166 protein-coding genes, 3 tRNA genes and 1 pseudogene (1 of these 170 only partly in view) are annotated in these 176,897 nt (G+C 67.9%); 83 read left to right on the forward strand and 87 right to left on the reverse strand.

Features of this window, described 5'->3' with window-relative positions:
* The 4 genes from B9C99_RS02645 to B9C99_RS02660 form a co-directional block, all read left to right on the forward strand.
* On the forward strand, positions 1-716 hold the 3' portion of the coding sequence (locus B9C99_RS02645) for an ABC transporter permease (RefSeq protein ID WP_088896885.1). 79 nt of this gene lie to the left of the window's left edge; the window shows 716 of its 795 coding nt (coding positions 80-795); its start codon lies off the left edge, out of view; its stop codon occupies positions 714-716.
* A complete protein-coding gene (locus tag B9C99_RS02650; RefSeq protein WP_085468680.1) occupies positions 692-1,414 on the forward strand; it encodes an ABC transporter ATP-binding protein in 723 nt (240 codons plus the stop codon). The genes B9C99_RS02645 and B9C99_RS02650 overlap by 25 nt, the downstream gene beginning before the upstream one ends.
* Positions 1,415-1,486: 72 nt before the next feature.
* Positions 1,487-2,203 (forward strand): SOS response-associated peptidase, encoded by a 717-nt coding sequence (locus B9C99_RS02655; RefSeq protein WP_016691117.1) that lies wholly within the window; start codon positions 1,487-1,489, stop codon positions 2,201-2,203.
* A gap of 67 nt (positions 2,204-2,270) precedes the next feature.
* Positions 2,271-3,530, forward strand: coding sequence for a glycosyltransferase 87 family protein (locus B9C99_RS02660; RefSeq protein WP_016691116.1), 1,260 nt, complete (start codon positions 2,271-2,273; stop codon positions 3,528-3,530).
* 16 nt (positions 3,531-3,546) lie between these two features.
* Here B9C99_RS02660 and B9C99_RS02665 read toward each other — a convergent pair whose 3' ends face one another.
* The 8 genes from B9C99_RS02665 to B9C99_RS02700 all read right to left on the reverse strand — a co-directional run bounded on the left by B9C99_RS02665 (position 3,547) and on the right by B9C99_RS02700 (position 10,948).
* A complete protein-coding gene (locus B9C99_RS02665) occupies positions 3,547-4,545 on the reverse strand; it encodes an MDR family oxidoreductase (RefSeq protein ID WP_088896886.1) in 999 nt (332 codons plus the stop codon).
* A gap of 46 nt (positions 4,546-4,591) precedes the next feature.
* On the reverse strand, positions 4,592-6,874 hold the full coding sequence (locus B9C99_RS02670; RefSeq protein ID WP_016691114.1) for a cation-translocating P-type ATPase: 2,283 nt from the start codon (positions 6,872-6,874) through the stop codon (positions 4,592-4,594).
* A gap of 24 nt (positions 6,875-6,898) precedes the next feature.
* Positions 6,899-7,876 (reverse strand): hypothetical protein, encoded by a 978-nt coding sequence (locus B9C99_RS02675; protein ID WP_016691113.1) that lies wholly within the window; start codon positions 7,874-7,876, stop codon positions 6,899-6,901.
* Entirely contained in the window at positions 7,873-8,079 is a 207-nt protein-coding gene (locus tag B9C99_RS02680) for a heavy-metal-associated domain-containing protein (protein ID WP_016691112.1), read from the reverse strand. The genes B9C99_RS02675 and B9C99_RS02680 overlap by 4 nt, the downstream gene beginning before the upstream one ends.
* A gap of 40 nt (positions 8,080-8,119) precedes the next feature.
* Positions 8,120-8,467 (reverse strand): metal-sensitive transcriptional regulator, encoded by a 348-nt coding sequence (locus tag B9C99_RS02685; protein ID WP_016691111.1) that lies wholly within the window; start codon positions 8,465-8,467, stop codon positions 8,120-8,122.
* 247 nt (positions 8,468-8,714) lie between these two features.
* Positions 8,715-8,921 carry a hypothetical protein gene (locus B9C99_RS02690; RefSeq protein ID WP_006553307.1) on the reverse strand — a complete coding sequence of 69 codons (207 nt, stop codon included), beginning with the start codon at positions 8,919-8,921 and terminating at the stop codon, positions 8,715-8,717.
* A gap of 47 nt (positions 8,922-8,968) precedes the next feature.
* Positions 8,969-9,610 carry a dihydrofolate reductase family protein gene (locus tag B9C99_RS02695; protein ID WP_026060928.1) on the reverse strand — a complete coding sequence of 214 codons (642 nt, stop codon included), beginning with the start codon at positions 9,608-9,610 and terminating at the stop codon, positions 8,969-8,971.
* A gap of 81 nt (positions 9,611-9,691) precedes the next feature.
* Positions 9,692-10,948: an MFS transporter gene (locus B9C99_RS02700; RefSeq protein WP_016691109.1), complete on the reverse strand. Its 1,257-nt coding sequence runs from the start codon at positions 10,946-10,948 to the stop codon at positions 9,692-9,694.
* 57 nt (positions 10,949-11,005) lie between these two features.
* On the opposite strand from B9C99_RS02700, the gene B9C99_RS25540 reads away from it, so the two are divergent.
* Positions 11,006-11,389, forward strand: coding sequence for a MerR family transcriptional regulator (locus tag B9C99_RS25540; RefSeq protein WP_143543538.1), 384 nt, complete (start codon positions 11,006-11,008; stop codon positions 11,387-11,389).
* A 427-nt stretch (positions 11,390-11,816) separates the two neighbouring features.
* Entirely contained in the window at positions 11,817-12,482 is a 666-nt protein-coding gene (locus tag B9C99_RS02705; protein ID WP_016691107.1) for a pentapeptide repeat-containing protein, read from the forward strand.
* A gap of 108 nt (positions 12,483-12,590) precedes the next feature.
* On the opposite strand, the gene B9C99_RS02710 is transcribed toward B9C99_RS02705, so the two are convergent.
* A tRNA-Leu gene (locus B9C99_RS02710) sits at positions 12,591-12,673 on the reverse strand.
* Positions 12,674-12,875: 202 nt separating this feature from the next.
* On the opposite strand from B9C99_RS02710, the gene B9C99_RS02715 reads away from it, so the two are divergent.
* From B9C99_RS02715 to pknB, 7 genes are all read left to right on the forward strand, one after another.
* Positions 12,876-14,192, forward strand: coding sequence for a DUF3662 and FHA domain-containing protein (locus B9C99_RS02715; protein ID WP_016691106.1), 1,317 nt, complete (start codon positions 12,876-12,878; stop codon positions 14,190-14,192).
* 154 nt (positions 14,193-14,346) lie between these two features.
* Positions 14,347-14,808, forward strand: coding sequence for an FHA domain-containing protein (locus B9C99_RS02720; RefSeq protein ID WP_006550946.1), 462 nt, complete (start codon positions 14,347-14,349; stop codon positions 14,806-14,808).
* Positions 14,805-16,331, forward strand: coding sequence for a PP2C family serine/threonine-protein phosphatase (locus tag B9C99_RS02725; RefSeq protein ID WP_088896887.1), 1,527 nt, complete (start codon positions 14,805-14,807; stop codon positions 16,329-16,331). Before B9C99_RS02720 ends, B9C99_RS02725 begins: the two co-directional genes overlap by 4 nt.
* On the forward strand, positions 16,331-17,779 hold the full coding sequence (locus tag B9C99_RS02730; protein ID WP_016691103.1) for an FtsW/RodA/SpoVE family cell cycle protein: 1,449 nt from the start codon (positions 16,331-16,333) through the stop codon (positions 17,777-17,779). Before B9C99_RS02725 ends, B9C99_RS02730 begins: the two co-directional genes overlap by 1 nt.
* The gene (locus tag B9C99_RS02735; RefSeq protein WP_060652391.1) at positions 17,776-19,260 is read left to right on the forward strand and encodes a penicillin-binding protein 2; all 1,485 of its coding nucleotides are present in this window, start codon (positions 17,776-17,778) and stop codon (positions 19,258-19,260) included. The genes B9C99_RS02730 and B9C99_RS02735 overlap by 4 nt, the downstream gene beginning before the upstream one ends.
* A gap of 1 nt (position 19,261) precedes the next feature.
* Positions 19,262-20,830 carry a serine/threonine-protein kinase gene (locus B9C99_RS02740; protein ID WP_088896888.1) on the forward strand — a complete coding sequence of 523 codons (1,569 nt, stop codon included), beginning with the start codon at positions 19,262-19,264 and terminating at the stop codon, positions 20,828-20,830.
* Positions 20,827-22,731 (forward strand): Stk1 family PASTA domain-containing Ser/Thr kinase, encoded by a 1,905-nt coding sequence (gene pknB, locus B9C99_RS02745; RefSeq protein WP_088896889.1) that lies wholly within the window; start codon positions 20,827-20,829, stop codon positions 22,729-22,731. Before B9C99_RS02740 ends, pknB begins: the two co-directional genes overlap by 4 nt.
* A gap of 74 nt (positions 22,732-22,805) precedes the next feature.
* Here pknB and B9C99_RS02750 read toward each other — a convergent pair whose 3' ends face one another.
* Positions 22,806-23,468, reverse strand: a complete 663-nt coding sequence (locus B9C99_RS02750) for an aminodeoxychorismate/anthranilate synthase component II (protein WP_088896890.1) — start codon at positions 23,466-23,468, stop codon at positions 22,806-22,808.
* A 101-nt stretch (positions 23,469-23,569) separates the two neighbouring features.
* On the reverse strand, positions 23,570-24,295 hold the full coding sequence (locus tag B9C99_RS02755; protein WP_088896891.1) for a DUF881 domain-containing protein: 726 nt from the start codon (positions 24,293-24,295) through the stop codon (positions 23,570-23,572).
* A 103-nt stretch (positions 24,296-24,398) separates the two neighbouring features.
* Between B9C99_RS02755 and crgA the strand changes: the two genes are divergently transcribed.
* A complete protein-coding gene (gene crgA, locus B9C99_RS02760) occupies positions 24,399-24,662 on the forward strand; it encodes a cell division protein CrgA (protein ID WP_006550938.1) in 264 nt (87 codons plus the stop codon).
* 109 nt (positions 24,663-24,771) lie between these two features.
* Positions 24,772-25,230 carry a PH domain-containing protein gene (locus B9C99_RS02765; RefSeq protein WP_016691097.1) on the forward strand — a complete coding sequence of 153 codons (459 nt, stop codon included), beginning with the start codon at positions 24,772-24,774 and terminating at the stop codon, positions 25,228-25,230.
* Here the strand turns inward: B9C99_RS02765 and B9C99_RS02770 are convergent.
* Both B9C99_RS02770 and B9C99_RS02775 read right to left on the reverse strand, forming a co-directional pair.
* Positions 25,215-26,141 (reverse strand): rhomboid family intramembrane serine protease, encoded by a 927-nt coding sequence (locus B9C99_RS02770; RefSeq protein ID WP_016691096.1) that lies wholly within the window; start codon positions 26,139-26,141, stop codon positions 25,215-25,217. The two genes, B9C99_RS02765 and B9C99_RS02770, sit on opposite strands and share 16 nt — an antisense overlap.
* Before the next feature lie 10 nt (positions 26,142-26,151).
* Positions 26,152-26,679 (reverse strand): peptidylprolyl isomerase, encoded by a 528-nt coding sequence (locus B9C99_RS02775; protein ID WP_016691095.1) that lies wholly within the window; start codon positions 26,677-26,679, stop codon positions 26,152-26,154.
* A gap of 103 nt (positions 26,680-26,782) precedes the next feature.
* Here B9C99_RS02775 and B9C99_RS02780 point away from each other — a divergent pair, with 103 nt between their 5' ends.
* Both B9C99_RS02780 and B9C99_RS02785 read left to right on the forward strand, forming a co-directional pair.
* Complete coding sequence (locus B9C99_RS02780) at positions 26,783-27,247, forward strand: hypothetical protein (protein WP_088896977.1); 465 nt, start codon at positions 26,783-26,785, stop codon at positions 27,245-27,247.
* Positions 27,248-27,602: 355 nt separating this feature from the next.
* Positions 27,603-29,558 carry an acyl-CoA dehydrogenase family protein gene (locus B9C99_RS02785; protein WP_088896892.1) on the forward strand — a complete coding sequence of 652 codons (1,956 nt, stop codon included), beginning with the start codon at positions 27,603-27,605 and terminating at the stop codon, positions 29,556-29,558.
* A gap of 73 nt (positions 29,559-29,631) precedes the next feature.
* Here the strand turns inward: B9C99_RS02785 and B9C99_RS02790 are convergent, their stop codons facing one another.
* Positions 29,632-30,924: a lipase family protein gene (locus B9C99_RS02790; protein ID WP_026060925.1), complete on the reverse strand. Its 1,293-nt coding sequence runs from the start codon at positions 30,922-30,924 to the stop codon at positions 29,632-29,634.
* 214 nt (positions 30,925-31,138) lie between these two features.
* Here B9C99_RS02790 and B9C99_RS02795 point away from each other — a divergent pair, with 214 nt between their 5' ends.
* Entirely contained in the window at positions 31,139-32,242 is a 1,104-nt protein-coding gene (locus tag B9C99_RS02795) for a hypothetical protein (protein ID WP_026060924.1), read from the forward strand.
* On the opposite strand, the gene B9C99_RS02800 is transcribed toward B9C99_RS02795, so the two are convergent.
* The 3 genes from B9C99_RS02800 to B9C99_RS02810 are packed head-to-tail and all read right to left on the reverse strand — an operon-like array spanning position 32,243 to position 34,952.
* On the reverse strand, positions 32,243-33,232 hold the full coding sequence (locus B9C99_RS02800) for a R2-like ligand-binding oxidase (RefSeq protein ID WP_088896893.1): 990 nt from the start codon (positions 33,230-33,232) through the stop codon (positions 32,243-32,245).
* A 45-nt stretch (positions 33,233-33,277) separates the two neighbouring features.
* On the reverse strand, positions 33,278-34,453 hold the full coding sequence (locus tag B9C99_RS02805; protein WP_016691089.1) for a Dyp-type peroxidase: 1,176 nt from the start codon (positions 34,451-34,453) through the stop codon (positions 33,278-33,280).
* Positions 34,446-34,952: a copper chaperone PCu(A)C gene (locus B9C99_RS02810; protein WP_088896894.1), complete on the reverse strand. Its 507-nt coding sequence runs from the start codon at positions 34,950-34,952 to the stop codon at positions 34,446-34,448. Before B9C99_RS02810 ends, B9C99_RS02805 begins: the two co-directional genes overlap by 8 nt.
* Here B9C99_RS02810 and B9C99_RS25800 point away from each other — a divergent pair.
* From B9C99_RS25800 to B9C99_RS02830, 4 genes are all read left to right on the forward strand, one after another.
* The gene (locus tag B9C99_RS25800) at positions 34,951-35,568 is read left to right on the forward strand and encodes a hypothetical protein (RefSeq protein WP_157788841.1); all 618 of its coding nucleotides are present in this window, start codon (positions 34,951-34,953) and stop codon (positions 35,566-35,568) included. The genes B9C99_RS02810 and B9C99_RS25800 overlap by 2 nt on opposite strands.
* A 106-nt stretch (positions 35,569-35,674) precedes the next feature.
* Entirely contained in the window at positions 35,675-36,805 is a 1,131-nt protein-coding gene (locus B9C99_RS02820) for an ABC transporter permease (protein WP_026060923.1), read from the forward strand.
* Positions 36,802-37,482: an ABC transporter ATP-binding protein gene (locus B9C99_RS02825; RefSeq protein ID WP_016691085.1), complete on the forward strand. Its 681-nt coding sequence runs from the start codon at positions 36,802-36,804 to the stop codon at positions 37,480-37,482. The genes B9C99_RS02820 and B9C99_RS02825 overlap by 4 nt, the downstream gene beginning before the upstream one ends.
* 31 nt (positions 37,483-37,513) lie before the next feature.
* Positions 37,514-38,086, forward strand: coding sequence for a TetR/AcrR family transcriptional regulator (locus B9C99_RS02830; protein WP_016691084.1), 573 nt, complete (start codon positions 37,514-37,516; stop codon positions 38,084-38,086).
* Positions 38,087-38,128: 42 nt separating this feature from the next.
* Here B9C99_RS02830 and B9C99_RS02835 read toward each other — a convergent pair whose 3' ends face one another.
* On the reverse strand, positions 38,129-38,560 hold the full coding sequence (locus B9C99_RS02835; protein ID WP_088896895.1) for a trans-aconitate 2-methyltransferase: 432 nt from the start codon (positions 38,558-38,560) through the stop codon (positions 38,129-38,131).
* Positions 38,561-38,640: 80 nt separating this feature from the next.
* Between B9C99_RS02835 and B9C99_RS02840 the strand changes: the two genes are divergently transcribed.
* Complete coding sequence (locus tag B9C99_RS02840) at positions 38,641-38,997, forward strand: hypothetical protein (RefSeq protein ID WP_172414847.1); 357 nt, start codon at positions 38,641-38,643, stop codon at positions 38,995-38,997.
* 100 nt (positions 38,998-39,097) lie between these two features.
* Here B9C99_RS02840 and B9C99_RS02845 read toward each other — a convergent pair.
* From B9C99_RS02845 to dnaA, 16 genes are all read right to left on the reverse strand, one after another.
* Positions 39,098-39,170 (reverse strand) — tRNA-Ala (locus B9C99_RS02845).
* Between the two features lie 137 nt (positions 39,171-39,307).
* Positions 39,308-39,381 (reverse strand) — tRNA-Ile (locus B9C99_RS02850).
* 75 nt (positions 39,382-39,456) lie between these two features.
* On the reverse strand, positions 39,457-40,692 hold the full coding sequence (locus B9C99_RS02855) for a DUF3566 domain-containing protein (protein ID WP_088896897.1): 1,236 nt from the start codon (positions 40,690-40,692) through the stop codon (positions 39,457-39,459).
* Positions 40,693-43,197 (reverse strand): DNA gyrase subunit A, encoded by a 2,505-nt coding sequence (gene gyrA / locus B9C99_RS02860; protein ID WP_088896898.1) that lies wholly within the window; start codon positions 43,195-43,197, stop codon positions 40,693-40,695.
* A gap of 148 nt (positions 43,198-43,345) precedes the next feature.
* Positions 43,346-44,179 carry an MHYT domain-containing protein gene (locus B9C99_RS02865; protein ID WP_026060922.1) on the reverse strand — a complete coding sequence of 278 codons (834 nt, stop codon included), beginning with the start codon at positions 44,177-44,179 and terminating at the stop codon, positions 43,346-43,348.
* A gap of 133 nt (positions 44,180-44,312) precedes the next feature.
* Positions 44,313-45,125, reverse strand: a complete 813-nt coding sequence (locus tag B9C99_RS02870) for an MHYT domain-containing protein (RefSeq protein WP_232622077.1) — start codon at positions 45,123-45,125, stop codon at positions 44,313-44,315.
* Between the two features lie 173 nt (positions 45,126-45,298).
* Positions 45,299-46,111: an MHYT domain-containing protein gene (locus tag B9C99_RS26250; protein WP_016691077.1), complete on the reverse strand. Its 813-nt coding sequence runs from the start codon at positions 46,109-46,111 to the stop codon at positions 45,299-45,301.
* The gene (locus tag B9C99_RS02880) at positions 46,111-46,665 is read right to left on the reverse strand and encodes an ATP/GTP-binding protein (protein ID WP_016691076.1); all 555 of its coding nucleotides are present in this window, start codon (positions 46,663-46,665) and stop codon (positions 46,111-46,113) included. Before B9C99_RS02880 ends, B9C99_RS26250 begins: the two co-directional genes overlap by 1 nt.
* A gap of 13 nt (positions 46,666-46,678) precedes the next feature.
* Positions 46,679-47,053, reverse strand: coding sequence for a DUF742 domain-containing protein (locus tag B9C99_RS02885; RefSeq protein WP_006550918.1), 375 nt, complete (start codon positions 47,051-47,053; stop codon positions 46,679-46,681).
* A 13-nt stretch (positions 47,054-47,066) separates the two neighbouring features.
* A complete protein-coding gene (locus B9C99_RS02890; protein ID WP_006550917.1) occupies positions 47,067-47,483 on the reverse strand; it encodes a roadblock/LC7 domain-containing protein in 417 nt (138 codons plus the stop codon).
* On the reverse strand, positions 47,480-51,079 hold the full coding sequence (locus B9C99_RS02895; RefSeq protein ID WP_088896899.1) for an ATP-binding protein: 3,600 nt from the start codon (positions 51,077-51,079) through the stop codon (positions 47,480-47,482). Before B9C99_RS02895 ends, B9C99_RS02890 begins: the two co-directional genes overlap by 4 nt.
* 356 nt (positions 51,080-51,435) lie before the next feature.
* Positions 51,436-53,472 carry a DNA topoisomerase (ATP-hydrolyzing) subunit B gene (gyrB, locus tag B9C99_RS02900; protein ID WP_016691073.1) on the reverse strand — a complete coding sequence of 679 codons (2,037 nt, stop codon included), beginning with the start codon at positions 53,470-53,472 and terminating at the stop codon, positions 51,436-51,438.
* A 215-nt stretch (positions 53,473-53,687) separates the two neighbouring features.
* Positions 53,688-54,260, reverse strand: coding sequence for a DUF721 family protein (locus B9C99_RS02905; RefSeq protein WP_088896900.1), 573 nt, complete (start codon positions 54,258-54,260; stop codon positions 53,688-53,690).
* Positions 54,257-55,489, reverse strand: coding sequence for a DNA replication/repair protein RecF (gene recF / locus B9C99_RS02910; RefSeq protein WP_088896901.1), 1,233 nt, complete (start codon positions 55,487-55,489; stop codon positions 54,257-54,259). Before recF ends, B9C99_RS02905 begins: the two co-directional genes overlap by 4 nt.
* 22 nt (positions 55,490-55,511) lie before the next feature.
* Positions 55,512-56,696, reverse strand: coding sequence for a DNA polymerase III subunit beta (dnaN, locus tag B9C99_RS02915; RefSeq protein WP_026060921.1), 1,185 nt, complete (start codon positions 56,694-56,696; stop codon positions 55,512-55,514).
* Between the two features lie 501 nt (positions 56,697-57,197).
* Entirely contained in the window at positions 57,198-58,958 is a 1,761-nt protein-coding gene (gene dnaA / locus B9C99_RS02920) for a chromosomal replication initiator protein DnaA (protein ID WP_016691069.1), read from the reverse strand.
* Positions 58,959-59,545: 587 nt separating this feature from the next.
* On the opposite strand from dnaA, the gene rpmH reads away from it, so the two are divergent.
* The 9 genes and pseudogenes from rpmH (at position 59,546) to B9C99_RS02965 (ending at position 66,493) form a co-directional block, all read left to right on the forward strand.
* Positions 59,546-59,689: a 50S ribosomal protein L34 gene (rpmH, locus tag B9C99_RS02925; RefSeq protein ID WP_006550910.1), complete on the forward strand. Its 144-nt coding sequence runs from the start codon at positions 59,546-59,548 to the stop codon at positions 59,687-59,689.
* Positions 59,690-59,709: 20 nt separating this feature from the next.
* Positions 59,710-60,105 carry a ribonuclease P protein component gene (gene rnpA, locus B9C99_RS02930; RefSeq protein WP_026060920.1) on the forward strand — a complete coding sequence of 132 codons (396 nt, stop codon included), beginning with the start codon at positions 59,710-59,712 and terminating at the stop codon, positions 60,103-60,105.
* Positions 60,102-60,392 (forward strand): membrane protein insertion efficiency factor YidD, encoded by a 291-nt coding sequence (gene yidD, locus B9C99_RS02935; RefSeq protein WP_080597620.1) that lies wholly within the window; start codon positions 60,102-60,104, stop codon positions 60,390-60,392. The genes rnpA and yidD overlap by 4 nt, the downstream gene beginning before the upstream one ends.
* Before the next feature lie 69 nt (positions 60,393-60,461).
* A complete protein-coding gene (gene yidC, locus B9C99_RS02940; RefSeq protein ID WP_016691067.1) occupies positions 60,462-61,556 on the forward strand; it encodes a membrane protein insertase YidC in 1,095 nt (364 codons plus the stop codon).
* 23 nt (positions 61,557-61,579) lie between these two features.
* Positions 61,580-62,128, forward strand: a complete 549-nt coding sequence (locus B9C99_RS02945) for a protein jag (protein ID WP_016691066.1) — start codon at positions 61,580-61,582, stop codon at positions 62,126-62,128.
* A gap of 111 nt (positions 62,129-62,239) precedes the next feature.
* Positions 62,240-62,920 (forward strand): 16S rRNA (guanine(527)-N(7))-methyltransferase RsmG, encoded by a 681-nt coding sequence (rsmG, locus tag B9C99_RS02950; RefSeq protein WP_037189661.1) that lies wholly within the window; start codon positions 62,240-62,242, stop codon positions 62,918-62,920.
* Positions 62,921-63,544: 624 nt separating this feature from the next.
* The gene (locus B9C99_RS02955) at positions 63,545-64,516 is read left to right on the forward strand and encodes a ParA family protein (protein ID WP_016691064.1); all 972 of its coding nucleotides are present in this window, start codon (positions 63,545-63,547) and stop codon (positions 64,514-64,516) included.
* Between the two features lie 278 nt (positions 64,517-64,794).
* Positions 64,795-65,745 (forward strand): annotated as a pseudogene (locus B9C99_RS02960) (ParB/RepB/Spo0J family partition protein); the annotation flags it as partial.
* A 58-nt stretch (positions 65,746-65,803) separates the two neighbouring features.
* On the forward strand, positions 65,804-66,493 hold the full coding sequence (locus B9C99_RS02965; protein WP_026060919.1) for a hypothetical protein: 690 nt from the start codon (positions 65,804-65,806) through the stop codon (positions 66,491-66,493).
* A 117-nt stretch (positions 66,494-66,610) separates the two neighbouring features.
* Here B9C99_RS02965 and B9C99_RS02970 read toward each other — a convergent pair whose 3' ends face one another.
* The 4 genes from B9C99_RS02970 to B9C99_RS02985 all read right to left on the reverse strand — a co-directional run bounded on the left by B9C99_RS02970 (position 66,611) and on the right by B9C99_RS02985 (position 70,666).
* The gene (locus B9C99_RS02970) at positions 66,611-67,789 is read right to left on the reverse strand and encodes an N-acetylmuramoyl-L-alanine amidase (RefSeq protein ID WP_016691060.1); all 1,179 of its coding nucleotides are present in this window, start codon (positions 67,787-67,789) and stop codon (positions 66,611-66,613) included.
* A 135-nt stretch (positions 67,790-67,924) separates the two neighbouring features.
* Positions 67,925-68,254 (reverse strand): thioredoxin, encoded by a 330-nt coding sequence (trxA, locus tag B9C99_RS02975; RefSeq protein WP_006550900.1) that lies wholly within the window; start codon positions 68,252-68,254, stop codon positions 67,925-67,927.
* A gap of 46 nt (positions 68,255-68,300) precedes the next feature.
* On the reverse strand, positions 68,301-69,266 hold the full coding sequence (trxB, locus tag B9C99_RS02980; protein ID WP_016691059.1) for a thioredoxin-disulfide reductase: 966 nt from the start codon (positions 69,264-69,266) through the stop codon (positions 68,301-68,303).
* Positions 69,267-69,466: 200 nt separating this feature from the next.
* Positions 69,467-70,666, reverse strand: coding sequence for an NADH:flavin oxidoreductase (locus tag B9C99_RS02985; RefSeq protein ID WP_026060918.1), 1,200 nt, complete (start codon positions 70,664-70,666; stop codon positions 69,467-69,469).
* Positions 70,667-70,771: 105 nt separating this feature from the next.
* Here B9C99_RS02985 and B9C99_RS02990 point away from each other — a divergent pair, with 105 nt between their 5' ends.
* Entirely contained in the window at positions 70,772-71,323 is a 552-nt protein-coding gene (locus B9C99_RS02990) for a TetR family transcriptional regulator (RefSeq protein ID WP_088896903.1), read from the forward strand.
* 21 nt (positions 71,324-71,344) lie between these two features.
* On the opposite strand, the gene B9C99_RS02995 is transcribed toward B9C99_RS02990, so the two are convergent.
* From B9C99_RS02995 to B9C99_RS03015, 5 genes are all read right to left on the reverse strand, one after another.
* Complete coding sequence (locus B9C99_RS02995) at positions 71,345-72,031, reverse strand: hypothetical protein (RefSeq protein ID WP_253249961.1); 687 nt, start codon at positions 72,029-72,031, stop codon at positions 71,345-71,347.
* A 54-nt stretch (positions 72,032-72,085) separates the two neighbouring features.
* Positions 72,086-72,634 carry an RNA polymerase sigma factor SigM gene (sigM, locus tag B9C99_RS03000; RefSeq protein ID WP_026060916.1) on the reverse strand — a complete coding sequence of 183 codons (549 nt, stop codon included), beginning with the start codon at positions 72,632-72,634 and terminating at the stop codon, positions 72,086-72,088.
* Positions 72,635-72,776: 142 nt separating this feature from the next.
* On the reverse strand, positions 72,777-76,595 hold the full coding sequence (gene murJ, locus B9C99_RS03005; protein ID WP_088896905.1) for a murein biosynthesis integral membrane protein MurJ: 3,819 nt from the start codon (positions 76,593-76,595) through the stop codon (positions 72,777-72,779).
* Positions 76,592-79,102 (reverse strand): DUF6049 family protein, encoded by a 2,511-nt coding sequence (locus B9C99_RS03010; protein ID WP_088896906.1) that lies wholly within the window; start codon positions 79,100-79,102, stop codon positions 76,592-76,594. Before B9C99_RS03010 ends, murJ begins: the two co-directional genes overlap by 4 nt.
* Positions 79,099-79,704 (reverse strand): NUDIX hydrolase, encoded by a 606-nt coding sequence (locus B9C99_RS03015; protein ID WP_026060915.1) that lies wholly within the window; start codon positions 79,702-79,704, stop codon positions 79,099-79,101. Before B9C99_RS03015 ends, B9C99_RS03010 begins: the two co-directional genes overlap by 4 nt.
* 75 nt (positions 79,705-79,779) lie before the next feature.
* On the opposite strand from B9C99_RS03015, the gene B9C99_RS03020 reads away from it, so the two are divergent.
* The 6 genes from B9C99_RS03020 to B9C99_RS03045 all read left to right on the forward strand — a co-directional run bounded on the left by B9C99_RS03020 (position 79,780) and on the right by B9C99_RS03045 (position 88,494).
* Positions 79,780-81,234: a CCA tRNA nucleotidyltransferase gene (locus B9C99_RS03020; RefSeq protein WP_088896907.1), complete on the forward strand. Its 1,455-nt coding sequence runs from the start codon at positions 79,780-79,782 to the stop codon at positions 81,232-81,234.
* 141 nt (positions 81,235-81,375) lie between these two features.
* Positions 81,376-85,437 (forward strand): bifunctional nitrate reductase/sulfite reductase flavoprotein subunit alpha, encoded by a 4,062-nt coding sequence (locus B9C99_RS03025; protein WP_088896908.1) that lies wholly within the window; start codon positions 81,376-81,378, stop codon positions 85,435-85,437.
* A 63-nt stretch (positions 85,438-85,500) separates the two neighbouring features.
* The gene (locus tag B9C99_RS03030) at positions 85,501-85,905 is read left to right on the forward strand and encodes a molybdopterin-binding protein (protein ID WP_016691049.1); all 405 of its coding nucleotides are present in this window, start codon (positions 85,501-85,503) and stop codon (positions 85,903-85,905) included.
* Positions 85,902-86,654: a molybdate ABC transporter substrate-binding protein gene (modA, locus tag B9C99_RS03035; RefSeq protein WP_016691048.1), complete on the forward strand. Its 753-nt coding sequence runs from the start codon at positions 85,902-85,904 to the stop codon at positions 86,652-86,654. The genes B9C99_RS03030 and modA overlap by 4 nt, the downstream gene beginning before the upstream one ends.
* The gene (locus B9C99_RS03040) at positions 86,651-87,436 is read left to right on the forward strand and encodes an ABC transporter permease (RefSeq protein WP_088896909.1); all 786 of its coding nucleotides are present in this window, start codon (positions 86,651-86,653) and stop codon (positions 87,434-87,436) included. Before modA ends, B9C99_RS03040 begins: the two co-directional genes overlap by 4 nt.
* Positions 87,433-88,494: a sulfate/molybdate ABC transporter ATP-binding protein gene (locus B9C99_RS03045; protein ID WP_088896910.1), complete on the forward strand. Its 1,062-nt coding sequence runs from the start codon at positions 87,433-87,435 to the stop codon at positions 88,492-88,494. Before B9C99_RS03040 ends, B9C99_RS03045 begins: the two co-directional genes overlap by 4 nt.
* A 23-nt stretch (positions 88,495-88,517) precedes the next feature.
* Here B9C99_RS03045 and B9C99_RS03050 read toward each other — a convergent pair whose 3' ends face one another.
* A complete protein-coding gene (locus B9C99_RS03050; protein WP_088896911.1) occupies positions 88,518-89,810 on the reverse strand; it encodes an MFS transporter in 1,293 nt (430 codons plus the stop codon).
* A 10-nt stretch (positions 89,811-89,820) separates the two neighbouring features.
* Positions 89,821-90,768: an NAD-dependent epimerase/dehydratase family protein gene (locus B9C99_RS03055; protein WP_088896912.1), complete on the reverse strand. Its 948-nt coding sequence runs from the start codon at positions 90,766-90,768 to the stop codon at positions 89,821-89,823.
* A 165-nt stretch (positions 90,769-90,933) separates the two neighbouring features.
* Between B9C99_RS03055 and B9C99_RS03060 the strand changes: the two genes are divergently transcribed.
* Together B9C99_RS03060 and B9C99_RS03065 are read left to right on the forward strand one after the other, a co-directional pair.
* On the forward strand, positions 90,934-91,602 hold the full coding sequence (locus tag B9C99_RS03060) for a TetR/AcrR family transcriptional regulator (RefSeq protein WP_088896913.1): 669 nt from the start codon (positions 90,934-90,936) through the stop codon (positions 91,600-91,602).
* Between the two features lie 13 nt (positions 91,603-91,615).
* The gene (locus tag B9C99_RS03065) at positions 91,616-92,233 is read left to right on the forward strand and encodes a YqgE/AlgH family protein (protein WP_172414848.1); all 618 of its coding nucleotides are present in this window, start codon (positions 91,616-91,618) and stop codon (positions 92,231-92,233) included.
* Positions 92,234-92,257: 24 nt separating this feature from the next.
* On the opposite strand, the gene B9C99_RS03070 is transcribed toward B9C99_RS03065, so the two are convergent.
* On the reverse strand, positions 92,258-93,214 hold the full coding sequence (locus B9C99_RS03070) for a DUF1648 domain-containing protein (protein ID WP_088896914.1): 957 nt from the start codon (positions 93,212-93,214) through the stop codon (positions 92,258-92,260).
* 5 nt (positions 93,215-93,219) lie between these two features.
* Positions 93,220-94,371 (reverse strand): response regulator transcription factor, encoded by a 1,152-nt coding sequence (locus tag B9C99_RS03075; protein WP_088896915.1) that lies wholly within the window; start codon positions 94,369-94,371, stop codon positions 93,220-93,222.
* Between the two features lie 101 nt (positions 94,372-94,472).
* Here B9C99_RS03075 and B9C99_RS03080 point away from each other — a divergent pair, with 101 nt between their 5' ends.
* The gene (locus B9C99_RS03080) at positions 94,473-95,126 is read left to right on the forward strand and encodes a hemerythrin domain-containing protein (protein WP_088896916.1); all 654 of its coding nucleotides are present in this window, start codon (positions 94,473-94,475) and stop codon (positions 95,124-95,126) included.
* A gap of 21 nt (positions 95,127-95,147) precedes the next feature.
* On the opposite strand, the gene B9C99_RS03085 is transcribed toward B9C99_RS03080, so the two are convergent.
* Entirely contained in the window at positions 95,148-95,552 is a 405-nt protein-coding gene (locus B9C99_RS03085) for an SdpI family protein (protein ID WP_088896917.1), read from the reverse strand.
* 96 nt (positions 95,553-95,648) lie between these two features.
* Here B9C99_RS03085 and leuS point away from each other — a divergent pair, with 96 nt between their 5' ends.
* A complete protein-coding gene (leuS, locus tag B9C99_RS03090) occupies positions 95,649-98,516 on the forward strand; it encodes a leucine--tRNA ligase (RefSeq protein WP_088896918.1) in 2,868 nt (955 codons plus the stop codon).
* Between the two features lie 95 nt (positions 98,517-98,611).
* Here the strand turns inward: leuS and B9C99_RS03095 are convergent, their stop codons facing one another.
* From B9C99_RS03095 to B9C99_RS03105, 3 genes are all read right to left on the reverse strand, one after another.
* Positions 98,612-99,271, reverse strand: coding sequence for a hypothetical protein (locus tag B9C99_RS03095; RefSeq protein ID WP_016691035.1), 660 nt, complete (start codon positions 99,269-99,271; stop codon positions 98,612-98,614).
* A 59-nt stretch (positions 99,272-99,330) separates the two neighbouring features.
* Positions 99,331-99,927, reverse strand: coding sequence for a hypothetical protein (locus tag B9C99_RS03100; RefSeq protein ID WP_016691034.1), 597 nt, complete (start codon positions 99,925-99,927; stop codon positions 99,331-99,333).
* Positions 99,928-99,991: 64 nt separating this feature from the next.
* Entirely contained in the window at positions 99,992-100,819 is an 828-nt protein-coding gene (locus tag B9C99_RS03105; RefSeq protein WP_016691033.1) for an alpha/beta hydrolase, read from the reverse strand.
* A gap of 143 nt (positions 100,820-100,962) precedes the next feature.
* On the opposite strand from B9C99_RS03105, the gene B9C99_RS03110 reads away from it, so the two are divergent.
* From B9C99_RS03110 to B9C99_RS03120, 3 genes are read left to right on the forward strand one after another with little or no spacing between them, the layout of a single operon-like run.
* Complete coding sequence (locus B9C99_RS03110) at positions 100,963-101,346, forward strand: nuclear transport factor 2 family protein (RefSeq protein WP_016691032.1); 384 nt, start codon at positions 100,963-100,965, stop codon at positions 101,344-101,346.
* Positions 101,346-102,353: an alpha/beta hydrolase gene (locus B9C99_RS03115; protein WP_088896919.1), complete on the forward strand. Its 1,008-nt coding sequence runs from the start codon at positions 101,346-101,348 to the stop codon at positions 102,351-102,353. The genes B9C99_RS03110 and B9C99_RS03115 overlap by 1 nt, the downstream gene beginning before the upstream one ends.
* A gap of 9 nt (positions 102,354-102,362) precedes the next feature.
* On the forward strand, positions 102,363-103,283 hold the full coding sequence (locus tag B9C99_RS03120) for a DUF6777 domain-containing protein (RefSeq protein WP_088896920.1): 921 nt from the start codon (positions 102,363-102,365) through the stop codon (positions 103,281-103,283).
* 55 nt (positions 103,284-103,338) lie between these two features.
* On the opposite strand, the gene B9C99_RS03125 is transcribed toward B9C99_RS03120, so the two are convergent.
* On the reverse strand, positions 103,339-104,010 hold the full coding sequence (locus B9C99_RS03125; RefSeq protein WP_039584495.1) for an SDR family oxidoreductase: 672 nt from the start codon (positions 104,008-104,010) through the stop codon (positions 103,339-103,341).
* Between the two features lie 10 nt (positions 104,011-104,020).
* Positions 104,021-104,725: a vancomycin high temperature exclusion protein gene (locus B9C99_RS03130; RefSeq protein WP_088896921.1), complete on the reverse strand. Its 705-nt coding sequence runs from the start codon at positions 104,723-104,725 to the stop codon at positions 104,021-104,023.
* 40 nt (positions 104,726-104,765) lie between these two features.
* Here B9C99_RS03130 and B9C99_RS03135 point away from each other — a divergent pair, with 40 nt between their 5' ends.
* Positions 104,766-105,776, forward strand: a complete 1,011-nt coding sequence (locus B9C99_RS03135; RefSeq protein WP_088896922.1) for a PHP domain-containing protein — start codon at positions 104,766-104,768, stop codon at positions 105,774-105,776.
* Between the two features lie 3 nt (positions 105,777-105,779).
* Positions 105,780-107,222 carry an NAD(P)/FAD-dependent oxidoreductase gene (locus B9C99_RS03140; protein WP_088896923.1) on the forward strand — a complete coding sequence of 481 codons (1,443 nt, stop codon included), beginning with the start codon at positions 105,780-105,782 and terminating at the stop codon, positions 107,220-107,222.
* A 3-nt stretch (positions 107,223-107,225) separates the two neighbouring features.
* Here B9C99_RS03140 and B9C99_RS03145 read toward each other — a convergent pair whose 3' ends face one another.
* Entirely contained in the window at positions 107,226-107,846 is a 621-nt protein-coding gene (locus B9C99_RS03145) for a trans-aconitate 2-methyltransferase (protein ID WP_088896979.1), read from the reverse strand.
* An 87-nt stretch (positions 107,847-107,933) separates the two neighbouring features.
* Between B9C99_RS03145 and B9C99_RS03150 the strand changes: the two genes are divergently transcribed.
* Complete coding sequence (locus B9C99_RS03150) at positions 107,934-108,224, forward strand: putative quinol monooxygenase (RefSeq protein WP_016694018.1); 291 nt, start codon at positions 107,934-107,936, stop codon at positions 108,222-108,224.
* Between the two features lie 47 nt (positions 108,225-108,271).
* Here B9C99_RS03150 and B9C99_RS03155 read toward each other — a convergent pair whose 3' ends face one another.
* The 3 genes from B9C99_RS03155 to B9C99_RS03165 are packed head-to-tail and all read right to left on the reverse strand — an operon-like array spanning position 108,272 to position 111,562.
* Positions 108,272-109,252 carry a pirin family protein gene (locus tag B9C99_RS03155; protein ID WP_088896924.1) on the reverse strand — a complete coding sequence of 327 codons (981 nt, stop codon included), beginning with the start codon at positions 109,250-109,252 and terminating at the stop codon, positions 108,272-108,274.
* 44 nt (positions 109,253-109,296) lie between these two features.
* On the reverse strand, positions 109,297-110,211 hold the full coding sequence (locus tag B9C99_RS03160) for a spermidine synthase (RefSeq protein WP_088896925.1): 915 nt from the start codon (positions 110,209-110,211) through the stop codon (positions 109,297-109,299).
* Positions 110,212-110,245: 34 nt separating this feature from the next.
* Positions 110,246-111,562 carry an MFS transporter gene (locus B9C99_RS03165; RefSeq protein ID WP_088896926.1) on the reverse strand — a complete coding sequence of 439 codons (1,317 nt, stop codon included), beginning with the start codon at positions 111,560-111,562 and terminating at the stop codon, positions 110,246-110,248.
* A 166-nt stretch (positions 111,563-111,728) separates the two neighbouring features.
* Between B9C99_RS03165 and B9C99_RS03170 the strand changes: the two genes are divergently transcribed.
* Both B9C99_RS03170 and B9C99_RS03175 read left to right on the forward strand, forming a co-directional pair.
* Entirely contained in the window at positions 111,729-112,898 is a 1,170-nt protein-coding gene (locus tag B9C99_RS03170; protein ID WP_088896927.1) for an LLM class flavin-dependent oxidoreductase, read from the forward strand.
* Between the two features lie 119 nt (positions 112,899-113,017).
* Positions 113,018-114,355 carry an amylo-alpha-1,6-glucosidase gene (locus tag B9C99_RS03175; RefSeq protein ID WP_088896928.1) on the forward strand — a complete coding sequence of 446 codons (1,338 nt, stop codon included), beginning with the start codon at positions 113,018-113,020 and terminating at the stop codon, positions 114,353-114,355.
* A gap of 62 nt (positions 114,356-114,417) precedes the next feature.
* Here the strand turns inward: B9C99_RS03175 and B9C99_RS03180 are convergent, their stop codons facing one another.
* From B9C99_RS03180 to B9C99_RS03195, 4 genes are all read right to left on the reverse strand, one after another.
* A complete protein-coding gene (locus B9C99_RS03180) occupies positions 114,418-116,496 on the reverse strand; it encodes a PhoX family phosphatase (RefSeq protein ID WP_088896980.1) in 2,079 nt (692 codons plus the stop codon).
* 128 nt (positions 116,497-116,624) lie between these two features.
* On the reverse strand, positions 116,625-117,857 hold the full coding sequence (locus B9C99_RS03185) for an alpha/beta fold hydrolase (RefSeq protein ID WP_088896929.1): 1,233 nt from the start codon (positions 117,855-117,857) through the stop codon (positions 116,625-116,627).
* Between the two features lie 60 nt (positions 117,858-117,917).
* Positions 117,918-118,712, reverse strand: a complete 795-nt coding sequence (locus tag B9C99_RS03190) for an LLM class F420-dependent oxidoreductase (RefSeq protein WP_088896981.1) — start codon at positions 118,710-118,712, stop codon at positions 117,918-117,920.
* Between the two features lie 10 nt (positions 118,713-118,722).
* On the reverse strand, positions 118,723-119,349 hold the full coding sequence (locus tag B9C99_RS03195; RefSeq protein WP_088896930.1) for a TetR/AcrR family transcriptional regulator: 627 nt from the start codon (positions 119,347-119,349) through the stop codon (positions 118,723-118,725).
* 102 nt (positions 119,350-119,451) lie between these two features.
* Here B9C99_RS03195 and B9C99_RS03200 point away from each other — a divergent pair, with 102 nt between their 5' ends.
* A complete protein-coding gene (locus B9C99_RS03200) occupies positions 119,452-120,621 on the forward strand; it encodes an acyl-CoA dehydrogenase family protein (protein ID WP_088896931.1) in 1,170 nt (389 codons plus the stop codon).
* Positions 120,622-120,631: 10 nt separating this feature from the next.
* Positions 120,632-121,768, forward strand: coding sequence for an acyl-CoA dehydrogenase family protein (locus tag B9C99_RS03205; RefSeq protein ID WP_088896932.1), 1,137 nt, complete (start codon positions 120,632-120,634; stop codon positions 121,766-121,768).
* 10 nt (positions 121,769-121,778) lie between these two features.
* Here B9C99_RS03205 and B9C99_RS03210 read toward each other — a convergent pair whose 3' ends face one another.
* The 12 genes from B9C99_RS03210 to B9C99_RS03265 all read right to left on the reverse strand — a co-directional run bounded on the left by B9C99_RS03210 (position 121,779) and on the right by B9C99_RS03265 (position 128,948).
* Entirely contained in the window at positions 121,779-122,072 is a 294-nt protein-coding gene (locus tag B9C99_RS03210) for a gas vesicle protein K (protein WP_016693994.1), read from the reverse strand.
* A complete protein-coding gene (locus tag B9C99_RS03215) occupies positions 122,069-122,296 on the reverse strand; it encodes a gas vesicle protein (protein WP_060652494.1) in 228 nt (75 codons plus the stop codon). The genes B9C99_RS03210 and B9C99_RS03215 overlap by 4 nt, the downstream gene beginning before the upstream one ends.
* Positions 122,293-123,081, reverse strand: coding sequence for a GvpL/GvpF family gas vesicle protein (locus B9C99_RS03220; protein ID WP_088896933.1), 789 nt, complete (start codon positions 123,079-123,081; stop codon positions 122,293-122,295). Before B9C99_RS03220 ends, B9C99_RS03215 begins: the two co-directional genes overlap by 4 nt.
* The gene (gene gvpJ, locus B9C99_RS03225) at positions 123,074-123,472 is read right to left on the reverse strand and encodes a gas vesicle protein GvpJ (RefSeq protein WP_088896934.1); all 399 of its coding nucleotides are present in this window, start codon (positions 123,470-123,472) and stop codon (positions 123,074-123,076) included. The genes B9C99_RS03220 and gvpJ (B9C99_RS03225) overlap by 8 nt, the downstream gene beginning before the upstream one ends.
* The gene (gene gvpO, locus B9C99_RS03230; RefSeq protein ID WP_088896935.1) at positions 123,469-123,765 is read right to left on the reverse strand and encodes a gas vesicle protein GvpO; all 297 of its coding nucleotides are present in this window, start codon (positions 123,763-123,765) and stop codon (positions 123,469-123,471) included. The genes gvpJ (B9C99_RS03225) and gvpO overlap by 4 nt, the downstream gene beginning before the upstream one ends.
* A gap of 4 nt (positions 123,766-123,769) precedes the next feature.
* The gene (locus B9C99_RS03235; protein WP_088896936.1) at positions 123,770-124,024 is read right to left on the reverse strand and encodes a gas vesicle protein GvpG; all 255 of its coding nucleotides are present in this window, start codon (positions 124,022-124,024) and stop codon (positions 123,770-123,772) included.
* A gap of 2 nt (positions 124,025-124,026) precedes the next feature.
* Positions 124,027-124,839, reverse strand: coding sequence for a GvpL/GvpF family gas vesicle protein (locus tag B9C99_RS03240; RefSeq protein WP_088896937.1), 813 nt, complete (start codon positions 124,837-124,839; stop codon positions 124,027-124,029).
* The gene (gvpJ, locus tag B9C99_RS03245; RefSeq protein WP_024102484.1) at positions 124,839-125,249 is read right to left on the reverse strand and encodes a gas vesicle protein GvpJ; all 411 of its coding nucleotides are present in this window, start codon (positions 125,247-125,249) and stop codon (positions 124,839-124,841) included. The genes B9C99_RS03240 and gvpJ (B9C99_RS03245) overlap by 1 nt, the downstream gene beginning before the upstream one ends.
* A complete protein-coding gene (locus tag B9C99_RS03250; protein WP_088896938.1) occupies positions 125,246-126,631 on the reverse strand; it encodes an SRPBCC family protein in 1,386 nt (461 codons plus the stop codon). The genes gvpJ (B9C99_RS03245) and B9C99_RS03250 overlap by 4 nt, the downstream gene beginning before the upstream one ends.
* A 5-nt stretch (positions 126,632-126,636) precedes the next feature.
* Positions 126,637-127,323 (reverse strand): hypothetical protein, encoded by a 687-nt coding sequence (locus B9C99_RS03255; protein WP_088896939.1) that lies wholly within the window; start codon positions 127,321-127,323, stop codon positions 126,637-126,639.
* Between the two features lie 291 nt (positions 127,324-127,614).
* The gene (locus tag B9C99_RS03260; RefSeq protein ID WP_088896940.1) at positions 127,615-128,142 is read right to left on the reverse strand and encodes a TIGR04338 family metallohydrolase; all 528 of its coding nucleotides are present in this window, start codon (positions 128,140-128,142) and stop codon (positions 127,615-127,617) included.
* Positions 128,139-128,948 carry a DUF2786 domain-containing protein gene (locus tag B9C99_RS03265; protein ID WP_088896982.1) on the reverse strand — a complete coding sequence of 270 codons (810 nt, stop codon included), beginning with the start codon at positions 128,946-128,948 and terminating at the stop codon, positions 128,139-128,141. Before B9C99_RS03265 ends, B9C99_RS03260 begins: the two co-directional genes overlap by 4 nt.
* A gap of 97 nt (positions 128,949-129,045) precedes the next feature.
* On the opposite strand from B9C99_RS03265, the gene B9C99_RS03270 reads away from it, so the two are divergent.
* From B9C99_RS03270 to B9C99_RS03300, 7 genes are all read left to right on the forward strand, one after another.
* Positions 129,046-130,500 carry a sodium:alanine symporter family protein gene (locus B9C99_RS03270; RefSeq protein ID WP_088896941.1) on the forward strand — a complete coding sequence of 485 codons (1,455 nt, stop codon included), beginning with the start codon at positions 129,046-129,048 and terminating at the stop codon, positions 130,498-130,500.
* A 48-nt stretch (positions 130,501-130,548) separates the two neighbouring features.
* A complete protein-coding gene (locus tag B9C99_RS03275; protein WP_088896942.1) occupies positions 130,549-131,622 on the forward strand; it encodes an ABC transporter ATP-binding protein in 1,074 nt (357 codons plus the stop codon).
* Positions 131,623-131,777: 155 nt separating this feature from the next.
* On the forward strand, positions 131,778-133,061 hold the full coding sequence (locus B9C99_RS03280; protein WP_088896943.1) for an ABC transporter substrate-binding protein: 1,284 nt from the start codon (positions 131,778-131,780) through the stop codon (positions 133,059-133,061).
* 18 nt (positions 133,062-133,079) lie between these two features.
* The gene (locus B9C99_RS03285; RefSeq protein WP_016694953.1) at positions 133,080-134,153 is read left to right on the forward strand and encodes a carbohydrate ABC transporter permease; all 1,074 of its coding nucleotides are present in this window, start codon (positions 133,080-133,082) and stop codon (positions 134,151-134,153) included.
* Positions 134,150-135,058 (forward strand): carbohydrate ABC transporter permease, encoded by a 909-nt coding sequence (locus B9C99_RS03290; RefSeq protein ID WP_237451367.1) that lies wholly within the window; start codon positions 134,150-134,152, stop codon positions 135,056-135,058. Before B9C99_RS03285 ends, B9C99_RS03290 begins: the two co-directional genes overlap by 4 nt.
* On the forward strand, positions 135,055-135,246 hold the full coding sequence (locus tag B9C99_RS03295; RefSeq protein WP_006550829.1) for a hypothetical protein: 192 nt from the start codon (positions 135,055-135,057) through the stop codon (positions 135,244-135,246). The genes B9C99_RS03290 and B9C99_RS03295 overlap by 4 nt, the downstream gene beginning before the upstream one ends.
* A 125-nt stretch (positions 135,247-135,371) precedes the next feature.
* Positions 135,372-137,501 (forward strand): transglycosylase domain-containing protein, encoded by a 2,130-nt coding sequence (locus B9C99_RS03300; RefSeq protein ID WP_016694955.1) that lies wholly within the window; start codon positions 135,372-135,374, stop codon positions 137,499-137,501.
* 91 nt (positions 137,502-137,592) lie between these two features.
* Here B9C99_RS03300 and B9C99_RS03305 read toward each other — a convergent pair whose 3' ends face one another.
* Positions 137,593-138,180 carry a TetR/AcrR family transcriptional regulator gene (locus B9C99_RS03305; protein WP_026061738.1) on the reverse strand — a complete coding sequence of 196 codons (588 nt, stop codon included), beginning with the start codon at positions 138,178-138,180 and terminating at the stop codon, positions 137,593-137,595.
* 81 nt (positions 138,181-138,261) lie between these two features.
* On the opposite strand from B9C99_RS03305, the gene B9C99_RS03310 reads away from it, so the two are divergent.
* Genes B9C99_RS03310 through B9C99_RS03320 form a run of 3 tightly spaced genes read left to right on the forward strand, consistent with a single transcriptional unit; the run spans position 138,262 to position 141,339 of the window.
* The gene (locus tag B9C99_RS03310) at positions 138,262-139,494 is read left to right on the forward strand and encodes an acyl-CoA dehydrogenase family protein (protein WP_088896944.1); all 1,233 of its coding nucleotides are present in this window, start codon (positions 138,262-138,264) and stop codon (positions 139,492-139,494) included.
* Positions 139,495-139,510: 16 nt separating this feature from the next.
* Entirely contained in the window at positions 139,511-140,584 is a 1,074-nt protein-coding gene (locus B9C99_RS03315) for a phosphotransferase family protein (RefSeq protein WP_088896945.1), read from the forward strand.
* Positions 140,581-141,339, forward strand: coding sequence for an SDR family oxidoreductase (locus B9C99_RS03320; RefSeq protein WP_016694959.1), 759 nt, complete (start codon positions 140,581-140,583; stop codon positions 141,337-141,339). Before B9C99_RS03315 ends, B9C99_RS03320 begins: the two co-directional genes overlap by 4 nt.
* 89 nt (positions 141,340-141,428) lie before the next feature.
* Here B9C99_RS03320 and B9C99_RS03325 read toward each other — a convergent pair whose 3' ends face one another.
* The gene (locus B9C99_RS03325; protein WP_088896946.1) at positions 141,429-142,529 is read right to left on the reverse strand and encodes an inositol-3-phosphate synthase; all 1,101 of its coding nucleotides are present in this window, start codon (positions 142,527-142,529) and stop codon (positions 141,429-141,431) included.
* Positions 142,522-143,079, reverse strand: coding sequence for a PadR family transcriptional regulator (locus tag B9C99_RS03330; protein ID WP_016932952.1), 558 nt, complete (start codon positions 143,077-143,079; stop codon positions 142,522-142,524). The genes B9C99_RS03325 and B9C99_RS03330 overlap by 8 nt, the downstream gene beginning before the upstream one ends.
* A 231-nt stretch (positions 143,080-143,310) precedes the next feature.
* Between B9C99_RS03330 and B9C99_RS03335 the strand changes: the two genes are divergently transcribed.
* From B9C99_RS03335 to B9C99_RS03350, 4 genes are all read left to right on the forward strand, one after another.
* Positions 143,311-143,733: a DUF5318 domain-containing protein gene (locus B9C99_RS03335; protein ID WP_172414849.1), complete on the forward strand. Its 423-nt coding sequence runs from the start codon at positions 143,311-143,313 to the stop codon at positions 143,731-143,733.
* 725 nt (positions 143,734-144,458) lie between these two features.
* Positions 144,459-147,131, forward strand: coding sequence for a transglycosylase domain-containing protein (locus tag B9C99_RS03340; RefSeq protein WP_088896947.1), 2,673 nt, complete (start codon positions 144,459-144,461; stop codon positions 147,129-147,131).
* Between the two features lie 9 nt (positions 147,132-147,140).
* A complete protein-coding gene (locus tag B9C99_RS03345) occupies positions 147,141-148,733 on the forward strand; it encodes a glycosyltransferase family 87 protein (RefSeq protein WP_088896948.1) in 1,593 nt (530 codons plus the stop codon).
* A 27-nt stretch (positions 148,734-148,760) separates the two neighbouring features.
* Positions 148,761-149,243 (forward strand): RNA polymerase subunit sigma-24, encoded by a 483-nt coding sequence (locus tag B9C99_RS03350; RefSeq protein WP_088896949.1) that lies wholly within the window; start codon positions 148,761-148,763, stop codon positions 149,241-149,243.
* Positions 149,244-149,460: 217 nt separating this feature from the next.
* Here B9C99_RS03350 and B9C99_RS26080 read toward each other — a convergent pair whose 3' ends face one another.
* Positions 149,461-149,742 (reverse strand): response regulator transcription factor, encoded by a 282-nt coding sequence (locus B9C99_RS26080; RefSeq protein WP_016692179.1) that lies wholly within the window; start codon positions 149,740-149,742, stop codon positions 149,461-149,463.
* 173 nt (positions 149,743-149,915) lie between these two features.
* Between B9C99_RS26080 and B9C99_RS03360 the strand changes: the two genes are divergently transcribed.
* Together B9C99_RS03360 and B9C99_RS03365 are read left to right on the forward strand one after the other, a co-directional pair.
* Positions 149,916-153,734: a helix-turn-helix domain-containing protein gene (locus tag B9C99_RS03360; RefSeq protein WP_253249963.1), complete on the forward strand. Its 3,819-nt coding sequence runs from the start codon at positions 149,916-149,918 to the stop codon at positions 153,732-153,734.
* 121 nt (positions 153,735-153,855) lie between these two features.
* Positions 153,856-154,413, forward strand: coding sequence for a hypothetical protein (locus B9C99_RS03365; protein WP_088896952.1), 558 nt, complete (start codon positions 153,856-153,858; stop codon positions 154,411-154,413).
* Between the two features lie 3 nt (positions 154,414-154,416).
* Here B9C99_RS03365 and B9C99_RS03370 read toward each other — a convergent pair whose 3' ends face one another.
* The 3 genes from B9C99_RS03370 to B9C99_RS03380 are packed head-to-tail and all read right to left on the reverse strand — an operon-like array spanning position 154,417 to position 156,697.
* A complete protein-coding gene (locus tag B9C99_RS03370; protein WP_216359286.1) occupies positions 154,417-154,827 on the reverse strand; it encodes a DUF2752 domain-containing protein in 411 nt (136 codons plus the stop codon).
* Complete coding sequence (locus B9C99_RS03375) at positions 154,824-155,411, reverse strand: GNAT family protein (RefSeq protein WP_088896954.1); 588 nt, start codon at positions 155,409-155,411, stop codon at positions 154,824-154,826. Before B9C99_RS03375 ends, B9C99_RS03370 begins: the two co-directional genes overlap by 4 nt.
* Positions 155,408-156,697 (reverse strand): glycosyltransferase 87 family protein, encoded by a 1,290-nt coding sequence (locus B9C99_RS03380; RefSeq protein WP_253249966.1) that lies wholly within the window; start codon positions 156,695-156,697, stop codon positions 155,408-155,410. The genes B9C99_RS03375 and B9C99_RS03380 overlap by 4 nt, the downstream gene beginning before the upstream one ends.
* 208 nt (positions 156,698-156,905) lie before the next feature.
* On the opposite strand from B9C99_RS03380, the gene rpsF reads away from it, so the two are divergent.
* The 5 genes from rpsF to dnaB all read left to right on the forward strand — a co-directional run bounded on the left by rpsF (position 156,906) and on the right by dnaB (position 161,225).
* Entirely contained in the window at positions 156,906-157,193 is a 288-nt protein-coding gene (rpsF, locus tag B9C99_RS03385) for a 30S ribosomal protein S6 (protein WP_006550802.1), read from the forward strand.
* A gap of 64 nt (positions 157,194-157,257) precedes the next feature.
* Complete coding sequence (locus tag B9C99_RS03390; RefSeq protein WP_006550801.1) at positions 157,258-157,776, forward strand: single-stranded DNA-binding protein; 519 nt, start codon at positions 157,258-157,260, stop codon at positions 157,774-157,776.
* 41 nt (positions 157,777-157,817) lie between these two features.
* On the forward strand, positions 157,818-158,060 hold the full coding sequence (gene rpsR / locus B9C99_RS03395) for a 30S ribosomal protein S18 (RefSeq protein WP_006550800.1): 243 nt from the start codon (positions 157,818-157,820) through the stop codon (positions 158,058-158,060).
* Between the two features lie 17 nt (positions 158,061-158,077).
* Positions 158,078-158,533 (forward strand): 50S ribosomal protein L9, encoded by a 456-nt coding sequence (rplI, locus tag B9C99_RS03400; RefSeq protein WP_088896956.1) that lies wholly within the window; start codon positions 158,078-158,080, stop codon positions 158,531-158,533.
* 490 nt (positions 158,534-159,023) lie between these two features.
* Positions 159,024-161,225 (forward strand): replicative DNA helicase, encoded by a 2,202-nt coding sequence (dnaB, locus tag B9C99_RS03405; protein WP_088896957.1) that lies wholly within the window; start codon positions 159,024-159,026, stop codon positions 161,223-161,225.
* Between the two features lie 75 nt (positions 161,226-161,300).
* Here dnaB and B9C99_RS03410 read toward each other — a convergent pair whose 3' ends face one another.
* Positions 161,301-161,789 carry an ArsI/CadI family heavy metal resistance metalloenzyme gene (locus B9C99_RS03410; RefSeq protein WP_088896984.1) on the reverse strand — a complete coding sequence of 163 codons (489 nt, stop codon included), beginning with the start codon at positions 161,787-161,789 and terminating at the stop codon, positions 161,301-161,303.
* A gap of 93 nt (positions 161,790-161,882) precedes the next feature.
* On the opposite strand from B9C99_RS03410, the gene B9C99_RS03415 reads away from it, so the two are divergent.
* On the forward strand, positions 161,883-162,242 hold the full coding sequence (locus B9C99_RS03415) for an Rv2640c family ArsR-like transcriptional regulator (protein WP_088896958.1): 360 nt from the start codon (positions 161,883-161,885) through the stop codon (positions 162,240-162,242).
* A gap of 48 nt (positions 162,243-162,290) precedes the next feature.
* Positions 162,291-162,896, forward strand: coding sequence for a phosphoribosylanthranilate isomerase (locus B9C99_RS03420; protein WP_088896959.1), 606 nt, complete (start codon positions 162,291-162,293; stop codon positions 162,894-162,896).
* A gap of 49 nt (positions 162,897-162,945) precedes the next feature.
* On the opposite strand, the gene B9C99_RS03425 is transcribed toward B9C99_RS03420, so the two are convergent.
* The 3 genes from B9C99_RS03425 to B9C99_RS03435 all read right to left on the reverse strand — a co-directional run bounded on the left by B9C99_RS03425 (position 162,946) and on the right by B9C99_RS03435 (position 165,614).
* Positions 162,946-163,896, reverse strand: a complete 951-nt coding sequence (locus B9C99_RS03425; protein WP_172414857.1) for a DUF808 domain-containing protein — start codon at positions 163,894-163,896, stop codon at positions 162,946-162,948.
* Between the two features lie 282 nt (positions 163,897-164,178).
* Positions 164,179-165,258 (reverse strand): ACR3 family arsenite efflux transporter, encoded by a 1,080-nt coding sequence (gene arsB, locus B9C99_RS03430; RefSeq protein ID WP_088896961.1) that lies wholly within the window; start codon positions 165,256-165,258, stop codon positions 164,179-164,181.
* The gene (locus tag B9C99_RS03435) at positions 165,255-165,614 is read right to left on the reverse strand and encodes a helix-turn-helix transcriptional regulator (RefSeq protein WP_088896962.1); all 360 of its coding nucleotides are present in this window, start codon (positions 165,612-165,614) and stop codon (positions 165,255-165,257) included. Before B9C99_RS03435 ends, arsB begins: the two co-directional genes overlap by 4 nt.
* Positions 165,615-165,696: 82 nt before the next feature.
* On the opposite strand from B9C99_RS03435, the gene B9C99_RS03440 reads away from it, so the two are divergent.
* Entirely contained in the window at positions 165,697-166,455 is a 759-nt protein-coding gene (locus B9C99_RS03440) for an IclR family transcriptional regulator (protein WP_088896985.1), read from the forward strand.
* A 103-nt stretch (positions 166,456-166,558) separates the two neighbouring features.
* Positions 166,559-167,755, forward strand: a complete 1,197-nt coding sequence (locus tag B9C99_RS03445) for a 4-hydroxybenzoate 3-monooxygenase (protein WP_088896963.1) — start codon at positions 166,559-166,561, stop codon at positions 167,753-167,755.
* A gap of 3 nt (positions 167,756-167,758) precedes the next feature.
* On the opposite strand, the gene B9C99_RS03450 is transcribed toward B9C99_RS03445, so the two are convergent.
* Together B9C99_RS03450 and B9C99_RS25805 are read right to left on the reverse strand one after the other, a co-directional pair.
* A complete protein-coding gene (locus B9C99_RS03450) occupies positions 167,759-168,976 on the reverse strand; it encodes an alpha/beta fold hydrolase (RefSeq protein WP_088896964.1) in 1,218 nt (405 codons plus the stop codon).
* A gap of 82 nt (positions 168,977-169,058) precedes the next feature.
* Entirely contained in the window at positions 169,059-169,277 is a 219-nt protein-coding gene (locus tag B9C99_RS25805; protein ID WP_216359287.1) for a hypothetical protein, read from the reverse strand.
* A gap of 62 nt (positions 169,278-169,339) precedes the next feature.
* Between B9C99_RS25805 and B9C99_RS03455 the strand changes: the two genes are divergently transcribed.
* Positions 169,340-169,981 carry a type IV toxin-antitoxin system AbiEi family antitoxin gene (locus B9C99_RS03455; protein ID WP_143543541.1) on the forward strand — a complete coding sequence of 214 codons (642 nt, stop codon included), beginning with the start codon at positions 169,340-169,342 and terminating at the stop codon, positions 169,979-169,981.
* The gene (locus tag B9C99_RS03460; protein ID WP_172414851.1) at positions 169,978-170,571 is read left to right on the forward strand and encodes a nucleotidyl transferase AbiEii/AbiGii toxin family protein; all 594 of its coding nucleotides are present in this window, start codon (positions 169,978-169,980) and stop codon (positions 170,569-170,571) included. Before B9C99_RS03455 ends, B9C99_RS03460 begins: the two co-directional genes overlap by 4 nt.
* Positions 170,572-171,075: 504 nt before the next feature.
* Here B9C99_RS03460 and B9C99_RS03465 read toward each other — a convergent pair.
* Positions 171,076-172,668 carry a hypothetical protein gene (locus B9C99_RS03465; RefSeq protein WP_253249965.1) on the reverse strand — a complete coding sequence of 531 codons (1,593 nt, stop codon included), beginning with the start codon at positions 172,666-172,668 and terminating at the stop codon, positions 171,076-171,078.
* Between the two features lie 701 nt (positions 172,669-173,369).
* Here B9C99_RS03465 and B9C99_RS03470 point away from each other — a divergent pair.
* From B9C99_RS03470 to B9C99_RS03480, 3 genes are all read left to right on the forward strand, one after another.
* Positions 173,370-174,503, forward strand: a complete 1,134-nt coding sequence (locus tag B9C99_RS03470; RefSeq protein WP_088896967.1) for a cupin domain-containing protein — start codon at positions 173,370-173,372, stop codon at positions 174,501-174,503.
* A gap of 72 nt (positions 174,504-174,575) precedes the next feature.
* On the forward strand, positions 174,576-175,814 hold the full coding sequence (locus B9C99_RS03475; RefSeq protein WP_088896968.1) for a dienelactone hydrolase family protein: 1,239 nt from the start codon (positions 174,576-174,578) through the stop codon (positions 175,812-175,814).
* Positions 175,811-176,569 (forward strand): SDR family NAD(P)-dependent oxidoreductase, encoded by a 759-nt coding sequence (locus B9C99_RS03480; RefSeq protein WP_157741807.1) that lies wholly within the window; start codon positions 175,811-175,813, stop codon positions 176,567-176,569. Before B9C99_RS03475 ends, B9C99_RS03480 begins: the two co-directional genes overlap by 4 nt.
* Positions 176,570-176,897 lie beyond the last annotated feature (328 nt).

Genomic DNA, 176,897 nt, shown 5'->3' on the forward strand with positions numbered 1-176,897 from the left:
TGCTGGTGGCATGGATCGTCACCTCGGCCACCGGGGTGCTCGATCCGAAGACCCTCTCGGCGCCGTGGACGGTCGTCACCACCGCATGGGAACTGATCGGCGACGGGCGACTGCAGTCGAACCTGTGGACCTCCGTCCAGCGCGCCCTGATCGGCGGGGTCATCGGCGTCGCCCTCGGACTGGTGCTCGCCCTGGCCGCCGGCCTGTCGCGCATCGGCGAGGCGCTGATCGACGGTCCGGTGCAGATCAAGCGCTCCATCCCAACCCTGGCGTTGATGCCGCTGGCGATCCTGTGGTTCGGCATCGGCGAGGAGATGAAGATCCTGCTCATTGCCCTGTCGGTGTTCGTCCCCGTCTACATCAACACCTATTCGGCGCTGCGCGGCATCGACGCCCGCTACGTCGAACTGGCCGAGACGCTGGATCTGTCCCGCGCCCAGTTCGTCCGGCGCATCGCCCTGCCGGGGGCGCTGCCCGGTTTCTTCACCGGCCTGCGCCTGGCGGTGACCATCGCATGGCTCGCCCTGGTGGTCGTCGAGCAGGTCAATGCCTCGAGCGGCATCGGCTACCTGATGTACCAGGCCCGCAACTACGGCATGACCGAGATCATCATCGTCGGACTGGTGGTCTACGCGATCCTCGGATTCGGCAGCGACCTGCTGGTCCGTGCGGCAGAGAGGAAGGCGCTGGCATGGCGCAGGACGATCGGCAACTGACCGTACGCACCCGGGGCCTCAGCCGCGGCTTCGACGGCCGGGCGGTGCTGAACAACATCGACCTCGAGATCGCCCCCGGCGAGTTCGTGGCACTGCTCGGCCGCAGCGGCTCGGGCAAGAGCACCCTGTTGCGTGCCCTGGCCGAGCTCGACCACGGCGTGCCCGGTTCCGGCACCCTCGAAGTGCCGCAGAAACGGGCGGTGGTCTTCCAGGACTCGCGACTGCTGCCCTGGGCTCGGGTGCTCGACAACGTGATCCTCGGTCTCGACGGCGACGACGCCGCCGAACGCGGCCGCACCGCCCTGGCGGAGGTCGGGCTCGCCGGACGCGAGAAGGCCTGGCCCACCGAACTGTCCGGTGGCGAGCAGCAGCGGGTGTCGCTGGCGCGGTCGCTCGTGCGCGAACCCGAACTGCTGCTCGCCGACGAGCCGTTCGGTGCCCTCGACGCACTGACGAAGATCAGGATGCACGGACTGCTGCAGGAACTGTGCGCCAAGCACCGGCCCGCCGTACTGCTCGTCACCCACGACGTCGACGAGGCCATCGCTCTCGCCGACCGCGTGCTCGTGCTCGACCACGGCTCGTTCGCCGTCGAACTGACCATCGACCTGCCGCACCCGCGGGCCGATCACGTCGTCGAGATCGCGGAGTACCGCCGCACCCTGCTCGAGGCACTGGGAGTCGAGGTCTCCGTCTGAGCGACCCGCTCCGTAGCGACCGATGAGAGAGAATCGAATCGTCGCTCCGGAGTCGCCGACGGGAGATGCATCGTGTGTGGACGCTATGCCAGCACCAGTACCCGCGGGGATCTGCTCGCGGCCTACGACGCCGTCGAGGCCGTGGGTGAAGAACTGCCCCCGTCGTACAACATCGCCCCCACCCAGCGCGTGAACGTCGTCCTCGAGCGGGCGCCGCGCGAGGAACCGGACGCCGAACCGATCCGGATCGTGTCCTCGCAGATCAAATGGGGACTCGTGCCGTTCTGGGCGAAGGACCCGAAGATCGGGTCACGGATGATCAACGCCCGCTCCGAGACCATCACCCAGAAACCCGCCTTCAAGGCGGCCGCCGCGAAGCGTCGGTGCGTGCTGCCGGCCGACGGGTACTACGAGTGGATGAAGGGCGAGGACGGGAAGAAGATCCCGTTCTTCCTGCACGCGGACGGACCGATCTCCATGGCCGGGCTCTACGAGCTGTGGCCGGACCCGGAGTTGCCGGAGGACCATCCCGACCGCTGGTTGTGGACGTGCACCGTGCTCACCCGTCCCGCGACCGACGCCGCCGGGCACATCCACGAACGGTCGCCGGTGATCCTGCCCGACACCTTCGTCGATCCGTGGCTCGATCCCGAGCTGAACGACCGCGACGACGTCGACGCCCTGCTGAATTCGATTCCCGAACCGACCCTCGAACCGTACGAGGTGAGCACCGCGGTCAATTCGCCTCGGAACAACAATCCCGACCTGCTGCGACCTGTCGATTCGTGACATTCCGGCCGTATGGCATTCCCCACGTCGGACCGGAACGATTATCGGAATTGACTAAAGTTGCCGGGTGCGACAATCACGGCAGACTCCGATCGGTTCGACGACGCCTCCGTTCCTCACCGGACATCGCGGTACCGCCGTCGCGGTGATCGCGTCGCTCGTCTCCGTGGGTGTGCTCGTCGCGATCCTCGTCCGGAGCGAACTCATCGACTTCCTGGTCTACCGGATGGGCGCCCGGGTCCTGCTCGACGGCGCCGACATCTACGGGCAGATGCCTCCGGTGACCGACGACTTCGCGTTGCCGTTCACCTACCCGCCGCTGTCGGCGATGCTCTTCGCTCCCCTGGCGCTGATCCCCGTGACGTTCGGCAAGATCGTCTTCACCCTCGTCTCGGTCGCCGCGCTCGTCGTCACCCTGCGGGTCGTGCTGGACCGGCTCCGTCCGGACTTCGAGGCGCGGACGGCGTGGATCGTCACGGCGGTCGCGGTCGCCGGAGCACTGTTGCTCGAACCCGTGCGTGAGACCATCTCGTTCGGGCAGATCAACCTCGTCCTGATGGCGCTCGTCGCCCTCGACGTCCTGGTGAAGACCCCGAAGTGGCCGCGCGGAATGCTGATCGGACTGGCCGCCGCCGTGAAGCTCACGCCCATCGCGTTCCTGCTGCTGTTCCTGCTGCGACGCGACCGGCGGACCAGCGCCACCATCCTCGCGTCGACCTTCGGGTTCACCGCCCTCGCGTTCGCCGTGATGCCCGCGACCTCCGCGAAGTACTGGCTGGACACCCTGCCCGACACCGGCCGGATCGGCGCGGCGTACTTCGCCACCAACCAGTCCTTCAAGGCCGTGATCTCCCGCTTCGGACCGCCCGAACTCATGGGCTCCGTGCTGTGGCTGCTCGCCGTCGCGGTGATGCTGCTGGTCGCGGTGGTGGCTATCCGCCGTGCCCTCGAGCAGGGCGATCTCGTGCTCGCGCTGTTCGCGAACGCGACGGCCGTGCTGCTGGCGTCGCCGGTGTCGTGGTCGCACCACTGGGTGTGGGTCGCGCCGGCACTACTGGCCCTCGGGCTCGCGGCGTGGCGCGTACCCGATGCGCAGAGGCTCACGGCGATCGCTGCCGGCGTCGCGCTCGTCTTCCTGATCGGCCCGCACCATCTGTTCCCCACGGGTGGCGATCTCGAACTCGGCTGGGCCGCATGGCAGCACCTGCTCGGCACGCTCTACGTCACGGGCGGATTCGGATTCCTGCTCTGGCTCGCCTTCGGTCGTCTCCCGCGTCCGGAAGCCGTGTCGCCGGAACCGCTTCCGGACGCGGAGACGTCGAGGTAGTCGCTTTCTTCCGCCGTCAGGCGGTGACGTCGACGACCACCCGGCCGCGCACCTTGCCCGCCAGGATCTCCTCGGCGAGTCGCGGGACGTCCGAGAGCGGTTCGACGCGCGACAGCGAATCCAGGGTGCTCGCAGGCAGATCGCGGGCGAGACGATCCCACGCCGAGCGGCGCAGCGGAGCCGGCGCCATCACCGAGTCGACGCCCAGCAACGCGACGCCGCGCAGGATGTGCGGCATCACCGTGGCATCGGGCATCGACGGCGACTCCGTGAGACCGCACGCGGCGACCGCACCGCCGTAGCGGATCTGCGACAACACGTTCACGAGCGTCGAACCGCCCACCGCGTCCACCGCGGCATCCCAGCGTTCCTTGCCCAGGGGCCGGCCCTTGCCCTGCAGTTCGGCGCGGTCGACGAACGACGACGCACCGAGTTCGCTCAGGAAGTCGTGGGTCTCGGGACGGCCGGTCGCGGCGACGACCGTGTGTCCCGCGGCAGCGGCGAGTGCGACGGCGATCGACCCGACCCCACCGGCCGCGCCGGTGACGAGCAGTTCCGCGTCGGATGCGATCCCGTACCGCTCGAGCGCGTCGAGGCACAGGGCGGACGTGTAACCGGCGGTGCCGATGGCCATGGCGTCGCGGGTGGAGAAGGCGTCGGGGATGCGCACGAGCCATTCGGGCTTCACGCGCTGGCGCCGGGTGTACCCGCCCGACTGGGTCTCGGACAGACCCCAGCCGTTGACGACGACGCGGTCGCCGGGCTTCCAGTCGGGGTTGCTGCTCTCGAGAACGGTCCCGGCGAGGTCGGCGCCGGCGACCAGCGGGGTGCGTCGCGCCATCTTCTGCGGCCCCGCGATCACGAGACCGTCCTTGTAGTTCAGCGAGGAGTACTCGACCTCGACGAGGACGTCGTGGTCGGGAAGGTCGGTGTCGGTCAGTTCGCGGAACTGTGCCACCTGGCCGTCGTCGGTGTCGTCGACGACCAGGGCACGGAAGGAGGACGGCTGTGTCATGGATCCGATCCTGACAGGCCGTCCTCCTCGCTGCAGCCGAAAGCGGTCAGGCCGCGTGCGCGCGGAACCGTCGCAGTCGCAGGCTGTTGGAGACCACGAACACCGACGAGAAGGCCATCGCGGCACCGGCGAGCATCGGGTTCAGCAGGCCCGCGGCCGCCAGTGGCAGTGCCGCGACGTTGTACGCGAACGCCCAGAACAGGTTGCCCTTGATCGTCGTCAACGTGCGGCGCGACAACCGGATGGCGTCGACCGCGACCATCAGGTCGCCGCGGACCAACGTCAGGTCGCTCGCCTCGATCGCGACGTCTGTGCCGGTGCCCATCGCCAGCCCCAGGTCGGCGCGGGCGAGCGCCGCGGCGTCGTTGACACCGTCGCCGACCATCGCGACCACCGCGCCTTCGCGCTGGAGTCGCTCGACCACGTCGACCTTGTCGGTGGGCAGCACGTCGGCGATCACGTCGGCCTCGTCGATGCCGACCTCGGCCGCCACGGTGTGCGCGACGGCGGCGTTGTCGCCGGTGAGCAGGATCGGACGCAGGCCGAGTTCCCGCAGTTCGGCGACGGCCTTCGCGGAGGTCGGCTTGACCGCGTCCGCCACGACGACGATGCCGCGGGCCTTACCGTCCCAGCCGACGGCGATGGCCGTGCCACCGGACTTCTGGGCCTGCTCGAACGCCTGCTGCAACGTCTCGGAGAGATGCTGCGACCAGTCGGCCAGCAGCTTCGGGCGTCCCACCAGCACCGCGCGGCTCGTGTCACCATCGACGAGCACTCCCTGGACACCGAGACCCTCGACGTTCGTGAAGTCCTCGACCTGGGGCAGGCCGCCGAACCTGTCTGCAGCCGCGTCGCTGACGGCACGGGCGATGGGGTGTTCCGACGCCGACTCGAGTGCCCCGGCGTACCGCAGCACGTCGTCGGCGTTCTCCCCGTCGTCGGCGACGACCTCGCGCAGGGTCATCCGGCCGGTGGTGACCGTGCCGGTCTTGTCGAGAACCACGGTGTCGACCGAGCGGGTCGACTCGAGGACCTCGGGTCCCTTGATGAGGATGCCGAGCTGGGCGCCGCGACCGGTGCCGACCATCAGCGCGGTCGGGGTGGCCAGGCCGAGGGCACACGGGCAGGCGATGATGAGCACCGCGACCGCCGCGGTGAAGGCCGCCGCGGGCCCGTTGCCGGTGCCGAGCCAGAAACCGAGTGTGCCGGCGGCGATCAGCAGGACGATCGGCACGAAGATGCCGGAGATCCGATCGGCCAGACGCTGCACCTGGGCCTTGCCGTTCTGGGCGTCCTCCACCAGCTTCGCCATCTGCGCGAGCTGGGTGTCGGAGCCGACGCGGGTCGCGCGCACCACGAGTCGTCCACCGACGTCGACCGTGCCGCCGACGACACTGTCTCCCACACCGACCTCGACGGGAACGGATTCACCGGTCAGCATCGACGCGTCGACCGCCGACGTGCCCCGTTCGATCACACCGTCGGTGGCGATCTTCTCACCCGGCCGCACGACGAACAGATCCCCGACCGCCAACTGCTCCACCGGAACCCGGGTCTCGGTGGTCCCGTCGGGTCCGAGGACCGCGACGTCCTTCGCGCCGAGTTCGAGCAGGGCACGCAGGGCGGCGCCGGCGCGGCGCTTCGATCGTTGCTCGAAGTAGCGTCCGGCGAGGATGAACGTCGTGACACCGGCCGCGGCCTCGAGATAGATGTTGCCGCTGCCGTCGCCCCGCGCGATGGTGAACTCGAACGGGTGGACCATCCCCGGTTCACCCGCCGTGCCCCAGAACAGGGCGTAGACCGACCACCCCAGGGCGGCAAGGGTTCCCAGCGACACGAGGGTGTCCATGGTGGACGTGCCGTGGCGCAGGTTGATCCATGCTGCCCGGTGGAACGGCCAGGCCCCCCACACCACGACCGGCGCGGCGAGGGTGAGCGAGAGCCACTGCCAGTTGGTGAACTGCAGGGCGGGGATCATCGCCATCGCGATCACCGGCACCGTCAGGATCGCCGAGACGACGAGCCGGTGGCGAAGCGCCGCAACAGGATCGGCTTCAGGCACGTCATCGGACCGGTCCGCCGCCTGAGCGGGTGGTGGCGGCAGTGCGGCACCGTAGCCGGCCTGTTCGACGACCGTGACGAGTTGCTCGGGTGTCATGTCGTCGGGGTAGGTGACCTTCGCCTTCTCGGTGGCGTAGTTGACGGTCGCGGTGACGCCGTCGAGCTTGTTGAGTTTGCGCTCGATGCGATTGGCGCAGGATGCGCAGGTCATGCCGGTGATGGCGAGTTCGATCGATTCGGCGGCGACCGGCTGACTCTGCGTGGTCATGTGTGTCTCCTCGAAAAAGGGCCGTCAGCGGCCGGAATGGCTGTGGTCACCGTGTGTGCCGGACCCCGGTTGCACCTCGCCGGCGCCTCCGGCGGTGAGGGTGAACGCCGCGGTGCGAACCACTCCGTCGTGCTGGAAGTCGAGATAGAGGTGATAGGTGCCGGCACTCGGGACGGAGGTGTGGAAGACGACCTCGGGACCGGGTCGAGTGGTGCCGTCGCCGGGTGTCCCGTCCGGGTGGACATGGAGATAGGCGAGGTCGCCGCCGCGCAGTGCCACCAGGTGTCCGTAGGCACCGAGATAGGGCTGCAGGTCGGTGACCGGCTGTCCGTCCTTGCTCACGGTGAGGGTGAGCATCGCGTCGTTACCCGACGACAGGTCGCCGTCGAGGGCGACCTCGTAGCCGTCGACGGTCGCGGTGCGGTTGTCGGCTTCCGGTGCGGCAGGGACGAATTCGCCTGCCACCGCGAGGTCGGTGCCCAACGTGAGCGGCTCTCCCCCGGTGGGCGTGAAGTCGGTGAAGACCCGCCACGTGCCGGGCGTGAGGTCGACGTCGACGGACCAGATGCCGGTGATCTCGTCGAGCACGGGATGGACGTGCTGGAAGCCGGTGAAGTCGCGGCGCACGGCGATCAGGTGCAGCTCTTTGTCGTGGGTGACGTCGAAGTCGGTCACCGGCATACCGTCGGGACCGTTGATCGCGAATGTCAGGTTCCTGCCCTCACCCGACTCGAGGTTCGTCTCGGCGAGTGCGAGGGCATAGCCGTTCCGATACGTCATCAGACCTCCCGGGATGTCTTCCACAGCAGGTGTTTCCGCGGCAGGTGTTTCCGCGGCACTGCCGGTGGCGGTGTCCTCACCGTGACCGGCGTCGTGGGCGCTCGCGGTCGGATCCTCGGTCTGCTCCTCCACCGGACCGACGGTCGCGCCGACGAGCAGCGCGATACCGAAGACCGCGGCTACGGCGGCGACGAAGCCGGTGAGCTTGGCCGGGGTGTTCATGCGAGGCTGTAGCCGGCCTCCTCGACGGCGGCCGCGACGGCGGCATCGTCGAGGGACTCGGCGCTCGTGACGGTGACGGCACCGGTGGCCAGATCGACCTCGACGTTCTCGACGCCCGGGATCTCCTGGACCTCCTCGGTGACCGACGCGACGCAGTGCTGGCAGGTCATGCCGGTGACGGTGTAGGTGCTGGTCTGGCTCATGGGAACTCCTCGGATACGGGTCGTGAACGGGTCGGGACGATCAGGAGCGGACGAGGCGCGCGATGGCGTCGCTGGCTTCCTTCAACTTGAGGTCGGCCTCGTCGCCGCCGGTGCGCACGGCACCGGCCACGCAGTGCGCCATGTGCTCGTCGAGCAGGCCGAGCGCGACGGCCTCGAGGGCCTTCTTCATCGCCGCGATCTGCGTAAGGATGTCGATGCAGTACTTCTCTTCCTCGACCATCCGCTGCAGGCCGCGGGCCTGCCCCTCGATGCGACGCAGTCGCTTGAGGTAGTCGGCCTTGGTGTTGTTGGCGATGTAGCTGTGCTGATGTGCGTCGTCGTGGGCGACGGCATCGGTGTGCACGGTCTCGCTCGGGGTATTCGGCATCGGAGTCGTCCTTGTCGCGTCGGTCGTCCTGCCGGATACCATACCCCCCTAGGGTATTTACGGCAACCGACGGGATGCTCAGACTATTTGCGCAGGTAGAGGTGCATGACACCGCGATGGACACAAGAATCGGCCCCACATTCCTCGAGAATGCGGGGCCGATCCGAAGAGGTTCCGCAGGCCGGTGGACGACACGCCCGAGCGCCTCACGAGGCGGTCGAGCGCCTCGTCGATTCGTCGCGAGACGTCACGGCACGTGCATCATCTTCCCGGCGAGGGTGAACAACCGGCGGGAGAGCCGGATGACGGGGATGCCCAGTGGGATCAGCAGGATCGTCACGCACAACACTGCACCCAGGAGCATCACCACAGCGGCGACGATCCCCAGAACGGTGCCGAGCAGGGCGGTGAGAAGTCCGAGCACGACATCCAACAGGCCACTCAGAGCACGCATGACGACCTCCTGCCCCCCATCTCCCATTATGCGCCGGTCGCGGGCGTTCACTTCCTCCAGAACAGGTGATGCACCACCCCGCTCGCGCTCGGCACGACCTCGAGGTGGAAACGGTCCCGTAGCTCGTCCGGGGATTCCCAGAGCTTCAGACCGGTGCCGTACCGCACCGGCGACACCACGACGTGCATGGTGTCCACCAGATCGGCGTCGAGGAACTCGCGGATGACGGAGACGCCGCCTCCGAGGCGAACGTCCTTGCCCTGCGCCGCGACGCGGGCCTGTTCGAGCACCGCAGCCGGTTCGCCGTTCACGAAGTGGAAGGTGGTGTCGGAGAGTGTGAAGGACGGACGTTCGTGATGGGTCAGCACGAACACCGGGGTATGGAACGGCGGCTCGTCACCCCACCAGCCCTGCCACTCGTGGTCCTCCCATGGACCCCGCTGAGGACCGAACTTGTTGCGTCCCATGATCTCCGCACCGATATTGCAGGAGAAGTCCCGGATGAAGTAGTCGTCGAGCCCGCGGCTCCCGCCGGGTTCGGTGCGCAGGTGCCAACTCGCCGTGGCGCCGGCCCACTCGAACATCGGACCCGGATCCAGACCGAAGGGACTCTCGAAGCTCTGGTCCTCCCTCGCGCCGATACCGTCGCTCGACACCGAAAAGTTCTGTACTCGCAGCAATTGGGCCACTCTCTTCTCCTCACATCCCGATCGATCGGTACGAAGAGGAAGACCCCGCGAACCACGCGAAGTCATCGGCCGCTGCCCGGATCACGCAGACGGTTCCGGAGCCGTCCGGGCGAGGAGCACGAGAGCGACTGCACCGACCGCGGTGACGGCCAGGGCGACCGGGGCCAGACGGTCGACACCGGAACCGACCACCACGCCCCCGAGAGCGGCACCGGCGGCGACACCGAGGTTGAAGGTCGCGACCACGACCCCGCCGGCGGTCGTGCGAAATCGCGCGGATGCCAGTCGGAGGACCCGGACCTGCATCGCGGGCGGGAACACCCCGGAGACGAGTCCCCACAGCACGATCGCGAGCACGAACAACACCGGCACGGTCGGCGCGACGGCCACGATGACGAAGGCCGTGAGCAGGACGAGGACCGTGGCGGGAACGGTTGCTCTCGGCCAGCGATCCGACAGCCATCCCGAGACGGTGACACCGACAGCGCCGGCCGCTCCGAACACCGCCAGGACGATCGCCAGCGATCCGGATCCGAACCGGGCCGCGTCGGTGACGATCATCGAGATGTAGGTGAACACCACGAAATGTCCCAGGAGCACCAGTGTTCCTGCCAGTGCCGTGCCCGTCGACGCGATCGCGCTGCGGTCCCAGCCCGAGCCCGAGGTGCGCTCGTCCGCCCCGAAGCTCCCCTCACTCCCGGTGGTCCTCCCGGGGTCGGTGAGAATCAGTGCCAGGGCGATCGCGGTGACCGCCAGAACCGCCGATGCCCTACCGAAGACACCGCGCCAGCCCACGATGTCGACCAGCGCCGCCCCGATCGGAAGGCCCACCAGTCCCGCGACGGCCGGACCCGCGAGCACGATCGCCAAGGCCCTCCCGATCCGGTCGGGGTGCACGATCTCGGAGACGTACACGACGATCACCGCCCAGAACACACCGTGCGCGGCCGCGGAGACGATCCGGCCGGCGAGGGCGATCTCGAAGGTGGGAGCGAGCGACGTCGCCAGCACCGCGGCGGCCACCACGGCGAGCGCGGCCGGGAGCAACCGGGTGCGGCGGACGTTCCGCGTGACCCGGACGAGCGGCATGCTGGTCACGGCGATCGTGAGCGCCCACGCGGTGACCAGACCTCCCACGACGGCAGGCTCGACACCCAGGCCACGTCCGATCTGCGGGAGAAGTCCGGACGGGAGCATCTCCACGGTCACCGTCGCGAACGTCGAGAAGGACAGGGCGATCAGCGTCGCCCACGGAAGTGCGTGGCCGGTCGAAGAAGCGTTCGACGTCGTCGTCGCCGTGGGAATTCTCGCCGGTTCACGAGCGTCGGTATCGGTCATGGCACCATGCTGAACGTTGACATCGGTGTCAAGGTCAAGCCCGAAACGGGGAGAGTCATGCGAATCGGCGAGCTGTCCCGGCGAACCGGCCTCAGCACCCGGATGCTGCGGTACTACGAACAGGAAGGCCTGATCCATCCCGAACGGGGTGCGAACGGTTACCGCGACTACACCGACGACGACGTGGCACGCGCGAAACTGATCCGCGACCTCGTCGGCTCGGGCGTGCCCACGCGTCTGGTCTCGATCGTCCTCGAGCAGCGCGACGACCGGGAAGGCACGTGGACGAGCAAGTGCGACAGGAATTTCGCCGCTCGTCTCGTCGGCGAGATCGAGGATCTCGACGGCCGGATCGCGTGCCTGACGCGTAGTCGCGACGCCCTCGGCGAGTTGCTGCGCCTCACTCTGACGCACGTGGGGTCGCGCGAGGCGAGCGTCTGAACGCGGGGTCTTCCCGAGGTCCGACGACAGCCGTCCGGCCCGCTGACACCGCGCGTGCCGACTGGTATTTTCATGGCCAGTGATCAGCACCGTGTATCCGTGAGACAGAGGTCCCGCGCCGTCCGCGAACCGCGCCTGCAGGCGGCGGTGATTCCGTGTGCCCCGAGAGGGAACCCGCGCCAGGGTTCCCCGATCCCGTCGTGCATCGGAATCGACTCTCGGAGTTCACATGTTCACCCCATCGCTTCCCTCGTCCCCGTCGCCGACCGTTCATCGATCCGACCTCCGGGGCGACTGCAGCCGTTGCTTCGCACTGTGTTGTACGGCTTTCGGTTTCACGAGGTCTTCGGATTTCGCCGAGGACAAGCCCGCCGGGTCACCGTGCCGGCATCTCGATGCGTCCTTCGCGTGCACCATCCATGAGACGTTGCCGTCCCGCGGTTTCCGCGGGTGCACGGTCTTCGACTGTTTCGGTGCGGGACAGGCGGTCTCCCAGCGGTTGTTCGCCGGCGCGAGTTGGCGGGACCGACCCGACACCCGCGGCCGGATGTTCTCGGCGTTCGCCGTCGTGAAAGAGCTGCACGAGATGATGTGGCATCTGCTCGAAGCCCAGCAACGCACCTACGATCCGGAACTCGCGGACGACGCGCGGGAGCTCGTCGCATCCCTTGCCTCCCTGACCCGAAGGAGCGTGGACGAACTCGAGTCCCTCGAGATCGACGGGATACGTGCCCGCGTTCGGCCGGTCCTCATGGAGGTCAGCGAAGAGGTGCGGGCTTCGTACTTCGCGGACGACGGACGGATGAATCCCGATCTCGTCCCGGGCGCCGATCTCGCCGGCACCGACCTGCGCGGCCGCCGGTTGTGCGGGGCCGATCTGCGGAATGCATTGCTCATCGGCGCCGATCTCCGAGGATGCGACCTCGCGGGAGCGGACCTGCTCGGCGCGGACCTCCGCGGCGCGCGGGTGGAGAACGCCGATCTGTCCCTCGCTCTGTATCTCACCGGACCGCAACTCGCCGCCGCGCACGGCAATCGACACACCCGGGTGCCCACGGGCGTGCCGGTACCGAGGAGTTGGCCGAGTGAGTAGCCGGGACCGGGGCCGGCCGGCCCAGGAAAACGGGAGCGAAAAAGGACGAGGCCACGATCTCCGAAGAGTTCGTGGCCTCGTCCGTCGCAGTTCGTGGAACTGCACCTGTGGGCGAAGGGGGACTTGAACCCCCACGTCCCGAAGGACACTGGCACCTGAAGCCAGCGCGTCTGCCATTCCGCCACTCGCCCGAGCAACGCCGAAAACAGTAACACACACCGGAGCCAAACAACTATTCGCCTGGTCAGCGGGCTGCGAGCGCCGCCGGCTCGGTTGTCGAGCACATCCGTGGGAGACGTGCCGAATACCGCAGGGTCGAATCCGGGGAAAAGTGGATACCATGCAGTGACGAGATCTGCATTGCGACACGCTGAGTACGGAAAGGGGGTCGCCATGGGTATCGCCCAGCGCTTCGAGCGCAAACTCCAGGCCGCGATCGGCGACGCTTTCGCCCGCGTGTTCGGCGGCGGCGTCGTGCCCCAGGAAGTCGAGGCGGCGCTGCAGCAGGAGGCAACGGACGGCGTCCAACAGCTCGACCGGGGCCACATGCTCGCCCCCAATCACTACGTCATCACGATCAGCGAAACCGATCACGACGCCCTCGCAGCGGATCGGGACTTGACTGTGAAGGCATTCTCCCGTCACCTTGAGGACTTCATCCGAGAACAGGGATGGCAGACATACGGTGAGATCCAAGTCGTCTTCGAGTCGTCGTCGGCACTGCACACCGGGCAGTTCCGGACTCGCGGCTCGGTCGATCCCGATGCGGGGCGCTCAGCGACGCGTGCTCCGTCACCGCGGAACCCACAGAACCGCCCACCCGTGACATCTGAACCAGGAGCTGGCCCAATGACGCAGAACCCCGGCTACGACCCCAGCCGTGACCCCGCCGAGGCGGAACCGCAGTACGCACGCAACGGTCACGCGCACGTCGGCCAGGAGCAGCGCTACAACCAGGGCTACGGCAACGCCGGCTACGACCAGGCTCAGGGCGGTTACGACCAGCAGGGTGGCTACGACCAGCAGGCGTACGGCCAGGCCTACAGCGAGCAGGACTACCAGCAGGGCGGCTACGACCAGGGCGGTTACGACCAGCAGGCCTACGGTGCGCAGGGCGCCCAGCCGCAGGCGTACAGCCAGGACTACGGCCACGACTACCCGCAGCAGGGTGGCTACGACCAGCAGGCGTACGGCCAGCAGGGCTACGCGCAGCCCGGTTACGACCAGGGCTACCAGGACCAGGGTTACCAGCAGGGTGGCTACGACCAGCAGGCCTACGGTCAGCAGAGCTACGCACAGCCGGGTTACGACCAGCAGTACGGCGCGCAGCAGGGCGGCTACGACCAGGGTTACGCCGCCGCGGCTCCCGGTTACGACCAGGGCTACCAGCAGGCCGGCTACCAGTCCCCGGCCGCCGGTCGGGTGCTGACCGCGACACTCCAGCTCGAGGACGGCAGCGGCCGCTACTACCAGCTCCGCGAGGGCAGCAACATCATCGGCCGCGGTCAGGACGCACAGTTCCGCCTGCCCGACACCGGCGTCTCGCGTCGCCACATCGACATCCGCTGGGACGGCCAGGTCGCGATGCTCTCCGATCTCGGGTCGACGAACGGCACGACGGTCAACGGCGCCTCGGTTCAGGACTGGCAGCTCGCCGATGGTGACGTGATTCGCGCCGGGCACTCCGAAATCCTCGTGCGCATCCTCTGATCAGCCGGTATCGAAGGACCGACCGGACCCGTTCATACCGTCCGACGCGTGTGACAGCGCGTCGGACGCTGCATGGAGTCGTCCGGTGTCCGTATTGTGAGTGACCGCACGACCAGGAACACGACCGGTCGACTACCCCGAAGGAGGATGCACCGTGCAGGGGCTGATTCTGCAGCTGACCCGAGCGGGATTCCTCCTCCTGCTGTGGTTGTTCGTATGGGCGGTGTTGCGCACGCTCCGGTCCGACATCTACGCCGGTGCCGCGCGACCGCTCCCGCGTTACTCCCCCAAGCAGTCGGTGTTGCCGACGCTGAGCCGTAACAAGACCGCCAAGTACCTGGTGGTCACGCAGGGCGCGCTGGCCGGCACGAGGATCACGCTCGGCACCCAACCGGTTCTCATCGGCCGTGCCGACGACTCCACACTCGTGCTGACCGACGACTACGCGTCCACGCGCCACGCACGCTTGTCGCCGCGAGGTTCCGACTGGTACGTCGAAGACCTCGGGTCGACGAACGGCACGTATCTCGACCGCGCGAAGGTCACCACCGCTGTCCGTGTCCCGCTCGGAACTCCGGTCCGGGTGGGCAAGACCGTGATCGAGCTCCGCCCGTGACCCTCGTACTCCGATACGCCGCCCGCAGCGACCGCGGCCTTGTGCGCTCCAACAACGAGGACTCCGTCTACGCCGGTGCCCGCCTGCTCGCCCTCGCCGACGGCATGGGCGGTCACGCAGCCGGTGAGGTCGCCTCGCAACTGATGATCGCGGCGCTCGCCCACCTCGACGACGACGAGCCGGGTGGCGACCTCCTCGGCAAGCTCGCCGCGGCCGTCCGCGAAGGCAACGCCTCCATCGCCGACCAGGTGGAGGAAGAGCCCGAACTCGACGGCATGGGCACGACGCTCACGGCCATCCTGTTCGCCGGCAGCAAGCTCGGCCTCGCGCACATCGGCGACTCCCGCGCCTACCTCCTGCGCGACGGCCAGCTCACCCAGATCACCCGCGACGACACCTTCGTGCAGTCGCTCGTCGACGAGGGCCGCATCACCCCCGAGCAGGCGCACACGCACCCGCAGCGGTCGTTGATCATGCGCGCGCTGACGGGCAGCGAGGTCGAACCGACCCTCACCGTGCGCGAGGCCCGTGCCGGCGACCGCTATCTGGTGTGCTCCGACGGCCTGTCCGACGTCGTCAGCGACGAGACGATCGCCGACACCATGCGGCAGGGCACGCACGACGAGTGCGCCGACCGGCTCATCGAGCTGGCGCTGCGCAGCGGCGGCCCCGACAACGTCACCGTCGTCGTCGCCGACGTGATCGATCTCGACTACGGCCAGTCGCATCCCATCGTCGCCGGTGCGGCATCGGCGGACGACGACGAGGACACTCCCCCGCCGAACACCGCGGCGGGTCGCGCCGCCGCGATGCGACCGCCGCGCGCCACCCCCAAGCGGGTCATCAACAAGGCCCCGGAGCCCGAGCCGAAGAAGAAGCGCAGCCGCCTGTGGTGGCCCGTCGCCGCCGTCGTGGTGATCGCGGTGCTGGTCGGCGGTTTGTTCGTCGGCCGCCAGCTGATCCGCAACAACTACTACGTCGGCGCCGACGACGGTCGCGTGACCGTGCTGCGCGGCATCCCCGGCGACGTCTTCGGCTACTCCCTGCAGGAGCCCGCGCGCGTCGGGTGTATCACCGACGAGGGCGACCTCACGCTCGTCGACCCCGCCAGCGCATCGTGCCGGGTGATGCTCGTCGACGATCTGTGGCCCGCCGCCCGCGAACAGGTCCGTGCCGGTCTTCCGTCGGGGTCGCTCGACGACACCCGCGAGCAGATGCAGCGGCTCGCCGAACTGGACCTGCTGCCGGTGTGCACCCCGGAGGAACCCGAGCCCACTCCCGCACCGGCGCCCGGGCCGGGAGAGCCGACGCCGGCTCCCGGACCGAACGGCACCCCGCCCACCGAGACAGCGGTGCAGCCCCCGGCGCCCGGTGAGCCGCAGCCGGGCGAACCGGCACCGGCCTCCCAGCCCGGCGAACCCCAGCCGGGTGAGCCGACTCCCGGCGCGCCCGCTCCGAACATGGAGCCGGCTCCCGAGCCCACGCCCCAGATCCCCGGTCAGAACTGCAGGGTGGGCGCCTGATGTCGGTGTCCCATGGTGTGGGGGCCTTCCCGAGCCCTCCGGGAGGTTTCGCCCCGGCTCCCGTCCAGTCGACCCGGCGCAACACCGAACTGGCCCTGATCGTCGCGGCCATCGGTGTCACGACCGTGTCGCTCATGCTCGTCGAGGTCTCGATGGAGCAGGCGCTGACCCTCGACCTGCTCAAGTACGGGGCGACCTTCGCGGCGCTGTTCCTCGCCGCGCACCTCGCGGTCCGGCGCTTCGCGAAGTACGCCGATCCCCTGCTGTTGCCGATCGTCGCGCTGCTCAACGGTCTCGGACTCGTGCTCATCCACCGGCTCGACCTGTCCGACCAGGAGAACGCCCGCTACATGGGCCTGCCGCCGCCGTCGCCCGACGCGACGCAGCAGGTGCTGTGGACGGCGCTCGGCATCGCGCTGTTCATCGTCGTGCTCGTGTTCCTGCACGACTATCGCCTGCTCGCGCGGTTCAGCTACACGCTCGGTCTCATCGGCCTGATCGCGCTCGCGATCCCGGCCCTGCTGCCGAGCAGGTTCTCCGAGGTCAACGGCGCCAAGATCTGGATCCGGCTGCCCGGTTTCAGCATCCAGCCCGGTGAGTTCGCGAAGATCCTGCTGATCATCTTCTTCGCGTCGGTGCTCGTGGCGAAACGCGATCTGTTCACCACCGCGGGCAAGCACTTCCTGGGGATGGACTTCCCCCGCGCCCGCGATCTCGGCCCGATCCTGGCGGCCTGGATCATCTCGATCGGCGTGATGGTCTTCGAGAAGGACCTCGGCACGTCGCTGCTGCTGTTCACCACCGTGCTGGTGATGCTCTACATCGCGACCGAACGCGTCGGCTGGCTGATCATCGGGTTCTCGCTGCTCGCCGTCGGCTTCTACGCGGCGTACCAGATGTTCGGTCACGTGCGGGTGCGCGTGGAGACCTGGCTCGATCCGCTCGCCGACTACAACAACACCGGCTACCAGATCTCCCAGTCGCTGTTCGGTCTCGCGACCGGCGGGGTCGCCGGCACCGGCCTGGGCAGCGGACGGCCGGGGCAGGTGCCGTTCGCGAAGACCGACTTCATCGTCGCAGCGATCGGTGAGGAACTCGGCCTGATCGGCCTGGCCGCCATCCTGCTGTTGTTCCTGATCCTCGTCGTCCGCGGCATGCGCACGGCACTGGCGGTGCGCGACAGCTTCGGCAAGCTGCTCGCCGCCGGCCTGTCGTTCACCCTCGCCGTCCAGCTGTTCGTGGTGGTCGGCGGTGTCACGAAGTTGATCCCCCTGACCGGCCTGACCACACCGTTCGTGTCCTACGGTGGTTCGTCGCTGCTCGCAAACTATCTGCTCCTGGCTCTGTTGATGAAGATCTCGCACGCTGCCCGCCAACCCGCGATCCCCCGTAAGAAGGCGCCCACGCCGATCGCCGAGGCCAAGACGGAAATGATGGGGCGCGAATGAACGGTCCGCTCCGCAAGGTCGCGATGGCCGTGATGTTCATGGTCGTCGCGCTGCTCGCAAACGCCACCTACGTGCAGGTCATCAAGGCCGACGATCTCCGCACCGATCCGCGCAACTCGCGTGTGCTGATCGACGAGTACTCCCGTCAGCGCGGACAGATCGTCGCGGCCGGCCAGGCTCTCGCGGTGTCGGTGCCCACCGACAGCCGCTACAAGTACCTGCGCGAATACCCGGCGCCGCCGACCCAGCCGATGAGCCCGCTGGCCTACGCGCCGGTGACCGGTTTCTACTCGATGCAGTACGGCAGTACCGGACTCGAGCGGTCCGAGGATTCGCTGCTCAACGGTTCCGACAACCTGCTGTTCGGACGTCGCCTGTTCGATCTGGTGTCGGGTCGCAACCCGCGCGGCGGCAACGTCGTGACCACGATCGATCCGGTCGTGCAGCAGGTGGCCTACGACGAGCTGACCTCGAAGGGTTACACGGGCTCGGTGGTCGCGATCGAACCGAGCACCGGCAGGATCCTCGGGATGGTGAGCACGCCGAGCTACGACCCCAACCGGTTGTCGGGACACGACGGCGCCGCGACCTCGCAGGCCTGGGACGAGCTCAACGCCGATCCCGAGAAGCCGATGCTCAACCGCGCGATCTCCCAGACCTACCCTCCGGGCTCGACCTTCAAGGTCGTCGTGACGGCGGCGGCGCTCGAGAACGGCGTCACCCCCGACACGCAGTTCACCGCGGCGCCGCAGATCACCCTGCCCGACACCGCGACGACCCTCGAGAACTACGGCGGAGCGGCATGCGGCGACGCACCGACGGTGACGCTGCGGGAGGCGTTTGCGCGGTCGTGCAACACGGCCTTCGTCGAGATGGGCATCGACGACGGACGCGAGGCCCTGGTCTCGCAGGCGGAGAAGCTCGGCATCGGCGAGACCCTCGACGTCCCGCTGCCCGTCGCAGCGAGCACCGTCGGCCCCATCCCGGACGGCGCGGCACTCGGCCAGTCGAGCATCGGCCAGCGTGATGTGGCCCTCACTCCGTTGCAGAACGCGTCGATCGCCGCGACCATCGCAAACGGTGGCGTGCGCATGAAGCCGTATCTCGTCGACCGGCGGCAGGGACCCGACCTGACGGTGCTCGAGGAGACCAAGCCCGAATCGCTGGGCCAGGCGATCTCGCCGGAGGTCTCGGCGACCCTCACCGACCTGATGATCGGTGCCGAGAACAACGCCGGTGGTGGCGGTGCCATCCAGGGTGTGCAGATCGCGTCGAAGACGGGCACCGCGGAACACGGCAACGATCCGCGGAACACCCCGCCGCACACCTGGTACATCGCATTCGCACCTGCACAACAACCCCGCATCGCCGTCGCGGTGATCGTGGAGGACGGCGGCGATCGAGCTCTCGCCGCGACCGGCGGCTCTGTGGCCGCCCCGATCGGACGGGCCGTCATCTCGGCCGGATTACAGGGAGGCTGACATGGCTCTGAGCAGCGGCGCCATGATCGCCGACCGTTACCGTCTCCAGCGACTCATCGCGACCGGCGGAATGGGTCAGGTGTGGGAAGGACTCGACACCCGGCTCGACCGGCGGGTCGCGGTGAAGGTCCTCAAGGCCGAGTTGTCCGGCGACGAGGATTTCCTCGCCCGGTTCCGCTTCGAGGCCCGCACCACCGCCCAGCTCAACCATCCCGGCATCGCCGGGGTGTTCGACTACGGCGAGACCACCGACGCCGAGGGCCAGTCCATCGCCTATCTGGTGATGGAACTCGTGCACGGTGAACCGCTCAACGCCGTCCTGTCGCGGCTCGGACGCCTGTCGCTGCCGCACGCGCTCGACATGCTCGAGCAGACCGGACGCGCCCTGCAGGCCGCCCACAACGCCGGCGTGGTGCACCGCGACGTCAAGCCTGGCAACATCCTCATCACCCCGACGGGCCAGGTGAAGATCACCGACTTCGGTATCGCGAAGGCGGTCGACGCCTCCCCGGTCACCCGCACCGGCATGGTGATGGGCACCGCGCAATACATCGCACCCGAGCAGGCACTCGGCCAGGAGGCGACGTCCGCGAGCGACGTGTACTCGCTGGCCGTCGTCGGCTACGAGGTGCTGTCGGGACGCCGCCCCTTCCTCGGCGACAGCGTCGTGACGGTCGCGATGAAGCACGTCCAGGAGACCCCGGCACCGCTGCCGACGGATCTTCCGCCCGAGGTGCGCGAACTCATCGAGATCGCGATGTCGAAGGACCCCGCCTACCGCTATTCGAACGGTGGCGAGTTCGCCAACGCCGTCGCTGCGGTGCGGTCCGGACGACCCGTGCCCCCGCCCGGCAATGTGCCGCCGGTGACCAGCGCCAACCGGGTGCTTCCGCCCGGCGTTCCCGGGACGACGGCCCACACGTCCTCGACCCGTGCCCTGCACCCGACGCAGTACGACCAGACGGCCTATTCGTCGGTTCCCCGCTCGGCCCAGCCGCCCACGGCCGGCCGGCCGCCGGTGGCAGGCCCGCCGACCGCGGGAGTGCCCGCCGACGACGACGGACGACGGTCGCCGAGCCCCACCGCGCTGGCCTGGGCTGCAGGTGCGGCAGTGGTGCTCGCCCTCGTGACCCTCGGAATCGTGCTGTTCAGCAGCGACGACGAGGAGACCCCGCGCGCTCCCTCGCCGACGACGCAGCTCACCACGACCCGCGCGACCACCACGACGACGCGTCCGCCGCAGACCACGACGACGTTCGTGCCGCTGCCGCCGCCCGTCGAGCCGGAGACCTTCACTCCCCCTCCGACCACGACGACGCCGGAGCCGACGACGACCACGCCGGAACCGACGACCGAGCCGACCACGACGCAGCAGCCCACCACGACGACGGCCCCGACCACGACGACGGCAGCGACCACCACCACAGCGGAGGACACCGGTGGCGGCGATGGCGGCACAGGCGGCGCGGAGGGTGACGGCGACAACGAGACCGACCCCGAGGCCGCCGGTGGAGGGGACGACAATTCATCCGAAACCAGCAACGGTACGAACAATCAAGGAACGTCATGACCACACCCCGCAAGCTCTCCTCCCGCTACGAGCTGGGTGAGATCCTCGGCTTCGGCGGTATGTCCGAGGTGCACCTCGCGCGGGATCTGCGGCTCGGCCGGGATGTGGCCATCAAGGTGTTGCGTGCCGACCTCGCACGCGACCCCACGTTCTACCTGCGCTTCCGGCGCGAGGCGCAGAACGCCGCTGCGCTGAACCATCCGGCGATCGTCGCCGTCTACGACACCGGTGAGGCCGAGACCGAAGCCGGGCCGCTCCCGTACATCGTCATGGAGTACGTCGAGGGCGACACGCTGCGCGACATCGTCCGCGCCGACGGTCCGATGACCCCCAAGCGGGCGATGGAGATCATCGCCGACGTGTGCGCGGCCCTGGACTTCAGCCACCGCAACATGATCGTGCACCGCGACGTGAAGCCGGCCAACGTCATGATCAACAAGGCCGGTGCGGTGAAGGTCATGGACTTCGGCATCGCCCGGGCCATCTCCGATGCCGCGAGCCCCATGACGCAGACCGCCGCGGTGATCGGCACCGCGCAGTACCTCTCCCCGGAGCAGGCGCGCGGCGAACAGGTCGACGCCCGGTCGGACGTGTACTCGGTGGGCTGCGTCCTGTTCGAGATCCTCACCGGCGAGCCTCCGTTCAAGGGTGACTCGCCCGTCGCGGTGGCCTACCAGCACGTGCGGGAGGATCCGCCGCTGCCGTCGTCGGTGAACTCGTCGGTGCCGCCCGAGCTCGACTCGGTGATCCTCAAGGCGATGGCGAAGAACCCCGCGAACCGCTACCAGTCGGCCGCGGAGATGCGCAGCGACCTGATCCGCGTGCTGAGCGGACAGCGTCCGAGCGCGCCGATGGTGATGACCGACGAGGACCGCACGACGCTGATCGACTCCGTCGACAACAACACGGGCCGGCACAGCCGCGTCGCGCCCGTCGGCTCGGCCGGGGCACCCGCCGGCGATTCCGGTAGCGGCTCGGTGCTCAAGAAGGTGCTGCTCGGCATCGCCGCGGTCGCCGTGGTCGGTATCGTCGGCGTCTTCCTGTGGTCGCTCGGACCCGGTTCGACGGCCGCCCAGGTCGCGGTGCCCGACGTCCGCAATCTCTCCGCCGAGATCGCCGAGAGCCAGCTGCAGAATGCCGGCTTCCGGGTCTCGATCCAGCAGAAGAGCGACCCCGTCGTCGCGAACGGCAACGTCATCAACACCCGGCCGGTACCCGGCAGCCAGGCCGAGGAAGGTTCGACCGTCACCCTCGAGGTGTCGAGCGGACCGGAACAGGTGCAGATCCCGCGGCTCGAAGGCATGACGCAGGAACGCGCAGCCCAGGAGCTGTCCGCCGTCGGACTCCGGCTCGATCCGAATGTCGGTCGCCAGCCTTCGGCCGCCGACGACGAGGATCTCGTCGTCGACCAGACCCCCGGTGCGGGCGCGAGCGTCGACCGCGACAGTGCGATCACCATCAAGCTGGGTTCCGGCCCCGAATTGGTACGCGTCCCCAACGTGGTGGGCCAGACCGTCGAGGTGGCGAGCGACAACATCGAGGGCGCCGGTTTCGAGGTCGTCGTCGAGAACATCGACTCCAGCGAGACCGAAGGCACCGTCGTGTCGACGAGCCCGGCCGGTGGCGCCTCCACCGAACAGGGTTCGACGGTGACCGTGCGGGTGTCCAACGGCGACCGCATCGAGATGCCGGTCATCACCAACCGGTCGGTCTCCGATGCGCTCGCCGCCCTGCGCGGCGCCGGCTGGACGGGCAACGCCTCCCAGCTCCAGCAGACGCGTGAGGCGACGCTCGACGTCGATCTCGTCGGCACCGTGATCACGCAGGCCCAGCCGCCGGGTTCGGAGATCTCGAAGAACCAGCCCATCACCGTGGGAGTCGGTGTGCTCGGTATCCGCTGAGCGAGCCATCAACGACGAAAGGCGCCGGTCCTCGAAGGGACCGGCGCCTTTCTCGTCGGATACGGGGGTGTGTGTCAGGCGGCTCCGCCGTCGAGCGCGCGGGCCATCTGCGCCTCGAGGCGCGCGACGAGCGTCTCGTCCGGCGCCTCGCCGCACGCCGCGAGCCAGTTCGCGAGCATCCGGTGACCGCCCTGGGTGAGCACCGACTCGGGATGGAACTGCACACCGTGGATCGGCAGCTCCGCGTGGCGCAGGGCCATGACGATGCCGGTCTCCGTGTGGCCGGTGGGCTCGAGTTCGGCGGGCATGGTCTCGGGCAGCACGGTCAGCGAGTGGTAGCGGGTCGCGGTGAACGGGTCGGGCAGGCCCGCGAGCACACCGGCACCGTTGTGGCGGACCAGGCTGGTCTTGCCGTGCAGCAGTTCGGGGGCGCGGTCGACGGTCGCGCCGAACGCGACACCGATGGACTGGTGGCCCAGGCACACACCGAGCAGCGGAGTGCTGCTGTCGGCACATGCCTTGACCAGGTCGATGCTCGCCCCGGCGCGTTCGGGCGTGCCCGGTCCGGGGCTGAGGAGGATGCCGTCGTAGTCCTTCGCGACCCGGGCGAGAGCACCCGGTGCGGTGAGCCGCTCGTCGTCGTTGCGCCACACGTCGGCCGTCGTTCCGAGCTGACCCAGATACTGGACCAGGTTGAAGACGAAGCTGTCGTAGTTGTCGACGACGAGAATGCGCATGAGACGAGGGTACTCAGTGGTCGGTACAGGGCGACCCGCCCGGTGCTCGGTAGAGGGCGACCCGCCCGGTGTCCGATTCGGGCAATGGACCCCGGCACGTCTCAACGCGCGGACGAACTACCGGTGTAGGCGGGGACCGACAGATCCTCCGACGCCTGCTGGGTGTATCCGAGTTGATAACGGGCCGCGTACTGCTTGTAGATGCGGATACCGGGTTCGGCGTCGAGCGCGGCCTGCAAGCGTGCCGGGTCGCCGAGGGCGGTGACGACGTAGGGCGGTGAGTAGGTGCGTCCGTGCAGCAGCAGCGTGTTGCCGATGCAACGCGGTGCCGACGTCGCGACGATCCGCTGGTCCTGCATGGCCACGGCCTCGGCACCGCCGGCCCACATCGCGTTGAGCACGCTCTGCACGTCCTGCTGGTGCACGACGAGATCATCGGGTGAGGCACCGGACGGATAGCGCCCGTTGGCGTCGCGGGGCGCGTCGGTGAGGGTGACCGTCACGCCCGGCCCGCTCCGGGCCACGAGTCCGGCCGGGTCCTCGATCGCGGACAGGTCGTCGAGCACTGCGGCGACGTCCTCGTCGTTCACCGCGGCACGGTCCTGGAGTTCGTCGATGCGGGCAGTGAGATCGTCGCGGGTGGCGGCCAGTTCGTCGGCCTTCTCCTGCGCGCCACGGACCAGATCGGACAGTCGCGGGGAGTCGCCGGCGCGCAGTTCGTCGCCCTCGGACACTCCGCGGGTGGTGCCCACGAGCAGACCGGCCACGAGGCACACGACGAGGCTCGCGACACCCCACACGGGCGCGCGCAGTCGTCGTTCCGACACGTCGTACCTCCGATCCTGGCCTTACGTTAGCGTGATCTCAACAGGTAGTTGACCGACCACTCCATCCGTGTACGACGGGTGGAGACGTGAGAACGAGGACACCATGCCCAAGTCGAAGGTTCGCAAGAAGGACGTCTCCGCGACCCGGACGGTGAGCCGCACACCGGTGAAGGTCAAGGGCACGCCGTCGAGCACGTTGTACGTGACGGTGATGCTCGCCCTGATGGTCATCGGGCTGTTGTGGCTGATCGTCTACTACCTCGCGGCCGAGCAGATCACGTGGATGAACGATCTCGGCGCCTGGAACTTCCTGATCGGGTTCGGGTTCATGGTGGTCGGTCTGATCATGACGATGAACTGGCGCTGACCCCCCACCCACGTTCGGGTTACACCGATGTTATTCATCCCCACCTGGGGATAACACTGTGCACAACCCCGTGAGAGGTCCCCGGGGAACGGATAGGAAGAGGACGCAGATGCCCGACGAGACACCGCCGCGGTGGGCGACGCCGCCCGCCGCGATCGCGGCGTTGTCGGCCGCCGGCATCGCCCTCGCCGTGACAGCCGCCGTCGCGGTTCCCGACGCGGCCGGTCGCGTGCTGGTGGGTTTCGCGGCGGTGCTCGTCCTCGTGACGGTCGCGCTCGCATTGCGGCAGCGGCCGCGCCTCGAGGTGCTACCGGACGGGGCAGGGATCGCGACGATGCGGCTGACGGGTCGTCGCGAGTTCCCGCGCGCGGCGTTGCACCGCGTGCGGATCGTCGAGTACCCGCGCTTCGGGCGGCGCGTGCCGATGCTCGAGGTCGACACGATCGACCCCGCGACCGGCACGGAGAACCTGATGATCTTCGGCCGGTGGGATCTGGGCACCGACCCGAGGAACGTGCACGCCGCGCTGGCGGTGCGCGATCTCGCGCCCGATCAGACGCCCAGCTGATCGCGTAGTCGCATCACCGCGAACACGATCGCGAGCAGCGTCACCACGACGACCGCGACCAGCGCGATCCAGCCGGTGCGCACGATGCGGTCCCGGTCGGTGCCGGCACCGAGATACTGCGGGGCGTAGAGCAGGGCGGCGGTCGCGGCGGCACCGGCGACGAGACCACCCAGGTGACCCCACAGGGAGATGCCCGGGATGGTGATGCTGATGATCACGTTGAGGCCGACGATGGTCAGCACGGGTGCCGGGCTGCGACGCAGGCGCAGCAGGATGACGGCCTGTGCGCCGAGCAGACCGAAGACCGCTCCCGACGCCCCGGCGGTGACCGCTCCGGTCTCCATGAACATGACCGCGGCGGACCCGCCGAGGATCGACACGAGGTAGACCGAGAGGTACCGGGCGCGACCGAGCACGAGTTCGGTGTCGCGGCCGATCACCCACAGGGCGAACATGTTGACGGCCAGGTGGAGCAGGCCGAAGTGCAGGAAGCCGCTGCCGAGGATCCGGATGTACTCGCCACCCGCGGCGATGATGGGCGGCCACAGCGCCCAGTCGAGGAACAGCGCCGAGCCCTGCTCGTTGGTCATCACGCTGCCCGACTGCGCGGCGGTGATGCCGAAGACGAGCACGTTCAGCGCGATGAGCACGTACGTCACGATCGGCGACGGCCGATCGGAACGGACGGGTGCGCCGGCGATAGTGCGGGCCTGCGGTGTCGACCGTTCGGCCGCGGCGACGCAGTCGACGCAGTGCTGTCCGACCGAGGCGGGACGCAGGCACTCGGGGCACGCGGGCCGGCCGCAGCGGGAGCAGGCGAGCAGGGTCGGGCGGTCGGGATGGCGAACGCACCGCGGCTGAGGCTGCGGGCCACCACCCTCGGCCGCGGAGCCCCAGCCGGGGTTCGTCATGGGAACTCTCTCAGGAGATGGTGATGCTGTTGATCACGACGTCGTCGACCGGGCGATCGGCGCGGTCGGTGGCGGTGGTCGCGATCGCGTCGACGACCTTCTTCGACTCGGCGTCGACGACCTCACCGAAGATGGTGTGGCGACGGTTGAGGTGCGGGGTCGGGCCGACGGTGATGAAGAACTGCGAGCCGTTGGTGCCCGGACCGGCGTTCGCCATCGCGAGCAGGTAGCCGCGGTCGAACTGCAGCTCGGGGTGGAACTCGTCGCCGAACTGGTAGCCCGGACCGCCACGGCCGGTGCCGGTGGGGTCGCCACCCTGGATCATGAAGCCGTCGATGACGCGGTGGAAGACCGCGCCGTCGTAGAACGGACCGCTGGTCTCGCCCTTGGCGTTCTGGGTCTTGTACTCCTTGGTGCCCTGAGCGAGGCCGACGAAGTTCTCGACCGTCTTCGGCGCGTGGTTGCCGAAGAGGGCAATCGCGATGTCGCCGCGGTTCGTGTGAAGCGTGGCCGTTGCTGTCTGATGCGGTGAAGTCACCCCACCATGGTGCCATTGCCCGCTTCCCGGGCAGGGCAGGCGGCGCGGGACACGCTCCTCCGGTCACGACCGCAGGTCCCGGGTGGTGTGGAAGAGTGGACGCATGAGCAAGCTGATTCATGCCGAGACCGACGACGTGTGGCTTCCGGCATTCGTGCGACGCCACGACGAATCCGGCAATCTCGCGGGTGCTCTCCGCGTGGCCGGCGAGGGTGCGGTAGCGCTCGCGCAGGGCTCGAGTGCGGCCGGACTGTTCGCAGCGCGCAAGGGCCTGGACGTCGCGGGCGGACTGCTCTCGGTGGCCCGGCGGGCCGCGGCCGAGCGGTGTACCGCGAAGTCGTCCTCGCGACCGGAGCGCACGGGCAGGCGGGTCGGTCTCGTCGTCGCCGGCGCGGTTGCCGTCGTGGCTGCAGGCGGGGTCGTGTTCTACCGGCGCCGCCGTCCGGCTCACCCTCCGATCGCTCCGGAACCGCCGCGCGTGCGACCCGCGGAGTCCGCCGCGACGACGACCGGCGAGGCCGCGTCGACGCCGGTCTCCCCCGAGTCCACCGACACCTCGGAGGCCTGATCGCCGGTCGCGGTGCCGAATTCTCGTTCCGCGGATCGGATCTCGTGGTCGACGATGCGGCACGCCGCGAAGTAGAGCGCGCCGAGGAAAGTGAGCAGGACGGGGACGAAGGCCAGGAATTCCATGGCCACCTCCGTTCCGATCCGCGATGGGGATCGGCGAGTGACGGGCGGGGCGCGTCGTCGGTGACGATTCGAGCGTAGGCGCGTCCGGCAGTACCGGCACGTCCCCGACGACCTCCGCAGTAGTGATCTCGTTCACATCCCGTCCGCTTCATGATCGACTTGGCCGAAGCTGTGATAAGCGACACATCCGGGTGCATACTCACCAGTAGGCACGCGACCCGGAGGCAGTCATGGCAGACAGCGCCGATGTCCGAACCCCACAGGTCACCGAGCGGCAGGCTCGCGAAGTAGCGGAGCAGGCCCGCGAATCCGAGTGGAACAAGCCGTCCTTCGCGAAGGAACTGTTCCTCGGACGGCTCACCCTCGACCTCGTCCACCCCTTCCCGCGACCGACACCCGACGAGGACTCCCGCACCGAGGAGTTCCTCGCACGCCTGCGCGCGGCGTGCAGTTCGATGGACGGCGGCCGCATCGAACGCGACGCGCGGATACCCGACGAATACGTCCGTGAACTGGCCGAACTCGGCTGCTTCGGCATGAAGATCCCGCAGGAGTACGGCGGCCTCGGCCTGTCGCAGGTCGCCTACAACCGGGCCCTGACGGTCGTCGCCTGCGTGCATCCCAGCATCGGCGCGCTGTTGTCGGCCCATCAGTCGATCGGCGTGCCGGAACCGCTGAAGCTCGCCGGCACCCCCGAGCAGAAGCAGCGCTTCCTGCCGCGATGCGCGCGCGGCGCCATCTCGGCTTTCCTGCTCACAGAACCCGATGTCGGGTCCGACCCCGCGCGACTCGCGTCCACCGCCACTCCCGTCGAGGACGGCAGCGCCTACGAACTCGAGGGCGTCAAGCTGTGGACGACCAACGGGGTGGTCGCCGAACTGCTCGTCGTCATGGCCCGCGTACCGAAGAGCGAGGGCCATCGCGGCGGGATCTCCGCCTTCGTCGTGGAAGCGGATTCGCCCGGCATCACCGTCGAACGCCGCAACTCCTTCATGGGCCTGCGCGGCATCGAGAACGGCGTGACCCGCCTGCACAAGGTGCGGGTTCCGAAGGAGAACCTGATCGGGCGGGAGGGCGACGGCCTGAAGATCGCGCTGACGACGCTCAACGCCGGTCGCCTCGCCATCCCCGCGATGTGTTCGGGTGCCGGCAAGTGGGCGCTGAAGATCGCACGCGAGTGGTCGTCGGAGCGGGTGCAGTGGGGCAAGCCGGTCGGTGAGCACGAAGCCGTCGCCGCGAAGATCTCGTTCATCGCCGCGACCACCTACGCACTCGAGTCCGTCGTGGAACTGTCGGGTCAGATGAACGACGAGCAGCGCAACGACATTCGCATCGAGGCGGCGCTGGCGAAGTTGTGGGCGAGCGAGATGGGATGTCTCATCGCCGACGAGTTGGTGCAGATCCGCGGCGGGCGCGGGTACGAGACCGCCGAGTCGCTCGCGGCGCGCGGCGAACGGGCCGTTCCCGCAGAGCAACTCGTCCGCGATCTGCGGATCAACCGGATCTTCGAGGGGTCGAGCGAGATCATGCGTCTGCTCGTCGCCCGCGAGGCGGTCGACGCACACCTGCGCGCGGCTGGCGAACTCGCCGACCCCGATTCGACCGGTAAGGAGAAGGCGCAGGCCGCGGTGCGGGCGAGCGGGTTCTACGCCCGGTGGCTCCCGAAGCTCGTTGCCGGCAAGGGGCAGCTACCGCGGACATACAACGAATTCGGTTCCCTGGCACCGCATCTGAGATATATCGAACGCAGTTCGCGTAAGCTCGCCCGCTCGACCTTCTACGGGATGGCGCGCTGGCAGGCCGGACTCGAGAAGCGGGAGAACTTCCTCGGCCGGATCGTCGACATCGGAGGCGAACTGTTCGCCGCAACCGCCGTGTGTGTGCGCGCCGAACGGCAACGCGTGGACGGGCATCCGGGAGCCGACGCGGCCTTCGAACTGGCCGACGCCTTCTGCAAGCAGTCGCGGTTGCGTGTGGAGAGGTTGTTCGACGCCCTGTGGACGAACACCGATGCCGAGGACCGTCGCACCGCGGCCGGCGTTCTCGAGGGCAGATACGAGTGGCTCGAGCGCGGCGTGCTCGATCCGAGCGAGGGCACCGGCCCGTGGATCTCCCGCTGGGAACCGGGTCCGTCGACCGAGACGAACGTCGCGCGCCGGATCATCGACACTCGTCACTCGGTGTAGTCCCTGCACGCGGATCCGGCCCGCACCCCGGAAGGGAATGCGGGCCGGATCGGCTGCGGATTCGATCGGAGCGTCAGAAGGCTCCGCAGTTCGACGGTGCGGGCTCACCGCGCAGTCGCGCTTCGATGTACGCGACGGACTCGGGCAGCCCGCCGATCATCGGCACCGCGTGGTTGATGATGAAGCCGGGCAGGATCGGCGGCGTCGTGTTGGGCAGGAACTGCACGGTCGCGCCCTTGTCGCACCAGTCCAGACCCAGCTGACGGCCCTGGCCGTAGGGGACGGTGTCGTCCTGCGTGCCGTGCTGGAGCAGGACGGGCACGGCCGGGGTGCGGTTGCCGATGCGCTGCTCCGCGAGGATCTTCTGGACCTGGGGCAGGCGGTCGAGCACGACATCGAGGGGCTCACCCGTGCGGGTGTAGTCACCGGTGCGCTGGAACGCGAAGTTCGCGACCGTCTCCGGGACGCACTGGTTCGCCACGGCAGCGAGCATTTCGCGGCCGCGATCGCTGACCTCGGCGTCGATCTCGTCGCGGATCTCCGGGTAGGCGTCGGCCAGGCCGTTGATCGTGTACCCGATGGCACCGGTGAGCAGTGTGCCGTCGATCTGCTTCAGCGTGGCCACCAGGTCGGCGGGCGGAGCACCCACATAGGCGCCGACGAGGTTCAGTTCGGGGGCGTACTCGGGTGCGAGCTCGGCCGCAGCGCCCGACGCGCCGCCGCCCTGCGAGTAGCCGAAGAGGCCGACCGGGCTGTTCTCGGTCACCGACGCGTTCTCGAGCTTCAGCGCCGCGCGCACCGAGTCGAGCACCGCGTGCGCCTCGGCGGCGCGGTTCACGTAGGTGTGGTGCCCCGGCGTACCGAGACCGTCGTAGTCGGTGACGACCACGGCGATGCCGCGCAGCAGCAGCGCGTTGATCGACAGCACCTCGTATTCGGTGAAGAAGTCGAGGGGTGGGTTGTAGTTCACGAGCGCCCCGAGATTGCGGGACGGTGCGCACTGGTCACCCTGACCGTGGGTGCCGATGGCCAGCGCGACGAGCGGCCGGTCGCCGGGACCGTTCCACGGCGTCGACGGCTCGATATAGGTTCCGCTCACCGCATTGGGCGCGCCCTTGGCGTCGTTGCTGCGGTACAGCAGTTTGGTGCCCTGACCGGGGAAGACGCCTTCGGCGACCGGCGCGCGCAGCGCCAGATCGGACGGTGCCGTGCGCAGGACGTCGCCGGGGGCACCCGTCGGCAGCGGTTCCGGCGGGAGATAGAAGTCCGTCTCGGCTCCCGCTGTCGTCGCGGTTCCGAGAAGCCCGCCCACGAGGACCGTCGACGTGACCGCCGCGGCCATCCACTTCCGAGCACGCCCCACCATGTTGTTCCTCCACCTGGATCCACGGAGCCGTGTGTCCCTCGTCACGGCGGTACGGACTGTAACACGTACTTACCGGAAAGTAAGGTCGGCACTTTCCTCCCTGTCTGCCACAATCGTTCTTCGCGCCCGAAGCGGTGCATTTGTCCGGCGCACCCGGAGCGAGTCGGGTCCTCGGCAGCAAGACGGACGAGCAGCCTCTCGAGGAAGGGAAGACATGGCAATCGGTGTCGGCCTCCGGATCGGGCGAGTCGTGTCCACGGCGGTCATCGCATCCAACGAACCCGGCACTCCCGACCCTGTCGTCCTCGCCCGCGACTCCGTCCTGCACGTCGACCACGACGGCAACACGTCGCTCGGCAGCGTGGCGCACGGAGACGAAGCGCGCACGATCGCGGGCTTCCTCACGCGGGTGGGCGATGCCTCGGGCATCACCGCGAGCGACGGTCGCATGTATCGCGCCGAGGACGCGATGGCCACCGCCATCCATTGCCTGCTGCGGGAGTGCCACCCACTGCCGACCTTCGGCGGTATGGACCGCGACAGCGACCCCGGCTACGCCGCGACCTACCCGTCGCACTGGGATCCGGACACCATCGCGACATTGCGCGCGGCCCTGGACTACGCGGATCTGCGACACGTCGACCTCGTGTCCGACGCGCAGGCGGCCGCCGCCTGGTACGCCTCCGAGATATCCGAGACCCCGGGCCAACTCGTGGGAGTCTTCCACCTCGACGACGGCGGATCGACCGTCACCCTCGTGCGCTCGGGTGTGCCCGCCGGCAAGGCCTATCGCACTCCCGCTCAGGGCGCTCCGTCCCCGGCGGCCCAACTCGCCACGGCCCTCGGATCGTTCGGCTGGATTCCGGACAATCTCGAGGCGGTCGTCGTCATGGGCGACGGTCTCGTCGCACGCGACCGCACCCACATCCAGGAGATCGCGAACAGCCTCGCCACGAAGCTCATGGTGCGCAGCCTCGTCGGACCGGGCCCGGAGCAGACGGCAGCGCTCGGCGCGGCGATCCTCGCGGCCGGATTCACCCCGGCACGCGAGACCAACAAGACCCGGATCGGGCTGCCGCCCTCCTACGACGAAACCGACGTTCTCACCGGTGGTCTCGCGCGACTGCGCGAACTCGAGCGGCGTGTCGAGGCCGAGAACTTCGTGGACGCGCGCGGCGCCGCGAAGGAGTCCGCGCCCGTTCCCGTGCTCACCCCCGACACCGAGGAGGAGAGCAGCGGCGGCAACACGAGAACGGTGGCCATCGGGGCCGTCGCCGTTCTCGTGTTGATCGCGCTCGTTGTGGGCGTGTTGCTCTGACTACTCCCCCGCTCGCTCCGCCGGGATGCGATCGGGAGTAGGCACCGCGGCAAGCGCGGCAGCGTCCTCGTCGCCGAAACGTTCCTCGAGTACCGCGGGAGTGAAATCGAGATCGATCTCCTCGAGCGGACGTCCGCGCGCGGATTCGATTGCGCCGAGCCGTCTCCGGGCGCGGTCCGCCGCGTAGGAGATGAACTCGTCGTTGTCGAGACCGTAGGGCTGTTCGTCGAACTGCTCGTTCTGCCACTGGATCATGCCGGTCGCGAGGGGAAGCAGTTCCTCCATCCGCTGCAGCACGACGTTCCAGTTCGAATCGTCCGCTGCCACATGCCGTCTACAGGTGAACGTGCCCCAGGCCATGTGCCGGCGCTCGTCGGAGCCGATGCGCCGGATGATCTCCTGCATGCCCGGCAGGATCCCGAACTTCGTGCACACCTTCTGCCACGCGTAGTAACCCGTCAGCGCGAGACTGCCCTCGATGACGTGGTTGTAGGTGACGCTCGCGCGGACCTGGTTGGCCGGCGACGGATCCCGATCGAGGACGCGGAGGCTGTGTGGCAGTTCCTCGTAGAACAGCTTCCGGTAGTAGGGATTCTCGGCGACGAAGGGATGCAGGTCGGATGTGAGTCCCACGGTGTCCATCCAGCGACGGAACACCTGGACGTGCTTGGCCTCCTCGTAGCAGAACTGCGTCAGGTACATCTCGTCACCCAGCCGCCCTTCCGCCTCCATCGCGCGGAGGAACGGGAGGATGTCCTGCGTGACGGCCTCCTCGCCGGCGACGAACAACGCGACCAGATAGGTCGAACTGCGGCGCTGCTCGGAGTTGAGCGAGGACCAGTCGTCGGCGTCGTGGGAGAAGTCGATGTCCATCGGGTCCCAATGTGCTGCGTTGCCCTTCGCGAACAGACGCAGCGGGAAGGCGTCCCAGTTCAGACCGCCTTCCCGCAGCGACGCGAAGCCTTGACGTATCTGTGTAATCTCGGTCACACAATCGAGGCTAGACCTCGATTCCGGATCCGTCGCGGACTTGTCTCAGACACCCAGCAGGACGTCGCCGGGATACCCGTCGGGACCGAATCCCGGCGGGAGGAGGAAGACGGCCGACCCGATCGGGGTGATCCACGGATTCAGAGCGTCGTGCTCGGCGAGGCGCTGCTGCACCGGGACGAACTGACGCTCCACGTCCACCTGGTAGGCGGCGAACAGCAGTCCGACACCGTCCTGGTCGTCGTAGTTGTACCCCCGTCGCAGGAACTGCTCGTCGCCGGTGCGGGGACGCGCCCGTGCGACATGCGATTCGGGTGGGATCACCGGGATGCCGAACCGGTCGGTCGCCTCGAAGTCGGCGTCGTCGTGTTCCTCCGAACCCGTCAGCGGAGCACCGTTCGACAGTCGTCGGCCGACCGCGAGCTCGCGAGCCGGACGGTCCAGCTCGTCCCACGTGTCGAGTTCCATGCGGATCCGACGCAGCACGAGCGAGGTGCCGCCGGCCATCCACGGCGGGTCGCCCGGATTCCACACCTGCCGGTCGAAGTCCGGGCTGTGTGGGACGGGATTGACGGTGCCGTCGACCTGCCCCATGAGGTTGCGCATCGTCGTCCCGTCGGGCCGCGTGCCGGCCGCACGCCGGAATCCGCGCTGGATCCAGCGGACCGTCGCCAGCGATCGCACGCTCCTGGTGAGTGTGCGCACAGCGTGCGAGACGGTCACCGGGTCGTCGGCGCAGACCTGCAACAGCAGGTCGCCTCCGGACCATCGTTCCTCGAGTCGGTCGATCGGGAAGTCCGGCAGCGGCTTCAGCCACGCCGGTCGCAGATCGGTCAGGCCCGCGGCGTCGAAGACCGCGGGACCGTAGCCGACCGTGACCGTCAGCCGGGCCGGGTCGACGGCGAGTTCGGGTTCGGTGTCGCCCAGCGCGGGAGTGCCGGTGGTGAGGCGCCGGGCGTCCTCGGCCCACACCCGCATGATCCCGACGAGCCCGTCGCGATCGACACCGTCGGCGAGGTCCAGTGCCACGAACGACGCGAACGACTGCGCGGGGGTGTCGACACCGGCCTGATGGGTGCCGTGGATCTCCACGGTCCGCGCGCCGATCGGCTCGGGGATGCGGGACGCGACCGCCGTCCCGCCCCCGACCGCGCCGAGTCCCGCGGCACCCAGTGCGGCGACACCACCACCGAGCAGAGCGCGTCGGGTGAACCTAGCCATCGTGCGCCGCTCCGTGGGCCGGCACGTATTCCTCCTGCGCTCCGGCGAAGTCGCGGACCTGGGCGGTGAACTCCTCGGTGGAACCGTCCGCGAACTCGAGCGTGAAGCTCACCGTGCTGCCGGGCCTCAGAGGTTCGGCGAGGTCCATGAGCATGAGGTGATCGCCGCCGGGAGCGAGGGTGTGGGTGGTTCCGGCAGGGACGACGAGCCCGTCGCCCATCTCCTGCATGACCATCGGGGTGCCCTCCGCGGACACCATCTCGTGCAGTTCGGTGGAGGCGGACGAGGGGCTGGACGCGCCCACGATGTGCGCGTCGTCGCTTCCGGTGTTCTCGATCTCGGCGAAGGCGCCGGTCATCCCGGTGTCGGAGGCCTTCACCCAGGCATCGGTGACGACGACGGCATCTGCCGAGGTCGTGGCGGTCCCGGATCCGCAAGCGGTCGCGAACAGTGTGGTGGCGACGGCGATGCTCGCGGTGCAGAGCAGGGTCTTCTTCATGATTCTCCGTGGATCGGTGGCGGCATACGGGCACGCCGAACGAACGGTCGTCGGAGACGACCGGATGAGGGATCTGACGGAGAACTGCGGGTGGCCCGCGACTTCCCACCCCGCCGACGAGCAGGACCCCCGGGCCCACGCGGGGCCGGTGGGCGATGCGGGTGGGTTCCGCTACGGCCACGGGCGGTGCGCGGAACAGCTCGGGGAAGATCCGGTGCAAGGCCGCGAGTGCCACCTCGCAGCCCTTCTCGGCGCCGCGCAGGAGCAGCGCCGCCACGGCGACCGCGGCGGCGTGGGCGACGAGCATCCCGACCGTCGGGGTGTGCAGATGGCCGTCGTGCAATCCGAGCACGAGGTGCCCTGTCACCTGAGCGAGGACGAGGAGCAGCGGCACCGGAAGGCGGGTCTCCGCAGCGAGCAGACCGGAGGCGACAGCCGAACCGGCGAGGAGCACCAGCACGTCCTGATGCGGCACGGCACCGCCCGCGACTGCGTGCGCGGCGATGCTCAGGGTGACCGAGATTCCGCACACGAAGACCGCGCGCATGCGCCTCACGGTTTCCACGTCGACGGCCATGAGGTCAGAATACTTCTCTCACCTGCGATTACTACCTGATGTAGTAACCGTCACGTAAAGATGCCGACAGCATGTCGGTAAGATATCGACGTGCCGTCGAGAAGATCGGGGGTACCTGTCCGGTCCAGCCCACGAAGGACTCCACATGTTTCTTGCCATGCGCGAACTATGGTTCGCGCGTACTCGCTTCCTGTTGATGGGCGCGGTCGTCGCGCTCATCTCGATCCTCATGGTCATCCTGTCCGGCCTGTCGTCCGGTCTCGTCGTCGACGGTGTCTCCGCCCTGCAGCGCACACCGGTCCAGGCGTTCGCCTTCGCCGAGGGGACCAAGACCGACTCCGCGTTCTCCCGATCCGTGGTCACGGAGGACCAGGCGGACGCCTGGCGTGCCCGCCCGGACGTCGCCCGGGCCGAACTGTTCGGCAACACCATCGTCAACGCGAAGACCGACGGTGGAACCCCCGTCGACCTCACCCTTTTCGGCATCCGGCCGGGCTCGTTCCTCGAACCCTCGGTCGCCGAGGGGACACCGATCGGCGGTGACACCGACGTCGTCCTCAGCGACAGCGCCCGAGTCACCGGCGTCGAACTCGGCGACACCATCGTCGTCGACCGTCTCGGTACCCGGCTGAACGTCGTCGGGTTCACCTCCGACAAGCGCACCTTCGGACACGTCGACGTCGCCTACCTGCCCCTGAACACCTGGCAGGAGATCCACGCCGGTGTCCGGCTCGGTGAGCAGGTCCCCCCGAGCGCATACACCGAAGCCAGCGTGGTCGCGATCGAGGGTGTCGACGGAGCGCTGCCCGACCTCGCCGCCGGCGACGCAGAGGCCGGTACGGCCGCGAAGACCCTCGAGGAATCGTTCGACGCCTCCCCCGGCTACAGCGCCGAGATGATGACGATGTCGATGATCATCGCGTTCCTCTACGCGATCTCCGCCCTCGTCGTCGGAGCGTTCTTCACGATCTGGACGGTGCAGCGCAGCCGTGAGATCGCCGTGCTCCGCGCGATGGGCGCCTCCACCGGCTTCCTCCTGCGCGACTCGCTCCTGCAGGCCGTGATCGTGCTCGTCGGCTCCGTGGCCGTCGGCGTACTCATCGGCCTCGGTCTCGGATCGGGCCTCGAAGGCAGCGGCATGCCGTTCGTCCTCGAGACCGGGCCGATCGTGCAGGGCGCCGTCCTGCTCGTCGTCCTCGGCCTCGTCGGCGCCGCCCTCGCCGTGGCCCGCATCGTCCGCGTCGACCCGCTCGCAGCACTGGGAGAGAACCGATGACCGTCACCACCACCACGGGTCTGAGCCTGGCCGACGTCTGCCTGTCCTTCGGCGACGGTGACAGCACGGTCCACGCCCTCGACCACGTCGACCTGGACGTCGCCCCGGGTGAACTCGTCGCGATCGTCGGCCCGTCCGGCGCCGGCAAGTCGAGCCTGCTGGCGGTCGCGGGCGGCCTGAGCCGACCCACCTCCGGGACCGTGAAGGTCGACGGGATCGACCTGACCGAGCTCGACCGGAAGGCCACCACGAAGCTGCGGCGCGAACGCATCGGTTTCGTGTTCCAGTCCGGCAATCTTCTCCCCGCTCTCACGGCCCGGGATCAACTGCTCCTCGTCGAGAAGATCACCGGACGGCCCGGGCGGAACCCCGCCGAACTGCTCGCCTCGGTGGGCATGGAGCACCGCGCCGACCGTCGTCCGGGGCAGCTCTCGGGCGGTGAGCGTCAGCGGGTCGGCATCGCACGTGCTCTGATGGCCGAACCGTCGCTTCTGCTCGTCGACGAACCCACCGCGGCGCTCGATCGCAAACGCAGCCACGAGGTCGTCGAACTGCTGGCACGGGAAACCCACACCAGTGGGGTGGCTACGATCATGGTCACCCACGACCACGAAGTCCTGCGGCACTGCGACCGCGTGCTGGAGATGGTCGACGGAAGACTTCGACCACACGACTGAGTGATCGACAGCTGAACGAGGAGGGCCGGCGGTGCCGAAGATTTCCGCAGCGACGGTCGCGGAGCATCGCGCCGCGCAGCGCCGTGCCCTCCTCGACGCAGCGCTCGAACTCCTCGCCGAGACGCCGGAACAGGCACCTTCCCTCGGCGACGTCGCCCGTCGTGCCGGTCTGGCACGGTCGAGCGTCTACAACTACTTCGATTCTCGCGACGACCTGCTGCGCGCAGTCGTCGTCGACCTGTTCCCCCGCTGGAACAAGCGCGTGGTCGAGGCGATGGACGAGGTGTCCGATCCCACCGAGCGGGTGCTGACGTACATCGACGTCAATCTGCAGCTCGTCGCGGAGGGAGAACACGCGATCGTCGGTGCTCTCGCCACCTTCACACCCCAGGCGTTCAGTGACGAGAGTATGCACGCGATGCACCAGGATCTGGTCCTCCCCCTCGTCGAGGCGCTGCGCGCCCGGGGAGTCGCGGATCCCGAACTCGACGCCGAACTCGTCACCGCCCTCGTGCACAAGGGCACGGAACTGATCGAATCCGGCCGCAAGCTCGACGAGGTGCGCGCCTCGATCCGCAGGGTCCTCACCACCGCGCTCTCCTGATGTTTCACGTGAAACGCACCGCCGATTCAGGACCGTTCACGATCATCTCGGGATGACAAGCTCCCGGAGTGGGTCACCACCGTCGACGAACAGGCGCGCGTCCGGCCATGTCGCCGCCGCGATCCGCCTCAGAGCGACCCTGCCGACTTCGGGATGCCGACCGTCGAGTGCACCGACCCTGATCGCGAAGACGAGGTCGAACGGCTCTTCGTCCTCCTCCACGACGAAGTCCTCGATGGCAACGCAACGCGCACTCAGCCGCCCCGACGCGATGAGGTCGCCGGACGAGGCGATCAGTTGGTCGATCGCCGCGTGGGAACGGTCGACGGCGAGGATGTGCCCGGTGGTCAGCCGTTCGGCGACGGCCCGTGCTGCGGCGCCGGGACCGCACCCGATCTCCAGCACCCGCAGGTGCGGCTCCAGCGGCAGCGCGGCGACGATTCCGGCGAGTCGCGGAGAGAGGCGGGAGGTCACGCTTCGAGTGTGGAATGTGGGCACACGGGTCGGGGCACAAATCTCACGGAAGACCGCGATATGTCGCGATACCGTGCAATGTGCCCACAATCGCCGGCCGACGTCGCTCCCAGCCACCACCACCTCACGTGGTCTACGAAGCGATCATCGATCCGGACCGCGACCCGACCCGTCCGTGGCTACTCCTGCGCGACGGCGAGCAGCGACCCGCGGTCATCGACGCCGTCGAACCGAACCTGGTGGTGTGGAGCTCGCTGTGGCCGTGGCGGCCCGACGCCCGGATTCGTTTCGACCTCACCGGCGGGCGAAGCGGCACGACTCTGCATTGGACGTTGATCGTCGACGATCCGGTGCCGGACGACGAAACCACCGTCCGCATGCGGAAGCGGATCAACGAGTTGATCAACGCCAATCTGCGCTTCACATTCGGGCAGTAGTAACACCGCGGCCCGCGACGGATGTGGGCAAAAGTGGGCAGAACGAGAAGAGGGCGCCTTCCGAAATTCCGGAAAACGCCCTCTACCTCGATATTTCTTGTGGAGCCTAGGAGATTCGAACTCCTGACATCTGCCTTGCAAAGGCAGCGCTCTACCAACTGAGCTAAGGCCCCGTCCGCCGCGTCAGCGACTGGGAACCGCGTGCCATTCGTCTTCGCTCCGAAGCATGCGAGCGATTCCGAGAACGATCAGAATCCCGGTTCCCACGAGTGCGAGAACCTTCATTCCGATCACCCTTCCGGCACGGGAGTGGGCCTAGGAGGACTTGAACCTCCGACCTCTTCGTTATCAGCGAAGCGCTCTAACCGCCTGAGCTATAGGCCCTCGAACCGAGATGGAACACTACCCCACCGGGGCCCCCGGAAACAAATCGCCTCGGCGGGGCAGTGTTCCTGCAGGTCAATCCGGGTCTGCGAGGGTGGCCTGGACGCCGCCCACGAGATCGGTGCAGAGGTTGTAGATGAACGCACCGAGGGTCGCGAGAGCCGTCAGCAACACCGTGTTGGCGATGCCGATGATCGTCGCGTAGCCGAACACCTGACCGGCCGAGACGAGCGCACCGCTACCGGCGTCGGAGACGATGTCGGTGAACGCACTGTTGAGGCGTTCCCACACCCCCATGCCGGCCAGCACGCCGTAGAGCAGGCCGACTGCAATCATCCACACGAAGAACAACGACACCGAGATCACCGACGAGATCTTCAGCATCGACCAGGGGTCGATACGGCGGATCTGCACGGTGGCCCGCAGCGGTCCGGTGGCGGGGATCGCCGTGGGAACCGCAGTGGTCGAAGGAGCGCTCACCTGCGGGGTCTCCCCCGTGCTCGGCGAACCGGCCGACGGATGCTTCACCGCGGACAGATCCGGCAGGTCCTTGGCGAGATCCTTCCGTTCGATGTGCCGCGTCGGGCCGTCGATGACCGCCGACTTCGCCTTCGCTGCAGCAGCCCGATCGCCCGCACCGCGCGCGGCATCTGCACCACCGGCCGGGCGAGCCCCTCCGGCAGCCTTGGGAGCCGCTGTGCCCGTCACGACGGGACGCGTCGACGGCGCCGGGCCTCCGGCCGCGGAACCCTTGGCCGAGGCCGCAGCGGGACGCTGAGGCGCGCCGGCCTGCTTGGACAGACCGGGACCCACACCCGGAACGTTCGTCTGCGGAGCGTTCTGCGGAGCGCCCGATTGCGTCTGCGCCGACGCCGTGCCCCGCTGCCAGGGAGGGGTCGGGCCGCCGGAGCGGGGCATCTGCGTGGTGCGCTGCTGACCCGTGGCCGACTGATCGGCCGCAGTCGACCCGTTCTTGCCGTCCGCCGAGGCACCACCGGACTTCTGGGAGCCGCCCTGAACAGGCGTGTCCTGCGCTGCTTTCGCCGTCGGCTCGGCGGCCTTCTGCCCTGCTGCGGGCGGCTGGTCGGCCGCACCCTGCGCGGGTGCCGGGTCCGCCGGTGCCCCAGGAGCCTGCGAAGGCCGGGCCGGTGACGCCTGCGACGGCCGGTTCTCCGGCGCCGGTTTCTGCTCCGAGGCCGGGCCCTGCTGCGTGCCCTTGTTCTCGGGTTTCACCTCGTTCTCTGTACGGTCCTCCGGCTTCCGACCGGGTTGCCCGCGATCGGCCCCGTTCGGTCCCTGGGGAGTGCTCACTTACGACTCCTTAGCTCCGGCTGCGTCGGCTTCGTCCGGCTCGTCGGCGTTGCGCGCGATCGCGAGCAATGTATCGCCATCGGCCAGGTTCATGAGCCGCACGCCCTTGGTCTGACGGCCTGCCTTGCGCACCTGCTTCGCCGCAGTGCGGATGACACCGCCGCTCGAGGTGATGGCGTACAACTCGTCGTCGTCCTCGACGATGCGCGCTCCGACCAGGTTCCCACGCTTGCGGTCGTACTGGATGGTCAGAACACCCTTACCGCCGCGGCCCTGGACCGGGTAGTCCTCCATCGGGGTGCGCTTGGCGTAACCACCCGAGGTCGCGACCAGCAGGTAGGTGCCCTCCTTGACGACGTTGAGCGAGAGCAGCTTGTCCTCACCGTTGAACCGCATGCCCTGCACGCCGGAGGTCGCGCGGCCCATGGGACGCAGCGCCTCGTCGGTGGCCGAGAAGCGGATCGACTGACCCTGCTGCGAGACGAGCAGCAGATCGTCGTCGGCGGAGCACAGCACCGCGCCGACGAGCTCGTCGTCGCCGCGCAGGTTGATCGCGACGATGCCGCCCGAACGGTTGGAGTCGAAGTCCGACAGACGGGACTTCTTGACCAGGCCGTTGCGGGTCGCGAGCACCAGGTACGGCGCATCCTCGTAGGTCTTGAGGCGGATGACGCCCTGGATGCGCTCGTCGGGCTGGAAGGCCAGCAGGTTCGCGACGTGCTGACCACGCGCCGTGCGGTTCGCCTCGGGCAGCTCGTACGCCTTTGCGCGGTAGACGCGGCCCTTGGTGGTGAAGAACAACAGCCAGTCGTGCGTGGACGTCACGAAGAAGTGCTTGACGATGTCGTCCTGCTTGAGCTCGGCACCCTTGACGCCCTTGCCGCCGCGCTTCTGCGAGCGGTACAGGTCGGTGCGCGTGCGCTTGGCGTAGCCGGTCTCGGTGATGGTGACGACGACGTCCTCGCGTGCGATGAGGTCCTCGTCGTTGACATCGCCGTCGGCCGCGACGAGCCGCGTGCGACGCTCGTCGCCGTACTTGTCGACGATCTCCTTCAGCTCGTCGCGGACGATGGCACGCTGCCGCTCGGGGCGGGCCAGGATGTCCTTGTAGTCCTCGATCTCGCGCTCGATCTCGGCGAGGTCGTCGACGATCTTCTGACGCTCGAGGGCGGCGAGGCGACGCAGCTGCATCGCCAGGATGGCGTCGGCCTGGATCTCGTCGACCGTGAGCAGCTCGATCAGGCCGGCACGCGCGATGTCGACGGTCTGCGACGCGCGGATGAGCGCGATGACCTCGTCGAGCGCGTCGAGGGCCTTGACCAGGCCGCGCAGGATGTGGGCGCGTTCCTCGGCCTTGCGCAGCAGGTACCGCGTACGCCGGACGATGACCTCGATCTGGTGGTTGACGTACAACCGGATCATCTGGTCGAGGCGCAGCGTGCGCGGCACCCCGTCGACGATCGACAGCATGTTGCAGCCGAAGCTCGTCTGCAGCTGCGTGTGCTTGTAGAGGTTGTTGAGAACCACCTTGGCCACCGCGTCGCGGCGGACGGTGACGACGATGCGCATGCCGACGCGGTCGGACGACTCGTCGTGGATGTCGGAGATGCCCGCGATCTTGCCGTCGCGGACCTGCTCGGCGATCGACGTGATGAGGTTGTCCGGGTTGACCATGTAGGGCAGCTCGGTGATGACGATGCTGGTGCGACCCTTGGAGTCCTCTTCGATCTCCACGACGCCGCGCATCTTCACCGATCCGCGACCGGTCGTGTAGGCATCGTGGATGCCCTGCGAACCGGTGATCAGGCCGGCGGTCGGGAAGTCCGGTCCCTTGATCCGCTCCATCACGGCGGCGAGGGTGGTCTCCTCGTCGGCCTCGAAGTTCTCGAGCGCCCAGTAGATGGCCTCCGCCACCTCGCCGAGATTGTGCGGCGGGATGTTGGTGGCCATACCGACCGCGATACCGCCCGAACCGTTGATCAACAGGTTGGGGATACGGCTGGGGAGAACCGTCGGCTCCTGCGTGCGGCCGTCGTAGTTCGGCTGGAAATCGACCGTCTCGTGGTCGATCTCCCGCAGCATCTCCATCGCGAGCGGCGTGAGCCGGCACTCGGTGTACCGCATGGCGGCGGCGCCGTCGTTGCCGCGGGAACCGAAGTTGCCCTGGCCGTCGACGAGCGGATAGCGCATCGACCACGGCTGTGCCAGACGCACGAGCGTGTCGTAGATCGACGCGTCGCCGTGCGGGTGGTAGTTGCCCATGGTCTCGGCAACCGCGCGCGCCGACTTCACGTACCCGCGGTCGGGACGGAAGCCGTTGTCGAACATCGCGTAGAGCACGCGACGGTGCACCGGTTTGAGACCGTCACGCACGTCGGGCAGAGCACGGCCCACGATCACGCTCATCGCGTAATCGATGTAGCTGCTCTGCATCTCCTGCTGGATGTCGACGGGCTCGATGCGGTCGTGCCCCGGCCCCTCCGGAGGCAACGTGGTGTCGGTCATGAGCTCCTTCTTCTACTCGGCTCGCACGCCCGGCTCCGGCCTTCGGCCCGACGGACGTCTCGCAACCACACGAGTCTATAGGTGCAGGTCAGACAATGCCGAGAAGGACAGGCACTTCACATGCCGAGATCCGTCCGGAACCGAGCTCTCACATGTGGGATCCGGTGACCGGGTCGCGGTCCACCTGCCGTTCCACCTCCGACGCCCACTGCTCGAGCCGGGCGTCGCGCACGGCGTCCTCCGGGTCGGAGGCGAGCAGCAGCGCGGTGATCGGCACGGCCAGGACGATGATGCCGAGCACGAACGCCGGGAACAGCAGCGACATCACGGTCATGCCTTCCGGCGCGGCCATGCTCGGATCGAGGGTGACCCGCACGCCGGCCATGCCGGTGTAGTGCAGTGCCACGACCGCGCATCCCATGACGAACGCCGCGACGACGCGGATCTCGAGACGCCGCGCGCGGCGGGCCAGTGCGAGAGCGGCCGTGGAGGCGACGACGCCGATGATCACCGATGCGATCACGTACCCCGTCTCGTGTGAGATCGTGCCCCGGATGCGGATGGCGAACATGCCGCTGTAGTGCATCATGCTCACCGCGGCGCCCATCAGCAGACCACCGATGAGCAACCGCACCGATTCGGGTACACGGTGCTTGCTGACGTCGTGCACGTCGGCGATCCGCAGACCCACGAGAGTCGCGACGACGGCGAGCACGACGGAGAAGACCGTCGGTGCCAGTTCGTATCGGATGGTCGTACCCGGCACGGAGAAGCCCATCATGCCGATGAAGTGCATGAGCCAGATGCCCACGCCGCCGATGGACAACGACGCCATGAGGAGCCACCAGTTGCCGCTGCGCCGCGGCTCTTCGAGCGACCGCCGGACGCAGGACAATCCGACGAAGGAGCCCATCACGGCGGTGGCGTAGGAGAGGAAGAATACCCACATCCCCATGGAGAAATGGTGTACGTCGTGCGACACGTGAGGTCCTCACAGCGGCGCGCTGTCACCACCGCGCTCGGAGGGCGCGCGCCACGACCTACCCGATGCGAGCTGCACCCCGACTGTCCAGCAGCGTAAGAGACCTTATCGCACTGTGGGCGTTCACATCACATCACCGTTTCACATGTCGCCCATGAGGACGGGAGACCGTCTCGGGGCCGTCCCCACCGAGCCAGGTCGCCACTTCCCGCTCCTGCTCGAGGTCCTGAGTGCTCGCCGATGCCATCAGAGCCACGACCGGCACCGCGAGCAGCGCGACACCGATGATGAAGCCCGGGAACAACAGGGTCATGATGGTCATCCCCTCCGGATTCGGAGCGGACGGATCGACGGTCACCGCGATCCCGGCCATGCCCGTGTAGTGCAGTGCCACCACGGCACATCCCATGACGGCGGCGGCCGGGATCCGCACGGCCGGCCGTTCCGCGACCCTCGACAACCACAGCGCGACGATCGACGCGACGACACCGATCGCCACGGACGCCGCGACGTACGACCGCCCCTGCTCGAGTTCGCCCTGGATCCGTACCGCGGCCATGCCGCTGTAATGCATGCCTGCGACGGCGAAGCCCATGATGACGCCACCGATGAGGAGCCGGACATCCGACGGCAACGCGCGGATCCACTGCACGTCGGTGTCGAGGATCCGCAGTCCGAACAGGGTGGCCGTCACGGCGAGCGCGACCGACAGCAGCGTCAGCCCGAGGTCGTAACGGATGGCGGAACCGGGTACGTCGAAACCCATCATCCCGATGAAGTGCATCAACCAGATTCCGACGCCCCCGATGGACAGGGCTGCCATGAGTGTCCATCGGGTCCGGGCGACCGGCGTCCATGCGTTCGCAGCCTTGCGCGCACAGGACAGACCGGCATAGCACCCGACCGCGGACGTGATGTAGGCGAGGGCGAAAAGCCAACCGCCCATAGAGAAATGGTGAACCTCGTGCGACATGTTGCCCCCCAGGAAGCGGCACGCACGGCGCATCGGTCCGTGTCGTGCCGAGTAGACCGACAGCGACCCCCGACGCTGCGCAGAAGGTTACTCCACTTCCGGGATTTCAACCAGATATGTTGACTTACAACATGTTCGGACGATATTCAGAAGATCCGACCGTCGACGGGTTCTGCCGGGCCGTCCGCCGCCCACCGCTCGGATTCCTCTTCCAGTTCCGCCGCAAGACGATCCGGCGCCTGGAGCACCAGGACGATCGGAACGGCCAACAGCAGCAGGCCGACGACGAAGAGCGGGAAGAGAATCGAGAAGACCTCGATCCCACCGGAGACCACCACGGCGGGGTCGATCTCCACACGGACCGACGCGGCGGCGAGGAAGTGCACCGCGATCACGGCGGCGCCGGCCAACGCGCTGCTCAGCAGGCGCTTGGGCCACGTGTCCGCGGTCTTCACCTGGGCCAGGAAGCCCACGGCCGTCGCGATCGCCAGCCCCACCGCTGCGGCGACCCAGAGCGGATCGAAGGTCAGCGATCCCTGGATCCGCACCGCTGCGAGGACCGAGAACGGCACGCCCGCGAGGCCGGCGCCCAGCACGAGAGCACCCGTGACCGTCCGGACGAGGGTGGCGGGAGCGTTGTTCGGGATCGCGACGAGCAGCGCCACGTACACCGACACCAGCGCGACGAGCATCGAGAACACGATGGTGACGGTGTCGAACCGCACCACGCTGTCCTCGACGTTGAAGCCCGCCATCGGCAGGAACATGGCGAGCCAGACACCCACGCCGCCGCTCACCAGAGCCGCGAGAATCATCCAGTACGAACGCAATCGGTCACTGGAGGTGGTGCGGACCCGTCGAGCACCGGTGACCCCGACGAACACCCCGATCGCCGAGGTCAGATAGGCGAGGACCGTGACCCACGAGCCCATCGTGAAGAGTTCGAGGCCCTCCCCCATTACTGAGTCACCGGCTGGTGCAGCTTCCGCAGGGCGTATTCGGTGACGGTGACCAGAGCCTGCTTCGCCGACTCACGTGCTCGCGCGTCGATCGACACGATCGGCACGTCAGCCGAGATCGCCATCGCCTGACGGATGTCCTCGAGCGGGTACCGGGGAGCATCGTCGAATTCGTTGATGGCGACGATGAACGGGAGATTGCGCGCCTCGAAGAAGTCGACGGCGGCGAAGCTCTCGTCCAGGCGACGCGTATCGATCAGCACGATCGCACCGATGGCGCCGCGGATCAGGTCGTCCCACATGAACCAGAAGCGGTGCTGTCCGGGCGTGCCGAACAGGTAGAGGACGAGGTCGTCGGCCAGACTGATACGACCGAAGTCCATGGCGACCGTGGTGGTCGCCTTCTGCGGTGTCGCAGAGAGGTTGTCGACGCCGTCGCTGGCGTTCGTCACGAGCGCCTCGGTACGAAGCGGCACGATTTCCGACACCGCCCCGACCAGAGTCGTCTTACCGACGCCGAAGCCTCCGGCGATCACGATCTTGGTCGAGGTCACGCGCTTCGTGGCGTTAGAGTTCGCGAAGTCCACTGAGGACCCTTTCAATCAGCTCACGACGCTCCGCGTCGCTCGAATCGTCTTTCAGCGTGGCCAGGATCTGTACGTGTCCGGCTTCGACGAGATCGGCGACGAGCACGCGTGCCACGCCGATCGGCACCCCTACGCGCGCGGCGATCTCCGCGACGGAGGGTGATTCCTTGCACAGCTCCAGGATCGTGGCGTTGATGTTGTCCAGATCCCGGGACCGATCGTCGGTTCCCGGAATGGCCTGGATGAGCGCCTCCAACGCCAGTTCGACCGCAGGACTCGTACGTCCCGAAGTCAGGGAGTAGGGCCGGACCAGACTGGGCTGGTCCGGCACCGACTCCGGCTTCCGCGATTCCATGGCCACCTCGACGTCAGGACCCTAGACCGACCCGCGGGGTGGCTTCGACCGAAGCACCCACTCGATCGACCAGGAGCGCCATCTCGTAACCGACCTGTCCGATGTCGCACTCGGAGGCGGTCAGAGCCGCCAGGTGCGAGCCGTCGCCGACGCTCATCAGCAGCAGGTAGCCGTGCTGCATCTCCACGACGGACTGCAGCACACCCCCACCGTCGAACAGCTGCGACACACCGTTGGACAGGCTGGCCAGACCCGAGGTCACCGCAGCGAGCTGCTCGGCACGATCCACCGGGAGGTGGGCGCTGGCGGCCATGAGCAGACCGTCGGCGGACACGAGCACGGCATGCGAGACACCCGGGACTTCGCGCGCGAAGTTGGAAACCAACCAGTCCAATGGACGAGCTGCGTCGGATCCATGATCAATATTCATCGAACTCCCTGTTCGTCGTTCTCGCGATTGCTGGAATTCGCCGAGGCGCGTCCGTTGCGGACACCCTGCTGATGGCGGCTCAAGTTGGCCCGGATGGCTTCCGGGTCCCGACGTCGAATGGTCCTCGGCAGCTCACCCGTTGCCGGTGCCCGAACGGCACCCGGCACCAGACGTTCACCGGGAGCGCGCCGCGGAAGGCCCGCGGTGGTGTGCTCCTCCACGGGGGCCTCGGTAGCACGCTGTGCGGCTTCCCAACCCGCGTCCGCGGCGGAGTGCCACTCCCGCTTCCTGCGGTCCTCCGGAAGGCTCGTCGGGTCGACGAGCCAGTCCGACATCATCGTGGTGAAGATCGGGGTGTTCGCCGGCTGCGGACGGGCCGACGCGAGGTCGGACCGAGGCTGGAAGAACGATGCCGTCTTCGCCGAGTTGGTCCGGTAACGATGGCGGGCCGCCTGCTGTGCATCGCTGTGCGGCGAGACGGAGCCGCCGTCGGCGATACTCGGACCGGAGACCGTTGCGGCCGAATCGGGTTCGGAACCGTTGGTGGCCGCAGCGGGTCGCTGCGGAAGCCCCGGTGTGCTGCCCGGCTGACGACGCGGCAGACCGGGCGTGCTGCCCGGACGGCGCTGCGGGAGACCTGACGAGGATTCCTGCTGTCGACGGTCCGCGTCCGGCGCGGGTGCGCGCTGTGCATCCTGCGCAGGTGCGCGCTGTGGCAGGTCGGGACGGTTCGGTGCGTCCGGCCGGCCCGTGGAGTCGCCACCTGCGAGCGGTCCCGCCACCGGCTGCTGCGGCCGGTTCCGAGGAACGGACGGGGACGATCCGGTAGCCCGTCCCGGCAGGCCGGGAGTTGCGCCCGGCCGGCGCTGCGGAAGACCGGGGGAGGCGGGTCGCTGCGGCGGGGCCGGTGCGCGATGCGCCGAACCCTGCTGGGCGTCCCGTCCCTGCGGCTGGTCCTGCCGCGTGTCGCGGGGGGGTGCGGAGTCCGTCGGTGGCAGACCCGGTGTGGAACCGGGGCGACGCTGCGGAAGACCCGAAAGTCCTTCCCGGCGGCCCTGATCGGCGTCGGGTCGCGGACCGGCACCGTTGCGGCCGTCGAACGAGTGACCGTTGGTCTCGTCCGGTCCGCGACGAGGACCGCGCGGAGGCAGTGACGACGCGAAGGCTGCTGCGGCATCCGGTTCGATCCGGCGCGGCTGCGGCGACCGGGGCGGAGTCGGGAGGCCCGGCGTCTCGCCCGGCTGACGCGTGGGCAGACCCGGAGTTCCACCGGGACGACGCTGGGGAAGACCCGACGGGCCGAACTCGCGGGATGCCGGCGGTACCTGATTGTCGCGGGGCGACGGTCCCTGCGGATCGCGCGGCGTCGGGCCCTGAGGATCGCGGAGCGGCGGCGCCTGGAACGACGACGCGGACGGGGAGAACTCGTTCCGTCCCGCTTCGCGCTGCGACTCGTCGCGTCGCTCGTCCTCGTAGGACGGCTCCGCATCCCGTGCAGCGGAAGCGTTCTCGTCGACATCGTCGGCGTAGCCGTTGTTCGCGTAACCGTTGTCGGCGTAGGCATCCTCGGACTCGTCCGCACGGACGTCGTCGACGGAGTCGGCCTGCAATGTCGCGTACTCGTGCTGGTCGTCGCCCGCGGGCAGACCCTGCTGTGCGACGGGCGCCGAGAGCGCCGGCGCTGCCGAGTATTCCTCCGCCTCGATCTCGATGCGAGCCTGAGGACCGGTGTGCGACAACGCCAACGGGGAGACCAGCAGGACGTCCGGGATGTGGACGCTCGCGGTGATACCCGGGTTGCGTGCGGTATCGAAGGTCGGGCGCAGACGCACGGTGAGACCGTGCCGTTCGGCCAGTCGCGAGACCACGAACAGACCCATGTGACGTGCGGTATCGGGACCGACCTCGCCACCCTTGGAGAGACGCTGGTTGATGGACTCGAGTTCGTCGGCCGGGATACCGATACCGCGGTCGGCGATCTCGACGAGCAGGCCACCGTCGACGGCACGGGCGAAGCTGAAGGTGACGTTGCTGTCGGGCGGCGACGCGCGCAGCGAGTTGTCGACCAACTCGGCGAGAAGGTGCACGATGTCGGTCGCGACCGCGCCGCTGAGGGCACCGTCGGGAGTCGAACCGATCTGCACGCGCTGGTAGTCCTCGACCTCCGACATCGCGGCGCGCAGGATGTCGCCGAGCTGCACGGGCGCGGAGTGACCGCGGCGCATGCGGGTACCGGACAGAATCAGCAGGTTGTCGCCGTTCCGGCGCATACGCGCGGCGAGGTGGTCGAGGCGGAACAGGCTCTCGAGTCGGGTCGGATCCTTCTCCTCGTACTCGAGTCGTTCGATGAGGCCGAGCTGCTGCTCGACGAGCGACTTGGAGCGACGTGCGAGCGTCTCGAACATGTCGCTGATCTGCAGGCGGAGGTGCGCCTGCTCGCCGGCGAGGCGCAGTGCCTGCCCGTGCATGTCGTCGACGGCGCGGGCGAGCTGACCGATCTCCTCGGTGGTGTGCACCGGGACCCGGGTGAACTCGATGTCCTCGATACTGTCGCCGACCTTGATGCGGTCGATGGCCTCGGGCAGCTCCTGCCGCGCGACCTTCAGCGTGCCGTAGCGCAGGCGGCGGATCGGGCCGACCAGCGAACGGGACACGAGCAGTGCGAGCACGAGCGCCGCAAGCAGAGCTGCGAGCACGATCGCAGTATCGCGGAGAGCGGCCGAACGGGTTTCCGCGGCACGGTCCTGAATCGTGGTGCTGACCTGAGCCGACGCCTCGTCGATGATCGTGCCGTAGATGTCGACACTGTTGAGCAGCGACGCGCGGATGTTGAGGATCGGGAGCGGACCGGAACCGGCCGCGTCGACCATGTCGGCACGTTCCTGGACGCCGGCCCGCAGTTCGGCGATCTGCTGATCGGCCATCGGGTAGGAGCGGGCGAGCAGGTCGAGCATCGCAAGTTCGGCGCCGGAGGCGGACACCAGCGCGGTGCCCGGCTGGTTCGGATCGGCGAGGAGCTGGAGCACACCGAGAACCTGACCGAACAGGTAGCGCTGCGAGTACCAGGCGTTGATCAGCTGGTCGCCGTAGATGAGGATCTCGCGGTCGTCGACCTCGTCGAGGATCGCTTCGACGATGCGGTTCAGGCTGTCACGAACCTCGTTGGTGACGGCGCTGATCTCTTCGACCGGAACAGGCCCGGCCTGCAGTTTCGTGTAGAGCGACTGCGCGGAGGCGGCAGTACGGCTCAGGTCGGCGGTGACCGCCGGATCGAGTTCGGGGTTCTCCGTGACGGAGGCGATGGTGCCGAATGCATCGCCGAGCGCCGCCATCTCCTCTGGCGTCACCGTCCCGGCGGCGGCACTCGCGGTGGCGGTGGCGAACGCCGTCGAGAACTCGACGATGTCCGGCACGGCCGCGACCTGGTCGGCCGCGGACGAGAAGTGGACGGCGTTGCTGAGCTCGTTCTCGACACGAAGACCACCGAGGACCATTGCCACGGTCACGGGGACAGCGAGAACGGCGGTGACCTTCCTGCGAAGACCCCACCCCTCGATGTTCCACCACCGCTGCTGGGGCGGCGACTTGTCACTCATGGATTACAGCTCTCCTTCCACCCCGTCCGCGCCGGGCGACGAGCACCAGTCGGCACTGCACTCCGATGAGCGCGTTTTCGATCGAGTGCAGTCGAACGAGACGTTTCGGGTGAGGGCACCATATCGGGACATACAGCGGATACGGAAGAGTGAGTCCTTCCCGTACCCCCGCGCTGCCCCGGCCCCCTCTTCGGCAGCCACACGTACAGATGGCCGAATGGAGTGTACTCACGAGTAACGAAGAAGGCTAACGGCCCTTCCATGTTTTCGGTGCACGACATGCGAACCCCCGCTGTGATTTACAGCACAGCGGGGGTTCGGGTGATCCGGTCTCCGCATCGCGCGAGCCGAGGCGATCAGACGTCGAGGAAGCGGACGTCCTTCGCATTGCGTGTGATGAAGCTGCGTCGCGCCGCGACGTCCTCACCCATCAGGACGCTGAACAGCTCGTCGGCGGCAGCGGCGTCGTCGAGGGTCACCTGACGCAGGATGCGCACGCTCGGATCCATGGTGGTCTCCCACAGCTCCTTGGCGTTCATCTCGCCGAGGCCCTTGTAGCGCTGGATGCCGTCGTCCTTGTTGATCTTCTTGCCGGACTTCAGACCTGCCTCGAGCAGCGCGTCGCGCTCACGGTCGGAGTACGCGAACTCCGGCTCGCTGCGCTGCCACTTGAGCTTGTACAGCGGCGGCTGCGCCAGGAAGACGTGGCCTTCCTCGACCAGCGGCCGCATGAAGCGGAAGAGCAGCGTGAGCAGCAGCGTCGCGATGTGCTGACCGTCGACGTCGGCGTCGGCCATCAGGACGATCTTGTGGTACCGCAGCTTCGAGATGTCGAATTCCTCGTGGATGCCGGTACCGAACGCCGTGATGATCGACTGAACCTCGGCGTTCTTGAGGACCTTGTCGATGCGGGCCTTCTCGACGTTGATGATCTTGCCGCGCAACGGAAGGATCGCCTGGTACATCGAGTCGCGACCCGACTTGGCGGAGCCACCTGCGGAGTCGCCCTCCACGATGTAGATCTCGCACTTGCTCGGGTCCTTCGACCGGCAGTCGGCGAGCTTGCCGGGCAGACCACCGATGTCGGTCGCGCTCTTGCGGCGGACGAGCTCGCGCGCCTTGCGGGCGGCGACACGGGCGTGCGCCGACGACACGGCCTTGGTGACGATCGTCTTCGCGTCGGCCGGGTTGGCCTCGAACCAGTGCGAGATGTGCTCGTTGCACGCCTTCTGCACGAAGGACTTCACCTCGGTGTTGCCGAGCTTGGTCTTCGTCTGGCCCTCGAACTGCGGCTCACCGACCTTGACGGAGATGATGGCCGCGAGACCCTCGCGGATGTCGTCGCCCGTGAGGTTCGGGTCCTTGTCCTTGAGGAGCTTCTTGTCCTTCGCGTAGCGGTTGACGACCGTGGTCAGCGCCGCGCGGAAGCCTTCCTCGTGCGTACCGCCCTCATGGGTGTTGATGGTGTTGGCGAAGGTGTGGACGGACTCGGAGTAACCCGAGTTCCACTGCATCGCGACCTCGAGTTCGTGGCCGGTGCCCTTGGCGGTGAACCCGACCACCGAGTTGTGGATCGGCGACTTGGTGCGGTTGATGTGTCGCACGTAGTCCTCGAGACCACCCGGGTAGTGGTAGGTGCGGACCTTGACCTTGTGCACCTCGGGCTCGACGGCCTCGACGGCCTGGTCCTCGGCGGTCTTCGGCGCCTCTGCGGTCTCCGGGACGTCCTCGTCGGTGACCTCTTCGGGAGCGACCCGCTCGTCGGTGAGGGTGATGGTCAGTCCCTTGTTGAGGAACGCCATCTCCTGCAGGCGACGCGCGACGGTCTCGAAGTTGAACGTCGTGGTCTCGAAGATCTCCGGGTCCGGCCAGAAGCGGACGGTGGTACCGGTCCGCTTGGTGGCCTCGCCGCGGACGAGCTCGCCCGGCTTCGAGGCGGTGTACGTCTGCTCCCAGTGGTAGCCGTCGTTGTCGATCTCGACCTCGAGGGTCGTGGACAGGGCGTTCACCACGGAGATACCGACACCGTGCAGACCGCCGGAGACGGCGTAGGCATCGGAGTCGAACTTGCCGCCGGCGTGGAGCTGGGTGAGGACGACCTCGACCGTGGGGGCGCCGGAGGCGTGCATACCGACGGGGATACCGCGACCGTCGTCGACGACCTGGACTCCGCCGTCGGCGAGGAGGGTGACCTCCACCTTCGACGCGTAACCGGCCATGGCCTCGTCGACGGAGTTGTCGACGACCTCCCAGATCAGGTGGTGCAGGCCACGCTCTCCGGTGGAACCGATGTACATACCGGGGCGCTTGCGCACCGCCTCGAGACCCTCGAGGACGGTGATGGACGACGCACCGTACTCACTCTTGTTGTTGTTCGACTTCTGGGCAGCCACGGGTGGGTAGCTCTCCTTCTCCGATCGGCCCCGCGCACGCGCGCGACGCATTCCTGTCCATCCTACGTGCCCGTGAGCCTTGTGCCGGGGTGGACACGAAAGCGGGCGTTCCGCACCGCTGACGTCCCCGTAGCGGCCCCTTTGCGACCCGGACAGCGTGATTTCCTACGCGCTCCGATTTTCGCCCCTCGTACGGCCCGGGAGCGAGCCCGGGATCACCCGTAGGTGTCGCGGGGTCCGCGGCCGCGGATGTGGCGTTCGCCCTTCCGCCAGCTCGGCGCCGTCGGGCCGGTGATCCGCAGTTCCTTGACCACCCCGTGTCCCACGGCCGCGGCGATCTTGGCGAGGATCTGCGACTGCATCATCCGCAGCTGGGTGGCCCAGGCCGTCGACTCGGCCGAGACGTGCAGGATCCCGTCGCGCAGCGTGGTCGGCTGGGCATGGCTCGCGATGTCGTCGCCGACGACCCGCGCCCAGCTCCCCATGACGGTGCCCTCGGACACGTGCGCCGACCAGCCCCGCTGCTTGGACAGCGACTGCGCGAGTGACCCGAGGGTCTGGGGATCGCGGTCGTCCGGGCCGGGCCCCGACCAGCCACGACGTCGGCGTTTCGGGCGCAGCGGGCCACGCGACGCGCGTCCCTGGCCGACGGCCTTGCCGCTCGCCTTCGCGGCAGCCCGAGCCTCCTCGAGCGCGCGGCGGGCCAGATCGATGCCCTTCAGCTCCGGCTCGCCCGCACTGCGCTCCGGTCCGGCACCGCGTTCGGGACCTGCATGTTCGTCGTTCATCCGACCTCCCCGGTGATCGGGTCCGTCTCCCGTTGCACCGATCCCAGCACAGAGATACGACCATCTTCGGTGTCCTCGGCATGCACGGGGAATCGGGCACCGTTCAGCTCGGCCGGCACGTCCTCCGGCACGGCTGCCGTGATCAGCACCTGTTCGGCCGTCGCGGCTACGTCGGCGAGGGCGGAGCGGCGTCGTCGATCGAGTTCGGCGAAGACGTCGTCGAGCATGAGGACCGGGTCGGTACCGTCGGTGCGCAGCAGGGCGAACGCCCCGAGCCGCAGCGCGAGCGCGAAGGACCACGATTCGCCGTGGCTCGCATAGCCTTTCGCGGGTTCGGTACCGAGCATCAGGTCGAGATCGTCGCGGTGGGGTCCGACGAGGCAGACGCCGCGTTCGATCTCCTTCGACCGCACCTCCGCGAGGCGGTGGAGGAAGACGGTCTCGAGAAACTCCCGGTCGTCCGGCGCCGGTGTCCGGGCCGGGTCGGAGAACTCCGGCGGCAGCGCGTCGGCGAGGCTGCTGCGATAACGCAGGCTCGCCGGACGCGACTCGGGCGCGATCGACCGGTACGCCTCGGAGACGTACGGGGCCAGTTCGTGCAGCAACGTGATGCGCGCGGCGAGCAGTTCGGCTCCGTGGGCGGCGAGATGGCCGTCCCACACGTCGAGGGTCGCCAGAGCGCTCGCCCCGTCGCTCGAGCGGCTCCCGCGCCGCAGTGCTCCACCCGCCGTCTTGAGCAGGGCGGATCGTTGACGCAGCACCTTGTCGTAGTCGGCCCGCACCCCGCTCATCCGCGGGAAACGTGTGCTGAGCAGTTCGTCGAGGAACCGCCGGCGGTCGCCCGGGTCGCCGCGCACGAGCGACAGGTCCTCCGGGGCGAAGAGCACCGTGCGGAGGATGCCGAGGATCTCTCGAGGACGCCGGGCCGGCGACTGGTTGATCCGCGCCCGGTTCTGCTTGCCCTCGTTGATCTCGATGTCGATGCCGAGCTCACGACCGTTGTTGACGACCAGCGCCCCGGCGAACGCCCGCGACGTGCCGGCCCGCAGCAGCGGACCGTCGGAGGACACCCGGTGCGACGACAGCGTCGACAGATATCCGAGGGCCTCGAGCAGGTTGGTCTTCCCGTGTCCGTTGCGCCCGACGAAGACCGTCGCCCCTGGAGCGAGGTCGACGGAAACCGTTCTCCACGAACGGAAGTCGCGCAGCGAAAAGGTGCGAACGTACACGGGGGTCCAGTCTCGGGGCCGGTCAGCCCGGCAGGCGCACCGGCATCAGCAGATAGGTGTAATCGCTGTCCGGAGCGGCGAACGTACCCGAGGAATCCGGCACGGGCTCCTCGTCGAGCGCCGGCCGCAGCACGGCCGGACGACTCGAGGTGGTGAACCCGAACGAGACCTTGTCGGTGTGCAGCGACGTCAGGCCGTCGAGCAGGTAGCCGGGGTTGAACGCGATGATCAGCGGCTCACCGAAGAACTCCGCAGGATGCGATTCCTCGGCGCGGCCGGCGTCGTCGCCACCGGCCGAAAGCATCACGCTGCCCTCGGTGAACTCGAGTCGGACCTGTGCACCGCGCTCGGCGACCAGCGCGACACGCTTGATCGCGTCGACCAGCGGGGCGATCTCGACGGTCGCCATCGCGGTGTGCTCGTTGGGGAGCAACTGGCGGAACTTGGGGAATTCGGCGTCGAGCAGGCGCGTGGTAGTGCGGCGACCCTCGGCGACGATGCCGAGCAGGCCCTCCGCGCCCACCGACGACCCACTGCCCAGAGCCAGCTGGACCGGGGAGTTGGAGGACCCGCCAACGGTTTTCGCGGCCTCGGAGAGAGTCTTGGCGGGCACGAGCACGGCCGAGCTGGTGGACTCCGCGGTGGGCATCCACTCGAGCTTGCGCACCGCGAGACGGAACCGGTCGGTGGCCGCGAGCACCATGTCGGTGCCCTCGATCTCCACCCGGATACCCGTGAGCATCGGGAGCGTGTCGTCCTTGCCGGCAGCGACGGCGACCTGGCTGATGGCCTCGGCGAACAGATCGCCGGACAACGCACCGGTCTGCTGCGGGAGCTCGGGCAGCTGCGGGTAGTCCTCCACAGGCATGGTGGGGAGCGAGAACTTGGCGCTACCGCACGTGATGAGCACGCGGGTGCCGTCGAGCACGACATCCACAGGCTTGTGGGGCAACGCGCGGGTGATGTCGGCGAGCAGCTTGCCGGACACCAGCACCTGGCCGGGGGTGATGACCTCGGCCGAGACGTGGACCTGCGCGGATACCTCGTAGTCGAAGCCCGAGACCGTCAGCCCGCGCTCGTCGGCTCCGAGCAGGACACCGCCCAGGACGGGCACAGGGGGTCGCGACGGAAGGCTTCGGGCAACCCATGCAACGGAATCAGCGAAGTCCTCGCGAGGCACACGAAACTTCATACTTCCCAGCTCCATCGCCCGGTGGATCCCTTCGATCGTGGTCTCGACAAGTCTACGAAGTCTGTCACAGAACCCCGACACCGATGAGGCGGAGCCGGGGGATGCGGGTCCACGTTATGCCTTCCCTCGCTGCTTGGAAAGCCGGGAGGCTCGAGGCGTGAGCCTCACTCGAGGGCCTGTGGACCGACGCTCTCCACACACCTGTTTTGAAAGGAGATTTCTGAAGAGAACTCACAGAAGTAGTAATAGGGCCTGTGGAATCTGTGGACGAACGACCGTCTAGGCTGGTGGGGCGACGTTCTCGAGGGGGTCGAACTCGAGGATGAACTCGAGGAGTTCTCGAGGACGAATGTGGATTCCTCGAGACTGTTCATTCTTTGTCCACCGTTCGTCCACAAAGATCCCACGTTCTGCACACCCTTGTCCACAGGTGTGGGGACCGGAAATTTCTCGAGATATAGGACAGGGAGCGCCCTGTGGACGCTCCCTGTGGATGGAAACTCGAGGCTCGAGGAATCAGCGCTTGGACCGCTGCTTGATACGCGCGGTGAGCTCCTGCACCTGGTCGTAGACCTTGCGGCGCTCGGTCATCTCCTTGCGAATCTTCTTGTCCGCGTACATCACTGTGGTGTGGTCACGACCGAAGGTCTGCCCGATCTTCGGCAGCGACAGGTCGGTGAGCTCACGGCACAGATACATCGCGATCTGGCGGGCCTGCGCCAGCGGCCGTGCCTTTCCGGGCCCGCACAGGTCGTCGATCGACGTTCCGAAGTACTCCGCGGTCACGGCCATGATCGTGGCGGCGTTGATCTCGAGAGCCGAGGAATCCGGCATCAGATCACGCAGCACGACCTCGGCGAGGGTGAGATCGAGCGGCTGCCTGTTGAGCGACGCGAAGGCCGTCACACGGATCAGGGCACCCTCGAGTTCGCGGATGTTGCGTTCGATCCGGCTCGCGATCAGCTCGAGCACGTCGTGCGGCACGTTCAGGCCGTCCATGCGTGCCTTCTTCGACAGGATCGCGATGCGCGTCTCGAGTTCCGGGGGCTGGACGTCGGTGATGAGGCCCCACTCGAACCGGGTCCGCAGTCGTTCCTCGAGCGTCGCGAGCTGCTTGGGCGGCCGGTCGGACGAGACGACGATCTGCTTGTTGGCGTTGTGGAGGGTGTTGAAAGTGTGGAAGAACTCCTCCTGGATACCCTCCTTGCCCTCGATGAACTGGATGTCGTCGACGAGGAGGATGTCGGTCTCGCGGTAGCGCCGCTTGAACGCGACCTTGCGGTCGTCGCGGAGGCTGTTGATGAAGTCGTTCGTGAACTCCTCGGTGGAGACGTACTTCACCCGCATACCCGGGAAGAGCCGTTGTGCATAGTGGCCGGCGGCGTGCAGCAGATGTGTCTTCCCCAGGCCCGAGGCGCCCCAGATGAACAGCGGGTTGTAGGCCCGGGCCGGTGCCTCGGCGATCGCCACCGCCGCGGCGTGCGCGAACCGGTTCGACGCACCGATCACGAAGGTGTCGAAGGTGTACTTCGCGTTGAGGCTGCTGCTGCCGATGGGCGGCGTCTCGGGCGGCGGGGGCTGGGTGAAATAGGACGGCCACGACTCGCGGACGGCGGTCATCGCCTCCCGGTCGTCGTCGACCTCCTCGAGTTCGCCGTGGTCCGCCTCGAGCATGTCGTGATCACGCGACGGGATCATGCGACGTCGATAGGCACCCTCACCGGGGAACATTCCGTCCCGCTGGTATCCCCCGTCCCGCGCGGCGACGGCATCCCCGGATCCTGCAGGATCCCTGGTCACAGCGCCGTCGCGCGGTCCGACGCCGTCGCGGGGCATCGGAGGATCGCGGCGCAGATCACGACTGCGGGGCTCTACCGTGCGCGGGTCACGGTTGCGGGCCTCCGCCGTGCGCGGATTCACAGCCTGTGCATCTTCGGGGAGACCCTCGAGAGGCAGCGTGTCGCGGGGTTCGGCGTAGGGATCCTCGGCGGGGTCGTCCACGCGTTCCCGCGGTTCGACGCGCACACCGAGACCCTCGACCCGGTGACCGAGGTGCCGGTTGAGGGTGCGGAGGATGGGTTCGCGCAGATCACGTTCGATCGACTGCTGGGCGAGGGTCGACGGCACCGAGAGCAGGGCGAATCCCTGTGCGAGCGTGATCGGTTTGACCAGCGCGAGCCATGCCTTCTGGCTCTTCGTCAGCATTCCGTCGTCGATGGTCAGCTCGGATACGACGTCCGTCCACACATCGGCCAGCGCGTTCGGCTCGTCGCTCACGCAGCTTCCCTCCCTTTGATCACCGGTTTTCCACACGATTATCCACAGGTGTGGACAACCGGGGGAATCACCCGGTGGATGTGTGGATGGGAGGTGTGTATTCGCTCGGCGGGGCTCGTGGGCCCGGGCGGTCTGCGGGGATCAGTGTGACACACGATGCGACGCGATCCGACTCCGTGTTCGGTGAACGCGCCCGGAGGAGCTGCGCGACGGCGCCCGAAGGGGCGTGGGGCAGCGGGCCGTTACCGGCCGGCACATCGTCGTCGAACGGAGCGTGACGCGGGACTGCACAGGTAGTCGCGATGCGCCGTCGAAGACATGGCCCACAGCGTACCCGAGCTGTGCTCTGGATCACATACCTTCTGGGCGAGTAGTTTTCGCCGAACGCGTCCGGCGTGTCGCGTTGATCGCCGCTGTTCGTCGCGGTTTGATTTCGCGCCCGCGTCCGAGTAGCCTCGAACAGTCACTCATACCGAGGTGACGGGTTCGTCCTGCTCGAGTCGAGCAATACGGATCCTGCGAATTCACGTACACGTTGGACGACGGTGCTTGCCGCGCCGTCGCAGAATTATCGAGGAGTGTCGACCGTGGCCAAGGGCAAGCGGACGTTCCAGCCGAACAACCGACGCCGCGCGCGCGTTCACGGCTTCCGTCTTCGGATGCGCACCCGTGCGGGTCGCGCGATCGTTTCGGCGCGTCGCCGTAAGGGCCGCGCTTCTCTCACCGCCTGATTCCCTAACGGGAGCTCGGGGTGCTACCTGAGCCGTATCGACTGCGGCGCCACTCGGATTTCTCGGACACCGTCCGCCGAGGGCGTCGTCAGGGGCGGCGGGATCTGGTCGTTCACGTTCTCGAACGCGATCGCACCGAGTCCTTGGTGAGTGTCGGCGGTCCGCGTTTCGGACTGATCGTGAGCAAGGCTGTCGGGCCGGCGGTGATTCGACATCGAGTCGCACGCCGGCTTCGTCATATCTGTGCAGGTCTCGTCGAGGCTCTGCCCTCCGAGACCGACATCGTGCTGCGCGCACTACCCGGCGCTGCCACCGCGGATTCCCGCGAGCTCGACAAGCAGGTGCGGTCGGGCCTCGCCCGCCTCGGACTGTTCGACGCCGCTGCTCCCGCCTCGCGTGGGAGTGCTCGCGCATGAACGCGCCCGAGCAGAGGTCGTGGTGGCGGTCCCTGAGGTCCGCCCCGGCCCGGGCACTGATCTTCTGTATCGAGCTCTATCGCACCTATGTGTCGCCCACACGGATGCCGACCTGCCGATTCACCCCGACCTGTAGCGAGTACGCCGTGGAGGCGCTGCGCACGCGGGGTGTCGTCGTCGGTTCGGTCCTGGCATCGGTGAGACTGCTCAAGTGTGGCCCCTGGCACCCTGGTGGGTGGGATCCGGTACCCGAACGGAAACATCGGTCGTCCCCAGTGGGTACCTGACCGGAGCCGAGACCCGAGACCGACGCCTCTTCGTGGCGATCATGGACGACCAGAGGAGTACATAGAGCCGTGCTCGACTTCATCTACTATCCCGTGTCCTGGATCCTGTGGGTCTGGCACAAAGTGTTCTCGTTCGTGCTGGCACCCGACAGCGGTTGGGCATGGGCGCTGTCGGTGGTGTTCCTCGTGTTCACGCTGCGCGCGATCCTGTACAAGCCGTTCGTCAAGCAGGTCCGTACGACCCGCCAGATGCAGGAACTGCAGCCCCAGATCAAGGCGCTCCAGAAGAAGTACGCCAAGGATCGGCAGCGCCAGGCGCTCGAGATGCAGAAGCTCCAGAAGGAGCACGGCTTCAACCCGTTGATGGGATGTCTGCCCGTCCTGCTGCAGGTTCCCGTCTTCATCGGCCTGTTCCACGTGCTGCGGTCGTTCAACCGCACCGGCACGGGTGTCGGTCAGCTCGGCCTGAGCCCCGAACAGAACGCCCAGCTCGGCAACTACGCGTTCAGCCCGGAGGATGTCCAGTCGTTCCTGAGCGCCCGCCTGTTCGGCGCTCCGATCTCGTCGTGGATCACCCAGCCGATGGCCTCTCTCGAGGCGTTCGAGCCGTTCGGTGGCATTCCCACGCGCTGGCAGATCGCCGCTGTCGCCGTGCCGCTCATGATCGTCGCGGGCATCGCCACGCACTTCAACGCTCGTGCCTCGGTCGCCCGCCAGAGTGCTCAGGCCGCCGCGAACCCGCAGGCCGCGATCATGAACAAGCTGGCCTTGTACGTCTTCCCGCTCGGTGTGCTCGTCGGTGGTCCGTTCCTGCCGATCGCCGTCATCATCTACTGGGTCAGCAACAACATCTGGACCTACGGACAGCAGCACCTCGTCTTCCGCCGTATCGACAAGGAGGAAGAGGAGAAGAAGGCTGCGGCTCTGGCCCGCCGGAACGAGAACGCACCGAAGCCGGGTGCTCGCCCCGACAAGGCCAAGAAGAAGGGCTCGGCCGCAGCGGCAGCGTCCGACGCCGTCGACGCCACGGTCGACGAGACCGGCGAGGTGTCACTGCAGAAGGACTCCGCGGCCGGCGACGGCTCCCCCGCGGCATCGAAGTCCGGTGCGTCCGCTCCCAAGCCGGGCAGCCGTCCCAAGAACTCCAAGCGCAAGCGGCGCTGACCGAAGTAGAAGAGAGCTGAAACATGGCCAGTGACCTGGACAAGGTGGAAGAGGACCTCGCGGTGGCACCCGAGGAGAGCGACGTTGCTGCGGACGCCGATCTCGATGACGACGACTACCTCATCGAAGAAGGCGAGATCGCCGGCGACTACCTGGAGCAGTTGCTCGACGTTCTCGATTTCGACGGCGACATCGACCTCGACGTCGAGGGTGACCGCGCGGTCGTGAGCATCGACGGTGGCAAGGATCTGACCAAGCTCGTGGGTCGCAACGGCGAGGTTCTCGACGCTCTGCAGGAGCTCACCCGTCTCGCCGTGCAGCAGGCGACCGGCGAGCGCAGCAAGCTCATGCTCGACATCGCGGGATGGCGTGCGGGCAAGCGCGCCGAGCTCTCCTCGCTCGGCACGTCGGCCGCGAAGCGCGTGCTCGAGACCGGTAAGCGTGAGGAACTCGAGCCGATGACGCCGTTCGAGCGCAAGATCGTGCACGACGCCGTCGCGAAGATCGACGGTGTGTCCAGCGAGAGCGAGGGTGCGGAGCCGCACCGCCGTGTGGTGATCGTCAAGGATTGAGTCGGCCCACGCCGACCGAAGAGGGACTCTGCGTCGTCAGGGTCCCTCTTCGCCTTTTCGGAACTGATGCTGTGGGCCCCGATGTTGTTTCGGGTGAGCCGACAGGAAAGGATGTTTCACGTGGAACAGCACGAGGCGGAACTGTCGGCGGTCGCGCAGAGGGTGTTCGGGGATCGGATCGAACTTGCCGAGCGGTACCACCATTCGTTGTCGACGGCAGGTGTGGAGCGCGGACTCATCGGACCGCGCGAGGTGCCGCGCCTGTGGGAACGGCACATTCTCAACTGCGCTGTGGTGGGCGAACTCATTCAGGACGGTGAGACGGTCGTCGACGTGGGCAGTGGCGCCGGTCTGCCGGGCATTCCTCTCGCCCTCGCCCGTCCCGACCTCCAGGTCACTCTCGTCGAACCGCTGCTGCGCCGCACCGTCTATCTGGCGGAGTTCGTCGAATCCAACGGGATCGAGAACATCCTCGTGGTCCGCGGCCGCGCCGAGCAGCCGAGCGTCCTCCAGGAGGCCGGCGGCGCAGACGTCGTGACCTCCCGTGCCGTCGCACCTCTCGCCAAGCTCGCCAAGTGGTCGCTCCCCCTCGTCCACGAGGGCGGCCGGATGCTGGCATTGAAGGGTTCGTCTGCTCGAGAAGAGATCGACCGCGATCACGACGAGCTTGCTCGTCTCGGTGCCGGCAATCTCGAGGTGCTCGAGTGCGGAGGCGATCTCCTTCCGACGCCGACGATCGTCGTGAAGGCCGAGCGGATTCCGCGGCCGGCGCGGCGTCGCAAGAAGCGCTGACCGAATCGGCCGGCGCGACGATCGCCCCCAACGCCCTCCCCTCCCCCGCCGGGTCGGGAGGGTGTTGTCGTTTCCGAGACATCTTTTTTCGACTCGAGGAATCTACTCGAGTACTTTTCCGGTGCGAAACGGTTGTTTCGGGCGTTGTCACACCAGACCCAATCACCCCAGCAAGTTTCGTCACTGTGATGTTTCAGGCGTCACGATATTTGGCTATCGTGAATTATCGTCCTGTGCAATGCAATTGAAATTACAGAATGTGAATTAGGTTGCGGGGCAAAGAATTTCTACCTGAAGGTTCGCTGTTCTCGAATGCGCCCTATGCGGGTCGGCAGTGTTTCACGTGAAACCGTCGCGACCCCTCGTGGGCCTGTTTCACGTGAAACAACTCCGCGTGTCGTTTCACGTGAAACGTCACCCGGCCATGTCGCCGACGGAACCTAGAATGCGGATGGGATACTGAACCAACCGAGAATGCGTGCGCGTGGTCGGGAGGCCGGGGACAGCTCCGGGCCCGGGACTCGCATTCTCTTCGGCGCCTCGACCCGGCCTTCGAAGTCGCGACCGGGAAGCGACGAGGATGTAGCGTGCGAACCGAGCGGATCTACGTGTAAGGAGTGTTCTATGACGGGTGGATCTGAATCCGCTGTTTCACGTGAAACCGGAGGCGTCGAGGACGACTTCTCCCCCGTACCCTTCGACGGTTTCTCCACCGTCGACACCCCGATCGGCGCGGCTGCTCATCGCGCCACCCAGGTTCTGCATCCGAGCGACGCCAACGCACTGCCCAAGCCGCGCGAGCGTCGCGTCTTCACGATCGCCAATCAGAAGGGCGGGGTCGGTAAGACCACCACGGCGGTGAACATCGCCTCCGCACTCGCCGTGCAGGGATTGTCGGTCCTTGTGGTCGACCTCGATCCGCAGGGCAACGCGAGCACCGCGCTGGGTGTGCCGCACTACTCCGGTGTGCCCTCGAGCTACGAGATCCTTCTCGGCGAGATCAATGCCGCCGAGGCCGTGCAGCAGAGCCCGCACAACGAACGTCTCTTCTGCATCCCCGCCACGATCGATCTTGCGGGTGCCGAGATCGAACTTGTCTCGATGGTCGCGCGCGAGAACCGTCTCCGGAACGCCCTCACCAAGGAGGCGCTCGGCGACCGCGAGTTCGACTACGTGATCATCGACTGCCCGCCGTCGCTCGGCCTGCTCACCGTCAACGCGCTCGTCGCGGCGAAGGAAGTCCTCATCCCCATCCAGTGCGAGTACTACGCACTCGAGGGTGTCGGGCAGCTCCTGCGCAACATCGAGCTCGTCCAGTCGCACCTCAACCCTGAACTGCATGTCTCCACCGTCCTCCTGACGATGTACGACGGTCGCACCAAGCTGGCCGATCAGGTCGCCGCTGAGGTGCGTGCGCACTTCGGCAGCGCGGTGCTGCGTTCGGTCATCCCCCGCAGCGTGAAGGTTTCCGAAGCTCCCGGTTACGGGATGACGGTTCTCGACTACGATCCTGGATCGCGCGGCGCGATGAGCTACCTCGACGCCGGGCGCGAGTTGGCGGCACGCGGGGTACACGAGAATCAGGGGAACGGATGAGCGCGACACGTAAAGGCGGGCTCGGTCGAGGTCTGGCAGCACTCATCCCTACCGGTCCTCCGATAGACGCAGAGCAGAAGCCCACGACGGCCTCCGACTCCATGGCCACCGCACCCACGGCCACCGCACCCGCCAAGACCGCGGCTCCGGCTTCCCCTGCGCCGGCCAAGTCCGCACCGGCGGCGGGTGCACCCTCGAAGCCGGCTTCGGGCGGGCAGTCCAAGTCGGCCGCGTCGCGTCGCCCGGGCTCCTCGGTCCTGAACCTCCCGTCGTCCGGTCTGGGCACAGCAGCCGCCGATCTCATCATCGGCGACGGCAGGACGCCGGGGCCCGCGTCCCCGGCGGAGCCGGTCGAGGCCGACGCGGCACGAGCGTCCGGAGCGACGTCCGAGAGCGAACCCCTCCCCTCCCCCACCGGAGCGGTGTACCTCGAGATCCCGATCGGGCGGATCGAGCCCAACCCGAAGCAGCCGCGTCAGGTCTTCGACGAGGAAGCGCTCGCCGAGCTCGTCCACTCCGTCCGCGAGTTCGGGCTCATGCAGCCGGTCGTGGTCCGCCGTCTCGAAGGCGACCGCTTCCAGCTCGTGATGGGTGAGCGTCGCTGGCGTGCCGTCCAGGAGGCCGGGCTCGACACGATCCCCGCGATCGTCCGCGACACCGAGGACGAGTCGCTGCTGCGCGACGCGCTGCTCGAGAACATCCACCGGGTGCAGCTCAACCCCCTCGAAGAGGCGGCGGCCTATCAGCAGTTGCTCGAGGAGTTCGAGGTCACCCACGAGGAACTCGCGAGCCGACTCGGACGGTCGCGTCCGGTCATCACCAACATGATCCGGCTGCTCAAGTTGCCGGTCGCGGTGCAACGACGCGTGGCGGCCGGAGTGCTGTCGGCCGGGCACGCGCGTGCCCTGTTGGCGCTCGAAGCCGGCGCCGACGCTCAGGAGGCACTTGCCGCACGCATCGTCGCCGAGGGTCTGTCCGTACGCGCGACGGAAGAAGCCGTCGTGCTCGCCAACCGCAACGACACCCCCGACACTCCACAGCAGAAGCGTCGGAAGCCCATCCAGATGCCCGGGCTGCAGGACGTCGCGGAGCGCCTGTCGAACTCCTTCGACACGCGCGTGACCGTGAGCCTCGGCAAGCGCAAGGGCAAGATCGTGGTGGAGTTCGGTTCGGTCGACGACCTCGAACGCATCGTGAAGATGATGGAGTCGCAGACCGACCTTTCTTGACTCCTCGTCGGAGCAGGACAACAGTCTGTAGACGAAAGACGTGGAGGCGAGCTATCCCGTGTCGACCCGAGTATCACCGCTCACGCTGAGTGGAATCGAGCAGTTGCCTGCTCATGCGCGACGGTGCGTGTTCTGGGAGTTGGATCCCACCGCGGCGCCCGACGTTCAGCAATTCGCCGACCCCGAATTCGAGAAGGAAGCATGGCTGTCCATGGTCCTTCTCGAATGGGGGTCGTGCGGCCAGATCGCGACGATCGGCGACAAAGCCGCCGGGTGCGCGCTCTACGCTCCCCCGGGCATGGTGCCCCGCGCGCAGGCCTTCCCCACCGCACCCGTCAGCGCCGACGCGATCCTGCTGACGTCCATGCGGACCGAACCGCACGCGGACGAGCTGGATGTCGGTGCCGACCTCATTCGTGGGGTCGTCGCCGATCTCGTCCGCCGCAACGTCCGTGCCATCGAGGCCTTCGGGATCCGGCGCACCGCCGACGCGGAGGTGAGCGATGTGCCGCACGCGACGGCCGCACTCGGGTGCTCCGACACGGAGTGCATGATCGACGCCGACTTCCTCGAGGACATGGGCTTCGAGGTCGTCGCACCGCACTACCGCTACCCACGGCTACGTCTCGAGCTCGACCGCGACCACGAATGGAAGCTCGCCGTCGAGGCCGCCCTCGATCGGCTCCTCGAGGAGTCCTCCCTCACCGTCGCGGATCTGACCGCAGGTTCGGCGGTCGGCGCCCACTGACGTCCTCGAAAACACTGACGTCCTCGAAAACACTGACGTCCTCGAAAACACTGACAAAAAAGGACCGACCCCCGCAGACTCTGCGGGGGTCGGTCCTCTTCGTACGTAGGGGGTCGGCTAGCGGCTGTCGGAGATGGACAGCTCCTCGGCGAGCAACTCGGCGAAGGTGTACGTGCCGGTCGGCTGGTCGTCCTGGCCGAGCAGGTACAGCCGCTTCACCGCGATGAGGATCGCCTCGGCGATGATGTCGCGGCTGCGCGGATCGGCGAGCAGCGCGGCGTCGTGCTCGTTGGTGAGGTAACCGAGATCGATCTGCACCGTCGGCATGTTCGTCAGGCGCAGCAGATCCCAGGTGCGGCCGTGGCTGCGGCAGTCCTGCAGGCTCGTGCGGGCGACGATCTCGCGCTGGATGTAGCCGGAGAGCACCTGGCCGATCATCGACTCGGACCCGTGCGAGTTGCCGTAGTGGAAGCTCGCGATGCCGTTCGCGGCGGGGCTGCGACTCGCGTCGCACCGCAGCGAGATCATGAGGTCGGCACCGAACGCGTTGGAGGTGCCCGCGCGTTCGACGTCGGTCGGATTCACGTGGTACGGCCGCGACAGGAAGGTCTCCATGCCCGTCGCCGCCATCCGGCCCTCGAGCCGGCGCGCGAGATCCCACAGGATGTCGGCCTCGGAGATCGGGCCGTGGGGGCTCGGCACGATGATGCCGTGGGTGTTGCCGCCGAGACCCGGGTCGATGACGATGCGCTTGCCGCTGAGCTGCGGACCGGATCGGCGCACGATCTCCTCCTCGGAGATCGCGTGGGGCGACCCGCCCGACACGCGCGTACCGAGCAGTTCGAGCGAGCGCAGCGTCTCGGCACCACAGATGCCGTCGGAGGCGAGTCCGATCTCGCGCTGGAAGGAGCACAGACCCTCGTGGGTCTTGGGGCCGAAGTAGCCGTCCACGCGGTCGACGTAGAAGCCGAGATCCTGCAGACGGGTCTGCAGGGCCGCGACGTCGTCGCCGTAGAGCGGAGCGGAGAGCTGATACATCAGGGTGCGCGCACCGAGCTTGTACGACGCTTCCTTCAGGGAACGGTAGGTCGCGGGTCCCACGATGCCGTCGACGAGCAGACCGCGCTGCTGCTGGAACGCGCGCACGGCTCCGTCGAGTTCACGATCGAAGGGGACGTCCGATCCCATCCAGTCGCCCGACTCCTCGGGCTCGTTGTGCAGGAAGCCCAGGCCGGCCAAGGTGCTCCGGATCTCGGCGACCGCCGGACCGTGGTCGCCGTGACGAAGAGGGCGCATGTATCGGGCCTTTCCGTGCTGACCGGATCGGTGCCCGGCGTGAGGGCTGGACAGCATCGAACGGGGGTTGGATGAAGGATGTGCCCGTGAAGACGGGCTCACGGGCACATCCGAGAGGTTGATCCTGGGACGGTACTACAGGACGTCCGCGAGGTCCCGAAGCAACGCCGCCTTGCCCTTGGCCCCCACGATCGTCTTCGTCGGCTTGCCGCCGGAGAAGAGGATCATCGTGGGAATCGACATGACCTGGTAGTCGCGTGCGGCCGACGGATTGGCGTCGATGTCGAGCTTGGCGACGGTCAGCTTGTCGCCGTGCTCGGCCGCGATCTCCTCGAGAACCGGAGCGACCATCTTGCACGGACCGCACCAGGTGGCCCAGAAGTCGACGAGGACGGGCTTCTCGGACTGCAGTACGTCCTCGACGAACGACGAGTCGGTGATGGTGACGGTGTTCTTGTCGGCCACGGATGTCTCCTGAATCTCGGGATGGAATGTGGAACGGGTGGTGGGATCAGGCCTCGGCGAGCGTGGGCGCCTCGACCTCGCGGTTCGCGACGAGCCACCGCTCCGCGTCGATGGACGCCGAGCATCCGGTGCCGGCGGCGGTGATCGCCTGGCGGTAGGTGTGGTCGACGAGGTCGCCCGCGGCGAAGACACCCGGAACGGAGGTCGCGGTGGACGGCGCCGAGACCTTCACGTAGCCCTCGTCGTCGAGCTCGACCTGACCCTTGACGAGGGAGCTGCGCGGGTCGTGGCCGACGGCGACGAACAGGCCGGTGACCGGCAGGTCGCTGCGCTCGCCGGTGACGGTGTCCTCGAGGACGAGGTTGGTGACGCTGTTCTCGCCCTGCACCTCGGCGACCTTCGCGTTGGTGACGAAGCGGATCTTCTCGTTGGCGCGGGCACGCTCGAGCATGATCTTCGAGGCGCGGAACTCCTCGCGGCGGTGGATGAGCGTGACGCTGCGCGCGAAGCGCGTCAGGAAGGTGGCCTCCTCCATCGCGGAGTCGCCACCGCCGACGACGGCGATGTCCTGGTCGCGGAAGAAGAAGCCGTCGCAGGTCGCGCAGGCGGAGACTCCGCGGCCGAGCAGCTGCGACTCACCGGGCACACCGAGGTAACGCGGCTCGGCGCCCATCGCGAGGATGACGGCGTGGCTGCGGTAGGTCTCGCCGTTGGCGACGACCGTCTTGACCGCGCCCGTGAGGTCCATCTCGTCGACGTCCTCGGTGCGCAGATCGGCACCGAAACGAAGTGCCTGCTCGCGCATCTGATCCATGAGCTCCGGACCCATGATCCCGTCCTTGAAGCCCGGGAAGTTCTCGACCTCGGTGGTGGTCATGAGTTCGCCACCGAACTGCGTTCCCTCGAAGACGAGCGGGGAGAGTTCGGCGCGGGCCGCGTAGACGGCGGCGGTGTATCCGGCCGGTCCCGAACCGACGATGATGAGGTCGTGAATCGTGGGCGAGGTCGTCATGCGGCGGAGCCTTCCGGTTGGGTGATCGGGGGCGCAAGGACTGCGGGCGGTCCGGCCGAAACCGGACGGCAGCCTACAGATACTGTCAACACCAGGGTAAACGGTGTTGTTCCCCTTCCGTCGTGCGTCCCGCCACAGACGGCCTGTACGGACCGGTCGGTCGCCCGACCGGCCCGCCCCCGATGCGAACCGGGACGGTCTCAGACCGCGTCGGGCACGTCCCGCAGCGTCTCGCGGATCACACAACGCGTGCCCGTGTAGATGGTCGGCATGCACTTGTTGCAGTGGATGCACAGACCTTCGTGTGCGGTCTTCTCCTCGAACTTGCGGACGAGATACGGATCACGCAGCAGCGCGCGTCCCATGGCGACGAACTCGAAGCCTTCGTCGAGCGCCGTCTCGATGGTGTCGAGCCGGTTGATGCCGCCGAGCAGGATCAGCGGGATCTTCAGTTCCTCCCGGAACTGCCGGGCCATGGGCAGGAAGAAGGCCTCCTCGAACGGGAGCTTCGGGAAGATCTTCGGTCCGTACACCTTCAGTCCCCAGCCGACGACCTTCGGCTGCGACTCCTGGAACTCCTTCATCGGGACGTCGCCGCGGAAGAAGTACATCCCGTTCAGCAGCGAGCTGCCACCGGTGAGCTGCATGGCGTCGATGGTGCCGTCGGATTCGATGAGTTTGGCCATGGGCAGCGACTCGTCGAGCCACAGCCCCTGGGGCACGCCGTCGGTCATGTTGAACTTCGCGATGACGGCGACCCCCTCCCCCACTGCCGTGCGGACGGCCTCGAGCACGCGACGCGGGAAGGCGGTGCGGTTGGCGATGCTGCCGCCGTACTTGTCGGAGCGCTTGTTGAGATTCGGGCTCATGAAGGAACTGAGCAGATAGTTGTGGCCGAGGTGGACCTCGACGGCGTCGAATCCGGCCTCGACGGCCGAGCGCGCGGCGCGTGCGTAGTCCTCGACCACCCGGTCGAGTTGCTCGAGTGTCGCGCCGCGGACGAGCCCCATGGCGGGGGCGCTGATGCGCGTGGACGGCGCGAGCGTCTTCATCTTGTTGGAGATCTGGTTGGCGACGAGTCCGGCGTGGCCGATCTGCGCGGACGCCAGACCGCCGGCGGTGTGCACGGCGTCGGTGAGCCGGGTCAGTCCGGGGACGGAGTCGGCGTCGAGCACGAGGGTGTCGCGGTGGACGCGACCGTCGTGGGAGACCGAGCAGTACGCGACGGTCGTGAGGGCGGTGCCGCCGCGGGCGACCTCGGCGTGGAACTCGACGAGTTCGTCGCTGACGGCACCCCGGGGCATGACGCCTTCGAAGGTCGCCGCCTTGACGATGCGGTTGCGGAGGGTGAGCGGCCCGAGTCGGGCCGGTTCGAACACGGTGGGTCGCGGCGAAGACATGCCCCTACTTTCGATGCCAGTGGTACCGTAATTGCGCTTCGACTATAACGCTCGTCACACTCCGCGCCAGATCGATTCCCATTCGGTCCCGACATCACGGATCCCATGCCCAGCACCGCTCCGGGGCGTCCCCGCGACCCCCGAATAGACAACGACGTCCTCACCGCCACCCGCGAGATGCTCCGTTCCCACGGCTGGGACGGGCTGAGTCTGCGGGCCGTCGCCGCCCGCGCCGGTGTCGGCCGTGCCGCACTCACGCGCCGGTGGCCGACCAAGGCCCACCTCGTGCTCGACGCCCTGCTCGGCTCCGCACCCGATCTGACGCCCTACGACGGCATCGACCGCAAGGGCTGGATCGAATGGGTGGTCACCGGGAGCATCGAGTTGTTCTCCCGGCCGGAGGTCCGCGCTGCGCTCCCCGGGCTCCTCGCTGCACTGCGGGACCACGAGGACCTCCGCAACACGCTCTGGCGCACGTTCAGCGGCCCCAGCACCGCCCTGTTCGCCGACGGTGACGGTTCGGACGTCGAGATCGACGCCAAGGCGGTGCTCGTGATGGCAGCGGGGTCGGCACTGTTCACCGGACTCATCGCCGCGGAGGACGACACACCCGCGCTGCGCGCGCGGATCCTGGAACTCCTGTCGACCGTCGCGTAGCGCTCGGACCCGAGCGGCGGGTCAGCCGATCGTCTTCCGGGCGAGCGTCGCGGGATCATCTGCGTCGCAGCCGGTTCCGACCACCAGGGCGGTGAGCGCCGGTGCGTCCGGCCCGCTCATCAGAACGAGGACGGCGTCGTCGCCGGCGAACCGCACCGCACGGGAACCGATCGGTGACCGGCCCACAAAACCGTTCGCGTCCAAGCATTCCCGGAGACGATCGGCTCCACCGAGGAGGCCGGGATCGGTGTCGCCGATCATCGCCCGCAGGGTGGAGGGTTCGAACAGGTCCTCGTCCTCCGCTGCCGCGACGGGAACACCGGTCGGGTCGTCGCTACCGAAAGCCGTTCCGCGCACGACCACCACGAGCATCACCGCCACGGCAGCCGCGACCGCGGCACCGGCCACCGCCCACCGGCGACGCCGTGCGATCCGGGACGGAACGGACCGGACGTCGGATCGGTCCTCTGCGAGCGCGGCACCGATACGCGCGGCGATCTCGGGTGGAATCGTTTCTGTGGGTGGAGCGTCGCGCAGGGCCGACAACCGTGCCTGCGTCGCATCGAGACGTTCCAGATATGCGACGGCCTCGGGATCGCGGCGCACACGCGGCCACAATCGGGCAGCGAGTTCGTCGTCGAGCACCCCGGCATGCAGATCGGCGAGCAACTCCGCAGAGTACGGCGGACGCATCTCGTCCTCGTTCATGCGCGACTCTCCTCCGCGGCTCGGCATCCCTCACCAGAGTAAGACGGAGGAGGGTCACGATCGGTTCCCCTCGGAGCGAAGGTCGTCGAGAAGAACTGCGAGCCGGCTCCGCGCGCGGGCGCAGCGGCTCTTCACCGTTCCCTCCGGAACACCGAGCCGACGCGCCGCCTCCCGGACGGAGAAACCTTCCACATCCACCGCGACGACGGCGGCCCGCTGGTCGGGTGGCAGTGCGAACAGGGCGGATTCGACGTCGAGGGCGATCTCGGTGTCGTGGATGGGATCGCGCGGGGTACGCAGGTCGTGCGAATCGTCCTCGAACAGCGGGACGGTCACGCGGACACGATTGCGGCGGATGCGATCGAGGCACGCGTTGACGACGATCGAATGCAACCAGCTGCGGACCGCGGCGTCCTCCCGGAAACCCGAAGCCCTCCGGTGCGCCGAGAGCAGTGCCTCCTGCAGCGCGTCGGCCGCGTCCTCGTTCGAGTAACTCGTCCGTCGCGCGACCTGCCACAGATGGTCGTGGTGTCGTGCCAGCAAGGCGGAGAACGCATGCCGATCGCCTGCGACGTGTGCTGCGAGCAGCTCGGCATCCGACACCACCCCATCGGACGCCACCCCGTCCGACCCGCTCCCACCGTCCTCGACACCCCCGTCGGGCACGGCGATTTTTGCGATCCCCCCGAAAATTCGCACGCGCGGATGGTAGCCGATCCGGACGATTCCGCCCGGCTGTCCGCGGTCAGCGTGCGGCTTCGAATTCCACTTCGGAGATGGAGCTCTTGTTGCTTCCGCCGCTCGAACTCAGATCGGTGATCCACACCAGCACGTGCGAGGTCTGGCCGTCCGCCTCGACCGGGATCGTGGTCTCACCGGAAGCCAGTGTGCCCGAACCGATCACCTGCGTCTGATCGAGCGATGTCGACTCGGACGGTGCACTGCGCACCTCGACGACCGTGCCCGGGGTGTCGGTGGTGACCTTCACCGCGGACAGCTCCGACGCGTCGGCGAGCGTGAACAGAAGTCCGACACCGTTCTTCAGCGACGGGAACGGATCGAAGTAGGCGTCGGTGCTCCACGAGGTGGACGGATCACCGTCGATCGCCTGCGAGGCGGTGGCGGGCGAATCGGGTGTGCCCTGGGGCGAGAACACCGAGACGGAGGTCGCGGAGACCGGAGCGCTCGCCGCGGGCCGCGGCGGGGCGGCCTCGGCCTGCTCGTCGCCCGCCCCGTCCTCGGCGGGTGCCTCGGCGGTGGGGGTCAGACCGAACTCCTGGCTCGTCAGCGGAGCGTCGTTCGCGTCGCCGGCGAGCAGGTTCGCGATCCACCATCCGATGAGCGCGAGCAACAGCACCGTCGTGGCACCGAGCGCGGCCAGGGCGATGAGCATCCGCTGCGAATGCTTCTTCTTCTGTTCCAGCGCTTCGGGATCCGCGAGTGCGTGCGTCTCCACGGCGGCAGCGCGCTGCCCGATCCGCAGCGCCGGGATCATCTCGGTCTTCTGGTCGACGACCGACGCCTGGTCGAGGATGTGCTGCACGGTCGCGGCGGTCCGGATACCGCCGTCCTCGGACAGGGCACGCACCGCGACCGCCGAGATCTCGAACGGCACATCGGGGCGCAGGACGCGCGGCTCCACCGGCACACCGTCCTTGCGGTCGGGCTCCGGCATCCCTCCGACGGTGGCACCGCTGTGGTGCGCGACGGGAGCGCCGCCCGGAGCCGACGGCTCGCCGAGCGGCCACCGTCCGGTGATGAGTCCGTACAGGCTCGCGCCGAGGCCGCGCACGTCGGACATCGCGTCGGAGTCGGAGAACGTCGCGGGGAAGGCCAGCACGGCGTCGCCCGCCACGCTGATGCGGATGCGGTCGGGGTGATCGATCGACAGGGCACTGCCCGCACGGTGCGACGCCTCGGCGGCGGCCGCGAGCGCGCGGATCGCGCGTGCCGCACCGATCGGCGACGGCTCGGTGGTGGACATCTCCTTCAGCGACCGGCCGGGGGTCCACTCCGAGACGACGATGCCGCCCGAGCTGCCGCGCACCACGTCGAGGACGCGGGCGAGACCGGGCGAGTTGATGCGACCGAGGCGCAGGGTGCGCGAGAGCACGGCCTGCGGCGAGTCGGGACCGGTGCCGTCGGCCGCGCGCTGTTCCGCGTCGACGAAGGTCAGCGCGACCTCACGATCGAGCTTGACGTCGAGTGCCTGCCAGAAACGCAGGCCCCGCGCGCCACCGTGCGGGGCGAGCAGACGGTAACGACCACCGGCGACCGAGGCACCGGCGATGAGATCGGGGCCGCGCATCGGACGGCGCGGCTGGGAGGCCGGACCCGCGACACGCACCGGAGGCAGCTGCGGGGATCCGACCGGGATGACACCCGTGTCGAGGTTCGGATCGCGCGGCGGGCGCTTGCCGTCCTTGTCGGCGGACTTCTGCCGTGCGGCGGCATCGATGGTGGACTTGCCGGCAGCGTGGTCGTCGCTCACCCTCACTCCTTCGTTGTCGACTCGTCCACTTCCGGTGTGCAGACGCGGGTCGCCGCTGGGGGCCGCGAAGAACCGTGGTCGACGGCTCCCGGACCGTACCTGCTGCTGATCAGGGTACGGGAGTTGTCCGTGCGCATTGTTGCGACCGGGCACGTCCCTGATGGCGGGCATGACCTCTGTGATGGCGTCATAAGGTCCGACGCCGTACTCGCCGTAGTCGATACGCGGCAGGATGACGGTCTTCTCGGCATCCGATTCGACGTAGCGCGGACGCGGGACGGGGGCGGGAACCGGTGCCTCGTCGGAGGTGGTTCCGGTCTCGGGCTCGGCGGCAGCCCCCTCGACCGGGGCGGTGCCGCGCAGCGCCGCGACCTTCCGTCGCACGGCCGCTTCGATCGCGAGGATCTCCGGCACCTTGAGCAGGTACATCCCGACCAGCGCGACGAGCACCATCAGCACACCGTTGAGCCCGACCCGCACGAGCGAGCCGATGCCCCCGAAGCGGTCGGCGAGCACGCCGAGCTGCAGGAGACGATCGGTGACCAGCACGACGACCGCCCCGGCGAGGGACGCGAGCACGACGTGCCAGACGGTGCGTCCGACGTTCGCCATCTGCAGGTTGCCGAGTGTGCGGTGCAGCAGATAGCCGCCGATGAACGCTCCGACGGTGAATGCGACGCCGGTGGCCGCGCCGAGGAGCAGCACCACCTGCTCGTCGTCCGCCGCGACGACGGGTGCCAGCGCGGACAGGCCGATCTTGACGGCGGTGATGCCGAGGATGATCCAGGTGGGGGTCCAGGCCTGTTCCCGGGCGTAGAACACGCGCAGGTGGATGAGCACCAGGGCGTACGGGATGAGCGTGAACGCCGACCAGCTCACCGCCTGGCCGAGGCGTTCGGCGTTGCTGCCGCCGAAGTTGCCGTAGCCGTACAGCGCGGCGCCGACCTGCGACCCCGCGATCGTCAGGAAGGTGACGATCGGGATGAGCGAGATCATGGTCAGGCGGGTCGCGACGGACAGGTCGTCGACGACGGCCGGGGTGTCGTCCGCGGCGGCGTTGCGGCTCAGGCGCGGCATGATCGCGGTGAGCACGGTGACACCGAGCACGCCGTAGGGCAGCTGCAGCAGGAGCCATGCGTTGTTGTAGATCGCCGGCCCGGCCTCGTCGGCCCCCGACGACACGCGTGTGGCGAAGACCATGCCGGCCTGGCTGATCAGCACGTACAGCACGATCGCCGCGGCCATGCCACCGAACTGCCGGAGCCGGTCGTCGAGACCCCACAGCGGCCTGAGGTTGATGCCCTCACGGCGCAGCGCGGGGACCAGGCACATCGCCTGTGTGACGACGCCGAGCAGCACACCGATGCCGAGGACGAGCAGTTTCGGATCGCTCATCCGCACCGGATCGAGGGTGATCTCGCCCGGCATCAGGTAGTAGATCACCAGGACGGTGAGCACCACGAGGTTGTTGCAGACCGGGGCCCAGGCGCCCGGCTTGAACACCTGACGGGTGTTGAGGATGCCCGTGAACAGGCCCGACAGGCCGTAGAACATGATCGCGGGCAGGAGCAGGTACGACAGCGCCGTGGTCAGCGACGTCGAGACCTTGCCGGACTCGTCGAGGAAGACGTGGGTGGTCAGCACCGGAGCCGCGGCCACCGCGAGAACGGTCGCCGTGCCGAGCAGCACCAGCGCCGCGGTGAACAACCGCCGGACGAAGGCCTCACCGCCGTCGGGGTCCTCCCGCTCGGCCCGCACCAGCACCGGCACGACGATCGAGGTCAGAACGGCGCCGAGCACCAGCTCGGAGATCATGTTGGGGATCTGGTGCGCGACGGTGAACGACGACGCGACGCTCGCACCGAGCAGGGTCAGGATCAGCAGCTGCTTGAGGAAGCCGGTGATGCGGCTGACCAGGGTCGCGACGGCGATGGAGCCGGTCGCCGCGAGCAGGCTCTGCGGCTTCCTGCGACCGGACGCGACGCCCGTGATGTCCGGCGAGGTGGTGGGAGAGTCCGACGGTCCCGGGTTCGGGTGTGTCTCCACGTCGTCCCGTGTGGAGTTCCCGGTCATTTCTCATACCCTTCGTCGGCTGGATCCGGCTCTCCCCGGAACCGGTGCAGAAGTCGTCTGCCCGCCAGGAACAGCAGGAGTGCTCCCGCACATCCCGTGACGACGGCGAGGATCTGGCCGTACGCATTGGAACGTACCGTCACCGTCGTCGAGCTGCCGAGAGGCAGGCCGGACTCGGTGGTGAGTGCGAACTCCAGCCGGAGGTTCCGCGAGTCGCTGATCTGCGCCGGCACCGTGAGGGTCCGGCTGCCGCGCGGCGGGAGCTGGGTGGGGCCGATATCGGTGATGTCCACCGTGTCGGGCGCGTCCACCTGCAGTCGCACGGTGATACCCACGGGCAGGTCGTTGCGCGCGGTGAGCAGCAGCGGACTCTGTTCGGACGTCAGGGTGTAGACACCGCCGGTCGAGATGACCGTCACGGCGTCGTAGATGTCGTCGACGGCCTCCCGCACCTCGGCGGCGCGGTGCTCGCCGGTCGCGTAGGCACCGTCGGCGTCGGCACCGCGACGACCGGCCAGGCTCATCGCGCGCAGCAGGTCCTCACGCAGCGGGGCGGTGAACTGCTGCGGGGTGAGCTGGGCCTGCGGGTCCTCGACCAGCGCCGTCTGGATCGCATCGAGTCGGCCGATCTGTTCCTCTGCCTCGGACACGACCGCGGCGGAGGCACCGTCGGTGATCGCCTGTTCGGGATAGACCAGCAGCGAGGCGGTCGGATCGTTCGCGGTGTTCGCGGCCGCGTCGACGAGCGCGGTGAGCGGTCGCGGCGTGGTCAGGCCCGAGCGGACGAGCGTGGAGAGCATCGACAGCACCGACGCGGCGTCGTCGGGCGATGCCGACCAGTTCTGCGGCGGCGCGAACAGCACCGATCGGCCCGCGGCCGGCGGTGCCGCCCCGGTGACCTCGCTGACCGTCGGCACCATGGCCGGCCAGGCCAGCGCGCCGAGGGCGTCCTGCAGGCGGGCCGTCGAGGAGTCGCGGGAGAGGTCGTAGCGCGCCGAGGAGGGGACGAAGGACGGCGTCTGCGGATCGGTGCCCATCCCCGCCAGTGCCGCGGACGCGGACGAGTCGAACAGGGCGGCGGTGAGGCCGGAGACACCGGAGATCCGGAAGCCGTTGCCACCCGGCGCGGTGGACGGCGTCGACGACGTGCCCGCGAGCAGGGCGCGTCCACCCTCGACGGCGTTGTCGGACACCAGAGCGGTCACCGGGCCGTCGGCGGCAAGCATCGATCCGGTCTTCTCGGTGAGCACGCCGGAGTCGGGCCACATCACGCCCGGAGTGGAGGTGACGCCGAGGATGGAGTCGACGATCGCCGCCGGCGATTCGAGCGCGGAGTCGGTCAGGGACGAGTCGGCGAGGTCGGCGAGCGCGGTCAGGTCGACCTGCGCGAACGGCACGGCCATCGTGCAGGTCGTCGCCGCGAGGGCACGCAACCGCTCGAGCCAGGCGACCGCGGCATCCGTGCCCGACCCCGGCCGCGCCTCACCGGTCGGTTCGTCCGGGTCCTCGACGACGAGATAGTCGCGCGTCATGTTCGCGACGGTCACGAGCAGATCCGGGTCGATCGCCAGGCACAGTCCCTCGAGGACGCGGGGCTCGGTGCGGGCGGTGTCCTCGACGGCGCGCAGCAGACCGTCCAGCCTGCCGCCCTCGGCGAGCGAGGTCGCGAGGTCGTCGTCGACCAGGCGTACCGGCTCGGTGCCGGAACCGGCCACGCCGGCGGCGAGCCTCGGCCGGTCGGCCAGCGGCCACAGCATCGTGACCGCGGCGGGACGGGACACATCGGGCGGTACGGCAGGGAACGCCTTGTCGTCGCTGTTGAGCAGGCCGTCGTCGGACGAGCGGGTCGTGCCGCGCGACCCGCCGTTGCCCGTCCGGGTGTCCCCTGTGTTCTCGGTGACCTCGCCGTCCTCGGTGACCTCGTCGCTCGCCGGGAGCGCGAGGACGGGCAACAGGAAGCGTGCGTCGTCGAGCCGGGCCGCGCCGCCGTACTCGGGGACACCGTTGACGTTCACCAGCAGCGGGTAGACGCCGGGAGTGTCGATGTCGAGCGACGGCACGCGATCGGAGCGCAGCGGCAGTTCGAGTTCGAAGTCGGCACGCTCGCCCTGCCCCAGCCGGTCGGCGACCTCCTCGAACTCACCGACCGTGTCGAAACCGGCCTGGTCGAGGGACAGCGAGGTGCGCAGCGCCGCGGAGTCGGAGACCACCGGTGCGCGCTGCAGCCGCACCCAGACGTCCTCGACGTCCCGGTCGCCGATGTTCGCCACCGTGCCACGGACCGTGACGACGGACTCGCTCGTGAGGGTCACCGTCTGCGGCGTCACCTCGTCGATGCTCAGCTCGAGGAAGCGCGGCTCGTCGGGGTCGGTCTGGGCTGCGGCCGGGTTCGCCGTGGCCGTCGGGAGAAGAGTCGTCGGCAGAAGAGGCGTCACGCCTGCCGTTGTGAGGACGAGTACGAGCACGGCGAGCACCGCGGCGCCCGCCCGGGACACCACCACCGTCATCCGCGTGGGGCCCCCGGTTCGTCGACGTCGGGGAGTCGTGTGTGGTCCATCTCGGCGATGAGCCGATCGGCGATGTCGGCGAGCTTGCGTTCGTCGGCGTACGCCAGGCGGGTCCGCAGTTCGCGCAGCGGCACCCACGCCACCTCGGTGACCTCGACGTCCGCGTCGGAGAGTTCTCCGCCGAGATAACGCAGCAGGTAGTGGTGCACGGTCTTGTGGACCCGGCGGCCCTCGGTGACGAACCAGTAGTCGATGCTGCCCAGTTCGGCGAGCACCGAGCTGCGCACGCCGGTCTCCTCGCGGACCTCGCGCATCGCGGTCTGCTCGGCGGTCTCGCCCTGCTCGATGTGACCCTTCGGCAACGACCACAGCAGGCGGCCCCGCCGGTCGGTGCGGCCGATCAGGGCTGCGCAGAGTTTCTCGGGCGGACCACCGAGTCCGTCGACCACCAGACCTCCCGCGGAGGTCTCGCGGACGGTCCGCATGCGAGGGCCGGGCGAAGCGGACGATCCGGGCGAAGCACCGTGTGCGGTCTTCTTTGCGCCCGCGCCGCGCCGCCGCGAGCTGCGGCGGTTACGGTTGGCACGTTCGGCGGGCGACACCTCATAGATAGTAGATGGACCGACGTCGGTCCCGGCTCAACCACACGAACGCGCTGCTCGGTAAGGTGCAAAGACGTGAACTCCCCCACCGCAGACACCGACCGTCGTACCCGGCTGCTCGCCGGAGCCGAGGCCACTCTGCGCGACCTGTCCGACATCCTCGCCCCGCTGGGGGCGCGATTCGCCGAAGCCGGACACGAGCTGTATCTCGTCGGGGGCAGCGTGCGCGACGCGGTGCTCGGTCGCCTCGGCACCGACCTCGACTTCACCACCGACGCGCGACCGGAGGCCGTGCAGGAGCTGCTGCGCGGATTCGTCGACCACCAGTGGGACACCGGCATCGACTTCGGGACGATCAGTGCGGTGAAGGGACTCGAGCAACTCGAGATCACCACCTTCCGCAGCGACGCCTACGACCGTGTCACTCGTCACCCCATCGTGAAGTACGGCACGAGTCTCGAGGACGATCTCGTGCGCCGCGACTTCACCGTCAACGCGATGGCCGTGCGGATCGGACCGGACGGTGCGGGTGAGTTCGTCGATCCGCTCGGCGGCATGGACTCCCTGCTCGCCGGCGTGCTCGACACGCCGGCGAAGCCCGAGGACTCCTTCCACGACGATCCGTTGCGCATGCTGCGCGCGGCGCGGTTCGTCTCCCAGCTCGGCTTCGCCCTCACCGAGCGCGTGCACACCGCGATCGTCTCGATGGCCGACGAGATCCTGCGGATCAGCGCCGAACGGGTGCAGGCCGAGCTCGACAAGCTGATCCTCGGCGACTATCCGATCGAGGGCATCGACACGATGGTCGAGACCGGTCTCGCGCAGCGGGTGATCCCCGAGATCCCCGCGATGAAGCTCGAGATCGACGAGCACCACCAGCACAAGGACGTGTACTGGCACTCGCTGACCGTCCTGAAGCAGGCCATCGACCTCGAGGACGGCGATCCCGACCTCGTCCTGCGGTGGGCTGCGCTGCTGCACGACATCGGCAAGCCCGACACCAAGCGCAACGAGCCGCAGGGCGGCGTCAGCTTCCACCACCACGAGGTGGTCGGGGCGAAGCTCGTGCGCAAGCGCATGCGCGCGCTCAAGTACTCGAAGCAGATGATCGAGGACGTCAGCCGCCTGGTCTTCCTGCACCTGCGCTTCCACGGCTACGGCAAGGGACAGTGGACGGATTCGGCCGTGCGCCGTTACGTGCACGACGCCGGGCCGCTGCTGCCGAAGCTCCACAAGCTGGTGCGCGCAGACTGCACGACCCGCAACAAGCGTCGTGCCGCCGCGCTGCAGGCCACCTACGACGGTCTCGAGGAACGGATCGAGCGGATCGCCGCCGAGGAGGATCTCGCCAAGGTCCGGCCCGACCTCGACGGCAACGCGATCATGGAACTGCTGGGTATTCCCGCAGGTCCGACGGTCGGCAAGGCGTGGAACTTCCTCAAGGAACTGCGGCTCGACCGCGGCCCGCTCGAGCGCGACGAGGCCGAGGCCGCGCTGCTCGAGTGGTGGGCGCAGCAGCAGAAAGCCTGACTCCGAACGTCTGATCTCACATCGCCGTGACGGCGGCGTGAGCCAGATGTCACCGCGTGCTCACCGCGGGTGACGCCACCGCAACACCGCTTCTCCAGCATGGACACCGGCGTAGTCGAGACGGTGTCTAGGAGTTGCGGGATGCAGGACGAGATCACCACGGTGAAATCCACCTGCTCCTACTGCGGTGTGGGATGCGGGATGCTCCTCGACGTCGCCGTCGACCCGGAGACGGGCGACCGACGAGTGGTGAGGGCATACGGAGACAAGGATCATCCGACCAACAGGGGTCGGTTGTGCACGAAGGGCGCGACGAGCGCGGAGATGCTCGCGGCCGGGGGCCGGCTCGATACGGCGTGGATCCGTTCCGAGCGGGCAGCCGAGGTGGCTCCGCTCCCCCTCGACGAGGCGATCGCCGCGACCGCGCGGCGCCTGAACGACATCGTCGCGGCCCACGGCCCCGACGCGGTGGCCCTCTACGTCTCGGGACAGATGTCGCTCGAGGCCCAGTACCTCGCGACGAAACTCGCGAAGGGATATCTGCGCACCTCGCACATGGAGTCGAACTCGAGACTGTGCATGGCCGGCGCCGCGACCGGTTACAAGCAGTCGCTCGGATCCGACGGCCCGCCCGGCTCGTACGAGGACTTCGACCACGCCGACGTCTTCTTCGTGTCGGGTTCCAACATGGCCGACTGCCACCCCATCCTGTTCCTGCGCATGATGGATCGGGTCAAGGCGGGAGCGCGACTGATCGTCGTCGATCCGCGGCGCAGCGCGACCGCCGACAAGGCCGACCTGTTCCTGCAGATCACGCCGGGCACCGATCTGGCGCTGCTCAACGGTCTGCTGCACCTGATCGTCGAGAACGGGCACGTCGACCGCGCCTTCGTCGAGGAGTACACCGACGGCTGGGACGCGATGGAGTCCTTCCTCGCCGATTACCCACCGCACGTCGTCGCCGAGGTCACCGGCCTGGCCGAGGCCGACATCCGCACCGCGGCGCAGTGGATCGGCGAGGCCGGCGAGTGGATGAGCTGCTGGACGATGGGGCTCAACCAGAGCACCCACGGCACGTGGAACACCAACGCGATCTGCAATCTGCACCTCGCGACCGGGGCGATCTCCCGCACCGGCAGCGGGCCGTTCTCCCTCACCGGCCAGCCCAACGCCATGGGCGGCCGCGAGATGGGATACATGGGGCCGGGCCTGCCCGGTCAGCGCAGTGTCCTCTCCGACGACGACCGCGCGTTCGTCGAGGATCGCTGGTCGCTGCCGCGCGGCACGCTGCGCACCGAGGGCGGCGCCGGCACCGTCGACATGTTCGAGCGGATGGCCGCCGGCGAGATCAAGGCGTGCTGGATCATCTGCACCAATCCCGTGGCGTCGATCGCGAATCGCTCCACCGTTCTCGAGGCGCTCGGGAAGGCCGAACTGGTGGTCGTGCAGGACGTCTATCGCGAGACCGAAACTGCCTCGTACGCAGACGTTCTCCTCCCAGCTGCCCTGTGGGCCGAATCGGAGTACGTCACCGTCGGATCAGACCGCACCGTCAATCTCCTGCAGCAGGCCGTCGAACCCGTCGGTGAGTCGCTGCCCGACTGGGAGATCATCGCGCGGGTCGCGCAGGAGATGGGTTTCGTCGACGCCTTCGACTATGCGAGTGCCGAGGAGATCTTCGAGGAGATCACCGGATTCGCCAATCCGCAGACCGGATACGACCTGCGCGGCATGACCTACGACCGCCTGCGGGAAGGTCCGGTGCAGTGGCCGTGCCCGCCGGAATCGGACGAGACGCGTCATCCCGTCCGCTATCTCAACGACGGGACGAGCCGGACGCCGGTGGTGCGCGAGGACGGTTCCCGTCCGCGACTGGCGTTCGCGACCCCCGACGGCCGCGCCCGCTTCTTCCCGCGCCCGCACATGCCCGCCGCGGAGATGCCGGACGACGATCACCCCTTCGTCCTGAACACCGGACGCGTCCAGCACCAGTGGCACACCCTCACCAAGACGGGGAAGGTCGAGAAACTCACCAAACTGAATCCCGGACCGTTCGTCGAGATCAACCCCGCTGATGCACAGCGACTGTCGATCGTCGACGGCGACCGGGTCGAGATCGCGTCGCGGCGCGGCCGGGCCGTGCTGCCGGCCGTCGTCACCGACCGCGTGCTGCCCGGGAACTGCTTCGCACCCTTCCACTGGAACGACCTCTTCGGCGACGACCTCACCATCAACGCCGTGACGAACGACGCCGTCGACCCGGTATCGCTGCAGCCCGAGTTCAAGGTCTGTGCCGTGTCGGTACAGAAGGTCGCGGGTGCGGTCGAACCGGTACTCGAGAGCGGTTCGGTGCTCGACCGTCTCGAGTCGGCGCTGGGGCTCGAGACGATCCCCGCACCCACCTTCGACGACACCGAACGTGGTTATCTCGCAGGTCTTCTCGCCGGACTCAGGACGGCGGATGTCACTGCCGCGCCGACCCTTCCGCCGACCGCGCCGTTCCCGGCCGACAAGCGGGCCTGGGTCGACGGACTGCTCGCCGGGATGTACGCGCACTCGGCTCCCGTTCCCGACGCGACGCCCACCGAGGCGGTGCCGGACGGGCCGGCCGTCGTGGTGGCCTGGGCATCGCAGACGGGCAATGCCGAATCCTTCGCGGCGAGTTGCGCACAACGACTCCGCGACGCCGGTCGGGCCGTGCGGCTGACGGGACTGAACGAACTCGACATCACCGCACTGGCCGATATCGACGACCTCGTGGTCGTCACGAGCACCTTCGGCGACGGCGACCCGCCCGACAACGGCAGGTCGTTCTGGCGATCGCTCGCAGCGGACACCGCACCCGAACTGCACGGAACACGTTACGCAGTACTGGCTTTCGGTGACTCGAGTTACGACGATTTCTGCGGCTTCGGGCGTCGTGTCGACGACCGTCTGAGCGCTCTCGGCGCGACCCGCCTGGCCGAGCGCGTCGACTGCGAACCGGGAGAGGACGAGCGCGCACAGAGCTGGCTCGACGCGCTCGTACCGCTGCTGGGAGGCTCGACGACCCCGGTCGCATCGGTCGCGCCGGCTCCCGCGTCCCCCGCCTACACCCGCAACTCGCCGCTCGTCACCCGGATCACCCGCAACATCGCACTGAGCGGTGCGGGTTCGGCGAAGGACGTGCGCCAGTTCGGATTCGAGATATTCGATCCCGCATTCGAATACGAGGCCGGCGACGCCCTCGGCGTGATGCCGACGAACGGCCCGGAGGCCGTCGACGAATGGCTCCAGGTCACCGCCCTCGACCCGGAGACCGCCGTCGAACTCGGCGACCGTCCCACCGTGCCGCTGCGCGAGGCCGCGACCCGGCACCTCGATATCACCCGGGTGACACCGGAACTGCTCCGGTTCGTGCAGAAGCAGAGCGGCAGTGCCGAACTCGCGAAGCTGCTGCGACCTGGCAACAAGATCGAGCTGCAGCAGTGGCTGTACGGGCGGCAGGCTATGGACGTCATCGCCGAGTACCCGTTCAAGGTGCCCTGGGACGAATGGAAGGATCTCCTCGGCCGTCTGCGTCCACGCCTGTACTCGATCTCGTCGAGCCCGAAGACGAACCCGCGCGAGGTGCAACTGACGGTGTCGGTGGTGCGCTACGAATTCGAGGGTCGCTCCCGGGCGGGTGTGTGCTCGTCGTTCCTCGCCGATCACAGCAAGGGCGTGGACATCCCGATCTTCGTGCAGCGCAACGAACACTTCCGGCCGCCGGCGCCGGAGACCGACATGATCATGGTCGGTCCCGGTACGGGCATCGCACCGTTCCGCGGTTTCCTCCACGACCGTCGCGAGGCCGGGCACACGGGCCGCAACTGGTTGTTCTTCGGCGACCAGCGATCCGAGACCGACTATCTCTACCGCGACGAGATCGAGTCGATGCACGCCGACGGTTTCCTCACCGAGCTGGGACTGGCCTTCTCCCGCGACCAGCGGCAGAAGATCTACGTACAGGACCGGATGCGCGAGCACGGCGCGCAGGTGTGGAAGTGGCTGCAGAACGGTGCCCACTTCTACGTGTGCGGCGACGCCGGACGTATGGCGAAGGACGTCGACGCGGCCCTGCGCGAGGTGGTGCAGGCGCACGGACGGCTCGACCGCGACGCCGCCGCGGCGTACGTCGAGCAGATGGCCGCCGACAAGCGGTACGTCCGCGACGTCTACTGATTGCTTGTCGGTCCGCAGATGCGGATATAACGTGTTGTTCATGACGCATCTGCGGAGACAACTGTGAGCTCGCTCCGGATCCGCGACGCCGCGTCGTTGCTGGGGGTCAGCGACGACACGATCCGTCGCTGGATCGACCAGGGGCTGCTGCACGCCGGTAAGGACCCCGCGGGACGCAAGACCGTCGACGGTCGCGAGCTGGCGGAGTTCGCCCGCGCTCAGGCCGACGCCGGTCCCGATCCGCTCGGGGTGGGCAGCTCCGCCCGCAACCGCTTCGTCGGGCTGGTCACGCGCGTCGTCTCCGACACCGTCATGTCGCAGGTGGAGATGCAGTGCGGCCCCCACCGCATCGTCTCGCTCATGAGCACCGAGGCCGTGAACGAACTCGGTCTCGAGCCGGGCAGCGTCGGGGTGGCCGTCGTCAAGGCGACCACCGTCATCGTCGAGACACCCGGAGGGGACGGATGAGGCGCGGGGCACTCACCGCGCTCGCTGCCGGTCTCACCGCTGCGGCGCTGACGTCGTGCGGCACCGGCGGTGGCTCGGATGTGCTCACCGTCTATGCGGCGGCCTCGCTGCGTGCACCGTTCACCGAGATCGCCGAACGATTCGAGGAGGCGAACCCCGGAGTCACGGTGGAGCTCTCGTTCGCCGGCTCGTCCGATCTCGAGACCCAACTCGAGCAGGGCGCACCCGCCGACGTCTTCGCCTCCGCCGACACCCGGACGATGGACGCCGCCGTCGACGCCGGAGTCGTTGCCGGTGAACCGATCCCGTTCGCGACCAACACGCTCACGATCGTTACCGAACCGGGCAACCCGAAGAACATCACCTCGTTCGACGATCTCACCGGTGGCGGTCTCTCGGTGGTCGTGTGCGCCTCTCAGGTGCCGTGCGGGGCGGCCACCGAGCGACTCGAGAAGACCGCCGGTGTCGAGCTCGCGCCGGTGTCCGAGGAGTCGTCGGTGACCGACGTGCTCGGCAAGGTCACCTCCGGTCAGGCCGACGCCGGTCTGGTCTACGTCACCGACGCGACGGGTGCCGGTGAGAAGGTCGCCGTCGTCCCCGTTCCGGAGGCCGCCGAGATCGTCAACATCTATCCCGTTGCAGCTCTGTCGGATTCCCGTGATCCCGATCGTGCGGACGCCTTCGTGCGCTTCGTCGCCGGTACGGACGGTCGCGCCGTCCTGGTCGACGCGGGATTCGGTGCACCGTGACCGCGACGGGACTGCCCCGGTGGTTGTTCGTTCCCGCGGCCCTCGGGCTGCTGTTCGTCGTCGTGCCCTTGGTGTCGATGCTGCTCACCGTCGACTGGACGACCTTCCCCTCCCTCGTGACGTCTCCGGCGTCCCTCGACGCGCTCGTCCTGAGTCTGCACACCTCCGCGACCGCCACGATCCTGTGCATCCTGCTCGGCGTACCCCTCGCAGTGGTGCTGGCGCGCAGTACTTTCCGGTGGATGTCGGTGATCCGCGGGTTCGTCCTGCTGCCGCTCGTGCTGCCCCCGGTCGTGGGTGGCATCGCCCTGCTCTACACCTTCGGTCGGCGCGGGTTGATCGGTGAGCACCTCGACGCGCTCGGGATCCACATCGCGTTCACCACCACGGCGGTCGTGCTCGCGCAGACCTTCGTCGCACTGCCCTTCCTCGTCACGAGCCTCGAAGGTGCGCTGCGCAGTGCGGGTTCGCGTTACGAGGACGTCGCGGCGACACTCGGGGCGCGCCCCACGACGGTCTTCCGGCGCATCACCCTGTCCCTCGTACTGCCGGGCCTGATCTCGGGTTCGGTGCTCGCATTCGCCCGTGCTCTGGGCGAATTCGGCGCGACCCTCACCTTCGCCGGCAGTCTGCAGGGTGTGACGCGCACGCTGCCGCTCGAGATCTACCTGCAACGGGAAACCGATCCCGACGCCGCCGTGGCGCTGTCGCTGGTGCTGATCGGGGTGGCCGTCGTGATCGTCGTGGCCGTGTACTCGCGGCGGAAGGACCGGCCGCTGTGAGCCTGACGGTGTGGGCCCGGGTCGCCGCACGCGACGTCGACATCGATCTCGAGGTCGCGCAGGGTGAGATCGTCGCGGTGCTCGGCCCCAACGGAGCCGGCAAATCGACGCTGCTGGGGGTGGTGTCCGGTCTGCTGCGTCCCGATGAGGGTCGTGTGGAACTCGACGGTCGCGTCCTCACCGACACCGCGACCGGCGTCGCCGTGGCTCCGCACGACCGATCGGTGGTGTTGCTCGCCCAGCAGGCCCTGCTCTTCCCGCACCTGACGGTCGCGGGCAACGTCGAGTTCGCACCACGCAGCGCGGGTGCGGGCCGGCGGGAGGCCCGTGCCCGCGCCGAGAGGTGGCTGCGGGAGGTCGACGCCGCAGATCTCACCGATCGTCGTCCGCACGAACTCTCGGGTGGACAGGCACAGCGGGTCGCGCTCGCGCGTGCCCTGGCGGCCGAACCGCACCTGCTGCTGCTCGACGAACCGATGGCCGCGCTCGACGTCACCGCGACTCCGGTGCTGCGGTCGTTGCTGCGACGCGTCCTGCGCGACAGCGGGCGCACGGCCATGTTGGTCACCCACGACCCGCTGGACGTGCTCGCCCTCGCCGATCGGGTCATCGTGATCGAGGCCGGTCGGATCGTCGAGGACGGCCCGGTACGCCGGGTGCTGACGCGACCGCGCAGCGCCTTCGCCGCCCGCATCGCGGGGACCAATCTCGTCACCGGAACCGTGCGACAGGACGCCTTGGAATCCGCGGACGGTCTTGTCCACGGCCGGGTCCACGACGACTGCGTCCCGGGTACGGCCGCCGTCGCTGTCTTCGCGCCGTCGGCGGTCGCCGTCTACACCGAGGCCCCGCACGGGAGCCCCCGCAACGCGCTGCGGGTGAGGATCGCGGAACTCGAGGCGCAGGGGTCGACGGTGCTCGTGCGGTCGGATACGGGTATCGCCGCGGAGATCACGACGGCGGCACTCGCCGACCTCGACGTCCATCCGGGCGACTCCGTGTGGTTCGTCGTCAAGGCCACGGAGGTGGGAATCCATCCGGCCGCGCTGAGCGCGTGATCGCTACTGCTGTGGATGCGTGATCAGTACCGTGTGCGGCGCACGACGAGCACGGCGACGAGCCCGATCAGGTAGACGACCCCACCTGCGACGGCCAGTTCGGGCGTGCGCCCGTCGGGGTCGATGAGGAAGGCCGCCACGACGATCGCGCCGAGGAAGGCGATGTTGAAGACGGTGTCCTGCAGCGCGAAGACCCGTCCTCGGCGTGCGTCGTCGATGTCGATCTGCATGGCCGCATCGCCGGTGAGTTTGATGGTCTGACCGGCGAGGCCGAGCAGGAAGGCCGCGACGAGCAGCGGCCCGGCCGACACGGTGGTGACGAACGCGAACTGCACGATCGCGGCAGCGATCAACCCGACGGTGACGGTGCGCGGCCGGCCCAGTCGCGGGATCAGGATCGGTGCGAGCACCGCTGCGAGGAGCATGCCGGCGGCGGTGCAGGCCACCGCGACACCGAACCCGGAGAATCCCCCGAGCAGGTCGGAGTCCTTCTCGTCGGCGCGCAGGACGAGCACCATGATGAGCGTGTCGATGCCGAACACGATGCGGTGCGCGCCGATTCCGAGCATCGCGATCGTCACGCCCGGCGCTTCGAGAACCGCTCCCGCACCGGTCCGCAGACCCGACAGGACGGTGCGGATCACGGCGCGGGGACGTATTCCCTCGGGGCCGAGCGCATTCGCGGCGAATCCCGCTGTGGCGACCGCGCCGACGAGCGAGCCGCTCACTCCGAGAAGGACGGCCGTCCCGGAGCCGGTGTCGCCCGCGCCCACGAATCCGATGGTCGCGACGGCCGTGGCGGCCCCGACCGCCGAGACACCCGAACCGACCGTCGCCAGAACGGAATTGACAGGGACGAGCCATGACTGGGCCACCACGTGCGGGAGCGAGGCCGAGACGCCCGCCAGGACGAATCTGCTCACGCCGACGCCGGCGAGCGCGAGCAGCATGAGCGGGGTCTGCGGTCCCCCGAGGAGCAACACGGCCGCGGCCGCCGCGATGAACACTCCGCGGAGCAGGTTGGCCCAAACGAGGACGAGACGCCGGTCCCATCGGTCGAGCAGGGCGCCGGCGAACGGACCGATCACCGAGTACGGCAACAGCAGCACGGCGAAGCCTGCCGCGATCGTCACGGGGTCGGTGTGACGCTCGGGGTTGAACAGGATCGCCCCGCCGAGTGCGGCCTGGAACAGTCCGTCACCGAACTGGCTCGCGAACCGCACGCCGGTCAGTCGTACGAGACCCGGCGAGTTCCGCAGGGCGGTCGCGGTCGATCGCCACGCCCGCTGCCTGGACTGCTGCCCGGAGTCTCGCACAAGCACGACACTATCGGCTCCGCCACCATTCGACCGTGCGGGCGGCCGCCTCGTCGAGCGGGGTGGGTGACAGGCCGAGTACCTGTTCGGTGTGGGTCGAGTCCATGACGAACGGGGCGTCGAACTGGTAGAGCATCTCCGCGAGTTCCTTCATGTCCCGGTTCACGACGCCGCCGGCCCGCACCAGCCAGGACGGGATCGTCCCCACCGCGGGCGCGGGCAGGCCGGCCGCCCGGGTGAAGGCTGTGGCGATCTCCCGCTGTGTCACGGCCGGTCCGGTGGGTGCGTGGATCACGGTGTTCCACACCGCCGGCTCCCCCGCTGCCGCGATCATCGCCGCGGCCAGGTCGGGAACGTAGGTGAACGAGTGCGGAAGGTCGGCCGAGCCGAGCACCCGCACCTTCTTCCCGGCGAGCACGGTGGGCACCATGCGTTCTCCGGCCATCGCGTTTTGTGCCCGCGGACCGAAGAAGTCCGATGCCACGACGCTCACCGTCGGGGCGCGATGGGCGGCGCGGGCGGTGAGGAGTTGCCGCCGGACACCGCGCTTGCCGGTGTCGGCCTCACGGGGTGAGTCCTCGGTCATGACCCGGTCGGGCTCGCTGTACGAGTAGAGGCTCTCGGGGAAGACGACGACCGTCTTCTCCGACAGGTTCGCGGCGGTGTCGAGGACGACCCGCTCGGCGACGGGGAGTTCGCGTGCCCAGACATCGGCGCGGTAGGCCGACCCGTGGACGCACATGTACACGGCGTCGGCAACAAGTCCGTCCTCGTCGACGAGGGCTGCGGCCACGGCCTCGGGGTCGGTGACGTCGACGCGCAGGCGTTCGATGCCCGCGCCTTCCGGTCCGCTGCCCGATCGGGTCAGAACACGCATGCGATGTCCTTGTGCGGCAAGTTGTTCGGCGACGGTCCAGCCCACGGGTCCGGCTCCTGCGACGACCTGCAGATGCGACATGATTCCTCGATTCGAAAAGTGTGAGCACTGCTCTCTGATGGCGTCGACGATCCTCCCCGCGTGCGAACTTGTCAAGAGCAGTGCTCTCGTTTGTTGACGGTGCTCTCTGTTCGGCGGCAGAATGGCCCGGTGACGACACCACGGGCACGCGCACGCGCACAGACGATGGCCGACATCCTCCGGATCGGCCGCGAGCACCTCGGCACCCACGGAGCGGCGGCGCTGTCGCTGCGCGCCGTCGCCCGAGACCTGGGGGTCGTCTCCTCTGCCGTCTACCGCTACGTCTCGAGCCGCGACGAGCTGCTCACCCTGCTCGTCGTCGACGCCTATGACGAACTGGGCGACAGTGTCGACCGTGCCGTCGACGCGGTGGACCCCTCCGACCACCGCGAACGGTTCCTCACCCTCGGCCGTGCTGTGCGCTCGTGGGCGCTGGCCGAACCGGCCCGCTACGGGCTGCTGTACGGAAGTCCGGTGCCCGGTTACGCCGCCCCGGCCGAGCGCACCACCGCACCCGGTATCCGCGTGGTCCTGCGACTGGCCCGGATCGTGGACGAGGCCCATACCGCGGGTGTATTGGACGACACGGCCGGTACCCCACCGCCGGAGAGCCTGGTGGAACCGCTGGGCCGGATCCGGGACGAGTTCTCCCTCACCGCCCCGGATTCCGTACTGGCACGCGGTCTCTGGGCGTGGCCGTCGCTGTTCGGGTCCGTGAGCTTCGAGGTCTTCGGGCAGTACGGCCCCGACACTTTTCCGGACCGCGAGGTCCTGTTCGAACATCATCTCGCCTTGTTGGCACAGACCGTCGGGTTCCACCCCACGCGCCGGTGACGGCGGTGACAGAATGGCTGACGTGGCGCAGCATCAGGACGAACCCGAGGACCGCACCGCACCCTCGACACCCAGGGTGCGGGCCGGCAGCCTGCTCGTCTCCGCCACCGATCTCACCGAGCCGACCTTCCGCCGCACCGTCGTCTACATCATCGAGCACACCGATGCCGGCAGCTTCGGTGTCGTCCTGAACCGCATCAGCGACACCTCCGTCGACGCGATGCTGCCGCAATGGTCGTGGCTCGCCGCCGAACCGAAGACCCTGTTCGTGGGCGGTCCCGTCCACCGCAGTTCGGCACTGTGCCTCGGCACGCTGCGGGTGGGGGCCGACATCACCGAGGTCCCCGGCATCCGGCACGTCGACGGCCGAGTGGTGATGATCGACCTCGACGCCGATCCCGGACACATCGCCCACTACGTCGAGGGTGTGCGGATCTTCGCGGGATACGCGGGGTGGAGCGCAGGTCAGCTCGACGGCGAACTGCGCAACGACGACTGGATGGTGGTCTCGGGTCTGCCCGCCGACGTGCTCGCTCCCGCGCACCTCGACCTGTGGGCGAGGGTGCTGCGCCGGCAGCCGCTGCCGATGGCATTGCTCGCGACCCACCCCATCGAGGTCGACCGCAACTGAGGCCCGTCGGGCGACCGGGACCGATCAGCGGGCGTCGGCGAGAGTGTTGAGCGCGCCGGCCATCTCCTCGGCCCTCGTTGCGGTCACGGTCAATTCGTGTCCCGACGCCGTGGTCACCACGACGGCCGGTCCGGTGCGCGTGACCAGGCCGTACCGCTTGCCACCCTTGGCCCGCAGCCCCCAGCCGCCCCAGTCCTGGAACGGGCGGGTCTCGGTGACCTTCGCGCCGACAATCTCGTCGAGGTCGTATCCGAGCACGTCGGTGGCCAGATTCGACACCCGGATCCCGTCCGCGTCGACCACCACGGTGTAGCGGAGCAGACCCAGCACGAGCAGGGCGACGGGCGCGATCAGGCCCAGCGGCCACCAGCTCTGCGTCGCACCGCACACGACGAGCGCGGGAATCAGGACGAGCAGCGACAGTCCCGCAGTGGTGCCCGCACCGGTGCCCACCTGCTCGACGATCGGCAGCTCGGCACGACCACGCGGTAGCGCCGGATCCGGAGCCGCTGTCGCGGCCTTTCGCTCCCGGCCGTCGCGCAGCAGCCGTCCCCCGAACCAGCCCACCGCGATACCCACCCACATGCCGAGCACGGCCGGCCAACCCTCCAACGGGGTCTGCGTGGCGTCGGTCGTGTCGAGCTGCCCCGCGAGACCGGCGAGGAACAGCGCGGTGATCGTGCCGGTGACCCCGAGACCGATCGCGAGCATGTAGCGGCGCATGAGCAGTTGCGCCTGCGCGAGCGCGGCGATCGCACAGCATCCACCCCCGACGAGCACGATCAGCAGAGCGGCGGTCCACGCCGAGGTCATGGGCGAGCCGAACGAATCGGGGGCCGTGCCCGACCAGTGCGTGGCGATCTCACCGGGCAACCGCGGGAGCCACGAACGGGTGAGCACGAGTACGGCCACGGCACACAGCAACGGAACGACCAGTCCGAGCAGCACACCCACGGGGTCGACCTGACGCGTCGTCGTCATGGGGGTCAGCCTAGGGTGCGGGCCTCCACCGGCGCCGTCCTCGTTCCGCTCTCGTCGAACCATCCGTCGGGTCGCAGGTCGCCACCGAACCGGGGCATGTACTCGGTACACGCGAGTCGTGAGACGAGGCTGCGCCGGCTGTTCACACCGGTCTTGGTGAAGATGTTCTTCAGGTGGTCCTGCACGGTGTACGGGCTGATGAACAACCGCTTCGCGATCTCGTTGCGCGACCGTCCGGCGAGCACTTCGACGAGCACCTCCGATTCACGGGGCGTCAGACCGTAGGCCGCGGTGACCAGCGTGACGATCTCGGGCAGGCGTGCCTGTTCGAGGGTCATGACGACGCGACCGGTCTCGTCGAAGATCGCGGCGCGCAACACCACCCATTCACCGTCGAGGGTGCGCAGGCGCACCGTCGCAGGGGCGGGTCGTGTCCTGCGGACCTGGCGGGCGATCACGTGCGCCGGCCCGGGACGGCCCCGGACGGGACTGCTCCAGCCGAGACGCTCGAACCAGACCGCCGCCGAGGCGGTCACGGAATCGAAGTCGTCGTCCGCCCCGATCACGACCACGGCCGGACCCGGACACCCGGCCGCAATCTCCGTGTGTCGCACCCGCGCCGATGCGTCCCGGATGAGTGTGGTGCGGAAACCGTTCGCGATGTCGCCGAGCACGTCGTCGAGCATCGCGAGTTCGGCATCGGTGAAGCCGCGGCCCGGTTCGCGCATCAGCTCTCCGACACCCCAGCACCGACGGTCGCCGTCCCGGAAGACCAACTGCAGTTCGTGTCCCATGCCCAGCTGCGACACGAGTTCGAGATAGCGACGGTGTCCGTCTCGAGTCCCGTCGTCCGCCGGTTCGCCGATGCGGCGCAGTCCGGTCGGACGCCGGAGGAGCACGTAGAGACTGTCCGGATCGGGGTCCGGGCCGTACTCGATCTCGATCGACAACCGGAGGGCCTCGACCGGGTCGTCGAGACCTCGGGTGGTGAAGCCGGTGGGAACCACGACGGCAGGGTCGACGGGTGCCAGGCAACCCCCGTCGTACGGAACGAAGGCGCCGAGCACGTCCATGACGATCTCGCGGAACTGCGCGCCGTCCGCAGCCGCGGAGGCCGCGTCGTGAATGCCTGCCCTCAACCGCTGCGCAGAGCGCATACCTCGAAGTATCCCCCTCGAATGTGGGATTGAGAACACCTCGCGCGGCGACGAGGCTCCATGGACACGGGGACATTCATACGGAAGTCGAGGTACCCGCCATGACCACCACTCACGCCACGCCGTTGTCCGCCGAGGATCTGGAGGTCGTGCATCTGATCCACTCCGCCCTGCGTCGGGACACCGAACGTCTCGCCGACTTCGCGCAGAAGTGGCGGACCGCCGATCCCGGCACGCACGATGCGCTGCTCCTCGGCTGGCACGGATTCAGTACCGAACTGCACACGCACCACTCCATCGAGGACGTCTACGTCTGGCCGTTCATGCGGCCTCGGCTCGCCCACGACACGGCGGCGATGGAGGTGCTCGACGCGATGGAGGCCGAACATGCCGTGATCGACCCGGCCCTGGCCGAGATCGAGACCGCACTCGACGACCGGGAGACCGCGACCGAGCGGCTCGGCGGTCTGCTCGACGGGCTTGTCACGTCACTGGGTGCACACCTCGCGCACGAGGAACGCGACGCTTTCCCCCTGATCGAGCAGACGATCACCAAGGAGGAGTGGCACGACATCTCGATGCGCGCGTTCGCGCAGCTCGAGAAGCGCGAGGTCTCCGAGATGCTGCCCTACCTCTTCGAGGGGGCACCGAAGGACCGCGTGGCCACAGTGGTGAAGAGCCTCCCGGTACCGGTGCGGGTGCTCAACCGGTTCTGGTGGACACCGCGCTACGCACGGGAGCGCCGCTGGGCGTGAGGACTACCGGTGGGAGGACCGTCAGGCGGTCGGCTCGCACGCCCCGCGCAGGCTGCACGCGCCGCACGAGGTACCGCAGCCGGCCGTCTCCTCCGGCTTGGTCGCCGCAGCGACGCGCGCTGCGACGGATCCGCCGGCTCCGGCGGTGATCAGGGCGGCCACCACAGTGACGACGACCGCGATGATCCCGGCGACGGTGGGCAGGGTCAGCGACGCGACTCCACCGAGAGCGAGGAGCACCGCGGACCCGAGCATGCTGGGTGCGGCGACCTTGTTGGCCAGTGCGAACGCGTCGTCGTCACGCAGCGCGTCGGGGGTGCGCACACCGGCCCAGCGGTTGCGCGGGAGCTTGCCGGTCAGTGCCGCGACACCCACCGCGCCGACGACGAGAGCGAGCACGAAGAGCAGGACAGCGACGATGAGCACCCGACCAGGATACGCGGCCGGTGGTGCCACCGGTCTGCGCGGGTGCGGGCACGTTCTACCCTGGTGGGAGCACTCACACGCCCGGCCGAGTAGATAGTGATCACCGTGACCCGTCCCGAACAGAACTCCCAGCACGAACCCGGCAGCACTCCGCAGCATCGGTACACCGCCGAGCTTGCGGGGCGGATCGAGCAGCGCTGGCAGGAGCTCTGGCGCGAGCGCGGCACCTTCCACGCCCCCAATCCGGTGGGCGATCTCGCCGGCGAGGTGCCCTCCGACAAGCTGTTCGTGCAGGACATGTTCCCGTACCCGTCGGGCTCGGGCCTGCACGTGGGGCACCCGCTCGGGTACATCGCCACCGACGTGTACGCGCGCTTCAACCGCATGCAGGGCCGCAACGTGCTGCACACCCTCGGTTACGACGCCTTCGGCCTGCCGGCCGAGCAGTACGCCGTGCAGACGGGCACGCACCCGCGCACGACCACCGAGGCCAACATCGGGAACATGAAGCGGCAGCTCTCCCGGCTCGGTCTCGGGCACGACGAGCGTCGCTCGGTCGCGACGACCGACGTCGACTTCTATCGCTGGACGCAGTGGATCTTCCTGACGATCTACAACGCCTGGTACGACCGCGAGGCCGGACGGGCTCGCCGCATCTCCGAACTCGAGGCCGAATTCGCCGACGGCACGCGTCGTCTCGAGGACGGACGCGACTGGGCGTCGCTGTCGGAGGGTGAGCGCGCCGACATCATCGACTCGTACCGCCTGGTGTATCGGTCGGATTCGCTCGTCAACTGGTGCCCGGGCCTGGGTACGGTGCTCGCCAACGAGGAGGTCACGGCCGACGGCCGTTCCGAGCGCGGCAACTTCCCGGTCTTCCGGAAGAACCTGCGCCAGTGGATGATGCGGATCACCGCCTACTCCGACCGTCTGATCGACGATCTCGAGCACCTGGACTGGACCGACAAGGTCAAGTCCATGCAGCGCAACTGGATCGGGCGCTCGCACGGCGCTCAGGTGAAGTTCGCCGTCGCCGACCACGATTCGGCGATCGAGGTGTTCACGACCCGGCCCGACACCCTGTTCGGTGCCAGCTACGTGACCCTCGCTCCCGAGCACGAACTCGTCGACCGGATCGTCGGTGCGTCCTGGCCCGAGGGTGTCGACGAGCGCTGGACCGGTGGCGCCGCCGATCCGGCTGCCGCGGTTGCGGCCTACCGCGCATCGATCGCCGCGAAGTCCGATCTCGAGCGGCAGGAGTCGAAGGAGAAGACCGGTGTGTTCCTCGGCGCCTACGCCGTGAACCCGGTCAACGGTGAGCGACTGCCGATCTTCATCGCCGACTACGTCCTCACCGGTTACGGCACCGGCGCGATCATGGCCGTTCCCGGCCACGACCAGCGCGACTGGGAGTTCGCGACCGCCTTCGGTCTGCCGATCCGCGAGGTCATCTCCGGCGGCGACGTCACCGCCGAGGCGTACACCGGCGACGGTGTGCTGGTGAACTCCGGCCTGCTCGACGGTCTCGACGTCGCCGAGGCGAAGAAGACGATCGTCGCGAAACTCGAGGAGGACGGCGCCGGACGCGGCACCATCCAGTACAAGCTGCGCGACTGGTTGTTCGCGCGGCAGCGGTACTGGGGCGAGCCCTTCCCGATCGTCTACGACGAGCAGGGACGCGCCCATGCGCTGCCCGAATCCGCTCTGCCCGTGGAACTTCCGGAGGTCGAGGATTACGCGCCGGTCTCCTTCGATCCGGACGACGCCGATTCCGAACCGTCCCCGCCGCTCGCGAAGGCGGTGGACTGGATGAACGTCGAGCTCGATCTCGGCGACGGCCTCAAGCGCTACACGCGCGACACCAACGTGATGCCGCAGTGGGCCGGCAGCTCGTGGTACCAGCTACGCTACATCGACCCCACCAACTCGGAAGCCTTCTGCGACAAGGAGAACGAGGCGTACTGGACCGGCCCGCGGCCGGAACTGCACGGCCCGAACGATCCGGGTGGCGTCGACCTGTACGTCGGCGGTGTCGAGCATGCGGTGCTGCACCTGCTGTACGCGCGGTTCTGGCACAAGGTGCTCTTCGACCTCGGGTACGTCACCTCCTCGGAGCCGTACCGTCGCCTGTTCAACCAGGGCTACATCCAGGCCTACGCCTACACCGACTCGCGCGGTGTGTACGTGCCGGCCGAGGAGGTCGTCGAGCGCGACGGCACGTTCTACTGGACCGGCCCGGACGGTGAGCAGGAGGTCGCTCGCGAGTACGGGAAGATGGGCAAGTCGCTCAAGAACTCCGTCAGCCCCGACCAGATCTTCGACGAGTACGGCGCCGACACCCTGCGCGTCTACGAGATGTCGATGGGTCCGCTCGACCAGTCACGTCCGTGGGCGACCAAGGACGTCGTCGGCGCGCACCGCTTCCTGCAGCGCGTGTGGCGTCTGGTGGTCGAGGAGGAGAGCGGCGCGCTGCGCGTCACCGACGAGACCCCCGGTGACGACACGCTGCGGGCGCTCAACAAGACGGTCGCGGGTGTGTCCGACGACTTCACCCACCTGCGCGACAACACGGCGATCGCCAAGCTCATCGAGTACACGAACCACCTGACGAAGCAGTACCCGTCGGGTGCGCCGCGCAGCGCCGTCGAACCGCTCGTGCTCATGCTCGGCCCGGTCGCCCCGCACCTCGCCGAGGAGATGTGGTCGCGTCTCGGACACACCGAATCGCTTGCGCACGGCCCGTTCCCGGTCGCCGACGAGGAGTGGCTCGTCGAGGACAGCGTCGAGTACCCGATCCAGGTCAACGGCAAGGTGCGCAGCCGCATCACCGTCGCGGCCGACGCCGCGCCCGACGCGATCGAGGCCGCTGCGCTCGCGGACGAGAAGATCGCCGACCTGCTCGGCGGCGCCGCACCGCGCAAGGTGATCGTGGTTCCCGGCAAGATGGTCAATGTCGTGAAGTAGCAAAACTTCCGACGAGCGAGACCCCGGTGCATCCTGTGCACCGGGGTCTCGTCGTCTGTGCTGTGCGCTCGGATTCCACCGAGAGCGCTTCTCGCTCAGGGGTTCTTGTGTTCGATCTTCTCGAACTCGGCGACCTCGCCCGCATCGTGTGCGCGCTCCTCCGCCTCCTTCGCCTCGAGCTGCTTGGCGACGGCATCCTTGAGGGAGACTTTGGCAGGCTCGGCGGCCTCCTCCTCGGCCTTGCGGATGCGCTCCTCGTCCTTCTTCTTCGCCGTCTCGGCGGCACGGCGCTTCGCGGCGGCCTCCTGATCGGCCTTCGCGGTCTCGGCGGCCTTCTTCTGCTCGGCTTCCTTCTCCGCCTGCTTCGCGCGTTCCTGCGCGCGCTCGCGGGCCTGCTGGACCTCCTTCTCGCGGTCGCGCCGTGCGGCTTCCTGCTCGGCCTCGGCGCGCTCACGCGTCCGGCGGAGTTCGGCGTCCGCCGCGCGCTTCTCGGCCGCGGCCTGGGCGTCGAGCTTCTCGGCGCGCTTCACCGCATCGGCACGCTCGGTGGCGAGCGCCCCGCGGGTGGCGATCTCCTGATCGTCGAGCACGCTGCCGACGATGCCGTCCAGCATGCCCAGTCCCCGCTCGTACATCAGGCGCGGCGGGGCGTCGGTGGGCAGGAACCGCAACTGCTGCTCGATCAGCCCCAACGGGAAGCGGGCGATCTTGTACTGCAGTCGCAGAACGCTCTTGGGCAGAGTGGTGAGATTCATGGGCGCATCTCCAACTTCGATGGGGGTACAGCTCCGGTAGGGAATGTCGGTGGTGTTCGTCAGCGATCCGGCTCGTCGGTCAGCGTGCGGTCGAGGGCTTCGGCCTTGCGGCGTTCCTCCTCGGCCTGCAGGCGTGCACGTTCGGCGTCGTGGGAGGCTCGTCGGTGGTCCTCGTCGGCGGCCGCGACCTCTGCCGCGGCATCCGTGACCTGCTCGTTCTCCTCACGGCGTGCCTGCTGCTCGGCGGCTGTGGCCTCGCGGACGGCGTCGGACCGCCCTCGGACGATGTTCTCCTGACATTCGAGGTCGGCGGCCTGTTTGCGGACCCGTGCCTCCCGCTCGGCCTGCGTCTCGACGGCGTCGGTCCGCTGCTGCACGGCCTCGCGTTCCTGCTGTCCGGCCTCGCGGACGGCGTCGAGCTGCTCGACCGCCTCGTCGCTCTCGGCCTCGGCCATGTGCGAGAGGGTGTCGGCCTTCCTGGTCTGCCGGGCCTGCTCCTGCTCGAGTCGGCCTTCGGTGGTGAGGGAATCGTTGCCGGTCAGAGCGCCGGCGACCTCCTTCGCCTTGCCGAACACCGTCTGCTTCAACCCGAGGCGTGCCTTGTCGGCCGGGCCAGGGCGAGCCCTGTCGGATGGGCTGTCTTCGACCACGGTCATCTCCTTCCGTACGGGACACGAAGGGGACGGCCCCATGGCTTGGGGTAGCCAGGCGCGGTCGGCTTCAATCCTCGAGAGTCTCGAGAGGGCGGATATGGGTGCCGACGAAGTCGACGACATCGCCCAGGACCTCGTCCCGATTCGTCTCGTTGAAGATCTCGTGCCGTGCCTCGGGATAGGTCTTCGACGACGATCCGCGACCTGCCAGCGACGACCATCCGGTGGCGGTGCCGTCGAGGGGAACCAGCCGATCGTCCTCACCGTGGAGCCACAGCACGGGCACGTCGTCGACGGCACCGGCGGCGGTGATCGTGTCGATGCAGGTCTTCAGCGCCTGCACGGTGGTGCGCTTGAACGGGCCGTGCCAGACGAGCGGGTCGGCCACGTAGGCGCGGCCCACCTCGGGATCACGGGAGAGGGTGGACGGCTCGATGGGGGTGTCCGGGATCTCCTCGGCCGTGAGCAGGGCGTCGACCGCCGCCCATCTGCCGAGGACCGGGCCGGACAGGACGACCGCGGCCAGTTCCGAGCCGTATCGCTGCGCGTACCGGGCGGCGATCATGCCGCCCATCGAGTGCCCGACGAGCACGACCGGCAGGTCGGGATGCTCGCGTCGCGCCGTGAGATCGAGCAGGCGGAAGTCGTCGACCACCTTCTCGAAGTCGTCGATGAGGACGCGTTCGCCGTCGCTGAGGCCGTGACCGATGTGGTCCACCGCGTAGACGGCGGCGCCGTCGGCGACGAGGCGCGCGGCCACGTATTCGTAGCGTCCGCAGTGCTCGCCGTAGCCGTGGCACAGCAACGCCACGTAGCGCGGGGTCTCGCCGACCCACGTGCGCGCTGCGAGGGCGCCGGCGTGTCCGTCGAGGGTGAAGGCGACAGCGTCGATCATCGGGTCTCCGATCGTTCCGGGTGATGGCGATGTCATCGTCCTCCGACGCGGGGTCTTCCGAGTGGGAATCGCGAGTGCATCCGCGGATCCGGCCCACTACCGTCGAAGTGAAACGTGTTCCAGATTCGAACGAAGGAGACCTCATGGCACCGAGTCGGGACGCGATCCGCGCCACCGTCGAGAACTACGTGAAGTCCGTTGCCTCGGGCACCGTCGACGACGTCCTCGCCCTGTACGCGCCGGGCGCGACGGTCGAGGATCCGGTCGGCACGCCCGTCCGCGCCACCGAGGCCGAGATCCGCGAGTTCTACGGAGTGGTCGAACCGCTCGCGCAGACCGGTGAGGTGATCACCCTCAAGATCGCGGAGAACAACGCGGCTTTCGTGTTCCGCCTGGTCACGCACCTGGGTGAGCAGGATCTGGTCATGGAGGTCGTCGACGTGATGACCTTCGACGACGACGCGAGGATCACGAGCATGAGGGCGTTCTGGAGCCAGGAGGACATGCAGACCGTCCCCGCTTCCTGATGGGCAGCCGCATCGTCGAGGTCGATGGTTTCACGTGGAACATCGACGATCGGGGTGACGGACCCGCGGTCGTCATGTGCCACGGATTCCCCGGCCTGGGGTACAGCTACCGGCACCAGTTCGCGCCGCTCGTCGACGCCGGATACCGTGCCGTCGCCCCCGACATGCCCGGTTACGGCCGCACCGACCGGCCCCGGGAGGTCGAGGAGTACACGAACGTCGCGGTCGCCGATCGCCTCGTCCGGCTGCTCGACGTCCTCAAGATCGACAGCGCGATCGTCGTCGGTCACGACTTCGGCGCACCCGTCGCGTGGACGATGGCGCTGCGACATCCGGATCGCGTCGCCGGTCTCGTCCTGCTCGCCGTGCCCTACGCGCCCGACCGGATGCCGGCACGCCCCAGCGAGATCTTCCGCGGTCTCGCCGACAAGCACTTCCTCCACCTCCACTACTTCCAGGAACCGGGGGTCGCGGAGGCGGAACTCGATCCCCACCCGCGCGAGTTCCTGCAGCGACTGTTCTTCGCGCTGTCGGGCGGATACCGCTATCTCGACGTGTGGTCGCATCCGTCCGAGGGACGCGGATATCTCGACGTGCTGCCCACCGCTCCCGAGCTGCCGTGGGACTGGCTCGACGACGACGAGCTCGCGCACTACGCGGCCGAGTTCACCCGCACAGGCTTCGGCGGGGGTCTGTCCTGGTACCGCGCCTACGACGCCAACTGGGAGGCGTCGCGTCCCTACGAGGGCGCGAAGGTGCAGGTACCGACGCTGTTCGTGGCCGGAGACCGGGATCCTGTCGTCGCGATGTCGGGGTCGTCGGCGCTCGAACGGATGCGTGCCTTCGTCCCCGATCTGCGCGGTGTCCACCTGCTCGAGGGCGCGGGGCATTTCGTACAGATGGAACGTCGCAACGAGGTGAACGACCTCCTCCTGCGTTTCCTCTCCGGGATCCGGATACCGATGAGAACCGCCGAACAGCACGTTCACCGGCGATCATCGACCTAGCATGACGGCGTGGCCAGCGACACGGTTCGTGGATTCGGTCTGGCACTCGCCCTGACGGCACTGGCGGCGGGTGCCTGCTCGTCGGGCGGTTCGGTCGAGACGACCACGCCCGTGCAACTGCATGTCGCCACCGCGCAGGACGACCCGTGGACGCCGCGTCTCGTGCCGCCGCAGGTGCCGGTCGCGGTGCCGCCCCCACCTCCCGAAGTCGTCGAGGACGGCGGCGACCCGGTCACCGCGACCGCCGGGACCCCGGCCGTCCCCGGTGACCGGCCGGCCCTCTACGGGGGCAGTCTCGACCGGCCCCTGTGCGACCGCGAAGGACTCATCCTTCATCTGGAGGAGGACCCGGCCAAGGCCGAGGCGTGGCGCGGTGTCCTCGGCGTGCCCGACATCCGCGGGTACACCGACACCCTCACGGCGGTCCTGTTGCGCGCCGACACCCGGGTGACCATGCACGAGTACCGCGACGGTGCCGCGCGGCCCGTGCAGTCGCTGCTCGAGCGCGGCACGATCGTCCTCGTCGACGAACTCGGTGTTCCGCGCGTGCGGTGCGTGCGCGGTAATCCGCTGTCCGCGCCGGTGCTCACCGGCAACGACGAACTCGAAGGCCCGAAATGGCCCGGACTGAACGCCGAGCGGATGTTCGTCGTCCAGCCCGCCGCGACTGCCGTGCGGGAGTTGGAGGTCGTCGACATCACGACCGGTGCGATGGTCCCCGTGCCGGTCGGTGAGGCCCTGCCGAAGACCACGGCTCCGGCCGCACCGGAGACCACGGAGGAGTCCCGCCCCGAGACCGAGGCGCTGCAGGTACCCGTTCCCGCGCCGCGGCGCGATCCCGTGCCGGAAGCCGCGGCACCGCCGCCGCCTCCGCAGATCCAGATCCAGATCCCAGGCGCTCCCCCGGTAGTGATTCCGCTGCCGTTCTGAGCCGTCAGCCGTTCCGAGCCGTCAGCCGTTCCGAGTCGTCAGCCGTTCCGAGTCGTCAGCGAGGACGCAGAACGACCTCGGTGGGGTGGGCGTCGACCGGCGCCTCGACGACCTGCCGCACCGCGCGCGCCACCGTGCCGGGGCTGAGGAACTGCGACGGGTCGTACTCGCGGCCTTCCGACGCGACGATCGCGCGTTGCATGTCGGTGTCGATCCGGCCCGGGTGTATCGAGGTGACCCGCAGCGCGGGTTCCTCCTCGCGCAGCGCGTCGCCGAACGCCCGCAGGGCGAACTTGCTCGCGGCATAGGCACCCCACCCGGGGCGAGCACGCAGACCCGCCCCCGAGTTGATGAGCACCACGTGGCCGTTCGCGGCGCGCAGGGCCGGCAGTAGCACCTGCGTCAGGGCGACGACGGCGACGACGTTCGCCTCGAACGTCTCGCGCCACTGCCGGGGCTCGCTGTCGGCGATCGTGCCCAGTTCGGCGACGCCCGCGTTGTGGACGAGGACGTCGAGCCGGTCGATGTCGGCGGCGGCCGCGGCGACGGCGTCGTGGTCGAGCAGGTCCACGGGCCACGGCGTGGCGTCGGGTAGTTCCTCGAGGATCGCGTCGAGCGACTCGCGACGCCGGCCGCCGAGGAGCAGATCGTGGGTGGGAGCGAGTTCGTGGGCGATCGCGGCACCGAGACCGCGACCCCCTCCGGTGACGAGAGCTGTGGGGCGCATGATCACGAGCCTAGGAAGCAGACGGTGGGGCGGCCACCGCACCGTGCTCGAGACCGGCCAGGATCTCGGCGAGCCGGTCGTCCGGCGGGGTCTCCACCGCGGGGTCGCGCGGGAACCGGAGTTCGAGGAACGCCTTGGGGCGCGACAGCACGTACTCGCGTGCCAGATTCCTCAGCCGCGTGCGCAGTCGCACGTCGTTCGCGGCGCGGACTCCGGCGATGTCGATGCCCGCCCGCCGGCACAACGCCACTGCGCGCGGAAGGTGGAAGGCCTGGGTCGTGATCAGTGCCTGCCGCACGCCGTAGGTGGCGACGGCACGCCGGGCGGTGTCGTAGGTGTCGAGACCGTACGGGTCGGCGACGATCCGTTCCCGGTTCACGCCCTGCTCGACGAGATACGCGATCATCGCCTCGATCTCGTCGCCCGAGGTTCCGGCCCCGTCGCCCGAGACGAGCACGGCCTGCACCCGTCCCCGCTCCATCAACGCGACCGCGACGTCGAGGCGGCTGCGGAGCACCCGCATCGGACGGCCCTCGTGCACCCGCGCGCCCGGCACGATCACCACCGGGGCGGGCGGCGCGTCGTCCACCTCGTACATGAGGTCCTTCGCCTCCGACGCCACGCGGGCGGAGACGAGTGTCAGCGCGGACACGGCACCGACGACCAGTGCGGAGACCGCACCGAGGGGGGACGACGACCGGACGGATTCGAGCATGCGTCCCAGATTACGGACGCCCGGCGGCCACAATGGAGGGGTGGACCCCGTCGACGCACTCCGCGAAGTCGCCTTCTGGCTCGAACGCGAACACGCCGACACCTACCGCGTGCAGGCCTATCGTCGCGCGGCGGAGGTGCTCGCCGAGGTGAGCGACCACAAGCGGGAGGTGCTGCGGAAGACCGACTCGTGGACCGATCTGCCGGGTGTCGGGAAGAAGACCGCGACCGTCGTCCGGGAGTCGTTCGACGGAGTGCCCGCCTATCTCGAGCAGTTGCGCGAGGAGGCCGACCCGATCGGCCGCGGCGGCCGCGACCTGCTCGAGTCCCTGCGCGGCGACCTGCACACCCACTCGAACTGGTCCGACGGCGGCAGCCCCATCGACGAAATGCACCGCGTCGCGTCGACGATGATCGGGCACGAGTACTTCGCCCTCACCGACCACTCCCCTCGCCTGAAGGTCGCGAACGGCCTCACCGCGGAACGGTTGCGCTCGCAGCTCGCCATCGTCGCGGACATCAACGAGAACAGCAGTGGTGCAAGGATTCTCACGGGTATCGAGGTCGACATCCTCGACGACGGGTCACTCGACCAGGACGAAGGACTGCTCGCCGAACTCGACGTCGTCGTCGCGAGCGTGCACTCGAACCTGCGGGCCGACCGGTCGGCGATGACGAAACGCATGCTGCGTGCGGCGGCGAATCCCCACGTCGACGTCCTCGGGCACTGCACCGGCCGTCTCGTCGCCGGAGGTCGCGGAAGTCGTCCGGAATCGAAGTTCGACGCCGAGAAGGTCTTCGCCGCGTGTCGCGACCACGACACCGCCGTCGAGATCAACTGCCGGCCCGAACGCCGCGACCCGCCGTCGCGTCTCATCGACGTCGCGCTCGAGACGGGCTGCCTGTTCTCCATCGACACCGATGCGCACGCACCCGGGCAGCTCGACTGGCTCGGGTACGGTTGCGAACGTGCCGTCGAGCGGGGTGTCGAACCCGAACAGGTGATCAACACCTGGGAGGTCGACGACCTGCTGGCGTGGACCGACAGGTAGGGGATGCGCGTGGAACACGTCGACGTACTGATCGTGGGAGCCGGACTGTCCGGCATCGATGCCGGTTACCGGCTGCAGACGCAGTGCCCGGATCTCGGGTACGCCATCCTCGAGAGTCGCGACGCGATCGGTGGTACGTGGGATCTGTTCCGCTATCCGGGGATCCGGTCGGACAGCGACATGTACACGCTCGGCTTCCCGTTCCGCCCGTGGCGGGGTGAGAAGTCCATCGCCGACGGCCCCGACATCCTGCAGTACATCCGCGACACCGCCGCCGAATTCGGTATCGACCGGCGGATCCGGTTCGGTCACAAGGTGATCGATGCATCGTGGTCGTCGGAGGACGCCCGGTGGACGGTGCGTGCCTCGACGGGGCAGGGCACGGTGGAGATGTCCTGTTCCTTCCTCTATCTCTGCAGCGGCTACTACAGCTACGAGTCCGGTTATCTCCCCGACATCCCGGGCCTGCAGGACTTCGCGGGCACGATCGTGCATCCGCAGTTCTGGCCCGGCGACCTCGACTACGAGGGGAAGAAGATCGTGGTGATCGGCAGTGGCGCCACGGCCGTCACGCTCGTGCCCGCACTCGCGGAGAAGGCCGAGCACGTGACGATGCTGCAGCGCTCCCCCACCTACGTGATGTCGCTGCCCGCGCGCGACCCGATCGCGACGCGGATACGACGCCTGTTGCCCGACAAGCCGGCCCACCGCGCGGTGCGGACGAAGAACGTCGTCGTCAATCTCGGCTTCTACCAGTTCTGCCAGCGGTTCCCCTCCGCCGCGAAACGCGTGCTGCGCACCTTCACCGAACGTCGCCTGCGCGGCAGGGTTCCGGTCGATCCCCATTTCTCACCGCGCTACGACCCGTGGGATCAGCGACTGTGCGTGGTCCCCGACTCCGATCTGTTCCGCACCCTGCGCGCAGGGAAGGCCGAGATCGTCACCGACCGGATCGACACCGTCACCGAGAAGAGTGTCCGTCTCGAGTCCGGTCGCGAGCTCGAGGCCGAGATCCTGATCCCCGCAACGGGTCTGCAACTGGTGCCCGCCGGCGGAATCGAGTTCGTCGTCGACGGGGAGAAGATCGACCTGTCCACCCGGTTCATCTACCGCGGCATGATGCTCGACGGCCTGCCCAATGCTGCGATGTGCCTCGGCTACACCAACGCGTCGTGGACCCTGCGTGCCGATCTCGCGTCCCTCTACGTGTGCCGGTTGTTGCGGTACATGCGCCGTAACGGTTACCGCTCGGCGATGCCGCGATATTCGGGCGACGGCCGCACCCGTCCACTGCTCGGTCTCGACTCCGGTTACATCCACCGCGCGGAAGGTGCTCTGCCCAAACAGGGTTCGCGCAGCCCGTGGCTGATGCGGCAGAACTATCTCCTCGACCTGCCCACCATGCGGCTCGGACGTATCGACGAATCGATGCAGTTCACACCCTGACCGTCAGCGCCGGCGCGCCGCCAGATGGACGTCGGGGAAGCGATGGTCGGCGTCGGGGCGGCTGACCGTCCGCCACACCTCGTCGAATCCGGCATCGGACAACGCCGTGGCGAGACGATCCGGGTGCCACCGCCACGCCGGCGCCACCGCGTGGTCGAACTCGATCACTTCGCCGGGGGTGTCGGCAATCTGGCCCGCGACGAGTACCACGCCCCCGGACGGAATCCGCTCCGCCCACCCGTCGAGGATCCCGGGGATCTCGGACGGCAGAACATGGATGAGGCTGCACCGCGCGATGATCGCGCTCGGAACCACTTCGCGGAGTTCGTCGGACCCGAGTCGTGCATCGTCCCGGACGAATCGCAGCGCGGAGTGTGCGCCGCGCGCGATGCGCAGCATCTCGGTGCTGGGATCGAGGCCGATCACGTCGAGTCCGCGTTCGGCGAGGTCCGCGGCTACGTATCCGGGTCCGCAACCCACATCCAGCACGACGCCCTGCACCGGGCTCTGCCGCACCATTTCGGCGAAGGCGGCGACGGTGTGGCGTTCGAGGGGCGTCAGGTACGGATCGGGGAACAGCTCGACGTACAGATCCGCGAGGGCGTCGTATCCGGGCTGGGTCACTCCGGCATGGTACGACGGTGTCGCGATGAGTTCGACCGCGTTCGCAGGTCCTACCCACCACGAGGCAGTGACCACGGGAGGGGATTCATGATCATCGTCGCAGGACATCTCACCGTCGACGCCGACAGGCGTGAGTTCTATCTGGCGACCTGCAGGTCCGTCGTCGAGGCCGCCCGCAGAGCGCCGGGCTGCCTCGACTTCGCTGTCACCGCGGACCTGATCGAACCCGACCGCGTCTGCATCTACGAACGGTGGGAGTCACGGGCACAGCTCGACGACTTCCGCGGCAGCGGACCCGACGACGATCAGGCCCGGGAGATCCGGTCGATGGAGGTCTCGGAGTACCTCGTCCCGGACGTGCAGCCGTCGAACGAGTAGTTCTCGTCGCAGATCCTGCCGGAGATCGACAGGATCTGCGCACGCGGTCAGCGTTGTTCGAGCTGCTCGTCGGGATACCGCGCGAACCGGCCGGCGTCGCGGTCGTGCACGGGACCGTCGCTGTCCCACGGCCATCCACCGAAACCGGTGCGACGGTAATCCTCGAACGCCTGCCGGACACCCGCCTCGTCGTTGAGCACGAACGGGCCGTACGAGACGACGGGTTCGCCGATCGGGCGACCCTGCAGCATCAGGATCTGCGTGCCCTCGTCGCCACCGGTGAGGTGCACCGGCACCGACGCGTCGACGACGACCCCGTGCCCGGACTCGATCGTCCGGTCACCGATCCGCACGGGGGAACCGTTGTACACGTACAGGACCCGTTGCGTCTGCTCATCGCGCGCGGCCGGCAGTTCCCAGCGCGCACCGGACGACAGGTCGATGTTCCAGATCGCCACATCGGTGCCGGGTCGGGACGCCCACGAATTCGGCGGGGGCGGCGGCGGAGTCGCGCCGTCGAGTTCACCGGCGATGACGCGGACGGAGACGGTGCGCCCGTCCTCGTCCGTCACCGTCACGGTGGGGGTGTCCTCGTTCCACAGCATCGAGAAGTGCGGGTCGACGGTCTTCGACTCTGCAGGCAGGTTCAACCAGATCTGGAACAGTTCGAGGGGATTGTCCGAATCCTTGTTCAGCAGAGGGAACATCTCGCTGTGGACGACCCCGTTGCCGGCGGTGAGCCACTGCGTGTCACCCTCACCGAAACGCGCCGCCGCACCCACCGAATCGGAGTGGTCGACGAAACCCGAGCGCACGAAGGTCACCGTCTCGAAGCCGCGGTGCGGATGACCGGGGAATCCCGGGACGGTGGTGCCGTGGTACATGCTCCAGCCCGCCGGGTTGCCGAAGTCCTGGCCGAGCGGGCGGCCGTCGAGCGACGCGTCGGGTCCGAGCTCGTCGTTACCCGCCGGATACGCGTCGACATGGTGCGCGACGAACAGGAACGGATCGATCGTCTGCCAGGGCATACCGAGCCGGAAGACCTGGAGTACCGGAGTAGGGGCTGCTGACGTCATGCCCCGTGCAACTCCGTGCCCGTGCTCTTTGTTCCGGGCGGTGTAGTGGCCTCGCTGTCGTCCAGGACCCGCGACCCGGCGGCGAACTTCCCCACCTGGTCACCCAACTTGATCTGTGCGGGGACGGCCCCGCCGAGCAGGTCGCGGGCCAGGGCCGGGGAGTCGCCGAGCGGCAGGTCGCTGCCGGCGATGACGACGTTGCCGTAGCGACGACCCTTGAGCATCGCGGGGTCGGCGATGATCACGGTGTGCTCGAAGACCTCACCGATCGTCGCGGCCTCACGTTTCGCGACGGCCAGGTCGCGGAAGTCGCCGCAGTTGACGACGTAGACGCCACCGGGCGCGAGCACGCGCCGCGCGTGCTGCGTGAACTGGAGGGTCGTGAGTGCGACGGGAGTGCGGTTGTAGGCGAAGACATCCCGCACGATCACGTCGCGGCTCGCATCGGAGAGCGAGGTGAGGACCTGGCGGGCCTCCCCCACCCGGATGCGCAGCAACGGGGCGCGGGGCAGGTCGAACCAGTGGCGGACGAGTTCGGCGAGGCGACCGTCGATCTCGACGACCACCTGCCGCGCGTCGGGGTAGACCGCGGCGAAGTAGCGTGCCATCGTGCACGCACCCCCACCGAGGTGCAGCACGCGCAGTCGCGAGTCGCGTTCGAACCTGCTCTCGACGAGCATCGCGATCCACCGCATGTACTCGAACTCGAGCAGGGCCGGGTCGCTCAGATCGATGTGCGAGCTGGGCACCCCGTTGATCTCGAGTACCCATCCGTCGGCGAGATAGCGGTCCTTGACGAGCTCGCACGTGCCCGTGTCGATGTCGTAGAGCCCCTCGACCGGGCCGCCCGGTGTACCGGTCTTCTCCTTGCGCGGCGACGATGCGGCGCGGCCACCTCGTTGCCTGCTCATACGACGAGCCTAGTACCGGCTCCGTCACCTCCGATCAGAGGTGGAGGTCCTCCCTGCGCATCATCGAGGTCGCAACGACGCTGATCACGGACGTGAGGACGAGATAGCCGCAGGCGAGCCACGGACCGCCGGCCACGGCGATGAGCGCGGTGAGGATCATCGGGGTGATGCCCGACGCGTAGATGCCGGAGAACTGGTAGACGACCGACAGGCCCGTGTAGCGGATCTCCGCCGGGTACAGGCTCGCGTACAGCGTTCCCTGCGCGCCGTAGAACAGGGCGTGGACGACGCCGAACACGAGGATCATCGCCACGGCGAACCAGAACAGGTTGTTCGTGCCGAACAGGGCGAAGGTCGGGAACACCGCGATGCCGTAGGCGGCGATGCCGACGGTGTAGACCTGCTTCGCACCGAACCGGTCGACCAGGGTGCCCGACACCGGGAGCAGCACGGCCATGACCAGCGCGGCGAGGGTGACGACGAGGAGCACCGGCACCTTCTCGAAGTCGAGGTCCTTGGTAGCGTAGGTGATGGCGAAGACGCCCCACGTGTTGAACGCCGCGCCCTCACCCCACCGCGACAGCAGACCGAGAACGGTGCTGCGACGCACGCCGGGCCGGAAGACGTCCACGAGCGGCGCCGACGACTTCTTCGCGAGCTCCTGCACCTCGCGGAAGGCCGGGGTCTCGTCGACCTTCAGGCGCACGACGAAACCGACGGCGACGAGTACGAGGCTGAGCAGGAACGCGATCCGCCAGCCGTACGACAGGAACTGCTGCTCGTCGAAGATCACCTGCAGCGCCGCGAACACCGCGGTGCCCAACGCGAGACCGAGCGCGAGGCCGACCTGCGGGATGCTGCCGAACAGACCGCGCTTCTTCTCCGGGCTGTGCTCGACGGCGAGCAGCACGGCCCCGGCCCATTCGCCACCGAGGGCGAAGCCCTGCAGAATGCGCAGCAGGAGCAGCAGGATCGGCGCGACCACACCCACCTGCGCGTGGGTGGGCAGAAGGCCCATCAGCGCGGTGGCGACGCCCATGATGAACATCGTCAGCGCGAGGGTCTTCTTGCGTCCGATCCGGTCACCGATGTGGCCGAAGACGACACCGCCGATGGGGCGGACCACGAAGCCCACCGCGAAGGTCGCGAAGGCCAGCATCGTGCCGACGAACGAACTCTGGTCCGGGAAGAACAGCTGGTTGAACACCAGGCTCGCAGCCGTCGCGTAGAGGAAGAAGTCGTACCACTCCACCGTGGTGCCGAGCAGGCTCGCCGCGACCACGGTGCGTAGTCTCCTGCGGCGATCGAGATCGGACTCGGGTGCGGAACTGGGCTGTGACAGCGTGGTCATGGACTCGATTCCCGGTGGTGGACAGCGTGCAACCCGGCGACGCTAACCACGCCCGACGCATTCACGCACGGGTTCCGATCATGCTGATTGCAAATGTTGCCGGGACCCCTCGACGGCTGTTCTCCTGGATGTCACGCTTGCCTGTCGTCGACTCGAGGACTTCGTCTTGTCTCTGCATATGCACTGGTTCCTGCCCACCTACGGCGACTCGCGAAACCTGATGGCAGGGGGCCACGGCAGTTCGATGTCGGGCGATCGGCCGGCGACGCTGCGCTACCTGAACCAGATCGCCGCCGCCGCGGAGTCGAGCGGATTCGAATCGGTCCTCACCCCCACCGGCGCGTGGTGTGAGGACGCGTGGCTGACGACGGCGATGCTGATCGACACCACCGAGACCCTCAAGTTCCTCGTCGCGCTGCGCCCCGGGCTCATCAGCCCCACGCTGGCCGCGCAGATGGCCGCGACCTTCCAGTGGCAGTCGCAGGGACGTCTGCTGCTCAACGTCGTCACCGGCGGTGAGGACCACGAACAGCGCACCTTCGGCGACTTCCTCGACAAGAACCAGCGCTACGCACGCTGCGGCGAGTACCTCGACGTGATCAAGCGCCTGTGGGCGGGCAACGGCCCGGTCGACTTCAAGGGCGAGTACATCCAGGTCGAGAACGCCCAGCTCCAGCGCATCCCCGATCCGGTGCCGCCGCTCTTCTTCGGCGGATCCTCCCCCGCTGCCGGCACCGTCGCGTCGCAGTTCTGCGACACCTACCTCACGTGGGGTGAGCCGCCGGCCGCCGTCGCCGACAAGATCGCGTGGATCCGCGGCCTCGCCGACATCCAGGGCCGCACCCTCGACTACGGCATCCGCCTGCACGTCATCAGCCGCGACACCTCCGAGGAGGCGTGGGCCGAGGCCGATCGCCTGCTCTCCGCGCTCGACCCCGCGACGATCGAGAAGGCCCAGCAGAGCCTGGCCCGTTCCGGTTCCGAGGGCCAGCGACGGATGGTCGAGCTGCACGGCGGCGGCAGCGCCTACGTCGCGAGCAAGGACGCCCGCAGCCTCGAGGTCTCCCCCAACCTGTGGGCGGGCGTCGGACTCGTCCGTGGTGGCGCGGGCACCGCGCTCGTAGGTTCCCACGAGGAGGTCGCCGACCGCATCGCCGAGTACGCCGAGATCGGACTCGACCACTTCGTGCTGTCGGGCTACCCGCATCTCGAGGAGGCCTACCGCTTCGGTGAGGGCATGCGTCCGATCCTCGAGCGTCGCGGCCTGCTCGCGCCGACCTCCCGCTGCGCGGGCGACCTGTCGGGTTCGACGGCCTTTCTGCCCTCCGCACACTGACCATCGCCTGGCAGCTCGATACAGCACAGCTCGACACAGCGCCGGCACGAAATGTGTCGGCGCTGTTACAGCTGCGGCCCTCGTCATGCGGATCCGTCCGCAGCACAGAGAATGGGGCCATGCCGGACCGAGGATTCACGCCCACACAGCTCGCCGCACGCGCGGCGTACCTGTTGCGTGGGAACGACCTGGGCACCATGACGAGTGCCGCTCCCAAGCTTTATCCACACATGTGGAGTTGGGATGCGGCGTTCGTCGCCGTGGGGCTCGCGCCGCTGAGTGTCGAACGGGCGGTGGTCGAACTCGACACCCTGCTCTCGGCGCAGTGGAAGAACGGGATGATCCCGCACATCGTCTTCGCCAACGGTGTCGACGGCTATTTCCCCGGCCCGGCACGTTGGGCGGTGTCCGAACTGGCCGCGCACGCACCCGCTCAGGTGCAGACCTCGGGCATCACACAGCCTCCCGTGCACGCCATCGCCGTGCAGCGCATCCTCGAGCATTCACGGCGGCACGGTCGTTCGACACGTGCTGTCGCCGAGGAGTTCCTGGATCGCCGGTGGGCGGATCTCGTGCGCTGGCACCGTTGGCTCGCGCATGCGCGCGATCTCGACGGCAACGGCCGCATCGCGCTGTACCACGGGTGGGAGTCGGGTATGGACAACTCCCCGCGCTGGGATACGGCGTACGCCAACGTCGTCGCCGGTCCGGTGCCGCCCTTCCATCGTGAGGATCTCGAGCACGTCGCCGACGCCACCCAGCGACCCACCGACCGTGAGTACGCGCGCTATCTGTGGCTGCTCGAGGAGATGAAGACGGCACGCTACGAGGACAGTGTGCTCGCGAAGGCCATGAGCTTCGCGGTCGAGGACGTCTTCGTCAGCGCGGTGTTCTCGCTGTCGTGCGAGGTGCTCGCGACCATCGGTGAGGAGCATTCCCGTCCCAACGCGGATGTGCGCGAGCTGTATTCGTGGGCCGAGCGGTTCCGGAAGGGGGTGATCGCCACGACCGATCCGCGCACGGGCGCGGCGAAGGATTTCGACCTGCGCAGCGGGAAGTGGGTCGCCACCGACACTCTCGCGATGTTCGCGCCGTTGCTGTGCGGCGGTCTCGACCGGCAGGCCGAGAGGGCGCTGCTGCGCACCTTCGAAGGGCCGAAGTTCTGCGGGCATCCGGATCTTCGCTATGCGGTCCCGCCGTCGACCTCTCCCGTCTCGGGCGACTTCCGTCCCCGCGAGTACTGGCGCGGGCCGGTGTGGCCCGTGATGACGTGGCTGTTCTCATGGGCGTTCGCCCGTCGCGGTTGGGCCGAACGCGCGAACGTGCTTCGCGCGGAAGGACTCCGGCAGGCGAGCGACGGCACCTTCGCCGAGTACTACGAGCCGTTCACCGGCGACCCGCTCGGCAGCATGCAGCAGTCGTGGACCGCCGCAGCGGTACTGGACTGGCTCGGATGAGCCGTGCGTGGTTCCGGTAGCGAGCGCAGTAGTGAGCGCAACCGGAACCACGCACGAAGACGTCAGACCCCGATGCGTCCGCCGTCCGACTTCCATGCCGCGACCACGGCGGGACGCGGCTGGGAGCCGCCTCCGTCGGGCCAGTGCGAGGCCGGCGACGCCCACGACGCGTCGTCCGTCTCCCCGGGATGCTGCACGCACACCACGACCCGGCCGTCCTGCACGATCGGCCCGCACGTCTCGGCGCCGATCGGCACGGTGAGGAACTGCTTCGTCTCACCGCGGCGCGGTCCGTCGAGGACGACGCTGAACAGTCCGTCGTTGGAGCCGAGCGCGTTGCCGTCGGTGGAGATCCACAGGTTGCCGTAGGAATCGAAGGCCAGGTTGTCGGGGCACGAGATCGGGCTGACCTGCGACTTGTCGAAGCCGCCGAAGTAGGTGTCGGCCTCGTTCGGGTCCCCGCACACGAGCAGCAGCGTCCACGTGAAGGACGTGCCCGCGTGGTCGTCGTCGATCTCGAGGACCTGACCGTTCTTGTTGTTCTCGCGCGGATTCGCCTCGTCGGCCGGGGCGGCGCCGTCGACACCACGCTTGGTGTTGTTGGTCAGGGCGACGTAGACCTTGCCGGTCACCGGATTCGGTTCGAAGTCCTCGGGGCGATCCATCTTCGTCGCCCCCACCCGGTCGCCGGCGAGGCGGGTGAACACCGCGACCTCCTCGGCGTTCATGCCGTCGACCAGCGACTCGGCGCTGCCGTCCTCGTTCGCGCGCAGCAGCGGGATCCACTCGCCGCTGCCGCGGAACTCGCCGGCCTCGGGAAGTGTTCCGGATCCGTCGATCTCGTCCGGATGGTCACCGCTGAGCTTCGCGACGTACAGCGTGCCGGCGTCGAGCAGGGTCATGTTGTGCCGCATCGCCGCTCGTGAGTTACCGGGCTGCATCTTCCGCGACGAGACGAACTTGTACATGTAGTCGAAGCGTTCGTCGTCACCGCTGTACGACACGACGGTGCCGTCGTCGGTGATGTGGACGGTGGCCGCTTCGTGCTTGAACCGTCCCAGAGCGGTGTGCTTGACGGGCACCGAGTTCGGATCCCACGGATCGATCTCGACGATCCACCCGAACCGGTTGACCTCGTTGGGTTCCGTGGCGATGTCGAAGCGCCGGTCGAATCGTTCCCACTTCCGTTCGGTGTCCGCGCCCTCGAGTCCGTACCGGGTGAGACGTTCGGCGGCGACCGGGTCGGTCACACTCTCGGCGTTGGCGAAGTACTGGTCGAAATTCTCCTCGCCCGACAGCACGGTGCCCCACGGGGTGAGCCCGCCGGCGCAGTTGTTGAACGTTCCCGCGACCCGCGTGCCCGTCGGGTCGGCGGTGGTCTTCAACAGGTCGCTGCCCGCGGCCGGTCCGGTGAGGAGGAACTCGGTGGTTCCGGTGATACGACGGTTGTACTCGCCGAATTGCGGTGTCAGGCGGCCGGTCCCGGGTTCGCCCTTCACCTGGACGACCGACATCCCGTGACCGGCGATGCCGATGCGCACCTGTTCCTCGGTGGGGTCGTCCGGGTCGTAGTCGGCGAACATGAACGGTTCGGTGGTGTATTCGTGATTGACGACGAGCAGGTAGGTGTCGGGTCGGCCGTCCACCGGGAGCAGGCCGGCGAAGTCGTTGTTGAACCCGAACTGCTTCTCCTGCGCGGTCGCCGTCTGGTTGCCGATGTCGAAGGCCGGGGCATCGGGCAGCACCGGATCGCCCCAGCGGATGACGACGTCGTTCTCGTATCCTTCCGGAACCGTCACCGCGTCATCGGTGTTCGGTGCGACCGCCGTGAAGTTCGTGCCGTCGGGCGCCGGTCCGAGATCACCGGCCGCCGCGGCGTCACTGCCGGCGGCCGCGGCGGAATCGTCCGCACAGGCCGTCAGGACACCACCGGCGCCGACGGCGAGCACGGCCATGGCACCGCCCCGCAGGACCCCGCGACGCGAGACGGCGGCGCGCACGATGTCGCCGAAGTATTCACCGCCGGAGGTGTTCGGGACGGCGTGCGAACAGGCATCCCCGCACTTGTACTTGCACGTGATGTTCGAGCGCGATGATATGCCGTCGTGCGTGACGAACAAGGGCAGGACTCTACGGGCCACAACGTTCTCCTCGGAATCGGTTCGACGCCGGAACCGTAGGAGCGCCAGGCGAGTCGGACGGAACGAGAAGGTGAACACCCGATGAGCATTCTGCGGACGTGAGACGGCGGTCACAGAACGGGTCGAGGTCAACCCGGGGCGATGCGGTCGAGATCCACGATCGGCCGGACACCGGGACGGTCGACATCGGAGAACTCCCCGTCCTGCGATTGCTCGTCCTCGTCCTCGACCTCGCCGGGCCTGCCGTCGACGAACGGCACCACCCGATCGGTGATCGCCGTGTTGTATTCGGCGGGAGCCTGGATGGGATTGGCGTGGCCGGTGCGGTCGAGTTTCGACACCAGCAGCGTGCCGTCGACACCGCCGGACTGGTCGATCAGGATCCGGTGGCTGTACTCGACGTCGACGACGTTGTCGGACAGTGCGTTCCGAGGCCGGAGGAACACCACAGCGGGACGGATTTTGTCGTCGCGTTCGTCGGCGAGTGCCCGCAGGTTGTCGATCGCACCGGATGCGACGATCGCCCGGAACTGCGATTCGATCAGCCCGTTGCTCGCGGCGTCGGTGGAGAAGATCTTGTCGTTGAGCACCTCGACCGCGACGTCGCGCAACTCCTCGGTGTCGATGCGTCGGTACCACCGGTCCGAGGGGAGTACGAAACGGTCCATGCGGGCGACCACCTCGACGAGCATGCGCATGCTGCGGCTCTCCCGCGCGCCGGGCAGCCAGCCGATCCACCGCAACAGGTCCTCACCGGCACTGCGCGCGTCGGCGCGCACGGCATGCAGGTCGAGTGGGGTGCAGTCGAGGATCACGCCGGTCACCTCGAGATCGGTGTCCTGGTACAGGTGCTGGGCGACCTCGAGGGCGATGATGCCGCCCATGCTGTGCCCGGTGAGCACGATGTTCTCGATCCCCGACCACGCCGCACGCTCGTGGATCAGACGGCTGACGACGGCGGTGTCGAGACCGCTGTTGTCGTACTCGACCGCCCACACCTGCCCGAGTTCGCTCAGCGCGGGCAGTGCCGTGGCGGTTTCGGTCGCGTCGAGATTGCCCAGGCCCACGAGATCGACGACCGCCGTGTCGCGGTCCGCCCGCGACGCCGCGTCGTGGATCGGATGTATCTCCGGCTGCGTGAGAGCGAGTCGCTCACGGACCGGCGCGACGTCCCATGCCCAGTACTGGGTGAACAGGGCGACGAGCGGGAGCGCCGCGACGGCCGTGCGTGCGAGGGCTCTGCGGAGCCGGCCGAACCGCACCCAGTGATGACCGGTGCGGGTATCGCGGAGACGTCGCCGCCGACGACCGTCGTCCCAGTCGTCGGCGGTGCAGGGCGGTAGCCATGGTGCGTTCGACATGCACCACCGATGCTACCGACGTGCTGTGCTCGGCTCAGGGCCCGTCGGCACGGGCCGGGATCAGCTCAGGCCTGTCAGTGGGGGTGCGGAGTTGTCGTCGCGCCACGCGATGGCTTCGCGCAGTTCGGTGAGGTCGTAGTCGGGACCGCCGGAACTCACCGTGAACTGGGTGATCCCCAGTTCGACATAGGACGGGGCCGCGTCGGCACCGGGCCACTTGGTGGACCGTTCGATGTCCTCGGGGCGACGACCGGCCTCGGCGCAGCGCTGCGCGAGGATCCCGGACTTCTCGGCGTGGGTCTCCACCTCGTCGAAGCTGTGCCAGATGTCGGCGTACTTCGCGACCATCGGCAGCGTCTTCTTCGGGCCACTACCACCGATGAGGATGGGAATGTGCCGGGTGGGCTGCGGGTTCAGCTTGCCGAGTCGGTTCACGATGCGGGGCATGTACTCGGCGAGCAGATCGAGGCGGGAGCCCGCGGTGCCGAATTCGTAGCCGTACTCGGTGTAGTCCCGTTCGAACCAGCCCGAGCCGATGCCGAGGATGAGACGGCCGCCGCTGATGTGGTCGACAGTGCGGGCCATGTCGGCGAGCAGGTCGGGGTTGCGGTAGCCACCGCCGGTGACCAGTGCGCCGATCTCCACACGTTCGGTCTGCTCCGCCCAGGCGCCGAGCATCGTCCAGCACTCGAAGTGGGCGCCGTCGGGGTCGCCGTAGAGCGGGTAGAAGTGGTCCCAGTTGAACACGATGTCGACGCCTGCGTCCTCGGCGCGGAGCACGGTGTCGCGGATGACGCCGTAGTCGGGTTGCTGCTGGGGCTGTAGTTGGAGTCCGATGCGAATGGGGCGCGTCATGGAGTCCACGTTAAGGCAACATCTCGTATCGTCGCCCGAGTTCCCGCAGGAAGGACTCGAGAACGAGGTCGAAGCTCTCGGCGTCGATCTCGGCTGCGTACTCGCGGAGCCGATGCGCCTGCGACAGATGCGGATACCGCTCGTTGTAGGTGTCGATGTGATCGTCGAATCCGCCCGCGAACGAGGTGATGGCGGAACCGATGACGATGTACTTGATCGAGGCGCCGATCATCGTCGCGAAGCGGGGCGGCCAGCCGGCGCGGGTGAGGCCGCCGTGGATGGCGTCGGACGCCTGGAGGGAGACGGGCCGCGTGCCGGGGCTCGACGCGAGGAAGGGCACCATGTTCGGGTGCGCGGCGAGCGCGTCCCGGTAGGTGCGGGCCCAGCGTCGGAGCGCTTCCTGCCAGTCGTCCTCGGCGAACCCGCTGACGTCGACCGATTCGCCGATGGCGTCGGCGATGTCGTCGAGCAGTTCTTCCTTCGTGGCGTAGTGGCTGTACAGCGACGGGGCGCGAACACCCAGTTCGGCGGCGATCCGACGCATCGAGACGGCGTCGAGGCCGTGCTCGTCGACGAGTCGCAGCGTGACGTCGCGGATGAGTTCACGGCTGAGCAGAGGCGTGCGCGGGCGCGCCATCCATCGTCCTCCTTCCGGCCCGGCCTGGACGAGCTAACAATGTAAGGTTAGTTTGGAATCGCGAGAAGCGCTACGGCGCCGGCATCCCTGGAAGGCCCCTCCATGAACCTGAAGCTCACCGAGGAGGAGCGTGCGTTCCGCGACGAACTGCGCACCTTCTTCACCACCGAGATCCCCGCCGAAGTGCGTGCGAAGACCGCCTCCGGTACCCCGCTGGGCAAGGACGACTACGTCGCCGTCCAGCGCATCCTGCATTCGCGCGGCCTCGCCGTTCCCAACTGGCCCGTCGAATGGGGCGGTCAGGACTGGACGCCGATGCAGCGCAACATCTGGCTCAGCGAGCTGCAGCTCGCGTCGGTGCCCGACCCGCTGCCGTTCAACGCCTCCATGATCGGGCCGGTCATCGCACAGTTCGGCTCGCAGGAGATGAAGGAACGCTTCCTTCCCGCCACCGCCAACCTCGACATCTGGTGGTGCCAGGGCTTCTCCGAGCCCGAGGCCGGCTCCGACCTCGCGTCCCTCAAGACCCGCGCCGTCCGCGACGGTGACGACTACATCGTCAACGGGCAGAAGACGTGGACGACGCTCGCGCAGCACGCCGACTGGATCTTCTGCCTCGTCCGCACCGATCCGAACGCGAAGAAGCAGGCCGGCATCTCGATGCTGCTCTTCCCGATGGACACCCCGGGCGTCACCCGCCGTCCGATCAAGCTGATCGACGGCGGTTACGAGGTCAACGAGGTCTTCTTCGAGGACGTGCGCGTTCCCGCCGAGAACCTCGTCGGCGAGGAGAACACCGGCTGGACGCAGGCGAAGTTCCTGCTCGGCAACGAGCGCACCGGCATCGCCCGGGTCGGCGCCACCAAGGTCAAGCTCGCGCGGGCGAAGTCCCTCGCGGCCGAGACCCGCTACGGTAGCGGCTCGCTGCTCGACGACCCGATCTTCGCGGCACGCCTGGCCGAACTCGAGAACGAACTGCTCGCTCTCGAGCTCACCCAGCTGCGCGTCGTCGCCGGTTCGGCCGACGGCAAGCCCAATCCGGCATCGTCGCTGCTCAAGATGCGCGGCTCCGAGCTGCAGCAGGCCGCGACCGAACTGCTCGTCGACATCGCCGGTCCCGATTCGCTGCCCGCCGGCGAGGCCGACATCGACTCGCCCGACTGGGCGCAGCTGACGATGCCGACCTACCTCAACAACCGCAAGGTCACCATCTACGGCGGGTCGAACGAGGTTCAGCGTTCGATCATCGCTTCCTCGATTCTCGGACTGTGAGGCCCCGGACATGAATTTCGAACTCGACACCGAACAGGACATGCTCCGCGCGACCGTCCGCGACCTGCTCTCGGGTGCGTACGACGTCGAGTCGCGCAACCGGGTGGCCGAAGGTGACCTGGGCTGGAACCGCGACGTGTGGAAGCAGCTCGCCGAACTCGGCGTGCTCGGCCTGCCCTTCGCGGAGGAGCACGGCGGCATGGGCGCCGGACCGGTGGAGGTCATGGCCGTCATGACCGAGATCGGCCGCGCCCTCGCACCCGAGCCCGTGCTCGACTGCGTCTACCTGCCCGGCCGGCTCGTCGCCGAGGTCGGCACCGACGCGCAGCGCTCCGACATCCTGCCGCGACTGTCCGAGGGCACCGTGCTCCTCGCGTTCGCGCACGACGAGCCGGGCAGCCGCTGGCCGCACACCGAGGTGGCCACCACCGCGGCGCGCGACGGCGACTCGTGGACCGTCTCCGGTCGCAAGAACCCTGTGCTGCACGGTGATTGCGCCGATACCTTCATCGTCTCCGCGAAGCTTCCCGAGGGCGGCGTCGGACTGTTCGTCGTCGACGCATCGGCTGACGGTCTGGTCCGCACTCCGTACCGCACCCACGACGAGCGTCGCGGTGCGCAGCTCGTGCTCGACGACGTCGCGGCCACCCCGCTCGGTGAGGCGGCCGACGCGTCTGCCGCCATCACCGCGGCGCAGGTGCACGCACAGGCGGCACTGTGCGCCGAGGCGGTCGGTGCCCTCGACTCCTCGGTTCAGCTGACGACGAGCTACCTCAAGCAGCGCAAGCAGTTCGGTGTGCCGCTGTCGATGTTCCAGGCGCTCACCCACCGTGCGGCCGACATGTACGTGCTGTACGAGCTGGCGTCGAGCATGAGCCTGTACGCGACCATGGCCCTCGCCGACGGCATCGTCGACCCGACCATCGCGTCGCGCGCCAAGCTGCAGGTCGGCCGGTCCGCACGGAAGATCGGACAGGAGTCCGTGCAGATGCACGGTGGCATCGGTGTCACGGCCGAGCATTCCATCGGCCACTACCTGAGCCGCCTGACCGCGATCGAGCACACCCTCGGCACCATGGACGATCACCTGCGGGTGCTCGCCGGTGGCGTCAAGGACTACGAGCTCGTGGAGATCGCCGGAATGTGACCGATCGGGCTCACTCCCGGGGCAGCAGTGTCCCCAGCGGACCGAGATCGATGTTGAGATCCTCGGGGGTGAGCCCGAAATGGTCGCGCAGTTCGCCCATGCGCTGTTCGAGCAGCATCAGTGTCGTGCCGAGACGTTCGATCTGCTCGTCGCTGAGATCCCCCGCATCCATGCGGTGCAGGGCCTGACGCTCCATCAGCTGCCGGAGCAGTTCGACGAGCGTGAGCACCAGCGTCACAAGGCCCCGTTCCACGGATTCGGGATCGGCGTCGATACGCGACGGGAAGTTCACCGGCTCGCTCACGAACCCTCCCGGGCTCCACGGGGAACGGGGACGTCGACGCCGGGCAGCGACAGGGTGCTGATCGACGAGATCAACGCACGCAACGAGATCCGCACCAGATCGATCTCCGCGATCGACAACGTGATGTCGCCGGTGATGACCACGCCGCCGGACAGCACCCGGTCCAGCAGGTCGATCAGAGCGATCCGCCGTTCCTCGTCCACCGATCCGTCGGCGTACCTCACGGCGAGATCCGTTCTGCTCCGGCGAACGAGTAGGGCGGCCACGGACCGCTCGTCTCGAGCCTGATCCCCTGATTCAGCGACCCGAGTTCCTCTACCTCGGAACGGAATTCGTCCGTCCTGTCGTCGTCGACGAGGTATGTCCCGTTGAGCAGCATCCACTCGTGGCTGCCGCTCAGTGCCGGATCGGTCGGCGCGCCCCGGCGACCCGCAGCGGATACGCGCAGCAGTCGCTCGTGGATCTCGGAGGCGCGTTCGGCCGCGTCGCGTTCGACGCTCTCCTGCGCCGCCAGTTGCGCGCGACGACGCAGCAGATAGGCCGTGCCCGCACCGGAACCCGCCCCTTCCGCCTGCGCTTCGGCGACGGCCGCGGTCAGCGCCTTGCGGTCGGCGAACGCCTTGACCCCCCATTCGGTACGACCCGTCACGAGTGCGAGCGCCGACGAGAACTGCTCCCGGTGCTCGGTGAGCAGGGCACGGACCCGTTCGTCGTCGAGGCAGACGGTCGCGAGTCGCAGCGGTACCACGGAGACGTGCCGTGCCAATCCGGCGACGACCGAATCGTGGGCGCGGGCCACTCTTTCCAGCCAGTCCAGGTCTTCGAGATTGCGTGCCAGTGCGGCCTCGCCGAAATCGTCCAGGGGCACCGTTCCGACCACGGCGGTCAGCCCACCTTCCTGCACCGTGCGGACCTGCTCGCCGGCGACACCGGAGGCGCCCTCGGTCTCGTGGCCGACGAGCGTCCCGTCGGTCACCGCGTACATCCAGATCCCGGTCGTGTCAGTCACGGTCCTCCTCGTCCACGATCTCCGCCGGTTCCGGCTCCAGCTCCTCCGCTCGGGCCTCGAGTGCGGCCAACCGCTCACGCAACCGCCGGTTCTCCAACTCGAGTTCCGCCCGGCTCGAATCGACCTCGGGTGCACGGGCCTTGCTCGTCAACCACGGATCGCTCTCCCACCAGTCGATCCCGACGGCCTTGGCCGTCTCGAGCGACGCGATGACGAGACGGAGCTTGATCGTGAGCAGTTCGATGTCGAGCAGATTCACCTGGATGTCGCCGGCGATGACCAATCCCTTGTCGAGGACACGCTCGAGGATGTCGCCAAGATTGGTCGACCGGCCTCCGCCCCCGTAGGGTTGCGGCGACGACGTGCCGCCTCCCCCACCGACCACCGTCATGACCCGGTCCTCGCGCCGATGTCGCTGCTACCGCGTCCGTAACGCCGGGTCCGCCGGTACGCGAGCAGATTCCCGTCGAGGTCGATCTCCACCTCGTAGAGCGCGAGCATGTCGGCGGACGACGGAATCCGCCTGTCCTCCACGACCTCCACCTCGACGACCCATCCGTCCTCGGTGGGTTCGACGGAGGTCACCCCCTGAGCCTCCTTGGAGGTCAGTTCCTTCAGATGTGCGAGGGCCGCCGATGCGGCCTCGGCCGCCGAGATCGCGGGCGGGCCGGTGTCCTGCGCCACGGCATCACTCCTTTCCCTCGGCGGAACCGGAGCCGCCCCGGGAGATCATCCGGTTCAGCACGGCCTGCTGCGCCTCGTCCTTCTCCTCGGGCGTCAGCTCGCCCGCCTCCGCCGCTTCCTCGATCTCCTCGAGTTCGCGCCGCACGTTGGCGGGATCGTGCAGTTGCTGTTCGACCTGCTCCTGGATGATCTCTCCGAGCCACATCACTCCCTTGACGGGAGCGAGGGGCAACGTGAGCAGGGAGGTCAGCAGACCCATCGTCAACCTCCTTCACCGGGATCGGATTTCGCCACGAAGTCGTAGGCCGCCATCGGACCGAGCAACGAGATCTCGACCCGGCCCTCCCACTCCCGGCCCAGTTCCTGCAGGGTCTGTTCGAGCTCGTCCTGCCGTTCGAGTTCGACGAGGACGGCGATGTGCACGGCATCCTGCTCGTGCGTGGGTTGCCGTTCGTTGACCATCGGTTCGAGCGACGACAGGGCCTCGACCGTGTGACGGGTGTCCTCGTTACGTTTGGCCTCGATCGTCGCGTTGATGATCTCCCCGAGCGCCATCCGGGCCTCGCGGGTCGCGTCCTCGGATTGCCCGCGGATCTGTTCCCGCAACTGCGCCGCCTCGGAGTTCTCCTCGAGGATCTCCTGCAGGATCGCCCTCTCGTCGTACCGCCCCTTCACGACGAACTGGGCGAGCCCGTCGAGTTGGTCGAGGGCCGAGGCGAGTTCGTCCTCGTTCCCCTCGAGCAACTCCGCGGCCACCGCATCCCGATCGGTGAGGACCGCACCGAATCTCAACGGGAGCACCGGGGCAACCGTCACGGTCCCGTCGAGCAACGCGGCGTGGGCCTTGAGATCGTCCGGTGTGCCGAGGGCACGATCGGTCGGGATCTCGCTCACCAGCGCAGCGATGCGACCGGACTTGACGACCGACACCTCGGCCGGCGGATTGCCCACCCCTTCCGCGTGATCCTCCGGTTCCACATCCGACGGGACGATTCCGTAGACGTAGACCGCAGTGGTCGTGGCGGTTTCGTCGTTGTCGCCCTGCTCGGGCCGTTCGGTCTGTTCGGTCGACATCAGTCCTCACCCCTGCGTGATCGTCGAGCGGGCTGCCGCTGCTCCTGGACGTCGCCGAGGAACTCGCTGACCTTCTCCCCCGCAGCCTCGAGTGCTCCCTTCGTCTTGTGCTTGGAACCGCCGGAAGTGATGTCGCCGACGAGATCCGGAAGACCCTTCGGCTCGTTGTCGGAGATCTCGAGCCGGTTCACCGCCTCCGCGAAACGCAGGTAGGTGTCGACACTGGCCACGACGACGCGGGCGTCGATGGTGAGCAGTTCGATACCGACGAGCGAGACACGCACGAACGCGTCGATGACGAGACCCTTGTCGAGGATGGTGTCGATGACGTCGGCGAGGCCGGACGAATTGGGACGGGCCATACCGCCCCCGCCGCCTCCACCGCCGCCCCCTGCAGGTTGGATGGTCATGACCGGGATCCTCTCGAGCGGGCCGAGCGCGTACCGGTGGACTTCGTCGCGCGGGTCCGTTTCGCGGGCGCACGCTTCCGGGGCGGTTCGGGCTCGTCCTCTTCGTCGTCGGGTTCTTCGCCGGAGGACTCGTCCTCCTCGGTCTCGTCCTCCTCTTCGGGATACTCGTCCTCGAGATCCTCCTCATCCTCGGGCGACTCCTCGTCGCCTGTGTCCTCGGGTGAGTCCTCGTCGCCTGTGTACTCGGCCGACTCCTCGTCCTCGGGCGCCTCGTCCTCGTATTCGCCCTCGGACGGTTCACCCTCCTCGAAATCCTCGTCCTCGTCGCGGATCTCGTCCTCGTCGCGGATCTCGTCCTCGTCACCGGAGGTGTCGGTCTCCCCCTCGTCCCCCTCCTCGCCGTTCTCGCGGGCGTCCTCCTGCTCGCGCTCCTCTTCTTCCTGACGCGCGGTCTCGTCGTCCTTGACGACCTCGCTCTCGCGGATCTCGCCGTGCCAGCCGACGATGTCGTCGGGATGCAGGATTGCCTCGGTCATGGCGTAGCGCCGGAAGTGCTTCAGCTCCAGGCGTGATCGGCGGCCGACCGCCCGCCACAGATTCGCGGTGCGCTCGAACAGACCCCGGGGGTGGTACTCGAGCACCATGAGGATCCGGGTGAGATCGGGTGTGAGTTCGTGGAAGGTCACCGCGCCGTCGATGTATCCCTTGCCGCCCTTGGACCGCCACACGATCCGTTCGAACGGGACCTGTTCGAGGATCGTGGACTCCCAGTTCCGGCGCGACCAGAACACCTTGCCGGTCCAGTGGAGCTTCTCGTCCTGGACCTGCTCGACCTGTTCGACCTTCTTCATGAACTTCGGCCAGTCGGCGAACTGGGTCCACAGGTCGTAGGCGAGGTCGATCGGCACACCGACGTCGATGCTCTCGACGATGTTGGTGAGCTTGAGTTTCTTTCCGCCCCCGCCCTTGCCTCCGCCACCGCCGGTGACGGACTCCTTGACGTCCTCGAACTTGTCCTTCGCGGTGTTCTTCAGGTTCTCGAATCCCGAACTCGCCGCCGCCTTCAACGGCGAATCGCCCTGAGCGAGCTTGTCGACACCGGTCAGCGCACTGGCCAGATTGCCGCCCTTGCCCTCGGAGTAATCCTGTAATCGTCCTGCCGTACCGGTGACCCTGTCGGACAGGCTCGACAGCGCATTCTGCGCGACGGTTCCTGCGAGGCCCTGCAACGACTGCTGCAGACCGCCGGTCAGTCCGCCCGTGGCCTTCTCGGCCGTGTCCGTGGCGCTGCGGCCGGCGTTACCGGCGGTATCGGTCGCGGTCTTCCCGGCCTTGCCCACCGCGTCGGCGACTCCGCCCGATACATCGCTCAATCTGGCCATCGCTCTCACCGCTTCGTTCGACGTACGGGCGCACGACCGGAGGAAGAGGACGACGCAGTGCTACGCGCTGCGCGCTTGCGCGGCTTCGGAGGTGCCTCCTCCGAGTCGTCCGAGTCCTCGTTGTCGGCTGTCTTCTTGCTGCGGGAAGTCCGCGGACGGGATGTGGCGCGGGCTGCACGGCGCCGCGGTGCGGGACGCTCGGGTTCCGGCTCCTCTTCATCGCCCGAATCCTCCTCGTCGGAACCCTCTTCGTCCGTCTCGTCGTACTCCGGCTCCTCGTCGCGATTCCGGCTGCCGCGACGCCTGCCGCCGCGACCTTCCTCCTCGTCGCGTGATTCGTCGTATTCGTCCTCGTATTCGGCGTCCTCGGGTTCCTCCTCCGATCGTCCGCCGCCACCGCTCGCGCGGGACTGCAGACGTTCGTTGAGGGCGTCGATCCGGTTGCTGGCCGCGGTCACAGCAGCGGCACGAGCCGCATGCATGAGTTCTCCGCGAACGGATTCGGTGATCTTGTTGATCTCGGGAGACGAGCCGAGCATCGAGGCGCTGCGCTGCAGGAGTTCCTGCGGATTGCTGGGCAGTTTGCCGGTCATTCCGGCGCCGGCGAGCATCATGGCCACCCGCATCTTCTTGGTACGGCCGAGGAAATATCCGATGCCCACACCGAGGGCGACTCGTGCTCCGGGTTTCATCACCGTTCTCCTTCGTATGCCGCGCGTCGTGTGGCGTGCTCGGAAGGGGCTGGGAGATCTCGGTACGCAGCCGACGCGCGTCTTTGTGTGATGCAAACCACAGTACGTCACTCGAGACCTTGATTCGCATGCTTCGTCGGCACACGGATTCCGGAGTGGACGACGGGCTCGGAAAGTACCAATCAGTATGTTATGCAGCAGGATACGAGCATTGCTACATATCCGGTCCGGCCGTCCGTGGCGATGTCAAAGAAAGGTTCTCGAGCCGGTAAGGGTTTCGGAAACCGGAGACTATCGACGCGGATGCGCCGGGGCGGCGATCCCGGTCGCCTGCAACGCGAATGCCGCTTCGGGGCCGATGATTTCGCCGACGAGGGCGAGGAAGCGTTCGACGAAGGCCGGCCCGTGGGCACCCTCGGTGGCGTCGTCAGGATCCTGCGGATCGAGATGGTGCGCGAGCTCGTGCAGCACCACCATCTCGCGGAACGCCCACGCGGTGTTCGCCCGGTGCTCGGGAAGGGCGATCGTCGCGCAGTCGCGTTCGTAGTGTGCGGCCGCGTTGCCGGCACGGGCCCGCACACGCACCGGCACGGCGGCGCGCTCCCACCGGGCGCGTACCCAGTCGAGGGCGAGCACGGCGTCGATGTAGTCCTGGACCGAGGCGATGGACGCGAACCGTCGCTCGACCGGGAGCGTGACGTGGGAACCGGCGACCTCGACGGTCCGCAACCCGCGCTCGTCGGCGCGGTCGAGCATCTTCCGTACGATCGACTCCGCTTCGTACACAGCGGTTCTGCGGGTATCACGCACCTTGGTCACCGTTCCAGCCTCCTCGGAGCCGACGGCAGTTCGGGTGCCGTTCCCAGTCGGGCCGCGCGTCCGGCGCGATCGCCTGCACGCCGGGCATCGGCCGAGCGCGCCGACGGTGCCCGGTTGCCCCGCCAACTCCCCCGTGCCTGCGACGTACTGCGGTAGAAGTCCTGGAGTTCCAGACTCTTCCCACGCAACACCAACGCCGTGCCGGGCGCGGATGTTTCCACCTCGCGTTCCATCTCCTGCTTCGCCTCGGTCAGTCGGGCACCGATCCGGGCGGCGAACGCCGACTGGAAGTTCAACCGCGCCGTCACCGCGGCAACGGGCTTGCGCACGCGTGTGCGCACACGGCGACCGCCGCGTTCCTCGACGACGGTGCGCACCGTGGTCTCGTTCCGGTAGGTGCCCTCGCGCAGATATGCGTCGGACGCGCGCACCATCTGCACGAGCAGGGACGAGTACAGCGCCTCGCACACGTCGATGTCGTCGGCGAAGCCGTAGGCGTAGATGACGGTGGAGTTCGCGGTGATGTCGCACTGCACGTCGTTGGCCGCCGCGATCGCGATGAACAACTGGGCGTAGGTGCGCAGTCCCTTCTTCCCCGTCTCGCCGATGGTGATCAGCCGCTGCACGGGAGTCGCGCGGCGTTCCTTCGCCGCCGTGTGACTGCGCGCGACCGCCAGATCGATCGAGGAGGACGTCGCGAGCCGCTGCGCCGCGGCGAGGAAGGCGTCGGCCTCGTGAGGGTTGTCGGTGGACTCCGCCTGGCGGAGCAACCCGCCGATACGGCTCAACATCTTGTCCGAACTCACCCAGCGAGCGTAGAGCGTGGCACCGACTCCGCCCACGAGACCGGGAACACGCACGAAATTCCTGCGAAACCGCCCGCGACCCACCAAGATCGTGCAGATGGACACTGCGGTCGATTTCGTCACCGATATCAACGACACGTTCTGGTATGCGGTGATCGCACTGCTCATCGGTTCGGGCCTGTACTACACGATCCGGTCCCGGTTCATCCAGATCCGGCTCCTGCCCGACATGCTGCGTTCCATCGTGGAGAAACCCGAGAGACAACCCAACGGCGAACCGGGCCTGTCCGCCTTCCGGGCCTTCTCCGTCTCGGCCGCCTCCCGAGTGGGAACGGGCAATGTCGCCGGTGTCGCGATCGCGATCAGCCTCGGTGGTCCCGGCGCGGTGTTCTGGATGTGGGCGATGGCTCTGGTCGGTGCGGCGACCGCCTTCCTCGAGTCCACCCTCGCCCAGCTGTACAAGGTGCGCGACGAGGACGGCACCTTCCGCGGCGGCCCCGCCTACTACATGCAGTACGGGCTGCGGAAGCGCTGGATGGGCATGATCTTCGCGGTCATCATCACGATCACCTACGGCTTCGTGTTCAACGCGGTGCAGACCAACTCGATCGTCGACGCCGTCGCGGGTTCGGTCGGGGAGAAGACCATGACACTCCAGGTGATCGTGGGCCTGGTCGTCGCCCTCATCGTCGGCGTGGTGATCTTCGGCGGTATCCGCCGCATCTCCGGCGTGTCCCAGATCGTCGTGCCGGTCCTGGCGTTCGTCTACCTGGTCATCGGCATCATCGTCGTGGTCCTCAACATCGGCGAGGTTCCGACCATGTTCCGCCTCATCGTCGAGAACGCCTTCGGTCTCGAGGAGATCGTCGGTGGTGGTTTCGGTGCAGCCTTCATGAACGGCATCCGCCGAGGTCTCTTCTCGAACGAGGCCGGCATGGGCTCGGCGCCCAACGCCGGTGCCGCCGCCGCGGTCTCCCACCCGGTCAAGCAGGGTCTGGTCCAGAGCCTCGGCGTCTATTTCGACACCCTGCTGGTCTGCTCGATCACGGCCTTCATCATCCTGCTGTCCGAGCCCGAATTCGGCAGCGGCCTGGAGGGTGCCGCTCTGACGCAGAACGCGCTCGCGCTGCAGCTCGGCGACTGGACGGTGCACTTCCTCGCCGTGCTGATCTTCTTCCTCGCGTTCACCTCGGTGATCGGCAACTACTACTACAGCGAATCCAACATGGAGTTCCTCACCGGATCGCGCCGCATCCTGCCCTACCTGCGCTCGGCGGTCGTGCTGTGCGTCTTCCTCGGGGCGATCGGTTCGCTGCCGCTGGTGTGGGCCCTGGCCGACCTCGCCATGGGGATCATGGCCACCGTCAACCTCATCGCCCTGATCCCGCTGTCGGGTATCGCCTACGCCCTGTTCCACCACTACAGCGCGCAGCGCAAGCAGGGCCGCGACGCGGTCTTCCGCGCCGGTGACGTCCCGGGCATCCGTGGGATCCAGGTCTGGAACGACGACGACATCACGCCAGTCGAGAGCCGATCGAGCGACGCACGGTAGATTCCCCTACCGCACGAGCGTGTACCGCTTCGGAAAGGATCTTTCGAGATGGCGTCGGTGACCTTCGACAAGGCCACGTGCCTGTTCCCCGGCTCGAGTACGCCCGCGGTCGACGCGCTCGACCTCGAGATCGAGGACGGCGAGTTCCTCGTCCTGGTCGGGCCGTCGGGTTGCGGCAAGTCGACCTCGTTGCGCATGCTCGCCGGCCTCGAGGAGGTGCACAGCGGGCGCATCCTCATCGGCGACCAGGACGTCACCGGGCAGGATCCGAAGGAACGCGACATCGCGATGGTGTTCCAGAACTACGCCCTCTACCCGCACATGTCGGTCGCGGAGAACATGGGCTTCGCGCTGAAGCTGGCCAAGACACCCAAGAACGAGATCCGCGAACGGGTCGTCGAGGTCGCGAAGATGCTCGACCTCGAGCAGTTCCTCGACCGCAAGCCCAAGGCGCTGTCCGGCGGTCAGCGTCAGCGCGTCGCGATGGGCCGCGCCATCGTCCGCCAGCCGCAGGTCTTCCTCATGGACGAGCCGCTGTCGAACCTCGACGCCAAGCTCCGCGTGCAGACCCGCACGCAGATCGCGCAGCTGCAGCGCCGCCTCGGCACCACCACCGTCTACGTCACCCACGACCAGGTCGAGGCCATGACGATGGGCGACCGCGTCGCCGTGCTCGAGAAGGGCATCCTGCAGCAGTGCGCGTCGCCGCGCGTGCTCTACAACAAGCCCGCGAACGTCTTCGTCGCCGGCTTCATGGGCTCGCCCGCGATGAACCTCTTCCGACTCCCGGTCTTCGACCGCGGCGCGATGATCGGCGACACCCACGTACCGGTGCCGCGCGACGTGGTCGGCCAGGTCACCGAGAAGGAGGTCGTGCTCGGGATCCGGCCCGAACACCTCGAGATCTCGAACGAGGGTCTGGCCATGGACGTCGACGTGGTCGAGGAGCTCGGCTCGGAGGCCTACGTCTACGGCCGGGCCGACGTCGGCGGGATCGTGCAGGAGATCGTCGCCCGCAGCGACTGGCGCAACCCTCCGCAGAAGGGCGACCGGCTGTACCTGCGCTTCGACCCCGAGCACGTGCACGTCTTCGGAACGTCCGACGGGAAGCGGATCGGCTGATCACCGCTCCGGGAGCGGTCGGGGAGTGACACTCGACCGATTCAGGATGGGCGGAATGCCGACTTTTACCGGTGCTGCGTGCCACAGTAGTGGCCGGTGTCGGTGCACCTGGGTCACCGACGTGTGTTTTTCGACCTCGAAATGGGGAGTTGTTGATGGTTCTGAATACGAAGGCGATGCGGAGGGCTGCGATCGCCGCTACGGCCGCGACCGCGCTCGTTCTCGCCGGCTGCTCGTCGGACAACGGTGGCGACGACACCTCGACCGGCGGCGAGGGCACCGCTGCTTCCGGTGAGGGCCGCGGCCCGATCACGATCGTCGAGGGGCAGGATCCCCTGAACACGGCGCTCGAGAGCATCATCGCCGACTGGAACGCCGAGCATCCCGACGAGCAGGTGACGTTCAAACCGCTGGCCAAGGAAGCCAACGACCAGTACGACGACATCGCCCAGCGGATGCAGGCCAAGAGCGACGAGTACGACCTCATCGCCGTCGACGTCACCAACACCGCGGAGTTCGCCGCGAACGGCTGGCTGCTCCCCCTCGAGGGCGACCTGGAGATCGACACCGAGGGTGTGCTGCCCGCGACCGTCGAGTCGGGCACCTACAACGGCACCCTGTACGCCGCACCGAAGAACACCAACGGCGCGTTCCTCTACTACCGCACCGACCTCGTCGACGAGGCGCCCGCAACCTGGGACGACCTGAAGGCCGAGTGCCCGAAGGCCGAGGAGGCGGGTATCGCCTGCTACATCGGTCAGTTCAAGAACTACGAAGGCCTGACGGTCAACGTCACCGAGATCGTCAACGCCTTCGGTGGCTCCTTCGTCGGCGAGGACGGCCTCACCCCGGCCATCGACGAGCAGACCGCCGAGGGCCTGCAGTTCATCGTCGACAACTTCGAGGACGGCACCATCCCGGCCGCCGCGCAGACCTACACCGAGGGCGAGTCGCAGACCGCCTTCGGCAACGGCGAGGCACTGTTCCTGCGCACGTGGCCCGGCTTCTACACCGACGGTGAGAGCTCATCGGTCGCCGGTAACTACGGCATCGCCGTCCTGCCCGGCGTCGACGGCCCCGGCGTCTCGACGCTCGGCGGCTACAACGTCGGCATCAGCGCGTTCTCGGATGCTCCCGCCACCGCGCGCGACTTCCTCGAGTTCATGCAGACCCGCCAGTCGCAGATGTACTACGCGGAAGCGGGCGGCGCCCCGGTCCTCGCCGAGGTCTACGACGACGCCTCGATCCTCGAGCAGTACCCCTACTTCTCGACGCTGAAGGAGGCCCTCGAGGCCGCCAAGCCGCGTCCGGCGTCGCCGTACTACTCGGCCGTGTCGAAGGCGATCGCCGACAACGCCTACGCTGCGATCCGTGGCGAGAAGACCGTCCAGCAGGCGCTGGACGACACCCAGGCCGGCATCGAGACCGCCGGCAACTGATGCTCCAGGAGCAAGTACATGGCTGACCCGCAGGTCGACAATCCCGCGGATCCGCCACACGCCCCCGCGGTCGGGACCGTCCCCGGTCCCGACCGCGGACGTGTCGGCGGACGTCACCGCGTGCCCGCACCTCCCGCCACGGCGGTGAAGACGCGGCGCAAGGTTCCGGTATGGATGTTCGTCGCCCCGTCGATGCTCGTCCTGGCCGTGATCATCCTGTACCCGCTCGGGCGAGCGGTGTGGATGTCGCTGCACGGTGACTCGAAGCGACTCGATCCCGAGACGGGCCGGTTCGTCACCGGCGGTTTCGTGGGGATCGAGAACTACACGCGCTGGATCACCCAGACCTGCAATACCGCCACCGGTTCGATCCCGTGCCCTCCGGGCACCCTCGGCTCCCAGTTCTGGCAGTCGATCTTCAACACCTTCTTCTTCACCGTCGTCACGGTCTCGCTCGAGACGGTGATCGGTTTCGCGATGGCGATCGTGATGGCCAAGTCGTTCCGGGGTCGCGGCCTGCTGCGCGCCTCGGTGCTGGTGCCGTGGGCGATCCCCACCGCCGTCACCGCCAAGCTGTGGTTCTTCATCTTCGCCAACGACGGTGCCGCCAACAAACTGCTCGGCACCGACTACCTGTGGACCGCCGATCCGTGGCCCGCGCGCTTCGCGATCATCGTCGCCGACGTGTGGAAGACGGCACCGTTCATGGCGCTGCTCATCCTCGCCGGCCTGCAGATGATCCCGCAGGACGTCTACGAGGCCGCGAAGGTCGACGGCGCGAACGCCTGGCAGCGGTTCAAGATGATCACGCTGCCACTGGTCAAGCCCGCCCTCATGGTGGCGATCCTGTTCCGCACCATGGACGCGCTGCGCATGTACGATCTGCCCGCGATCATGATGGGGTCCAATCCCGCGACGTCCACGGTCTCGGTGCTCGTCGTCGACCAGATGCGTCAGGGTTCGAACTCCGCGTCGGCCCTGTCGACGATCACCTTCCTGCTCATCTTCGCCGTCGCCTTCGTGCTGGTGCGGTTCCTCGGCGCCAACGCGGTGAGTACGCAGGAGAAGCAGCGTAAGGGGGAGGTCGTATGACCGTCACCACCGAGATTCCCCGCATCCAGCCGGAGCCCGAACCCACACCGGTGCAGCCCCGCAAGGTGCCGTTCAAGCGCCGGCTGAGCACGGTCGGTACCTATCTGGGTGTCGCGCTGATCATCGTGTGGGGCCTCGCCCCCTGCTACTGGATGATCGTCACGGCCCTGCGCGACCCGTCGGAGACGTTCAGCACGACCCTGTGGCCGTCGAACCCGACGCTGCAGAACTTCGCCGACGCGCTCGACCCCGACGCCAAGGTCAACTTCTCGCGGGCGTTGCTCAACAGCGTCATCATCGCCGGCGCCACCACGGCGGTCGCGCTGCTGCTCGGCGTGTTCACCGCCTACGCCCTGTCGCGGTTCGAGTTCCGCGGCAAGTACTTCGTCACCGGCATCATCCTCGGCGCGTCGATGTTCCCGGTCGTCGCGCTCGTGACGCCGCTGTTCCAGCTGTTCACCGACATCGGCTGGATCGGCAAGTACCAGGCGCTGATCATCCCGAACATCTCGTTCGTGCTGCCGCTGACCGTCTACACGCTCACCTCGTTCTTCTCCGAACTGCCCTGGGAACTCGAGGAGGCCGCCCGCATGGACGGCGCGACCCGCGGGCAGGCGTTCCGCCTGGTCATGCTGCCGCTCGCGGCACCCGCGCTGTTCACCACGGCGATCCTCGCCTTCATCGCGACCGTCAACGAGTACCTGCTGATGTCGCAGCTGTCGAGCGAGAGCACGGCCCCGGTGACGGTCGCGATGGCACGGTTCACCGGCACCGACCCGTACGTCACCCCGTACGCGTCGATCATGGCCGGCGGCACGCTCGTCATGGTGCCGCTCGTGGTGATGGTGCTGATCTTCCAGCGACGCATCATCTCGGGTCTGACCGCGGGCGGCGTCAAGTCGTGAGGAAGGTTCCGCGCCGGAACCGACTCGAGATGCTGCTCGGCCTGCTCACGGTGTTCACGGTGATGGCCGTGATCTCCGCCGTCGCCGAGCTGACGTCGCCGCAACCCGGCATCGTGCCGTCCCTCGTGCTGCTCGCATTCGTCGTGATGTGGGGGTTCGCGTTCCGCGCGTGGCGCCGATCGGGGTGAACCTGGGGTGACGTGAGAAGGAGCACCGTACCGGTGTTCCGGAGGCGTCGTGTGGTCGTTTCCGTACCATACGGTGGGCGGGTGACCCTCCCGTCCGGATTTCCGGTACCGAGAAAGTGGAACGAGTGACGAGCCCCAAAAGGTCGACATCCTCGCGCGCCGCCGCGGCCGCGGCGAAGAAGCGGAGGGGACGCATCGTTCGCTACGCCGTACTCGTCGCGTTCGTTCTCGCCGTGCTCGTACCGCTCGGAATCTTCGCCTCCGCCTACTACTCGGCGAAGGTGCCGACCCCGGCGGACATGAAGACGAACCAGCTCGCGCGGGTCTACGCGTCCGACGACGCCACCGAGATCACCCGGGTGGTCCCACCGGAGGGCAACCGTCTCGAGGTCGGCATCGCGCAGATCCCCGAGCACGTCCGCAACGCCGTGCTGTCGGCGGAGGACCGCAACTTCTACAGCAACCCCGGTTTCTCGATCACCGGTTTCGCGCGCGCGGCCCGCGACAACGTCATGGGCAAGGACACCGCCGGCGGTGGCTCCACGATCACCCAGCAGTACGTCAAGAACGTTCTCGTCGGCGCCGATCGCACGCTCGAACGCAAGATGCGCGAGCTCGTCATCTCCACCAAGATGGCGCGGCAGTGGTCGAAGGACGAGATCCTCGAGGCGTATCTCAACACCATCTACTTCGGTCGCGGCGCCTACGGCATCGGCGCGGCGTCCCAGGCGTACTTCGGCAAGCCCGTCGAAGAGCTGTCGGTCTCCGAGGGAGCCGTCCTGGCCGGAGTGATCCAGACGCCGTCGTCGCTCGACCCCGAGTTCAACCTGCCGGCCATCGAGGAGCGCTGGAACTACGTGCTCGACGGCATGGTCGAGATGAAGGTTCTCGACCCGGCCGAGCGGTCGGACCAGGTCTTCCCCCCGACCGTGCCGTCGGACACCCTCGTGCTGGCCACGGAGGCGACGGGCCCGGAAGGACACATCCGTACGCAGGTGCTGCGCGAGCTGTCCGCGGCGGGGATCAGCGAACAGGACCTCAACACCGAGGGTCTGCGCATCACCACCACCATCGACATGAAGGCCCAGCAGGCGGCGATCGACGCCGCCCGGTCCACGTTGTCCGGCGAACCCGGGGAATTGCGCACCGCAGTGGTCTCGGTCGATCCCCGCTCGGGTGCCGTGCGCGCCTACTACGGCGGTGAGGACGGCGCCGGTTTCGACTTCGCGCAGGCCCCCGTCCAGACGGGTTCGGCGTTCAAGGTGTTCGGCCTGCTTGCCGCGCTCGACAACGGGATCGGCCTCAACGCGCGTTTCGACAGTTCCCCGCTCACGGTGGGCAACGTCCGCATCGGCAACGTCGAGGGCGAGTCGTGCGGACGCTGCACGATCGCCGAGGCACTCAAGCGGTCGCTGAACACGAGCTTCTACCGGCTCATGATGTCCATGTCGAACGGCCCGCAGAAGATCGCCGACGCCGCGCACGCAGCGGGAATCCCGTTGACGATCCCCGGGGTCGAGGGGCAGACGCTCAGCGAGAACGGCGGTCCGCCGGAAGGTGGCATCGTCCTCGGCCAGTACCAGGCGCGGGTCATCGACATGGCCTCCGCCTACGCGACGATCGCCGCGTCCGGTGTCTTCCACGAGCCGTACTTCGTGCAGAAGGTCGTCACGGCCGACGGTGTCGTGCTCCTCGATCGTCCGCCGTCACCCGGTGAACAGCGCTTCGACGCCGCGGTCGCCGACAACGCGACCCAGGCCATGATGCCGATCGCCGCCTACTCGCGTGGGCACGCGCTCGCCGGTGGCCGGCCGTCGGCGTCGAAGACCGGCACCACGCAGCTCGGCGACACCGGGTTGAACAAGGACGCCTGGATGGTCGGATACACGCCGTCGCTGTCGACGGCCGTGTGGATGGGCACCCCCGACGCCGGGGCGATCACCAACAGCTGGGGTGGCTCGATCTACGGTTCCGGGCTGCCGTCGGACATCTGGAAGGGGACGATGGACGGCGCGCTCGAGGGCACGCCCGTCGAGAGCTTCCCGTGGCCGGCGCCGATCGGTGGCCAGGCGGGTGTCCCGAAGGACGCCGGTATCGAGACCACCACCACTGCTCCCCCACCGACCTTCCAGTTGCCCGACCTGTCGAACCTGCCGCCGATCACGATTCCCGCGCCGCCGGTCGATCTGCCCGTCCCGGTGCCCTCGCAGATCGAGGTGTTCCCCGGCGTGACGATCCAGATCCCCGGCTTGTAGGTCCGTACTCCACCCATCGAGGGGGAGGTCGTGTGCGTTTTCCCGCCCGGGGACGCACACAACCTCCCCTTCGTTGTCGAGGCGATCGCGTCTACGGCCCGTTCAGCACCGTCGGCAGCAGCGCGGCCGAACAGTCGACGACCTCGTCGACGCTCGGCGAGCCTTCGCGGAACCGGTCGATCGCCAGCGACTCGACGAATGCCCACCACGCCCGCAGCCGCATGCGGGTGACGGGGGTGTCGTCGCAGCCCAGCGCCGCGACGACCCGCTCGACCATGGTGTCGCGCATCGAGTCGTGGATGTCGCGGATCTGGGGGTCGGAGCCGACGCCGCTGTGGAAGAACGCCTGGTAGTTGTCACCGTGGCGGTCGATGAACGACACGAACGGCTGCAGCACCGCCCGGAGCGGATCCTGCTCGTCCGGATCGGGGTCCGCCGCGCGGAGCAACCGGCGTGACGCGGCACCGACGACGGCGACGTAGAAGTCCTGCTTCGTGGGGAAGTAACGGAACAGCAGACCACGGGAGATGCCGGCGATCTCGGCGACGCGATCGATCGACAGGGCGTGGATCGGGCGCGTCGACAGCTCCTGCAGCCCGATCGCCACGAGTTGCCGTCGACGTTCCTCGGGCGGCAGACGACGCCGTCCCTTGGACGCCTCTTGTCGCGGGGTGCTCACACCGATAGCCTAACTGAGCATCGCTCAGTTACGACCGCCCGACCGGGCAGATTCCCGGTCGAACTCGACGGAAGGCACCCGATGGATTTCGCACAGTCCGAGCGCAGTCGCGACTATCTCGAACGCCTCCGAGCGTTCATCGCCGCCGAGGTCACGCCCGTCGAACAGCGATTGCGGGCCGAGCGACGCACCGCGGGGGAGGGACGACGCGACATCGATGCCGCCGAGAGGTGGGCCGTCTCCCCCGAGTTTCGCGAGCTGCAGCGCAAGGCCCGCGCCGAGGGACTGTGGAACCTCTTCCTGCCCGACGCCGAACTCGGCGCCGGACTGTCGAACGTCGACTACGCCCCGCTCGCCGAGGAGATGGGTCGCTCGCAGTTCGCCTCCGCGGTGTTCAACTGCGACGCCCCCGACACCGGCAACATGGAGGTCCTCTACCACTACGGCAGCGAGGCTCAGAAGGAACAGTGGCTACGCCCCCTGCTCGACGGTGAGATCCGTTCGGCCTTCTGCATGACCGAACCCGAGGTCGCGTCGTCGGACGCGACGAACATGGCCGCGACCGCCGTGGTCGAGGGCGACGAGATCGTGCTCAACGGCCGCAAATGGTGGAGCACCGGCGTCGGCCACCCCGACTGCAAGGTGCTCATCTTCATGGGCCTGACCGATCCTGAAGCCCACAAGTACCAGCGACATTCGATGGTCCTCGTGCCCTTCGACACCCCGGGCGTGAAGGTCGAACGCATGCTCCCGACCATGGGCTTCTTCGACGAGCCCAGCGGCCACGGCGAGGTGTCCTTCACCGACGTGCGACTGCCGCTCGACGCCGTCATCGCCGGTCCCGGACGGGGATTCGAGATCGCCCAGGGCCGCCTCGGTCCCGGTCGCATCCATCACTGCATGCGCCTCGTCGGGCTGGCCGAGCACACCCTCGAACTCGCGTGCCGCCGCGGTCTCGAGCGCACCGCCTTCGGTAAGCCGATCATCAACCTCGGTGGCAACCGCGAACGCATCGCCGACGCCCGCATCGCGATCAACCAACTGCGCCTGCTCGTCCTGCACGCGGCCTGGCTGCTCGACACGCAGGGCCTCGCCGGGGCGCGCTCGGCGGTCTCGGAGATCAAGGTCGTCGCACCGCGCGTCACCCAGCAGATCGTCGACTTCGCCATCCAGATCCACGGCGGCGGAGGACTTTCCGACGACTTCCCCCTCGCCGGTGCGTGGACGGCGGCGCGAGCCCTGCGTCTCGCCGACGGCCCCGACGAGGTGCACCAGGGGCTCGTCGCCCGGTTCGAACTCGGCAAGTACGCGTGAGAGGGAATTTCCGACGATGACCACCCTTCCCGAGAACGCCCGTACCGTTCGCGACGAGGACGCCTTCGACGTCGACGTGGTCGCAGCCTGGCTCGCCGAGAACGCGGGCATCGCAGGGGTGCCGGAGGTCCGCCAGTTCTCCGGCGGCGCATCCAATCTCACCTACCTGCTGCGCTATCCGGATCGCGATCTCGTGCTGCGTCGCCCGCCCGCCGGGGCGAAGCCGTCGTCGGGTCACGACATGGCACGCGAGTACCGCATCCAGTCGATGCTCGCGCCGGTCTACCCCTACGTTCCCACCATGGTCGGCCTGTGCACCGATCACAGCGTGCTCGGCAGCGACTTCTACGTCATGGACCGGGTTCCCGGCACCATCCTGCGTACGAATCCGCCCACGCAGCTCGACCTCTCCGAAGCGGACACCCGCACCCTGTGCCTACGCATCGTCGACCTGCTCGTCGAACTGCACGGCATCGATCCGGAGTCCGCAGGACTGTCCGGTCTGGGTCGCGGATCCGGCTACGTCGCACGGCAGGTCGCGGGGTGGACGTCGCGCTACGCCAAGGCCCGCACCGACAACGTCCCCGACTTCGCCCGCGTCACCGAGTGGCTGGCGGCGCGGCAGCCGCAGGACGTCGCGCAGACCGTCATCCACGGTGACTTCCGGCTCGACAACATCGTGCTCGACGAGAACGATCCGTTGAAGCCGCTCGCGGTGCTGGACTGGGAGCTGGCCACCATCGGCGACCCCCTGATGGACCTCGGCTCGTCGCTCGCCTACTGGGTCCAGGCGGACGACGACGACATGCTGCTGCTGACGAAGCGTCAGCCGTCCGATCTGCCCGGCATGCTCACCCGGCAGGAGATCGTCGAATACTATTCCGAGCGAACCGGACTGCCGGTGGACGGCTGGGGATTCTACGAGGTGTTCGGACTGTTCCGCCTCGCCGTGATCGCCCAGCAGATCTACTACCGCTACCACCACGGCCACACCACCAATCCGGCCTTCAAGGACTTCTGGATCGTGGTCGGCTACCTCGAATCCCGTTGCAGTGCATTGATCGATCGATACGAGAAGGAGAGCCGATGAGCCGCCCGCAGCGACGGAACATCCTCATCACCGGTGCGAGTTCCGGCCTCGGTGCCGGAATGGCGCGTGAATTCGCCGCTCGAGGAAGGAATCTCGCACTCGCCGCCCGGCGCGTCGAACGGCTCGAGGAGCTGCGGGACGAATTGCTCGCCGCGCACCCCGGTATCACGGTGAGCGTGCGCGCCCTCGATGTGAACAAGCACGACGACGTGTTCACCGTCTTCCGCGAGTTCGACGAGGAACTCGGTGGTCTCGACCGGGTGATCGTCAACGCCGGCCTCGGCAAGGGACAACCACTCGGTACCGGCTACTTCCGGGCAAACGCCCAGACGGCGAACACCAACTTCCTCGGTGCACTGGCGCAGAGTGAAGCGGCCCTCGAACTCATGAGGCCCCGTGGGCGCGGGCACGTCGTACTCATCTCGTCCATGAGCGCGGTGCGGGGCATGCCACGCAACCTGACGACCTACGCCGCGTCGAAGGCCGCCGTCGCCTCGCTCGGTGAAGGGATGCGGGCCGACCTGGCGGACACCGACATCTCGGTGAGCACGATCTTCCCGGGCTACATCCGGTCGGAGATCAACGAGAAGGTGAAGAAGGTCCCGTTCATCGTCGACACCGAAACAGGGTGTCGCGCACTGGCGGCTGCGATCGAGAAGGAACCGGCCAAGGCGTACGTGCCGGGCTGGCCGTGGATTCCGCTCGGCTACGCGATGAAGGTGCTGCCGCTGTCGGTGATCCGGAAGATGGCGTAGGCGGGTCCGGAACCCGCACAGTGGGAACGACGAAGGCCGCACCCCGGTGAGGGATGCGGCCTTCGTCGGAAATACTGCCGGAGAACGACTTACGCGTCGGCTCCGATGATGAACGCCTCGAGCTCGGCACGAGCCTTGTCGTCGGCCATCTGGACCGGCGGGGACTTCATCAGGTATGCCGAGGCCGGGAGGATCGGGCCGCCGATGCCGCGGTCCTTGGCGATCTTCGCCGCGCGGATGGCGTCGATGATGATGCCGGCCGAGTTCGGGGAGTCCCAGACCTCGAGCTTGTACTCGAGGTTCAGCGGGGCGTCACCGAAGGCGCGACCCTCGAGGCGGACGTACGCCCACTTGCGGTCGTCGAGCCACTGCACGTAGTCGGAGGGGCCGATGTGCACGTCGCGGTCGTGGACCTTGCCGGCGAGGGGGCCGTTGAGGTTCGACGTGACGGCCTGGGTCTTGGAGACCTTCTTCGACTCCAGACGCTCGCGCTCGAGCATGTTCTTGAAGTCCATGTTGCCGCCGACGTTGAGCTGGTACGTGCGGTCGAGCACGACACCGCGGTCCTCGAACAGCTTCGCCATCACGCGGTGGGTGATGGTGGCTCCGACCTGCGACTTGATGTCGTCGCCGACGATCGGGACACCGGCGTCGACGAACTTCTGCGCCCACTCGGGGTCGGAGGCGATGAACACGGGGAGAGCGTTGACGAAGGCGACGCCCGCGTCGATGGCGCACTGCGCGTAGAACTTGTCGGCCTCCTCGGAACCCACGGGGAGGTAGGAGACGAGAACGTCGACCCGGGCGTCCTTGAGCGCCTGAACCACGTCGACGGGCTCCGCGTCGGACAGCTCGATGGTCTCGGAGTAGTACTTGCCGATGCCGTCGAGCGTGTGGCCGCGCTGGACGGGCACACCGAGCGGCGGCACGTCGGCGATCTTGATGGTGTTGTTCTCGCTCGCGAGGATCGCCTCGGACAGGTCGAATCCGACCTTCTTGGCATCCACGTCGAACGCGGCGACGAACTGGACGTCGCGCACGTGGTAGGAACCGAATTCGACGTGCATCAGGCCGGGGACGGTGGTCTCGGCGTCCGCATCCTTGTAGTACTCGACGCCCTGGACCAGGGAAGAGGCACAGTTCCCCACGCCCACAATGGCCACGCGCACCGCGGTGCTGTTCTCACCCATGGTCGGGTTCTCCTTCTTTGTTGCGTGCTGCTGACGACTGCTCGGCGGCGATGAGTTCGTTGAGCCAGCGGACTTCGCGCTCGCTGGACTCGAGGCCGAGCTGATGGAGCTGACGGGTGTAACGATCGAGTGTGCCGCTGGCCCGTCCGATCGCATCGCGGAGCGCTTCTCTGCGCTCCTCGACCTGGCGGCGCCTGCCTTCGAGAATTCGCATCCGCGCTTCGGCGGGAGTGCGACCGAAGAAGGCGAGGTGCACGCCGAATCCGTCATCGGTGTAGTTCTGCGGTCCCGTGTCGGCGACCAGCTCGGTGAAGCGTTCTCGACCCTTCGGGGTGAGCTGGTAGACGCGGCGGGCACGTCGCTTCACGGGACCGGGAGTTCCCGAATCCTCTTCGATGAGGCCGTCCGCCTGCATTCTCCGCAGAGTCGGATAGAGCGACCCGTACGAGAAGGCGCGGAAGGCCCCGAGAAGCCCGGTCAGACGCTTGCGCAGCTCGTAGCCGTGCATGGGCGATTCGAGGAGGAGCCCGAGTATCGCCAGTTCCAGCACGGGTCACCTCCTGTTTCCGTTCGAACCAACCGATTGATACGACGCAGAACTATATCGCGCCGATATATACGACGATACGCCCCACACGGTTCGTGTCACGTCCGGTTGCGGACGACCGCCTCCTCGGGGCCCGATCGGAAATGCATCGGTACCGCCTCGACCACCCGACTTCGATGTCCGGTGGGCCACTCCGCGCCCATCGCCGCATCGCCCGCACGTACTCTGGAAGCCGTGCGAATTCAGCGGCAGGTGGTGGACTACGCGTTGCAGCGACGCTCGCTGCTCGCCGAGGTCTACTCGGGGCGGCGCGGAGTCAGCGAGGTCTGCGACGCGAGCCCCTATCTGCTGCGGGCGGCGAAATTTCACGGACGGGGCAGCGATGTGATGTGCCCCATCTGCCGTAAGGAGCAGTTGACCCTCGTCTCGTGGGTCTTCGGCGACAAACTCGGTCCGGTGTCCGGGTCGGCGCGCACTCCCGAAGAGTTGGTGCGTCTGGCCGCCAGCCAGGAAGAATTCTCGGTTCACGTGGTCGAGGTGTGCCGTACCTGCAGCTGGAATCACCTGGTGCAGTCGTACGTCCTGGGATCGCAACCCGCCCCCAAGAGCCCGCGTCGCCGGTCGACGGGATCGAGCCGTCGTACCGCCAGCGAGTGAAGGGGTACCGGCAACGTGCCCGTACGCTTTCTCGTGGAGTTCGCTCCTGGGTCCGACCCGCACGACCTGATCGTCGCGTCGTCCGCTGCGCACAATCGTCGATCGGCTGCCGTCCGCCGGCATCGCCGATCGGCCGTTCGTGGAGCAGTGTCGAGGCCGCGGCGTGATGCGTCGCGAGAACAGTTGGAGATGAGTACGTGAGTTCCCCCGACAACGAACCCGAGGACAACAAGGCCGTTCCGCCCCAGCGCGGCGGTCCCGCCGGGCCGCAGCCCGGGCAGCAACGTCCCGGTCCTCCTGCCGGTGCCGGTCAGGGACAGCCGGGTCCGGGGCAGCCAGGCCCGGGACAGCAGCGCCCTGCTCAGGGACCGGTGCAGGGCCGTCCGTTGCCGCCGCAACCGCGACCGCAGGGTCAGCCGGGAGCACAGGGTCAGCCGGGTGTGCAGGGACAGCCGGGTCGACCGGGCGGACAGCCCGGCCCCGCAGGTCAGCAGCCGCCGCGCCCCGGCGGCCGGCCGCCGTACCCGCCGCAGGCTCCCGGTCAGGGGCAGCGCCCTCAAGCCCCCGGTCAGGGACCGCGCCCTCAGGGTCCCGTCCAGGGACAGCGTCCTCCCGCTCCCGGTCAGGGTCCGGGCCCCCAGCAGGGCCGGTCGGGACAGCCGTACCCGCCGCGCGGACCGGTACCCGCTCCGGGCGCCAACCAGCCGCGCAACCCGAACCAGTCGTTGCCGCCGCGTCCCGGCACGTTGCCGCCCGGCGCGGTGCCTCCCGTCCAGCGCACGCCGCAGGCCGATCCGACCGTCGCCATGCGTCCCGGAGCGGACGCACCAGCTGGGCAGCGTCCCGGAGCGGACGCGGCAGCACAGCGTCCCGGAGCGGACGCACCAGCTGCACAGCGTCCCGGAGCGGATGCCCCGACGCAGCGGGTCTCCGCTGCGATGGGTGCGAGCGCGGCAGCGGGTGCTGCAGGGACTGCGAGCGCGGCGAACGATGCACCCACGACGCGCGTCGCCGGCGGCCCGCCCGCAGGCGGACCTCCCACCGTTCCGCCCGGGGGCGGTTCGGGTGGCGGCGCCGGCGGTGGAAAAGGCGGCGGCAAGAGCAACCGCTGGCGCACGATCCGCCGGATCGGGTACGTCGTGGTCGCCGCCGGCATCCTCGTCCCGATCCTCATGTTCATGCTGGCGTACGTCGTCCAGGACGTGCCGCGCCCCGGTGAGCTGCAGACGAACCAGGCTGCGACCATCTACAACTCCGACGGCGAGGGCGTCATCACGAAGGTGATCCCGCCGGAGGGCAACCGCACCGAGGTCGAACTCGACGCGATTCCCGTGCACGTCCGCAACGCCGTGCTCGCTGCCGAGGACCGCGATTTCTACAGCAATCCTGGCTTCTCGGTCACCGGCTTCGCGCGTGCCGCCCGCGACAACGTGCTCGGCCGCGACAGCGCCGGTGGTGGTTCGACCATCACCCAGCAGTACGTGAAGGTCGCCGTCGTCGGTTCCGAGCGGACGTTGACGCGAAAGCTCAAGGAGCTGGTGCTGTCGACGAAGATGGCGAACCAGTGGGCGAAGGACGACATCCTCGCGGCCTACCTCAACACCATCTACTTCGGCCGCGGTGCCTACGGCATCGCCGCGGCGTCGAACGCGTACTTCGGCAAGCCCGTCGGTGAGCTCACCGTCGAGGAGGGCGCCGTTCTCGCGTCGTCGATCCAGCTGCCGTCGCTGCTCGATCCCGAGCAGAACCCCGAGGGCGCGGAGGCGCGCTGGAACTACGTGCTCGACGGCATGGTCGCCGCCGGCACGCTCGATGCGGCCGAGCGGACGGGTATGAAGTACCCGGCCTACGTGCCCATCGCGGAGCTCGACAACGGCGACCAGTCGTCCGGTCCCGAAGGCCTGATCAAGAACCAGGTGCTCGCCGAACTGTCCCGCGAGGGCATCGACGAGAATCTCCTCAACACGGCCGGTCTCCAGATCACCACGACGATCGACCCGCAGGCCCAGCAGTCGGCGGTCGAGGCGGCGCAGAGCAATCTCGAGGGTGAACCCGAGGAGTTGCGTACTGCGGTGGTGTCGGTCGATCCCCGGTCGGGGGCGATCCGCGCCTACTACGGCGGTGAGAGCGGTGTCGGTTACGACTTCGCCCAGTCCGGTCTGCAGACGGGTTCGTCGTTCAAGGTGTTCGGCCTGGCCGCCAATCTCGACCAGGGCGTGCCGTTGTCGCAGACCTACGACAGCGGTCCGCTGACGGTCAACGGCATCAAGATCGGCAACGTCGAGGGCGAGTCGTGCGGGCAGTGCACCATCGCCGAAGCGCTCAAGCGGTCGCTGAACACGAGCTTCTACCGGATGATGCTCGAGATGGACAACGGCCCGCAGGCCATCGCCGACATGGCGCACAAGCTGGGCATCGCGAAGGAACTGCCGGGCATCGGTGAGACGCTCACCGAGCCGGGTGGCATCGGCCCCAACTACGGCATCGTGCTGGGCCAGTACCAGTCGCGCGTGCTCGACATGGCCTCGGCGTACGCCACGCTCGCGGCGTCCGGTCGTCATCACGAGCCGTACTTCGTGCAGAAGGTCGTGACGTCCGACGGTGAGGTGCTCCTCGATCGCGGTACCCCCGCCGGTGAGCAGGTCGTGGACGCGGCGGTGGCCGACAACACCACCTCCGCGATGACCCCGATCGCCGCGTACTCGAACGGGCACGCCCTCGCCGGCGGCCGCCCGTCCGCAGCGAAGACCGGTACCGCCCAGCTCGGCGACACCGGCTCCAACAAGGACGCGTGGATGGTCGGCTACACGCCGTCGCTGTCGACCGCGGTGTGGGTCGGCACCGAGGAGGGCCTGCCCCTCGAGAACAGCTGGGGCGGCATGATCTACGGCTCGGGCATCCCGTCGGACATCTGGAAGGACACGATGGACGGCGCTCTCGAGGGCACCGACGTCGAGTCGTTCCCGAAGCCGGAACCGATCGCCGGTGTCTCCGGCGTGCCGGCGTGGACCGCGTCGACGACGGCGCCGGCCACCCGTGAGGAGACCACCACCTCGCGTGTCGTGCCGAGCCTTCCCGAGGTTCCGGAGATCACCACGCAGAACGTGGAGATCTTCCCCGGCGTCACGATCCCTGTTCCGGGTGTCGCCCCGCAGACGACCACCCAGAACGCGCCCTCCCGTCCCGGCACCGGCGGTCAGCAGGAGGAGAGCGAGGACACCGGCGGCGGAACCGGCGGCGGTGGTACCGGCGACGACTCCGACGAGGGTGGATCGCCTCCGCAGAACCGCATCCCGGGACTCGAGAGCCCCGCGATCCCGGGCGCGCAGGGAGGCGGATTCCAGGGCGCGCAGGGCGGTAGCCCCCAGGGCGCGTTCGAATACGCTCCGGCCGGGTAGCCTCGCCGCGTGAGCGACGACCGGGGATCCGACGCCCGGCCGGTGGTGTCCGCTGCACCACCGGCCGAGGATCGTCGTTCCCTGGACTGGCGTGACACCCCCGGGCGTACCGACCCGACGGTGTCGCGCCTGACCGCCGTCATCGGCGGTCCGGTGGGCCGGCACGCCGTGCTCGGGCGCACCCGCTTCTTCACTCCCCTGCGGGCGATGTTGCTGCTCGCGGTCGTCTTCCTCGCCTTCGGCTGGTTCACGAAGGCGGCCTGCGTCCAGCAGGGACCTGTCGGTCCCGACGGTGCGCTCGGCCTGGACTGGAGCGGCAACCGGCAGTACGTGGCGATGTGTTATTCCGACATCGTTCCGCTCTACGGTGCCGAACGGCTCGCCGAGGGCGCCTTCCCGTACCGGACGTCGTGGGAGGAACCCGGTCCCGACGGGCAGATGCAGACCCGGTACATGGAGTATCCGGTGCTCGCGGGTCTCTACCAGTACGGCTCGATGCGCATCGCGAAGGCGTGGGACGCCACGCCGTGGTTGCCCGACGCATTGCAGGTCGCGATCTACTTCGCCGTCGTCGCAGTCGGTCTCGCGCTCGCCTGGCTCGTCACTGTGTGGGCCACCGCGATGTCGGCGGGCCGCAGGATCTGGGACGCCGCACTCGTCGCCGCGTCACCGCTGGTCGTGGTGCACGCCTTCACCAACTTCGACGCCCTGGCCACGGCCTTCGCCGCCGGTGGCCTGCTGGCGTGGGCCCGCCGTCGACCGGTTCTCGCCGGCGTGCTGCTCGGCCTCGGTGCGGCGACGAAGTTGTATCCCTTGCTGTTGCTCGGTCCGCTGCTGGTGCTGTGCCTGCGGACCGGCCACCTGCGGTCGTTCGCCCGCACCGCGGGAGCGGCCGCGGCGGCGTGGCTGGTGGTGAATCTGCCGATCATGGTGCTGTACCCGCGCGGATGGGCGGAGTTCTTCCGGCTCAACTCCGATCGCGGAGCGGACCCGGATTCGATCTACAACGTGCTGCACTCGTTCGTGGGTTGGCCGGCCTGGTCGGCCTCGACCTTCAACGGGGTCTCGCTCGTGTTGTTCGCCGCGGCCTGCGCCGCGATCGGGTGGATCGGGCTCACCGCGCCGCGCCGCCCCCGCCTCGCGCAGCTGTGTTTCCTCCTCGTCGCGGCCTTCCTGCTCACGAACAAGGTGTGGAGTCCGCAGTATTCGCTGTGGCTCGTGCCGCTCGCCGTGCTGGCCGTACCCCACCGGCGCGCACTGGTCGCCTGGATGACGATCGATGCGCTGGTGTGGGTTCCGCGCATGTACTACTACCTCGGTCCCGATCGGAAGGGGCTGCCGGAGCAGTGGTTCACCGCCACCGTCTTCCTGCGCGACGTCGCCGTCGTGGCACTGTGCGCGGTCGTGCTGTGGCAGATCCGGCGTCCGGTACGGGATCCCGTGCGATACGGCTTCGTCGACGATCCGGTCGGTGGCGTGCTCGACCAGGCTCCCGACCGTCCGCCGCGGTGGTTGCCCGCCAGGTTGCGGCCTGCTCACCATCGGGTCACGAGAGAAGAATCATCCGAACGATGTATATCGGAGGCTTCGCCGGCGCCCTAGGCTCGGGAACGAGCACGAGGGGGGAGAATGGCGAGCGGCGGACGGAGATTCGGAGCGGGGACGGATGTCACCGCATCACAGTTCACGACGTGTGAGCTCGCGTGGATGGTCGCGGCCGGCGACGCCACCGCGATCCCACGACTCCTGCACGACCTGCATCCGCTCGTGATCGCCTACTTCCGGGCCCGCGCGAAAGCCGCCGGAGGTACTTTCGCCGACGCCGATCGTCTCGCCCTGGCCGCCTGCCGGGCGATCCTCGCCGAACTCACCGCCCCGTCCGGGGCCGACCGGCCCTTCCTGCGGTTGGCCTACACGGTGGTCGTCGACGCGGCCGATGCGGAGTTCGTGAACCCGCGGGCCTTCCCTCTGACCCGGCTCCAGCAGGAGATCCTCATCCTGCGCACCATCGTGGGCCTCGACTCGCGGCAGACCGCGGTGGCTCTCGCCGTGGCGCCGGGGCGGGTCGGTGTCGAGCAGCACGCCGCGCTGAGTTCCCTGCGCGCAGCCTGAAACAGGGCCGGCGGAGTCCACGCCCACAAACGAGTGGACGAACCACACCTCTCAGGACGATTTGTCGTTAATATCCGATTCGTCACTTCTGGCTACGGGACTGTCGGGGACCTGTCGACCGCGCCTTGGAGGTTCGCCGTGCCCTGCACTTCCGACGATCCCTGACCTCACGCGCGCCGGCGCGTCACCGCTCGTGCGACGTCACATCCGTGCGGTGTCACCACTCCTCCAGCGTCGTCAGGCCGTCCTGGAGCGCGCGTGCCAGCAGACTCGCCTTCGTCGAGGCATCCCGCCCGGCTGCCGCGTACTTGAGGCGGATCCGCTGCAGGTGCGTGTTCAACGTGCCCACCGAGATGAACAGCCGCCTCGCCGCTTCGGTCTTCGAATCCGCTGCCAGCCAGGTGAGCAGAACTTCCCTCTCACGGGCGCTGAGCAGAGGCCGCACGAGGCCGCCGACACGCATGTCGTGGAACGAGGACGAACGGTGCTGAGCGTTCACGGCGAACCGCCTCTCGGCTGACGAAGAGTCTGGGAGCCGGCGCGAATGCGCCACCCCGAATCCTCGTCGCCGTCGGTGCGAAGACCTACGCCCGCGCGCGATCCCGTACGAAATCCGTACAGCCATACATTGCTGACCTGCGGAAACGCAGATCCTTCCCGAGGGAACCGTAGATGACGGAAACAACCGTGGAGGCGGCCGACCCGACCTCCATCACCTCCCGGGCCGAGTTCGGCCGGGCCCTGACCGCCCTGCGAATCCGAGCGGGACTGTCCATCCGTGACGTCGTCGACGCGTCCGGGGCGCTGCACGGCACGGTCGCCGGATGGTTCTCCGGACAGCACCTGCCGACCCGCGCCAGCGAGCCGGCCTTCCGCGCCGTGCTCGCGGCGTGCGGGGTCGCCGACGAGACCGAGGCGGACACCTGGATCGCGGCTGCGCGTCGCGCCCGGCAGGCACGGACCAAGCGCCGGGACACCGGCCCGGCCCCCTATCGCGGTCTGTCCTCCTTCGAGGCGGAGGACGCCGAGTGGTTCTTCGGTCGCGACGACATCACCGAGGACGTTCTCCGCCGGATCCGCACCGCGGTCGCCGGGCAGGGGCCGAGGGTGATCCTCGTCGTCGGTCCTTCCGGCGCGGGCAAGTCGTCTCTGCTGCGGGCCGGTGTCGCTGCCGCCGTCGGTTCCGACGAGACCGCTCTCCGCGACTGGACGCCCGTCGTGCTGACCCCCGCGTCGGCAGGACCGGACAAGCTCGCCGGCGCCCTGGACGTCGAGCACCCGACCGTTCTCGTCGTCGACCAGTTCGAGGAATTGTGGACCGCCGGGGAGGAAGAGGACCGCCACGCCTTTCTCGCACACCTCGCGCAGCCGTCCGACGACATCGTCGTGGTCCTCGGGCTCCGGGCCGACTTCTACGGACTCGCCGCACGGGAACCGCACCTCGTGCCGATCCTGGAGTCCGGGCCCGTCGTCGTCGGCCCCATGTCGGCGGCCGAACTCGAATCCGTCATCGTGCAACCGGCGGCCAAGGCGGGGGTGACCGTCCCACCGGAACTGGTGAAGGTGCTGCTGACCGATCTCGCTCCCCGCGCGTCGCGGGCGAAGGACGAGCCCGGCACACTCCCCCTGCTCTCCCACGCGTTGCTGCGGCTGTGGCAGCGGGCCGAGCGCCGGACACTCACCGTCGCCGACTACACCGCGGTCGGCGGTATCTCCGGCGCGGTCCAGCAGACCGCCGAGGAGTCGTACTCGGAACTGACCGCCGAACAGCAGCGACTCACGCGCCGGGTGTTCCTGCGTCTCGTCAACGTCGACGACGACACCCAGACACGACGACGCACTCCCCGCAGCGAACTGGCGTTCGGGGACGTCGACGCCGTGGACGAGATCGTCGACCGTTTCGCCGACGCCCGCCTCCTGACGGTCGACGAGGATTCCGTCCAGCTGAGCCACGAGGTCCTCCTCACCGCGTGGGACCGGCTGCGCGGCTGGATCGACGCCGACCGGGCGGGCCTCGCGGTCCATCGCGAACTCACCCGTGCCGCGCAGGTGTGGGAGGACAGCGGCCGCGACGACACCACCCTCCTCGGCGGTGGCCGGCTCGTCCTCCACGACGACTGGAGTCGTGTCGATGACAACGCCGACGCGCTCAACGACACCGAGCGGGAATTCCTCGCCCGCAGCGTCGCGCACCGGGACGCCGAGGTCGAGGCGGAACGTCGCCGGACCAGGGTGCTCCGACGGCTCGTCGGCGCCCTCACCGCGACGGCGGTGATCGCCCTCGTGCTCGTCGTCGTCGCCACCGCCGCCGGAATCAGCGCGCGCACCGAACGCGCCGACGCCCAGCGCGCACGCGACGACGCGATGTCGCGCCAGATCGCGACCGTCTCATCGCAGTTGTCGGCCACCGAACCCGCCCTCGCCGCCCAGTTCGCGCTGGCCGGATACCGTGTCGCCGACACCGTTGAGGCGCGCTCGGCGCTGCTGGACACCACCGGTGTGCGAACCCCCGTGCGTCTGACGGGACCGGCCGGCCCCCTCCAGGCGCGCAGCACACCCGATGGGGGCACTGTGGTCAGTGCCGCATCCGACGGCACGGTGCGGTTGTGGGCGGTGGGCGAGACCGGACCGTCGATCACCCCGACCGCGGAATTCGGTGCGGGAGACGGCGCCGCCGAACTCTATGCCCTCGCCGTGTCACCGGACGGCGACTCCGTCGCGGTGGGCGGTCAGGGCGGAATCTGGCTCTGGGACATCCGTGGTCGCACCTCCCCGCAGCAGCGGGCGGTGCTCGCCGACTCCGACCACACGGCGTATTCTCTCGAATTCTCTCCGGACGGACGGCAACTCGTGGCGGGAACGGGATCCGGCACGGTGCTGCGATGGAACACGGATGCCGGCGAGGTGAGAGCACTGCCCCCGCTCGATCATCCGGCCGAAGGTGCCGTGTACCCGGCGTTCTCGCCCGACAATCGGTGGCTCGTCGTGGCCGGCAGGCAGATGTCGCTGCGGGTGTGGGACGCACGGACGCAGGATGCCGGCACGCGACCGGTGTTCGAGACGCTGCCGGACGGCGGCACCGAACATCTTCTGTCGGTGGCATTCTCGCCCGACGGACGCACGGTCGCGGCCGGTACCACCGGACGTCACGTATTGCGTTGGGACATGGTCGATCCCGCGACGCCGGTACCCCTGGCCGCCCTCGAGGGATTCACCAGTTATGTCAACACTGTCGCGTTCGCTCCGGACGGTCGTCGTCTGGTCGCGGGCAGCTCCGACAACACCGTCCGCATCTGGGCGGACGGAACGACTCCCGACGCCGCCGAATCGATCACGACACTGCCCGGTTCCAATCCCGTGACCTCGGTCGTCTTCGCCGACGAGGGTCGCGCAGTGCTCACTGCGGCACTGGACGGCTCGGTGGGATGGTGGGCGGTGCCCGGCCCGGTCCTGCCCGCGGACGAGGCCGTCTACGTCACTCCCGTCGATGCGGACGGCACCCTCGTCCTCTTCGGTCAGGGAAGGACGAATGCCCTGCCGCTGTGGGGCATCGCCGATCCCGGTGCGGCGGTGGAACTGCCGTCCCTGAGTCCGCCCGTCGAGGACCGGTTCAGCGGTGCCGCAGCACTGTCGAAGACCGGATCGCTCGCTGCTGCGGGAACATCCGGCGGATCCGTGCACCTGTGGGATCTGACGGACCCTGCGGCGCCGCAGTTCGCCGGGACCGCCGAGGGCGTCGTCACGGGCGTCGTCGGAGTGGTCGAGTTCGCTCCCGACCGACCAGTCGTGGCGGTGGCGGCGACGGAGGACGAGAAGGTTGCGATCGTCGACGCCTCCGATCCGGCTGCTCCGCGCGTCGTCGGCACCTTCGAGGCGGACGACTATCCGTACATGCTGTCGTGGCATCCCACCGCCGACATCGTGGCCGTGGCGAGCGCCGGTGGCCTCGTCGAACTGTGGGATCTCTCGGATCCCGCCGAGCCGACGCGGATCTCCGAGCTGTCCGGATTCGAGAGTCAGGCGCAGACGGTCGCGTTCGGTGGCGACGGAGAGATCCTGGCCGCCGCGAGCGCCGACCGCAGTGTGCGACTGTGGGATGTCGCGGACCCTGCCGCCCCACGTGAACTGGCGCGGATCACCGGGCCGGCGGACGCGGTGTACTCGCTGCACTTCTCCCCTGCCGGAGATCGTCTCGCGGCCGGCGTCGGCGACGGGTCGGCGTGGATCTGGGACGTCACCCGACCGGACTCCCCTACCACCCACGCGGTGCTCACCGCCTACGGAAGCCGGGTCTACGACGCGACCTTCGCGCACGACGGAGCGGTGCTCGTCGGAGGCGGCCCGGACCTTTCCGTGCGGCTGTGGCAACTCGATCCCGAGACCGTCGCGGCAACACTGTGTTCCACGGTCGGGACTCCGGTGACCGAGGAGGAATGGGAACGGCACCTGCCGGGTGTGCCCTACCGGCCGCCGTGCGGCGACACGGCGTGAATCGGGAGTCGCGGAAGATGTTCCGACCGAGCCGGATTCATCCGATTGCAGGATACGCACGCGCCGCGCGGTGTGGGAATGTCCTGGTGGGGGATTCAACGCATCGATCATCGGAGGAAGCATGTCTCGTATTCGCAGGTCGGGTCTGCGCGCGGTTCTGACGGCCGCCACGGTGGCGGCGGTCGCATTCGGTGCGCCCGTTGCCGCTTCGGCCGCTCCCACCGGCAGCGCCGGCAGCAACGATCTGCCGGGCAGTGTCGCCGATCTGCCCGGCAGTGTGTCCGAACTGCCCGGCAGCGTGGTGGATCTGGGTGGACGAGCGATCGATCTGGGCAGTGCGATCCTGGGCAACGGGTCGTCGCTGCCGACGACGCAGAAGTGCGACCAGTCGCGACAGTCGGGAGGGGAAGGTGTCACCAGCACCTACCACGAGCTGGGTCGAAGTGGTCCCACGTCGTTCCTGCTGGACTGGGAGACCTTCGACGTTCCCGACCGAATCCAGGTGTTCTACGGTGGTTCCCAGATCCACGACACCGGTCGTATCGGTGACAGCATCAACGAAGGCACCGGATCGGCTGTGGTGAACGTGCCGGCCGGGAGTGCGTCCTCGGTTCTCGTCCGAGTGACCGGTGAGCCCGGGACGGCGTGGGAGTACACGGTCAACTGCCCGGTCCTCTGACGGTCAGATCCGTAGGGCGGTGAACGGCGCGACCGGGATGTTGCGCACGACGAACCACACCGCCGTCAGGACCAGCACGAGGTGCGGGGTCCACCGGTATCGCGTCCACCGCGGCATCGGTGTGCCCCGCACCCTGCTCGACGTCCACAGACCGAAGACCACGGTCACCACGCCCAGCGCGACGAGACCGAGGGCGTTGTAGCGCAACGCTGCCGGTACGTCGAGATGGACGAGCGAGTACAGCATCCGTGACGAACCGCAACCGGGACAGAGGATTCCGAACAACGAGTAGGTGGGGCACGGCGGAATGATCCCGCCCGGCGTGGTCGGGTCGGCCCACGCCACCGCGGCGCACACCGCGACCGCGCCCACGGCGATCGCCATGGGGGCTGCGAGCGCGCGCCTCGTCCTCATCGCACCGGGCGCTCCTCGAGCCGGGCGCGCACCCCGGGCCATTCGTCGTCGGTGAGGGAGAACAGGGCGGTGGTCCGCCAGCTGCCGTCGCGGCGCCTGCGGTGCTTGCGGAGCAGACCCTCCTCGGTGGCACCGAGCCGGCGCAGGGCGTCGCGCGAACGGGTGTTGCGTTCGTCGGCGTGCCAGGTCACGCGTACGGCCCCGAGGTCGTCGAAGGCGCGCTGCAGCAGAAGCAGTTTCGACTCGCTGTTCACGTGGGTCCGCTGCACTCGGGTCGACAACCAGGTGTAGCCGATCACCAGTGTGCGGTGGGCGGGTTCGAGGAGGTAGTAGGACGTCGACCCCAGCACCTCACCGGTCGCCCTGTCGACGATCGCGTAGGGCAGCCGGGACGGATCGGCCATGGCCTGGCGCACGAACGTGCGCGCGTCGTCGAGGTCGCGGATCACGAGGTGCGTCCAGGCGAAGATCGTGTCGGGATCGTCGGCGGCCTTCAGCAGTCCTTCGGCGTGCGCGTCGTCGAGGGGCTCGAGTCGGATCCGGGGACCCTCGAGGAGGGGATGTTCCGTCCAGTTGTCGTTCATCGCGTTCTCCCGGTCGTCGTCGGACGGCGAGCGTAGTCCGTCCGTTCCGTCTTCTGCCACGGAGTTCTGGGTGGGACGCGCAGGAAGACGAAGAACAGCACGACCAGCAGGACCGCGCGTCCCCACACCCCGATGTGGACGAGGGTGAGCGGCACGGCCATGTCCGCTTCGCCGGCGGTCGCGGCGAACCACCGGAAGATGCCGATGCCGATGGCGAGATCGGCGAGGAGATAGGCGGCGACGAGCCCCCACGGCACGCGCAGCAGGATCAGCAGCGGCAGCAGCCACAGCGTGTACTGCGGTGAGTGCACCTTGTGGAAGAGCATGAACCCGCACAGCATCGCGGCACCGGTACCGAGCCACGGATAGATGCCGTCGCGGAGGTATCGGCGCCATCCGAGCCACAGTGCGAGCGCGAACGACAGCGCGATCAGCGTCGGCGACAGCTGGGCGACGAGGTCGTTGTACTGGGGGGTGTTCTCGTATTCCTGGTAGCCGCCCATCAACGGCCGCAGACCCCAGTACCAGATCGAATTGCTGGTCCCGTCCGCTTCCCGGTTCTGCTGGAAGGCGAACGACGCCCGCCAGCCCTCGTAGCCGAGGATCGCGAAGGGCAGGTTGATCGCGGCGACCGTCGCCGCCGCCGTGCCCGCGACGGCGAGGGCGCCGGGGACGTCCCGCTTCCGGTCGGGTGAGCTCCCGCCGGTGAGGACGTAGGCGATGAGCGGCAGCGCGAAGATGCCCGGATAGAGCTTGAGACAGAAGCCCACGCCCAGCAGTAGCGCGGCGACCACTCCGCGGGTCCGCAGCGACCAGCGTTCGATCGTCAGCACCGCGACGGCGGCGACGGTGACCGCCACGACCGGCAGGTCCCAGTTGAGGAAGGCGTAGAGCACGATCGGCGGAGTGAGCGACCACAACAGCGCCGCCCATCCCGCCATCCGGGCGAGCAACCACGCGGTGATCAGCCCGAAGGGGGCGAGCAACAGCGCCGACTGCAGGAGGAACTCCGCGTCGGTGTGGGCACCGATCGCTCCGATCCACATGAGCACCCCGCTGAGCACGGGATATTCGACGGTGCCTCCGGTCAGTGCCCCCGACGAGGTGATGCCCCCGTCGACGAAGGGGAAGACGTGGAGGTTGATGCCGCGGCCGATCCACAGCTGCTGGATGTCGGAATAGCAGACGTCGGCGTCCTTGATGTCCTCGAACCGCAGCGTGCGGCCCTCGGCGTCGAAGGTGGGGCCGGCGCACCGGGCCTTGTTCAGGTAGCCGAAGCACATCATCACCGCGCACGTCAGGACGGCGACGAGCGAGACGGTCCCGGAGCTCGTGCGCATGCCCTCACCCTAGGACAAATCCCCTGCCCGCGACGGTCGGCGATTTCGCTGGTCGCCGGGCCGTCGTGTACCCTTCATGGGTTGCTGACGCAACGACCCTCCTGTCACGGAACGTCCGTGACCGTTCACAGTCCATAGGAGGTGATGAGGTCTTATGCGTCATTACGAATTGATGATCATCCTGGACCCCAGCCTGGACGAGCGCACCGTCGCTCCCTCGCTGGAGACGTTCCTCAACGTCATTCGCCAGGAAGGCGGCAAGGTCGACAAGGTCGACGTGTGGGGTAAGCGCCGTCTCGCCTACGAGATCGCCAAGAACAGCGAAGGCATCTACGCGGTGATCGACATCAGCGCGACGCCTGCTGCCGTTGCAGAGCTGGATCGCCAGCTCGGCCTGAACGAGTCGGTGCTCCGCACCAAGGTTCTGCGCCACGGCAAGTGAGCCTGTCGGCGCCGGGCCGTAGGCTCTGGCGCATCAGGACTCCCCACACTGCAGGAGGAACCACATGGCAGGCGACACCGTCATCACCGTGGTCGGCAATCTGACCGCCGATCCCGAACTGCGTTTCACCCCCGCGGGTGCTGCGGTTGCGAACTTCACCGTCGCATCCACGCCCCGCGTGTTCGACCGTCAGTCCAACGAATGGAAGGACGGCGAGGCTCTGTTCCTGCGCTGCAACATCTGGCGTGAGGCAGCGGAGAACGTGGCCGAGAGCTTGACTCGCGGCTCGCGTGTGATCGTGCAGGGCCGGCTCAAGCAGCGCAGCTACGAGACGCGTGAAGGCGAGAAGCGCACTGTCGTGGAGCTCGAGGTCGACGAGATCGGCCCCTCGCTCCGTTACGCCACGGCCAAGGTCACCAAGGCCGGTCGCGGTGGCGGTGGCGGAGGCTTCGGTGGTTCCTCCGGTGGATCGGGCGGTGGCCGTCCCGCTCAGAACACGAACGTCGGCGGAGACGACCCGTGGGGCGACGCCCCGCAGTCGGGCTCCTTCGGCGGTTCCGGGGACGACGAGCCTCCGTTCTGATCCGACCTCGATCGGAACATCCAAAATTACGGAGAACGACCATGCCTAAGTCGCCCGCGCGCGAGAAGGTTTTGAAGAAGAAGGTCTGCACCTTCTGCAAGGAAAAGAACGTGCAGATCGATTACAAGGACACGACGCTGCTGCGCAAGTACGTCAGCGATCGCGGCAAGATCCGCGCTCGCCGCGTCACCGGCAACTGCGTGCAGCACCAGCGCGACGTCGCTGTTGCTGTCAAGAACTCTCGTGAGGTGGCTCTGCTCCCTTACGTCTCGACGACTCGCTGAGGAAAGGGAGGGACACGATGAAGCTCATCCTTACTGCTGACGTGGACAACCTCGGTGCGCCTGGCGACACCGTTGAGGTCAAGGACGGCTACGGCCGCAACTACCTGCTGCCCCGCGGCCTGGCGATCGTCGCCACCCGCGGTGCCCAGAAGCAGGTCGAGGGCATCCGCCGTGCTCAGGAGGCTCGCGCCGTGCGTGGCCTCGAGCACGCCCAGGAGCTCAAGGCCGCCATCGAAAGCCTCGAGGACGTCTCGCTGAGCGTCAAGACCTCGAGCGACTCGGGCAAGCTGTTCGGCTCGGTCACCGCTGCCGATGTCGCCGGTGCTCTCAAGGCTGCCGGTGGCCCGGTTGTCGACAAGCGCATCGTCGAGCTGCCCAAGGCTCACATCAAGGCGACCGGCAAGCACCAGATCGTCGTGAAGCTGCACCCGGACGTCACCGCGAAGTTCACGCTGAACGTCGTGGCTGCCTGATTCCGGCCCCGAGGAGCCCCGCGCCTGGTCGGCGTGGGGCTCCTCGTCGTCTGTGCACAGCCTGTGGATAAACAGGGGGTAAACCACACCGTTGTGACTCCTCGGAATGTCGTTCGGGGAACGAATGGGTGAACACGCCCGGCCCTCCGACACGCCGAGATTCTTTTTCTCCACAGGTGTGAACAGGCATTTTTCCGCTCCTACCTGCAGTTACGGGAGATGTGAGATGTGTTGTCCCCAGGTTGTGCACATCCGGTGCACAAGGCTGTCCTCCTCTTTCCACAATTCATCCCCAACTGTGTGCACAACCCGAGTTGTGGCGGGCCATCCGGATCCCTAACGTCGGGCGCACGACTCCACACACAGGATGTCGGTAGGGGCGAGTAGAACCGGACACGAAACCCCGGGTACCGACACCGGGAGTGCGTGCAGGTATCCGCCGGAGCACAGCGCGCCGGACGGGGACATGTGGAGGAAGGCAGGCACTGCAGTGGCCGTCGTTGACGATCGTGGAAATCCCGAATATTCGGGACCTCCCGAGGAACCGAGTGGAGACTTCGGTCGACAGCCCCCTCAGGATCTCGTGGCCGAGCAGTCCGTGCTCGGCGGCATGCTGCTGAGCAAGGACGCCATCGCCGACGTCCTCGAAGTGCTGAGGCCCGGCGACTTCTACCGTCCGGCCCATCAGGCCGTGTACGACGCGATCCTCGATCTCTACAGCCGCGGCGAACCCGCCGACCCGGTCACCGTGTCGGCCGAACTCGACCGGCGCGGCGAACTCAAGCGTCTCGGCGGAGCTGCCTATCTCGTGACGCTCACCCAGACCGTCCCCACCGCGGCCAACGCCGGTTACTACGCCGAGATCGTCGCCGAGAAGGCCGTCCTGCGTCGTCTCGTCGAGGCGGGCACCCGCATCGTCCAGTACGGCTACGCCGGCGCCGACGGCCAGGACGTCGCCGAGATCGTCGACCGCGCGCAGGCCGAGGTCTTCGAGGTCGCCGAACGACGCACCACCGAAGACTTCGTGCCGCTCGAAGAACTCCTGCAGCCCACGATGGACGAGATCGACTCCATCGCCAGCCGCGGCGGTATCTCCCTCGGCGTGCCCACCGGCTTCGCCGAACTCGACGAACTCACCAACGGCCTGCACGCCGGCCAGATGATCATCGTCGCCGCGCGTCCCGGTGTGGGTAAGGCGCTCGCCCTCGACACTCCCCTGCCCACCCCCACAGGCTGGACCACGATGGGCGAGGTCGGTGTGGGCGACGAACTCCTCGGCGCCGACGGCCGCCCCACCCGCGTCCTCGCCGCCACCGAGGTCATGCACGGCCGTCCGTGCTTCGACGTGGTGTTCTCCGACGGCACCGTGATCGTCGCCGACGAGCAGCACCAGTGGCGCACCGGCGACGGCGCGATCCGCACCACGGGCGAACTCGCCGCCACCGCCGAGGCGGGGCACACCGTCGCGAACACCCGGGCACTGTCGTTCCCGGCAACAGAGCTGCCCGTCTCCCCCTTCACGCTCGGTGCGTGGCTCGGCGGCCCGTCGTCCGATCCCGAACTGCACATGCGTATCGAGGGCGAAGGCGGCTTCACGAGCGCCCTCGTCGCGCTCGGCGCCCACATCCCCGCCGAATACCAGCGGGCATCCGAACCGCAGCGTCGCGAACTCCTCGCGGGTCTGCTCGACGCCGGCGGAGAGATCGACGACGACGGCACCATCCGGTTCGTCGGCTCGTCCGAGCGACTGACGCAGGGCGTGGCCGAACTCCTGTCGGGCCTCGGTCACGCGCCCGTGCTCGACGGCACCGAGATCTCCTTCACCACCGACGACGACGTCTTCGTCCTGCCCAGCAAGGCCGTGCGACACAAGGAATGCCGTGCCTCCGCGCCGCGCGAACGCCGCATCGTCGCCGTCCGCCCGGTCCCGTCGGTCCCCGTGCGGTGCGTCGAGGTCGACGGCGACCACATGTACCTCGCGGGTCGCGCGATGGTGCCCACGCACAACTCCACGCTGAGCATGGACTTCATGCGGTCGTGCTCCATCAAGCACGGCATGGCGTCGGTCATCTTCTCGCTCGAGATGGGCAAGACCGAGATCGTCATGCGTCTGCTGTCCGCAGAGGCGAAGATCAAGCTCGGCGACATGCGATCCGGACGCATGACCGACGACGACTGGACGCGTCTCGCCCGTCGCATGAGCGAGATCAGCGAGGCGCCGCTGTTCATCGACGACTCGCCGAACCTCACGATGATGGAGATCCGCGCAAAAGCGCGGCGGCTCAAGCAGAAACACGACATCCGTCTCATCGTCATCGACTACCTGCAGCTCATGTCGTCCGGCAAGAAGGTCGAGTCGCGTCAGCAGGAGGTCTCCGAATTCTCGCGTAGCCTCAAGCTTCTCGCGAAGGAACTCGAGGTTCCGGTCGTCGCGGTGTGTCAGCTCAACCGTGGTCCCGAGCAGCGCACCGACAAGCGGCCGCAGGTCTCCGACCTCCGTGAGTCGGGATCGCTCGAGCAGGACGCCGACATGGTCATCCTGCTGCACCGCCCCGACGCCTTCGAGCGCGACGACCCGCGTGGCGGCGAGGCCGACCTCATCGTCGGCAAGCACCGTAACGGCCCGACCGCGACGATCACCGTCGCCCACCAGTTGCACCTGTCGCGGTTCGTGGACATGGCGCGCGGCTGATTCGAGTCGTCGCCCCGCCCGGCGGCGAGGTGGCAGATCTCGGTCCGGCTCGGTGATATTCGTAGCGAAAGGTGTTCAGCAGCAGGAGGTTACGCCGGTCTCCGGCGTGGAGGTGTCGTCCGGGGCGCCGGTCGTGCAGCATGTCCCGCCGCCGGCTTCCTGCGGACCCTCGAGATGGTGCGGACTCGAGCCGAAGGTGGCCGAATCCGCCAGGACGGTGTACACCTCCCACTTCTCCCCCGCGGGCCCGGTGACCCACGCCTTGTCCTGAGTGGCGTAGCAACAGGTCGTGCCGATCTCCTCGTCGGCGAACAGGCCCGCCTCGGTCAAGCGGGCGATTTCCGAGTGCACCTTCTCGGACGAGTCGACCTCGACCCCGAGATGGTTGATCGTGCCGCCCTTGCCCGGGTTCTCGAACAGCACCAGCTTCAACGGTGGATCGGCGATCGCGAAGTTGGCGTAGCCCGGTTCGAGCTTGGCCGGTTCGGTGCCGAACAGTGTCGAGTAGAAGGCGACCGCTTCGGGCAGGTCGTCGACGTTGAGGGCGAACTGGATGCGTGACATGACTGCCTCCACCTGTGTGGCATATATCGAATTACCGCTCACAGGATGCTCCCATATTTCGACATATGTCAAGAAGGTGGCTAGGCTCGAATCATGCCGAAAGCTCTACCCGTGATCGATGTCCGCGCCCCGATCTGCTGCGAACCGGTATCGGCCGCGCCGATGAGCGACGACGCCGCCCTCGAGGTCGCGTTGCGGTTGAAGGCCCTGGCCGACCCGGTGCGCATCAAACTCGTGTCGATCCTGCTCACCGCCGACGAAGGTGCGGTGTGCACGTGCGATCTCGTCGCCGGTGTGGATCTGGCGGAATCCACGGTGAGCCATCACCTCGGACAACTGCGCAAGGCGGGGATGGTCGAATCCGAGCGGCGTGGGATGAACGTCTATCACCGTGCCCGTTCCGAGTCCCTCGACGCGCTCAGGGCCGTCCTGGATCCGAACTGCTGCCGCTGACGGTCGCAGACATATCCTCGAGGTGGAGAAGCGCCCAGGAAGGTAGTGATGACGTTCATCAAGATGTGCGGACTGCAGGACGAGGCGACGGTCGATCTCGCCATCGAACTGGACGTCGACGCGGTCGGTTTCGTCCTCGTGAAGAGCCCTCGTCGCATCTCCCCCGAGCGGGCCGCGACGCTCCGCACTCGCGTGCCGGCGGGAACACTCGCCGTCGGTGTCTATGTGAATGCGTCCCTCGACGAGATCATCGCGACGGCCCGGGCCGCGAATCTCGATCACGTCCAGGTGCACGACCTGCGGTCGGCCGACGACGTGCGCGTGCTGCACGACGCGGGATTCACGGTGATCCGTGCGATCAACACCGGAGGAGCCGAAGCGCTGTCGGAGGATTTCGGCGCCGACCTGCTGCTCGTCGACGGTGCGGTTGCCGGTGCCGGGAAGACGTGGGACTGGCAGGACCGCAGTGCCCTGCCGTCCGGCCGGTGGGTCCTCGCGGGTGGGCTGAACCCCGACAATGTCGAGAGGGCACTTTCCACGTCCGGAGCGTGGGGTGTCGACGTCTCCAGTGGCATCGAGGCCGAACGCGGCGTCAAGGATCCCGGTCTCATGCGGGCGTTCGCCCAGGCGGTCCGGAGAAGCGCCCCGGAGTGACCCGGTCCGGGGCCGAGCCCCGGAGTGCCCCTGCCCGGGTGATCCGGCGTCAGTGCGCGGCGTCGGCCTTCTTCCGCCGCGGGATCAGGTGCATGATCAGCACGACGAGTGCGCCCACGACCAGGCCCACCAGAGCGGACGCCACTGTCCCAGCGGTCCACGACAGCACGCCGCCGAATCCACCGTGCACGAGCTCGCCGAACCAGTGCTCGAGATCGTGCAGACGATCGGCAGGCCAATGGAATCCGGCCTCACCGACGTTGACGAGCAGGATGTGTCCGCCGACCCACAGCATGGCGGCGATCCCGACCACGGTGAGAACGGTCATCAGCTTCGGCATCGCCGTCACCAGACCGCGACCGATGCGCTGAGCGAAAGTGGATTTCCGTTTCGCGAGCGCAAGGCCGACGTCGTCCATCTTCACGATCAGCGCGACCACGCCGTACACCAGGATCGTGATGAGAACGGCTACGACGATGAGGACGAGCAGGCGGGTGAGGAAGGGTTCGTCCTCGACCGAGGCCAGCGAGATCACCATGATCTCTGCGGACAGGATCAGGTCGGTGCGGATCGCGCCGCTGACCATGGACTTCTCGAACTCGGGACCCTTCTCCGCCGCGGTGGTCTCTTCTTCGTGGTGACCGCCGGTGAGCGCCTCGTAGACCTTCTCGGCGCCCTCGTAGCAGAGGAACAGACCACCTGCGATGAGCAGATAGGGCAGGGCCTGCGGGAGGAACTGACTCAGGATCATCGCGACCGGCAGGATGATCAGGAGCTTGTTGCGGATCGAGCCGAGCGCGATCTTGCGGATGATCGGCAGCTCGCGATCGGGGGTGAACCCGTGCACGTAGCGAGGGGTGACGGCCGTGTCGTCGACGACCACGCCCGCTGCCTTGACGCTCGCCCTGCCGGCTGCGGCGCCGATGTCGTCTATGGATGCCGCGGCTGCCTTCGCAAGCACCGCGACGTCGTCCAGAAGGGCGACGAGACCACCAGCCACGGGAACCTCCCACAGTTCGGCTGCACCGAGCCGATCGACCGACACGCGATTGCGAGTCGTCTCGGAACGCTACCGGACCTGCGACGACGTGTAACGCGATGTCCGGAGCATGTCGGCGACGACCTGCCTCCACACCGAGCGACCTGTGCGGGTGCCCGGCATGACAGATCTGTGGGTACCCGATGGATGTGGTTGCCGAACTCGATCATGCCGGTGACGTCGGTTCGGCGATCAGTGCCTCGACCTTCGTCCGGATCTCGTCACGGATCGGACGGACGGCGGTCACGACGCACCTCCCGCGCGTGCGGCGAAGCGTGTGCGCAGAGCCAGGGCGACGTACACGAGTGCGACGAGGACGGGCACTTCGATGAGGGGGCCGACGACTCCCGCCAGTGCCTGCCCGGACGCGACCCCGAACGTGCCGATCGCGACGGCGATGGCGAGTTCGAAGTTGTTGCCCGCGGCGGTGAAGGCGAGTGTGGTGGTGCGTTCGTAGCCGAGTCCTACTGCAGCGCCGAACAGATACCCGCTCCCCCACATGATCGCGAAGTACGCCAGCAGGGGCAGGGCGATGCGTACGACGTCGAGTGGTCGCGAGGTGATCTGGTCGCCCTGCAAGGCGAACAGGACCACGATGGTGAACAGCAGTCCGTACAGCGCCCACGGTCCGATGCGCGGCAGGAAGGTCTGCTCGTACCAGTTGCGGCCCTTCGCCTTCTCGCCGAATCGACGAGTGAGGAAACCGGCCACGAGTGGGATCCCGAGGAAGATCAGCACGGATTTCGCGATCTCCCACGGGGAGACGTCGAGCCCGGTCTGTTCGAGACCGAGCCATCCGGGCAGCACCGACAGGTAGAACCAGCCGAGCGCGGCGAACATGATCACCTGGAAGACCGAGTTGATCGCGACCAGCACGGCAGCGGCTTCCCGGTCGCCGCACGCCAGGTCGTTCCAGATGATCACCATCGCGATGCAACGCGCGAGGCCGACGATGATCAGACCGGTGCGGTATTCGGGTAGATCCGGAAGCATCAGCCACGCGAGCGCGAACATCAGTGCAGGACCGACGATCCAGTTGAGGATCAGCGACGAGATCAACAGGGTGCGATCACCGGTGACCGTGTCGAGACGGTCGTAGCGCACCTTCGCCAGCACCGGGTACATCATGATCAACAGGCCGAGGGCGATCGGCAGCGAGATTCCGTCGATCTCGATGAAACCCAGGGTTTCTCCGAGTCCGGGAATCATGCGACCGAGCAGCAGGCCGACGACGATGGCGGCGCCGATCCACACGGGAAGGAAGCGATCGAGTGTCGACATCCTGCTCATCACGGGACTGTCCACCGCGGTGCGCTCGCTCATGCGGGTGCCTCGGCCGCTTCGATCCCGAGCACCTCGGAGAGTTGCCGTAGTGCGGCCGGAACCACCCAGTAGTAGACCCAGGCGCCGCGACGCTCGCACTCGAGCAGGCCTGCCTCGCGCAGAACTCTGAGGTGGTGCGAGATCGTCGGTTGGGACAGATCGAACGATCCCGAGATGTCGCACACGCACGCCTCACCGCCGGCGTGGCTCGCGACGAGGGACAGTAACCGCAGGCGCACCGGATCGCCGAGGGCCTTGAACATCCGGGCGAGGTCGACGGCGCGATCGCCCGTCAGGGGTTCGCGCACGAGCGGAGAACAGCAGACGTCGTCACCCGCGGGATCTTGATTCGACACGTGTCTATATTGACAGATGTCGAATCCGCAACCGGATCCGGATGGTGAAGCCGTCCGGATCGGACACGGAACAATGGGCGGCATGGCCAACTCGCCGTCCGGTGATTCGATGCTCGACCGCGTCGTCCGCATCCTCGAGTCGTTCGACGACACCCAACCCCGCCTGACCGTCGGGAGTCTCGCCCGCAGGTCCGGCATCCCGCAGGCCACGGCCTACCGGCTCGTCGGCGAGCTGGTGCAGCACGGGCTGCTCACCCGGGACGACGACGGGCGGGTGCGGCTCGGTCTGCGCCTGTGGGAACTCGTCGCGCGCAGTGCACCCGCGCGCGATCTGCGGGAGGCGGCGCTCCCCTTCCTGCAGGACGTGCAGTCGGTGGTGCACCAACACACCCAGCTCGCGGTCCTGCAGGACGACGAGGTCCTCGTCCTCGAACGGCTGTCGGCGTCCGATTCGGTGGTCAATCAGGCGTCGGTCGCGCGCCGGCTCCCCGTCCACGACACGTCGCTGGGCATGTCGATGCTCGCGTTCTCGCCTGCGGAGGTGCAGGAGTCCTATCGGCGACGACATCCCGAAGTGGAGAGGCGGTTCGCTGCGACGACGAGAGATTTCCGTCGCGCGCTCGCGGAGGTCCGCCGACGGGGCTATGCGCGCTTCGACGGTGTGCTCGACGAGGGCACCACGGGCATCGCGGTCCCCGTCCTCACGCGGTCGGGTCATGCCCTGGCGGCGCTCGGCGTGGTGGTCCCCACCGGCGCGTCCCGGCAGCAGGCCGTCGTGCCCGTCCTCATGGCCGCGGCCCGCGGTATCGCGCGCGGAGTGGGTGAGCGACCGCCGGACTGACCCGACCGTTTTCTCATTGAACGAGAAGACGACGTGTGCGGTGGGAGAGGCGCACGACACTCGACGGGACGCGAATCGGATACGCGCAGCGGAGGACGAAAACATGAACGCAACCCGCACGGTCGTCACGACCGAGGTCGGCATCGTCGGCGGCGGCCCGGCAGGTCTCATGCTCTCCCACCTCCTCGCGAAGGCGGGGATCGACAACATCGTCGTCGAGAAGCGTGATCACGAGACCATCCGGACCACCCACCGTGCGGGCATCCTCGAGCACGGTTCGGTGTCGCTGCTCACCGAGAGCGGAGTCGACACCCGTGTCCTGGACGAAGGGCACCGTCACGACGGCATCGATCTGCGATTCGGCGGTGAGAGCCACCGCATCGACTTCCGGGACCTCGTCGGTGAGTCGGTGTGGTTGTATCCGCAGAACGAGGTCTTCGTCGACCTGGCCGCGTCGCGGCGACGCGACGGTGGCGATGTGCGCTACAGCATCTGCGACACAGAGGTTCTCGACATCACCACCGACACACCGAAGATCCGTTTCACCGAATCCGACGGCACGCCGGTCGAGATCCGGTGCCGCATCCTCGTCGGAGCCGACGGATCGCAGAGCATCTGCCGCAAGGCGATTCCGGATCACGTCCGCACCGACCACTTCATCGAGTACCCCTTCGCATGGTTCGGGATCCTCACCGAGGCCCCGCCGAGTGCACCCGAATTGATCTATGCGCGTTCGGATCACGGATTCGCACTCATCAGCCAGCGCAACGAGTCGGTGCAGCGGATGTACTTCCAGTGCGACCCGTCCGAGGACGCGTCGGCGTGGAGCGAGGACCGGATCTGGGACGAGCTGCAGCGGCGCGTCGACGGCCCCGACGGTTTCGAACTGAAGCGCGGCCGGATCTTCGAGCAGATGGTCCTGCCCTTCCGCTCGTACGTGTGCGAACCGATGCGGCACGGAAACCTCTTCCTGGCAGGCGATGCCGGCCATACCGTTCCGCCGACCGGTGCCAAGGGACTCAACCTCGCCCTGGCCGACGTCCGGGTGCTCTTCCGCGCGCTCGACTCGTTCTTCTCCACCGGCTCGTCCGACCTGCTCGACGCCTACAGCGACACGGCGCTGCAGCGTGTGTGGAAGGCGCAGAACTTCTCGTACTGGATGACCTCGATGCTCCACACCCGTGAGGACGCAACGTCGTTCGAGAACAAGCGGGCGCTGGGCGAACTCGCCGCGGTCGTCGGCTCCCGGTACGGGCAGCAGTACCTCGCGGAGGCGTACACGGGCTGGCCCGACCGCTGAGCGTCACGGCACGCGCGACAGGAGCTCGTCGAGTCGATCGAGAACTCTTCTGTTGAGGAGGGTGCGGTTGCCCATCTCGCAATGCCCGCCCGCACCCTCGGCGTCGGTGAACGGGATGAGGGACACCTTGTCGCCCAATCGATCTCCGAATGTTCCTGCACCGCGTGCAAGGGCATCGCTCTCGGCGGCAGTCACCACGACCGGGCACGAGATACGCTCCCCGACCTCGTCGAGCGTGTACGCGTTCATCTCCGCGAACAGTTCCCGGATGTCCGAGACCCCGTTGACCCAGAATCCACGGGCGACGATCTTCCAGAGCAGCGACGGATCCGACTGCACCGCAGACATGATCGCGTCGGCGTCCTGCGCGCTCATCGAGAGAGGATCGTCGAGGACCTCGGGGGAGAGGCCGAATGCTGCCCCGAGGGCCCGGGTGCCGGCCGCGACGCTCCACTGACCGGGATCGGCGACCACCGCGGCCAGGCGATGCTCACCGGATGCTGCGCGCGGCGCGAGATACCCACCGAGACTCCAGCCGCTCAGGACGATGCGCTCGGGGTCGACGATCGGTGAGGTGATCGCATGGTCGATCACCGTGCGCACGACCACTTCCCAGTCCGGACGCATCGGCATGTTCTGCTTGTAGAGCATCTCGCCCTGGCCCGGTCCGTCGAACAGGAGACAGTGGTAGCCGCGTCGCAGTGCTGCAACCGCCGACGCGAAGTACATGTCGGTGATCGTGGCGTCGTATCCGTTGGTGAAGACGATGAGCGGCCGCACGCTGTTCTCGTGGCCGGGTGCGGGGATCAGGTAGCCCGGCAACGTGGTGTCCTCGAACGGAATCCTGGCAGCCTCGACGGGTGTGTCCCCGATCGCCAGCCCGGCATCGAAGGCCGCGACCTGCTTGTCGAAGGCGGCGATCAGACGTGGGTCGACGGGAGATCCGTACAGCGGGTGGTAGGCGGTCGCGTAGTAGGCGCTCGCCCGCAGGAACAACTCGCGTGCCGAGTCGTCGTGCCCGGCGGTCGCGCAGGACTCCGCTTCGGCGACGAGACGGTCCCCGCTCTCGACCCACGCCCGGTAGAAGTCCCCGTCGTCCCCGTCCCCCACCTGCCGGGCCACTGCGGCGATCTCGCCGAAGTCGGCACCGCCGTAGGGGATGTAGGCCAGCGGCCAGGTTCCGAACTCGTCGTGCAGATGATCGTGGAACAGCAGACCCATGCCGGTGCTCCTTCGAGCCGAGGTTCGCGGATCGGGATTCTCTTTGCACGGTGACGGCACGACGACGTCACCGATACCCGAATCAGCGGATTTCACCCTCGATTTCGTCGAACAGGAGTCCGAGCACCGTGTGCACGGCCGGATTGGGATCGTTCCGCCGCCATGCGGCGCGCAGATCGACGTCGGGTGTCGGCTCGTCGACCGGGACGAAGGCGACGTGCGGGTCGTCGACGTTCGCGGCGACGGACGCCAACGTGAGGTGGCTCTGCAGTCGCAGAGGGATAACCGTTTGCGTATTCAATGTGCATTTCGTAGGTTCGTGGCCTACGAAATGCACATTGGAAGGTTGTACGGACTGTGAGCATGACACGGGGAACACCGCTGCCGGCGGAGCTGGCGCGATCCGCGATGCGAACCTTCCGGCCCCAGGACGTAGCGCACGTATACGCGCATCCCCGACCGGAACTGGCACGCCTCACCGATAAAGGCCTTCTTCACAGAGTCGCCCCCGGCTACTACATCGTCGTCCCGCAAGATCAGGTGGGACGTCACTGGGTTCCCGGCCTCGAAGCTGCAGCAGCAGGGATCGCCTCGGCAATCTACGGCGCCGACCACATTGCACTGATGGGTGTCAGCGCAGCCCGATTGCTAGGGGCGATTCCACGTGCACTGGCCACCGCGGTCCTCGCGGTTCCTCGTGCTCACAGACCCATCGAGCTGAGCGATCGCGACGCCACGGTGCGGTTTGTGCAGCGTGACACCAGCGTGCTCGATGTAGAGCGGGTGGAGACATCGCTCGGAGCTGCACTCGTCACAAGTCCTGAACAGACACTGCTCGACCTCGCCCGCCGGCCACTTCTCGGTAACGCAGAGAACGAGATCCCGGCTGCGGTCGCAAACCTGTACCGTCGCAGCGACCCTGAACGACTCGAACAGCTGGCCAGACCTCAGCGTCTCGTCGCCGCATTGCGGCGCGCCGAGATATGGGCGGGAGTGCACCCGTGAACTTCGACGAACGTGACGCTGTTGCCGCCCGGTTCGGGGTCTCACCGGAACAGGTTGAGCGTGACCACCTCATATCTCACTTGCTCGCCGCGATTGCGGATCGATTCGCCGACCGTGTGCACTTCATCGGCGGCACCGCGCTCGCACGCACCCATCTCCCCCATGGTCGCCTCAGCGAAGACATCGACCTCGTTGCCATGGGCAACCGCACCACGCTGGCCACCGAGCTCGACGCTGCACTCGTACGTGCCGTCGCGCGCACCCATGGCCGGTTGATCTGGGGACCAACGCTTGCTGAGATCAAAGACACCGAGGCCGCGAATCTCCGCACCACCACCGGCCTGTCCATCAAGATCCAGTTGCTGTCGTCGCGAGATCGCACCGTGTGGCCTGCAGAAACCCGAGATCTGGAACAGCGCTACAGCGACGCGCCGCGGGCAACGTTGACGGTGCCGACCTTGGCCGCGTTTGCAGCGGCCAAGACCGCGACATGGCACGATCGACGCGCGCCGCGTGACCTGTGGGATCTGTGTGCATTGGCCGAGATCGGGGTCAAGTCCCGTGAGGTGGTGTGCGACCTTGTCGCGTGATTCCTCATCGTCATCAGGTGGGCAACTCCACCTGCGGAAGCGGCGTGTGGATGGACTCCTGCCTGCGGGGCGCGCTTGCCTGTCCTGTTAGACGATCGGATGATCCCCAAACAGCACACCCCGAAACGGTCCGGCGCTCGATCGTGTCCTGGGAAGACGGCCGTCCGACCGTCCTGTTTATCCGTCCTGCATGTCAGTCTCATACAGCTGACCCAAACAGCACGGTGGTCGCCGTCATGGACGGAATCCTGATCGGCTATGCCTGTCGAGATGTAGTGAAGATTAGCGAGATGGACCCGACAGATTAACTGGATGCTGCGAGGTCTGTGCGCCCGACCTGCGTTTTCCCGGGTGCTGTGAACATGCCACGGTCTATGTAGAAGCGCCGCCCCCGTCGAACCACTGGTCTGCCTTGCGCAGCACGGAGAGCGGAGGTGGGCGGACGCCACCGGACCGGTGATCGGGCCGCGTGCGTACACAAACCTGCGGTTCATGGGTGTTCGGCTACCGGAGGCGGGAGCGGTCGAGCAGCTCGGCGACGTCGAGCAGTTCCGGCGGGTTCATGTGCTGGCGCGGCAGGACGTGCACGCCCGCAGCGGTGACCCACACGGTGCCGGCTCCGTCGATGGTGACATCCGGGCGGGGACTGCGGATCGGGGTGCTCGAGATCGGCTCCCAGGTGACCGGATCGAGGCGGGTGAACAGCCAGTATTGGTGGTGATCGGCCGGATACACGGCCGGTCCCGGCAGTGGCCACCACCGCCCACGGCCGGAACCGTCCGGGGGATGGCCGACGATCCAGAGCAGATTATCGATCTGTCCGCCGCCGAGGACATGATCAGGCAGCGAGTTCGGCGGGGCGAGGGTGAGATCGTCGAGTATCCGATAGGCGGAGGTGCCGTCGACGATCGTCGGTGGAAGACCGGTCAGAAACGGCCGATAGGACGTCATGGCGGTTTCCAGCGGCGGACCGACGGTTATCGTGCCGTGCAGATCGACCCGGACCAGGCGCGCCGCTCCGAGCGCGCCGGTGCTCGGGTCACGCCGGCGAAAGAGCAGGACAAACCCACCTTCGCAGGTCGTCATCGATTCGAGGTCGCCCCACTGCTCGGCAGGGTGCCTCACCAGGTCCTGTCCCGGGCGAGCGAGGATCAGCTCGGCGGTGCCGCGGTCCGGCACCGCCACGGCGAGCAGGGTCTGGGCATGGGCTGCGCCGTCTCGAATCGGTGTGTCGGTGATCGCCTCGACGGTGCCGCCCCGGGTGCAGTGGAAGATTCCGTCCCAGCCGCCCACCCAGCAGCCGTCGGTGTGTGCCCATACCGAGCGGGTGCGATTAGCCGGCGGAGTATCGAAGATCTGCCCGGGCACGATGTACTCGCGCACGCGCCGGCTGGCGTCGAGATGCACAACCAGGGGCAGCTCACGGTCGGCGATCCACAGGTCCGACTCGTGCGCGGAGATCGCGGCGGGGACCACGCTCGGCCGCAGCGGCGGTGGTGGCACATCGGTCAAGTCGAGATCCACCAGCACGCCCACCTCGTGGATGCGTTCGACCAGCGGGTCGGGGCCGGTGGGCCGGGCAACATGGGCGAACGATCGCGGGGAGGCGGTGACCTGCCGGTAGCGACGGGTGCCCGGCACCGGCCGGAACGGCGAGTGCGGCTGATCGACCTCGCGCCGGTACCGATCGGATGCGACGCGAATACGCCTGACCCGGCCGCGGATCCGCCCGGTGGTGGCGTAGGACAAATCACCGATCAGCCGGCCGGTGACCTCGACCTGACCGAGCACCGGACGACGGGTATACCAGGTGGCCGTCCAACCCACACCGCGCAGCAGCACGGTCCAGTCCCACCACTGCCGTCCGTCCCCGGGCCTCTGCAACGCGGGTTTTCCCGAGTGCAGGGGCTCGGCCACAGCGCGAAGCGTGACGATCGACGGATCCGCCGGATCGGCAAATATCTCCTCGAACAACAACGGAAACACCGCGACGGCACCGACATCCGGGGGTGGTGTCTCCCCGTCTTCGATCGACACAGCGGTCACCAACACCGGCAGCTGAGTCTGCGGACGCCACACCTGGTCGGGCTCTGTCACCCTGACAGCGTGCCCGAGACGCTGCCGCCGCGCACGATCGGCGATGCAGCCGGCCGAGTCGTGCATTCTGCACGAGTACTGCCGACACGCCCGCGATCCGTCAATGTGCAGCGGCGTGTCCGGCCAGTCTTCGCTGCATCTCTACAGCAGGTGTAGGTTCTACGAGCCAGTATCGGTTTCCGTATTCGTGTCGGTGAACCTTCTCATCTCGGCGTTTCCCCAGTTCAGAGGTAGAGGCGCAGTGAGATGGGGGCGGAATGTCTGTGGACTTCGACAAGCTCGCAAGCATCCCTTCCTGGCATGAGCTTGGAACCGCGCAGGTCCAGAGCTGCACTTGCACTACTGACTACTTCAGCGCGAACCTCCATCGTCGACTCTCCCGTCCAGGAGTGTTTCTGGGGATCGGCTGTGGCCTTCAACTCGGTTGTTCGTGCAAGTTCGGAAGGCCCAACTGGTTGTTCGCCAGATCAATCGAGAAGCAAGGATTTGATCAAATAGTGTCGGTAGCGGGTTCTCGCCCGGGTCTCATTCCGCGATCCTGGCAGCTGAAGTGTCAGTTTTCAGAAATGATTCATTACAGAAAGAGATGAACCCCGCCATCCCGTCGCAGGGGGGTAGAAATTTGATCAAATGTTGGTAGTCTCGGCACATCCTCGCTGTCATCATCGAGCTGAACTCTCGTTGTGGAAGGAGTTGCTGATATGAGGGAAGACATCCTCGGCCGGTCCCGCGTGGAGGACACCGACGAGCTGGTGCAGTTCTACCGCCGGCTCGAGACGATGGGCGCCGGAGCGTTGTGGACGGTGGCCAACGACATCGAGCCGTGGTATCCGCAACCGAAATCGGTGCCGATGCTGTGGCGTTATCAGCAGCTGCGACCGTCGGTGCTCGAATCCGCCTCGTTGGTCTCCGGTGACGATGCCGGCCGACGGGTGGTGATGCTGGTCAACGACGGCCGCAAGGACCTCAGTGCGGCCGTGGGTCTGCTCTACACCGGACTGCAGATCATGAACCCGGGCGAGTCGATGACCGCACACCGACACGCAGCCTCTGCCCTGCGGTTCGTCATCGAAGGTGAAGGAGCGTGGACGATCGTCGACGGCGACCGGCTCGAGGCCGGAGCGCGGGATTTCCTGATCACCCCGAGTGGCACCTGGCACGAACACGGCAACGATTCGGCCAGCTCCCCGGTGATCTGGCAGGACGGACTCGATATCCCCCTGGTCAACACACTCGACGCGAACTTCTACGCCGTGCATCCGGAGCTGCATCAACAACCCGGAAAAGTCGTCAACACCTCGCTGCACGAGTACGGGTCCGGGATCCTCACCCCCGCCGACCGCGGATGGAGCAAGCGTTACTCCCCGCTGCTGGCCTACCCGTGGGAACGCACCTACGAGGCGTTGCTCGCCCGCGCCGAGGTCTCCGACGGATCACCGTACGACGGCATCATCATGGAGTACGTCAACCCGCTCACCGGCGGTTCGGTCATGCCGACGATGGGCGCGCACATGCAGCTGCTGCGTCCCGGTCAGGCCACGCTCGCGCATCGGCACACCGGGTCGGTGATCTATCACGTGGCCAAAGGCCGCGGTCATTCCATCATCGGCGGGCAGCGGTTCGACTGGCAGGAAAACGACATCTTCTGCGTGCCCTCGTGGGCCTGGCACGAACACGCCAACGACGACGACCGCAACGATGCGTGCCTGTTCTCGTTCAACGACTTCCCCGTCATGCACGCACTCGACCTCTACCAAGAAGCCGCCTACACCGACAACCACGGACACCAAACCGTAGAAGACACCCTCGAACCGGCGACGACGGTGCAGCAGTAAGTACATCACCACCGTGGATGCAGTGCCCCGAGCACCGCAGACAACGGCCTCGAAGAAGGATCTGGAACTTCCATGGGTAAGTACATCGATATCGTTAAGGCCTCTGGCGAAACATTCGCCGCCTACCTCGCCGAACCTGAGCAGGGATCCGGACCCGGCCTGGTCTTGTTACAGGAGATCTTCGGCGTCAACGACTACATGCGCGAAACCGCCGAGCTGTACGCCCGAGAAGGCTACGTTGTGCTCGTGCCGGACCTGTTCTGGCGATCCGAACCGCGCGTGGAACTGGGTTACGACGACAACGGCGTTGCCCGCGGACTGCAACTTCGAGATGCGCTCGACAATGACACCGCGATCGACGACATCGCCGATACCATTCGCACCCTGCGTGCGTTCGACAATCAGGCCGGGGGGGTTGGCATCGTTGGATACTGCATGGGCGGGTTACTGTCCTATCTATCGGCGGTACGTCTCGACATCGACTGCGCGGTAAGTTATTACGGTGTCGGCGTACATGAGCACCTCGACGAGGCAAAGAACCTGCAGGTGCCGACCGCATTCCACCTGGCCGAGCTGGACGCATTCTGCCCCGAGCCGGCGCGAACCGCTATCCGTGCAGCGTTTACCGACAACGATCTTGTGCAGATCTACGACTACGACGGTGTAGACCACGCGTTCGGCACGACCGGACGAGACGTATTCGATCCGGTTGCAGCCGACCTCGCTTACGCTCGAACACTGGCAGTGCTACGCAACACGATCGGCCCCCGATACGATCTCAACGCGATCTGGGACAATCACGTCTACCACGAATTCGTCACCCGCGATGTGCCCGCGACCATGGCGACGATGATCGATGAACCGTACGTCAACCACATCCCGACACTTACTGGCGGAGTGGGACAGAAGGATCTGTCCCGGTTCTATGCCTACCACTTCGTCCCTACCAATCCCTCCGACCTGAAGTCCATCACCCTGTCTCGTACCGTCGGTGCCAACCGGATTGTCGAAGAACAGCTGCTGTGCTTCACACATGATCGAGAGATGGATTGGCTTCTTCCCGGTATCCCGCCCACCGGCAAGTATGTGGAGATCCCCCTCGTGGCCATCGTCACCATCGAAGGCGACAAGCTTTGCAACGAACATATCTACTGGGATCAGGCCGGTGTGTTGGTGCAGATCGGCTTGCTGGAACCGACCGGACTTCCTGTGGCAGGAATCGAACAAGCACGCAAGCTGGTCGACAAGACTTTGCCGTCGAACGAGTTGATGGCGAAATGGTCCACCAGCGAGGGGAAGCCGATTTCGTGACGGCCTCCGCACCGGAACAACACCGTAGCGCTTTGGTCACCGGCGGCGCCGGCGCCATCGGACGACATATCTGCCTTGCTCTGGCCCGATCCGGGTTCGCCGTCGGAGTCGGCTATCGAGGTGACAGCACACGGGCACAGGAAGTCGTAGATGAGATCAACACCGAGGGCGGAGCCGCAAGGGCCGTCCCAGCGGTGCTGGACGATCCGGACTCGGTGATTCCGACGATCGCAAGGATGCACGCCCAACTCGGCCCTCTGGGTGTGCTGGTGAACAATGCGGTGGCCTGGCCAGACAATGTCGAGCAGGCGGAGCCTTTCTACCAGACCACAATGGACTGGGCGTCGCTTGTGCGCACGAATCTCGAGGGCACCTTAGCGATCACTCGGCATTGCGCACAGGCAATGGCCCACCACCACTGGGGACGAATAATCACCGTCTCCACCGATCTGGTCGACGGTTCGATGCAGTCCGATGTCTCGTACATCGCCGCCAAGGGCGGGATGACTGCGGCCTCACGCGCGCTGGCGTGGGAGCTGGGGCCGGCAGGAGTCACGGTCAATCTCGTAGCTCCCGGCCTGACCGCCGAGAAAGGCGCCACGATTGCCCCGCATGTCGTCGCCGAGCTCGTCGAACACACTCCGCTTCGCCGGTTGGTGACAGCGGCCGAGGTCGCCGCGGCGGTGGCGTTCCTCGCGTCCGAGAATGCAGGCGCGATCACAGGACATGTCCTGACGGTCAGCGGCGGGCACTGAATCTCTTCGTTCCTTCGCTTCCGTCGAGCAGCAAAGGACGTAACGGAACCCGTGCGCCGCACACTCCGGCCGATAGACGAGGACAACGACACCGGACCCTAGACAGATGCAGTGCCCCGCCAAGCTCATCCTTGGCGGGGCACTGCATCTGTCCAGGACGAGAACCTCGCCTGCTTCAGAGTGACTGAACGCAACTCGTCTGGGTAAGTCCCGGGGAGTGGTGGGAATCGGCTGAGCGCATCCGGCCAGGTCCGCGGCGTGTCGCTCCCTCGCCGAGGGTGGGCCATCGCGTAGTGATCAACGAGTTACCTCTCACAGTGACTCACAG

It is taken from the genome of Rhodococcus sp. BUPNP1 (genome assembly GCF_002215235.1).
Lineage (GTDB): Bacteria > Actinomycetota > Actinomycetes > Mycobacteriales > Mycobacteriaceae > Rhodococcus.

Coding starts and splice junctions, on each gene's coding strand:
- B9C99_RS02765 (WP_016691097.1), top strand. CDS start 24,772: ATGCCCGACGAGACACCGCCGCGGTGGGCGACGCCGCCCGCCGCGATC.
- murJ (WP_088896905.1), bottom strand. CDS start 76,595: ATGACCGGGAACTCCACACGGGACGACGTGGAGACACACCCGAACCCG.
- B9C99_RS03350 (WP_088896949.1), top strand. CDS start 148,761: ATGGCGAGCGGCGGACGGAGATTCGGAGCGGGGACGGATGTCACCGCA.
- B9C99_RS03415 (WP_088896958.1), top strand. CDS start 161,883: ATGCCGAAAGCTCTACCCGTGATCGATGTCCGCGCCCCGATCTGCTGC.
- B9C99_RS03160 (WP_088896925.1), bottom strand. CDS start 110,211: ATGAGCAGGCAACGAGGTGGCCGCGCCGCATCGTCGCCGCGCAAGGAG.
- B9C99_RS03250 (WP_088896938.1), bottom strand. CDS start 126,631: ATGGCCAGATTGAGCGATGTATCGGGCGGAGTCGCCGACGCGGTGGGC.
- B9C99_RS03320 (WP_016694959.1), top strand. CDS start 140,581: ATGAGCCGCCCGCAGCGACGGAACATCCTCATCACCGGTGCGAGTTCC.
- B9C99_RS03475 (WP_088896968.1), top strand. CDS start 174,576: ATGGGTAAGTACATCGATATCGTTAAGGCCTCTGGCGAAACATTCGCC.
- B9C99_RS03280 (WP_088896943.1), top strand. CDS start 131,778: ATGGTTCTGAATACGAAGGCGATGCGGAGGGCTGCGATCGCCGCTACG.
- B9C99_RS02685 (WP_016691111.1), bottom strand. CDS start 8,467: ATGCCGAATACCCCGAGCGAGACCGTGCACACCGATGCCGTCGCCCAC.
- gvpJ (WP_088896934.1), bottom strand. CDS start 123,472: ATGACGGTGGTCGGTGGGGGAGGCGGCACGTCGTCGCCGCAACCCTAC.
- B9C99_RS02795 (WP_026060924.1), top strand. CDS start 31,139: ATGGCAATCGGTGTCGGCCTCCGGATCGGGCGAGTCGTGTCCACGGCG.
- B9C99_RS03130 (WP_088896921.1), bottom strand. CDS start 104,725: ATGCTCGAATCCGTCCGGTCGTCGTCCCCCCTCGGTGCGGTCTCCGCA.
- rpsR (WP_006550800.1), top strand. CDS start 157,818: ATGCCTAAGTCGCCCGCGCGCGAGAAGGTTTTGAAGAAGAAGGTCTGC.
- trxB (WP_016691059.1), bottom strand. CDS start 69,266: ATGACGACCTCGCCCACGATTCACGACCTCATCATCGTCGGTTCGGGA.
- B9C99_RS03370 (WP_216359286.1), bottom strand. CDS start 154,827: ATGAGGACGAGGCGCGCGCTCGCAGCCCCCATGGCGATCGCCGTGGGC.
- B9C99_RS02995 (WP_253249961.1), bottom strand. CDS start 72,031: ATGAACGAGGACGAGATGCGTCCGCCGTACTCTGCGGAGTTGCTCGCC.
- B9C99_RS25540 (WP_143543538.1), top strand. CDS start 11,006: ATGCGAATCGGCGAGCTGTCCCGGCGAACCGGCCTCAGCACCCGGATG.
- B9C99_RS02805 (WP_016691089.1), bottom strand. CDS start 34,453: ATGGCTAGGTTCACCCGACGCGCTCTGCTCGGTGGTGGTGTCGCCGCA.
- B9C99_RS02885 (WP_006550918.1), bottom strand. CDS start 47,053: ATGGAATCGCGGAAGCCGGAGTCGGTGCCGGACCAGCCCAGTCTGGTC.
- B9C99_RS03195 (WP_088896930.1), bottom strand. CDS start 119,349: ATGGCGCGCCCGCGCACGCCTCTGCTCAGCCGTGAACTCATCCGCGAC.
- B9C99_RS03290 (WP_237451367.1), top strand. CDS start 134,150: ATGACCGTCACCACCGAGATTCCCCGCATCCAGCCGGAGCCCGAACCC.
- B9C99_RS03440 (WP_088896985.1), top strand. CDS start 165,697: ATGGCCAACTCGCCGTCCGGTGATTCGATGCTCGACCGCGTCGTCCGC.
- B9C99_RS03360 (WP_253249963.1), top strand. CDS start 149,916: ATGACGGAAACAACCGTGGAGGCGGCCGACCCGACCTCCATCACCTCC.
- B9C99_RS03060 (WP_088896913.1), top strand. CDS start 90,934: ATGGCCGACATCCTCCGGATCGGCCGCGAGCACCTCGGCACCCACGGA.
- B9C99_RS03080 (WP_088896916.1), top strand. CDS start 94,473: ATGACCACCACTCACGCCACGCCGTTGTCCGCCGAGGATCTGGAGGTC.
- B9C99_RS02985 (WP_026060918.1), bottom strand. CDS start 70,666: ATGTCTTCGCCGCGACCCACCGTGTTCGAACCGGCCCGACTCGGGCCG.
- B9C99_RS03025 (WP_088896908.1), top strand. CDS start 81,376: ATGCAGGACGAGATCACCACGGTGAAATCCACCTGCTCCTACTGCGGT.
- B9C99_RS02810 (WP_088896894.1), bottom strand. CDS start 34,952: ATGAAGAAGACCCTGCTCTGCACCGCGAGCATCGCCGTCGCCACCACA.
- B9C99_RS02825 (WP_016691085.1), top strand. CDS start 36,802: ATGACCGTCACCACCACCACGGGTCTGAGCCTGGCCGACGTCTGCCTG.
- B9C99_RS03155 (WP_088896924.1), bottom strand. CDS start 109,252: ATGCCCTGGCAGACGATCGATCCGTTCCTGTTCGTCGCGCACCATGTC.
- B9C99_RS02665 (WP_088896886.1), bottom strand. CDS start 4,545: ATGACACAGCCGTCCTCCTTCCGTGCCCTGGTCGTCGACGACACCGAC.
- B9C99_RS03445 (WP_088896963.1), top strand. CDS start 166,559: ATGAACGCAACCCGCACGGTCGTCACGACCGAGGTCGGCATCGTCGGC.
- B9C99_RS03110 (WP_016691032.1), top strand. CDS start 100,963: ATGGCACCGAGTCGGGACGCGATCCGCGCCACCGTCGAGAACTACGTG.
- B9C99_RS03115 (WP_088896919.1), top strand. CDS start 101,346: ATGGGCAGCCGCATCGTCGAGGTCGATGGTTTCACGTGGAACATCGAC.
- B9C99_RS02955 (WP_016691064.1), top strand. CDS start 63,545: ATGACGGGTGGATCTGAATCCGCTGTTTCACGTGAAACCGGAGGCGTC.
- B9C99_RS02870 (WP_232622077.1), bottom strand. CDS start 45,125: ATGGGCGGTTGGCTTTTCGCCCTCGCCTACATCACGTCCGCGGTCGGG.
- B9C99_RS02780 (WP_088896977.1), top strand. CDS start 26,783: ATGAGCAAGCTGATTCATGCCGAGACCGACGACGTGTGGCTTCCGGCA.
- B9C99_RS03150 (WP_016694018.1), top strand. CDS start 107,934: ATGATCATCGTCGCAGGACATCTCACCGTCGACGCCGACAGGCGTGAG.
- B9C99_RS03255 (WP_088896939.1), bottom strand. CDS start 127,323: ATGAAACCCGGAGCACGAGTCGCCCTCGGTGTGGGCATCGGATATTTC.
- B9C99_RS03365 (WP_088896952.1), top strand. CDS start 153,856: ATGTCTCGTATTCGCAGGTCGGGTCTGCGCGCGGTTCTGACGGCCGCC.
- B9C99_RS03010 (WP_088896906.1), bottom strand. CDS start 79,102: ATGACGGTGGTGGTGTCCCGGGCGGGCGCCGCGGTGCTCGCCGTGCTC.
- B9C99_RS02895 (WP_088896899.1), bottom strand. CDS start 51,079: ATGAGTGACAAGTCGCCGCCCCAGCAGCGGTGGTGGAACATCGAGGGG.
- B9C99_RS03125 (WP_039584495.1), bottom strand. CDS start 104,010: ATGCGCCCCACAGCTCTCGTCACCGGAGGGGGTCGCGGTCTCGGTGCC.
- rplI (WP_088896956.1), top strand. CDS start 158,078: ATGAAGCTCATCCTTACTGCTGACGTGGACAACCTCGGTGCGCCTGGC.
- B9C99_RS02730 (WP_016691103.1), top strand. CDS start 16,331: ATGTCGGTGTCCCATGGTGTGGGGGCCTTCCCGAGCCCTCCGGGAGGT.
- B9C99_RS03105 (WP_016691033.1), bottom strand. CDS start 100,819: ATGATCGACGCTGTCGCCTTCACCCTCGACGGACACGCCGGCGCCCTC.
- B9C99_RS02690 (WP_006553307.1), bottom strand. CDS start 8,921: ATGCGTGCTCTGAGTGGCCTGTTGGATGTCGTGCTCGGACTTCTCACC.
- B9C99_RS03470 (WP_088896967.1), top strand. CDS start 173,370: ATGAGGGAAGACATCCTCGGCCGGTCCCGCGTGGAGGACACCGACGAG.
- B9C99_RS03390 (WP_006550801.1), top strand. CDS start 157,258: ATGGCAGGCGACACCGTCATCACCGTGGTCGGCAATCTGACCGCCGAT.
- B9C99_RS03455 (WP_143543541.1), top strand. CDS start 169,340: ATGACACGGGGAACACCGCTGCCGGCGGAGCTGGCGCGATCCGCGATG.
- B9C99_RS03055 (WP_088896912.1), bottom strand. CDS start 90,768: ATGTCGCATCTGCAGGTCGTCGCAGGAGCCGGACCCGTGGGCTGGACC.
- B9C99_RS25800 (WP_157788841.1), top strand. CDS start 34,951: ATGATTCTCCGTGGATCGGTGGCGGCATACGGGCACGCCGAACGAACG.
- B9C99_RS02990 (WP_088896903.1), top strand. CDS start 70,772: ATGCCCAGCACCGCTCCGGGGCGTCCCCGCGACCCCCGAATAGACAAC.
- B9C99_RS03325 (WP_088896946.1), bottom strand. CDS start 142,529: ATGGGTGAGAACAGCACCGCGGTGCGCGTGGCCATTGTGGGCGTGGGG.
- B9C99_RS02675 (WP_016691113.1), bottom strand. CDS start 7,876: ATGAACACCCCGGCCAAGCTCACCGGCTTCGTCGCCGCCGTAGCCGCG.
- B9C99_RS03205 (WP_088896932.1), top strand. CDS start 120,632: ATGAATTTCGAACTCGACACCGAACAGGACATGCTCCGCGCGACCGTC.
- B9C99_RS03310 (WP_088896944.1), top strand. CDS start 138,262: ATGGATTTCGCACAGTCCGAGCGCAGTCGCGACTATCTCGAACGCCTC.
- B9C99_RS02770 (WP_016691096.1), bottom strand. CDS start 26,141: ATGACGAACCCCGGCTGGGGCTCCGCGGCCGAGGGTGGTGGCCCGCAG.
- B9C99_RS02905 (WP_088896900.1), bottom strand. CDS start 54,260: ATGAACGACGAACATGCAGGTCCCGAACGCGGTGCCGGACCGGAGCGC.
- B9C99_RS03375 (WP_088896954.1), bottom strand. CDS start 155,411: ATGAACGACAACTGGACGGAACATCCCCTCCTCGAGGGTCCCCGGATC.
- B9C99_RS03200 (WP_088896931.1), top strand. CDS start 119,452: ATGAACCTGAAGCTCACCGAGGAGGAGCGTGCGTTCCGCGACGAACTG.
- B9C99_RS03315 (WP_088896945.1), top strand. CDS start 139,511: ATGACCACCCTTCCCGAGAACGCCCGTACCGTTCGCGACGAGGACGCC.
- B9C99_RS02890 (WP_006550917.1), bottom strand. CDS start 47,483: ATGAATATTGATCATGGATCCGACGCAGCTCGTCCATTGGACTGGTTG.
- B9C99_RS03275 (WP_088896942.1), top strand. CDS start 130,549: ATGGCGTCGGTGACCTTCGACAAGGCCACGTGCCTGTTCCCCGGCTCG.
- B9C99_RS02820 (WP_026060923.1), top strand. CDS start 35,675: ATGTTTCTTGCCATGCGCGAACTATGGTTCGCGCGTACTCGCTTCCTG.
- B9C99_RS02750 (WP_088896890.1), bottom strand. CDS start 23,468: ATGCGCATTCTCGTCGTCGACAACTACGACAGCTTCGTCTTCAACCTG.
- B9C99_RS02715 (WP_016691106.1), top strand. CDS start 12,876: ATGGGTATCGCCCAGCGCTTCGAGCGCAAACTCCAGGCCGCGATCGGC.
- rpsF (WP_006550802.1), top strand. CDS start 156,906: ATGCGTCATTACGAATTGATGATCATCCTGGACCCCAGCCTGGACGAG.
- B9C99_RS03140 (WP_088896923.1), top strand. CDS start 105,780: ATGCGCGTGGAACACGTCGACGTACTGATCGTGGGAGCCGGACTGTCC.
- B9C99_RS03270 (WP_088896941.1), top strand. CDS start 129,046: ATGGACACTGCGGTCGATTTCGTCACCGATATCAACGACACGTTCTGG.
- B9C99_RS02700 (WP_016691109.1), bottom strand. CDS start 10,948: ATGACCGATACCGACGCTCGTGAACCGGCGAGAATTCCCACGGCGACG.
- gvpJ (WP_024102484.1), bottom strand. CDS start 125,249: ATGACCATCCAACCTGCAGGGGGCGGCGGTGGAGGCGGCGGGGGCGGT.
- B9C99_RS02785 (WP_088896892.1), top strand. CDS start 27,603: ATGGCAGACAGCGCCGATGTCCGAACCCCACAGGTCACCGAGCGGCAG.
- arsB (WP_088896961.1), bottom strand. CDS start 165,258: ATGAGCGAGCGCACCGCGGTGGACAGTCCCGTGATGAGCAGGATGTCG.
- B9C99_RS03095 (WP_016691035.1), bottom strand. CDS start 99,271: ATGAATCTCACCACTCTGCCCAAGAGCGTTCTGCGACTGCAGTACAAG.
- B9C99_RS03065 (WP_172414848.1), top strand. CDS start 91,616: ATGGCTGACGTGGCGCAGCATCAGGACGAACCCGAGGACCGCACCGCA.
- B9C99_RS03240 (WP_088896937.1), bottom strand. CDS start 124,839: ATGTCGACCGAACAGACCGAACGGCCCGAGCAGGGCGACAACGACGAA.
- B9C99_RS02680 (WP_016691112.1), bottom strand. CDS start 8,079: ATGAGCCAGACCAGCACCTACACCGTCACCGGCATGACCTGCCAGCAC.
- pknB (WP_088896889.1), top strand. CDS start 20,827: ATGACCACACCCCGCAAGCTCTCCTCCCGCTACGAGCTGGGTGAGATC.
- B9C99_RS03450 (WP_088896964.1), bottom strand. CDS start 168,976: ATGGGTCTGCTGTTCCACGATCATCTGCACGACGAGTTCGGAACCTGG.
- gyrA (WP_088896898.1), bottom strand. CDS start 43,197: ATGACCGACACCACGTTGCCTCCGGAGGGGCCGGGGCACGACCGCATC.
- modA (WP_016691048.1), top strand. CDS start 85,902: ATGAGGCGCGGGGCACTCACCGCGCTCGCTGCCGGTCTCACCGCTGCG.
- B9C99_RS03070 (WP_088896914.1), bottom strand. CDS start 93,214: ATGACGACGACGCGTCAGGTCGACCCCGTGGGTGTGCTGCTCGGACTG.
- B9C99_RS26250 (WP_016691077.1), bottom strand. CDS start 46,111: ATGGGGGAGGGCCTCGAACTCTTCACGATGGGCTCGTGGGTCACGGTC.
- B9C99_RS02790 (WP_026060925.1), bottom strand. CDS start 30,924: ATGGTGGGGCGTGCTCGGAAGTGGATGGCCGCGGCGGTCACGTCGACG.
- B9C99_RS03165 (WP_088896926.1), bottom strand. CDS start 111,562: ATGACCACGCTGTCACAGCCCAGTTCCGCACCCGAGTCCGATCTCGAT.
- B9C99_RS02970 (WP_016691060.1), bottom strand. CDS start 67,789: ATGCGCCCTCTTCGTCACGGCGACCACGGTCCGGCGGTCGCCGAGATC.
- B9C99_RS03100 (WP_016691034.1), bottom strand. CDS start 99,927: ATGACCGTGGTCGAAGACAGCCCATCCGACAGGGCTCGCCCTGGCCCG.
- B9C99_RS03185 (WP_088896929.1), bottom strand. CDS start 117,857: ATGTCGAACGCACCATGGCTACCGCCCTGCACCGCCGACGACTGGGAC.
- B9C99_RS03175 (WP_088896928.1), top strand. CDS start 113,018: ATGCCGGACCGAGGATTCACGCCCACACAGCTCGCCGCACGCGCGGCG.
- rsmG (WP_037189661.1), top strand. CDS start 62,240: ATGTTTCACGTGGAACAGCACGAGGCGGAACTGTCGGCGGTCGCGCAG.
- B9C99_RS03420 (WP_088896959.1), top strand. CDS start 162,291: ATGACGTTCATCAAGATGTGCGGACTGCAGGACGAGGCGACGGTCGAT.
- B9C99_RS03075 (WP_088896915.1), bottom strand. CDS start 94,371: ATGCGCTCTGCGCAGCGGTTGAGGGCAGGCATTCACGACGCGGCCTCC.
- B9C99_RS02735 (WP_060652391.1), top strand. CDS start 17,776: ATGAACGGTCCGCTCCGCAAGGTCGCGATGGCCGTGATGTTCATGGTC.
- B9C99_RS03410 (WP_088896984.1), bottom strand. CDS start 161,789: ATGTCACGCATCCAGTTCGCCCTCAACGTCGACGACCTGCCCGAAGCG.
- B9C99_RS02670 (WP_016691114.1), bottom strand. CDS start 6,874: ATGACCACGCAGAGTCAGCCGGTCGCCGCCGAATCGATCGAACTCGCC.
- B9C99_RS02945 (WP_016691066.1), top strand. CDS start 61,580: ATGGCCAGTGACCTGGACAAGGTGGAAGAGGACCTCGCGGTGGCACCC.
- B9C99_RS02740 (WP_088896888.1), top strand. CDS start 19,262: ATGGCTCTGAGCAGCGGCGCCATGATCGCCGACCGTTACCGTCTCCAG.
- B9C99_RS03380 (WP_253249966.1), bottom strand. CDS start 156,697: ATGATGTGCTTCGGCTACCTGAACAAGGCCCGGTGCGCCGGCCCCACC.
- yidD (WP_080597620.1), top strand. CDS start 60,102: ATGAACGCGCCCGAGCAGAGGTCGTGGTGGCGGTCCCTGAGGTCCGCC.
- crgA (WP_006550938.1), top strand. CDS start 24,399: ATGCCCAAGTCGAAGGTTCGCAAGAAGGACGTCTCCGCGACCCGGACG.
- B9C99_RS02650 (WP_085468680.1), top strand. CDS start 692: ATGGCGCAGGACGATCGGCAACTGACCGTACGCACCCGGGGCCTCAGC.
- B9C99_RS03235 (WP_088896936.1), bottom strand. CDS start 124,024: ATGGGTCTGCTGACCTCCCTGCTCACGTTGCCCCTCGCTCCCGTCAAG.
- B9C99_RS03190 (WP_088896981.1), bottom strand. CDS start 118,712: ATGACGCGCCCCATTCGCATCGGACTCCAACTACAGCCCCAGCAGCAA.
- B9C99_RS03285 (WP_016694953.1), top strand. CDS start 133,080: ATGGCTGACCCGCAGGTCGACAATCCCGCGGATCCGCCACACGCCCCC.
- dnaN (WP_026060921.1), bottom strand. CDS start 56,696: ATGGAGCTGGGAAGTATGAAGTTTCGTGTGCCTCGCGAGGACTTCGCT.